Genomic DNA, 230686 nt, shown 5'->3' with positions numbered 1-230686 from the left:
CAGTACCGCAGGCTGTCGCACACCATGCGAACCACGGCGGGAGACGCCGAATCGAGTGTGTTGCCGCAACCGGTCAGGTCGACGTCGGATCCGCGACCGTCGAGCAGGTAGTACCCCGGCGCGTCGAGACCCCGCCAACTGATCGACGGCCCGTCGACCGCGGATTCGCACGTGTGGTTGTAGACCACGTCGAGGATCACTTCGATCCCTGCGCTGTGCAACGCGTCGACCATCGTCCGGAACTCGTCCACTTCGTTGCCTCGTACGGCGGCGAAACGCGGATCGGGAGCGAAATACGCGCCCGTGGAGTAGCCCCAATGGTTTCGCATCCCTCGAGCGCGTACCCCGGGTTCGGTGAACGTGGTGTGGACCGGCAGCAATTCGACCGACGTGATGCCCGTTCGAGCCAGGTGTTCGAGTACGGCCGGTTGCGCGAGCCCGAGGTAGGTGCCACGGAGGTGTTCGGGTACGCCGTTGTGGCGCGCGGTGAACGACCCGACGTGCAATTCGTAGAGCACGGTTCTGTCCCAGGGAACGGCAGGCCTCACCGGCCGGTCGCCGTTGTCCGACGGTCCGCGGACGACGCCGAGCGGGAGGTGGCCGAGGGAATCGCGACTGCTGGGGGCTCCGAACGGGTCGTCCTCGTAGGCCAACAGGGCCGCGGGATCCCCGAAGTCACCGGACACCTGGCGGGCGGACGGGTCGAGCAGGATCTTGGCCCCGTTGAATCGTCGGCCCGAGTGGGGATCCCAGGTGCCGTGCGCGCGAAAGCCGTACCGCACGCCTGGCCCGACGTCAGGGACGAAGGCATGTCTGATGCCGAATGTCCGGTTGGTCAACTCCACGCGCCGCTCGCCGCCGTCCGGGTCGATCAGACATACCTCGACGCCATCCGCACCGGGAGCGTGGACTGCGAATTGCGTACCAGTGGGATGCGCAGTGGCACCCAGGGGGAACGGCTGCCCGGGCGGGTTCACGCGAGTGACCCCGTCGACGGGACGGCGGGAGGTGCGAGGTACATCGTCAATGGGCGACACGCGTGCACATCCTGCCGTGTCTGCGCGGGGAGTGTGCGGGAGGATAGGAGCCGTGTCTGAACCGGATCCCGACCTGCTCGTAGATTTCACTGATGTCGTAGTCCGCCGAGGTGGCGTGACGTTGGTGGGTCCTGTCACCTGGAAGGTGGAACTGGACGAACGGTGGGTCGTACTCGGGCCCAACGGTGCAGGTAAGACGTCGCTGCTCCGTATCGCTGCCGCCGAGATCCATCCCACGTCCGGTGTCGCTCACGTCCTCGGTGAGGTGATGGGCAGAACCGATGTCTCGGAACTGCGTCCTCGAATCGGCTTGTCGTCGTCCTCGTTGGCGCACCGAATCCCTGCCGACGAACTGGTCTCCGATCTGGTCGTGTCCGCCGGCTACTCCGTGCTGGGGCGTTGGCGGGAGAAGTACGACGCGATCGACACCGAACGGGCCGTCGAGATGCTCGAGAGCCTCGGGGCCGAACATCTGGCGACGCGGACCTACGGCACCCTGTCTGAGGGTGAGCGCAAGCGTGTACTGATCGCCCGTGCCCTGATGACCGACCCGGAACTGCTGTTGCTGGACGAGCCCGCTGCCGGCCTCGATCTCGGTGGCCGCGAGGAACTGGTAGCCCGGTTGGCCGATCTGGCTGCCGACCCCGACGCTCCCGCGACCGTGCTGATCACCCACCACGTGGAAGAAATCCCGCCCGGCTTCAGCCACGCACTGCTCCTCAAGGAGGGCGGCGTGGTTGCGCAAGGCCTGGTCGACGACGTCATCACGGCGGAGAACCTCACGGAGGCATTCAGCCAGTCGATCACCCTCGATCGCGTCGACGGTCGCTACTTCGCGCGGCGCACGCGCGCTGCCGGGGCGCACCGCCGCTAGAGCGGACCCCGTGCCCGGGCGCACCGGCTCAGCGGTACGTTGCGGAGATGAGCTCGAGCACCGCCGCCGATCCTGTTCCAGCACGTGATGCGTCGACCGTCATCCTGATCCGTGACGGCCGATCACAACCCGGCATCGAGGTGTTCCTTCTCGAACGCGTCGGCGGGATGGCGTTCGCGGGCGGCATGACGGTATTTCCCGGTGGCGGTGTGGATCCGTCGGATGCGGCCGCGGACATCGAGTGGGCAGGTCCGCCGCCGTCGTGGTGGGCCGACCGGTTCGGCACCGACGAGGGGAAGGCGCAGGCGCTGGTGTGCGCAGCGGCACGCGAGACGTTCGAGGAGTGCGGCGTGTTGTTGGCCGGTCCGACGGCGGATTCGGTGGTCGCCGACACCGCCCCGTTTTCTGCGGAACGCGGTCGACTGGAACGCCGGGAGCTGTCGTTCGCCCAGTTTCTCACCGACCACGATCTGGTTCTGCGAGCAGATCTGCTGCGGCCGTGGTCGCACTGGATCACCCCGATCGGTGAAGCCCGACGGTACGACACGAGGTTCTTCGTTGCCGTGCTCCCCGAGGGTCAGAACGCCGACGGTGAGACCAGCGAGGCCGCGTCGGTGAGCTGGCGTTCGGCCGAGGACGCGTTGACGGACTGGCGTTCGGGGACCACCGTCCTGCTGCCACCGACGTGGAGCCAGCTCGATGCGCTCGGCCGATTCGACACGGTGGCCGACGTTCTCGATCACGAGCAGACGATCGCGGCGGTCCTGCCCGTCCTGACCCGGGAGAACGGTACCGTCCGAGTGGAGTTCGACGGCGAGGACGCGTACTACGCGGGCACGGTCCATCCCTGGTCGGATCGCTGAACTCGGGCGCGGTAGCCTTCGGCCATGGCTGAGTTCGTGACTCTCGACGTATCCGACGGTATCGGCACCATTCGCTTGGATCGCCCACCGATGAACGCGCTCAATCGTCAGGTGCAGGAGGAGATCCGGGCTGCGGCACGCGAGGCCACCGTGAACTCCGACGTCAGAGCGGTCATCGTCTACGGCGGCGAAAAGGTGTTCGCGGCCGGTGCCGACATCAAGGAAATGGCGGCAATGTCCGTCGTCGAGATGACCGATATCGCGGCGGAACTGCAGTCCGCCCTCGGCTCGCTCAGCACGATTCCCAAACCGGTCGTGGCCGCAGTGACCGGATACGCACTGGGCGGTGGACTCGAGGTCGCGCTCGGCGCGGACCGACGCATCGCCGGAGACAATGCCAAGCTCGGCGTTCCCGAGGTGCTGCTCGGAGTCATTCCCGGGGGCGGCGGCACGCAGCGCCTGGCCCGTCTGATCGGGCCCAGTCGCGCCAAGGACATGGTCTTCACCGGCCGTTTCGTCGGAGCCGAGGAGGCCCTGCGCATCGGTTTGGTGGACGAGGTGGTCGCGCCGGACGAGGTGTACAACGCGGCACGCGCATGGGCGGGGCAGTTCACGACCGGAGCGTCACGCGCTCTGGCTGCGGCCAAGGCGTCCATAAATCAGGGGTTGGACGTCGACCTGACCAACGGACTGCGCGTCGAGGCACAGCAGTTCGCGGCTCTGTTCGCCACCGAGGACCGCACCGTCGGGATGGAATCCTTCATCGCGAACGGACCGGGAAAGGCCGCTTTCACCGGGCGTTGAGCATCGAGGTCGGTGGACGAACTTGTTCCATGGCTACCGGATAGTAGGCTCGCCTCATGACTGCAAGCCCCCACGACGGTGCGAATCGACCGACTGCTTCTGTGACGCCTCTCGTCTCGGCCGAGGCGCGAGACCGCGAGGTCGATCCGGCACCGAATCCGCACGCCACGGCCGAGCAGGTCGAGGCAGCGCGGTCGGACACCAAACTGGCGCAGGTGCTCTACCACGACTGGGAAGCCGAGACCTACGACGACAAGTGGTCGATCTCCTACGACGAACGCTGCATCGATTACGCCCGAGGCAGGTTCGATCAGGCGGTGTCCGGTGACGCAACGGCTCGAGCGGCTCTGCCGTACGGTCGTGCGCTCGAATTGGGTTGTGGCACAGGTTTCTTCTTGCTCAACCTGATGCAGGCCGGGATTGCCGACAAGGGCTCGGTCACCGACCTCTCACCCGGCATGGTCAAGGTCGCGCTGCGCAACGCCGAGCACCTCGGACTCGATGTGGACGGCCGGGTGGCCGACGCAGAAACGATTCCGTACGACGACGACACCTTCGATCTGGTGGTCGGTCACGCCGTGCTCCATCACATCCCGGACGTCGAGCAGTCTCTTCGAGAAGTTCTGCGCGTTCTCAAGCCCGGTGGACGCTTCGTCTTCGCAGGCGAGCCGACCACTGTGGGTAATTTCTACGCTCGCTGGCTGGGCCGTATCACCTGGGAAGCGACCACTCGTGCCACCAAGCTGCCGTTCCTGGCGGATTGGCGCAAACCACAGGAAGAACTCGACGAGTCCTCGCGAGCTGCAGCACTCGAGGCCGTCGTGGACCTGCACACGTTCGATCCGACCGACCTCGAGAACATCGCGTTGTCGGCAGGTGCCGAGGCCGTTCAGGCGAACACCGAAGAATTCGCTGCCGCTCTGCTCGGGTGGCCGGTGCGCACGTTCGAGGCTGCCGTTCCGGCAGGCAAGCTCGGCTGGAACTGGGCCAAGTTCGCGTTCAACGGGTGGAAGACGCTGAGCTGGGTCGACGAGAGGGTCTTGCAGCACGTGGTACCGCGAGGCATGTTCTACAACGTGATGATCACCGGAACCAAGCCCGCGCCCCGCGCTTGATTCGTTCCACCACCGTCGGCCGTACGGCCGACGCTGCATCGATCGGTCCCAACCGTGGGCTATGACTTCACCGGCACCGACCTCGACTTCCTGCGAAGCGAGGCCGGTGCCGAGGCACTCGGTGCAGTCGACCGACTCGAGCTCGACGCGCGAACTTCTCTGCGCGATATCGCCTCGGTACGTGCCCGCTACCCCGAGCACGTTGCGGCCCTCGTCGAGACGGTGACGGTGCGGCGGAAAGCACGGGCGAAGCTGCTGGGGTCCGACGGCTGGCTCGTCACCGACGACGCGGTGCAGCAGGCGACGCCGACGACCGTCGCTCGCAGGCGCGCGGACCGCCTGGCCGGACGGCGGGTGCACGATGTCACCTGTTCCATCGGCAGCGAGCTGGCGGCGTTGGTCGACACGACCGAACTTGCGGTGGGAAGTGACCTGGACCCGATTCGGGTGCGCATGGCTGCCCACAACGTGCCCTCCGCGACGGTGCTGCGCGCCGACGCACTGACCCCGACGACACGGGGGACCGTGATCGTGGCCGATCCCGGACGACGCGTCGGTGGTCGTCGACGGCACGATCCCGCAGCGCTCGAACCTCCGTTGCCGGATCTCCTCGACGCGTATCGGGGGCGAGATCTGGTCGTCAAATGCGCTCCCGGGCTGGATTTCAATGCCCTCGATTGGCCCGGTGAGATCGAGGTGGTCTCCCTCGACGGGGGAGTACGCGAGGCGTGCCTATGGTCGGAAGGTCTCGGCGACAGCGGAATTCGGCGTCGTGCCGCGGTCCTGCGATCCGACGGAAGTGCACTCGAGATCACCGACGCCGAGTCGGACGAGATTCCCGTTCGGCCGCCCGGTGAATACATCGTGGATCCGGACGGTGCGGTCGTGCGGGCCGGACTGGTGCGGCACTACGGTGCCAAATTCGGCCTCTGGCAATTGGATCCGAGGATCGCGTACCTGACGGGCGACGCCGTACCCGTCGGAGTGCGTGGTTTCCGAATCCTCGAACAGTCGAAATTCTCGGAGAAAGTGCTTCGGCAGCAACTGAATCGACTGGGGTGTGGCGCGGTGGAGATCCTGGTGCGCGGAGTCGATGTGGATCCCGCGTTGCTCAGGCCCAAACTCAAGCTGCGGGGCCGGGTCTCGCTGTCGGTCGTCATCACTCGCATCGAGCGCTCGGCCGTGGCGTTCGTCTGCGAGCCGGGCGTGGTCCGTCAGCCGGTGTAGGTGAAGATCTCGCCCAGGTAGCTCGCCGTGACGACCTGCCCGTCGGGACCGACGGACGTGCCCACGGTGGTGCCGACGACATCGGGTAGGGGCTGCGAATCGATGCTGTCGCCCGTCGCCGCGTCGAACGTGAGCAGAGCCAGTCCGTCGCCGTCGCGAACGACGGTGTGTCCTCGCCCGTCCGCGGATTGTGCTGCTGCCCCGGCTTGTTCGACGTCGTCGCGAACCCACACGCGCTCGGCCGAGTCGCCGTTGTCTCGAAGTCCCATCAGGGTGCCGTCGCCGCCGGCCGGGACGATGGTGCCGTCCGAGGCGATCGATGGACTGCCTCCGATTCCGAGTCCCGTGCCCTCGGTCCACTTCTGTTTCCCGTCCGAAGTGTCGAATGCGGTCAGTCGCCCGTCGACGTCGGCGATGTAGACCGTCGATCCGTCCTCGGAGAGCACCGGGCTCGACGCGACGCCTGCAGGGAGGAGCTCCGAGGACCACCGTTCGACGAGGCCAGGTGCGCCGTCGCGGGAGTACTGCAGCGAGACCAGTTGCGGCGCAATCGAACCCGGTCGCCACAGGGTCAGGTAGATGGCGTCGCTGTCGCGGTCCACCGCGGGCGCGGCGGGCACAGCGCATTCGGATTCGCCCGAACTGCACTGGGCGAGTCCGGTGTCCATCGGCTCGAAGTCCGCATCGGGGTCGGTCAAGAAGTCCGGGGCCGGAACGAGATCGAGAATGGGTACTCGCAGTTGGCCGTTCTGGGAATCGAGGACACTGACCTGACCCATCTGGGTGATCGACAGCACGCTGCCGTCGCCCAAGAACTGGGCGGATTTCGGAACACCGTATACCGGTGTACGCCAACGTAATTGCCCGTGATCGTTGTACGAGTTCAGCCCGCCTTCGTCGCCGATGTAGACGTTGATCGCAGAATCGACGGTGGGGGTGGCGGTCACCACGGAAGGGCCGATCCGGTTGCACCAGCGCTTGCGGGCGGACTCGATCTCGAACGAGAACAGATTGCAACCCGATTCGGTTGCGGCAGTGACGAACATCTGACCGTTCGAGCCGATCGATACCGGTGATGTCACGGTGCCGCCGGTGGGTCGAGTCCAGTCCAGCGTCAGTGGAGCACCGACCGATACGTCCGTCGAGCCACTGTTGCGGAGGTTCGCGTGCGCCGCGGGCCAGGAGTCGGGCGAGAGCGGTTCGATGGCAGCAGGTTCCGTGCTGCACCCGGCAAGGGTCAACAGGACCGTCGCAGCCACTGCAGTCAGACCCTTGCCTGCTCCGGACGTCGAACCTGCACCGAACCCGACACGCATTCGAGCACTCCCCATGATGTCCGTTGTGCCCTTTCGATCGGCGGTCGCTCGGCCTGCTGCGCCGATGCCCGGGCATCGGTCGAGAGACAACACTAGCCCGCTGACGGGTGCCGGCAGAGAGCGGGCGAGCGAGAAACTAGGGTGAACGTCCATGACGAGTATGTGGAACGCGCCGCTGCGAACACGCTGGCGCGGGTCGAGACGACGCGACAGCGAGCAGGCGCGGTTTCTCACGCGGGCGTCCCTCGACTGGGTGCTCGCCAACAAGGCCTACACCCCCTGGTACCTGGTTCGGTACTACCGTCTGGCCAAGTTCAAGCTCGCGAACCCGCACGTGATCCTGCGGGGCATGGTCTTCCTCGGCAAGAACGTCGAGATTCACTCCACCCCTGAACTGTCTCGCCTCGAGATCGGTCGGTGGGTCCACATCGGCGACGGCAATGCCATCCGGTGCCACGAGGGTTCACTCCGCATCGGAGACAAAGTGGTGTTCGGCAAGGACAACGTCGTCAACACTTACCTCGACATCGAGATCGGCGCGTCGACGCTCGTGGCCGACTGGTGCTACATCTGCGATTTCGACCACCGGATGGACGACGTGAACATGCCCATCAAGGACCAGGGAATCGTCAAGGGCCCGGTACGAATCGGACCCGACACCTGGATCGCCGCCAAGGTGACGATCCTGCGGGAGACCAGAATCGGGCGAGGCTGCGTCCTCGGTGCCCATGCCGTCGTCAAGGGTGAGATTCCGGACTACAGCATCGCCGTCGGTGCCCCGGCCAAAGTCGTCCGCAATCGCAAGACGGCCTGGGAGGCCGGCGCAGCCGAGCGAGAGAAGTACATCGCGGCGCTCGAGGACATCGCGCGCAAGAAAGCTCTCGGTCAGGCCGAAGCGGCGCGGGAGAGCTGAGACCCATGTGAGTGGAACCTCGTAGTGGACTACGAGGTTCCACTCACATGGGGTCAGCTGCGATCGGGCAGGGCGCGTTCGACGATGTGCGGGCGACCCAGCGGATGGCGAACCTTGCGCTTGGCTTCGAGGTACACCCGAGCCGTCGACTCCGCGACGTGCTTCCAGTCGAAGTCGACGGTGAGACGTTCACGAGCGGCGACGGCTCTCTCCTGCGCCGCATCGGCGTTGTCCAACACCCGCCGCACCGCCGCCGTCAGCGCGGCCACATCACCCGGAGGGAAGGACAGCCCGGTGACGCGGTCGACGATCGCCTCGCCGAGTCCGCCGGCCGTCGATGCCACCAACGGAATGCCTGCTGCCGCGGCCTCGAGGGCGATGATGCCGAAGGGTTCGTACCGGCTGGGAAGGACGATGGCGTCGGCGCCGTGCAGCCATCCGAGCAGATCGGAGTGGTTCAGGTTGCCGAGGAACGACACCGACCTGGCGACGCGGTGGGTGCGTGCCAGACCTGCCAGCCACCCGAACTGAGTGCCTTCGCCGGCGATGTGCAGGGTGGTGCCGGGGTGACTTCGTCTGATGCGTGGCAGAGCGGCTATGGCGTCCTGGATGCCCTTCTCGTATTCCAGACGACCGACGAAGAGCAATTTCGCGGGCTCGGAGCGGGGCTGTCGGCGTCGGAAACTCCACGCGGATCCGTCGATGCCGTTGTGAATGACCGAGACCGCCGACTCGGCGACGTCGAACAGGGCTGTGACCTCATCCTTCATCGACGCCGAGCACGCGATGATCGCGTCGGAATCGTTCGCGAGCCACCATTCGATCGAGTGGACCTGGCGGTTGACGGTGCCCGAGATCCAGCCGCTGTGTCGTCCGGCCTCGGTGGCATGGATGGTCGAGACCAGCGGCACGTCGTAGAACTCGGCCAGAGCGATGGCCGGGTGCGCGACCAGCCAGTCGTGGGCGTGGACGACATCGGGCTGCCAGCCGTCGCCGAGGCCGGGTTTACCGAGGGCGACCCCTGCCCGCACCATGGCGTGCCCCATCGCCAGAGTCCACGCGAGCATGTCCTCTCCGAACACGAAGTGCGCCGGATCCTCGGCGACGGCGACCACCAGTACGCCGTCCTCGATGTGGTGGGACGTGGGATGGGTGGACGCGTCGGTGCCGGTGGGTCGGCGAGAGAGAACGACGACCTCGTGCCCGCAGCGCACCAGCTCGGTCGCGAGGTGATGAACGTGGCGACCCAGCCCGCCGACCACCACGGGTGGGTACTCCCACGACACCATCAGAACTCTCATCTACGCCCCCCTGGGCCTTCTCGGCGTGCATCGGGCAGTCTGCGTGCGTCCAGCGCCGCGAACAGTCCGTCTGCGTGATTCCATTGCCGTGCCAATTCTTCGGCTCGGGCCGGGTGCTGCTGCGCGGCAGCGATTTCACGTAGCGCATGTGCGTGGACGTGAGCTCGCTCTCGGGCGTATCCGGCCGCGGAGTCCTTGCTGACCATGAACGCCCAGTCGCTGGCCACGGCCATGAGTGTCTCACGCAGAATCTGATCGTCGACTCGATTGCGTAGTTCGGGGCCACCCGCCTTGCTTCGGACGGCACGGGAGGTGTCGACGGCATCGAGCGCGGTCCGGGACACCTCGGCGTTGAGTTTCACCAGGTCGGCGACGTCGTCGCCTGCCCACACGCGCCAGTCCTTGCCCGATCCCCAGGAAGAATCCTGCAGTTCGAGTGGGGCTCCGACGTATCCCCGTTCCCGGGCATCGTTCAACGTTCCGACGGTGACTCCCGCGGCGGGCAGGGCGCGCATCAACTTTTCGAGCCACTGCGGCCCCTCGTGCCACCAGTGTCCGAACAGTTCGGTGTCGAACGCGGCCACCACCACGGCATCGCGGCCGATCCGCTCGGATTCGGAGATCAATCTCCGACGCACCACGTCGACGAAGTCGGCGACGTGACGGTCCACTGCTGCCGCGGCACGCTCGGGTTCGTAGGGAGCCTTGTCGTTCGAGTCGACGGTGCGGCCGGTGACCCGGGCCGGTTTGAGTCCGGTCGCGTGGTCGTAGGTGTGGAAATCTCGGTAGGCACCGTGGCCCGGGTAGCCGGACTTCGGTGACCAGACGCGGTAGCTGACCGGGAGGTCGCGCCCGAACGCGATGACGTCCGAGTCCCACACGGGCCGGCCCAGGGAGGTGTCGCCCCGCATTGCGGGGCCGTCGACCATGAAGTGCGAGACACCTGCGGCCGCGTATTCGGTTTCCATACCGGGGGTGAATCCGCATTCCGGTGCCCAGATACCGCGGGGAGTGGTACCCCATCGGGCGGCGGCGTCGCGTAGGCCCTCGCTCAGGGAGAACCGCCGCAGTCTTTCGTCGAGCAACGGTTGGAACGGGTGCGCGAGCGGCCCACCCAGCAGTTCGACGATACCCGTGTCGATCAGCGGACGAAGTACTGCCGAGCCGCCGTGTCGCCATCGCGTCTCGAAGCGGTCCAGAGCTGCAGCGGATGCCCGGTGTTCGCGTATCGAGAGCGCGGGGTCGGTTGCCTCGTGCGCGCGTAGCTGCCAGTTTCCGAGCCAATGGTGCATGCCGGCCAGGCAATGTGGATCGTCGAGCTGGGCCGCGAGTACCGGGGTGACGCCGAGCGAGAGGACGTCGGTGTAACCGTCGTCGGCCAGCCGTTCCAGTGCCGCGGTCAGCGGGAGGTAGCAGTCGGCCCAGGACTGGTACAGCCATTCCTCGCCGACGGGCCACCTGCCGTGATTGGCCAACCAGGGCAGGTGAGAGTGCAGCACGAGGGAGAACATGCCCGGCACGGTGGCACCGGATGTCACCCGATCACCGCAGCCGAGCTCTTTCGGGCGACGGCGACCAGGTCGAGGCTGTCGTCGATTCGATCGGCCGCGATGTCGAAGTCGGCGATGGTGATCGCGGCGACGTCCTCGGCGAGTTCGGCAGGCCAGGGTTCACCGGCGAGTGCTCGTTCGATCTGCGCGTCGATGAAGGATCCGCCGTGTTTGGCGTCGAGGGCGGCCAGCGTGCTGCCGTGCCGGACTCCGGTGAGTTCGGTGACCTCGAGGCGGGCGGCGACGAGCAACTCGGTCAGTTCTGCCGCGTCGAGTTCGCGGGTGTGGAAGGGGTTGAGGGGAGTGTCGCGTCCGGGCGAGAAGGTGATGCGGTTCGGTGTGCTGATCAACAGCGTGCCGCCGGGCTCGAGGACGCGGTGCACTTCGGCCAGGAACGCTCCTTGATCCCAGAGGTGTTCGATGACCTGGAAGTTGACGACGACGCCGACCGAGGAATCCGCGAACGGAAGGCGGTCGAGATTGCCGCGCACCATCGTCACCGCGGGGTAGCGCGCGTGGACGTGAGCCGCGGCCGAGACGTCGTAGTCGAGGCCGACGACGCAGGCCGCAACCTCGGCAATCATGTTGGCTCCGTAGCCTTCTCCCGATCCGGCTTCGAGCACTGTGCGGTCGCGGCACCGCTCTGCGAGGGCGCGGTAGACCACCTCGTGACGGCGGAACCAGTAGTTCTCCTCGGCGATGCCGGGCACAGTTCGCTCGCCGGTGAGGGGGAGTGGTTCCGGTGCCGGTGTCCGAGCCGATGAATCGTTCACCGACGGAAGGTTAGTGCCTCCGGCGATGAGGTAAGCCAACGTGGTCTCCATAACAGTCGGGGTGCGGATGTATGGTCGATCGGGCAGGGAGGTAAGTTACCCACCAGTAACTACGGTGGGGTAACCTCGTAGCGGAACGTAGAACTGCACCAACCGTTCGACTTGCAGCAACCGTTAGAACACTCACGATCAGCAGAACATGACCAGGAGGTCGACGCAGACCCATGACGAACATCGTTGTTTTGATCAAGCAGGTTCCAGACACATGGTCCGAGCGCAAGCTCAGCGACGGTGACTACACCCTCGATCGCGAGGCTGCAGACGCCGTTCTCGACGAGATCAACGAGCGGGCCGTCGAAGAAGCCCTGCTCATCAAGGAAGCTCAGGGCGGTGAGGTCAAGGTTCTGTCCGCAGGCCCCGATCGCGCCACCGACGCGATCCGCAAGGCTCTGTCGATGGGCGCGGACAGCGCGGTACACCTCAACGACCCGAGCCTGCACGGCTCCGACGCCATCCAGACCGGGTACGCCCTGGCTGCGGCACTGGGCAACGTCGCGTTCGAGAACGACGAGCCTGCCGATCTCATCATCGCGGGTAACGAGGCCACCGACGGCCGTACCGGCGCAGTTCCGGCGATCATCGCCGAATACCTGCAGATCCCGGCCCTGACGCAGCTGCGCAAGCTGTCCGTCGCAGACGGCAAGGTCACCGGCGAGCGCGAGACCGACGAGGGCATCTTCGGACTCGAAGCCACGCTGCCCGCCATCGTGAGCGTCACCGAGAAGATCAACGAGCCGCGGTTCCCGTCGTTCAAGGGAATCATGGCCGCCAAGAAGAAGACGGTGCAGACCATCACTCTGGCCGACATCGGTGTCGAGGACGGCATCGTCGGCGTCGACAACGCCGGAACGACGGTCACCTCGTCCACCCCCAAGCCTCCCAAGACTGCCGGCGAGCGGCTCACCGACGAGGGCGACGGCGGCGACAAGATCGCCACCTACCTCGTAGGCCAGAAGATCATCTGATCCCGCCCCACCGAGCAATCGAAGACCAACGAGGAGCAAAGTCATGGCAGAAGTACTCGTGCTCGTGGAGCACGTCGAAGGAACACTGAAGAAGGTCAGCTCCGAGCTGATCACCGCGGCCCGCGCACTGGGTGAGCCGTCCGCGGTCGTCACCGGCCCGGTCGGTACCGCCGACAAGGTCGCCGATGCGTTGACCGAGGCCGGTGCCGAGAAGATCTACGTCGCCGAGTCCGACGACGTCGACGGTTTTCTCGTCACGCCGAAGGTCGACGTTCTGTCGTCCCTCGCCGAGTCGGTCTCGCCTGCGGCGATCATCACCGCAGCGACGATCGAGGGCAAGGAAGTTGCCGGCCGCCTCGCCGCCCGTCTGGGCTCGGGCTACCACAACGACGTCGTCGCGATCAACGGCGACGGCAGTGCCGTCTACTCCATCTTCGGTGGTGCGTTCACCGTCGAGGCCAAGGCCAACGGCGACGTCCCCGTCCTCTCGCTGCGCCCCGGCGCAGTCGAGGCAGAGCCGAAGGCCGGAGCGGGAACCCGCGAGACCGTCGAGGTCCCGGCGCAGGAAGAGGGCACCGTCAAGGTCACCTCGCGTGACCCGATCGTCGGCGGCGACCGTCCGGAACTGACCGAAGCAACGGTCGTCGTCTCCGGTGGCCGTGGCGTCGGCAGCGCCGACAAGTTCACCGTCGTCGAGGATCTGGCAGATTCGCTGGGTGCCGCAGTGGGTGCCTCGCGTGCCGCCGTGGACTCCGGTTACTACCCGGGCCAGTTCCAGGTGGGCCAGACGGGCAAGACCGTCTCCCCGCAGCTGTACGTTGCACTCGGCATTTCCGGAGCCATCCAGCACCGTGCCGGCATGCAGACCTCGAAGACCATCGTCGCGGTGAACAAGGACGAGGAAGCTCCCATCTTCGAGATCGCCGACTACGGCATCGTCGGTGACCTGTTCAACGTCGCGCCTCAGCTGACCGAGGCCGTCAAGAAGCACAAGGGATAGCCTCTCGGCGAAAATCTCTGCTCGACGGGCCCTCATCGCGATTGCGGTGGGGGCCCGTCGCGTTTCGACGGGCGCAATCGTGTTCATGCAAACTCTTCCGACACTTCTCCTCGGCGATGCCCGGTAGTCTTCCCCACTCGTTAGACACACCTCATGACCACTTCCGTCATGAGCTCGACTGCATCGATCGTCCCGGCCACCGACCGCTATTCGCTCGTGTTGTCCACCGACCCCGAACACCGACTCGCGGCGCAGCGCCTGCGCTACGACGTGTTCGCCTCCGAGCCCGGCTTTGCCATACCCACCGACACGGACGGTCTGGACGCCGACCGGTTCGACGATTTCTGCGACCACCTTCTCGTTCGCGACCAGTGGACCGACACGTTCGTCGGTTGCTATCGCATGTTGCCGCCGCAGGCCGCGGTGTCGGCAGGCGGCTATTACACCGCAACCGAATTCGACATCTCCGCGCTCGATCCGGTCGGGATGGACATCGTCGAAATGGGTAGGGCTGCTGTGCATCCCGACCACCGATCGGGGTCGGTCCTCGGCCTGATGTGGGCGGGAATCCTGCACTACCTCGACGTGACGGGATACGAGTGGGTGATGGGTTGCGTGTCGGTTCCGATGCAATCGGCTCCCGGGGAAGCGGTCGGGGCCAACGTGCGTGGTGTTCGCGACCGGCTGTTTGATCGACACGCGACAGCGGTCGACAGGCGGGTCGTGCCCTACAACCCCGTGGTCGTCGACGGCGTCGATCTCCTCGACATTCCGGCGGCGAAGCGAACGTCCATGCCGCCGTTGATGAACGGTTACCTCCGGCTCGGTGCCTCCATCTGCGGTGAGCCCGCCCACGACCCGGAATTCGGAGTGGCGGATTTCGTCGCGCTCCTCGGCCTGCACGAGGCCAACACCAGGTATCTGGACCGTCTTCGTTCTGCAGCAACGACATTCGAGTCGGGTGCCCGATGACGCAACCCCTGGTTCGCGCACACGCCTGGATGCCGTCCTCTCCGTGCAGTGACGGGTGTCTGCCGAAGAATCCGCCCACGGTGCGTCGAATCGTCCTCGTTCTGCGCATCGTTGCGGCGATCGCGGCCTTCGCGCTGCTGCCGCTGTTGGTCGTCCTGGGGGTGCCCTTTCCCCGGGTTCGGCATGCATTGACGCGGCTGGGCGCTCGGATGCTGCTATCGGCCATCGGCATCGATCTCACCGTGCTCGATACACGCTCGGAGCGAGAGCGGTCGCGTACGGCAGGTGGTGCCCTGCACGTCTCCGGACACATTTCGTGGACCGACGTCGTCGTCCTCACGGCAGTGCGCCCGTCGACGTTCGTTGCGCGAGCCGATCTGGTGGACTGGCCGCTGCTCGGGCGACTGGCCCGGGCCATGAAGGTGCTTCCCATCGATCGCGCACGACTGCGTGAGCTCCCGGCCGTTGTCGACCAGGTTGCCGACCGAATCCGCGCAGGCGCTTCGGTCGTGGTGTTCCCCGAGGCCACCACCTGGTGTGGGTTGGCCTACGGATCGCTTCGCCCGGCTCTGTTGCAGGCTGCCATCGATTCCGAGACGTGGGTGCAGCCCATCCGGCTGCGCTATCTCGATCGACACGGCGAACCGACCACCGCGACGTGCTTCGTCGGAGACGAGACGATCGGAGCGTCGATCGGCCGCATCTTCCGGCTCGCCGGACTGCGCGCCGAGGTCGAGTTCACCGCCCCGGAAGCGCCCGGCGGCGATCGACACGACCTCGCGCGGCGCTGCGAGGTGGCGATTCGACGCGACGACGGAGTGGAGCCTGCGGAACGACCCCGGAAGGACGTCTACGACCCGGCGGTGCACGAGGTGATGGCCGAAGCCGAGCGAAGCCCCAGCGCGCCGACGGTTGCAGCCGCCTGATTCGCAGCTGACCCGGGCGACCGTGGACCCACCTCGCGCAGGTAGGTCCGCGGTCGCTCGACCGGGTATCGTCGAGCGCGTTATGCCTTCTGTGCGCAGTACGCCTGCCCCCACCCCGCCGCAGCCATCGGTGTACCTCGATCACGCCGCGACCACCCCCATGTTGCCGTGTGCGATCGAGGCGATGAACTCCGTGTTCGGCACCGTCGGGAACGCATCGTCGCTGCACACCTCGGGCCGGTCCGCCCGTCGCCGGGTCGAGGAATCTCGCGAGTCGATCGCCGCGGACCTCGGTGCGCGCCCGTCCGAGGTGATCTTCACCTCCGGTGGTACCGAAAGCGACAATCTCGCCGTCAAGGGCATCTTTTCGGCCCGTCGAGACTCGAACGCCGCACTGACCAGGATCATCGCCAGCTCGGTGGAGCATCACGCCGTGCTCGACGCGGTGGAGTGGCTCGTCGCGCACGAAGGGGCGAGTGTCACCTGGCTCCCGGTCGACGACGAGGGCCGGGTCACCCCCGATGTGCTGCGCGCCGAGCTGGCTCTGCACGCAGACGAGACCGCGCTGGTGACGGTCATGTGGGCCAACAACGAGATCGGCACCGTCATGCCGATCGTCGAACTCGCAGCGGTGGCCGCGGAGTACGGCGTTCCGATGCACAGCGACGCCGTGCAGGCCGTACCGCACCTACCAGTGGGATTCGCCGACAGCGGTCTGTCCGCCCTGAGTATCGCCGCGCACAAGTTCGGGGGCCCGCAGGGCGTCGGAGCCCTGTTGCTGGGCCGTCAGGTCCCGTGCGTGCCGCTGTTCCACGGTGGTGGACACGAACGTGACGTCCGGTCCGGCACGCCCGACACGGCCGGCGTCGTCGCGATGGCGGCCGCACTGCGATCGACGGTGCAGAATCTGTCGCTGCACGGGGAACGAACTCGCGCGTTGCGTGATCGACTCATCACCGGGGTTCGCGAGGTGGTGCCCGACGCCATCCTCAACGGCCCGGAGGGCGACGGGCGGCTCGCCGGAAACGTGCACTTCACCTTCCCCGGGTGCGAGGGGGATTCGCTGTTGATGCTTCTCGACGCCGCGGGCATAGAATGTTCGACGGGATCCGCCTGCACGGCGGGTGTGGCGAGCGCGAGCCATGTTCTGATCGCGCTCGGGTGCGATCCGGGCGTGGCCCGCGGATCCCTGCGGTTCTCGTTGGGAACCGGCTCGTCCGATTCGGACATCACCACTGTGCTTGCGGCCCTGCCGCAGGTCGTCGAACGTGCTCGTGCCGCCGGACTTGCCGGCGTCGGAGCTCGAGGAGGAAATCGCTGATGCGTGTTCTTGCTGCCATGAGCGGGGGAGTCGACTCCGCAGTCGCCGCGGCTCGAGCCGTCGACGAGGGGCACGACGTCGTGGGCGTTCACCTGGCGCTGTCCACCGCTCCCGGGGCGCTGCGGACCGGCTCTCGCGGGTGCTGCTCGAAGGAAGACGCCGGGGATGCACGCCGAGCTGCCGACGTCCTCGGAATACCGTTCTACGTCTGGGACTTCGCGGATCGGTTCAAAGAAGACGTCATCGACGACTTCGTCGCCTCGTACGCCGCGGGGGAGACACCGAACCCGTGCCTGCGGTGCAACGAGAAGATCAAGTTCTCCGCGCTCGCGGACCGCGCGTTGGCACTGGGCTTCGACGCCGTCGCGACCGGGCACTACGCGCAACTGCACGACGGAGTTCTGCGGCGTGCGGTGGACGCCGACAAGGATCAGTCCTACGTGCTGGCCGTCCTGAACCGCGGGCAGCTCGCGCGTGCGATGTTCCCCATCGGCGACACCCCCAAGTCCGAGATCCGCGAGGAAGCAGCCGAGCGGGGTCTCGCCGTCGCCGACAAGCCGGACAGTCACGACATCTGCTTCATTCCCTCGGGCGACACCCGGGCCTTCCTCGGCGCACACATCGGTGTTCGTCCCGGCAAGGTCGTCGACTCCGAGACCGGAGCCGAGTTGGCGGACCACGACGGTGTGCACGGCTTCACCATCGGCCAGCGTAAGGGTCTCGGGGTGGAAGGACCGGCCGTGGACGGCCGTCCGCGCTACGTCACCTCGATCGAACCGGACACCGGCACCGTCATGGTCGGTTCGGCGCAGAAGCTGGACGTCTGGTCCATCACCGGAGACCGCGCAGTGTGGACCGAGGGCACCGCGCCCACCGGGCCCATCGAATGCGTCGTACAGGTTCGGGCGCACGGCGGGCTGACCGACGCGGTGGCCGAGGCCGTCGGCGACGGGATGGAGATCCAGCTCCGGGCACCCTTGACCGGTGTCGCCAAAGGGCAGGCAGCGGTGTTGTACCGCAAGGACATTCACGGTGACATCGTGATCGGCAGCTCGACCATCTCGGGCACCCGATCCGAGCGCGAGTGACCCCGAGCACGTTCGGAGGGCTGGCGACCGGCATAGGTTCGTGGCCCGGCACGGACGTTCGTGAGGCCGTCGCCATCGTCCTCGGCGAGCTGGGTGAACTGCCGCATGTGGTCGAACTGCCCGGGCGCGGGCTCGGTGCCGACATGATCGGCCGCACCGGAGCCATCATGGTCGACGTCGAACTCGACGTCCGGACGTCGGGCTACCGCGTCGTACCGCGTCCGATGCTGGCCGGTCGCCGTGCGACCGATTTTCTCACCGAGGATCTCGACGTGCTCGAGGAACTGTGGGAGGTCGCGGGACTACGCGGTACCGGCCGGACCATCAAGGTGCAGGCTGCAGGACCGTTCACCATGGCCGCGCAGGTCGAACTGCGGCACGGACACCGTGCGCTGACCGACCGCGGCGCTCTACGGCACTTCGCGGAATCCCTCGGCGAAGGGCTGCGTCTGCACTGCGCAGAAGTGGCACGCAGACTCTCGGCGAACGTGGTGGTCCAACTCGACGAACCCAGTCTCGCCGCCGTTCTCGCGGGCAGTCTGACCGGGATCACCGGTATCGACTCGGTGCGCGCGATCCCGGAACCGGAGGTTCTGGACCTGCTCGACTCACTGATCGACACCATCGCGTTACCGGTCGCTGTGCACTGCTGTGACGGGGGAGCTCCCGTCGATCTGCTGCGCCGAACCCGAGCCGTCGCGGTGGCCGTGGATGCACACGAGCTGCGCCGAACCGACCTCGATGCGCTGGGAGAGCTGCTCCAGGCCGGCAAGACCCTCGTCCTGGGATCGGTTCCGTCGGCAACCCCGGACCGACCACCCTTGTGGCGCGAGTGCGCCGAGCCCGGTGTGAAGTTGGTCGACAGCCTCGGCTTCGATCGTTCGATACTCGCTTCGCAGGTGTCGGTGACGCCGTCCTGCGGCTTGGCCGGAAGCACGCCCGAGTGGGCTCGTCGAGCAACGGCTCTCACCCACGAGGTTGTCGCGGCCTATCGGGACGCACCCGAAGCGTTGTGACCACGGACCGGGACATTGTGACGAAACACAGTGTGCCGAGTCGGAATGCCTGGAGCGTCCTGCGGCTCCGTCCCGGGTCGTTCGGGACGTACAACAGGTGTGACATCATTCACACGGCCGTCGGGGGTCTGCTTTGAATCGGTGGGAGTTCGTACATGGCATCAGGTGGTCGCGGCTTCGATGAAGTCGCCTCCCTCCGACGTTCCGGCCGGCATCGACGCGGAGTTCTGGCCAAACTCGCCGCCGCCACGTCGGATTGGTACCGGGCTCCGCACGACTTCGAATGGATCATCAACCACCGGTCCACTCGTCCACTGACGGGAATCATCCGGGTCGTCTTCGGCACCGCCGTCCTGATGTATGCCCTCACGTCGATTCTCATGTTGTTCAGCGATCTCGGCCCCACCGGTTCGCCGGCAATCGGGTGGGTCTTCTTCGTCCTGTTCACGCAGGTACTCGTTGCCGCACGGTGCGTGTTCGGCCCGATCCCCGGGAAGAAGTTCTTCGTCGGGTTCCTGGCGTTCGGCGACATTCTGACCACCTCGGTGCTGGTGTTGTACGCGCCGGTCGCGTCCCTGATCGGAACGGTGCTGTTCGCCGTCACCGGAGCGTTCTGTACGTATTTCCTCAGCCCTCGATTGCTCGTCGCCCACCTGGTGTGGACGGCGACGTTCATCATCGGCTTCGGTATTCGCACGTTCCTCGCTGTGATGGACGGCGAGGTGGTTGCCGTCGACGGACCGGCGGTCGCGACGGCGACGGTGGTGCTGTTGCTGGCAACGGTGGCGGTACCGGTGTTCGCGCAGGTGGCGTGGACGACGTTGTCCAACGACGCCAAGCGATCGGTACTCGATCCTCTGACCGGGGTGTACAACCGCCGCGGTATCGACAGTGAACTGCTCGACCTGTGGCAGCTCGCGAACAAACGCGGACTGTCGATGGCGTTCCTGGTGGTCGACATCGACAAGTTCAAGGCCGTCAACGACCGCTACGGCCACAGCCGGGGCGACGAGGTCATCGTCCGGGTCGCGGATCGGTTGCGCAGACTCGCCCGCCACCACGGCGGAGTGCTCGCGCGAACCGGTGGCGAAGAATTTCTGCTGGCCGTCGTCGGACATGCGCAGAGTACCGTCGACCTCGGCGTCGATGTGGTGCGCGTGCTGTGCGACCATCGGGACGATATTCCGGTCACGGCGAGCGTCGGTATGGCACTGCTGCGTGAGGACTCCGCGCTGTGGGACGTGGGCACCTCCGTCGTGGGACGAGCAGCTCGCACGGCGGACGCGGCGATGTATCGGTCCAAGCAGTCCGGCGGGAACAGTGTGGTCGTCGACGAGATCTGACACGGGGATCTGCGATGATCGAGACATGTATCGACTCTCGGACGCCCAGCGGCGCGGTCTGCCCGCCGGTGTCCTGCTCTCGGTGATGGCCTCCGTCCTCGGCGGTATCTACTCCGATGACTTTTTGACCGGATTCGCGCTGACTGCCGGAATCTGCGCGGTGGCGTTGATCGCCGCCACCCTGCTGCTGGGCCTGATGGGCAGATAGCCTTCCGGACGCAGGATCGTTTCGATGTCGGTGCCGTCGGATAATCTTCGTCACGTGCCTGAGCCGACCGAACTGCCTGCAGGAACCGACGATGCCGCCGAGGCTGCCGGAGTCGAACTCGATCCTGCCACCCCTGCCGACCGCGAGCGGTGGCAGACACTGGCCGAGGAAGTACGTGGACATCAATTCCGCTACTACGTACGTGATTCGCCCATCGTCTCGGACGGTGAATTCGATGCTCTGCTGCGCGAACTGAACGATCTCGAGCAAGCCCACCCGGACCTGCGTACGGCCGACTCACCGACCCAACTCGTGGGCGGTGGTTTCGCGACGGAGTTCACCGCCGTCGACCATCTGGAACGAATGCTTAGCTTGGACAACGTGTTCGATCACGACGAGCTCCGTGCGTGGGCCAAGCGGGTCGAGACCGAGGCCGGTCCGGATCTGCACTACCTGTGCGAAGTCAAGATCGACGGTGTGGCGTTGAACCTGGTGTACGAGAACGGAACTCTCGTGCGCGGTGCGACCCGAGGTGACGGGCGGACCGGCGAGGACGTCACGCTCAATGCTCGGACGATCGACGACATCCCCGATACCTTGACCGGCAGCGCCGAATATCCGATCCCGGAGCTGCTCGAGGTGCGCGGCGAGGTGTTCTTCCGGCTCGAGGACTTCCAAGCACTCAACGCGGCGCTCGTCGAAGAGGGCAAACCCCCGTTCGCCAATCCGCGGAACTCGGCGGCGGGCTCGCTTCGTCAGAAGAACCCGGCCGTGACCTCGAAACGGCGTCTCGGCATGATCTGTCACGGCTTCGGACGGATGGTCGGGTTCACCCCCGATTCGCAATGGCACGCCTACGAGGCTCTGCAGGCGTGGGGTCTGCCGATCTCCACCCACACGACGCGCGTGCAAGGCATCGACGCCGTCGTAGAGAAGGTCGAATACTGGGACAAGCACCGCCACGATGTCGAGCACGAGATCGACGGCCTGGTGGTCAAGATCGACGAGATGTCGTTGCACCGTCGGCTCGGAACGACGTCGCGAGCACCGCGGTGGGCCATCGCGTACAAGTACCCACCCGAGGAAGTCACCACCACCCTGCTGGACATTCGCGTCAGCGTCGGCCGAACCGGTCGAGTGACTCCGTTCGCGTACATGACGCCGGTGCTCGTCGCGGGGTCCACGGTGTCTCTCGCGACCCTGCACAACGCGTCGGAGGTCAAGCGCAAGGGTGTTCTGATCGGTGACACCGTCACGATTCGCAAAGCGGGAGAGGTCATTCCGGAGGTGCTCGGCCCGGTCGTCGACGCCAGGACCGGCGACGAGACCGAATTCGTCATGCCCACCGAATGCCCGGAATGCTCGACGCCGTTGGCACCGGCGAAGGACGGCGACGCGGACCTGCGCTGCCCCAATTCGCAGTTCTGCCCGGCGCAACGCCGTGAGCGTGTGTTCTTCGTGGCCGAACGGCAGCGTTTCGACATCGAGGGTCTCGGATACGAAGCGGCGACGGATCTTCTGGCCACCGGTGCGATCGAGGACGAGGGCGATTTGTTCTCGCTCACCGAAGAAGACCTGATGAAGACGGCGATCTTCCGCACGAAATCGGGCGCATTGTCGGCCACCGGTCGCAAACTGCTCGACAATTTGTCCTCCGCCAAGAATCAGCCTCTGTGGCGAGTGCTGGTGAGCCTGTCCATTCGCCACGTCGGCCCCTCCGCGGCACGAGCCCTCGCCGGAGAATTCGGCAGCCTCGAGCGCATCGAAGCAGCGTCCGTCGAGGAGTTGTCGGCGGTGGACGGGGTGGGCGGCACCATCGCGGCTGCTGTGTCCGAATGGTTCGAGGTCGACTGGCACCGGGCCATCGTGGAGAAGTGGCGGAATGCCGGTGTGCGGATGGAGGACGAGCGAGACGCCTCCATCGAGCGCAATCTGGAAGGCCTGTCGATCGTCGTCACCGGTTCGCTCGAGTCCTACTCGCGCGACGAGGCCAAAGAAGCGATCTTGCTGCGGGGCGGAAAGGCCGCCGGTTCGGTGTCGAAGAAGACGGCATTCGTCGTCGTCGGTGAATCGCCCGGTTCGAAGCACGACAAGGCCGTCGAGCTCGGCGTACCGGTCCTGGACGAGGCAGGGTTCACACGTCTGTTGACCGAAGGCCCGGACGCAGTGTCGGAGCCGACGACGGACACCGACGCGTAGCAGAAGGGGAGACCGGGCAAGTTCCGGTGATCAGGTAAGGACGGTTGCGACGATCCCGGCGAGATAACCGAGCCGCGCTACCTCCGACGGCCTGAACTCGGGCCCTCCCGGCCGACCGAGCATCAGCACGGTGCCGGTGGTGCCGAGGGGAGCGGCAGCGATCTTGGTGTCCATGTCCCGCCACACCTGAGGTACCCAGTCTGCGTCGGAGTCGAGTGCGGCGGGAGAGTTCAACGGGAACCAGGGCAGTTCGGCGGCGTGTGTTTCGGGTGCGCCCGGGCTACCGACCAGGCGGAACGGACCGTGCGCATTGGTGGCCACCACGGTGCTCCAGCCCACGCGCAGAACGCGGGGAGCGCCGTCGACCAGAACTTGCAGACGGTCGTCGGATGCCGCTGCGACCCGGTCGATCAGTTCCAGTTCGCGATGGGTGTCGAGAACGCCGGTGTACGGGCGGATCGAGTCGACGCGGACATCGGTGAGGTTCTCGGCTGCAGTGATCAGTGTGTCGGGAAGCGAACCGGGCGCGACGTCGACCACCAGGTCGTCGACCGCGTAGCCGTCGCCGCGTTCGATGACGTCGAGCGAGAGGATGTCCGCTCCGACCGAGCCGAGGGCCACGGCCAGCGATCCGAGGCTGCCCGGCCGGTCGGGCAGCTGCACGCGGAGCAGGTAGGACATGGCACGCTCCCTTTCGACGTCTGGCGTAGTTCAGGGAACACTGTGCACCCCCGGCGCGAGCAATCTTTGCATCTTCGACCTGGCCGGCTCGACACGCAACGCGGGACGTGACAATTCTGACACTCGTGCGGGCGAGATCGGCGGCCGATCGAGACCGCTGACCGGGAGTGAGGTCGGCGAAACGGTGCGCACTAGGCTGGACCGCGTTCGCGGACCTGTGCGGTTCGCTCTGCGCAAATACGGGGCCGGTTCCTGCAGGCCCCACTCCTACTGTGTGAAAGGGGTCTACGCGGTGCCCGATATCTCCCGCGACGAGGTCGCTCACCTCGCCCGGCTGTCGCGCTTGGCTCTCAGCGACGCCGAACTCGACGAGTTCGCCGGCCAGTTGGATTCGATCCTCCATCACGTCAAGACCGTGGCCGAGGTGGCGACGGACGACGTTGCGCCGACAGCCAACCCCAGCGACATCGTCAATGTGACGCGTCCCGATGTGATCGTTCCCGGTCTGACGCCGGAGCAGTCGCTGTCCGGTGCACCGAATGCCGAGGAGGGCCGTTTCGCGGTGCCGCAGATTCTGGGAGAGAGCGAATGACCGACCTGACCAAGCTCGACGCGTCCGAGCTCGCCGACCGTATCCACTCGCGTGACGTCAGTGCGGTGGAGGTGACCCGGGCACATCTGGATCGGATTGCCGAGGTCGACGGCGACCTTCACGCTTTTCTGCATGTGGCGAGCGCGCAGGCGCTGGCCGCGGCGAACGACGTCGACGCCGGGCTGGCCGCGGGCTCGGCACCGGCCTCACCGCTCGCCGGGGTGCCGTTGGCGCTCAAGGACGTGTTCACCACCACCGACATGCCGACCACCGCCGGCTCGAAGATTCTCGACGGGTGGGTGTCGCCGTACGACGCGACGCTGACCTCGAAGCTGCGAGCCGCGGGCATTCCGGTTCTCGGTAAGACAAACATGGACGAGTTCGCGATGGGCTCCTCGACCGAGAACTCCGCGTACGGACCGACCAAGAACCCCTGGGACACCACCCGGATCCCGGGCGGCTCGGGAGGCGGAAGCGCGGCTGCGCTCGCCTCGTTCCAGGCACCGTTGGCCATCGGCACCGACACCGGTGGATCCATCCGGCAGCCCGCGGCACTGACCGGCACCGTGGGAACCAAGCCGACGTACGGCAGCGTCTCGCGGTACGGACTCATCGCCTGCGCCTCCTCGCTGGATCAGGGGGGACCCTGTGGTCGTACGGTGCTCGACACCGCGTTGCTGCACGAGGTCATCGCGGGTTACGACCCGCGGGATTCCACGTCGGTCGACACCCCGGTTCGTCCCGTCGTCGAGGCGGCCCGAGAGGGCGCTCGCGGCGACCTGACCGGAGTGAAGGTGGGTGTGGTCAAGGAGTTGCACTCGGACAACTATCAGTCCGGTGTCATCTCGTCCTTCGACGCCGCAGTGGCCGCATTGACCTCGCTCGGCGCCGAGGTTGTCGAGGTGTCGTGCCCCAACTTCGTCCACGCATTGGCTGCGTACTACCTGATTCTCCCGTCCGAGGTGTCGTCCAACCTGGCTCGGTTCGACGGAATGCGGTACGGCCTGCGTGCGGGCGACGACGGCCACCACAGCGCCGAGTCGGTCATGGCCACCACCCGCGCTCAGGGGTTCGGGCCGGAGGTCAAGCGCCGCATCATGATCGGCACCTACGCGCTGTCGGCCGGTTACTACGACGCGTATTACGGGTCGGCCCTGAAGGTCCGCACCTTGATCGCGCAGGATTTCGACGCGGCATACGAGAAGGTGGATGTGCTCGTATCGCCGACGACCCCGACGACGGCATTCCCGTTGGGCGACAAGGTCGACGACCCGATGGCGATGTACCTCAACGATCTGTGCACCCTGCCCACCAACCTCGCCGGCCACTGCGCGATGTCGGTGCCGTCCGGACTGGCGTCCGAGGACGGTCTGCCGGTGGGTCTGCAGATCATGGCTCCCGCGTTCGCAGACGAGCGGCTCTACCGCGTCGGCGCTGCGTACGAGGCTGCCCGCGGCGATCTGCGGTAGTTCGAGGTGCTGCATCGGTGGGCCGCCCGGTTGGCGCATCTGCCCTTGCTCGGTGGAGCGGTCCCGGTCATCGGATTGGCGGCGGCCACGGTGCTGGCGATCGTGGCCGCCGGTGCGATCATGGTTCGCATCCGCCGTGGCCGTCCGCTCGGCTCGCCCGTCGGTGGGCTGAGCGCACTGGGCCTGGCAGCGGCGCTTCTGGTGGCGACCGCCGTACTGACCAACCTGACGGTGACGCGGTACCCCACGGCCGCGTCGGCACTCGGGCGTGCGCCGGTCGTGCACGTCGAAGGACACGGCCGGTTGTTCGACGTGGAGGTGCCCGGCACGGTGTCGCAGTTCCGTGCTCGTCCGGCGACGGTCTATCTCCCGGCCGCGTACGACGACGGAGCCGACGACCTTCCGGTTCTGGTGTTGCTCACGGGACAGCCCGGCCACGTGGTCGACTGGATCGAAGGTGGTCGACTACCGCAGACGATGGACGCGTTCGCGGCACGTCACGGCGGCGTCGCCCCGGTTGTCGTCGTCGCCGACGGGCTTGGGGACACCGAAGCCAACCCGATGTGCATGGATTCGGACCTCGGTAATGCTGCGACGTATCTGACAGTCGATGTCCCACAGTGGGTTCGGTCGAACCTCCACGTGTCCTCGGACCCGCGATCCTGGGCGGTCGGCGGGTACTCCTACGGCGGAACCTGCGCCCTTCAGCTCGCGACGACGGACCCGTCGGCGTACCCCACATTTCTCGACATCTCCGGTGAGGACGAACAACGTCGTGGCACCAGAGCGGAGTCTGTCGTTGCTGCGTACGGGGCGGACACACCGGCCGACGAGGATCGGTTCGATCGTTCTACGCCGCTGAACGTGCTCTCCCGCAACAGCTTTCCCGACTCTGCCGGTGCCTTCGTCGTCGGAGCCGACGACGATGAGTTCAGGCCGCAGACCGAGCGGGCCTACCGAGCAGCCGCCGCCGCGGGCATGGATGTGCACTACAGCGAGCTGCCGGGAGGACATTCGATGCAGGTCTGGGCTCCGGCGCTCGATCAGGAGATGGACTGGCTCGGCAATCGGCTCGGTCTGCTCGGCTGACGGTCCAGCACTCCCTTTTCCGGCGGCCCCGCTCTTCAGCGGCAGCGAGCCATGGCCTCACCTTGGTCGGTCCCGTATCGATGGCCGTGGCCCGACGTGACATCCAATGCGGCGAGCAGGTCGACGGACGTCTGCAGGAAGCCGACGACAGGCAACCACGGCGGCCGTGGGGCGTCAGTCGTGAACGTTGTCGTATCCGGCGGCGACCACAACAGATCGAGAGACCATCGCGCGACGGGGTCCGAGGAGTTGGCCAGGACGGCGGCACCGTCGGTGTCGACCGATCCCGCGGGCGGGCCGGCCCAGACAGCTCCGCAGAGTGACGAAATGTTCTGTTGCACGGCAAGGTACGCATCACTTCCTGCAACCGAACCCAGGCTCTGGCCGTACACGACGACTTTCGGTGTGGTCGGCTCCGCCGCCGCTCGTGTGGCGACCGCTCGAACCACGGCGTTCGCGGACCGGCGGGCGTCGTCCTCGGCGAACAGGAAGGTCGCCCAACTCGGCTTGTCGGAGTACTGCACCGCCACCGTCGCGACGTCACCGCCGAACGTTCTTTCGGCCCCGGTGATCGCATTCTCGTCCACCCAGCCGGACCCGGTGGGAATCGCGACCACGACGACGCTGCGTTCGAAGGCTCCAGCCCGTTCCATCTCGGAGACGGCCAGTGCCACGCGCTCGTCCGGTGTCGCGGCCGACTCGAGTCCCACGTACGTCCGTACGGTGTCGAGATCCTGCCCTCCCGACGCGAACGCGCGGCCCTCGCGTCCCAGCGTGCGCCACGGTGCCGAGGATCCGGGACCGCCGGATCTCGTCTCCGATGTCGGGGCGGCCACTGCGTCGTCCATCGCCGAGTTCGAGGCCGAGTACGAGGCCGACAGAGTGGACCGCACGAACGGAACGGCCAGGGCGTACGACAGTGCAGCGACCGTGACGAGCAGTGCCACGCAACGGTTCCGGCCCAGAGCGGAGAAGATTCGCCGGAGCGCGCTACCGGCTCCGCACAGTACGAGCGCAACGCACAGGGCACCCCCGGCAACATCGACGGCGTAGCTCCAGCTCACCGGCTCGACGTCCATCGCGGCTCGTAATCGATTCTGCCAGTGCATGTTCGAGGCCAACGCGACGCTCGAGATCAGTGCAGCAGCGACGACGGACCACGCTCGTGGTCGTAGCGACGCGGGCCGTCGTGGCCCGAACACCCGTCGGCCCGCCCATACGACCGTCAGAGCGAGTGCCACCATGATTCCGGTGAACAGGGCCGCAGTGACGGCGGAGCGGGGCAGAAGCGACGGAGCCGAGGAGATCGCCACAGCCGCTGCAACGGACACCGACGTGCCGAGTCTCGGCAGGCGAATATGGTTGGGCAACAGGACATCCGATGCGACCGGGGTCTCGACCCCACGGTCCGGGATGGCCGTGGTGGACATCAGCGTCGGTCCGTGCGGGTCGGGGTCATCGACACACGTCGGTACCGCGCGACAACGGACGCGATCAGCAGCGTCAGCGCCAGCACGGCTCCGAACAGTGTCAGGGGCATGGCGGGTTCGGCGACCGGTGCACCGAACGATTGTCGCCAGGAATTGAGGTCGACTGCCGTTGCCGCCACGACCGCGGCTGCGTCGCAGATCTGCCGGGACCCGTCGTCGGTGCGATGGTCACAGGCGTCGTGCATGCGACTGTCGAGTTGGGCGTCGATCGCCCTGCGCCACTGTGGGTCGACGGTCGTCCCCGTCGCGCTCGCGTACCGGAGGAGGTCGTATCCCAGGTCGTGGGCTCGGCACGCAGCCTCGAACTCGGGTGGCAGTGGGATCGGGGACGAGCAATCCCCGCCGGGATTGCTCGCCATCCCGTCCTGCACCGCGGGCCGGTAGCCCATGACGTCTGCGAAGTCGCTCGGGATGGTCGACGCAGCGTCCTCGGCGGGTTCGGTGACCAGTGCACGAACGGTCAGTGCCACGGGGGAGCGACGGTCCTCGGTGGGTGACGACGTTGCTGCTCCCGTCGTGGCGGTCACGACGACGATGGCAGCTGCCACGCACATCAGGGTGCGAGATATGTTCCGGCTCATGAGGATCGACGCTAAGTTCGGCCGGCCGAGGCAAGCATCGCTCCGAGGTTCGGCTGTGGTGAGTGCCCCCGGGACCGGTTCGACGCGGTCCTGATACCTCCGAGCCATGCCGAACCGATACCCCGGTACGAGGACGCCGGTGGCCGATGCTGCCTAGGCTCGAGACGTGCGAAAGAAAAGGTCGACGAGTCTCGAACTCGGGGTACGTGCTCGGCGCAGGGTGCCCGAGCAGATCGGCGGCGTCCGTTCGGTCGACGTGCTGATCATCGCGGTGACGGCAATTCTGTACTCGATCGCGTGGCCGACACTGACGGTCACGCATCAGGTTTCGGTTCCGTTGCTACCGTTCGTCGCAGCGTTGGCAGCGTTTCCGTTCGCTCTGGTCAGACTGAATCCCGCGATGGGGTGGGCAGTATCGGCGCTGTCCGCGTTGGTGATTCCGGCGGCATTCGACCGCGTTCCGGGTTACGACTACCCGTGGCAAGTGGTGCACGTCCTCGTCCTGTTGACGTTGTTGTTCGCGGTGGCGCTGCGTTCTCCGGTGCCGGTCCTGTTGGTGGCGTGGTTGGCCAGCATGCTGGTGTTCTTCGCGTACATGCCGGGCTCCGACGGAATCGGGTGGTCGGTGGGTCTGACTGCGGTGGTCGTGTTCGGACTGCTGATCCGGTGGCTCGTTCTCTCGCGCAGGCAGCTTGCGCAGCAGGAGGAGGTCAGCGAACTCGAACGCACTCGCCGCACGATTCTCGAGGAGAGGGCGAAGATCGCCCGCGATCTGCACGACGTCGTGGCACACCACATGTCGATGGTCGTCGTTCAGGCCCAGAGCGCGCCGTACCGACTGGACGACGTGTCACCGGCCGCGGCCCGGGAATTCGAGTTGATCGGCGCGAGTGCACGCGAGGCGCTCAACGAGATCCGGGGGATGCTCGGGGTTCTGCGTAGTGATGGAGCGCAGATGCAGGACGCGCCCGCGCCGAGTGCACTGGATCTCGAACGCACATTGCAGGCGAGTCTCAGAGCGGGCATGAATGTGCGGTGGACCATCACCGGTGCCGTCGAATCGGTCTCGGAGACAACAGGACTGGCCCTGTTCCGTATTCTGCAGGAATCGCTGTCCAATGCCGCGCGCCATGCGCCCGAAGCCGAGGTGGAGGTCAATATCGCGATCGGCCCTGCCGTCGTGGACATGACGGTGGTCAACGCACCGGCTCCGAACCCGATCTCCCGCACTCCCGGAAGCGATTGCGGCGGGCACGGAATCGCGGGAATGCGCGAGCGAGCGCAGGCCGCACACGGCCGGCTGCATGCCGCCCCTCTGCCCGGCGGTGGGTTCGAGGTTGCGGTTCGTGTGCCGACCGGAATGTCGACTTCGCCGGCAACGGCTGACGCCGGTGACGCGGTTTAGGCTGTCACGCGTGGTTACAACGGTGTTCATCGCCGACGATCAAGCGATGGTGCGGCAGGGGTTCGGTGCACTGCTCGGCGCTCAGGACGACATCTCGGTCGTCGGCGACGCCGACAACGGTCGCACCGCGGTCAGCGAGGTAGCGCGGCTGTTGCCGGACGTAGTGCTGATGGACGTGCGCATGCCCGAGATGAACGGGCTCGACGCGGCCCGCGCGATCCTGTCCGCGTCGCACGCGTCTCCGGTCCGTGTCCTGATGCTGACGACCTTCGACATCGACGATTACGTCTACGAGGCCCTGGCTCTCGGGGCCAGCGGATTCCTCCTCAAGGACGCGCCGGCCGAGGAACTGATCAGAGGCGTACGGGTCGTCGCGGCCGGCGATGCGCTGCTGGCACCGTCGGTGACCCGACGGCTCATCTCCGACGTCACGACTCGTCGCGGTGCGAGGAGGAACACTCCTTCGCGCCTGGCCGATCTGACGCCGCGCGAGCGCGAGGTTCTCGAACTGATCGCGACCGGTATGTCCAATGCGGAAATTGCAGGTGCGCTGTTCTTGGCCGAACAGACGGTCAAGACCCATGTGGGCAAGGTGCTGAGCAAGCTCGGGCTACGCGACCGCGCGCAGGCGGTCGTGCTGGCCTACGAAACCGGTGTCGTCACGCCCAAGTGAGGCCGACCGGTACCGGCGCGCGCGGGGACCCACGCCCGATTAGGCTGATGTTCGTCACTTCGGTCCGCTCCGCGGGCCTGCGAGCAGAGAGGCCAAAATCGATGCGCATCGGAGTTCTGACCGGAGGCGGCGATTGCCCAGGGCTCAATGCGGTGATCCGCGCTGTCGTTCGCACCGCCGACGCGCGATACGGCTCCACGGTCGTCGGATTCCAGGACGGATGGCGCGGGCTTCTCGAAGACCGTCGGGTCCAGCTGCGCAACGACGACCGCAACGACCGTCTGCTCACCAAGGGCGGCACCATGCTCGGGACGGCTCGAACCAACCCCGACGTGCTGCGGGCCGGTCTCGACCGAGTCAAGCAGACCCTCGAGGACAACGGCATCGACGTGTTGATTCCGATCGGCGGTGAAGGAACTCTGACGGCAGCTGCGTGGCTGTCGGAGGAGGGTGTACCGGTGGTCGGTGTCCCCAAGACGATCGACAACGACATCGATTGCACCGACGTCACATTCGGCTTCGACACGGCGCTCACCATCGCCACCGATGCGATCGACCGACTGCACAGCACCGCCGAATCGCACCAGCGAGTGATGCTGGTGGAGGTGATGGGGCGACACGCAGGCTGGATCGCGTTGCACGCGGGATTGGCCTCGGGCTCGCACATGACTCTCATCCCGGAGCAGCCCTTCGACGTCGAAGAGGTATGCACGTTGGTGCGCAAGCGTTTTCAGCGGGGCGACTCCCACTTCATCTGCGTCGTGGCCGAAGGGGCCAAGCCCGTCGAAGGGTCGATGCAATTGCTCGACGGCGGTATCGACGAATTCGGGCACGTCCGATTCACCGGAGTCGCACATCAGCTCGGCGTCGAGATCGAACGTCGCATCAACAAAGAGGTACGCACCACGGTGCTCGGTCACGTGCAGCGCGGCGGCACTCCCACTCCGTACGACCGTGTGCTCGCAACGCGATTCGGTGTCAACGCCACCGATGCCGCGCATTCCGGAGACTTCGGAAAGATGGTGTCGCTGCGCGGTGCCGAGATCGGCCTGGTGTCGTTGGCCGAGGCCACCAAGCAACTCAAGCGGGTCCCTCAGACCCGGTACGACGACGCAGCAGCGTTCTTCGGCTGACCCCGAAGCGATCGGTGCCCGAGGACACGTGGTTACTCGGGTGGCGAATGCAATGCATAAACTACGGAGCATGACTGCTGCAACCGTCGATCTGATCGATTACGACGATGTGCTCGCCACGTTCGACCCCGTGCTCGGCATGGAGGTCCACGTCGAGTTGGGTACGGCCACCAAGATGTTCTGTGGTTGCCCCACCGCGTTCGGTGCGGAGCCCAATACGCAGGTGTGCCCGGTGTGCCTGAGCCTTCCCGGCGCACTGCCGGTGGTCAACGCTGCTGCGGTGGAGTCGGCGATCCGTATCGGGCTGGCGCTCAATTGCTCGATCACTCCGTGGGGACGGTTCGCGCGGAAGAACTACTTCTACCCGGATCAGCCGAAGAACTACCAGATCTCGCAGTACGACGAGCCGATCGCCACGGAGGGTTACCTCGACGTCGTGCTCGACGACGGCAGCACGTTCCGCGTCGAGATCGAGCGTGCCCACATGGAGGAAGACACCGGCAAGTCGACGCACGTCGGTGGCGCAACCGGACGAATCGAGGGCGCATCGCATTCGTTGCTCGACTACAACCGCGCCGGTGTGCCCCTGGTGGAGATCGTGACCAAGACCATCACCGGTACCGGGGCGCGGGCACCGGAGGTGGCGCGGGCGTACGTGACCGCATTGCGTGACCTGTTGAAGTCGCTGAACGTCTCCGATGTGCGGATGGATCAGGGTTCGTTGCGCTGCGATGCCAACGTCTCGTTGATGCGGAAGTCGGCAACCGAGTTCGGTACTCGCACCGAGACGAAGAACGTCAACTCGCTCAAGAGTGTCGAGGTCGCCGTGCGCTACGAGATGCGCCGTCAGGCTGCGGTGCTCGAATCCGGCGGCGAGGTGACGCAGGAAACCCGACATTTCCAGGAGTCCGACGGCACCACCACGGCGGGCCGGAAGAAGGAGACCGCGGAGGACTACCGCTACTTCCCGGAGCCCGACCTCGCTCCCGTGGCCCCGGATGCAGCGTGGATCGAGGAGCTGCGAGCCACTCTGCCCGAGCTGCCGTGGTTGCGCCGCGGGCGAATTCAGAAGGACTGGGGCGTCTCCGACGAGGAGATGCGCGACTTGGTCAACTCGGGTGCTCTCGAACTCGTGGCGGCGACCGTCGACGCCGGCGCGTCGGCGCAGGCTGCGCGGTCGTGGTGGGTGTCGTACCTGGCGCAGCAGGCCAACATCGCCGGCGTCGAATTGGGGGATCTGGCGATCACTCCGGCTCAGGTGGCCGAGGTGGCAGCCTTGGTGGCCGACGGCAAGGTCAACAACAACGGTGCTCGTCAGATCGTGGACGGCGTCTTGGCCGGTGAGGGCGAGCCCGCAGAGGTGATGTCGGCGCGGAATCTGGTGTTGGAGAAGGACGACACCAAGCTCCAAGCCGCCGTCGACGAAGCACTTGCCGCGAACCCCGGTGTGGTGGACAAGATTCGCAGTGGCAAGGTCCAGGCCGCCGGTGCCATCGTCGGCGCGGTGATGAAGGCGACGCGGGGACAAGCCGATGCCGCCCGAGTCAAGGAACTCGTGCTGGCGGCGTGCGGTCAGTCCTGATCGACGCATGAGCAGGGCGGCCGGGCAGCGATTGCTGCCCGGCCGCCCTTGGCGTTCGAAGGAGCTGTCGGATCAGTCGAAGCCGCCACCACCGCCGGCAGGGAACGGCACCTTGACGACGCGGTCGTCGGTGGGGCCGACGGCAGTGCCGTTCTTGTTCACCGTCCCCACCAGAATCTGACCGTCGCTCGTGCTGGTCGCCCCGTTCAACTGCCCGTACTTGTCCTGGATCAACAGGGTCGGCTCGGCGGACACCGCTCCGGTGTTCGGGTCCGTGGCCAGTGCTGCAACAGCTTTCGCTGTGGTCAGGGCAACCGCAACGCCGCTCTGACCGGCGGCGCACCCGGCCACACCCGGACGGTCGGGCCAGGTCCACACCGGGGAGAACACTGCTCCCAGCTTGTCGATGCGCTGCAGGCGATCCTCGGTGGCGGTGCGGTCGGTGACGTAGATGTTCCCGCTGCCGTCGGTGCACACGTCGCCCGCTGTACCGATGCCACTGAGCGCGATACCCGGACGCGGGGGAGTGGGAGTGGGCGACAGTGATGTCACGCGTAACAGCTTGCCGGACAACGAGTTCGGGTTGGCGGCGGCGACGGGATCGCCGTTGTCGCCGGTCAACACCAGAAGTTCGTTCGGCGTGTAGAACTCGAGGGAGCCTCGAACTCCCGCGGCCCCGCGGGGGATCCCGGTCAAGATGTCCTTGGGTACGTCCCCCTGCGCGAGCCGAACGACCCGCGTATCCGACGCCGTCGTGATCAGCGCGTAGAGCAGTTTGTCCTCGGCGTACGTGGGCGAGAGTGCGATGTCCAGCAGACCTCCGTCGCCCGTGCCGTCGACGGGGATCGTGGCCACCTGCTGTGGCGTCCGGCCTGCGGTGACCTCCATGATGCGGCCGGTCCTGCGTTCTGCCACGAGGCTGCTCTGTCCGTCGGGAAGAGCTACGAGTCCGCCCGTGGTGTCGAGGCAGGTGGCGATCACTGCCGGGTCGGGATCCACGCACGGTCCCGAGACGGGCTGCGGGGCATTCGGACCCGCCGGGGGCGAGGTCTCGCTGGGAGTGGTGGGTTTGAGCTCGGCAGCTCCGACATCCGGCGCGGGAGTGAACGGGGACGAGTTGGAATCGTCGAATCGGGCGCACCCGGCGAGCAGAACAGCCGTCGTCGACAGGGCGACCACAGCCGCGCGGGCAGTTCGTGACGATGCTCCGAGCGGCTTCATGGTTCGAACGTTACGGAACGTCGAGTCCGACGCGCCACGCGGCCGTGAGCGTCAACGTCGGTGGCGCGGGGTTGTCGGCCTTAGTGTGGGGAGGTGACCGATACACCGCGTGACCCCAACCAGCAGGATCCCTCGTACGAACCGGCCGAGAGCCCGTACGACAACCCCACCGAGAAGATTTCGCCCACGCGTTCGGGTTCCGACGCGTCCGGTGCATCGACCACAGCGTTCGGTGCGCAGCGTTCGGATCGTCTGCCCCGAACCGACGACGAGTTGGACTTCCCGAATTCCTCCGCATCCGACAAGCGGAGCACCGATGCGGCACCGACAGAGAAGATCCCGACGTACCGTCCGTCGGCCTTCGCCGACTCGCCGACCCAGACGCCTACGACGGCTACGACGGCCGGTGCCACCTCGAACGCGTACTCGGATCGTCCGACGGAGTATCTCGGTGAGTCCTCCGATTCGGCAGTCGCCGCCCCGGCAGCCCCGGTGCGCACCGAGACCGTGGAAGTTCCGGCCCGACGCGGCACCACCGATCTGGGCCTGTTCGTCCTACGCGTCGCCATCGGAGCAGTGTTCCTCGGGCACGGCTTACAGAAGCTCGTCGGATTGTGGAACGGTCCCGGGCTGGACGGATTTCAGAATCTCCTGGAGGAGTCCGGGTTCCGATACCCGGAGATCCTCGCCATCGCGGCCGCGGCCGGCGAAACCCTCGGCGGCGCACTGCTGATCCTGGGACTGGCGACGCCGCTGGCCGGTGCAGCTGTGTTGGCGACCATCATCAACGCCTGGTGCTTCAAGCAGGTGGCAGAGCCGGGGCTGCAGTTCTCCGGTGCCACCGGCGTGGAGTACGAAACCGTTCTCGGCTTCGCGGCCGCGGCCATCATTCTCACCGGACCCGGAAAGATCGCGTTCGACGGCCGCCGCGGCTGGGCGACCCGCCCCCGCATCGGATCGTTCCTCGCACTCGCAGTGGGAATCGCTGCGGGCGTGTGCATCTGGATCTTCCTCAACGGAGCGAACCCGGTCGTCCGCTGATCCGGTCGACAACCAACCATGTGAGTGGTTCCTCGTAGCCTGCTACGAGGAACCACTCACATGTCTTTTAGTCTGCTCAGGGCACGTAGCGCACAGCACCCTTGTCCGCGGATGTCGCCAGTGCGGCGTAGGCGCGCAGCGCCGTCGTGACCGTGCGCTGTCGATCGACCGGCTGCCACGGCCGCTCGGACGCGAGCATCTTCGCGCGTCGAGTCTCCAGAGTTTCCTCGTCGACGAGGATCTCGAGCGTGCGCGTGGCGACGTCGATGCGGACCTGGTCGCCGTTCTCGACGAGGCCGATGACGCCGCCGGCCGCAGCCTCGGGGGAAATGTGTCCGATGGACAGGCCCGACGTACCGCCGGAGAACCGTCCGTCGGTGATCAGGGCACAGACCTTGCCCAGACCGGCACCCTTGAGGAACGCGGTCGGGTGCAGCATCTCCTGCATTCCCGGTCCACCCTTGGGTCCCTCGTACCGCACGACGAGCACGTCACCGGGTTGGATCTTCTTCTGCAGGATGGCCGAGACGGCTTCTTCCTGAGACTCGACGACCAGCGCAGGTCCCTGGAACGAGAAGAGGTCCTCGTCGATGCCCGCGGTCTTCAGAATCGCGCCGTCGACGGCGATGTTGCCGCGCAGCACCACCAGACCGCCCTCGACCGTGTAGGCGTGTTCGAGATCGCGGATGCAACCACCCGCGGCGTCGGTGTCGAGGGAGGACCAGCGATTGCTCGTGGAGAACGGTTCGACGGTTCGGACGCCGCCAGGAGCGGCATGGAACAGCTCGATCGCCTCGTCGGATGCGGCACCGGAGCGGATGTCCCACGTGTCGAGCCACTCGTCGAAGCTCTTCGTGTGGACGGTCGAGACGTCGGTCTCGAGCAGATTCGCACGCCGCAGTTCACCCAGCAGGGCGGGAATTCCACCCGCCCGGTGCACGTCTTCCATGTGGTAATCCGAATTGGGGGACACCTTGGCCAGGCACGGCACCTTACGGCTGATGGCGTCGATGGTGTCGAGATCGAAATCGACCTCGCCCTCCTGCGCCGCCGCGAGTGTGTGCAGCACGGTGTTGGTCGAGCCGCCCATCGCCACGTCCAGTGCCATCGCGTTGCGGAATGCCGCCGGGGTGGCGATGTTGCGGGGCAGCACCGACTCGTCCTCGTCCCGGTAGTACTTGATCGCCGCCTCGACGATGGTCGTGCCGGCCCGGGTGAACAGGGCGCGGCGGGCCTCGTGGGTGGCCAGCGTGGAGCCGTTGCCGGGTAACGCCAGGCCGAGCGCTTCGGTGAGGCAGTTCATCGAGTTCGCCGTGAACATGCCCGAGCACGACCCGCATGTAGGGCACGCGCTGCGCTCGACCTCGTCGAGGCCGGCCTCGGACACGGCGTCGTTCGCGCTGGCGGAGATTGCGGTGATCAGGTCGGTGGGTGCCTGCGCGACCCCTCCGACGACCACCGCTTTGCCGGCTTCCATCGGCCCACCGGAGACGAACACCGCCGGGATGTTCAATCGCATGGCCGCGTTGAGCATGCCGGGGGTGATCTTGTCGCAATTCGAGATGCACACGAGTGCGTCCGCAGTGTGGGCGTTGGCCATGTACTCGACCGAGTCGGCGATGATCTCGCGGCTGGGCAGCGAGTACAGCATGCCCCCGTGCCCCATCGCGATGCCGTCGTCGACGGCGATGGTGTGGAACTCTCGAGGGACTCCGCCTGCCGCGCGGACGGCGTCGGCGACGATCTCGCCGACGTTCTTCAGGTGAACGTGGCCGGGTACGAACTGGGTGTACGAGTTCGCGATGGCGACGATCGGTTTACCGAAATCCGAATCGGTCATTCCGGTGGCGCGCCACAGCGAGCGCGCGCCCGCAGCATTGCGTCCGACAGTGGTGACCCGTGAGCGTAGCGGCGGCATAGTGCAGTTCCTCGTTCGTTGCAGCGGTGATCGCAACGAGGAGGTTACTCGGCCCCTCGTCAGCGATCCTTCGGTGCCTGTTCGTCGTCGTGCTCGGCATTCTCGGCCTCTGCGCGTGCCTGATCCTCCGCCGCAGCTGCCGCGGCATAGGGGTCGGTGATGCGACCGCCGCTGGCGGCCGCGAGTTGGGGGAGCCGATCGAACCGCACGAGCGGAAGTGACTTCTCCGTCTTGTCGGCGAGCACCACGCGAGCCCAGCGGCGATCGGGGAAGTGCAGTCCGACCACGGACTCCCACTCGATGACGTCGGAGCCGATGAAACGGCGGGCCGTGATCGCCTCGGGAGTGATGACGGTGCGCACACGCAGCACCCAGATGCACGCGACGATCGGCAGAATCAGCAGCCAACCCAGTGCGGCGGGCCAGCTCGCCGCCGGCAGAGAGGTACTGAACAGGAGCAACCCGACGCCGATCAGGGCCAGACGCGGGAGGCGGATGACCTGCCTGCTCGACGGCGGTGGCCCGTCGGCACTGTTCGGTTGCTCGGAACCGGTGTGGGATGATGACCGAGGTGGTTCGGACTGCTGCGAAGACGACACCCATTCATCTTCGCATTGCATCTACGCGATCTCACATAATGGGATTGCGTCGTGACGAGTTTGACTCTTCCCTGTGCGCGCGCCTACCGTTCAGTGCGTGAAGCGGAATTGGATACTCGTAATCGGCCGGCGCGTCAACGCCTGAGCCGGTTGTTCAAACTCGCATCGACGCGCCACCCTCGTACAGCTCACGCTGACGGGGGTTTTTTCTTGCCCAGAGATCGCCCAGCAATTTCACATTCCTGAGGAAGCAATCAGTGAGCGCACCAACCGCACGCCCAGGGCCCACGACACGTAAGTCGGGGACAGCCACGAGCCCGTCGACCAGCAACCCGTCCGCAGACGCGGCGACCAACGGATCGCGACGCCACGTCGCACCCGAGAAGGTCAGCGGCGCACAGTCGGTCGTACGAGCTCTCGAAGAACTCGACGTCGACACCGTATTCGGCATTCCCGGTGGCGCGGTTCTCCCGGTCTACGATCCGCTCTTCGACTCCGTCAAGGTTCGCCACGTGCTCGTTCGCCACGAGCAGGGTGCGGGTCATGCCGCCACCGGCTACGCCCAGGCGACCGGCAAGGTCGGCGTCTGCATGGCGACGTCCGGCCCGGGTGCGACCAACCTCGTCACCCCGTTGGCCGACGCGCAGATGGACTCGGTTCCGATCGTCGCGATCACCGGTCAGGTCGCCCGCAGCCTCATCGGTACCGATGGGTTCCAGGAAGCCGACATCTCGGGTATCACGATGCCCATCACCAAGCACAACTTCCTGATCACCGACGGTGCGGACATCCCGCGCATCATGGCCGAGGCGTTCTACATCGCCGCGTCGGGTCGTCCCGGTGCCGTCCTCGTCGACATCCCGAAGGATGTGCTGCAGGCGCAGACCACGTTCTCGTGGCCGCCGGAAATGCGTCTGCCCGGCTACCGCCCGGTCACCAAGCCGCACGGCAAGCAGGTTCGCGAAGCGGCACGCTACATCGCCGATGCCAAGCAGCCGGTGCTGTACGTCGGTGGCGGTGTCATCAAGGCCAACGCCTCGGCAGAACTGCTCGAGCTCGCCGAACTGACCGGTATCCCGGTCGTCACGACGCTGATGGCGCGCGGGGCATTTCCCGATACCCACCAGCTGAACCTGGGCATGCCCGGTATGCACGGCACCGTCGCGGCGGTCGCCGCTCTGCAGCGCAGCGACCTGCTGATCACGCTCGGTGCCCGGTTCGACGACCGCGTCACCGGTCAGCTCTCGTCCTTCGCTCCCGATGCCAAGGTCATCCACGCCGACATCGACCCGGCCGAGATCGGCAAGAACCGATACGCGGACGTACCGATCGTGGGCGACTGCGGCGAGGTCATCACCGAGCTGATCGAGGCCCTGCGGGCAGATCGCGCCACCGGAACGACCCTCGACCTCGAGCAGTGGTGGGTCTACCTCGACGGCATCCGCAAGACGTACCCGTTGAGCTACGACCGTCCGTCCGACGGTTCCATGTCTCCCGAGTTCGTCATCTCCTCGGTCGGCAAGTTCGCCGGTCCCGACGCGATCTACTGCGCAGGCGTCGGCCAGCACCAGATGTGGGCCGCTCAGTTCATCAACTACGAGAAGCCGCGCACGTGGCTCAACTCCGGTGGTCTCGGCACGATGGGGTACGCGGTTCCGGCCGCCATGGGAGCCAAGATGGGCCTGCCCGACGCCGAGGTGTGGGCCATCGACGGCGACGGCTGCTTCCAGATGACCAACCAGGAGCTTGCTACCTGCGCGGTCGAGGGAATCCCGATCAAGGTCGCGCTCATCAACAACGGCAACCTCGGCATGGTTCGGCAGTGGCAGACCCTGTTCTACGAGGAGCGCTACTCCAACACCAATCTCGGAACTCACGGTGCCGTGCGCATCCCCGATTTCGTCAAGCTGGCCGAGGCGTTGGGCTGCGTCGGTTTGCGCTGCGAGCGGGAAGAGGACGTGGATGCGGTGATCGCTCAGGCACGCGCCATCAACGATCGTCCGGTCGTCATCGACTTCATCGTCGGTGCCGATGCCCAGGTGTGGCCGATGGTGGCCGCCGGAACGGGTAACGACGAGATCATGGCCGCCCGCGGCATCCGTCCGCTGTTCGACGAGGACGAGACCGTGGGCAGTGAGCCAGGACTCGACGACGCGATGGAACGCGAGCAGGCACCGCACCCGATGAACAACGACGCGAAAGGCACGGACCTGTGAGCACCAGCCATACCCTCAGCGTTCTCGTCGAGGACAAGCCAGGTGTGTTGGCGCGCGTGGCCGCGTTGTTCTCGCGCCGCGGCTTCAACATCTCCTCACTCGCCGTCGGCGGCACCGAGATTCCCGATATCTCGCGCATGACGATCGTGGTGACGGTCGACGAGTTCCCGCTCGAGCAGGTGACCAAGCAGCTCAACAAGCTCATCAACGTCATCAAGATCGTCGAGCAGGACGACGATTCCTCGGTGGCGCGCGAGTTGGTCCTGATCAAGGTCCGTGCCGATGCCAGCGTTCGGAGCGAGGTCATCGAAACGGTGAATCTGTTCCGCGCCAAGGTCATCGACGTCTCTCCCGAGGCGGTGACGGTCGAGGCGACGGGCACCCGCTCCAAGCTCGACGCGTTGCTGAAGATGTTGGACCCCTATGGAATTCGAGAAATAGTTCAGTCGGGAGTCGTTGCCGTCGGACGTGGACCGAAATCGATCACTGCGTCGCGTTAGCGGCCCGGTGACGAACATGCGTAAAACCCAAGAGGAAAGGTAACAACCAGTGGCAGTCGAGATGTTCTACGACGACGATGCTGATCTGTCGATCATCCAGGGCCGCAAGGTCGCTGTGATCGGCTACGGAAGCCAGGGCCACGCGCACTCGCTCAGCCTGCGCGACTCCGGCGTCGATGTTCGCATCGGCCTGGCGGCAGGCTCGAAGTCCCGCGCCAAGGCGGAGGAGCAGGGCCTGAAGGTCGGAACTCCCGCAGAGGTGTCCGAGTGGGCCGACGTGATCATGGTGCTCGCACCCGATACCGCTCAGGCCAAGATCTTCTCCGAGGAGATCGAGCCCAACCTGAAGGACGGCGACGCGCTGTTCTTCGGCCACGGCCTCAACATTCACTTCGACCTGATCAAGGCTCCGGAGTTCGTGACCGTCGGCATGGTTGCCCCCAAGGGCCCCGGCCACCTCGTGCGTCGTCAGTTCGTCGACGGCAAGGGTGTTCCCGCGCTCATCGCCATCGACCAGGACCCGAAGGGTGAGGGCCAGGCCCTCGCGCTGTCGTGGGCCAAGGGCATCGGCGGCACCCGCGCAGGCGTCATCAAGACCACGTTCAAGGAAGAGACCGAGACCGACCTGTTCGGTGAGCAGGCCGTGCTGTGCGGCGGCACCGAAGAACTCGTCAAGACGGGCTTCGAGGTCATGGTCGAGGCCGGCTACGCACCCGAGATGGCGTACTTCGAGGTGCTGCACGAGCTCAAGCTCATCGTCGACCTCATGTACGAGGGCGGCATCGCCCGCATGAACTACTCGGTGTCCGACACCGCGGAGTTCGGTGGGTACCTCTCCGGACCGCGCGTCATCGACGCAGGCACCAAGGAGCGCATGAAGGCCATCCTGGCCGACATCCAGTCGGGCGAATTCACCCGTCGCCTCGTCGCCAACGTCGAGAACGGCAACACCGAGCTCGAAGGCCTGCGCAAGGCCAACGCCGAGCACCCCATCGAGGTCACCGGCAAGAAGCTGCGCGACCTCATGAGCTGGGTCGACCGCCCGATCACCGAGACGGCCTGATTCTCATCGAATCGCGTTGTCACGCAATCTGATCGAAGGGCACCCCTGGATTGCCGGGGGTGCCCTTCGGTGCGTGAGTCCGGTGGCGTCACCGTGTGACGTCTCGGGCCTCTAAACTGTTCGTGCTGCACAGCCCGCCGAATTTTTCCGACCACGTCTCGAACCGATATAGGGAGTTTTTCACGTGAGCCAGCCAGGCCGTCCTGTCGTTCTGATCGCCGACAAACTTGCGCCGTCCACCGTCGAGGCACTGGGCGACGGCGTCGAGGTTCGCTGGGTCGACGGTCCGGATCGCCCCGCGTTGCTCGCTGCAGTTCCCGAGGCCGACGCCATTCTCGTGCGGTCCGCGACCACGGTCGACGCCGAGGTGCTCGCTGCCGGGACCAACCTCAAGATCGTCGCCCGCGCCGGTGTCGGCCTGGACAACGTCGACGTACCCGCAGCCACCGAGCGCGGCGTCCTCGTCGTCAACGCACCGACCTCCAACATCCACACGGCCGCCGAGCATGCGGTGACGTTGCTTCTCGCGGCCGCGCGCCAGATCCCCGCTGCCGACGCCACCCTGCGTCAGCACGAGTGGAAGCGCAGCAAGTTCAACGGTGTCGAGATCTTCGGCAAGACCGTCGGCGTCGTCGGACTCGGCCGAATCGGCCAGCTGTTCGCGCAGCGTCTGGCCGCGTTCGAGACCCACATCATCGCGTACGACCCCTACGTCTCGGCAGCGCGCGCGGCGCAGCTCGGTATCGAACTGGTGAGCCTGGACGAGCTGCTCGAGCGGGCCGACATGTTCTCGGTGCACCTGCCGAAGACGCCGGAGACCAAGGGCATCATCGGCAAGGACGCCCTCGCCAAGACCAAGCCCGGGGTCATCGTCGTCAACGCCGCACGCGGTGGACTGGTCGACGAGCAGGCACTGGCCGACGCCATCACCTCCGGTCACGTGTTCGCCGCGGGCATCGACGTCTACGCCTCCGAGCCGTGCACCGACAGCCCGTTGTTCGAGCTGCCGCAGGTCGTCGTCACTCCCCACCTCGGGGCATCGACCACCGAAGCGCAGGACCGAGCGGGCACCGATGTGGCCAAGTCCGTATTGCTGGCTCTCGCAGGCGAATTCGTGCCCGACGCGGTCAACGTCAAGGGTGGGGCCGTCGGCGAAGAGGTATCGCCGTGGCTCGAAATCGTGCGTAAGCAGGGTGTGCTGCTCGGAGCCCTGTCCGACGAGCTTCCCACCTCGTTGTCGGTGGACGTTCGCGGCGAACTCGCCAGCGAGGACGTGCAGATCCTGAAACTGTCCGCGCTGCGCGGACTGTTCTCGGCCGTCATCGAGGATTCGGTCACGTTCGTCAACGCTCCGTCGCTCGCCGAGGAGCGCGGTGTCACAGCAGAAGTGACCACCGCTCCCGAGAGCGAGAACCACCGCAGTGTCGTCGACATTCGCGCCGTCTACGGTGACGGATCGGTCCTCAACGTTGCCGGCACTCTGACGGGCACCTCGCAGGTCGAGAAGATCGTCAACATCAACGGCCGCAACTTCGACCTCCGCGCCGAGGGCAAGAACCTCATCGTCAACTACGCGGACCAGCCCGGCAGCCTGGGTCGAATCGGCACTCTGCTCGGCGACGCCGGAATCGACATCCAGGCCGCAGCACTGAGCCAGGACTCCGAGGGCGACGGCGCAACGATTCTGCTGCGCGTCGACAAGGACGTTCCGGCCGAGCTCAGTGCGAGCATCGCTACCGCCGTGGGTGCCTCCACCATCGAGCTGGTCGACCTGTCCTGATCGCTCACAGCCGATCGGACCGACACGAACTACGAGGAGTGAAATGAAGCTGGCCGTCATCGCCGGGGACGGAATCGGGCCGGAGGTCGTCGCCGAAGCGCTTGCCGTTCTCGACGTGGTCGCACCCGGAGCCGAGAAGACCGAGTACGACCTCGGGGCGCGGCGTTACAACGCCACCGGGGAGTTGCTGCCGGATTCGGTGTTGGCAGAACTGCGTGAGCACGACGCAATTCTGTTGGGCGCCATCGGCGATCCGTCGGTGCCCAGCGGTGTGCTCGAGCGTGGGCTGTTGCTGCGGGCGCGATTCGAGCTCGATCACCACATCAATCTGCGGCCGGCCAAGTTGTACCCGGGCGTGGTCGGTCCGCTGGCCGGGGACAAGCAGATCGATGTCGTCGTCGTTCGGGAGGGTACCGAGGGGCCGTACACCGGCAACGGTGGTGCACTGCGCGTCGGCACGCCGCACGAGGTGGCCACCGAGGTCAGCGTCAACACTCGTTACGGCGTGGAGCGGGTGGTGCGCAACGGTTTCGAGCGGGCGCTGACCCGCAGGAAGCACCTGACGCTGTTGCACAAGACCAACGTGCTCACGTTCGCCGGTAGCCTGTGGGCCCGCACGGTCGAGGCAGTCTCGGCGGACTTCCCGGACGTCGAGGTCGCGTATCAGCACATCGATGCCGCGATGATCCACCTCGTCACCGATCCCGGCCGGTTCGACGTGATCGTGACCGACAATCTGTTCGGCGACATCGTGACCGACCTCTCGGCTGCCGTCACCGGCGGGATCGGTTTGGCCGCAAGTGGAAACATCGACGCCACCGGTACCAACCCCAGCATGTTCGAGCCGGTGCACGGTAGCGCGCCCGACATCGCGGGACAGCAGAAGGCCGATCCGACGGCTGCCATCCTGTCGGTGTCGCTGCTGCTGGCACACCTCGGCGACGCATCGAACGCTGCACGGGTAGAAGCCGCTGTCGCAGCGGATCTCGCCGAGCGGGGCACCACGACCGCGTCGACGAAAGAGATCGGCGCACGGATCGCCGGTCGCCTGTAACTCTCACGCCACGACATGCCACGGTGGGCCGACAGGCCACCGTGGCATGTCGTGTATCACGGGCAGGTCACCCCTTCGGCACGTCAGCGGGCGCGGTCTGCACCGGCGTCGGACGTCTCGTCCGTGGGCTCGGGTGCCGGATCGTCGGGCACGATCGGTACGGAGAGCGCGGGAAAGACCGCCGACACCAGGAACGCCACGGGGAAGCTGATGGCCGCGATCGCCCCGAATACAGGCGGTACAGCCGAGGCGAACACGTACTGGCTCGTGTTCTGTACCCCGAGGGCGCGTCCGCTCCAATACGGTCCCGAGATCTCAGCGACAGCAGTGAACGCGAGGCCGTTCGGGGCAACGGTGGCGACGGACGCGACGACGAGCAGGACGATGGCGGCGGGGGAGTCGAACCAGTCGGCGATGCCGAGCCCGAGCATGCTGGCAGCGGCCGTCACGGCCACCCACCGCAAAGGCCGCATGCGGCTACCGACACGATCGGACAGCGCGCCCACGCTCATCCGACCCAGTGCGCCGAGAATCTGGGTCAGCGTGACGAGGACACCCGCGGCCGCGGCCGTCCACCCTCGGTCGGTCATCAGCCACACGAGCGCATACGTCCACACCACGTACTGCGGCACCACCAACAGGATGGACGTGGCGTGAATGCGCCACAGTTGGCTGCTGTTGCGGTACGGATTGTCGAGCAGACCCTGCGCCGCCGCATCGGTGCGATTCGGACGGGGAGGGTCGACCACGGCCAGGCACAGCAGAGCGCTCGCAGCGCAGACGGCAGCGGGCACGAGCAGGGCCGCGCCGACGCCGTGGTCACGCGCGACAGGCGGGATGGTCAGTGCCGCGACGGCCACGCCGAGGGGAACCGACATCTGTCTGATGCCCATGGCCAGCCCACGACGGTGCGGCGGAAACCACCCCACCACGACGCGTCCGCTCGCGCTGTTCGCGCTGGCCGCAGACATACCGCCGATCAACAGCAGGGCGGCGAGCGCCGGAATGGACGTGCTGACCACCGCAGCCAGGCTCGCGGCAGCGGTGAGCCCGAGCCCGATCACCAGAACGAGACGTTCGCCGATGCGGTCGACGAGCACGCCCCATGCGATGAGGGTCAGCATGATGCCCACGGTGGGCATCGCAACCACGAATCCTGCGGTCGCAAGTCCGAGTCCCCGGTCGTCGTGCAGGGCGGGAATGAGAAATGCAGCACCGTTGATGAAGACGGCACCGGCAGTCTGCGCGAGCATCCCGAGCACGAGCATGAACCACCGTCGCGTCTCGCCGATACTGGACAGCTGCTTCGTGGCGCTCATTCCGGCCTCTCGTCTCACTATGTGAACACACAATCTTGCTATCTGGATACAGATCGAAACATTACACCGGCGAAAGATCGACGGACCGGACGGCATCGGCGTGCGGAGAATGGCGGTCGATAGACTTTCGACATGCGTCTCGGTCGAATTGCAAGTCCTGATGGTGTGGCATTCGTGAGTATCGAAGGTGAGGGGGATGCCCGGACGGCGAAGGAAATTGCCGAACATCCTTTCGGCACACCGACGTTCACGGGTCGATCGTGGCCACTGGCCGACGTGCGACTGCTCGCACCGATCCTCGCCAGCAAGGTGATCGCCATCGGTAAGAACTACGCCGCGCACGCCGCCGAGATGGGTGGTGAAGCGCCGGAGACTCCCGTCATTTTCATCAAGCCGAACACCTCCATCGTCGGTCCGGGTGCGGCCATCGTGCTGCCGCCGTCGTCGAACGAGGTGCACTACGAAGGCGAACTCGCCATCGTGATCGGTCGTCCGTGCAAGGACGTGCCCGCCTCCAAGGCGTACGACGTGGTGCTCGGATACACCGTCGCCAACGACGTCTCGGCACGCGACCATCAGAAGCACGACGGGCAGTGGACCCGGGCGAAGGGGCACGACACGTTCTGCCCCCTCGGGCCGTGGATCGAGACGTCCCTCGATCCTTCGGACCTCGAGATCAAGACCGAGGTCGACGGCGTCGTCAAGCAGCAGAGTCGTACTTCGCTTCTACTGCACGATATTCCGAAGATCATCGAGTGGGTGTCCGCAGTGATGACCCTGCTGCCCGGAGACGTCATTCTGACCGGAACGCCCGAGGGTGTCGGCCCCATCACCGACGGAGACAGTGTGTCGATCACCGTCGAGGGAATCGGTACCTTGACCAACCCAGTCGCAGCGAAGAAGTAGGACAACGATGACCACAGCAGCAGATGTCCGCGTTCGGTTCTGCCCGTCGCCCACCGGCACACCGCACGTCGGTCTGGTCCGCACCGCCCTGTTCAACTGGGCGTTCGCGCGACATCACGGCGGCACCTTCGTCTTTCGGATCGAGGACACCGACGCCGCTCGCGATTCCGAGGAGTCCTACGCAGCGTTGCTCGACGCGCTGCGATGGCTCGGTCTGGATTGGGACGAGGGCCCCGAGGTGGGCGGTCCCTACGAGCCCTACCGCCAGTCGCAGCGACGCGACCAGCATGTGGCTGTCGTACAGCAACTGCTCGATGCCGGCGAAGCCTACGAGTCGTTCTCGACGCCCGAGGAAGTCGAAGCGAGGCACAAGGCCGCCGGGCGTGACCCCAAGCTCGGCTACGACAACTTCGACCGCGACCTGACGCCGGAGCAGCGGCAGGGATTCCTCGACGAGGGACGTGGGGCCGTCGTGCGGCTGCGCATGCCCGATCACGATCTGACGTGGAACGACCTCGTACGCGGCGAGACCACGTTCAAGGCGGGGACCGTACCGGACTTCGCCTTGACTCGCGGCAACGGAGTTCCGCTGTACACGTTGGTCAATCCGGTCGACGACGCACTGATGAAGATCACGCACGTGCTGCGCGGCGAGGACCTGTTGTCGTCGACGCCTCGACAGCTCGCACTGTACGAGGCCCTGATCCGAATCGGTGTGGCCGACCGCACCCCGGAGTTCGGACATCTGCCGTTCGTGATGGGCCAGGGCAACAAGAAGCTGTCCAAGCGTGACCCCGAATCGAACCTGTTCATCCACCGCGACCGAGGCTTCGTCCCGGAGGGGCTGCTGAACTACCTAGCGCTTCTCGGGTGGGGCATCTCCGACGATCACGACGTGTTCTCGCTCGACGAGATGGTGGCGGCGTTCGAGATCTCGTCGGTCAATTCCAACCCTGCGCGCTTCGACCAGAAGAAGGCCGACGCGATCAACGCCGAGCACATCAGGATGTTGGCTGCAGACGACTTCGCGGCACGGTTACGCGAATTCCTCGTTGCTCGAGGGCATCTCACCGAGCCGGTCGACGAGAAGATGTTCGCTGTCGCAGCGGATCTGGTGCAGACGCGCATCGTCGTGCTGTCGGATGCGTGGGGCCTGCTGAAGTTCCTCTTCGTCGACGACGCGGAGTTCGAGATCGATCCTGCAGCGGCGGCCAAGAATCTCGGCGCAGACGCGGCACCGGTACTCGACGCCGCCATCGAAGCACTGACCGCAGTGACGGATTGGTCGACGGCCGAGCTGGAAGTCGCCCTCAAGGACGCGCTCATCGAGAAGATGGAACTCAAGCCCCGCAAGGCCTTCGCGCCGGTTCGGGTGGGAGTCACCGGCTCCCACATCAGCCCGCCGCTGTACGAGTCCATGGAACTTCTCGGCCGCGAGAGGACCCTCGCTCGTCTGACCGCCGCACGTACCCTTATCGCGTGACGGCGGTGCGACGTCGGCCGTCGAGGTCGGTCGGAGACTTTCGCACATGAGCGTCGCCGACCGACTGGATCGACTGCAGCGCAGGCGTCCGGTTCTCGGATTTCCGATTGCGGTGGTCTACAAGTTCGTCGACGATCAGGGTGGTTACCTGGCCGCGCTGATCACGTACTACGCATTCGTCTCGCTCTTTCCTGCGCTGCTGCTCTTCTCCGTGATTCTGGGCATCGTGTTGATGGGCAACCCGGAGCTGCAACAACAGATCCTGAACTCTGCACTCGGTCAGATCCCGGCGATCGGGGAAGAACTGGGGCGTCCCGAACGGATAGGTGGCGGCACTGTCGGTCTGACGGTGGGTATCCTCGGGTCGCTCTACGGCGGACTCGGCGTGTCCGTTGCGTTGCAGAACGCGATGAACACCGCATGGGCCGTACCGAAGAATCTTCGGCCCGATCCCATTCGAGCCCGAGTGCGGGGATTGGGTTTGCTGAGCACCGTGGGTCTGGCGGTACTGGCGATCACCGCACTCAATGTGCTCAGTGCTGCAGGATATTTCGGCCCGGAATCCGGTCTCGTCGTGTTCGTGATCGGAACGCTGCTGTACGTCGGGGTGTTCGTCGTTGCGTTTCGGCTCGCCACAGTGCGAGCGGTGTCGATCGGACAGGTACTCCCGGGAGCCATAGCAGCCGGTCTGACGTGGCAGCTGCTGCAGACCTTCGGCGGTGTGTACGTGAAGTACGTCGCTGCAAGTGCGACGGTGACGAACGGTGTCTTTGCGGTCGTGCTCGGGCTGTTGGCCTTTCTGTACGTGACCTCGGTATCGATCGTGATCTGCATCGAGATCAACGTGGTTCGTGTCGACAGGCTGTTCCCGCGGGCCCTTCTGGCCCCGTTCACCGACGACGTCGACCTGACCGAAGGTGACAAACTCACCTACACCGGACAGGCAGAAGCGCAGCGCAGTACTGCGTTCGAGGAAATAGACGTGACGTTCGAGGACCCACCGAGCGCTCAGTCGGACTCCGGCCCGAACTCCGGCTCGGCAGCCGGGGCACCGTAGAAGCGGTCGATCCTGGTCTCCATCGGGAAGAGCACTGCCGTGTCGCCGAACATCAGACGCGTAGCCGACTCTGCCGCCGCCGCAACGGCCTCGGACACCCACGGTGCGTCTCCGAGTGGACAATGCACGACTACTTCGTCGTGCTGAAAGAACACCAACTCACTTCTGCTCGACCGCAATCGCCCGCGCAGATCTGCCAACAGGCACAGCGCCCACTCGGCTGCGGTCGCCTGCACCACGAAGTTGCGCGTGAATCGGCCACGCGCGTGGGCGTCACCGGTGGACCACCATTGCGGCGTAGGGGGAGGGCACGCTCGGCCCAGCCACGACCGGACCACCTCGCCCCGCTCACCGGCCCGCGCCGCCTCTTCCACGACCGCCACCGCGTCGGGGAATCTGGCGCGTAGGCGGGTCAGCAACGCACGAGCCTCACCCGACGTCGCGCCGTACAGCACTCCGAGAACAGCGACCTTGGCGTGCGCACGATCACCGTCGAACGACTCGGCGGCGACGGGGGCGTAGAGATCCGCTGTTCCCGCAGCGGCGACCATGCGAGGGTCACCCGACATCGCGGCGAGAATGCGGGGCTCGAGCTGGCCGGCGTCGGCGGCGACGAAGGTGTACCCCGAGTCGGCGATCACGCTGGCGCGCAGCGGTTTCGGGATCTGCAGACCCCCACCGCCCCGGCTCGCCCAGCGGCCGGAGACGACGGCCCCCGGCACGTAGACCGGCCGGAAACGATCTCCGCGAACCCACGCGTCCAGCCACGTCCACCCGTTGGTGCTGTGCAGTTTCGACAGATCTCGGTGGCTAAGCAACAGCGGCACCGCAGGATGGTCGATGTCTCGGATCACGTGTGCTCGAGTGGATGTGAGCTCGATACCGGCGCGCGCGAACGCGGCGACCACCTCTGCGGGTGAACCGGGGTTCACGCGGCGCCCGAACACCGACGAGATCTCGTTCTCGAGCTTCACCAACGCAGGAGGAGTCGATCCGTCGACCGGCCTCGCACCGAGGGTCGCGTCGAGGTGCCGCCGATGCGCAGCGGCCGAGAACGGCAATCCGTCGAAGGTCATCTCCGCCGCGGCCAGACCTCCGGCCGACTCGGCGGCCGCCAACAGCTGCAGCCCCCGATCGTCACCGATCTCCTCGATCTGACGGCGGTAGTGGGCGAGCACTGCCACCGGATCGGCATGCGGGTCGGCGTCGAACAATCCGGGTCGCAGGTCTGCGGGTGTGGACGGTGTCGTGGTGCGCCCCGTTCGCATCGCCAGAATGGCACCGACGAGGGCGAGATCGTGGCAGCGCCGGACCCGCACCCCTGCGTCGAGCAGTCGCGGGTAGATGCGGCTCGTGTCCTCCCACACCCAACGGGGAGCGTGCTCTCGCTCGACAGCGGCCACGGAGCCCACCAGATCGTCGGTGACCTCCTCGGCAGGGGAACTGCCGCCGGACGGGGAACCGTCCTCGTCGAGGCGGATCAGTACGGCCCGGTTGCCCTGGGGAACGAGCAGCACCTTCATCGGCGTCTGCGAAGTTCGAGAACGCTCACGAAACAGAAGTCTGCTGCATGCTCTGCGGCCGACGATGCGCGGGTTCTGCGTTCACGCGATGGTGTCCGAGCGGGCCTCGCGGGCGGTCGAGGGCCGTTATCAAGGCTCTGAGCAGCCGATTTGGAGAATGGGTAGTGACCTTTGATAGTCTCTATCCCGGCTCGAAACGCAGTGCACATCGATCGGATGCGTACTTCGATTCAAGTCCATTGGGGTATGGTGTAATTGGCAACACAGCGGTTTCTGGTACCGCCATTCTAGGTTCGAGTCCTGGTACCCCAGCGAGCAGGTGAGCGGCGATTTTGCCGCCGATGCCGAGGCAGTTAAGCTACCTCAGCGTCACGTGTTCGATACAGCGTCAACAATGCAGGTGAAGTTCCTGGCCCCGTCGTCTAGCGGCCTAGGACGCCGCCCTCTCAAGGCGGTAGCGCGGGTTCGAATCCCGTCGGGGCTACGAAGACAGCACCCCCTCGATCTCCGGATCGAGGGGGTGCTGTCGTTTCGGTGTGACCGTCGTTGCTGTCGTGCGGTGGTGTCGCTTCGCGTCAGACGCTCTTGCGGCGGAACATCTTCTGGTGATCGGCCGGACCGTGGGCATTGTTCACCTTGGGGCCACCGTCCTTGTGGTCGACGGAATTGTGCGACTTGCTGTTCTTCTGTTCGAGAACCTCGCGGAACTTCTTCTTCAACTCTTCGCTGCCGGATTCTGACATGGGGCACTCCTTGCAGTCGGCGACCGGCCGGGTGGGCCGTTCGAGACGAACGTACTCCACTTCTGCGGCCTATTCAGCCGGTTTTTGGTGAGTGCCGCGCGATCGGCCTCGGGTCGGCGGTCAGAGGCGCTTGTGCAGCGCGTCGGCGGCGGCGAGCAGGTCTGCCGCCCAGCGTGCGCCCGGCTTGCGTCCGATGCGGTCGATCGGGCCGGACACCGAGATCGCCGCCACGACAGTGTCGTTGCTGTCGCGAACGGGAGCCGAGACGCTCGCGACCCCCGGCTCACGTTCACCCGCGCTCTGCGCCCACCCTCGCCTGCGGATCTCCAGCAGCACCCGTTCGCCGAATTCGGCGTCCGGCAGCACTGTGCGTTGAGTCTGCGAATCTGCCCATGCCAGAAGAACTTTGGCACCGGAGCCGGCTGTCATGGGTAGCCGGGCCCCGACGAGCACGGTATCTCGGAGACCGGTCGGGGGCTCCATGGATGCGACACAGACGCGAACGGTCCCCTCGCGGCGGTAGATCTGCACGCTCTCTCCGGTGATTTCGCGAAGCCGAGGCAGTACCGATGCTGCGGCGTCGAGCAGAGCATCCGACGCGCTCGCCGCCAATTCCCCCAGCCCCGGACCGGTGCGCCACAATCCGTCGGAATCGCGCACGAGGAGGCGGTGGGTTTCGAGTCCGACCGCGAGCCGATGCGCAGTGGCGCGGGGGAGCGCTGTGCGGGCACACAGGTCGTTGAGAGTGCAGGGTGTCTCGGCCACTGCATGCAACACGGCCATGGCCTTGTCGAGGACACCGATACCGCTCGATTTGTCGACGGCGCCGCTCAGGCTATGCTGTCTCATAGAACGATATTAGCCTCCCGAATGCTGAGATTGCACAACCGTGAGAAGTCCAGCGTGCCGCGGGGGACGATGTCGAGACGATCACGCGAGGTGGACCAGCCCGTCCGCCGGCGCGACGACAGGGAAGACGAGGTCTGCGACAGCGATGTCCGAAACGACGAAATCCGATGCGTCCGTAGCACAAGCGCCGAAGACGCTGGCGGAGAAGGTGTGGGACCAACATGTGGTCGTCCCCGGTGGGGGAGAAGGCGGTGCACGTGAGCCGGATCTGATCTACATCGATCTGCACCTCGTACACGAGGTCACCAGCCCCCAGGCATTCGACGGTCTGCGTTTGGCCGGCCGCGAGCTTCGTCGCCCGGACCTGACGATCGCAACGGAGGACCACAACGTCCCGACGGCCGACATCTTCGCGCCGATCGCCGATCTCGTCTCACGCACCCAGGTCGATACTCTTCGCCGCAACTGCGAGGAATTCGGAGTTCGGTTGTACCCGATGGGAGATCTCGATCAGGGCATCGTCCACATCATCGGCCCGCAGCTCGGTCTGACCCAGCCGGGTATGACCATCGTGTGCGGAGACAGCCACACCTCGACGCACGGTGCATTCGGTTCGATCGCAATGGGAATCGGCACCAGCGAGGTCGAGCATGTGATGGCCACCCAGACTCTGTCTCTGCGACCGTTCAAGACCATGGCCATCACCGTCGACGGAGAACTGGCTCCCGGTGTGACGAGCAAGGATCTGATTCTCGCGGTGATCGCCAAGATCGGCACCGGCGGCGGTCAGGGATACGTGCTCGAATATCGCGGTGAGGCCATCCGCAAGTTATCGATGGAAGCCCGAATGACCATCTGCAACATGTCGATCGAGGCCGGGGCGCGCGCGGGCATGATCGCACCCGACGAGATCACGTACGAATACCTGAAGGGACGGCCGCATGCGCCCCAGGGGGCGGAGTGGGATGCGGCGGTGGCCGCCTGGAACGAACTGGCAACCGACCCGGATGCGGTGTTCGACAACGAGGTACACATCGATGCGAGCACTCTGACGCCGTTCGTCACCTGGGGAACGAACCCGGGTCAAGGTGCTCCGTTGGGAGATGCCGTGCCCGATCCCGAGGCAATGCTCGACGAGGGCGAGCGCGTATCGGCCCAGAAGGCCTTGCAGTACATGGGTCTCGAAGCCGGTACACCGATCCGCGAGATCTCCGTCGACACCGTGTTCGTCGGCTCCTGCACCAACGGCCGCATCGAGGATCTGCGTGCGGTGGCGTCCGTCCTCGAGGGCCGCCGCGTCGCAGACGGCGTGCGAATGCTGGTGGTACCCGGGTCGATGCGGGTGCGCGCGCAGGCCGAAGAGGAAGGGCTCGGTGAGATCTTCACCGCAGCAGGGGCCGAGTGGCGGCAGGCCGGCTGCTCGATGTGTCTGGGAATGAACCCCGATCAGCTCACCTCGGGAGAGCGTTCGGCGTCCACGTCCAACCGCAATTTCGAGGGGCGTCAGGGCAAGGGTGGTCGCACTCACCTCGTGTCGCCTCTGGTTGCGGCGGCCACTGCAGTTCGCGGAACCCTGTCCTCTCCGGCGGATCTCGCGTAGCAGCGAGCCCTCCGACCGGATCGATCGAACTCACAGGAGAAATTTCGATGGAAGCTTTCACTCGACACAAAGGCATCGGCGTTCCGCTCCGGCGGTCCAATGTCGACACCGACCAGATCATTCCGGCGGTCTATCTCAAGCGCGTGACTCGCACCGGATTCGAGGACGGATTGTTCGCCGGTTGGCGATCCGATCCGAACTTCATCTTGAACCTCGCGCCCTACGACCGCGGATCGGTTCTCGTGGCCGGGCCGGACTTCGGCACGGGATCGTCACGCGAGCACGCTGTCTGGGCGCTGTCGGACTTCGGTTTCAGGGTCGTCATCGCATCCAGATTCGCCGATATCTTCCGCGGAAACATGGGCAAGGCCGGCTTGGTGGCGGCCGAGGTGGAGCAATCGGACGTCGAATTGCTGTGGAAAGCCTTAGAAGAACAGCCCGGTCTGGAGCTCGTCGTGGACCTCGTCGACAAGACGGTCACGGCTGGAACCTTGGTGGTGCGCTTCGCGATTGACGACTACACGCGGTGGCGTCTGCTGGAGGGTCTGGACGACATCGGACTGACATTACGCCAGGTAGAGGCCATTACGGAGTACGAAAAGTCAAGGCCTTCATACAAACCCCTCACCCTTCCGGCAAGGATCGAGGAGCCTTCGAAAAGCTGACGGACGGGGGGTCCGACACGCTTTGCGGCCGTGAAGCATTCCGCGACACCGAAATGAAAATTGGCGTGGCGCATAGACTCTTGACGACTTGGGGTTTACCGTTGTAGTAGTCGGTCCGACGATGGGCCACAATATAGCGGAGGAAATCCATGAACAAGGCAGAGCTGATTGACGCCCTGACCGAGAAGTTGGGGTCTGACAGGCGGAGCGCCACAGAGGCTGTCGAGAACATCGTCGACACCATCGTGCGCGCGGTCCACCGCGGCGAAAGTGTCACGATCACGGGCTTCGGCGTGTTCGAGCAGCGTCGTCGCGCGGCGCGCGTCGCCCGTAACCCCCGCACCGGTGAGACCGTTCGCGTCAAGCCGACCAACGTACCGGCATTTCGTCCGGGCGCGCAGTTCAAGGCCGTCATCGCCGGTGGACAGAAGCTGCCCGCAACCGGACCTGCCGTCAAGCGCGGTTCGGCAGCAGCTCCGGCCAAGAAGACTGCGGCAGCGAAGAAGACGGCCGCCAAGAAGGCAGCGGTGAAGACGACCGCCCGCAAGGCCACCACCGCGGCAGCCAAGAAGGCGGCTCCGGCGAAGACTGCCGCCAAGAAGGCAGCTCCCGCAAAGACCGCCGCCAAGAAGGCAGCTCCCGCAAAGACAACCGCACGCAAGACCACGACGGCTGCTGCCAAGAAGGCTCCGGCCAAGACGACCGCACGCAAGGCCGCAACCACTACGGCCCCTGCCAAGAAGGCTCCGGCCAAGACAGCGGCCAAGAAGACCGTCGCCAAGAAGGCCCCCGCCAAGAAGGCTCCGGCCAAGAAGGCACCCGCGAAGCGCGCTGCAAAGAAGTAGCGCTCGACCGGCACCGGTCATCCAGGACCGGGCCGTTCTCGCACTCCACAGAAGGCCCCGACCGAAATTTCGGTCGGGGCCTTCTGCCGTGTTCGTGATCCGAGGATCCTCGGATGCGACTCAGTCGTCGGCGACCAGGTTCGGTAGCGGGCTGGCGATGTGGTCGGCCGCGACGAGCCGACCGTCGTGGCGCGAGAGCACCCACACGCTCCCTTTTCGATTTCTGTTGGCAGGCAACGTGATGCCGTCCTTGTCGGCCCACCATCGCATGAGATCGGGGATCACCTTGCCTTGGCTGCAGATCACCGGTGTGCTCATGGACTCGGCGATGTCGCGAGCCCGGTGGCGGCCCTTGCGGGGGTCCTCGGCGTACCCCTCCTCGGACAGCAGATGCTCCGGTTCGACCTGCACGCCCAGTGATTCGGCAAACGGCGCGACCGTCTGTTCGCACCGGACGCGGTCGGCCGCATACACCGAGTCACCGCCGAACGCGCCCAGCAGTGAGACGAGTGCCTCGGCCTGACGTCTACCGGTCTTGTCGAGGGGGCGATCGGCGTCGTTGCCCTTGTATCGCGACCGCGAGCCGGCACTGCCGTGCCGGACCAGCAGCACGGTGGACGTAGCGGCCGGCTTGGCGACGAATCGTCGAAGAATCTTGTGGTCCATGGGATACGAGAGTTCGCCGCCGATCTTGTCGGGTGCGATCCAGCGGAGTTCGTCCACTTCGTCGTTCGGGACGAATTCTCCGCCGGTTGCCTCGGCAGCCCAGTAGAGCACCTTCTTCATGCGACGGTGGCCGGGAATCGGGTAGGTGACGTAGGACAGCGACCGTCCGAGAGTCGAGTCGAAGCCCGTCTCCTCCTTGACTTCTCGGACAGCCGCGTCGACCGCTGTCTCCCCGGGATCGAGCTTTCCCTTGGGAAAAGACCAGTCGTCGTACTTCGGCCTGTGTACCAGAGCTACTTGCACCACCGAGTCGTTCTCCGGTGATCGTCGCCACAGAATCGATCCGGCCGCGAAGATGTTGGCGCGGGGGGAGCCATCGGAAGTGCCCATCAGGACGCCTGATTCCTCCGGCTGCGCATCAATTCCACCTGGTGTTCTCGGACACTTTCGCCTTGCGCAGGCGACGCGACCCAGCCACCGTCCGGCCCCAGTTCCCAGCAGCGGGTGGTGGGGTCGAGGGCCGAGTCGAAGATGTCACCGAGTTGCTTGGTCAGCTTCGGATCCTTGACCTGGGCCATCACTTCCACTCGCCGGTCGAGGTTTCGGTGCATCATGTCGGCGCTGCCGATCCAGAATTCGTCGGCACCCTGGAAATGCAGAACCCGTGAGTGTTCGAGGAACCTGCCGAGAATGGACCGAACTTCGATGTTCTCCGACAGGCCCGGTACGCCCGGCTTGAGCGCGCAGATCCCGCGTACGACCACCTTGACGGGGACCCCGGCGACCGATGCGCGGTACAGAGCGTCGATCACCTGCTCGTCGACAAGAGCGTTGGCCTTGAGGCGAATTCCGGCTGCGCGACCCGCCTTGAGGTGCTCGACTTCCGCTTCGATGCGCTCGACGATGCCGCGTCGCACGCCGTAAGGGGCCACGAGGAGATTGCGGTACTTGGACTTTCGCGAGTATCCGGTGAGCGAGTTGAACAGGTCGGTGAGGTCCGCACCGATTTCGGGCGACGACGTGAGCAACCCGACGTCCTCGTAGATACGCGCCGTCTTCGGGTTGTAGTTGCCCGTGCCGATATGGCAGTACCGGCGGATGACCGATCCTTCTCGGCGGACGACGAGGCAGGTCTTGCAGTGAGTCTTCAACCCGACGAGGCCGTAGACCACGTGCACCCCGGCCTTTTCGAGCTTGCGTGCCCACTCGATGTTCGCCTGCTCGTCGAATCGTGCCTTGATCTCGACGAGGGCGACCACCTGCTTGCCGGCCCCGGCCGCGTCGACGAGTGCGTTGACGATCGGCGAGTCACCCGAGGTGCGGTACAGAGTTTGCTTGATCGCGAGGACCTGCGGATCGGCCGCAGCTTGTTCGATGAAGCGCTGCACGCTGGTGGAGAACGAGTCGTACGGGTGATGCACCAGAACGTCGCCGTCGCGCAGCGTCGAGAACACGCTCTTCGGGGTTTCGCGCTCACCGAACGCCGGATGTGTTGCCGGGACGAAGGGAGCGTCCTTGAGATTGGGGCGGTCGACGCTGTAGACCTGCCACAGGCACGACAGATCGAGCAGACCGGGAACCTGAATGACGTCGCCCGGATCGACGTCGAGTTCGCGTAGCAACAGTTCGAGCATGTGCTCGGTCATGTCGTCGGCGATCTCGAGGCGGACGGGAGAACCGAAACGCCGGCGCGCCAGCTCTCGTTCGAGTGCCTGCAGGAGATCCTCGTCGCGGTCCTCTTCGACCTCGAAATCGGCGTTGCGAGTAATGCGGAACGCGTGGCTCTCGACCACCTCCATGCCGGGGAACAACACGTCGAGGTGCGCCGAGATCAATTCCTCCATCGACAGGAAGGCGTCGATGCGATGGCTCCCCTCACCGCGCTTGACGCGCACGAATCGGTCGACGTTGTCGGGTACCTTCACGCGGGCGAAGTGCTCGCCGGTTGTGGAGTAATCCTTCACCGTCACAGCGAGATTCAGGCTCAGGCCGCTGATGTACGGGAAGGGGTGCGCCGGGTCGACGGCCAGCGGGGTGAGGACCGGGAAGACCTGTTCGGTGAAATAGTCGGACAGACGCGCACGCTCGTCGCTGTCGAGATCGGACCACCGGATGATTGCGATGCCCTCGGCCGTGAGCTCGGGCAGGATCGAATCGAGCAGTACTCGGGCGTGTTTGAGAGCGAGCTCCTGAGTGCGCTGCCCGATGACCGCGAGCTGCTCGCGCGGGGTCATGCCATCGGCCGATCGAACCGACAGTCCGGTCTCGTCGCGGCGTTTGAGCCCTGCGACACGAACCATGTAGAACTCGTCCAGATTGGACGCGTAGATGGCCAGGAACTTGGCACGCTCGAGTAGCGGCAGGGACGAGTCCTCTGCGAGCGCGAGAACACGGGAGTTGAAATCCAGCCAGCTCAATTCCCGGTTCAGGTACCGATTTTCGGGAAGCACCATGGCAGCATCCACCGATTCCGGAGTGGCGGCAGGAAGGGCGGAGGGAATGCTCGGCATCGTTGCGGTCACCGGGGCACTCCACACCGGCTCCGCACCGTTGCTGTCCGCACCGTTGCTCTCCGCGGTCTCGATCGCCGGATCTTCGGTCGCTGGCTGCGCGTCGTCTGTGCTCACAGCACGATCATCCCCCATACCCGCCGTCGGTGAAACTCCGATGACCGAACTTGTTCGCACGTCACCCCAATCACGCGGTGGTTGCGGATTCCTCGTCGCTCCAACCGAGTGAGCGGAGTACGGCTGTCGTCTCCGGTCCGACCCCGAGTCGATGAGCCCGACGTACGTCGTCGACGGTGTCGACGTCGAGTCGAAGTCCCGGCCACGTGCCGTCCAGTGGTCGCGCTCCCGACAAGGTGTGGCGGCGTGCGGAATCCGATCCGAACAGCGGCGCGAGCTCGTCGGCAGAATTCTTCAGGATCAGCGCTGCGGTTCCGGTGCCGTGATGGTCGACCACGACCGACCTGCCGCCGGAGACTGCCGTCGCATACGCTTGCGCGAGTTCGGCGGGACGCAGCGCAGGCAGATCCGCTTGCAGCGCAACGATGTCGACCCGATCGGCCGGGGCCGCGCCGGGGTTCCCGTGGCGATCGCGTGGTGCGTGATCGACTCGCAGTGCGGCCGCAGCAGCGGAGAATGCGGCATTGAGACGGGCTTCGGGATCTCGAGCGCCGGAAGCCGACGGTTCGTCCAGCACCCGGGCACCGATTTGTCGCGCGGTGTCGGCGACGACCGGATCGGGTGTGACGACGGTGACCGAATCGACCACCGACACCGAACCGGCCGCGGTGACCGTGTCGACGAACATGGCGAGCACCAATCGCGTCCGGTCGGCCCCGGAGAACTCGGACGCCAGACGGGACTTCGCCGCTGTCAGGTCCTTGACCGCGATGACGACTCCGACCGCGCGGCGCAGCGCATCGGACGGCCGACCCTCGCGGTCGTCGTCGCTGCTTCGAATTGCGCCCATGGTGTTCGATCCTGCCAGCGTCACCGATGTCTGCCGACTCCGACCGCCCGGGCAGGTCTGCGCGTTAGGGTGATGCGCGCGTAGGCAGGGCATCGGCGAGCAGGTGAGAGGTTGGCGGCATGAGCAGAGCAGCGGTACTGGGGTCCGGGTCGTGGGGTACCGCATTCGCCAAAGTGTTGGCCGATGCCGGAACCGATGTCACCATGTGGGCGCGCCGAGAGGAACTCGCTGCCTCGATCAGCGAACGGCACGAGAACGCGGACTACCTCCCCGGAATCGAACTGCCGTCGTCGATCCGCGCCACGAGCGATCCGGCGACCGCCCTCGACGGCGCGGACATCGTGGTGCTCGCGGTGCCGTCGCAGAGTCTGCGCGCGAACCTGGGGGAGTGGACGGATGCGATCGCACCGCACGCGACACTGCTGTCTCTGGCCAAGGGCATAGAGACCGGAACGCTCATGCGCATGAGTCAGGTGATTTCACAGGTGACCGGGGCCGATCCCAGCCGGGTGGCCTGCCTGTCCGGGCCGAATCTGGCGCGCCCGATCGCCGAGGGGCAGCCGGCCGCGACGGTCATCGCGTGTTCCGACTCGCAACGAGCCCTTGAGATTCAAAAAGCTTGCGCCACAGGATATTTCAGGCCGTACACCAACTCCGACGTCATCGGTGCCGAGATCGGTGGCGCGTGCAAGAACGTCATCGCCCTCGCCTGTGGAATGGCCAGCGGAGTCGGCTACGGCGAGAACACCCTCGCGTCGATCATGACCCGAGGCCTGGCCGAGATCATCCGGCTCGGTGTCGCGCTCGGGGCCACACCGTCGACGCTGTCCGGGCTCGCCGGCGTGGGAGATCTGGTCGCCACCTGCTCGTCGCCGCTCTCGCGCAACCGTACGTTCGGTGAGCGGCTCGGTTCGGGAGGCTCCCTCGAGAGCGCGCAGGAAGCAGCGCACGGGCAGGTGGCCGAGGGCGTGAAGTCCTGTACGTCGGTGCGTGCGCTCGCCGAGAGCTACGACGTCGAGATGCCGTTGACCGATGCCGTGCACCGTGTGTGCCACGGGGGAATGTCGGTTCCGGACGCGGTGGGCCACCTGCTGGGGCGTCGAATCAAGCCCGAGTGAGGTCACGTTCTCGACGTGTGCACGAACAGGGCGAATCCGCGTTCGCGGGGAGACGGCGGTACGGTTTGTCACCGTGAGTACTCCCCGAATCAAAGTTGCCGTCGTCTTCGGTGGCCGCAGCAGTGAGCACGCGGTGTCCTGTGTCTCGGCGGGTAGCGTGCTCGCGAATCTGGACCCCGATACCTACGAGGTGGTCCCGGTGGGGATCACCCCCGACGGTGCCTGGGTGCTCGGCTCCAGTGATCCGGATGCGCTGACGATTCGTGATCGAGTACTGCCGACGGTGGACAAGTCCGGTGCCGCACTCGCGCTGAGCACCGATCCGGGACGTGCAGGCGCGCTGATCGCTCTCGGTGAGGGCGACGCCGGACAGGTCCTGGCTGCGGTCGACGTCGTGTTTCCGGTGCTGCATGGGCCGTACGGCGAGGACGGCACCCTGCAGGGAATGCTCGAACTCGCCGGTGTCCCGTATGTGGGTCCCGGAGTGTTGGCCAGTGCCGCAGGCATGGACAAGGAGTTCACCAAGAAGCTTCTGGGAGCCGACGGACTACCGATCGGCAGGCAGGTCGTGCTGCGACGCGGCACCGATGACCTGACCGAAGCCGAACGCGACCACATCGGTCTTCCTGCCTTCGTCAAGCCCGCGCGAGGCGGATCGTCGATCGGAATTTCGCGCATCACCTCGTGGGATCACCTGCAGTCGGCGATCGGCGTTGCCCGCGAGCACGACCCCAAGGTGATCGTCGAAGGAATGATCCACGGCCGCGAGGTCGAATGCGGCGTACTCGAATTCCCCGACGGCAGCGTGCGCGCCAGCGCGATCGCCGAGATCCGGCTCCCCGACGCGGACAGCGACGATCACGCCTTCTACGACTTCGACACCAAGTACCTCGACGATGTCAGCGAATTCGACATTCCTGCCGCACTCGACGACGACATCAGCGATCGTATTCGCGAACTCGCAGTCTCGGCCTTCCGCGCACTGGACTGCCAAGGACTGGCGCGGGTCGACTTCTTCGTGACCGAGGAAGGCCCGGTGATCAACGAGATCAACACGATGCCCGGATTCACGTCGATCTCGATGTACCCCAAGATGTGGGCCGAGAGCGGAATCGACTACTCGACCCTGATCAGCACCCTGATCGACACCGCTCTCGCACGCGGTACCGGCCTGCGCTGACCCGGCTCTACTGCAACGGTGCTGGGTCGAGGGGCTGCTGGGGTAGTGCTGCCGACACTGCCGACGAGGCATCCTGCAGAGGTGTCGGGCCGGAGTCGCCGGGAATGGTGAGAGCGATATACGTGCCGCGATCGACGACGAACCATGTGCTGGCGTCCATGCCGTCGTTCTCGCCGGACACCTCGAACCACTGGACGCCGTCGATCACCTGAAGTGGTGCGGCCACGTCGAATCCGACAGGGCGGGGCAGCCCGCAGCGAAGCACGACCGGCTCGGCGTTCTCCTCGGCCGATACCCAGGCTCGGACTCCGACAGGTGCCGGGTCGGCCAGGTCGGCGCGGCTGTAGTCGCCCAACTCGTCGGGCAGCGCATCGAGGAGGGTCGAGCACTGTGCGCTCGCGGCGTCGGGTGCGTCGACCGGTCCCAGCGCTACCGGATCGTGGGCGGGGGAGCTGTTCACCGCTATCGCGGCCACGAGAACTCCCACCACCAACGCGACCGGCAGGGCGATCGCGGTGGCTATGACCGCAGGGTGGCGCTTCTCGTCGGCCGCTGCTGCATTCTCGGACCGGGTGCCGGCGTCGTTGCCGTTGTCTTTGTCGTGGTCGTGGTCGTGGTCGTGGTCGGCAGAGTTCATGCGCTACCGAACCGTCGAGGTCGACTGCGGGGCGACGGGACAGGTGAGGGTGCGCGTGATGGCGTCGACCTTCTGAATTCGGGAGACGATGTCCGCGATCTCGGTGTCGGATGCGCCGTCGGCCCTGACGATGACGTCGTAGGGTCCGACCACAGCTTCTGCGGATACGACGCCGTCGACCGACTCGATCTGCCGCGCAACGGTCGTGGCACGGCCGACTTCGGTCTGAACGAGAACGAAGGCTTGCACCATCGGTGGTCCCTTTCCTTGCTGGGACGATCGACTGTAAGTTGAGTCGACTGTACGTTGAGTCGGTTGCGTACTCACAGCACGAAACCGGCTGCGCCGGACCGGGCCCGGGCACCGCTAAAGGTACCGCAGGCGCGGTGCCGGTTTCGCGGGAGACCGACGTCCGAATTGCGCTCTGAGGGAGGAACATCATCGACGACACCGGCCCTTCGGGGACCACCGCCGCCGAACCGACGGTGGCCCAGATCGGCGAGTTCGACGTCATCGCCCGGGCCGTCGCCGATCGAGTGCAACCGACGTCGACCATCGTCGGCCCCGGCGACGACGCTGCCGTCGTCAGTGCATCCGACGGCAGGGTGGCCGCCACGACAGATATGTTGGTGCACGGCAGGCACTTTCGGCTCGATTGGTCGACTCCAGTGGAGATCGGCCGGAAGGCGATCGCGCAGAACGGGGCAGACATCGCCGCGATGGGTGGGCAGTGCTCGGCATTCCTGGTTGCTCTCGGCTGCCCGGCGGACACACCGGTGAGCGTGACGGACGGTCTGAACGAGGGCATGTGGCGCGAGGCGTCGGCTGCGGGTTCGGCGATCGTCGGCGGTGATGTGGTGCAGTCGGATCAGCTGGTGATCTCGATCACTGCGCTCGGTGACCTACAGGGCAGGGCTCCCGTACTGCGATCGGGTGCGCAGGTCGGTGATGTGATCGCGTTCGCGGGGCGGCTCGGGTGGTCCGCGGCCGGACTCGCTCTGTTGCTCGCGGGCGGCGATCGCTCCGGGCACGACGCGGTTCTCGATGCACACCGCGTGCCCGCCCCGCCGTACCGTGCCGGTATCGAGGCCGCCGAAGCAGGCGCGACATCACTCACCGATGTGTCCGACGGGTTGTCGGCCGACCTGGGGCATATCGCCGACGCATCCGGCGTATCGATGGTTCTGGAACCCGAGCGTCTTCCGATTGCCGACGAAGTCCGTTCGGCTGCAGAGCTGTTGGGGGCAGATCCCCTCGAGTGGGTACTCACCGGCGGTGAGGATCATGCTCTCGTCGGCACGTTCCCCGGTCTCGATACCGTTCCGACGGGGTGGATCGTGATCGGCCGCGTCGAGCCGGCGTCGAATGCAACCGACGGTGGCGTCACCGTCGCCGGGCACCGCCGGGTGGGCAGATCCGGTTGGTCGAGCTTCGACCGAGAGTGAGCTCCGACCGCGTCGATGGAGTCGGCTAAGTTGCAAGGATGGCTATCTACGCGCTCGGCGACCGCGAACCCGATATTCACCCGGACGCCTATGTCCATCCCGATGCAGTCGTCATCGGAGCGGTGACCTTGGCGGCGGGATCGTCGGTGTGGCCGACGGCCGTGCTCCGAGCCGATTACGGCACGATCTCCGTCGGTGCGGGCACCAACATCCAGGACGGGACCGTCATCCACTGCACCCCCATCGACGCGACCGTGATCGGTGCCGGATGCGTTCTCGGTCACAATGCGCATGTCGAGGGTGCGACCATCGGCGACAACTGCCTCATTGCATCGGGTTCCGTGGTGCTCAACGGCTCGAAGATCGGGGCCGGCTCCATCGTGGGTGCGGGTGCGGTGGTGCCGTTCAAGTTCGTCGTTCCCGAACGCAGCATGGCGCTCGGTGTTCCCGCGAAAATCCGTGAGGGCTTCGAGGTTCCGGAGGGGCACGTGGACATCAACGTGCAGATGTACTCCGCGAACGCCGCGTACTACCGCGACGCGCTGCGCCGGATCGACCGATGACGGCCCGCCCGCTCGCCGAGAGCGTGGATCCGGGTTGGGCCCGTGCCTTGGCTCCGGTCGAGACGAATGTTGCTGCGATGGGCGACTTTCTGCGAGCCGAGCTCGCCGCCGGAAAGCACTACCTCCCTGCCGGCGAGAACGTTCTGCGTGCTTTTCGGTACCCGTTCGACCGGGTTCGGGTGCTGATCGTGGGCCAGGACCCGTACCCGACCCCGGGTCATGCAGTGGGGCTGAGCTTTTCGGTCGCCCCCGACGTGCGTCCCGTTCCGCGCAGTCTGGCCAACATCTTCAAGGAATACTCGGACGATCTCGGTCTGCCGACGCCCAGCAACGGTGATCTCACGCCGTGGGCGGAGCAGGGTGTGATGCTGCTCAACCGAGTGCTCACGGTCGAACCGTCCGCAGCGGCGTCGCACCGCAAGAAGGGCTGGGAAGCGGTGACGGAGCAGGCAATTCGTGCTCTTGTTGACAGAGCCGAGGATCCCCGGGCTCCTGGCCTGGTGGCGATTCTCTGGGGCCGTGACGCGGCGACGCTCAAACCCATGCTGGGATCGGTGCCGTACATCGAGTCGGCCCATCCGTCACCGCTGTCCGCATCACGGGGATTCTTCGGATCCAAGCCCTTCAGTCGCGCCAACGAATTGTTGGTCGAGGGCGGAGACGAACCGATCGACTGGACGTTGCCGTGACCGGCTCAGGAAAAATCGGGGCGACGCTTCTCGACGAATGCGTCGACGCCTTCCACTCCTGCAGGTGAGACTGCGGCCGCCGAGATCGAGGCGGCCTCGGCATCCAATTGCTCTGCCAGAGTAGCGGTGTCGGACGCCGCGAGCAGCTTCTTGATTCCCTGATACGCCGAGGTGGGTCCGACGGCGAGGGTTCGGGCCAGTCGTTCGGCCTCGCTGTCGACGAAGTCGTCGCCCACGAGGCGGCTGAGGATTCCGAGGCGCACCGCATCCTCACCGTTGAGAATCGAATCGTTCAGCAGGATGTCCATCGCGTGGCCGGATCCGACGATGCGGGGCAAGGTCCAGGACATGCCACCGTCCGGCGTGAACCCGATGGCGGGGTAGGCCGGTCGAAGCTTGGTCGACGGTCCGCCGATCGCGATGTCGGTGAGACACACCAGGCTCATGCCTGCACCTGCCGCCCAGCCGTGTACACCAGCGACGATGGGAACCGTCACTGCTGCCAGTTCGCGAACGAAGGCGTGGAACGCATCGGCAACCGAGCCGACGAAGGCACCGCGATCGTCGGCACCGGCGAAGTCCCGTACGTTGCCGCCGGCGCAGAAGTTCGGCCCGCGGCCGATGAGCAGGACGCTTCCTACAGATGTGGCACCGGTGTTCACCTCGTGCAGTGCCTGCGTTCCCGAGGTGATGCCGTCCAGGTCGAGGGAGGAACCGCCCGCCTCGGTGGCGACGACGATGTGCAGCACTCCGTCTTCGATGCTGACCTTGCTCGAGCTTTCGCTGTCCGAATGAGTCACGTTCGGCACTCTATCGGACGTCCAACTGTTTGCCCGAATGCGCAGGAACATCGACAGACAACTGTGCCCCGCATCCGAGTGGATGCGGGGCACAGTTCTCGCACGCGGTCGAGGCCGTGGAGGAAATCGAAGAGCGGGGCCGAAATCAGCCCCGAACCACCTTGCCTGCCTTCAAGCAGGAGGTGCACACGTTCATGCGCTTGGAGTTGCCAGGCGCAACCTGAGCGTGAACGGTCTGAATGTTCGGGTTCCAACGACGGTTGGTCCGTCGGTGCGAGTGCGAGACCGACTTACCGAAGCCGGGCCCCTTGGCGCATACGTCGCAGACGGCAGCCATAGTCGCGAACTCCTTGTTAGATGTTGAGCGTTACATGTGGTCGAAGACATCGAAACGAACTACGAGCAGATGCAAGGATTGCAATGCGTGAAGATCGCCTCGAGGCAACCCTGCAAGAATAGCGGCGTCCCACCCAATCACCAAACCGCCACCGCAGACGAGGTGTACCGGCTCACGCGCGCCGCGCTGACGATTCTGCCCGACTAAGCTTCGGGCACTGTCCGCGGCCGACATCGTCGGGCCCGGGCGCAGGTACGGACGGAACGCAGGGGAGGCGCTCGAGGTGGTCGACGTACTCGAATCCATCGATGCCTCGGACCTGCGCCGGTGGGCCTATCGCTGTGTGGATTCCCTCACTGCTCGGTGCGACGAGATCGACGCACTGAACGTCTTCCCGATTCCGGACTCCGATACCGGCACCAACCTGATGTTCACGTTCCGGGCTGCGGTCGAGTCCATGCGCAGTGCCGGGCCGGCCGCAGGCGCGGGTGCGATCGGACGGGCTCTGGCGGTGGGAGCCGTATCGGGCGCGCGAGGAAATTCCGGGGTCATCGTCTCGCAACTCCTGCGCGCCGTGGGTGAGGCCGCAGCCGACGGTCCGCTGGACACCGTGTCGATCCAGGCCATGTTGCGGCGTGCACGAGTTCTGGTGGCGGGCGCGGTCAGTGTCCCCGCCGAGGGCACCATGCTCACGGTGCTCGAAGCCGCTGCCCACGAGGCCGCTGCCCACGACGCGAACGTCGATCTGGCCACGCTGGTGGTCGATATCGCGGAGGCCACCGCTCGCGCTCTCGATCGCACGACGGACCAACTCGCACCGTTGCGAGAGGCGGGCGTCGTGGATGCGGGGGCGCTGGGGTTGTCGGTGATCTTCGACGCGTTGGTCGAGGTCGTGACCGGCCGCACCCCGCCGAGGCGACGCTATCGCCGTCCTCAGGACCACGAACGGGTGATCGAGGACGGTGTTTCGAACGCACCCGGAGCCTCCGACGGGGCGGCGGCTCGTTCGCAGTCCCGGCCGCTCGGCTACGAGGTTCTCTACGTCGTCCCCGGCATCGACGACACCCGCGCGGCAGCGCTGCGTGCAGCGCTGTCGGACCTCGGCGATTCGGTCGTGGTTGCCGGAGACGGCTCCGGGGCGTACTCCGCTCATGTGCACACCACCGACCCGGGCGGTGCCGTCGAGTGCGGGATCGCGGCGGGAAGTATTCGAGGAGTGCGCATCTCGTGTTTCGGACTGGCCGAGTACGCCGTCGACGCGAACGTCGGTGAGCACGAGCCCGAGGCTATGTCGGTGGGTCGCGATATTTTGGCCCTGGTCGCCGGTGACGGTGCCGCGGCTCTCTACGTACAGGAAGGTGCGACGGTGGTGCGATGCGACGAGCCCATCGATTCGTCGGTGTTGCATCGCGCCATCGTGGGCATGAAGCACCGCGAGGTTCTGGTGCTGCCGAACGGGGCGCTGTCCGCTCAGGAGCTCGTTGCCGTCGGTGCTGCGGCCAGGGCCGACGGTAAGGACGTGTCGATGTTGCCGTGCTCGGCGATGGTGCAGGGGTTGGCTGCGCTCGCAGTGCACGACGCGGCCAGGGCAGCCGTCGACGACGCGTTCGCGATGTCCGATGCTGCAGCGGGGACGAGGTGGGGTTCGTTGCGCATCGCCGAGCAACGCTCGCTGACCTGGGTCGGCATGTGCGAGCCGGGTGACTGTCTCGGTCTGGCCGGGCAGGAAGTGGTGATCGTTGCCGAGCATCCGCTCGATGCCGGATGCAGACTGCTGGACCAGCTGTTGGCCACCGGCGGTGAGATGGTGACGGTGTTGCTCGGGGCGCTGGCTCCTGCGGATCTCGGAGGTCGGCTCGCCGACTATGTGGCGGGTGCGCATCCCGGCGTCGACGTGGTGGTCTACCCGGGCGGGCAGCCCGGGGATCTCGTGCAATTCGGAGTGGAATAGGGAATCTCGCAACTATGGCAACGCTGGTGGATCGGCTCGACGATGTCCTCGGAGCGGCGGCTGCGGCACCGCTGGCCGAGGTGTTCGGCATCCATACCGTCGAAGACCTGCTGCGGCACTACCCGCATCGCTACATGACGCACGGTTCCGAGCTCGGCGAGAAGGAACCCCCCGAGGGGGAACACATCACCATCGTCGCCACCGTGGAATCGGCCACCCTGCGTTCGATGAAGAACCGCAACGGTCAATTCCTTGCCGTCACCCTTGCGGCCGACGGGCAGCGGATCGAAGCCACGTTCTTCAGCCCGCACAAGCTCAAACACGTGGTCGTGCCCGGGCGGCGGGGCATGTTCTCGGGCAAGGTCAAGTATTTCGGTCGGCGGTGGAACCTCACCCACCCCAGTTACGTGATCCTCGGGGGCGACGACAACGACGGGGCCATCGTCCCCGCGGGTCGCATCGTCGGCGGTGGCACGCTGGCCGGCCTGGCGCGTGGCTCGGTCGATTCGTCCGGAGCCGTCGACATGTCGGTGTTCGACCGCGCCTTCGTACCTATCTATCCCGCGGCGAAAGATGTCGAGAGCTGGACATTCATGCGCTGCGTTCGGCAGGTTCTCGACCAGCTGGACGACGTGGTCGATCCGCTGCCGGAATCGGTGCGCCGCGAGCGTGGCCTCATCGACATCGACGCCGCGCTGCGTTCGGTCCACTTTCCCGATACTGCGGCGGACAAGGACGCCGCCCGGGAACGATTGAAGTTCGACGAGGCATTGGCTGTTCAATTGGTACTCGCGGACCGACGACGCGACGCGTCCGACCGGGTAGCTGCGCGGTGCCCACCGATCACCGACGGCATCGCGGCGGAGTTCGACCGCCGGCTGCCGTTCGAGTTGACGGTCGGTCAGCACCAGGTTGCTGCGGAGATCGCCAACGACCTGTCGGGCCCGCATCCGATGTCGCGTCTGTTGCAGGGCGAGGTCGGCTCGGGTAAGACCATCGTCGCGTTGCGTGCCATGCTGCAGGTGATCGACGCCGGACACCAGTGCGCACTGTTGGCACCGACGGAAGTGCTTGCCTCCCAACATGCGCGATCGATCCGATCGATGCTCGGCACGCTGGCAGCCGGTGGCGAGCTGGGATCGCACGAGCTGGCCACCAAGGTGGCTCTGCTGACGGGGTCGATGTCCACTGCGGCAAAGCGATCGGCCCTGCTCGATGCCGTGACAGGTGATGCCGGGATCGTCATCGGCACCCACGCTCTCATCGAGGATCGGGTCGAGTTTCTCGACCTCGCGATGGTCGTCGTGGACGAGCAGCACAGATTCGGTGTGGAGCAGCGAGATGCCTTGCGCGCGAAGGCTCGTGGAAACACCAGCCCGCATCTCCTCGTGATGACGGCGACACCTATTCCGCGCACGATCGCGATGTCGACGCTGGGGGACCTGGAGACGTCGGTACTGACGGAGCTTCCGCGCGGCAGGTCGCCGATCGTCAGCAACGTCGTCCCGGCCAGATCCAAACCGGGATGGGTGGATCGAGCCTGGCAACGGATTCACGAGGAGGTCGCGGCCGGCCGACAGGCCTACGTGGTCTGTTCTCGTATCGGTGACGGCGATGATGCGGACACGGGCAAGAAGAGCGGAGCGGCGAAGAAGGCTGCGCCGAAAGTGGAGGACGGGCCGGAGACGACGGCTGCCGTGGATCTCTACGAGACGCTCTCCGCCGGGCCGATGGCCGATCTGCGTGTGGGGCTGCTGCACGGTCGACTGTCCGGTGACGACAAGGACATCACCATGTCGGAATTCAACGCGGGTGAGATCGACGTGCTCGTCTGCACGACGGTGGTCGAGGTGGGCGTGGATGTACCCAATGCCACGGTCATGGTGATCATGGATGCCGACCGCTTCGGCGTCAGCCAGCTCCACCAGCTGCGTGGGCGAATCGGACGCGGCGGGCATCAGGGGCTGTGCATCATGATCAGCTGGCTCAGCCCGGGCGGTGGGTCGTTCGCTCGGCTCGAGGCTGTGGCCGCCACCAACGACGGGTTCGAGCTCGCCAAACTGGACCTGGCGACCCGCCGAGAAGGTGACGTGTTGGGAGCCGCGCAGTCGGGCACGGTGACCGGACTTCGGTTGCTCTCGTTCATCGACGACGAGGACATCATTTCCGACGCCCAGGATTGTGCCCGGTCGTTGTTCGCGCGGGACCCGTCTCTGGCCGACAATCCCGGCATCGCGTCGATGATGCGTTCGGCGTGGCGATCCGACAGAATCGACTACCTCGACAAGTCCTGACCCCGTCGCAGTCCGCACTGCACCGTTTCAGTAGCCGAAATTGAACAAAAGTTCCCGCATCGTGGGATCAGTACGCCTCCGGGGCTGTGTCTGCCGGGTAAGTTGAGCCAATGTTCTCCAAAGTTTTGGTTGCCAACCGCGGCGAAATCGCTATCCGCGCCTTCCGTGCGTCCTACGAACTCGGTGCCTCGACGGTGGCGGTGTTCCCGTTCGAGGATCGAAACTCGGTGCACCGAACGAAGGCCGACGAGGCTTATCAGATCGGGGAGAAGGGCCATCCCGTTCGGGCGTATCTCTCGGTCGACGAGATCGTCGCCGCCGCCAAGCGCAGCGGTGCCGATGCTGTGTACCCCGGCTACGGATTCCTTTCCGAGAACCCGGATCTCGCCGCCGCGTGTGTGGAGGCGGGCATCACGTTCGTCGGGCCCTCCGCCGATGTCCTCGAGCTGACCGGCAACAAGGCGCGTGCGATCGCCGCTGCGAAGGCCGCGGGACTACCGGTGTTGGCGTCGTCGGAACCGTCGTCCGATATCGACGAATTGGTCGCGGCATCGGAATCGATGACCTTCCCTCTGTTCGTCAAGGCCGTGGCGGGTGGCGGTGGCCGCGGAATGCGCCGCGTGGCCGAGCCTGAGCAACTACGCGAGTCCATCGAAGCTGCTGCGCGCGAAGCGGAGTCGGCGTTCGGCGATGCGACCGTGTTCCTCGAGCAGGCAGTGATCGACCCCCGTCATATCGAGGTACAGATTCTTGCCGACGGCCAAGGCAACGTCGTCCATCTCTTCGAGCGCGATTGCAGTGTGCAGCGTCGACACCAGAAGGTGATCGAACTGGCCCCGGCACCCAACCTTCCTCAGGAACTACGCGAGAAGATCTGCGCCGACGCCGTGGCGTTCGCCAAGCAGATCGGCTATTCCTGCGCCGGTACCGTCGAGTTCCTTCTCGATACCCGCGGCAATCACGTCTTCATCGAGATGAATCCGCGAATTCAGGTGGAGCACACAGTCACCGAAGAAGTGACCGATGTGGACCTGGTGCAGTCGCAGTTGCGTATCGCCTCCGGTGAGACGTTGGCGGACCTGGGATTGCAGCAGGAGAACATCGTGTTGCGCGGTGCAGCGTTGCAATGCCGCATCACCACGGAGGATCCCGCCAACGGATTCCGGCCCGACGTCGGCCGCATCACTGCCTACCGCACCCCGGGCGGTGCCGGCGTGCGCCTCGACGGCGGCACGACGTTGGGTGCCGAGGTCGGTGCCTACTTCGACTCGATGCTCGTCAAGCTCACCTGTCGTGGCCGCGACTTCGACACTGCCGTGGCGCGCGCTCGACGTGCGGTGGCGGAGTTCAGAATTCGCGGTGTCGCGACGAACATCCCGTTCCTGCAGGCGGTTCTGGTCGACCCCGATTTCACCGCAGGACGCGTCACCACCTCCTTCATCGAGGAACGTCCGGAACTGCTGACGTCGCGTTCCTCGGGTGACCGTGGCACCAAGATCCTCACCTACCTGGCCGACGTGACGGTCAACAAGCCGCACGGGGAACGTCCCTCGCCGGTGTACCCGCACGACAAGCTGCCCGACATAGACTTCTCGGCTCCCATTCCCGACGGCTCCCGGCAACGGCTGCTGGCGCTCGGGCCGGAGGGGTTCGCCCGCGATCTGCGCAATCAGAAGGCGCTCGGTGTCACCGACACCACGTTCCGTGATGCCCATCAGTCGTTGTTGGCAACGCGTGTGCGCACCAGTGGTCTGCTCGGCGTAGCGCCGTACGTGGCGCGAACGACGCCGCAGTTACTCTCGATCGAGGCCTGGGGAGGGGCGACGTACGACGTGGCGTTGCGCTTCCTGCACGAGGATCCGTGGGAGCGGTTGGCGAGCTTGCGAGAAGCCGTGCCCAACATCGCGATTCAGATGTTGCTGCGCGGCAGGAACACCGTCGGATACACCCCGTACCCGGAGAAGGTCACCCGTAGCTTCGTCGCCGAGGCCACCGACACCGGAATCGACATCTTCCGTATCTTCGATGCGCTCAACAACGTCGATCAGATGCGTCCGGCGATCGATGCAGTGCGCGAAACCGGTACGGCCATCGCAGAAGTGGCACTGAGTTACACCGGCGACCTGTCCAATCCGAACGAGAACCTGTACACGCTCGACTACTACCTGAAGTTGGCCGAGCAGATCGTCGATGCCGGCGCGCACGTGCTGGCCATCAAGGACATGGCGGGTCTGTTGCGTGCCCCCGCGGCCAAGACGCTGGTGACGGCGTTGCGGTCCAACTTCGACCTGCCGGTGCACGTGCACACCCACGACACTCCCGGCGGACAGCTCGCTACCTACCTTGCGGCCTGGGAAGCCGGAGCCGACGCGGTCGACGGTGCCTGTGCTGCGATGGCAGGAACCACCAGTCAGCCCGCGCTGTCGGCGATCGTCGCCGCGGCTGCGCACACCGAGCGCGACACCGGGCTGGATCTGCAGGCCGTCTGCGATCTCGAGCCGTACTGGGAGGCCGTGCGAAAGGTGTACGCGCCCTTCGAGTCCGGGCTACCTGCACCGACCGGTCGCGTGTACACCCACGAGATTCCGGGCGGCCAGCTGTCGAACCTACGCCAACAGGCCATTTCGCTCGGTCTCGGTGATCGCTTCGAGACGGTCGAAGCCAATTACGCTGCGGCCGACCGCATGTTGGGTCGATTGACCAAGGTGACGCCGAGCTCGAAGGTCGTCGGCGATCTGGCTCTTGCGCTCGTGGGTGCGAATGCGTCCGCCGAGGAATTCGCCGAGGACCCCAGCCGGTACGACATTCCCGATTCCGTTGTCGGGTTCCTACGCGGCGATCTCGGAACACCCGCCGGCGGCTGGCCCGAGCCGCTGCGCACCAAGGCGCTCGAAGGCCGTGGTGCGGGCAAGCCGGTGACGCCGCTGACCGACGAGGACGAGAAGAACCTCGACGGGACGTCGGCACAACGCCGTACCACTCTGAATCGGTTGCTCTTCCCCGGCCCCACAGCGGAACTCGAAGCTCATCGAGAGAAGTACGGCGACACGACCCGACTGTCGGCCAACCAGTTCTTCTACGGTCTGCGTCAGGGCGAGGAGCATCGAGTCACGCTCGAGAAGGGCGTCGAACTGCTCATCGGTCTCGAAGCGATCTCCGACCCGGACGAACGCGGTATGCGCACCGTCATGTGCATCCTGAACGGGCAGCTACGTCCGGTGTCGGTTCGCGACCGGTCCATCGCGAGCGAAGCACCCACGGTCGAGAAGGCAGACCGCTCCAACTCCGGACACATTCCGGCTCCGTTCGCCGGGGTGGTCACCCTGGCAGTCGAGGAGGGCCAGAAGATTTCGGCCGGCGACACCATTGCCACGATCGAAGCGATGAAGATGGAGGCAGCGATCACCGCACCGCGGGGCGGCTCGGTCACTCGTCTGGCGATCTCGGGCGTTCAGCAGGTGGAGGGCGGCGATCTGCTCGTCGTCATCGGTGGGGGGTCGACGGGCGAAGAGGCCGGGAGCGAATGACCCGGATCGTCGCGGGCGTTGCCGGGGGTCGTCGATTGGCGGTCCCCGGCCAAGGCACCCGGCCCACGTCGGAGCGGGTTAGAGAGGCACTGTTCAGTGCGCTCGAAAGTCGGATGGAGCTCGACGGGGCCGCGGTGTTGGATCTGTTCGCAGGGTCGGGTGCGCTCGGACTCGAAGCACTCTCACGTGGGGCCGCGTCGGCGGTGCTGGTCGAATCCGACGCACGGGCGGCCGCGGTAGTGCGCAAGAACATCGAATCGGTCGGCCTGACCGGAGCATCGGTCAAATGCGCGCCGGTGGCCTCGGTCCTGGCCGGCACCGCCGACGCGGCGTACGACCTGGTGTTGGCAGATCCGCCGTACGCCGTCACGGATACCGCCGTGGCAGGCCTCCTCGAGCGGCTCGTGAGCGGGGGATGGCTCTCGGTCGACGCGGTGGTCGTGCTCGAACGATCGTCGCGTTCGCCGGAGACCGTATGGCCGACCGGGCTCGTGCCGGAGAAGTCCAAGAAGTACGGCGAGAGCCGAATCGAGATCGCAATCCGGGCAGGAGTGGAGCCTGCGGAATGACCGAAGTGGTCAGGAGTGGAGCCTGCGGAATGACCGGGTTGGGTCAGGAGTGGAGCCTGCGGAATGAGCTGGCTGAGCTGATAGGTTCGCGGGCATGACTGGCGCACTGTGTCCTGGATCCTTCGACCCGGTGACCATCGGTCACCTGGATATCTTCGAGCGCGCGGCGGCCGCCTTCGACGAGGTGGTGGTGACGGTGATGGTGAACAAGAGCAAGAAGGGCATGTTCAGCGTCGAGGAGCGGATCGAGATGCTCGAGGTCGCGACCGAGCATCTGCCTAACGTTCGGGTCGGTTCGTGGTATGGCCTGCTGGTCGATTACGCACGGCAAGAGGGCTTTTCGGCGATCGTGAAGGGTCTTCGGAGTGCTGTCGACTTCGATTACGAGTTGCAGATGGCGCAGATGAACCGGACGCTGACCGGAGTGGACACGGTGTTCCTCCCTGCGAATCCGGCGCACAGTTTTCTGTCGAGCTCGTTGGTCAAGGAGGTGGCCACGTTCGGGGGAGACGTCACCGGTATGTTGCCACCGTTCGTGCAGGACCGGTTGATGTCGCGTATCGCCGAGCGTGCCGCCCAGTAGTTCGATGGCGCAGTAGTTCGATGGCCCAGTAGTTCGAAAGGGCGACACACCGGGTGGGTATAGCGCAGACCGGCGTATCGGCGGGCAGACTGAACAGCGAAGAACTGTGGGTGTCGTCTGCGGAGCAGATGCGTTCGCGGTGGCAGATTCGACGATTGGGGTAACCGGTGTACCGCGTATTCGAGGCGCTCGACGAGCTCGTCGCCATTGTCGAGGAGGCGCGCGGCGTTCCGATGACTGCCGGGTGCGTCGTCCCTCGCGGCGATGTCCTGGAACTGCTCGACGACGTCCGTGACGCCATACCCGGCGAGCTCGACGATGCGCAGGACGTGTTGGATCATCGCGACAAGCTGGTGGGTGACGCGCGGGCGACGGCGGAGAAGACCGTCACCAGTGCGAACGCCGAAGCTCAGGACACGGTGGAGAACGCACGCGACTCGGCGGACCGCATTCTCGCCGACGCCAAAGCCCAGGCCGATCGCATGGTGTCCGAAGCGTCGGCGCATGCCGATCAGCTCGTGGCCGATGCCGAAGCCGAGGCCGAGCGAACGGTTCTCGAAGGCCAGCGTGAGTACGAGGCGCTGACCGTTCGCGCTCGCACCGAGGCCGATCGGATGATCGAGTCCGGTACGGCGTCGTACGAGCGGTCGGTCGCAGACGGCACCGCCGAACAGAACCGGCTCGTCTCGGAGACGGAGGTCGTTCAGGCGGCCCACGCCGAGTCGGCTCGGGTGATCGACAGCGCACACGCCGAATCCGATCGGATGCGCAGCGAGTGCGACGTCTACGTCGACACCAAGCTTGCAGAGTTCGAGGAGTTCCTCAGCGGCACCATTCGGTCGGTGGGTCGCGGTCGGCAGCAGCTGCGCACCGGCTCGGGCGTCCCGGACTACGGCAACGAACCGTACGGTGACACCTCCTACGGAAGTGCAGACCAGGGACGTCGTAGTCGGCACTGACCCGTCACGATTTGCTCACGTATGCGCAGATGCGTATCGTTGTGTGGTTGCTTACCGACAGTAGGCACACCGACAGTAAGGAAGATCAGCCGTGCCCCCGCCCAAGAGAACGACGCGTCCCGAACTGGACGCAGGATTCGTTCTGGACATTCTCAACCTCGGTCGTCGACCCGGGTCGACGAAAACCATCGAGCGGACGGTTCCGGCTCCTTCCCGAATCGGCCTCGATGCCATCGCCATCGAAGCCGGTGTACCGGTTTCGCTCGATCTGCAGTTGCAGGCGGTATCCGAGGGCGTTCTCGTCACCGGTTCCGTGCGAGCTGCCACGGCCGGTGAGTGCACGCGCTGCCTCGACCCGGTCACTGGCAATGTCGACGTCTACCTCACCGAGCTGTTCGCTTACCCGAACAGCATCACCGAGGAGACGACGGATGCGGACGAAATTCACCGCATCGTCGACGACCTGATAGACCTCGAACCCGTCATCGTCGACGCGGTCGGTCTGGAGCTTCCACTCCACCCCGTCTGCAGTGACGAGTGCGAGGGATTGTGCCCAGAATGCGGCGTTCGCCTGGCGATTGCTGAATCCGGCCACAGTCACGATACAATTGATCCTCGCTGGGCTGGACTTGCAGCCAAATTTGGCGTGGATCCAGAACCGAGCACAGAACTTGTGAACAACGAAGCCGAGGAGAAGTAAGTGGCTGTCCCGAAGCGCAAAATGTCGCGTTCCAACACGAGGTCGCGTCGTGCACAGTGGAAAACCACTGCGCCCACCCTCGTGACGTGCCCCAACCGTGGTTGCGGCGAGAAGACGCTGCCCCACATCGCGTGCCCTTCGTGCGGTACCTACAAGGGCCGCCAGGTCGTCGCAGCGGTCTGATTCCCGCTCAGGTGACAAACGAAGTAGTGGACCGACACAACGGCGGGCCACAGAACAATAGCTCCACTGCCGTCAGCGGCGGGGACGACCGAGAGTCGCTCCTCGCCGCTATCGGTGTTTCTCTGTCCGAACCCTTGTTGACGCTTGCTCTGACGCACCGGTCGTTCGCCTACGAGCACGGTGGTCTGCCGACCAACGAACGGCTCGAGTTCTTGGGCGATTCCGTGCTCGGCTTGGCGGTCACCGAGCACCTGTACGCGGTGCACCCCACCAAGTCCGAAGGTCAGCTGGCCAAGATCAGAGCCAGTGTGGTCAACATGCATGCGCTCGCCGAGGTGGCTCGTGATCTCGGTGACGGCGGCCTCGGTCGTCATCTGTTGTTGGGGAAGGGCGAAGAGCAGACCGGCGGGCGCGACAAGCCCAGCATCTTGGCCGACGGTATGGAGTCCTTGCTGGGTGCCATCCACTTGCAACACGGAATCGATGTTGCCCGCACCGTGGTTCTGACACTGTTCGCCGGCTTGCTCGATCGGGCTCCCAAGCTCGGTGCGGGTCTGGATTGGAAGACCAGCCTGCAGGAGTTGACTGCGGAACGTGCACTGGGTGTCCCCGCGTACGAGATCTCGTCCACCGGACCCGACCACGACAAGGAATTCACGGCCACTGTGCTCGTCGGCGGATTCCCGCGCGGCGTCGGGGTGGGCCGGTCGAAGAAGGAAGCCGAGCAGAAGGCTGCCAGCACGGCGTGGAACTCGTTGTCGGACAACGAGACTCCTGTCGTTGCCGACTCCGCATCCGACTCTTCCTGATGCCCGAACTGCCTGAGGTCGAGGTGGTCCGGCTCGGCCTGGAATCCCACGTGGTCGGCAAGACGGTGCGCTCGGTGGAGGTGCTACATCCTCGCGCCGTGCGGCGACACGACCTCGGCGGCCTCGATCTGATCGGCCAATTGCGGGGCCAGCGCATCGCTTCGGCCCAGCGGCGTGGCAAGTATCTGTGGCTGGTGATGGCACCCGGCGATTTCGCGACCGTCGTCCACCTGGGTATGAGCGGGCAGATGCTCGTGCAGCCTCCCACTGCCCCGGACGAGAAGCACCTGAGAATTCGAGCTCGCCTGGACGACGGTAGCGACCTCCGCTTCGTCGACCAACGGACCTTCGGCGGTTGGGCACTCGCTCCGATCGTGACGGTGAACGGGACCCAGGTACCCGAACCGGTCGCGCACATCGCCCGCGATCCTATCGACCCACTGTTCGATGCCGAATCGGTGGTGAACGTGTTGCGCGGCAAGCACACCGAGATCAAGCGGGCACTGCTCGACCAGACCGTGCTGTCCGGTGTCGGCAACATATACGCAGACGAAGCGTTGTGGCGCGCGAAGATTCACGGCAATCGAATCGCAGAAACACTGACGCGTCCCGCGCTGCGGCGTCTGCTGACCGGGGTCCACGCGGTGCTGGGGGAGGCCCTCGCTCAAGGCGGAACGTCCTTCGATGCGCTGTACGTCAACGTCAACGGGCAGTCCGGCTACTTCGACAGGTCGCTCGATGCCTACGGGCAGGAAGGACTGCCCTGTTCGAGGTGCGGCGCACCGATCCGGCGCGAAAAATTCATGAACCGCTCCTCGTTCAGCTGCCCCACCTGCCAGCCGCGGCCGCGACACCTCCGGACCTGACCGCACAAGGTCATTCCGCAGGCTCCACTCCTGAACCGCCCGCCTAGTATTTCGGTCATGGCAGAACAGAGCACGCCGACCAATCTCTGGGTCGAGCGCACAGGCACACGTCGATACACCGGTCGCAGTTCGCGGGGAGCCGAGGTGCTCATCGGGTCCGAATCGGTCGAGGGTGTTTTCACTCCGGGGGAGCTGCTCAAGATCGCCCTCGCGGCGTGCACGGGCATGAGCTCCGACGTCCCGCTCTCTCGTCGACTCGGTGACGACTACTCCGCCACCGTCGAGGTGTCGGGGGCCGCCGACCGCGAGAACGAGCTCTATCCCGAGTTGAACGAGATTCTTCGAGTCGACCTCAGCGCGATGGACCCCGAGGCGCAGCAACGCCTGCTGACCGTCGTCGAGCGTGCCATCGACAAGGTGTGCACGGTCGGACGGACCTTGAAGGCCGGAACGACGATCAACCTGGACATCGACGTGGACGCCTGATGAAGTCTCGGGCGATCCTCACCGCTGTGTTGCTCTGCGGCGCGTCGATCGCCGCGGCCCCGGCCGCACAGGCGTCGAGTACGTGCACTCCGTGGTCGGTGAGCACAGTGGCGTCGGGATTCGGGATGCTCGAGAATCTCCAGTTCGACGGCCGCGGTTCGATGATCGTTTCCGAGACGTCGCCGATCGGACCGGGTGCTCTACGTAGCGTCGCGCCGAACGGAGACCGGGGCACTCTGGTGTCGGGCGTCGAGTCACCCGGCGGGTTGGTGCGGGACGGAGACACCCTGTACTTCACCACCGGAAACAGTGCGGCCGCAGGATTTTTCGATTCCTCGACCGGAACGATCGACGCGCTCGATCTCGATACCGGCGGTCGCTCGACGTACGCGTCGGGCCTGGCGATGCCCAACGGACTGGCGAGATCGGAGACGGGTGATCTCTTCACCACCCGTAATCTGGGTGTCGTTGCAGGCCTGAGCCGGATCGCGACCGATCGCAGCGTGTCGACGGTACGCACGGATCTGGGGTCTGCCAACGGGATTGCGATTGCGCGCGGAAAGATCTACGTGGGCAACACGTTCGATGTCGAGCCCGTCGTGTACGTCCTCGACGAGCAGGATCCGTCCGGTTCGGTCTCGCGTGTTCGCGTCGACGGATTCGGACCACTCACCATGTCGGACGACCTGACCGTGGGTGTCGACGGAATGATCTATCTCGCACAGAATCTCGCGGGACGAGTTATTCGCATCGACCCGGCGTCGGGGTCGTCGTGTGTCGTGGCGACAGGTGTGCCGCTGACATCCGCGGTCGCGTTCGGCGGGGTGGGATTCGACCCGACGTCGTTGTACGCAACGAGTTTCGACGGATCCGTCCGAGAGTTGAGCCCGGCATGAACGACGAGCGTCTGACGGCGTGGGTGCACGGCCTGGTGCAGGGCGTCGGGTTTCGGTGGTGGACTCGATCGCGTGCTCTCGAACTCGGTCTCGTCGGTCATGCGACCAACCACGCCGACGGACGGGTGCTGGTGATCGCTGAGGGACCGCGCGATCGTCTCGACGCGCTTCTCGAACTGCTACGCGGTGGTGGCACCCCCGGCACGGTGACGCTCGTCGTCGAGAGTTGGGGGTCGGCCCGCGGTGATCTGAGCGGTTTCGTCGAGCGCTGACCTGCACTACCGGAGGCTGGGCGCGCGGGTGGGCACCTGGCCGGTAAAGTACGGACGCTATGTATCTGAAGAGTCTGACGCTCAAGGGCTTCAAGTCCTTCGCTTCGGCGACGACTCTTCGATTCGAGCCCGGTATCACCTGCGTGGTCGGACCGAACGGCTCCGGTAAATCGAATGTCGTGGACGCTCTGACCTGGGTGATGGGCGAGCAGGGTGCCAAAGCCCTGCGCGGCGGCAAGATGGAAGACGTCATCTTCGCGGGAACCTCGGGTCGAGCGCCGCTGGGTCGAGCCGAGGTGACGCTGACGATCGACAACTCCGACGGAGCGCTGCCGATCGACTACTCCGAGGTATCGATCACCCGCCGCATGTTTCGCGATGGTGCGGGCGAGTACGAAATCAACGGAAGCTCCTGCCGTTTGATGGACGTCCAGGAGCTGCTGAGCGACTCCGGTATCGGGCGCGAGATGCACGTGATCGTCGGGCAGGGCCGGCTGGCGGCGATTCTCGAATCCCGCCCGGAGGACCGGCGAGCATTCATCGAGGAAGCTGCCGGCGTTCTCAAGCACCGCAAACGCAAGGAAAAGGCGGTCCGCAAACTCGACGCGATGCAGGCCAATCTCGCGCGACTGACCGATCTGACGACCGAACTGCGTCGGCAACTCAAGCCGTTGGGTCGACAGGCCGAGGTCGCACGTCGAGCGCAGACGGTGCAGGCAGACCTGCGCGACGCTCGCCTCCGGCTGGCGGCAGACGATTTGGTGGCCAGGCGAGAAGAATTCGCCAACCAGACGCAGGACGAGGAAGCGGCTCGCGAGCAGTATGCGATGGTGCAGGACGCCCTCGAGGCGGGGACCGTAGCCCTCGCCGAACACGAGCAAGCCGTCGCTCGCCTGACGCCCAGCGCCGAAGCAGCCGGGCAGACGTGGTTTCGACTTTCCGCGCTGGCCGAACGAGTCAACGCGACTGTTCGCATCGCGCACGAGCGGGCCCGGCACCTCGACTCCGTGCAGAGCGCCGGTCGAGGGCAGGACCCAGACGAGCTGGAGGCACAAGCCGAGCGGGTTGCCGAAGAAGAGATGGAACTCGTCGAAGCCGTGGAGATGGCGCGGGAAACCCTCGAGGCGGCCCGCGAACAGTTGGCTGAACGAGAGTCGGCGGCTGCGGCTGCGGAACGGGCGCACCTGGCGGCCGTGCGTGCGGTGGCCGATCGCAGGGAGGGCTTTGCACGCTTGTCCGGGCGGGTCGATACCTTCCGGACCAAGGTCGAATCTATCGACGCCGAGGTGGCACGCCTGTCGGTGGCCATCGACGAGGCCCGTGAACGGGGCGAGGCGGCCCAGCGCGAGTTCGAGAGCGTGCAGGACCAGATCGGTACCCTCGACGCCAGCGAACTGAGCTTGGACACCCACTACGAGCGCGCAGTGGCTGCGCTACGTCATGCCGATGCGCGTGTCTCGGAACTGCAGGCCGAGGAACGCACCGCGGGTAAGCGGGTGGCGTCCTTCGAAGCGCGGATCGAGGCGCTGACGATGGGCCTCGAACGAAAAGACGGTGCCGGCTGGTTGGTGGAGAACGAACAGGACGGACTGTCGGGATTGCTGGCCGGGCACCTGACGGTCGAGCCGGGATACGAGATCGCGGTCGCAGTCGCGATGGGACCGGCGGCCGACGCTGCCCACGCAGAGTCCTTCGCCGCTGCCCGCGATGCAGTCCTGGCGCTCCGCGCCGCGGACGGTGGTCGCGCAGCCATAGTGCACAGCAGTTCCGTTGCAGTGCAACCACTCTCGCGACCGGAACTTCCTGATGGCGCGCGGTGGGTGCTCGATCTCATCGACTATCCGGACCGCCTGGCCGGTGCCATGACGGCATTGCTCGACGGCGTGGTCGCCGTCGACTCGCTCGACACCGCGCACCGACTCGTCTCCGACAACGGCCGACTGCGCGCGGTGACCAAGGACGGCGACGTCGTCGAGCCCGGGTGGGTGACCGGAGGATCGGACCGACGGCCCAGCACGCTCGAAGTGCAATCCGCCATCGACACCTCGACCGTCGAGCTGGCTGCGGCCGTGCGCCGGGCCGAGGAACTCGATGCAGCGCTTTCCGGCGCGCTCGCGGAACAGCGCGACCGACGTGAATCGGCGGAGCAGGCTCTGGCTGCCCTCAATGAATCCGATGCCGCAATGGCAGCTGTGTACGAGCAGCTGGGCAGGCTCGGTCAATTGGCGCGGTCTGCTCATGCCGAGTCGGCACGGTTGACGACGCAGCGTGATTCGGCAGAGACGAGTCGTGAGGAAGCGGTCGCTCGGCTGGCCGAGCTGGAAGACAGCCTGCGATCTGCCGAGGACGAACAATCCGGGTTCGTGGGAGACGGTGAGAGCGGCGACGCGGCCACCACGATGGAGCGTGAAATGGCGGCGGCCGCGCTCACCGAGGTTCGCGCCGTGGAAGTCGAAGCTCGGCTGAACGTGCGCACCGCGGAGGAGCGTGCGCAGTCGGTCCGGGGACGGGCAGATTCGCTACGCCGGGCGGCGCGAGCCGAGCGGGAGGCCAGAGCCAGGGCCGAGAGGGAGAGCGCGGCTCGGCGTCATGCTGCCGCGGTCGCTGCCGCAGTGGCGGAGTCGGGTGAAGAGCTCGCGACTCGTCTCGGGGCGGTCGTCGCTGCTGCCGCACGGCGGCGCGACGAGCTCTCGGCCGAACGGACAACGCGCACAGCCGAACTCGACACGGTCAAGGAGCAGGTTCGGGCACTGCAGGGACAGTTGGCCTCGATCACCGACGCGGTGCACCGCGACGAGGTGGCGCGTGCCCAGGCCGCCCTGCGCATCGAGCAACTCGAGACGACCATTCTCGAACAGCACGGGATCGGTCTCGACGACTTGGTAGCGGAATACGGCCCCGACGTCCCGCTGCCTCCGACCGAACTCGAAATGGCCGAGTACGAGGCGGCCAAGGAACGCGGTGAGCAGGTGGTGGCACCCGCCCCGATGCCGTTCGACCGCGCCACTCAGCAGGCGCGTGTCAAACGCGCCGAACGGGATCTGGCCACGCTCGGCAAGGTGAACCCGCTGGCTCTGGAAGAGTTCGCGGCACTGGAAGAGCGATACAACTTTCTGTCCACCCAGCTCGAGGACGTCAAGTCCGCGCGCAAGGACCTGCTCGGGGTCGTCGCCGACGTGGACGACCGCATCCTGCAGGTGTTCACCGAGGCCTGGCTGGACGTCGAGCGTGAATTCACCGGTGTCTTCGCCAAACTGTTCCCCGGTGGCGAGGGACGGCTGATTCTGACCGACCCGTCGGACATGCTCACCACCGGAATCGAAGTGGAAGCACGGCCGCCCGGCAAGAAGGTCAAGCGGCTGTCGCTGCTGTCCGGCGGCGAGAAGTCACTGACGGCCGTTGCGATGCTCGTGGCGATCTTCCGTGCTCGACCGTCGCCGTTCTACGTGATGGACGAGGTCGAAGCAGCGCTGGACGACACCAACCTGCGGCGACTCATCGGTTTGTTCGAGCAACTCCGCGAGAAGTCGCAACTGATCGTCATCACGCACCAGAAGCCGACGATGGAAGTGGCCGACGCCCTCTACGGCGTCAGTATGCGCGGCGACGGCATCACCACCGTCATCTCGCAGCGGCTCAATCGCGAGCGTGTCGCCGTCGATACAGTCGAACCCGCCGAACCGGACGTGTCGGTGCCCAGCGACACCGATACCGCGACGTGAGGTTGCGCTACTTCTCGGGGTAGAGCTGCTCGGCGTAGGAGGGCCCGTAGTACTCGCGGAGTTCTTCCACCGTTTCGGGTGCCTGCGGAATCAACGCTTTCGTCAAGGACGCGACATCGGGAATGGAGTCCGCATCCCACGTGTCCGGCTGCCACAACTTGGACCGCATGAATGCCTTGGCGCAGTGGTGGAACACCTGCTCGATGTCGACGACGAGGCACATGATGGGTCGGTGGCCCTTGACCTGTAGTTCGTCGAAGAACGGTGCGTCGGTCACCAGCGACGCGCGACCGTTGATGCGCAGGGTGTCGCCGCGCCCCGGCACGAAGAAGTTCAGGCCGACGAACGGATTCTCGACAATGTTGCGGTAGCCGTCCATTCGACGATTACCGGGCCGTTCGGCCAGTGCGATCGTGGCCTCGTCGATGACGTGGACCAGGCTGCCAGGCGGATCACCCTTGGGGGAGACGTCGCACCGCCCGCTCGCGTCCGAGGTTCCCATCAGGCAGAAAGGCGAGGCCGCGAGCCATTGCGCGTCGAGTGGATGCAGGGTCCGGCGATCCTTGTTGGCCGCCCGAAAGCTGGGTTCGCCGAACATGGCGGTCAGTTGGTCGGCGTCGCGCACCGTGGTCCACGTCATGGCGACGATGCTATCGACACGACCCGGACGGCGGACAGTCCATTTCGGCGATGCACCACCGATGCGTTCGGTCGTGACCACCTGAGAGGATGGTCACGTGAGTAATCAAGCGTGGATCATCGTCGCGGCGATCGCTGCCGTCCTGCTCGTCGTCCTCGTCGTCGGGTTCGTTCTGTCCCGTCGCCGGAGAGTGTCCCTCAAGTCGGACGAGGCCGCCCGAATCGAGGACGCGGCCACCAAGGACAGATCCGGTGGCTACACCGCGGGCAGCGGTTTCTCGTTCAGTCAGGGCACTGCGACCGCCGAGCCCGTCCCGCCTGCCCCGAAGCCCGTCCCGCCTGCCCCGAAGCCTGTCGAGACCTTCCCGGTCGAGCCGACGCCGGTGCCACCCACCCACACTCGGGACGAGCCGGAGGTCCTCGACCCCGAGGTTCCGGTCGTCGAGCCTCAGGTGCCGGTTGTCGAGCCCGCCGAGCCGGCCGAGCCCACCGCGCCTGCGGTGCCGGAACCCGCCCCGGACGCCGAGGCACCTGCTCCTCGACTGGACACCATCGATCCGACCGAAGGTCGGTTGGACCGTCTTCGTGGACGTCTGGCTCGTTCCCAGTCCGCGGTGGGCAAGTCCCTGCTCGGATTGCTCGGCGGCGGAGACCTGGACGAGGACTCGTGGGAAGAGGTCGAGGACACGTTGCTGATCGCCGACATCGGCTCGGCCACGACGACGGAGATCATGCGTACGCTGCGCGAGCAGATGGCAGCTCGCAGTATTCGTACCGAAGCCGATGCGCGAGCGCTGCTGCGGGAAATTCTGGTGGCGCAACTGCATCCGGAGTTCGATCGTTCGATTCGCGCGCTTCCGCACGACGGCGCGCCTGCGGTGTTGTTGGTCGTCGGAGTCAACGGCACCGGCAAGACCACGACCACCGGCAAGCTCGCCCGTGTCCTGGTCGCGGACGGCCGGCGAGTGCTCCTCGGTGCGGCCGACACGTTCCGCGCTGCTGCCGCGGATCAGCTGCAGACCTGGGCCGAGCGAGTCGGTGCCGAAGTGGTGCGCGGCAAGGAAGCCGCCGACCCGGCCGCCGTTGCCTTCGACGCGGTGAGCAAGGGAATCGAGAACGGAGTCGACGTGGTGCTGGTCGACACCGCAGGTCGCCTGCACACGAAGTCCGGTCTGATGGACGAGCTGAGCAAGGTCAAACGCGTCATCGAGAAGCGGGCCCACGTCGACGACGTGCTGCTCGTTCTGGATGCGACGGTCGGCCAGAACGGACTGACTCAGGCGCGCGTCTTCGCCGAGATCGTGGACATCACCGGTGTCGTGCTGACCAAGCTCGACGGAACCGCGAAGGGCGGCATCGTTTTTCAGGTACAGCGGGAACTCGGGGTACCCGTCAAGCTCGTCGGTCTCGGCGAAGGTGCCGACGATCTGGCTCCGTTCGAGCCGGGGGCGTTCGTCGACGCACTGCTCGGTTGATCGACCTCGCCGGGCTCCCGCGAACCGGGTAAAAAGCACAAACGCCAGCACGAAACCTTTTAGCAACAGAATTCGGTCATGCGTTCACATGCCCGAAACACCCGAGTGTCACGGATGAAACTTCGTGAAACCACTCTTCTTGCGTAACGGCGCGCCAACCGGTGTGCAGGAGAATGGAGGGTGTACGTGAGTCCCGAGGATATGTTGGCCAACTCCGGCAACGCCGCGTGGATGCTGATGGCAGCATCGCTGGTACTGCTGATGACGCCGGGCTTGGCGTTCTTCTACGGCGGTATGTCGCAGTCGAAGTCCGTGTTGAACATGATGATGATGTCGTTCGGAGCTATGGCCGTCGTCTCGATCATCTACTTCCTGTGGGGATGGTCGATGTCCTACGGCACCCAGGACATCGGCGGTGTCTTCGCCAACCCGTTCGAGTTCTTCGGACTCAAGGATTCGATCACCGACGCGGACGGCAACTACATCGCCGGCGCATGGGGTTACGCCAACGTCATCGACGTAGCGTTCCAGGTCACGTTCGCCATCATCACGGTCGCCCTGATCAGCGGCTCGATCGCCGGTCGAGTCAAGTACGGCACCTGGCTCGCCTTCGCAGGAATCTGGGTCACCCTCGCGTACTTCCCGCTGGCACACATGGTCTGGGGCGGTGGACTGCTGTCGGGCTCCGAGAAGGGCTTGGCCGCAAAGATTTTCGGAACGATGGTCAACGACGACGGTGACACCGTCGCCAACGTCGCACCGATCGACTTCGCCGGTGGAACGGTCGTGCACATCAACGCCGGTATCGCAGGCCTGATCCTGGCGATCATCATCGGCAAGCGAGCCGGATTCGGCAAGGTCGCCTACCGTCCGCACAACCTCCCGTTCGTCATGCTCGGCGCAGCGCTGCTGTGGTTCGGCTGGTTCGGATTCAACGCCGGTTCGGCATTCGCCGCCGACGGCATCGCAGGCGTGGCCTGGGTCAACACCACCGCGGCCACCGCAGCGGCCATCGCAGGCTGGCTCATCACCGAGCGCATCCGCGACGGACACGCAACCAGCCTCGGTGCCGCATCGGGCATTGTCGCAGGTCTGGTCGCCATCACCCCGGCCGCCGGTGCGCTCACCCCGGTCGGAGCCATGATCCTCGGCGTCATCGCCGGCGTGCTGTCGGCTCTCGCCGTCGGACTGAAGTTCAAGTTCGGTTACGACGACTCGCTCGACGTCGTCGGCGTCCACCTGGTCGCAGGCCTGTGGGGCACCATCGGAATCGGCTTCCTCGGATCCGAGACCGGCCTGTTCTACGGTGGTGACTACAAGCAGCTCGTCGTGCAGATCGTCATCGCGTTGTTCGCATTGGTCTTCACCGCAATCGTGACCGCGGTCATCGCCTTCGCTCTGAAGCCGCTGGGCTGGCGCGTGACGGACGAGGAAGAGGCGAACGGCATCGACGAGGCCGAGCACGCCGAGACTGCATATGATTTCGCCTGACAAGGTAGAGATAGAGATGAACGCTGCACCGTACGACAACGGGCACTCGAGGTCTTGTGAAGGGAAGCAAAAATGAAGCTGATCACGGCAATCGTCAAACCGTTCACCCTGGAGGACGTCAAGACGGGGCTGGAACAGGCCGGCGTGCTCGGAATGACCGTCAGTGAGGTTCAGGGCTACGGCCGCCAGAAGGGCCACACCGAGGTCTACCGAGGTGCGGAGTACTCGGTCGATTTCGTTCCTAAGGTGCGTGTCGAGGTAGTCGTCGACGACGCCGCAGTGGAGAAGGTCGTCGAGGTCATCGTCGAAGCAGCCCGCACCGGCAAGATCGGTGACGGCAAAGTGTGGGTTTCCCCGGTGGATTCGGTCATCCGAGTCCGTACCGGAGAACGTGGCGCCGATGCGCTCTGACCCCACAGGGTCTCGGTCCGGGGGCCCCGGTTCTGGCGCACGCGCGCCAGAACCGGGGCCTTCGGTCTCTACGGGCTCCGCATCGAAGGGCACGAGCGATGCAGCTGCGGATCTCGCTCGGGCCAGAAAGCAACTGCTCGACGGCGGCACCCGCAACCGCCGCCTCGATGCGCCCTCGCTCAGGCAGGCGCTCGTCGATCTTCACGAGTTCTGGCTGACCACCAAGGGCGCAGAACTGGGGGTGAAGCCGGATTCCGGTTTCGCGATAGTCGCAGTAGGAGGTCTGGCGCGTCGCGAACTGCTGCCGTACTCCGACCTGGACTTGATTCTGTTGCACGACGATCTCGACCCCCGCATCGTGGCCGACGTCGCCGACAAGCTCTGGTATCCGTTGTGGGACGCCCACATCAAGCTCGATCACAGTGTACGTACCGTGCCGCAGGCCCTGCAGGTTGCCGCGGCGGACATGACCGCGGCACTCGGCATGCTCGAAGCACGACACATCGCCGGTGACGTGGAATTGAGCAACCTGTTGATCGGTGGCATACGTCGGCAGTGGCGCACCGGAATTCGCGGTCGCTTCGACGAGCTGATCGGCCAGACTCAGGGGCGCTGGGCACGAAGCGGCGAGATCGCACACCGTGCCGAACCCGACCTCAAGAGCGGCCGCGGCGGGCTGCGCGACGTGCAACTGCTCGACGCCCTCTCGATTGCTCAGTTGACCGATGGCATGCCCGGGTTGGGACCCGAATCACCGGGCGGCGGTTTGGCATTCGCGCACGGGCGACTTCTCGACGTGCGAACCGAACTGCACCGGGTGGCCGGTCGTGCCCGAGATCAGCTGCGTGCGCAGGACGCCGACGAGATCGGTGCTGCGCTTCGCATCGGCGATCGGTTCGATCTCGCTCGTGTGCTCAGCGATTCGGCACGCACCATCAGCTACTCGGTCGATGTGGGTTTGCGTACCGCCGGCAATTCGCTTCCACGACGCGGTCTTTCGCGTCTACGTCGCGTACCCGTTCGCCGTCCGCTGGACGAGGGAGTCGTCGAGCACGCGGGTGAGGTGGTGCTGGCACGCGACGCACGACCGAACAAGGATCCGGGTCTGATCATGCGGGTTGCGGCAGCGTCGGCTCAGACCGGCATGCCGATGTCTGCCTCCACGCTCAACCGTCTGTCCGACAGCGCCCCCGAACTCCGTGAGCCGTGGCCCAAGGAAGCACTCAACGATCTGTTGGTGCTGCTGGGATCCGGCCGCAAGGCCATCGCGGCCATCGAGGCGCTAGATCGAACCGGATTGTGGGGCAGGCTGATTCCGGAATGGGGTGCGGTTCGAGATCTGCCGCCTCGAGATGCGGTGCACACCTGGACGGTGGATCGACACCTGGTCGAAACTGCCGCGTACGCAAGTGCATTGACCACACGCGTCGCTCGTCCCGATCTGCTGGTGCTCGGCGCGCTCGTCCACGACATCGGAAAGGGACGCGGCGGCGACCACAGCGTCGTCGGTGCCGATCTCGCCGTTCAGATCGGTAACCGGCTCGGCTTGTGGCCCTCCGACGTGGCCCTGCTGACGGCAATGGTCCGCTATCACCTCTTGCTGCCGGAGACTGCCACCCGGCGCGATCTGGACGACCCGGCAACCGTGCAGACCGTCGTGGATGCGCTCGGTGCGGACACCGTTCTGCTGGAGCTTCTGCATGCACTCGCCGAGGCGGACTCTCTCGCGACCGGACCCGGGGTGTGGGGGGACTGGAAGGCGTCGCTGATCCGTGAACTCGTTCGTCGTTGTCGGCTGGTGATGGCGGGAGAGACTCTGCCGTCGCCGGATCCGCTCGACCCGGCGCACATCGAGTTGGCCTCGCGCGGGGGAGTGCACGTCGACATCACGCCCACCGACGGTCTGCACACCTTCGTCGTGACCGTGGTTGCACCCGACACTCCAGGACTGCTGTCCGACGCGGCCGGAGTGCTGGCACTGCATTCCTTGCGGGTGCTGTCGGCCTCGCTCGGCAGTCACGACGGTTCGGCGATCAACTCGTTCGATGTCGCACCGTTGTTCGGTGCTCCGCCGCAGGCGGGGTTGATCCGGCAGGAGATCATCCGTGCGCAGGCGGGCGAGCTCGACCTGGTCGCCGTACTCGACGCGAAGGAACGAGACGCCCGCGTCGAGACCTCGGACGAGGACGGCGAGGATTCGGCTGTGCCGGTCCTGTACGCCCAGGCTCCGCCTCGGGTGCTGTGGTTCGACGACAACGAACCGGGTCAGGTCGTGCTCGAACTGCGAGCCGAGGACCGCCTCGGCCTGCTGTGTCGATTGGCGAGCGCAATCGAGCAGCAGGGATTCGATATTCGCTGGGCGCGGGTATCGACGCTGGGTAGTTCTGTGGTCGATTCCTTCTGCATCGACTTGGCCGGCGCGGACAGTCGGGCTGTGCGCGAGGATCTCGAACGCGCGCTCCTCGCCGTCGTGCCATCGCCGGAACCGCCCAAACCCCCGGAAAAGCCCGAGGGCACTTGACCGTTGGTCGGAAGTTCGTCGGAAACCGACATGCCGTGGTGACATTTCACGAACTTCCGGCCGATGGGTTTACCCCCGAGACCGATTTGTTATGTTCGTCACCTGACGCAGCAGGCCCTTCGGGCCGAACTGCCGGCTCCGCTGCTCGAACGTCTCGTCGTTCCTGCAGGCTCCAATTCTGACATTTCGAGAGGCGCGCACTGTGGGATCACACCGACGGTCGAACATCTACGTACCGGCCGAGACGGCATCGGGTACGCCCGGTGGCAAGCATCGCGCCGCGGAGGAAGTTCAGGACACCGGCAGGCGTGCGGCCACCATCGTCGCTGCAACCGGTGCCATCGTCGTCGGCGCGACCACCATGGGCGCGGGCACCGCAGGCGCGGCACCCGTCCCGGAACCGCCCGCGGCCGGATTCCCCTTCGCCGTCCCGGAGGGTTTGCTGCCTGCCGGATTCGAGCTGCCCCAGTTCGTACCACCGCAGTTCGTGCCACCACAGTTCGAGTTGCCGCAATTCGCGCCGCCTTTCGGTGCGCCGCCGCAGGCCGCACCGGACCTTGCTCCGGCCCCACAGACCGATCTTTCGGCAGTCCCGTCGGACGCCGCGACACAGGCACCGACTCCGGGGCCGCTCGCCGCTCTCGGCCCCGAGGTGGACGCCGCGGCCCAGCAGTGGCTCGACGACGTCGGACTCGGTGGAACGGGTGCCGGGCCGGCGTCGCCGCTCGAGAGTTTGCGTTCGTTGAAGAAGGCGACGGTCCAGCCCGTCGCCGGAGTGTTGACGTCGAACTTCGGTTCGCGGTGGGGCACTCAGCACAGCGGACTGGACATCGCCGCCCCGATCGGCACGCCCATCTACGCTGCAGCCGACGGCACGGTGTCCGATGCGGGACCGGCGTCCGGGTTCGGACTCTGGGTCAAGGTTCTGCACGACGACGGCACCGAGACCATCTACGGACACGTCAACGACTTCTCGGTGCAGCCCGGTCAGCGGGTCACAGCCGGAGAACAGATCGCAACTGTGGGCAATCGCGGTCAGTCGACCGGCCCGCACCTGCATTTCGAGGTGCACGATCCCGCCGGCGTCAAAGTCGACCCCGCACAGTGGCTCTCCACCCGCGGCGTCGCTGTGACGTGGAGTGATTCGGCAAGCAAGGCCTGACCGGTCGCACCGCACCGAACGGACTCACTGCCCGACGCCCTGAGCGAGGATAAGGTGGGCTGGCGTTAGTCTGGTGACAACGCCGGACTCGGTCTGGTGACAGTGCCGGACTCGGCTCGTTTTCGGTGATCGGCTAGCTCAGGAGTGCAATCGGTGTTCGAATCCCTTTCCGACAGGTTGACCGGGACTCTCAAGGACCTGCGTGGCAAAGGTCGACTGTCCGGTGCGGATATCGACGCCACAGCCCGCGAGATCCGACTGGCCCTGCTCGAGGCCGACGTGGCGTTGCCCGTCGTGCGGGAGTTCATCAACCGCATCAAGGTCCGCGCCAAGGGTGCCGAAGTATCGGGCGCACTCAACCCGGCTCAGCAGGTCGTCAAGATCGTCAACGAGGAACTGGTCGGCATCCTCGGCGGCGAAACACGCAGACTGGTGTTCGCCAAGAACCCGCCCACCGTCATCATGCTGGCCGGCCTGCAGGGTTCCGGTAAGACGACCTTGGCGGGCAAGCTCGCCAAGTGGCTCAAGGGTCAGGGTCACACCCCGCTTCTCGTCGCCTGTGACCTGCAACGTCCCGGTGCCGTCAGCCAGCTCCAGATCGTCGGCGAACGGGCAGGCGCGGCAGTCTTCGCCCCGCATCCGGGCACGTCCATCGGCGGTGGCGAGAACGCGCTCGGCGTGTCGGCCGCGGACCCGGTCGAGGTGGCCCGCGCCGGAGTGGCCGAGGCTCGCAGCAAGCAGTACGACGTGGTCATCGTCGACACCGCAGGCCGTCTCGGTATCGACACCGAGCTGATGAGCCAGGCCGCCGGGATTCGCGACGCGGTCGAGCCGGACGAAACCTTGTTCGTTCTCGACGCCATGGTCGGCCAGGACGCCGTCAGCACCGCCGAGGCGTTCCGCGACGGAGTCGGCTTCACCGGCGTCGTGCTGACCAAGCTCGACGGCGATGCCCGCGGCGGCGCAGCACTGAGCGTGCGCGAGGTGACCGGGCAGCCCATCATGTTCGCGTCGACCGGCGAGAAGCTCGAAGATTTCGACGTCTTCCACCCCGACCGCATGGCCAGTCGCATCCTCGGCATGGGCGACGTGCTCAGCCTCATCGAGCAGGCCGAGCAGCACTTCGACGCCGAGCAGGCCGAGGCCACCGCCAACAAGATCGGCTCCGGCCAGCTCACGCTCGACGACTTCCTCGAGCAGATGATGGCCGTTCGCAAGATGGGGCCCATCGGAAATCTGTTGGGGATGTTGCCCGGCGCGGGCCAGATGAAAGAACTGGCCAATGTCGACGAGAAGCAACTCGACCGGGTGCAGGCGATTATTCGCGGCATGACGCCGCAGGAGCGCACCGATCCGAAGATCATCAATGCCTCTCGACGGCTGCGGATCGCGAACGGCTCGGGCGTGAAGGTCTCCGACGTCAACCAATTGGTCGATCGGTTCTTCGAGGCACGCAAGATGATGTCGGCGATGGCCGGTCGGATGGGCATGCCGGGTGCGCGAAAGCAGGTGCGCAACAACAAGAAGGGCAAGAAAGGCAAGAAGGGTGCTCGCGGGCCCACACAGCCGAAGATCCGCGGCGGGTTCCCCGGAATGCCTGGTGGAATGCCTGCCGGAATGCCCGACCTGTCGTCGATGCCCAAGGGCCTCGATCAATTGCCGCCGGGACTCGAGGGAATCGATCTCTCGCAGCTGAAGCTGCCGAAGAAGTAAGCGGGCCTGCGGTGTCGGCATTGCGGGTGCGGGGACGCGGGCTGCCGAACGAGTCCCCGATCGACCTGTGGATCGACGGCGGCGTCCTGTCTACGGAGCCCATCGCCGATGCCGACTTCATCCACGACGGCGGGTGGATACTGCCCGGGCTCGTCGACGCGCACTGTCATGTCGGCATCGAGTACGGCGGAGGACACACCGACCTGGCCGGGTCGATCGCGCAGGCCGAGACCGAACGAGGCGTCGGGGCTCTGCTGCTGCGTGACGCGGGATCTCCGGTCGACACGCGGGCGTTGGACGACCACGACGATCTGCCACGCATCATCAGGGCGGGGCGGCACATCGCCTCCCCGAAGCGATACATCCCTGGCCTGGCGATCGACATCGAGGACGAATCACAACTTCCCGAGGCGGTCGCGCAACAAGCGCGATTCGGCGACGGGTGGGTCAAGCTCGTCGGTGACTGGATCGACCGCTCGGTGGGAGACCTCCGGCCTCTCTGGAACGACGCGATCCTCGTCGACGCCATTGCCGCGGCCCATGCGGAAGGGGCACGCGTCACCGCGCACGTCTTCGGGGAAGACGCGCTCCCCGGACTGATCGCGGCAGGCATCGACTGCATCGAACACGGCACCGGCCTGACCGACGAGACCATCGAGATGATGGTCCAGCACGGGACAGCGTTGGTGCCGACGTTGATCAACATCGAGACCTTTCCCGGCATCGCGGACTCGGCCACCCGCTACCCGGTCTACGCCCGGCACATGCGCACGTTGCATGCGCGAGTCGGCGATACCGTCGGCCGTGCCCACGACGCAGGTATCCCGATCTTCGCCGGAACCGACGCCGGCGGATCCATCGCGCACGGCCGCATCGCCGACGAGGTGGACGCTCTGGGACGCGTCGGATTGTCACCGACCGACGCGCTCGGTGCTGCTTGCTGGGACGCCCGGTCGTGGCTGGGGCGAGGCGGGCTCGAGCACGGTGCGCCCGCCGATCTCGTCGTGTACTCCGACGACCCGCGCGGGGGAGCGGACGTGTTGTCCAACCCCGAGCTGGTGATTCTGCGCGGCCGCGTGACCGATCGTCGCGGACGCGCCGCGAGTGGATCGGGATACGGCGATGGTTGATCCGCGGCAAGGCCCGGACCGATTCGATGCCGACCAGTTCGGCCGCACACCAGGAGGCGCGGGGGAATTCGACGTGAACCGGCCCAGCTGGGCGGGAATGGCACCGATGAATCACGTGCAACAGCAGGGCTCGGGACTGTCCGAGACATACTGGCGTGCCGAAGCAGCGGCCGCGGAGCGCAGACCCGGCCAACGGTGGGGACTGCCGGCGGCCGCCCTCGTGCTCGGCCTCAATCTTGCCGGGTTTGTGCTCCTCGGCCTGGTCGTGTCCTCGGAGTCCTCGCCGCTGTTCGTCGTGGGGATCATGATCCCGAGCCTGCTCGCCGCAGGACTGGCGGTGGCGGTCACGATGTCGAGGGGCAACGGCCCCGTCGTCGACTTCGGGCTCCCGAGATCCGTTCACGAACTCGTCGGTCATATCCGATCGGGTCTGGCCTGGGGTGGAGTCGCCCTGATCGGTGGAGTGCTGCTCGCACTCGTGCTGCTCTCGCGTATCGATTTTCAGGATCAGGCACCGCTGGGCGGTATGTCAGACATCGCCGTGGGGTGGAAAGTCGTTTTCGCCGTGTGGATTTGGATCGGCGCACCGATCTGCGAAGAAACGATGTTCCGCGGCATGTTGTGGGGAGCTCTCGAAAAACGCACTCGGCCCATGCCGATGGCGTGGCTGGGCAACCGCTGGGTGGTACTGGTGATCACGGCGGTGATGTTCGCGATCTGGCACCGAGAATGGTGGCGCTTCGTCGTCCTGCTGTGGGGAGGACTCGCCATCGGCATCGCGAGAATGAGAAGTGGCTCGATCGTCGCGTCGACCACGGCTCACTCTGTCAACAACACCTTTCCGGCTTTGGTGATTCTGCTGGCCTGACCGGGCGATTGAGGGTATCGGGTGGTCGTCTGGCAGAATGGACCGCTGTTCGCCCGTCTCCGGTTACGTACCGCGCGGCGGTCACGACAACTCCAACGCAAAACCGGGTTCGCATGCCGTGCGAACCGCTGAATTGCGCAGTGACCACTCCTCGAAAGGCTTCACCAGAACATGGCCGTCAAGATCAAGCTCATGCGTATCGGCAAGATCCGCACCCCGCATTACCGCGTCGTCATTTCCGACGCCCGTACCCGCCGTAACGGCCGTGCAATCGAGACCATCGGGACGTACGAGCCCAAGCAGGACCCCAGCGTCATCGAGATCAACTCCGAGCGTGCGCAGTACTGGCTGGGCGTCGGCGCGCAGCCGACCGAGCCCGTCGAGGCATTGCTGAAGATCACCGGCGACTGGCAGAAGTTCAAGGGCCTGCCCGGCACCGAGGGCACCCTCCGCGTCGCCGAGCCCAAGCCGTCGAAGCTCGACCTCTTCAACGCTGCGCTGGCGCAGGCGGATTCCGAGCCCCAGGGCGAGGCCACCACCGCCAAGAAGAAGAAGGCACCGAAGTCGGACGATTCCGCTGCCGCGGAGACCACCGACGCTGCAGCAACCGAGACGGCAGACGCGCCGGCCGCCGAGGCTGCTGAGAAGTGAGTGCCGTTGTCGCCGATGCCGTCGAACATCTCGTTCGCGGCATCGTCGCCAATCCCGATGACGTTCGCGTCGAGATGATCACCGGCCGTCGTGGTCGCACCGTGGAAGTTCACGTGCACCCCGACGACCTGGGCAAGGTCATCGGACGCGGTGGTCGCACCGCTACGGCGCTGCGCACTCTCGTCTCCGGAATCGGTGGTCGCGGCATCCGTGTCGACGTCGTCGACACGGACCAATAGGTCACGTAACCCATCATGGAGCTGGTCATCGGTCGTGTCGCCAAGTCGCACGGCATCAAAGGTGAAGTGGTTGTCGAGGTTCGCACCGACGACCCCGACGACAGATTCGCCGTCGGAACTGTTCTGCGTGGCCGCAAGCCACGATCGAATGCACAGCCCGTGACACACACGGTGGACGCCGTCCGGGAACACTCCGGGCGGCTTCTGCTGCGTCTGAACGGTATCGACGACAAGACCGCTGCGGACGAACTGCGCGGAATTCTCTTCGTCGTCGAATCGACCGATCTCCCGCCGTCCGACGATCCGGACGAGTTCTACGATCACGAACTCGAAGGCCTCACCGTGGTACTGACCGACGGTTCCGTCGTCGGTACCGTCCGCGAGGTCCTGCACTCGGCAGCAGGCGAACTGCTGTCCATCACGCCCCCTGCCGATGAGCAATCCGGTCGTTCCGAGATTCTCGTGCCCTTCGTTTCGGCCATCGTGACGTCTGTGTCGTTGGCAGACAAGACAATCGAGATCGATCCGCCCGAGGGCTTGCTGGATCCGGAGTAGTTCGTGCGCCTCGACGTCGTCACCATCTTCCCGGAATACCTCACCCCACTGCGTACTGCTCTGCTCGGTAAGGCGATCGATCGCGGGCTGGTATCGGTGGGGGTTCACGACCTGCGCTCCTGGACCCACGATGTGCACAAGGCCGTCGACGATTCCCCGTACGGCGGCGGGCCGGGAATGGTCATGAAGCCGACCGTCTGGGGTGACGCACTCGACCACGTGCTGACCGACGAGTCGCTCCTCGTCGTCCCCACTCCCGCAGGGGTGCCGTTCACACAACGTACGGCCGAAAGATGGTCCACCGAACAGCATCTCGTGTTCGCGTGCGGTCGCTACGAAGGCATCGATCAACGCGTGTTCGACGACGCCGCACGCCGCGTTCGGGTCGAGGAAGTCAGCATCGGAGACTACGTTCTCATCGGCGGCGAGGCGGCAGTACTGGTCATGGCCGAGGCCGTCGTCAGATTGATGCCGGGCGTACTCGGCAATCAGCAGTCGCACCAAGAGGATTCGTTCTCCGATGGGCTACTGGAGGGTCCGAGTTACACCCGGCCTGCCCGATGGCGAGAACTCGACGTCCCCGAGATTCTGTTGTCCGGCGACCACGCGAAGATCGCCGCCTGGCGTCGAGAACAATCCCTGCGCAGAACAGCGGACCGACGCCCGGATCTACTGACGGACTGACGTTGTCAGCTGATTCTGCCGTCGGGGAACAACATCGACACGAAGCCGGTGAGAGTGTCCCGTGCGTGCAGTGCGCTGGCGTCGTCGCTCACGTCGACGACGGCTGTGTCCGGGTAACTTTCCATGTCGTCGGCGTAGAAGATGTCTTCACGGGACGACAGGGCCAGTACGTAGCGATTGTCCGCGCCGATGGTTCCCGTCGACAGATGGACCCACCGATCGGACACGCAGCACATCCAGCCCTGCTTGACTGCATGCACGGTCTCGCCCGGTAAGCCGTCGACGATCCCGAAGTGTTGCTTGTAGCCGTCGGCAGCTACAGGGGCCGAGCGTCGCAGCATTCCGATGATGATGTCGGTCGACGCGGTGGTCAGGCCGCCGCTGCCGTTCAGCAGCCCGGCGTAGTAGCCGACCAGGTCACTGGGAGTCGTTTCCGTGTTGTACCACTGGTCGTCGCCGGGAGCGTCGGTGTTCCTCAGGGCATATCGCGCCGCGACTGCGCGGACGATCTCGGACGAACCGTATCGATACCAGAGCGTGTATGCGGCATTGTCGTCGGAGAACTCGAGCATGCTGGTCATCGTGGCCAGCTCGTCGGCGGAGACGGGGCGGTTCTGCGACTGCGCCTCGAACATCACCTCGTCGGCAATGAAGAGCTTGGAGACCGACGCCGTTTCGATCGGCTCGTCGGCATCGCTGCTGTAGTAGGAACCGGTCTCTCGATCCAGCAACGCGAAGTTCACATCGGCACCTCGGGCTCGCGCCGATTCCACCGCCATCGGAATACGCGCTTCCAAGGCCACGCCGTCGACCTTCTGGATATCCGGGAACGGTGATGCCGATGTCTCGGCCGAATCCCTGCCGTCGGGATCGCCGGCCTGATCATCGGGCGGTACGGAGCACGCGCTCAGGACCAACAGTGCGGCGCAGGTGGCGGTCAGTAACCGAGCCCCCCTGACCATCTACAGAACTCTCCCGCACATAGAACCGCTGACCGACCTGTCCCACACTAGCGGTAGGGTCCATCGCCGTGACCACTGCTCTGAAATCTGTGAACAAGCGCATAGCCGAAGAACTCGATGTTCGCGAAGAACAGGTTCGTGCCGCTGTAGAACTCCTCGACGGCGGGTCCACGGTCCCGTTCATCGCGCGCTATCGCAAGGAGGTCACCGGCACACTCGACGACGCGCAATTGCGCCAACTCGACGAGCGACTTCGATACCTCCGAGAACTCGACGAGCGGCGAGATGCCGTCATCGAATCGATTCGTTCGCAGGGCAAACTCGACGACGCGCTCGAACAGTCGCTGATGCTGGCCGAGACCAAGGCCCGCGTCGAAGACATCTACCTGCCGTTCAAGCCCAAGCGTCGGACGAAGGCACAGATTGCGCGCGAGGCCGGCCACGAACCCGTCGCAGACGCCCTGTTCACCGATCCGTCCACCGACCCGGCGCAGTTCGATCAGGAGCAGCTCGACGGGGCACGAGCAATTCTCGTCGAGCGTTTCGCCGAGGATGCCGACCTGGTGGGTGAGCTGCGTGAACTGATGTGGACCTCCGGCAAGCTGGTCGCCACCGTGCGCAAGGGGAAAGAGGAGGAAGGCGCGAAATTCTCGGACTACTTCGAGTTCTCCGAACCGTTCACGAGCCTGCCCTCGCATCGCATCCTCGCGACGCTACGCGGTGAGAAGGAAGAGATTCTGTCCCTCGGGTTCGAACCCGAGCGGGACGAGCCGACTCCCGGTGTGCCCAGTGTCTACGAGGGGCGTATCGCAACCAAGTTCGGAATCGCAGATCGCGGCCGCCCGGCCGACAAGTGGCTGCTCGATACCGTTCGCTGGGCATGGCGCACCAAGATGCTGGTCACCGTCTCACTCGATACGCGCATGAGACTGCGCCAGTCGGCCGAGAAGGACGCCGTGGACGTGTTCGCGAGCAACCTCAAAGACCTGTTGTTGGCCGCACCCGCCGGAAACCGCACCACGATGGGACTCGACCCGGGCTTTCGTACCGGAACGAAGGTGGCGATCGTCGACGCCACCGGCAAGGTCGTCGACTACGACACGATCTATCCCCACAAGCCGCAGGGCAAGTGGGACCAGGCCGTGGCCACACTCGCCGGGCTCGCGGCCAAGCACAAGGTGGAGCTCATCGCCATCGGAAACGGTACGGCGTCACGCGAAACCGATTCTCTGGCAGCAGAATTGATAGCAAAATTCCCGGCGGCGAATTTGACCAAGGTGGTGGTGTCCGAGGCGGGTGCCTCGGTCTACTCGGCGTCGGCGTACGCCTCGAGTGAGCTGCCCGAACTCGACGTCTCCATCCGCGGCGCGGTCTCGATCGCTCGCAGGCTGCAGGATCCGTTGGCCGAGCTGGTCAAGATCGACCCCAAGTCCATCGGTGTCGGCCAGTACCAGCACGACATCTCCGAAACTCTGCTCGCCCGTTCTCTCGGGGCCGTGGTCGAGGATGCGGTGAACGCGGTGGGTGTCGATGTCAACACAGCATCGGTGCCCTTGCTGTCGAGGGTCTCCGGTATCGCCGGTTCGCTCGCCGAGAGCATCGTGGCGCACCGCGACCAGAACGGTCCGTTCGCCAGCCGCAGCACCCTCAAGGACGTACCGCGCTTGGGTCCCAAGGCTTTCGAGCAGTGCGCCGGGTTCCTGCGCATCTCCGGGGGAGAGGATCCACTCGACCGCTCCAGCGTGCACCCGGAGGCCTATCCCGTCGTGCGCCGCATCGTCGGCAAGGCGGGTGTGGGCGTGCGCGAGGTGGTGGGCAACACCGCACTCCTGCGCCGCCTCGATCCCGCCGAATTCGTCGACGAACGATTCGGGTTGCCCACCGTCACCGACATCATCTCCGAGCTGGAGAAGCCTGGACGCGATCCGCGTCCGGAGTTCAAGACCGCTACTTTCGCAGCCGGTATCGAGAAGGTCGCCGACCTGAAGCCGGGGATGACGCTCGAAGGTGTCGTGACCAACGTGGCGGCGTTCGGTGCTTTCGTCGACGTCGGCGTGCATCAGGACGGACTCGTTCACGTCTCTGCGATGTCGCACAACTTCGTCAAGGACCCGCGTGAGGTCGTCAAATCCGGCGATGTGGTGCGGGTCAAGGTGATGGAGGTCGACATCCCACGTCAGCGCATCGGCCTGAGTCTGCGGTTGGACGACGAGCCCGGTGCGAGCGGCGGCAAGGACACACCTCGTGGGCAGCAGGGTGACCGCTCCCGCGGTACGTCCTCGAGCAAGGGCAACGGCCGTCAGAGCAATGGCGGCCAGGGCAACCGGCCGCAACGCGATCGACGTGGAGGTGGACCCGCGGCGACGCCTGCGGCAGGTTCCATGGCCGACGCGTTGCGCAAAGCGGGCTTCGGGAAGTAGCGCTCGGACTTTCCCGGTCGATGCCGACCCCGGCGGCGACGAACGAGAATAGGCTGATTCGGCGATAGCCGTTGTTTCGGGCGTGCGGCGGGAAGGACGTGGAGCGCGTGAGGTGGTTGGAGCACGGTGTCGTCGAGCACGGCCGCCTTCCGTTGCTCTGCTTCCTGCTCGGCCTACTCGTGGGATTTCTGCTGATTCGCCTGAGCGTCAGAATGATTCGCGCGGATGTGAAGTGGTGGCCGGGCAACATCACCCCTGGCGGCCAGCACATTCACCATGTCGTGTTCGGAATCGTGCTGATGCTGTTGGCGGGGATCGGGCTCATCGCGGTGTACGTGGACGGGTCGCAGACCATCGGTGCCGTGCTGGCGGCGATCTTCGGCAGCGGCGCTGCCCTCGTGCTCGACGAATTTGCCCTCATCTTCTATCTCCGCGACGTCTACTGGTCCGAGCAGGGCCGAACATCCGTCGATGCGGTATTCGCAGCCGTCGCCTTCACCGGGTTCCTGCTACTGGGACTTCACCCGTTGGAGCTGCTCAGCCCCGCCGATTTCCGGGCCGATCCCGATCCCTGGGTTCGCGGAACACTCGGTGTGCTGGCACTGCTCAACCTGAGTCTGTGCGTCGTCGTGCTGCTCAAGGGCAAGATCTGGACCGGGCTGATCGGGCTGTTCGTTCTGCCCATCCTCATTCTGGCCGCGGTCCGACTCAGCAGGCCGAGTGCACCCTGGGCGAGGTGGCGCTACACGAGCAGACCGAAGAAGATGGAGCGTGCGCTGCGGCGAGAGAAGAAGTGGCGCAGGCCGCTCATACGGGCCAAGATCTACCTGCAGGATGCGATCGCGGGCAAGCCCAGCATTGTTCATGCGGTCGAGGCCACCGAGGACGAGCTCGCGCGTACCGTCGTGCCCGCACCCCAGGCCGGAACCGTGGCCCAGTCCTCGGTCGGGGCGATTTCCTCGAACGCCTGACGGTCTGGCACAATAGGCGGGTTGCCTCTCGCGAGGCACACACCTCACTCGGAGTACGAACCAGTTGTGCCGCCTCGGTGGCGAGCCGCTCGGTTCCTCTGCTCAAGCGCAGAACGCAAGGATGGCACAACCGATGAACACCCTGGACTTTCTCGACAATCAGTCGCTGCGTAGCGACATCCCCGATTTCCGCCCCGGCGACACGCTGAACGTGCACGTCAAGGTTATCGAAGGCTCGAAAGAGCGTATTCAGATCTTCAAGGGCGTCGTGATTCGACGTCAGGGCGGTGGCGTCCGCGAGACGTTCACCGTTCGTAAGGTGTCGTTCGGCGTCGGCGTGGAGCGCACTTTCCCGGTGCACAGCCCCAACATCGCGCAGTTCGAGGTCCTCACTCGCGGCGACGTTCGTCGCGCGAAGCTGTACTACCTCCGCGATCTGCGTGGCAAGGCCGCCAAGATCAAAGAAAAGCGCTGACCCGGTCGTATCGACCGCTTCGAGCAGCAACCATGCCGCGTCACCGAACATCGGTGACGCGGCATGGTGCGTTGGAGCCACCGCCCTGACATTTCGGACGTACCGGTACGAGCGATGCTCGGTGAAAACGCCGCAGGCGCGGACCGACCGGCCCGCGGGCGACGGTTCCGGCTAACCTGTCCAGGTGACGCAGTCCCCACAGGATCCGACCCCACAGGGTTCGACGAACGAGCCCGACGACGAGTCTCCCCGGAACAAGCGTGCGGATCGCAAGCAGCGGTCCTTCTGGCGTGAACTTCCCATCCTCATTCTGGTAGCTCTCGTGCTGAGTTTTCTGCTTCAGACGTTCGTCGCCCGGGTCTATCTCATCCCATCCGAATCCATGGAGCCGACACTGCACGGCTGCGCCGGCTGCACCGGGGACCGCATCGTCGTGGAGAAGATCGGCTATCGATTCGGCGATCCGAAGCCCGGCGATATCGTCGTGTTCCGCGGCCCCGATTCCTGGAACGACGAATTCGTCTCGCAGCGCTCCGACAATTCGGTCATCCGCGGGGCCCAGGAAGTGGGCTCTTTGATCGGAGTCGTCGCTCCGGACGAGAACGATCTGGTCAAACGCGTCATTGCCACCGGCGGTCAGACGGTCGAGTGCTGTGATGCTCAGGGGCGGGTGCTCGTGGACGGAAAGCCGTTGGACGAGCCGTACATACAGATGGATTTCCCGTTCGTTCCGGACACGATGACGTGCGAGACCGAATTGAAATCGGGCCGGTGCTTCGACCCTGTCACGGTGCCCGAGGGCAACATCTGGGTCATGGGCGACAACCGCAGCAATTCGCGAGACTCGCGATATCACGTCACCGACGAGTTCACCGGCACCGTTCCGCTGGACAATGTGATAGGCAAGGCCGTGGCCATCGCGTTGCCGCCATCGCGAACCGGCCTCCTGGACTCGCCGGACATTCAGGGTCGATGACGGCCCGTCCTCGTCCCGCGCCTCGTGCGCGCGCATCTCTGAGCCGCTCGTCGTGGCCGCCTCGTCCCATCATCAGGAGGGCGGCGGGGCTGCGGACCATGGAATCGGCACTCGAACGCAACGGGCTCGGTCCGGTTGCGGGTGTCGACGAAGCAGGCAGGGGAGCCTGCGCGGGGCCGTTGACGGTCGCGGCGTGCATTCTGGGATCCCGGGCGCACACGGCCCTTGCGGACCTCGACGATTCCAAGAAGCTGACCGAGCGTCGCCGGGAGGAGCTCTTTCCCCGGATCAAGAAATTGGCACTCGCGTGGAGTGTGGTGTTCGTCGACGCGGCCGAGGTCGACCGCATCGGGGTGCACGTGGCGAACATCGAGGGAATGCGCCGCGCGGTGGCGGGCCTGGGCCTCACTCCCGGGTATGTCCTCACCGACGGCTTTCGGGTTCCCGGACTTCCGGTGCCGTCTCTACCCGTCATCGGAGGGGATGCCACAGCTGCCTGCATCGCTGCGGCCAGTGTGCTGGCCAAGGTGTCCAGAGACCGGTTGATGGTGCAGATGGACACCGACATTCCCGGCTACGGATTCGCCGTGCACAAGGGGTACAGCACACGTGCTCATTCGACCGCGATGACCACGCTCGGCCCGAGCCGGGAGCATCGAATGTCCTATGCCAACGTGGCTGCCGCGGCAGCCGGTCGCTCGCGTAGCGAGGTCGACGCGCTGGGGCGAATGGACTGCACCGACGACGGTGCGCCATGATTGAATTTCACGCCCGACTGGAGGATGAAAGAGACCGATGAGTGCCGAAGATCTCGAAAAGTACGAAACCGAGATGGAGCTCTCGCTGTACCGCGAGTATCGGGACATCGTCGGACAGTTCAACTATGTCGTCGAAACCGAGCGTCGTTTCTATCTCGCGAACTCCGTCGAACTCATTCCGCACAATGCCGACGGTGAGATCTACTTCGAATTGCGGATGTCCGACTCGTGGGTATGGGACATGTACCGACCGGCTCGTTTCGTCAAGCACGTGCGGGTGATCACGTTCAAGGACGTCAACATCGAAGAGCTGGACAAACCGGATCTGCGTCTCCCCGAATAGTCCTACCCGGGTCGGATCGGCAGGTGTGCCCGGTGCCTGACGGGCGCACCTGGACGGTTCCGCTCGGCAGATTTCCCGTGTGGAGTGTTCCGAAGCGCACCGATCAGCGAAAAGCTGGACAACCGACCGAATAATTCCGCGTGTTCTGTTTCGAGCAGAGGCCCGTTGCCGGGTTGCGTCGAGCGCGGGAGAATCGTCGAAATGTGAACGCCGAATTTTGTTGTCTCACATAGTATTTCGATTTAATGATGCAAATAGCTTCCGGTATTCACACGTTTTCGTACCGAATGTTTTCGACCCTACGCCGATGTGAACATCGTTGGGTCTTTGCCTCGGTCCGATAATCGGTGGTAGAACTTGAATTACCACATTCTCCCAGACGCGTAAGAGGTACGAGATGGCACGCAAGACGCTTGTCCAGATGATCGACGATGTCGACGGTTCGGTAATCAAAGAAGGCCAGGGGGAGTCGATCGAATTCGGTATCGGTGGAAACCAGTACCGCATCGACTTGAATCTCAAGCATGCGAACGAACTGCACGAGCAGCTGGCTTTCTGGATCGAGCACGCCGAGAAGATTTCCGGTCGCCGCCCCCGCAAGACCGGTGCCGCGCCTGCACCGGCTCGAGGAAAGGTCGATCTGCAGGACATCAGAGCGTGGGCTCGCGAGAACGGCCACGAGGTCAGCGCCCGAGGTCGAATCAGCCAGGAAGTTCAGGCCGCCTACGAGGCTGCGCACTGACCGCCTCCCAGCCTTGATATGCCCGCTGTCTTCGGTCAGCGGTAGTTCGGTCATCGAATTCGATTACCGATTCCGTGCTTCAGCTCCGTCCGTGCAGTAATCCGGACGGAGCTTTTGCATGTTCGAACCATTTGTCGGGCGATCGACAGGGCATGAACGCTGGTAAGCACACAGGTACGACAAAACAGGTGTTTCGGCCCTGCGATTCGACGGTTCTCTCCACAGGATTGCGCGTGTCCACAGGGCAATGCGGCACCTGCACTTTCTCGGAATCACCTCCTTTCGGTCGTGTCACCGTCATGGCGACCGGATCCGGCCGTGCTGTGCGGCCGCAGAGTGGAGGAATTCGACATGCCGACCAATCAAGAACTCGGGGCCCGCGGTGAGGACCTTGCTGCACGCCATCTCGAGCACATCGGCCTGGAGGTGATCGAGCGGAATTGGCGGCATCGTTCGGGGGAGCTCGACATCATTGCGCGCGAGGGCGAGACGATGGTGTTCGTCGAAGTCAAAACGCGTTCGGGAATCGGTTACGGAACGCCGGCGGAAGCGGTGACGTACACCAAGCAGACTCGGATCAGAGGATTGGCGTTGCAGTGGCTTTCGCTTCGCGGAGGGCCGTGGGTCCACATCCGATTCGACGTGATCGCCATCGTGATCGGTCGCGGTGACGACCCCGTTCTCACTCACGTCAGGGCGGCGTTCTGATGCCCCTGGGGCGAGCCCATTCGGTGGCGGTCAACGGCGTCGACGGAGTGTTGGTGGAGATCGAAGCCGATATCGGTCAGGGTCTTCCGGGGACCCATCTGGTGGGACTGCCCGATACCGCGCTGAACGAATCGCGTGATCGGGTCAAGGCCGCGGTGAAGAATTCGGGTGGTACCTGGCCGGACAGTCGAGTGATTCTCGCGTTGTCTCCGGCGACGTTGCCCAAGGGTGGCTCGGTGTACGACCTGGCGTTGGCATTGTCGGTCCTCGACGCCGCCAAGGCCATTCCGCGGGGAAGCCTGTCGGAGACGGTGTTTCTGGGGGAGTTGGCTCTGGACGGCAGGTTGCGTGCGGTCCGCGGGGTTCTGCCCGGAGTGCTCGCGGTGAAGGCGGCGGGGTGGCAGCGGGTGGTGGTGCCGAGTCGGTGTCTGCCCGAAGCGGGTCTGGTTGACGGTATCGAGGTGTTGGGTGCCGATTGCCTGGCGGATGTCGTTGCGTGGCTTCGTGGTGAGCAGGCGCTGGAATCGCCCACCCCGACCGACTGGCATCAGGAGAGCTATCCGGATCTCAGTGACGTTGCCGGTCAGGCGGATGCCCGATGGGCGTTGGAGGTCGCTGCGGCCGGTGCGCATCACATTATGTTGACCGGGCCACCGGGGATCGGGAAAACGATGCTGGCGCAACGTCTTCCGGGGATTCTCCCGCCGCTCACCGAGTCCGAGGCGCTGGAGGTGACCGCGATCCATTCGGTGGCGGGGCTGCTGACGAGTGCGCGGCCGCTGATCACGTCACCGCCGTTCATCGCGCCACACCATTCGACGTCGGTGAGTGCGTTGGTCGGAGGAGGCACCGGTATGGCCAAACCGGGCGCAGTCAGTCGCGCGCATCGCGGAGTTCTGTTTCTCGACGAATGCGCCGAGATGAGCATCCGGGTACTCGAAGCGTTGCGAACCCCACTCGAGGACGGTGAAATTCGGATTGCGCGTCGAGACGGGGTGGCCCGGTACCCGGCGAGGTTCCAACTCGTCCTGGCGGCCAATCCGTGTCCGTGCGCGCCGGCGCGGCAGGCCGACTGCGTGTGCGCGCCCACTGCTCGCCGCAAGTACTTGGGAAAACTGTCCGGACCGCTCCTCGACCGGGTCGATCTCCGAATTCAGATGATGGGAGTCGCGACCGGGGCGCTGGTCGACGACGTCGGAGAAGGAACGGCCGATATCCGCGCACGGGTGACGGGAGCACGAGATGCCGCTGCCCATCGTTGGTCGGAGTTCGGGTGGAGGACCAATGCGGAAGTCCCCGGACCAGCACTGCGCCAACGGTTTCGGCTCGCTCGGTCGACGCTGGCACCGATCGAGCGGGCATTGCGCAACGGATCGCTGACCGCGCGCGGTGCCGATCGTGCGATACGGGTGGCGTGGACTCTGAACGATCTCGCCGGCGGCACCGTGCCCGGTGCAGACGAGGTCGGTGCCGCACTGGATTTTCGAGACAGGGGAGTGGCATGACCTATGACGCACGTCGGCTGGCGTGGGCGTATCTGTCTCGGGTGGCACAGGGTCCGCACCGCATGGTGACGGACCACGCCGCTGCCCACGGCCCCGAGGCCACCGCCGCAGCCGTACGCGCCGGACACTTGGGTGAGCGACTGGCAGCACGGGCTCATGTCGACACTGCAGCAGCAGATCTGGACCACATGGCCGCTCTCGGTGGACGGCTGATCACCCCTGACGACGACGAGTGGCCTGCGTGGCGTTTTCTCGGCTTCGATGGGTCCGGCCTCACCGCGGGTGTCGACACATCGCCGCCGATCGCACTGTGGGCGTTGGGAAACCGGTCTGTCGGAGCAGACACCGAACGATCGGTGTCGATAGTCGGAACCCGAGCGTCGAGTCCGTACGGCGACCACGTCACTGCCGAGATCTCCGCCGATCTGGCGCTGGACGGCTGGACCGTCGTATCGGGGGCTGCATTCGGTATCGATGCGGCAGCGCACCGTGCGGCGCTCGGAGTCGAGGGGACGACGATGGCGGTGCTCGCCTGCGGCGTCGACCGGGCATACCCGGCGGGACACTCCCGACTGTTGCGTCAGATCGCCTCGAGCGGGGTGGTTCTCAGTGAATACGCGCCGGGCACCACTCCGGCCAAGCACCGGTTCCTGGCGCGCAACCGGTTGGTGGCGGCACTCGGATCGGCGGTGGTGGTCGTGGAGGCGGGATGGCGGAGCGGGGCGCGCAACACCGCGGCGTGGGCGGCGAAACTGGGCCGCCCCGTTCTTGCCGTGCCGGGGCCCGTCACCTCTCCGACGTCGAAGGGATGCCATCGCATGATTCGTGAGGGTGAGGCCGTTCTGGTGTCGAGCTCGCACGATGTGGTGGCCGAGGCCGGGGCGCTCGGCTCGCCGGAGGAACCCCGTCCCGATCTGTTCCGGGAAATAGATGCGCTGTCCGAGACCGCACTGTTGATCTACGACGCGCTGCCGGCCACGGGAGCGTTGTCCACCCGTGAACTGTCGGAGAGTTCCGGGGTTCCGTTGTCGAAGGTCCGTGCCGCGCTACCGGTGATGGAGATGGACGGCTTCGTGAGCAACGACGAGACCGGGTGGGCCCGGGTGGTGCGCGGCTGAGGTGACGGCCCTACCGAGGCCCGGTGAAGGTAGGGTGTTAGGTAATGCTTAGTCGGTGCAGTGAGCATCGGCGTCGTTCGCTCGAAGAGGGGTCTGTAGTGCCGCGTAAGAAAACCACGTTGACCGTAGTGCGCACGGAAGCGCTGACCCCGCACATGCACCGGGTATATCTGGGTGGTCCAGGCTTCGAGGAGTTCGACGCCATCGATAAGACCGATGCGTACGTCAAGCTGTTCTTCGGAACCGAGGACGATCCGATCATGCGGACCTACACCGTTCGATCCGTCGACACCGACGCGCGGGAAATCGCCATCGACTTCGTGGTGCACGGCGACGAGGGCGTCGCCGGACCGTGGGCCACACGCGCGAAGCCGGGCGACGAGATGTCGTTCTTCGGGCCGTCGGGGGCATACGCGCCTCGCCCCGATGCCGATTGGCACCTGTTCGCAGGCGACGAATCGGCTATCCCGGCCATCTCGGCTGCGGTCGAGGCCCTCCCCGAAGACGCCATTGCCAAGGTGTTCATCGAGGTCGGCGACCGTCACGACGAGATCTACATGGAGACCCTCGCAGTCGTCGACGTCACCTGGGTCCACCGGGGCGCGTCGTCGAACGAGATCGGCGACGACCGGGCCGGAGACAACGCACCGCTGATCGAGGCCGTCAAGAGCACCGAATGGTTACCCGGGCAGGCGCAGGTGTTCGTCCACGGTGAGGCGCAGGCCGTCATGCACAACCTCCGTCCGTACATCCGCAAGGAACGTGGGGTCGGGGCCGAGTGGGCGTCGATCTCGGGTTACTGGCGTCGGGGGCGGACCGAGGAAACTTTCCGAGCCTGGAAGCGTGAGCTGGCACAGGCGGAGGCGGGAGTCGACGCCTGATCGCGCACCGACGTCCACCCGACGGCGTGTCCGGTTGTCGCGCGAGACGTCAGCGCCCAAGCTGAGCCGATGACCGATTCGCTGCCGCCGCACCTGGAGGTGCACGTCGAGGAGTTCGCCGAACACCTGCGCCTCGGACGGGAACGGTCGGAGCACACCATCCGGGCCTACGTTGCCGACGCACGTTCGTTGCTGGCGCACCTGGCCGCGTCCTCACCGGGCGCGACGATCGCCGATCTGGATCTGCGTGTCGTGCGCTCGTGGTTGGCGGGGTACTCGGCGGCCGGCGCGGCCCGGACATCGATGGCCAGGCGCACCTCGTCGGTGCGAACGTTCGGGGCGTGGCTCGAACGGGTCGGGGCTGTGAAGGTCGGCCCCGCGCAGCGTCTCGCGTCCCCGTCGGGTCACCGCACCCTGCCCGGAGTGCTGCGTCACGATCAAGCGACGCGAGCGCTGGACGCTGCCGAGTCGGGTGCCGCCGAACTCGATCCCATAGCGCTGCGCGATCGACTCGTCGTCGAACTGTTGTATGCGACCGGGGTCCGCGTGGGGGAGCTGTGCGGTCTCGATGTCGACGACGTGGACACCGATCGACGAGTCGTTCGGGTGGTGGGCAAGGGCAACAAGGAACGGTCGGCACCGTACGGTCTGCCGGCCGCGCAGGCACTCGACGCCTGGCTCACCGACGGCAGGCCTGCCCTGGCCGTCGATCGATCCGGACCGGCCCTGTTGCTCGGGCGTCGGGGTGGACGACTCGACCAGCGACAGGCCAGGTCGGCGGTGCATGCTGTGCTGGAGACAGTCCCCGGCGGCCCCAGCCTGGGACCGCACGGCCTCCGCCATACGGCAGCCACGCATCTGCTGGAAGGAGGTGCCGATCTCCGGGTGGTGCAAGAACTGCTCGGACATGCATCTCTTGCCACGACGCAGATCTACACTCACGTATCCGTCGAACGGTTGCGGGCGGTGCACGATCAGGCGCATCCCAGAGCATGAGCGTCGAGCTGGGCGGCGCATCGTTTGGTAGCGTCTGCCCAGGATCGACTACACCGAATACGGGGGACCGTGGACCGCGACCGACCGCAAGGTAAATCGGAGCCGTGGTCGACGCATGGCCACAGTGCGCCGGTGAACGGGGCACGACCCGGCAGTACAGGCGACGGCAGTGCAGTCGACGGCAGTGCAGTCGCCGGCCGGGGTGACGATGCCGCCGGATCCGTACCGTCGGAACCGAAGTCCACTCCACGCCCCACGCCCCGGCAGCCCCCGCCGTGGCAGACGCCCGATTCTGCGCAGCGACCACCCGTGCCCCCGCGGTACAACCCGCCCGTGCCGCTTCGACCGGGCCCGCCGGCCGCCTATCCCGACGCGCAGATGCCGCCCGTTCCGCCCGTCGGGGACGATCGGTCGCAGGCCCAGCCGGCCCAGCAGGCACCCTGGTCCCCGCAGCCGTGGGCAGGTGCCCCGAATCCGTATCGTCCGAGCAGTCAGGACCTGGGTGCCGAATCGCTGCTGAAACGACCCAAGCGCACCTCGTCGTCGGGGTGGCGTCGCGGTGTGCACCGGTTGACCGGTGGCGTCATCAACCCCGGCGAGTCGACGGCCGAGGAGCGCTACCGCAACCAGGTCGATCGCATACGGCAGCCGGTGCTGGGGGACTACCGCATCGCGTTCCTGTCGCTCAAGGGCGGGGTCGGCAAGACGACGACCACTCTGGGTCTGGGGTCGACGTTCGCGTCGCTGCGCGGAGATTGCGTCATTGCCGTCGACGCGAACCCGGATTTCGGGACACTCGGAGAGCGGGTACCGCGTCAGACCGCGTCGACTGTTCGCGACTTGTTGGCCGCAGCCCCGAACATTCGCCGGTATTCCGACATTCGCGCTCATACCTCGCAGGCACCGAGCCGACTGGAAGTGTTGGCCGGTGAGCGGGATCCCTCGGCGTCGGAGATGTTCGGCGAAGAGGACTATCGCGCAGTCATCGACATGCTGCAGGTCTATTACAACCTGATCCTCACCGACTGCGGAACCGGCATCATGCACTCGGCGATGAACGGGGTGCTGCAGCTGGCCAATGCGCTGGTTCTGGTCAGTTCGCCGGCCGTCGACGGGGCACGCAGCGCAGCCGCGACTCTGGACTGGCTGGAACTGCACGGATACGGCCACCTGGTCGAGCGCACGGTCGTGGTGATCAGTTCGGTCCGACCGGGTTCGTCCGCGGTCGACATGAACTTGTTGCAGCAGCACTTCCTGGAACGCTGCCGCGCGGTGCTGGTGGTTCCGTTCGACGAGCACCTCGCCGAGGGGGCCGTGGTCGATCTCGAGAAGCTGCGTCCCCAGACCAGGAGCGCTTTCGTCGAGCTTGCCGCCATGGTTGCGGACGACTTTCCTGCCGCGTCCGGTCGTCACTCCGGCCCTGCGCGCTGACCGTCACCGACCCGGCTCCTGCACGGGTTTCAATCTGATCGGACGGGCACGCACCAGGGCCGTCGGATCGAGGTATTCGCGGCCCCGCTTGATGCCCCAGTGCAGGCATGTCGCCGTGCAGCCGTCGTGTCCCGACGTCAGCGAACCCAGGATGTCGCCGCGTCGTACTCGTGCTCCGGCCCGGACCGCCGCCGTCACGGGTTCGTACGTCGATCGAAGTCCGCCCGGATGGTCCACCGACACCACCGGCTTACCGGCCACGAGGCCTGCGAACACGACCGTGCCGTCGGCGACGGCCAGAACCGAGGTGCCGTCCGCCGCGGCGAGGTCGACCCCGCGATGGCCGGGGAGCCAATCGTGTTCCGGGCGGTCGAACGGTGTCACGACGCGAGGGTGCGGCCGTATCGGCCACGCGAACGAGTCCGATTCGGCTGCCGCGGCCGGCGTGGTCAGCACGATCGCGGCAAGAACGCAGGCGATGCACCCGGTACGAAGAGTGTTCACTCGTCGACGATGGCCTGTGAATGTGCTGGAAAACGAGGCCCAGCACGAATTGTGGACAACCGAAAGATTCGTCCACAGGCACCGGAATCTCTTGACAGTCGGGCCTGGTTATGACGGGGGCCGCCGCAGGTCTACACTCCTTGTTGCGGCCTGTGCGTGCACGGGTCGACTTCGCGCGTCCGCGTCATCGTATCGACTGCCTCGGCAGAGTTCACGATACGAGAACCGGTTGTCGGCGGTCCTGATCCCCCTGTGGTTCAGGTCCGACAACTTCGGCGGTCGCCAGGGCAGAGGTCACCGACACTCTGCGTCAACCGAACCATGAAAGAGAGTTATTCAGCCATGGCTGTAGTAACAATGAAGCAGCTGCTCGACAGCGGCACACACTTCGGACACCAGACCCGTCGCTGGAACCCGAAGATGAAGCGATTCATCTTCACCGACCGCAACGGCATCTACATCATCGACTTGCAGCAGACTCTGACCTTCATCGACAAGGCCTACGAGTTCGTCAAGGAGACGGTCGCCCACGGCGGCACCGTTCTGTTCGTCGGCACCAAGAAGCAGGCACAGGAGTCCATCGCCGCTGAGGCAAATCGCGTGGGCATGCCCTACGTGAACCAGCGCTGGCTCGGTGGCATGCTCACCAACTTCCAGACCGTGCACAAGCGCCTGGTCCGCCTCAAGGAGCTCGAGGCAATGGAGCAGACCGGTGGCTTCGAGGGACGCACCAAGAAGGAAATCCTCATGCTCACGCGTGAGATGACCAAGCTCGATCGCACCCTCGGCGGCATCCGCGACATGGCCAAGGTTCCGTCGGCCATCTGGATCGTCGACACCAACAAGGAGCACATCGCCGTCGGCGAAGCGCGCAAGCTGAAGATCCCGGTCATCGCGATCCTGGACACCAACTGCGATCCCGACGTGGTCGACTACCCGATCCCGGGTAACGACGACGCGATCCGTTCCGCTGCGCTGCTGACCAAGGTCGTCGCATCCGCAGTGGCCGAAGGTGTGCAGGCCCGTGCAGGCCAGAACACCGCAACCGACGCCAAGCCCGAGGTCGGCGCAGGCGAGCCGCTCGCAGAGTGGGAGCTCGAGCAGCTCGCACAGGCGTCCCCGGCCGCTGACGCTCCGGCAGCAGAGGCTCCCGCAGCCGATGCGCCGGCCGCCGACGCCCCGGCAGCAGAAGAAGCACCGGCAGCAGAAGAAGCGCCGGCCGCTCAGGCTTGATCGAATTCGGTCCCGGTTCACCCTCAGGGGTGGGCCGGGGCCGCTTCGGTATGTCAGGGTTGTGATCGGTCCGGCTCCACAGCGAGCCCGTCGATCACGATTCGAGAACAGCACTTTCGTCAACGCCCGTATTCAGACTTTTGAGGAGGCTCGCCCACGATGGCGAACTACACTGCCGCCGACGTCAAGCGGCTCCGCGAGCTCACCGGCTCCGGAATGATGGACTGCAAGAACGCACTCGCCGAGAACGACGGCGACTACGACAAGGCCGTCGAGTACCTGCGTATCAAGGGTGCCAAGGACGTCGGCAAGCGCGCCGAGCGCAACACCGCCGAAGGCCTCGTCGTCGCCGAGGGTGGAGTGCTCGTGGAGATCAACTCCGAGACCGACTTCGTGGCCAAGAACGACGAGTTCCAGACGTTCGCCGCGTCCGTCGCGGCGACGGCTGCAGCAGGCGAGCCTGCTGATGTCGACGCTCTCAAGGCACTCGACCTGAACGGCAAGACCGTCGAGACGGCTCTGAACGAGTTGTCGGCCAAGATCGGCGAGAAGCTCGAAATTCGCCGCGTCGTGTCCTACGACGGCAACACCGCGACCTACCTGCACAAGCGCAGCGCGGACCTGCCGCCTGCCGTCGGCGTGCTGGTCGAGTACACCGGTGACGGCGACGCCGCCGGCGATGCTGCGCGCGCTGCGGCGATGCAGATCGCAGCGCTCAAGGCCAAGTACGTCACCCGTGACGAGGTTCCCGAGGATCTGGTCGCCGCCGAGCGTCGGATCGCAGAAGAAACCGCGCGCGAAGAGGGCAAGCCGGAGCAGGCTCTGCCGAAGATCGTCGAAGGTCGCGTCAACGGATTCTTCAAGGACGTCGTTCTCACCGAGCAGAAGTCGGTTCAGGACGGCAACAAGACCGTCAAGGCCATCCTCGACGAGGCCGGCGTGACCATCACCCGTTTCTCCCGATTCGAGGTCGGCGCCAGCTAGTCTGCGCTCGATCCGATCGAGGCGATGCCGTTCATTCGATTTCATCGAGTGGACGGCATCGTTCGTGCGCGAGGCAGGTCGGAGCCGTGTCCACCGATCGGGTGCCGATAGGGCAGGATGATCGGTGAGTAAACCGTAGTGTTCGACGAGTACCGAGGAGAGCTATGACCGATCCGGCCCCTGACCGTCCCGGGTTCCGACGCGTGATGCTCAAACTGGGTGGGGAGATGTTCGGTGGTGGCCAGGTGGGGCTCGATCCGGATGTCGTGAACAACGTTGCCGAGCAGATCGCCGAGGTGGTGGCCACCGGAGTTCAGGTCGCCGTGGTGATCGGTGGCGGAAACTTCTTCCGCGGTGCCGAATTGCAGCAGCGGGGGATGGACCGATCTCGCTCGGACTACATGGGCATGCTCGGCACGGTCATGAATTGTCTTGCGCTGCAGGATTTTCTGGAAAAGCAGGGTGTTGCCACCAGAGTCCAGACCGCGATCACGATGGGCCAGGTGGCCGAGCCGTACCTCCCGCTGCGCGCGCGACGGCACCTCGAGAAGGGGCGTGTCGTCATCTTCGGCGCAGGTATGGGCATGCCCTACTTCTCGACGGATACGACGGCGGCGCAGCGGGCGCTCGAGATCGGTGCCGAGGTGCTGTTGATGGCCAAGGCCGTCGACGGTGTCTACTCGGCCGATCCACGGCTCGATCCCGACGCGACGATGTTCGACACGATCACCCACCGCGAAGCCCTCGAGCGAGGCCTCAAAGTTGCCGACGCGACTGCCTTCAGCCTCTGCATGGACAATCAGATGCCGATGTTGGTGTTCAATTTGCTGATTCAGGGAAACATTGCTCGCGCCGTGTCGGGCGAGAACATCGGCACGCTGGTCACGTCGTGAATGCCGCCGACACGACCGCGAACGAACCGAGAACGAAGACGATGGAGGACAGATCGTGATTGACGAAGCTCTCTTCGACGCCGAAGAGAAGATGGAAAAGGCCGTATCGGTTGCCCGTGACGATCTGTCCTCGATCCGCACCGGGCGGGCCAACCCGGGAATGTTCTCGCGCATCGTCATCGAGTACTACGGTGCCCCGACGCCCATCACCCAGCTGGCCAGCATCAGCGTGCCGGAGGCGCGATTGGTGGTGATCAAGCCGTACGAGTCGAATCAGCTCGGGCCGATCGAAACCGCTATCCGCAATTCCGATCTCGGCGTCAACCCCACCAACGACGGCAACCTGATTCGTATCGGCGTGCCGCAGCTGACCGAGGAACGACGCCGCGAGTTCGTCAAGCAGGCCAAGGGCAAGGGCGAGGACGCCAAGGTGTCCATTCGCAACGTGCGCCGCAAGACGATGGAAGAGCTCAAGCGTATCCAGAAGGACGGCGAGGCCGGCGAGGACGACGTCGTACGCGCCGAGAACGAGCTCGACAAGACCACCGCGAAGTACACCGCCTCGGTCGACGAACTGGTCAAGCGCAAAGAGGGTGAATTGATGGAGGTCTGACCTCCTTCGATAGTTGCGCAACACGGTGGAACGACGATGAATATCGAGGAGTTGACGACAGTGGTGGGACCGGATCGGCAGGAGGGCAGCGGCACGCCCGCTGGCTCGTCCGGGGTCGCCGCCACGAAGTCCGCCGGCAAGGCGGGTCGAAATCTGCCTGCCGCGATCGGCGTCGGCGGCAGTTTGGGTATCGGGTTGATCCTCGTGCTCGTGTTCGTGCCGCTGGTATGGATCGGTGTCGTGGCCGTGGCGTTGGCCGTCGCGACGTACGAGGTGTCCAAGCGGCTCCGCGAGGGCGGTGTTCTCGTTCCGCGCATCCCGCTGATCCTCGGTGGTCAGGCCATGATCTGGCTGGGCTGGCCGTTCGGTGCCGTCGGAGTGCTCAGTGCGGCTGTGGGCACCGTCGTGGTCTGCATGGTGTGGCTGTTGCTGAGACAAGGCTTCGGTACTGCTCCCAAGAACTATCTCGAAGAACTCTCCGTCACCGTTCTGGTGGCGTGTTGGCTACCACTGTTGGCCTCGTTCGCCGTTCTGATGGTCCTGCAGGACAACGGTGCCGGTCGCATCCTGGTCTTCGTCATCGGCGTCGTGTGCTCGGATGTCGGTGGTTACATCGCCGGTGTGCTGTTCGGCAAACACCCGATGGCACCGGCCATCAGCCCGAAGAAGTCCTGGGAAGGGCTGGTCGGATCGCTCATCTTCTGCGTCATCGGTTGCCTGCTGACGGTGACCCTGATTCTCGAGGCCAACTCGATGATCGGTGTCCTGCTGGGAGTCGTGCTGGTCGTGACGGGAACTCTGGGAGACCTCATCGAATCGCAGGTCAAGCGCGACCTTCGAATCAAGGACATGGGCTCGTTGCTGCCCGGCCACGGCGGCATCATGGACAGACTCGATTCGTTGCTGCCCTCCGCGTTCGTTGCGTGGCTCGTCTTCACCGTGTTGCTCTGACCGACTCCGCCGGACGATGAGCGGTGATCGCGGCGGGGTGATTCCCAGTCCCAACATCTGGCACTGGCCGCATCTGTACGAGGCGGAGAACAGGGCTCAGGACGTCGACGGCGCTGTGTTCGCGACCATTCGATCGACCGTCGATTGGACGGCCGAGAACGTCGTGGACGTGGGCTGCGGCAGCGGTTTCCATCTTCCGATGTTCGCTGCGGACGCCCGGTACGTCATCGGTGTGGAACCGCACGCCCCATTGGTGGCCGCAGCCCGCACGCGCGTCGAGTCACTTGCGAACGTCGACGTGCGTGCGGGTAGAGCGGACGCGCTGCCCGTCGACACAGGTTCGGTCGATCTCGTCCACGCGCGAACCGCGTATTTCTTCGGCCCCGGCTGCGGCCCGGGTATCAGCGAAGCGATGCGAGTTCTGCGGCCCGGAGGGGCGTTGGTGGTCGTGGACCTCGACGCCACGGCGTCTCCGTACGGGGACTGGATGCGTGCGGATCTCCCGCACTACGATCCGGCGGCCGTCGAGGCGTTCTTCGATGCCCAGGGATTCGAGATGCGACGCGTCGACACGAGGTGGGCGTTTCCCGACCGCCGGGTTTTGCGGGATGTGCTGGGAATCGAGTTCTCACCGCGGGTAGCGCGTGCTGCGGCACGGCAGGTCGACGACCTCACCCTGAATGTGCGCTATCGCATCCACGTTCGATACAAGCCGACCGGCGTCGAGTCGATCTGAGCCTGGCTCGGCAGCGAGCGATCAGGACGCGGCAGAGATTCCGAAGATTCGAGCCAGTTCGTTGATCTTGAGAGCCTTTGCCAGACGCGGCAGATCGCTGCCGTCCTTGACGTGAGCACCGTCGGCACCGAGAGCGTCGATGACATCGTGAGCCCAGGACACGTCGGTCGGAGAGGGGGCCAGTTCGCGGTTGACGATGGCCACCTGATCGGTGTGCATACAGAGTTTGCCTGCCATGCCCATCGAGAGCGTCAGGGCTGCATCGCGCCCGAGGATGCTGTCGTTCGCGGTCAGTGTCGGACCGTCGATGGGTCCGGGCAGTCGTGCGACGCGCGAGGAGACGACCAGTCGCGAGCGCGGGTAGGCCATGGCGAGCGGGTCGTCGCTCATGCCCGTGTCGCGTCGGAAGTCGCCGCTGCCGAACGCGAGACGGAAAGTCGAATCGGCGCGCGCGATTTCGGTGGCGGCCTCGAGTCCTGCTGCTGATTCGACCAGCGCGAGGATCGGGGTGCCGTCGGCGAGGCGGGCGGCTGTCGCCTCGACCTGACCGCCGCTCTCGGTCTTCGCGAGCATGACCCCCACCAGGCCGGGCAGCCCGGACAACGCGGCGAGATCGTCGGCCCAGTACGGGGTCGTCGCGTCGTTGACGCGCACCCAGGCCGAGTTGCCCTCACTCAGCCAGCGCACGACGGTCTCGCGAGCAGCAGGCTTCTTCGCTGGAGCGACTGCGTCCTCGATGTCGAGGATGACGGCGTCGACACCGGACGCGACAGCAGCGTCGAAGGTATCGGGCTTGGTGGCCGGAACCAACAGCCACGATCGTGCGCGGTCGGGTGCAACGCCGGATGCCACCGGTGTCTCCATGAAAGTAGTCACGTCATGCTCCTCGAGTGAAGTCGGGCACCGCCAACCTTATCGATTCAGAGCATCGGTGCCAGCTTCTGTACATAGTGTTCACGAACCGTGACGCTGGTTCTTCTTCGCTGCGCGCCGGACCTGCAGGATTCGGGCACCGCCGGCCATGGCCATCACCAGCGCGCCCGCGATCGCGGCCAGCAGCATGCTGATTCCGAGGGGTAGGTCGAGCTGCCAGGCGAAGATCTGGACGGTGACCGAGTCGAGATTCTGCACGATGAACACCAGGAGAACGACAAGGACGACGGCCCCGACCACCAGACCGGTCCAGAGGGCGGCGGTGCGGGTGTGCGCCACATCGGTGGGGGTGTGCTGCTGTTCCGGAACGAACTCGGGGTCGGGCGCGGAATGGCCGTCCGAATCCGGGGTGGTGATCGGGGTGAGGTCGCCGGCGGCACTCGTCGGCCGGTCGAATCCGGCCGTGGCCGAGGCCGATGTGTCGAACGGTGCCTCGTTGTTGTCGTCTGCTCTGGTGGCCATGTCGATGATCCTTTCGCACGCGTGGTCCGAATGCACGCGCAATCGGTCCCGGCGTCGATACCCGTCAGGGCACCGTCGAAAACCGTCGCGAATAGGACTGTGAGCAGAACGGGTGGACAATGGTGGGTATGGAGTTGAGCCAGCAGGAACGACGCGGGGGTCGAGCATGAGTGATTCCGCAGCCGCAACGGACAGCACGACCGAGCAGAAGAGACCGAATCTTCCGCTGGTCTTCACAGCTCCGCGTCGGGGTATGCCGTCGCGTCACCTCGCTGACCTGGACAAAGAGGGCCTGCGTGAGGCGGTGAAGGCACTCGGTCTACCGGCATTCCGGGCCGACCAACTTGCGCGCCACTACTACGCGCGGCTCGAAGCCGACACCACCAAGATGACCGATCTTCCGGCCGAGGCTCGGGAGAAGGTCGGTGCCGATCTCTTTCCCACCTTGCTGACGCCGATCAAGCACTTGGCGTGTGATGACGGTGACACTCGAAAGACGCTGTGGAAGGCCAACGACGGGACTCTGCTCGAGAGTGTTCTGATGCGGTATCCGGATCGCGCGACGCTGTGCATCTCGAGTCAGGCCGGTTGCGGAATGGCATGTCCGTTCTGCGCAACCGGTCAGGCCGGCCTGACGCGGAACCTGTCGACGGCCGAGATCGTCGATCAGGTCCGTTCGGCGGCCGCGGACATGCGCGACGGCGTCGTCCCCGGCGGTGAGGGTCGTCTGTCCAACGTCGTGTTCATGGGCATGGGCGAGCCGCTGGCCAACTACAAGCGCGTCGTCGCGGCGGTGCGCAAGATCGTCTCACCAGCCCCCGACGGGCTGGGACTGTCACAGCGTTCGGTCACCGTGTCGACGGTCGGCCTTGCTCCGGCCATTCGAAAGCTGGCCGACGAGGGTCTGTCGGTGACCTTGGCCGTGTCTCTGCACACGCCGGACGATGAGCTGCGAGACACGTTGGTCCCGGTCAACAATCGTTGGTCGGTGGCGGAGGTTCTCTCCGCTGCCCGGTACTACGCCGATCAGACCGGTCGACGCGTCTCGATCGAGTACGCGATGATCCGGGACGTCAACGATCAGCCGTGGCGAGCGGACATGCTGGGCAAGAAGCTGCACAAGGCGCTCGGATCCCGGGTACACGTCAACCTGATTCCCCTCAACCCGACTCCGGGTAGCGAGTGGGATGCCAGCCCGAAGCCGGTGGAGCGGGAATTCGTTCGCCGGGTCATAGCGCAGGGCGTCTCGTGCACCGTCCGCGATACCCGAGGGCAGGAGATCGCGGCGGCGTGCGGTCAGCTCGCCGCCGAGAACTGAACCGCTAGCGGGGCTTGCGGCGGACGATGACGTCGCGCACGACGAGTCCGACCAGCGCCACGGCAAATCCGACCAACCACAGGTCCTCGACCTTGCCGGTGTGATTTCCGATGATCATGAACAGCAGGAACGCGGCAACGACGATGGCTGCGACGCGCATCGCCTTGTTCGACTCGCCGCTCCATCCCCACGCGGCGGACGGCACCTCGGGCACCTCGTTGCGGGTATCGACGACCGGGTCGTACGAAGCGGATTCCAGTTCGGTATTTGCCACCGGTCGATCCTCTCGGGTGATGCGTTCACGTGGGTCCCGGCACGAACGGTGCGAGACGCGTTGTCGGAACAATATTGGCATACGACCGCCCGTCGTAGTGATCAGGGTTGCATCGCTCACCCAGCGCGTGTGTGGGCTCGAATGAGAGACTGCGGCGGTGACCTCCGAGCGCCTTCCCCATCGTCCGAGTCGGTCCCCGCTGAGCTATCCCCGCGACATGGTCGGTTACGGCCGCACGCCGCCGCTCGCGCAGTGGCCGGGTGAGGCGAACATCGCCGTCCAGTTCGTCCTCAATTACGAGGAGGGTGCCGAGAACAACGTGCTCGACGGCGACACGAAGTCCGAGACGTTTCTGTCGGAAATGATCGGCGCACAGGCGTTTCCGAATCGACACATGAGCATGGAATCGCTGTACGAGTACGGATCCAGAGCCGGAGTGTGGCGCGTGCTGCGCGCATTCGAGAAGCGTGGGTTACCGCTGACGGTGTTCGCGGTCGCCAAGGCCATGGAGCGGAACCCGGAAGTGGTTGCGGCACTGCTGGAGTTGGACCACGAGATCGCATGTCACGGCTTGCGGTGGTTGTCGTATCAGCAGATCGACGCGAACGTCGAGCGCGAGCACATGGCGGAGGCCGTGACCATCCTGCGCGAGCTGACGGGGTCTGAGCCACTGGGGTGGTACACCGGGCGCGATTCCCCCAACACCCGATCGCTCGTGGTGGAGCACGGCGGATTCGTGTACGACTCCGACTCCTATGCAGACGATCTGCCGTACTGGGAGAAGGTGAACCGGGACGGCGGTCTCGTCGATCACCTGGTGGTGCCGTACACCCTGGACACCAACGACATGCGTTTCGCATCGCCGGGAGGCTTCTCGACGGGCGACGAGTTCTACGCGCATCTACGTGACGCCTTCGACGTTCTCTATGCCGAGGGCGCGAGTGGGAGTCCCAAGATGCTCTCGGTCGGACTTCACTGCCGGCTGGTGGGCAGGCCGGCCCGCATGGCTGCACTGGAACGTTTCCTCGATCACGTGCAGTCGCACGACAAGGTCTGGGTCGCGAAGAGAATCGACATCGCCGAACACTGGCGAGCTGTGCACCCGCCCGAGGCCTGAGTCAGTCGGCCTGTCGGCACGCGGATGCCAGCGCGCTCAGATAGCGGTCGGTGAATGCTGCCTGGACACGCCTGCCCACCGGGCCGCCGAGCTTGGTGTACCAGCGACCGGGACGCGAGAACGCCGATATGTGGGCGGTGACGGCACCGTCGGCGGGGGAGTAGTCGACGTAGAAGAGTTCTTCGCCGGACTCGGGATGCCCGTCGAGTGTTCCGTAGGCGAAACCCTGACGGTTCGCCTCGTCGATGACATAGACCACACGACACGGAATGCGCACCGGTCCGAGTGTGAGAACGACCACCGAGTCGGGCACAGCGGTCTCGGCCTCGGAACGGACCTTCAGTCCTGCCCCTCGGTGCATGTCCCATCGCATCAACGCATCGGCCGCCGCCACGAAGTCGTCCAGCCCCGATCCCACGACCCTCGACATCGTGACGTGGTGGTATCCGGTGGGCAGTGGGCCGGCGGTGGCCCCCGCATCGTCGTAATTGAACGGTGCCGAGCGGTACTTCGAGAAGTCCATGCACCCCAGCGTGCCAGCCTGCGTCGGCACATAGGGGTTTCTCAGCCTCGGTAGGCAACAATGGACCGGTGCCAGACCATCGTGAGCGAACGACCAACTCGGATCGCCCCGAGCCGATACGTGTGCTGTTGCTGGGAAGTACCGGGTCGATCGGAACCCAAGCGCTCGACGTCATCGCCGCCAACCCGGACCGCTTCGTCGTGGTCGGGCTGGCTGCGGGCGGTGGAAACATCGAACTGCTCCGTCGCCAGATCGCGGAGACCGGTGTCCGACGGGTAGCCGTCGCCCAGCCCGAGGCCGCCGCCGAGCTCGATTTCTCCGGAGTGCTGAGTGGTCCGCGAGCAGTGACCGAGCTGGTCGAGTCGACCCCGGCGGACGTCGTGCTCAATGCCCTCGTGGGTTCTCTCGGCCTCGAACCGACCCTGGCCGCGCTGAACAGCGGTGCGCGCCTGGCGTTGGCCAACAAGGAATCCCTGGTCGCCGGAGGCGAGCTGGTTCTCGCCGCCGCAGCCCCCGGTCAGATCGTGCCGGTCGACTCCGAGCACTCCGCGCTCGCCCAGTGCCTGCGCAGCGGTACGCGCGGCGAAGTGGATCGACTGGTTCTCACCGCATCGGGAGGTCCCTTTCGAGGGTGGAGCGAGAGCGAACTGAAGTCGGTCACGCCGGAGCAGGCCGCCGCGCATCCCACCTGGTCGATGGGGCCGATGAACACGTTGAACTCGGCGACACTGGTCAACAAAGGTCTGGAACTGATCGAGGCGCACCTGCTGTTCGGTGTGCCCTACGAGAAAATCGACGTCACCGTGCACCGGCAGTCCATCGTGCACTCGATGGTGACGTTCGTCGACGGTTCGACCATCGCTCAGGCCAGTCCACCGGACATGAAGTTGCCGATCGGGCTGGCCCTCGGCTGGCCCGATCGAGTGCCTGACGTCGCTCGTGCACTCGACTTCACGACCGCATTCTCCTGGGACTTCGAGCCACTCGACGACCGAGTGTTTCCGGCGGTGCAGCTGGCGCGTGAGGCCGGGATCATGGGTGGGTGCATGACTGCGGTGTACAACGCGTCCAACGAAATCGCAGCAGAAGCGTTCCTGGACGACAGGATCGAATTTCCGCAGATCGTCGAGACGGTGCGCGCGGTACTGGGCGACGGCGGGCAGGACTGGTCGACGGCTCCCAGGGACGTCGACGACGTACTCGCGGCGGACTCCTGGGCCCGGGCCCACGCCCGTGAACTACTGAAATCGAAAGGCCTCTGACACATGGTGTTCGCTCTGGGTGTCGTGCTGTTCGCCGTGGGAATCGGTGTCTCGATCGCGCTGCACGAGGCTGGACACATGTGGACCGCGAAAGCGCTCGGCATGAAGGTTCGCCGCTACTACATCGGGTTCGGCCCGAAGATCTTCTCCTTCCGTCGCGGGGAGACCGAGTACGGACTCAAAGCCATTCCGGCAGGCGGGTTCTGCGACATCGCCGGCATGACCGCCATCGACGAGCTCGCGCCCGACGAGGTCGAGCGCGCAATGTACCGCCAGAAGACGTGGAAGCGCATCGTCGTCATGGTCGGCGGCATCGCGATGAACTTCGTGCTGGGAATCGTCCTGGTCTACGTGCTGGTGCTCGGCTGGGGCACGCCGGATCGGGTGACGCCGCCGACCGTCCAGGTCAGCGAGGTCGTGTGCATCGCACCCTCGCAGACCGAGGACGGCGAACTCGCGCCGTGCTCGGGAGCGAGCCCGGCTCAGCAAGCGGGACTACGTAAGGGCGACGTGGTCACCGCAGTGAACGGCGAGCCGGTGCAGTACTGGTCCGAGGTCGTCGAGACCGTGCAGGCGTCGTCGGGGCCGGTGGATCTGACCGTCGAGCGAGACGGTTCGTCCCTGGACCTGACTATCCCGGTGACCGAGGTTCAGCGCTACGTCACCGATCCGGACACCGGAGCCAAGGAGTCCACGACAGTCGGCGCGGTCGGCGTCAGTGGTTCCACGATCGCCCCGCCGAACATTCGATACAACCCGATCGAGGCGGTACCCGAGACGTTCGTCTTCACCGGCGACATCTTCGTCCAGACCGGCAAAGCGCTCGTGCAGCTTCCCACCAAGGTGCAGGCGCTGTGGGAGTCGATCTTCGGCGGCGAGCGTGGACTGGACACTCCGATGAGCGTGGTGGGTGCCAGCGTCATCGGTGGCCAGGCCGTGGAGAACGACAACTGGCAGACGTTCGTCGGTCTGCTGGCGTCGTTGAACTTCTTCCTCGGCGTGTTCAACATCGTGCCGCTGTTGCCGCTCGATGGTGGCCACATCGCCGTGACCATCTACGAGCGCATTCGCAACATTTTCCGCAATCGTCGCGGCCTGCCCGACGGTGCGCCGGTGGACTACATGAAACTGATGCCTGTCACCTACGTGGTCATCGTCGTTTTCATCGGGTTCTCCTTGTTGACGCTCACGGCGGACATCGTCAACCCGATTCAATTGTTCTAAGTAGACTCGACAGTCGTAGCTAGGAAAGAAGGCCACTGTGTCCGTGTCAGTCGGATTGGGAATGCCCGCACCACCGGTACCCGTACTCGCGCCACGTCGAAAGACCAGGCAGCTCCAGGTCGGTTCGGTGGGAGTGGGTAGTGACAGCCCTATTTCGGTGCAGTCGATGACCACCACCAAAACTCACGACATCAACGCGACGCTGCAGCAGATTGCAGAGTTGACGGCGTCGGGTTGCGACATCGTTCGTGTTGCGTGCCCCACACAGGACGACGCCGACGCGCTGTCGATCATCGCGAAGAAGAGCCAGATTCCGGTGATCGCCGACATCCACTTCCAACCGAAGTACATCTTCGCGGCCATCGACGCCGGGTGTGCAGCGGTGCGCGTCAACCCGGGCAACATCAAGGAGTTCGACGGCCGCGTCAAGGAGGTCGCCAAGGCGGCCGGTGACGCGAACATTCCGATCCGCATCGGTGTGAACGCAGGTTCTCTCGACCCGCGGCTGATGAAGAAGTACGGCAAGGCGACACCCGAGGCGCTCGTCGAATCCGCGCTGTGGGAAGCAGGCCTGTTCGAGGAGCACGGTTTCGGCAACATCAAGATCTCGGTCAAGCACAACGACCCCGTCATCATGGTCGCTGCGTACGAGCAGTTGGCGGCACAGTGCGACTACCCACTGCACCTCGGTGTCACCGAAGCGGGACCGGCTTTCCAGGGGACCATCAAGTCCGCTGTGGCATTCGGGGCCCTGCTGTCCAAGGGCATCGGCGACACCATCCGAGTTTCCCTGTCGGCACCGCCGGCGGAGGAGATCAAGGTGGGAAACCAGATCCTGCAATCGTTCAATCTGCGCCCGCGCAAACTCGAGATCGTGTCCTGCCCCTCGTGTGGGCGGGCACAGGTCGATGTCTACACCCTCGCCGACGAGGTGACTGCGGGACTCGAAGGAATGGAGATCCCGCTACGCGTCGCGGTCATGGGCTGCGTCGTGAACGGGCCGGGCGAGGCCCGCGACGCTGACCTCGGTGTCGCGTCGGGCAACGGAAAGGGCCAGATCTTCGTCAAGGGAAAGGTCATCAAGACGGTCCCCGAAGCGCAGATCGTGGAGACGTTGATCGAGGAAGCGATGCGCATCGCCGAGGAGTTCGAGAAGGACGAGATCGCCAGCGGTGGCGCGCCGGTGGTCACCGTCAGCTGAGCGGGTACACCTGTTCGGCGTCCGGTTTGCCGCTCTGCCACCGGGGGAACACATTGTCTGGAATGATTCGCTTCAGAATCGGTGCGTACGCGGTAGGTGGGTCAGGAGGTCGGTAGGTGCTCAAGCTCCTCGGCGCGAAGCCTCTCGGTAATCGGGACGTCGCGCACGTGCTCCGGGTGCTCGACGCCGACCCCGTTGCAACCTGCATGGTTGCCGCGCGCGTGCAGGAATCGGGCCTCGATCCGAGGTCGTTCCACGGGGAGATGTGGAGCAGAGGCGGTCCGGACGAGTCGCTGTGCTTCTACGGTGCGAATCTGGTTCCGTTGCTCGGTTCCAGCGACGATCTTCGTTCTTTCGCGGACCGCGCGTGCCGTGGGCCGCGTCTGTGCTCGTCGTTGGTCGGCAGAGCGGAGTTGACGCTTCCGTTGTGGGAAATGCTCGAGACGGATTGGGGTCCGGCGCGAGAGGTACGCGGTGAGCAACCGTTGTTGGCCACGTCGGTACCGTCGTCCATCTCTCCTGATCCTGTCGTTCGGCTTGTCCGACCCGACGAGTTGGACGTCTATCTGACCGCGGCCGTTGCCATGTTCATCGAAGAGGTCGGCGTCGACCCGCGACTGAACGACGGCGGTAGGGGATACCGGCGTCGGATCGCCAGTCTCATTGCAGCGCAACGTGCCTGGGCCAAATTCGAGGACGGCCGCGTGGTGTTCAAAGCCGAGATCGGCTCGCAGTCCGGGACGGTCGGGCAAATCCAGGGAGTGTGGGTGCACCCGGACCGACGCGGGCACGGCCTGGGTGCAGCCGGAACGGCGACCGTGGTGAACTCGGTCGTCCGCCAGGGGCGAACTGCGAGCCTGTACGTCAACAGCTTCAACTACGTCGCGCGCCGGGCCTACGCGAAGATCGGTCTGACGCAGGTGGCGACGTTCACCACGGTGCTGCTGGACTGAGAACGGTCGCTCGATCGGCTTGTCCCGAAACGCGATTCGTTGCCGTGGTCGACGCACCGGCCGTATTACGATGGGGCGCAATGAGATCACGTGACGCGACCTGGATGCGCGGACGGCTGGGCGTGGTGACCGTGATCGGTGCCGTCGTCGGTGCCTGCCTCACCGGGTGTACACCCAAGCCCGACGGTCCGGAGCCCGCAGCTCAGGCATTCCTCGCGGCCTTCGAGGCCAACGACATCCCCGCGGCCGCCGCCGATACCGACAAGCCGGACGCCGCGGCCACTGCGCTGAGCGAGGCGTGGACCAATCTGCAAGCGGAGGCCCTCGACGCCGAGACGACGTCGGTTCGAGTCGACGGCGACACCGCCACGGTCGGCTACACCTACCGTTGGCAGCTGCCCAAGGATCGGGTGTGGACGTACGACGGCCAACTGAACATGGGTCGGAGTGCGGGAGAGTGGGTGGTGCGGTGGACCGCCTCGGATATCCACCCGAAGCTCGGTGACACGCAGACCATGGCCTTGCGCTCGACGGCTGCACCACGCGCTCGCGTCAACGAGCGCTCCGGCACCGACGTCCTCGTGCCCGGGGTCGTACATCGAATCAAGTTCGACGCGTCGGCCGCGAACAACGTCGTGGCCTCGGCGACGGCGTTGTCGACACTGCTGACACCGTTCGACGCGTCGATCACGGCCCAGTCGATCGTGGAGTCGGCGACTTCCGTCGACGGCGACTACCCGGTAGCGCTGTTGCGAGACAGCGATTTCGAACCCATCTCGGCGGCGCTCACCGAGATCCCAGGAGTCACAGCGTCCGACGAATCGGATCTCGTGTCCACCGACCCCACCTTCGCGCCGGACCTGGTGGGCCAGGTCAAGAAGGCCGTCATCGACGACGTCGACGGCAAGGCCGGCTGGAGCGTGGTGACCAGCAACCGCAACGGCGTCGACATCGACGTCCTCACCGACACCCCGCCCGAGCCGGCACCGTCCTTCTCGATCAGCCTCGATCGAAATATCCAGGTCGCGGCCCAACGAGCGGTGAACGCCAGGGCCGAGCAGGCCATGACGGTGGTCATTCAGCCGTCCACCGGGGCCATCCTCGCTGTGGCGCAGAATCCGGCCGCCGATCGGGACGGACCGGTCGCGTCGGCCGGTCTCTACCCACCGGGTTCGACGTTCAAGATCATCACCGCCGGGGCGGCGATCTCCAGCGGACTCGCGACCCCGGGGAGCACCGTTCCGTGCCCCGGTCGTATCGAGATCGGCGAACGAAGCGTCCCCAACTACAACGAGTTCGCTCTCGGTGACGTGACCATGAGCACCGCGTTCACCCGATCGTGCAACACCTCCTTCGCGAAGCTGGCGAGCGAGATGTCGCCCGACGCGTTGACCGTGGCCGCGTCCCAGTTCGGCGTCGGTCCGGACTACGACGTCGTGGGCTTGCCGACCGACTCGGGTTCGGTCCCGCCCGCGGACGAACTCGTCCAGCGCACCGAGGACGGATTCGGCCAGGGCAAGGTGGTCGTCTCGACCTTCGGGATGGCACTGGCCGCCGCGACGGTTGCCCACGGCTCCACACCGGTTCCCAATCTTCTGGTCGGACGGGAAACCGCTATCACCGGCGATCATCCACCGATAGAACCTGCCATGGTCGACGGGTTACGCGGCATGATGCGATCGGTGGTCACCAGCGGCACCGCAGAGCGGATCGCCGACCAGGGCGAGGTGTACGGCAAGACCGGGGAAGCAGAGGTCGAGGGCGGATCGCACTCGTGGTTCGTCGGTTACCGAGGCGACATCGCCTTCGCGACCTTGGTGGTACGCGGCGGCAGCTCGGACAATGCGGTCGCCGTCACCCGGGAGATGTTCGAGCAGCTTCCGCCCGGGTACTGAGCGCTGCGCCGGTGGGCCGGGTTCAGCCCGACAGCAGCCCGAGTCGACGACACGCGAGAACCGCTTCGTATCGAGTGTGCGAGTCGGTTTTTCGCATCACGCTGCGGAGATAGGACTTGACCGTCTCGGCACCGATCGACAGCCGTGCCGCGACTTCGACGTTGGTGCAACCGAGCGCGACCTGCGAGATGACGTCGATCTCGCGTGGCGTCAATGCCTGCGAGTCGCCGGAGTCGCTGTCCTGGTTCGCCGTCCGACCGAGCGTTGCTGCCAGTCGCGCGGTGACCGCGTCCAGTCTGTGTTTGACCGCCGCGTCTCCGATCGACCGAGCGAGCTCGGCGAGCTCGTCGTGCACACCGCGCAACTCGGCCGTTCGCGAGAGGTGCCCGTCCGACGTGGCCCGCGCACTCTCCATGAGGCGCACCCTGCGGTCGACCTCGTCACGGATGGCGATCTCCTGACCGAGGCGCCGGGCTGCGGCGGTCATGATGTCGCCGACTCGATCACCGAGGGGGCCGCGTTCTCGCACCGCTGCGTACATCACCATGCGGGCTGCTCCGGCGACGACAACCGGCACCGCCAGGATCGACTTGAGGCCCTCGCCGAGGACCGGCCGGTCGAAGTGGTGGGTGATCGACATCGACGCGCCGTAATCACTGACGGCCGCGGGCCGACGTTGGTCCATGACCCGGCCACCGAGACCGGACCTGGGCGGGATGGCGAGCCCGTCCAGCCCACGCGTGCGGGTGCCGTGAAATTCGCTCAGGTGCAGCGTTTCCGAGGACACTTCCCCGCCGAACACGACGGGCACGGCGGACGTCGCGGCGACCTGGCGTAGTTCGGCGCGAAGGGCGTCGCCGTCCCGGGGGCGCAACAGACTGGAATGGACCACGACGCTTCCTTCCTCGGTTCGGGTACGTCGACGGCGAACGTGACCCAGATCATATCCCGTCGCGCGGTTGCGGATTCGGTGGCCTCGACCAGCAGCGCTGGTTCTTCTGGACACGGATGCGACGACTACTCTGGACGGCATGTCTGTCACCGCCGAGAGCAAGCCCCGTCAGCCACTCGTGCCAGGCGTCGTCTCGCCCGTCCTCTCCGTGCCGAAGTCGATCGAGCGACCCGAATACGCGTGGAAGTCGACCGTGAACGAAGGCAGCGAGCCGTGGGTGCAGACCCCCGAGGTCATCGAGAAGATGCGCGTGGCGTCGAAGATCGCGGCTCGCGCTCTGCAGGAAGCGGGCCGGGCCGTGGCACCGGGAGTGACCACCGACGAGCTCGACCGTATTGCACACGAGTACATGGTCGACCACGGTGCTTACCCGTCCACGTTGGGCTACAAGGGTTTTCCGAAATCGTGCTGCACCTCGCTGAACGAGGTCATCTGCCACGGCATCCCCGATTCGACGGTGATCGAGGACGGGGACATCGTCAACATCGACGTCACCGCGTACATCGACGGTGTGCACGGCGACACCAACGCGACGTTCCTGGCGGGTGACGTGTCCGAGGAGGCGCGCCTGCTCGTCGAGCGGACACACGAAGCGACGATGCGGGCCATCAAGGCGGTCAAGCCGGGGCGCGCCCTGAACGTGGTCGGGCGAGTGATCGAGTCCTATGCGCACCGTTTCGGCTACGGCGTGGTGGAGGACTTCACCGGCCACGGCATCGGCACGACATTCCACAACGGCCTCGTCGTGCTGCACTACGACCAGCCGTCGGTGGAGACCATCATCGAGCCGGGCATGACGTTCACCATCGAACCGATGATCAACCTGGGCACGATCAACGCCGAGATGTGGGACGACGGCTGGACCGTGGTCACGCACGACAAGAAGTGGACCGCACAGTTCGAGCACACGCTCGTGGTGACCGAGACGGGTTGCGAGATCCTGACACTGCCGTGAGCGGAGCCTGCGGAGTGAATAGAAATCTGATGCTGCCGTGAAAGGCGCTCTGTTGGTTGCCGGCACTACCTCCGATGCAGGCAAGAGTGTGTTGGTCGCCGGCCTGTGCCGGATGCTGGCGCGGCGGGGTGTTCGGGTGGCCCCGTTCAAGGCTCAGAACATGTCGAACAACTCGGTCGTCACGTTGGACGGCGGCGAGATCGGCCGGGCTCAGGCGATGCAGGCGGCCGCTTGTGGCCTCGAGCCCAGCGTGCGGTTCAATCCGGTGTTGCTCAAGCCCGGCAGTGATCGGACGTCGCAGTTGGTGGTGCGCGGGCGTGCGGTGGCCCAGGTGAGTGCGAGCAACTACATCGAACATCGGCAGGCGCTCCGGCATGTGGTCGCCGACGAGTTGTCCTCGCTACGTGCCGAATTCGACGTGGTGATCTGCGAGGGTGCCGGTTCACCGGCCGAGATCAATCTACGCGCCACCGATCTGGCCAACATGGGATTGGCGAGGGCGGCGTCGCTGCCGGTGATCGTGGTGGGCGACATCGACCGCGGGGGAGTGCTGGCACACCTGTTCGGGACGGTGGCGGTGTTGTCACCCGAGGATCAGGCTCTCGTTGCAGGGTTCGTGATCAACAAGTTTCGGGGTGATCCGGCTCTGTTGGCACCGGGGCTCGACCAGTTGCGGACGTTGACCGGGCGGCCGACGTACGGAGTCGTTCCGTTCGCCGACGGGTTGTGGATGGACGCGGAGGATTCGCTCGGCACCGTTCCCGATGCGCCCGTGGGCAGGCCCCGTCCTCCGCTCGGCTCGCAGTGGCTGCGGGTGGCGGCGGTGCGATTGCCGAGGATCTCCAACACGACCGATGTCGAGGCGCTGGCGTGCGAGCCCGGAGTGTCGGTGCACTGGGTCACCGAGCCTTCTCGGCTCGAGGATGCGGATCTGGTGGTCGTCCCCGGCAGCAAGTCCACGGTGTCGGATCTGGAATGGTTGCGGCGCACCGGTCTTGCTCGTGCCCTTTCCGAGCGCGCCGCTGCGGGGAGGCCGGTTCTCGGCATCTGCGGCGGTTACCAGATGTTGGGCCGAACCATCTCTGATTCCGTGGAGTCGGGCGTCGGAACGGTCGAGGGACTGGGATTGCTCGATCTCGACATCGAATTCGCGGCCGAGAAGGTACTCGTGCAGGTGAGTGGTCGTTCCGTCGCATTCGGCTCGGATCCCGTGCGGGGGTACGAAATTCACCATGGACGAGTGGTCCGGAACGAAGACGATGCCCTGCTGACGACCGCGGGGGGCGTCGGCGAGGGCAGTGTGCGTGGCGGTGTCGTGGGAACTCACTGGCACGGACTCCTCGAATCCGATGATTTCCGTCGATCCTTTCTCGCCTGGGTGGCAGAGAAGGCGGGTCGCGCAGGATTCGAGGTTGCGTCCGACACGTCGGTTGCGGCCCTTCGAGAACAGCAGTTGGATCTGCTGGCGGATCTGGTGGACAGCAACATCGATATCGACGCCGTTCTCGATCTGATAGAGAACGGCGTCGACGGCTCGACGAAAAAGATCGTTACGCAGATGCTTTGAGCAAGCCCATCCAACTGACGGTCGAGAAGATCCCGGTGATCACGAGCGGAACGACCACCAGCAGAAGCACGCGTGGGGTGTCGGTGAAGAAAGTCCCGACGTCGGGCCACCAGTTCTGCCACGTGATCACGATCGCGCCGCCTCCGAAGACGACGAGGCCGGCGAGTCCGAGCGTGAACAGCCCGTTCGTGCGGAAGCGCCGGTAGACGACTCCGACGAACGCCCCGATGGACCCGATCAGCAGTAGCCCGATCACCAGAGTCAGCCACTGCAGGAGCGGGTTGTCGGTGGCGTAGCGGGCCAGACCGAACATGCGGATCTTCAGCCCGAAGCCGCCGGTCGCGGCTTCGACGACCGACAACAGGTAGACGATCGTGCCGAGGGCGACCGATTGTGCTACCCCCACCAGTGCTGTCGCAGTGAGGAATTCGCGACGTGTGATGCTCAGGCTCAGGGCGTACGGGAAGCACTGGGTGATAGCCGTGACGTAGAAGGCAATAGCGAACCCATACACCGAGAACACGCCGCCGCTGAAGCTGAAATCCGAATCGCTTTCCGGAACGACCGAGAAGATGCCGTAGGTGATCACGAACACTGCGACGAGAATTCCCAGGGGCCACGCGAATGTGGTTGCCCAGGAGGTGTTGTGGACCCGAGCTACGTTCAATATTCGCTTCATGACAAGGCCTCCTCGGCGGTGGTCGACTCGTGGATAGATCCGGAATGGGCAGTGGTTCGATCGATGATCAACTGCTGCAACGGAATCGGTTCGATGCTGAGACCGGACGCCACGCCGAGGGATTGCTGGTGATCGTTCAGTCGCCCGTCGATCGTCGCTCGGGCTGTTGAGCCGAGAGCAGTTCTGTGCAAGATTCGATGCTCTGCAGCGAACCGGTCGACAGCCTCGGTCGGACCGGTGATCTCGAATGCTCTCTCGCGCAGATCGTCCGACTCGGCGTCGAGCAGTATTCTTCCCTTGTCGATGAGAATCACGTGCTCGATCAGATTGCTGACCTCGTCTACGAGGTGTGTCGACAGAACGACCGTTCGGGGGTTCTCCGCGTAGTCGGCCAGCAGCCGGTCGTAGAACATGTGTCGTGAGACTGCGTCCAGCCCCAGGTAGGGCTCGTCGAAGAAGGTGAGTGGCGCTCGGGACGCGAGACCGATGACGATTCCGAGTGCCGACGTCATTCCGCGAGAGAGCTTCTTGATCTTGCGACCCAACGGGAGGTCGAAATCGCGCAGCAATTCGGCGGCGAAGTCGTTGTCCCAGTGCGGAAGAATGTGGGAGGCCTGCGCAAAGGCGTTCTTGACCTTCAAATCGTCGGGATACTTCTGGCTTTCCTTGACGAAGCACACGTGACTCAGAGCGCGTGGGTTCTCCCACGGGCGTTCGCCGAATACCGAGATCTCACCATCACTTTCGCGCATCTGGGCGGTCATCATCTGCATGACGGTGGTCTTGCCTGCTCCGTTGCGGCCGAGGAAGCCGTAGATCTTGTTGCGTTCGATCTCGAAGCTCACGTCGTCGACGGCGGTGAACGAGCCGAACTTCTTGGTCAGGTGTGTGGCCGACGCAACGACGCGGCGGAGTTCGTCGGGCGTACCGATATCGTGGATGCTCATCGCGCTGCCTCCCAGTTGTCGAGCATGGTCTTGAGTTCGTCCACGGTCATTCCGAGCTTGCGTGCCTCGGTGACCAGCGGGTCGATGTACTGACGGGCGAACAGATCGCGTCGACGGAACCGGAGTGCGTCCCGTGCGCCTGTGGTGACGAACATTCCGATCCCTCGTTTCTTGTAGACGACGCCGTCGGCGACGAGCTTCGCGAGCCCTTTGCCCGCTGTGGCCGGATTGATGCGGTGGAACGCGGCGAGCTCGTTGGTGGAGGGAACCTGTTCTTCCTCGGCCAGGGAGCCGTCGATGATCGAGTTCTCGACGAGCTCGGCGATCTGCAGGAAGATCGGCCTGCCCTCGTCCATCAGAGCCACCGCCGCGGCGGCGAGGTTCGGTACCTCAGTGGTTCATTACTCATGTAACTAACCATAGAACCGGTGCGTGGTTCTGGCAAGAGGCAGTACCGTCGTCCCCATGGAGTTCACGCATGTGAGTGCTGCGGGCGGGTCTGTTTCGGTACGAGTAGCGGGACCGGACAGTCGGCACGTCGTGCTCCTGTTGCCGGACATCGGCGATTCGGTCGATGTCTACGACTCGGTGAGCGAGCGCTTGCACAACTCGGATCTGAAAACCGTTGCGGTGGAAGACATCGACGGAGTGGGGGACGACGCTGTTCTCGCCTTGCTGGACGAGCTGAAGCTGTCGTGGGTCCACCTCGTCGGGAGCGGTGCCGGTGCGGAATCGGCCTGGAGACTGGCGGCGAAGACTTTCGGTCGGTTTGCCAGCCTCATCGCCGTGGATCGTTGCCACCCGGCGATCGCCGACCATCGTGGCATCGTGCGGGACGCCGAGTGCCCCGCAATCGAGTTGCCGACGACGCTCGTCATCGGCAACTCCGAGATGCGTCCGTCCGCCGACAACAGCGGCCGCCTCGTCTACTCGGACTTTCGGGTCGTCGCGCTCGACGGCGTCGAACATGTCGCGGCCGACGCCCCGGCGGCGCTGGCCACGGAGATCGTGCTCCGCACCAGCCCCTGGTGATCGAAACCTACAGGTCGAGGCCCAGGAGGGCGTTCTCGACCACCTCGGGCAGTCCTGGGTGGATCCAGTACTGACCGCGGGCCATGTCCTGGGCGGACAGTCCGAAGCTCATCGCCTGGATGAGCGGCTGGATGAGAGTCGGGGCCTGAGCTCCGATGATGTGAGCCCCGAGTATCTTGCCGGTGCCCTTCTCGGCGATGATCTTGCACAGCCCTTCGCTGTCCTCCATCGCCCAGCCGAAGGCGACGTCGCCGTAGTTCTGGACCTTCACCGTGATGTCGAGCCCTGCGTCTCGGGCCTGTTCCTCGGTCATACCCACCTCCGCGATCTGCGGATCGGTGAACACGGCAGCGGGAACGAAGCGGTGATCGTAGGTACGCAACGCGGACGTGTCGCCGTGCCAGGCGTCCTGCAGCAGGTTGTACTGGACCACGCGCGCTTCCTGATTGGCCACATGCTTGAGCTGGTACGGCGAGGAGACGTCGCCCAGTGCGAACACGCCCTCGGCTGTGGTGCGGCCGAACTCGTCGACCACGATGCGGCCCTCGTCGTCCAGCTCGATCCCGGCAGCACCGAGATTCAATCGGTCGCCGTTGGGCTGGCGGCCGACGGCCACGAGAAACGCGTCTCCGAGGACCTTGGTGCCGTCCGAGAGTTCGACGCCGTGCAGTCCGCCCTCGGAAATCCCGCGCGTGTCACCGGAGTCGAGGTGAACGTCCCACTTGGCCCGGGCGAGCTCGGTGAATCGCTTCGCGATATCGGCATCCAAAGCGCGCAGCAGCGAATCCTTGCGGGCGACGATCGACACCTTCGACCCGAGTGCGGAGAAGACGTGCGCGAATTCGGCTGCGATGTAACCGGATCCGAGGATCACGAGGTGTTCGGGCAGTGCCGGTAAACGCATGACGTCGTTGTTGGTGTGGTAGTCGACACCGGAATCTTCGATCGATTGCGGCACGATGGGACGCGAGCCGGCCGCGATGACGATCCGGTCGGCCGTGATGGTCGTGCCGGTTCCGGTGTCGATGGTGCGCGGCCCGACAAAGCTCGCGTGACCTTGGAACAGCGTCACGTTGGGGCTGCCCTCGGCCCGGTATCGCTTACCGCCCTCGGAGATGGGGTCGATGCGTCCGAAGACCCGCTCGACGATGTCCGGCCAGCGGACCGCGTCGACGTGTGCATCGATGCCGTACTTGGCGGAATCTCGCACGGTGCGGGCGACCTCGGCCGCGTAGACGTACATCTTGGTGGGGATACAGCCGACGTTGAGGCAGGTTCCGCCGAACGTCGAATTCTCCTCGATCAGGGCGACCTTCTTGTCGTCGAACCTCTGATCGACGATCGAGTTTCCCGAGCCGGAGCCGATGATGACGACGTCGAAGTGCTCAGTCATGAAATGTGTCCGATCTCGGTGTGGTCCTTGCCCGACGCGTGGTCGGTCTTCTCTCCTCGGTGCAACCACTCGAGCCATTCGTCCATTTCCGCGAAGGCCTGGGCGCGAGGGCCCTCGGTGGACAGGAAGACGTCGTGGCGTGCGCCCTCGATGGGGACGATGGAGGTTCGATCACCCAGGCAGCCGGCCCAACGGGCGATCTGCCGGACGTCGAGAACGGCATCGGCTTCGTCGACGGCCGAGCTGTAGCGGCGAGAGAAATGCGTCACTTTCGAGCGAAGGATCAGCGAGGGAATTCCGATATCGAGGCCGCGGTGCAGCTCGGCATGCCCGTGCCGGACCGCACGGATCCAGCCGAAGGTGATGGGGAAGCCGGCGAGGGGTTTCCAGTCCAGGTCGTAATCCCACTCGCCCTGCTCCGATGCCGCGAGGGAAAGGCCGTAGGTGTCCAAGCCGCCCCCGGGAACCGGGGTCTTGGCCCGGAATCTGCCGATGACGTCGATCGCCGCGGTACCGACGCTACGTATCGCAGGCGGGCCCTGCAGGTCGAACCAGGGGCTGTTGAGAACGACGCCCGCCAGGCCCAACCCGGACGAGCCGCCTTCCTGACGGTTGAGACGGTTGAGCCACAGCGGCAACACGAGGCCACCGGTGGAGTGTGCCATCAGCAGCACCGGCGCGTCCGCGCGCTCGGCGCGCACCAGGCTCAGCGCCTCGTTCAGCTCGGCGTCGTACATCGCCAGATCGGTCACGAAGTGTGCAGTCTGGCCCTCACGGCGCGATCGTCCACATTTGCGCAGGTCGAGCGCGTAGAACGCGTATCCCTTGGCGGCGAAATGCTCGGCGATGTGTCGCTGGAAGAAGTAGTCGGTGAATCCGTGGACATAGATCACCGCGCGGTCGAAGTTGGCGACACCCGGCGGTTGATACCGCACCAGAGTGGCCTCGACCTGGCCCTCGCCGTCCGGATCGTCTCCGAGTGGGATGGTCGTCTGTTCGTAGCCGTCGCCGAGGACATCGGGAACCCAGGTAGTCACAGATCACAACTGTAGTGGGCGCCGCCGACAGCGTCCGAGGAGCACAATCGAGAGCAGGTTGACGTGGTGTCCGATGGGGTAGGCCCAGCTAGTAACCTGACCGCATCGGGTGAGTAACCCTCTACAGAAGAGTTCTCGGACCGATACCGCCACCGGCCGAGACCTTTACAGACAAGGAAGTCGATTCTCCAGTGTCCACAGATGAGCAGGGTAAGCGGATCAAGACCGACGTCGTTCTGGTCGGTGCCGGAATCATGAGCGCCACCCTCGGTGCGCTGCTCCGTCAGCTCGAGCCGAACTGGTCGATCGACGTCTACGAACGTCTCGACGCCGCAGCGGCCGAGAGCAGCGACGCGTGGAACAACGCGGGCACCGGGCACTCGGCGCTCTGCGAGCTCAACTACACGCCGCAGAACAAGGACGGCAGCGTCGATATCGCCAAGGCGCTCAACGTCAACGAGCAGTTCCAGGTTTCGCGGCAGTTCTGGGCCCACGGCATCGAGACCGGCGTCCTCTCCGACGCCAAGAACTTCATCAACCCGATCCCGCACGTGAGCTTCGTGCACGGCGAGGACAACGTGAAGTACTTGCGGGCGCGCTACGAGGCGCTCGTCGGCAACCCCCTGTTCGCCGGCATGGAGTACATCGATTCCAAGGACGAGTTCACCGCGCGACTGCCGCTGATGGCTCGTGGCCGTGACTTCTCCGATCCGGTTGCGCTCAACTGGAGTCAGGAAGGCACCGACGTCGACTTCGGTGCACTCACCAAGCAGCTGCTGAACTACCTGTCCGCGGCGGGTGGCACCGTGCACTTCGGGCACGATGTGCGCAACATCACCAAGCAGTCCGACGGCACGTGGGACGTCAAGGTGGCGAACCAGCGCACCGGTGCCAAGAAGACCGTCAACGCCAAGTTCGTGTTCGTCGGGGCGGGCGGTGGCGCGCTGCACCTGCTGCAGAAGTCGGGCATCGCCGAGATCAAGGGCTTCGGCGGGTTCCCCGTCAGCGGCGAATGGCTGCGGTGCACCAACCCCGAACTGATCGAGCAGCACTCGGCCAAGGTGTACGGAAAGGCCTCGGTGGGAGCACCGCCGATGTCGGTGCCGCACCTCGACACGCGCGTCATCAACGGCCAGCAGGGATTGTTGTTCGGACCGTACGCGGGATGGTCACCGAAGTTCCTCAAGCAGGGCAAGATCACCGATCTGCCCGGCTCGGTCAAGCCGGGCAACCTGATGTCGATGCTCGGCGTCGGCGTGACCGAGCTCGGGCTCGTGAAGTACCTGGTGAGCGAGTTGGCTCAGTCGCAGGCCGATCGGGTCGAGACTCTGCGGGAGTTCGCGCCGACCGTCGTCGCCAAGGACTGGGAGCTGGTCACGGCCGGTCAGCGTGTGCAGGTGATCCGCAAGAAGGGGCGCGGCGGCGTTCTCGAGTTCGGTACCGCTGTGGTCAACGCTGCCGACGGAAGCATCGCGGGCCTGCTCGGTGCCTCTCCCGGCGCATCGACAGCCGTACCGGCCATGCTGGACGTGCTGCAGCGGTGCTTCGGAGACAAGTACGACGCGTGGCAGCCCAAGCTCAAGGAAATGGTCCCGTCCCTGGGGGTCAAACTGGCTCAGAACAGCTCGCTGTTCGACGAGGTCTGGGCCTGGACCTCGAAGACACTGGAGCTGGAAAGTTCGCGTGAGCTCGCACAGCCCACGGGTGTGTGATAGCAAAAGGTATGAATACGCAAGCAGCAGCTCTCAAACGATCGTGGGCACTAGACCTGTCCAACAGCACGTTGTACGACCTGTTGAAGCTGCGTGTCGAGGTGTTCGTGGTCGAGCAGGCCTGCGCCTATCCGGAGTTGGACGGACGTGACCTGCTGACCGAGACGCGGCACTTCTGGCTCGAACGAGACGGTGAAGTGGTGTGCACTCTGCGTCTGCTCGAGGAGCACGACGACGGCGAGAAGGCGTTCCGTATCGGCCGCCTGTGCACCCAGCGTTCGGCCAGGGGACAGGGACACACCACGCGAATTCTGCGGGCCGCCCTGGCCGAGGTCGGTTCGGCACCGTGCCGGATCAACGCGCAGAGCTACCTCGTCGACATGTACGCCAAGCACGGCTTCCTGCCCGACGGCGAGGAAGTGCTCGAGGACGGTATTCCGCATACTCCGATGCGTCGCGGTGGCGGCACCGCCTGGAGCGAGGCGTAACAGCCCGTTCGGATCCGAGGCTACGAATGCCACACACGTCCAGGCGTGTGTGGCATTCGTTCGTTCGGCGGTAGTGTTCCGTTCGAAGTCGAGTGCGGAGAAGTCCTGTGAGAATCAGGCGCGGTCCCGCCACTGTGATCAGGAGTGTTCTCCTGTCAGCCAGATCGCCGCCCGGCTTCGTGTAGTCCACCGAACGCTCGGCGCGGAACTCCGAGCACGAAGGGAATTGGTTGTGCAGCGAGAGAGCAGTGTCCCCGAACCGGGGTATCCGTTCAGTGCGATCGTCGGTCAGGATCAGCTGCGGTTGTCGTTGATCCTGTGCGCGGTGCACCCCGGTATCGGCGGTGTGCTGGTGCGCGGCGAGAAGGGGACCGCGAAATCGACGGTGGTTCGGGCGCTCGCAACTCTGCTGCCTGCCGTCGAGGACGAGGACGGTGCCCGCCCGGCCAAGCTGGTCGAGCTTCCGGTGGGAGCGACCGAGGACCGCGTGGTGGGGTCCATCGACCTCGAGAAGGTACTGCGCGACGGGGAACGAGCATTCCAACCCGGCCTGCTCGCAGCGGCACACCGCGGCGTGCTCTACGTCGACGAAGTGAACCTGTTGCACGACCATCTTGTGGACGTCCTGCTCGACGCGGCGGCGATGGGTCGCGTACATGTCGAACGAGACGGCGTATCGCATTCTCACCCAGCACAATTCGTCCTCGTGGGCACGATGAATCCCGAGGAGGGAGAGCTCCGGCCACAGTTGCTCGACCGATTCGGTCTGGCGGTCGAGGTCACCGCGTCGCGTGATGTGGACGTGCGCATGAACGTCGTGCGCAGGCGTATGAACTACGAGCGTGATCCCCACGCGTTCGCGGCAGCGTACGTCGACGAGGACGCCGCCGTTGCAGCGCAGATCGTGGCTGCACGCACGATCCTCGATGATGTGGTGTTGAGCGACAAGGAACTTCGGCGCATCGCCGCGCTGTGCGCATCGTTCGACGTCGACGGTATGCGCGCAGACCTGGTGGTCGCGCGTACTGCCTCGGCCCACGCCGCGTGGCGAGGCGCGAGCGAGGTGACCGAGGAGGACGTGCGCGTCGCGGCGGAACTGGCGCTACCGCACAGGCGTCGACGCGACCCTTTCGACGAGCCGGGTATAGACGACAAGCAGCTCGACGACGCCATGCGCGACGCCGCCGAACAGGCCGAGCAGCAACCCGATCCCGAGCCGGAGCCGGATCCCGACGGTGATGGAGGAGCACCGAAGCCCGACGCGGCGAACAATTCCGATGCGCCGTCGAGCACGGAATCCGACGCCCCGCAGGAACCGGCCGACAGCCAGGACAAGGCACCGACCGGTGCGGGCAGCGATCGGCAGGCGGGAACACCGGGCGCGCAGTTCAAGGCGCGGCTCATCGAGCTTCCTGGGGTCGGTGAAGGTGCTCCGGGTAGGCGCTCGCGGTCGAGGTCCTCGTACGGACGGTCGGTTCGTCCCACCGTCGAACCGGGCCGGGGCCTGCATCTGATCGGTACGTTGTTCGCGGCAGCCGAGCAGCAGGTGGAGCGCGGGCGCACGTCCGGGCGGCTGCGGCTCGCGCCCGAGGACCTGCGCGGAGCCGTCAAGGAGGGACGCGAGGGCAACCTCATCGTCTTCGTCGTCGACGCGTCGGGATCCATGGCTGCGCGAGACCGACTGTCGGCGGTGACGGGTGCGGTGCTCTCACTGCTCCGTGACGCCTATCAACGGCGCGACAAGGTCGCGGTCATCACCGTGCGCGGCACCGAGGCCGAGACAGTACTGCCGCCGACGTCCTCGGTCGATGTCGCTGTGACGCGGCTGCGAAAGATGAAGACCGGGGGCAAGTCTCCGTTGGCGCAGGGATTCCTGACCGCACGAGAGTTGGTGCTGCGCGAGAAGGTTCGAGACCCGCTGCGGCGCGCGTTGGTGGTCGCTCTGACGGATGGGCGTGCCACGGGCGGCACCGATCCCGTCGGTCGGGCGCGAATCGCCGCCGGCCGCATCGCGGCGGACAAGATCGCGTCGGTCGTCGTCGACTGCGAGTCGGGCATGGTGCGCCTGGGATTGGCCGCGGACTTCGCCGGCTGTCTCGGAGGCGGATACGTGGCGCTCGCGGACCTGTCGGCCGAGCAGGTCACTGCCGTCGTTCGCGCAGCGGCGTAGGGGGACACGCGATGCCACAGGGAGTACCTGCTCCGGGAACCGTTCCGGAGGACGGCCTCACGACGCGTCAGCGCCGCAATCTGCCGGTGCTCGCCGTCCACACCGGTCCCGGCAAAGGGAAATCGACCGCTGCGTTCGGAATGGCGTTGCGGGCCTGGAACCAGGGTTTCGACGTCGGCGTGTTCCAGTTCGTCAAGAGTGCGAAGTGGAAGGTGGGCGAGGAAGCGGCATTTCGTGCTCTGGGCGACGCGCACGAGAGCACCGGAATCGGCGGCGCTGTCGAATGGCACAAGATGGGCGAGGGGTGGTCGTGGACTCGCAAGAAGGGTAGCGAGGTCGACCACGCCGATGCCGCGGCCGAAGGCTGGCGTGAGATCGCACGGCGCATCGAGCAGCAATCCCATCGCTTCTACGTGTTGGACGAATTCACCTATCCACTCAAGTGGGGCTGGGTCGACGTCGCGGAGGTGGTCGAGGTGCTGACACATCGGCCGGGCAACCAACATGTCGTCATCACCGGCCGCGACGCTCCGCCGGAGTTGATCGCGGCCGCCGACCTCGTCACCGAGATGACCAAGGTGAAGCACCCGATGGATGCGGGTCGCAAAGGGCAGCGGGGCATCGAATGGTGAACCGGTCGTGTCCGGCCGTGGTGATCGCGGCACCCGCGTCGGGCAGCGGAAAGACGACGGTCGCCACCGGACTGATGGGTGCCCTGCGCGGTGCCGGCCGTCGGGTCGCTCCGTTCAAGGTCGGCCCGGACTACATCGATCCCGGTTACCACTCGCTCGCCGCGGGCCTGCCCGGTCGAAATCTCGACGCCGTCATGGTCGGTGCCGACCGCATCGGCCCACTGTTTCTGCACGGCAGCAGCGGCTGCGACATCGCAGTGGTCGAAGGCGTCATGGGCCTGTTCGACGGCAAGATCGACATGACCGGTCCGGGGGAGGCGTCCGCCGAGGGCTCGACCGCGCGAGTGGCGGCCATGCTCGGCGCGCCGGTGGTGCTCGTGGTGGACGCACGCGGGCACAGTCAATCCCTCGCCGCCGTGCTGCACGGATTTTCCACCTACGACTCGAGTGTGCGGATCGGCGGTGTGATCCTCAACCGCGTCGGCAGTGATCGGCACGAACAGGTGCTCCGTCAGGCCTGCGAACGAGTGGGTGTTCCGGTTCTGGGCTCCCTGCCGAGGATGAGTGAATTGGTCGTTCCGTCACGGCATCTGGGGCTGATCACCGCGGTGGAGCACGGCGGTGCCGCTACCGATGCGGTCGACGCGATGAGTGCATTGGTTGCACAGTTCGTGGACATCGAGGCGGTCGAGGCGCTGGCGCGTTCGTCGGTGCCCGTCCCGGCCTGGAACCCTGCGCTCGAGGTCGGACCGTCCGGTGGCGCACCGGTGATCGCTGTCGCCGGCGGCCCGGCGTTCACCTTCGGCTACACCGAGCACGTCGAACTGCTCCGGGCCGCCGGCGCAGATGTTGCGGTCTTCGATCCGCTGCGCGACGGATTACCCTCGGGCACAGCAGGAGTGGTACTTCCCGGCGGGTTCCCGGAAGAACATGCCGCCGCCCTCGCGGCGAACGAAGTGCTGCTCGCCGATATCAGGACAGCGGCGGCCCGCGGATTGCCGATACATGCCGAATGCGCCGGGTTGCTCTATCTCGCACGGAGATTGGACGGCCACGCCATGGCCGGAGTAGTCGACGTCGACGCGGAATTCGGGAACACGCTCACCCTCGGGTACCGCGATGCCGTCGCCCTCGAATCGTCGACGCTGTTCGACGCGGGTAGTCGCGTCACCGGCCACGAATTCCACCGAACGAAACTGGTGGACGTCCGAGAGAGCGCACCGGCGGCGTGGGGTTGGCACAAGCACGGGGTCGACGGCAGAACCGCCGCACGCGAGGGTTTCGTGCAGGGTGGTGTCCACGCGTCGTATCTGCACACACACGCGGCGGGGAACCCCGAGTCCATCACGCGATTCGTTTCTGCCGCACACGATTACGCGTGCGTGTGAAGCATGGCGTCGTCATCGGAATCGGTGCCCGAGCCGGGGTCGGACCCGACGAGGTACTGCAGGCGATCACCGAGGTGATGCACGAGAACTGGTCGGTGGTGAGCATCGCATCGATCGACCGAAGAGCAGAACTGGTGGCAGCGATCGCGTCGAGAATGGGTGTTCGAGGAGCGACGTTCTCGGCGTCGGACCTGTCTGCAGTCGTCACCGAATCCGGGTCGGACCGGGTGCGAGACGCAGTCGGTACTGCCAGCGTCGCGGAAGCGTCGGCTCTGTTGGCCGGCTCGGCGCGGCGGCTGCTGGTTCCGAAGGCAGTCGGGGCCACCGTGGTCGTCGCGGTGGCCGCGACGGACGAAGAACCGGCGGATCTGCCGCACTGACTGGCGAAAGCGAGCCGACGAGGGCACTGTGGGTCGAATGAGTTCCGACAGTCTGGTTCTACTCGGCCCGATCGTTCGTTATGTCGGCACCGAGACCGCGACCCTGTGGTTCGAGATGGCGCACCCGTGCACCGTCACCGTCGTCACCGATGTCGGCGTCCGAGCATCGGAACGAACGTGGGGAGTGCACGGTCACCACTTCGCGCTCGTTCCACTCGAGGGCCTGCCCGCCAACGCGCCGGTGAGCTACGAGGTGTTCGTCGACGAGCACACGGTGTGGCCGGAGGACGGCAAGCGAGCCAGCATCCACACCGTGGACGCAGCGGGGCCGGTCACGCTTGCGTTCGGGTCTTGTCGGCGCGGCGACGATTACAGCGCGAAGTCTCTGAAGACGATCGGTGCCGATGCACTCGCCGGGCTCGGATCTGCCCTCATCGAGCAGGATCCGGGCCAGTGGCCCCAGGCCCTGTTGCTTCTGGGTGACCAGCTGTACGCCGACGACCCGTCGCCCGAGATAGTCGAACGACTGCAGGCGCGACGGGAGTCGGGAGAGGGACCGACCAGTGCCATCGGCACCGACGCGGAGAACGAGATCTGCGACTTCGAGGAGTACTCGTGGCTCTATCGGGAATCGTGGGGACTCGAGCCGGTGCGGACGCTGTTGGCGAGCATCCCGTCGTGCATGATTCTCGACGATCACGATCTGCGCGACGACTGGAATTCGTCGGCCTCCTGGCGTCGTGACATCGAGACCCGGCCGTGGTGGAACGACCGCGTGATCGGGGCGTACTCGTCGTACTGGGTGTATCAACATCTGGGCAATCTCTCGCCGAAAGAACTGGCGGGGGACGAGATGTACGCCGCCGTTCGCTCCGCCGAGACCGACGCGGATCGCGAGAAACTGTTGGCCGACTTCGCGTTACGTGTCGATCGAGCCCCCGAGACCGGCCGGTGGAGCTTCTATCGAGATTTCGGCGACACCCGTCTGATCATGATCGACTCACGCTGCTCACGAAATCTCGACCCCGAGAACCGCGAAATGGTCGACGAGAAGGAATGGGCGTGGGTCCGCGAGCGCGCACTCGAGACGACGCCCCGGCATCTGCTGTTCGGATCGTCACTGCCGTACCTGATGCTGCCGGCACTGCATCATCTCGAACAGTGGAACGAGGCTGTGGCACAGGGGAGTTGGGGGCCGAGGTCGGCCAAGGTGGCCGAAAAGATGCGAATCGGACTCGACCTCGAGCACTGGGCCGCATTCACCAACTCGTTCAACGACATGGCAGCCCTGACGCGTGAGCTCTCGCGCGGTGACGACAAACCCGCGTCGATCATGTGGCTCTCGGGAGACGTGCACTGCTCGTACGTCGCGAACGCCGACTTCGGTGTCGGCGGGCGCGACGTGCCTGCGACGTATCAGCTGACGATGTCTCCGTTCCGCAATCCGCTGAATCTGCCGATCCGCGCGGTCAACAAACTTGCCGTCAAACGCCCGGCGGCGAGGATCCTGTCGAAGCTCGCGCGGGCCGCCCATGTGGGCCCGTCGGGTGTCGAGTGGCAAGCCGAGGCTGGCCCGTGGTTCGACAACGGGGTCATGCTGCTGACCCTGCACGGCGACTCGGCGCGACTGCAGGTCCACCATGCCCACGTCGACGACGCCGGGAAGCAGGTCCTGACACGAACGTCCAGCCTGGCGCTCGCCTAGAGCAGGCATCCCCGCCATGCTCGGGTGAAAACGATTGGCCATCGAGGGGCTAATGGGGTTGGCTGGTTCGTTGTGGCCCATCTCGAACTCAACGACATCGTGTACTTCCTGCCCGACGGACGGCAGCTGCTCAACGGCGTCGGCTTCCGGGTGGGCGACGGTGCCAAGACCGCATTGATCGGGCCCAACGGAACCGGTAAGACGACGTTGACGCGCATCGTGGCGGGCGACGAGGCTCCCGACGAGGGCGCGGTGTCGAGTTCCGGTTCGCTCGGGGTGATGCGGCAGTTCGTCGGGCAATTGCGAGACGACTCGACCGTGCGTGACCTGTTGCTGTCGGTTGCGTCCCCAGCCGTCCGGTCCGCAGCTGCTGCCCTCGACGCCGCCGAGAACACGATGATCGAGGTCGACGACGAGAAGACCCAGATGAAGTACGCGCAGGCCCTGTCCGATTGGGGCGACGTGGGCGGCTACGACCTGGAACCGTTCTGGGACAAGGTGACCACGGCTGCGCTCGGTATGCCGTTCGATCGCGCGAAGTGGCGCGCCGCCTCGACGCTCAGTGGCGGTGAGCAGAAGCGGCTCGTGCTCGAGTCACTGTTCGCCGGCACCGACGATCTGCTGCTGCTCGACGAGCCGGACAACTACCTCGACGTGCCCGGCAAACGTTGGCTCGAAGCAACGATTCGCGACTCCGACAAGTCCGTCCTGTTCATCAGCCACGACCGGGAGCTCATCGCCAACGCTGCCAACCGGATCGTGACCCTCGAGCCGGGGGTGAGCGGGGCCACCGCGTGGGTGCACGGCGGTGGTTTCGCGACGTATCACGCAGCGCGGGAAGACCGGAACGCGCGACTCGACGAACTGCGCAGGCGGTGGGACGAGGAATTGGTCAAACTGCGCGCGCTGGTGTTGCGTCTGCGCGAGAAGGCGAAGTTCAACGACGGCGTCGCCGCCCGCTACCACGCATCGCAGACGCGACTGGCCAAGTTCGAGGAGGCCGGACCGCCCGAGGCCGTGCCGCTCAAGCAGCACGTCACCGTCCGGTTGCGCGGTGGTCGAACGGCCAAGCGCGCGCTCGTGTGCACGGCCCTGGAACTGACCGGCCTGATGAAACCGTTCGACACCGAGATCTGGTACGGCGATCGCGTGGCGGTATTGGGTTCCAACGGCTCGGGCAAATCGCACTTCCTGCGTCTGCTCGCCAACGGCGGCACCGATCCCGAGAAGGAGCACGAGCCGGTCCAGGAACTCGCACTCGCGCCCGTTCCGCACACCGGGACAGCGGTACTCGGGGCCCGGGTACGGCCCGGTCTGTTCGCGCAGACGCACACGCGTCCGGATCTTGCCGGCAACACGCTGCTCGAGATCCTTCACATGGGCAACGAGCACCGGGACGGCATGGGCCGTGAGGCCGCCGGCCGAGCGTTGGACCGATACGGTCTGGCCCGCGCGGCCGAACAGTCCTACGACAACCTGTCGGGCGGGCAGCAGGCACGTGTGCAGATTCTTCTGCTCGAGCTCTCCGGCGCCACGCTGCTGCTGCTCGACGAGCCGACCGACAACCTCGACCTGATGTCGGCCGATGCGCTCGAAGACGCCATCGCGGCATTCGAGGGCACCGTGATCGCGGTGACACACGACCGGTGGTTCGCCCGCAGTTTCGATCGATTCCTGGTGTTCGGTGCCACCGGGCAGGTTTACGAAGCAGCCGAGCCCGTATGGGACGAGAAGCGAGTCCAGCGCGCGCGGTAGCGTTTCCTCTCGTGAACGCGACTGACTCTCCCTATCTGGTCGGCCTGAATCTCGAAGGGCGGCGCGTCGTCGTGGTCGGTGGCGGCACCGTCGCACAGCGTCGACTACCGCTGTTGATCTCGTCCGGAGCAGTGGTCCACGTGGTCACCCGCGAGGCCACTCCGGCCGTGGAGGCAATGGCGACAGCAGGGCAGGTGACGCTCGAACTGCGCGATTACCGCCACGGCGATCTGGCCGACGCCTGGTACGCCATCGCCTGCACCGACGAGGCCGAGACCAATATCGCCATTGTTGCGGAAGCGACCGCGTCCAAGATCTTCTGTGTCCGTGCCGACATCGCCAAGGACGGCACAGCCGTCACTCCGGCGTCGGCCGAATGGGACGGCCTCACGCTGGGAGTGCTGGCAGGCGGCGAACATCGCCGATCGGCCGCCGTGCGCAATGCCGTCGTCGAAGCGCTGCAGTCCGGCGTCGTGGCCGACTCGGCGCACGCGCCGCTGACCGGTGTCGCGCTCGTGGGCGGCGGGCCGGGCGACCCGGATCTGATCACCGTCCGGGGCCGCAGACTGCTGGCATACGCGGACGTCGTGGTGGCCGATCGGCTGGCTCCACCGGAGTTGCTCGCCGAACTCGGACCACACGTCGAGGTCATCGACGCTTCGAAGATTCCGTACGGCCGGGCAATGGCGCAGGAAGCCATCAACCAGGCGCTGATCGACGGTGCCAAGGCCGGCAAGTTCGTGGTTCGGCTCAAGGGCGGTGACCCGTACGTCTTCGGTCGCGGTTACGAGGAGCTCGAAGCGCTGGCCGCCGAGGGCATTCCGGTCACGGTGGTACCGGGCATCACCAGCGCGATCTCGGTTCCGTCCTCGGCCGGAATCCCGGTGACGCATCGCGCCGTCACCCACGAATTCGTCGTCGTGAGCGGTCACGTGGCCCCCGATCATCCCGATTCTCTGGTCGACTGGGACGCATTGGCCAAGCTCAAGGGCACAATCGTGTTGCTGATGGCCGTCGAGCGCATCGGGCTGTTCGCCGATGTACTCGTGGCGGGCGGCCGCCCGTCGGACACCCCGGTCATCGTCGTTCAGGAGGGCACTATGCGCACCCAACGTGAAGTTCGGGCCACGTTGAGCTCCGTCGCCGACGCGGTCCGCGAGGCCGAGATCAGGCCGCCGGCGATCGTCGTCATCGGCACTGTGGCCGGGTTCTCTGTACACGCCGGTAACGTGAACGCTCGTGCCTGAGTCATCGATGTCCAACACCTCCGCCGCCGAGATCAAGTACCCGGTGACGACTCGAGCGTTCGGGATGGCGATCATCGTCCTGAGCGGGCTGCAACTGATGGTGGTTCTCGACGGCACCGTCGCCAACCTGGCCTTGGCTCCGCTGCAGGCCGATCTGGGTCTGTCCGACGCCGGGCGCAACTGGGTGTTGACCTCCTACGCGTTGGCCTTCGGTGGGTTGATGTTGCTCGGCGGCAGGCTCGGCGACGCCTTCGGGCGAAAGAAGATGTTCCTCGCCGGCGTCGTCCTGTTCACGATCGCCTCGTTGCTGTGCGGACTGGCAGTCAACGAAGCCACGCTCGTTGCGGCGAGGGCACTGCAGGGGGTCGGTGCGGCGGTGGCGTCGCCCACGGCATTCGCGCTGGTGGCCACGACATTCGCTCCGGGCCCGGTGCGTAATCAGGCCATCGCCATCTACGCCGCCATGACCGGTGTCGGGTCCATTGCCGGGCTCATCATCGGCGGCGCTCTGACCGAGGTGTCGTGGCGCTGGATCTTCCTGATCAACGTACCGATCGGCATCGTCATCGTCGTGCTCGCCGTCGTGTCGCTGCAGGAGACCGTCGGGGCGAAGCTCGCCCTGGACGTGCCGGGTGCGATCCTGGCGACCCTGGGCTGCACGGGTGTGGTCCTCGCGCTGAGCGAGGGTACCGAGCTGGGCTGGTCGAGCCCGATCGTCATCGTGTCGTTGATCGCCGGACTGCTGTTCCTCGGATTGTTCCTGTTGGTCGAGCGACGGGCCGAGAACCCGCTGCTGCCGTTCTCGTTGTTCGTCAGTCGCGATCGAGTGGCGACCTTCGTCGCGATCTTCTTCGCCGGCGGGGTCATGTTCTGTCTCGCGGCGTATGTGGCGTTGTTCGTGCAGGACATTCTGGGCTACAGCCCGCTGCATGCCGGCCTGGCGTTCGTGCCGTTCGCCTTCGGTCTCGGTGCCGCGGCGTTCCTCGCGTCGCAGCTGGTGACTCGGATCGCTCCGCGCTGGCTGATTCTCTGTGGTGCGGTCATCATGGTCGGCTGGCTGCTGGTGTCCGTGACGACGATGGACGCGGATTCAGCGTACTTCCCAGGGTTGTTCTTCCCTGTGATCGGGATCGGCTTCGGCGTCGGTCTGACGGTCGTTCCGCTGCCGCTGTGCGCCATCGCGGGCGTGAGCCCCACCGAAATCGGTCCGCTGACGGCAATCTCGCTGGTCGCCCAGACCCTCGGCGGTCCTCTGGCGCTGGCCGTCATCGGGGCACTGGTCACGTCGCGAACACTGTCCCTCGGCGGCATATCCGGGCCGGCGACTCTGATGAACGACAGTCAGCTCGACGCACTGAGCTCCGGGTACATGTTCGCGCTGTTCTGCTGCGCGGTCTGCGCCGTGATCGCCGGCATCGCCGCACTGTTCATCCGGTTCACCCCGCAGCAGGTGGCCCAGGCGCAGGCCGCGCAGGAAGACGCCCAGAAGGGCTGACGAGCGGGGCCGATCAGACTCCCAGTACGGCCTTGGCGATGAGGAAGTAGACGATCAGGCCGGTCGCATCGCAGAAGGTCGAGATGAAGGGCGTCGAGAACACCGCGGGGTCGACGCCGATCTTCTTGGCGATCAGCGGCATCGCACCGCCGACCGTCGCGGCGAGCGTGCATATCGACAGCAGCGTCGTGCCGATGACCAGGCCCAGGTGCCAGTCGTAGACGAGTCCGGCAATGACGAACCCCAACGTTCCGAGCATCGCTCCCATCGTCGCGCCGACGCGGACCTCGCGAAACAGCACAGCGGCGATGTCGCGCGGGCGGACGTCACCCAGGGCGAGCGCGCGGGTCACCGTGGTCGCGGCCTGCGAACCGGTGTTCCCGCCCGTGCCGGTGAGCAGCGGAATGAACAGCGCGAGGGTCACCACCGCGGCCAGTGCATGCTCGAAGATCTCGAGCACCTGCACGGTGAGGATGGCCGACAACGCCAACACGAGCAGCCAGACCACGCGCGAACGAACGATGGACAGGACCGGCGTCGACAGGTACGGCCGACGCAGCGGTTCTGCACCGCCCGCCCTGGCGGCGTCCTCGTCCTCGGCCTCCTCGAGAATGCGAGAGGACTGCTCGAGGGTGAGGATGCCGATCAGGCGCTGTTCGGAATCGACCACCACCACCGCCGGACTGCGATGCTCGAAACACAGACGTGCCGCGACCTCCGCCGACGAGTCCGCCCGCACCACCGGATGCGACGAATGGAGCTCTCCGACCGGCGTGGTCGATTCCGCCGTCGCCAGATCGGCGAGCGTCACCACACCGAGCAACGTGCGATGGTCGTCGGTGATGGGCAGCAGGTACACCGATTCTGCGTCGGGACCGGTCCGTCGCACCGCGTCGAGAGCCTCGGCTGCCGTGGTGTCGCTGCGTAGGCGCACGTACTCCGGGCTCATTCGACGGCCTACCGAACCGCGGTCGTAGCCCAGCATCGGTGCGGTGAGCGCCCGTTGGGCGGGCGACAGGCCGAGCATCATGCGATGCGCGATGTTGGAGGGCAGCTCGTCGAGCAGTTCCACTCGGTCGTCGGGATCGAGGTTCTCGAACAGGGCGATGACGTCGTCGCTACGCAAACTCTCGAACAGCTCGCTGCGAATGGTCGCGTCGAAGCGCTCGAACACGACGACGGCCTCGTCCTTGGGCAACAGCCGAAAGAGAACCGCCCGCTGCGCCGAGTCGACCCGTTCGAGCATTCTGACCGCGTTCGTCGTGGACAGACCCGCCATCAGGGTCGACAACGCGGCCACGTCGCGCTCGGCCAGTAGTTCCGATGTCCTGGTCACGATGTCGTCGAGAGTCTCGGGCACCGGTCCATTTTGCCTTGCCGGCGGTCATCGACCGACAGCGGTCGCTACTCCGGAACGACGTCCCAGTGCTCGACGATGGCGCCGTCGAACCGGAAGATGTCTCCCGCGACGAAGGGGTCGGATTCTGCTGCGCCCGGCGCTTTCGCGAACGTCCACACCAGATCGCCGTCGGCCAGCGAGACGACCGATTCCGAGGCAGGGAACTGCGCGCCGCCGGCGAAGAACTGTTGCAGTGCCGCGGTGCCGTTGCCCGCAATCGGATTGTGTTGCAGGTAGGACGGGGCGAAGTCGGTCCCGAGCACGGACGCGTCGTGTTCGCGGAAGAGCGCGTCGTAGGTAGCCGTCACCGACATGCGTCGGCGCTCTTCCTCGTCCTCGGTCGGCTCGGTGGGCGCGGTCGGGTAGCGGTAGAGGTCACTGAACATGGTGTTGCCGCTCATCGACGTGGCCGGCACGGATTGCGTCATGGCCCAGTGCTCGGTGACCTTGCCGCCGTCGAAGGCGAAGAGGTCGATGTTCGCCTCACCGGTGGTCTCGGATGCCGGATCAGCGGTGGCCTGCCAGTGCACTGCCACCCATCTGCCATCGGCCGCGACACGCTTGACGACGGCTCGTGCACCGGGAATCCGTGTCCGGGTGGCCTCGAATCGGGCGACGATCGCGTCGGGCCCCACCGCTGGTCCAGGTCGATCGACGGCGTTCTCCGCCACGACCGACGCGGCGGCGGCGGGTTCTTCGGCCGTGAACGCAGATTCGAAGAGCGTCAGCGCTGCTTCTTCGTTGCGTGATTCGGTGACGCTGTCGGAGCGGTCGTCGGGTGACTGCGCGGCGACGGAGACGTCGTTCGGCTCCGGGGTGGAGGGCGACGTACCGCACGCCGTGATGGCGGACAGTGCGACCAGAACGGGCACGGTGAGTCGAGCAGCTGCGCGTGTTCGGTTCATGTCTGCTCAACTGACTTGAAGCTACAACAGTTCCCGAATCGGACGACGAACCTCGTGGACTGTTTCAGCGGGACAGATCGGCTCGGTCGGCCGCGGCTCGTCCCGAGTCCCATCCTTCGGCATCGAGGCGCGGGCCGCGCATCGGCTTGGCGGTGGGAAAGAGGCGGTCGAACTCCGCTTCCACGGCAACGGTCTGTGCCGCGAGAATCGGCAGCAGGTCGCCCGATTCCTGTCTCGCCTCGTCGAGGGCATGCGCGTCGGCATCGGTGAGACGATCTCCGATGCGGATGGCGTATGCGTAGAGGAACGCCTTGCCGAATGCGGCCGAGCCGGCCTTCTTTCGCTTCTTGGCTTCCGGGGAGTGGCCGAGAGCTCGGGTTGCCTGCACCAGCAACGAGGTGAAGACGAGCTCGGCCTGTTCCACGTCCACCGGCGCGCCCACCAGCGTCGCAACGGCGTACTCCGCGTCCCAGATCGTCTTGACCCGGTTGGCAGTACCGGCGACGTGCAAGAGCTGGGCTTTGGCGGGTGCGTGCGGACCGTCGATGTGCACCCGTCGACCGCGAACGTCGAGATGACCCTCGGCCAACAGCAGCGTGTCGATCGAGTATCGCGTCATCAACTCCTGCGCCTTGGCGGTCAGCGTCTCGGCTTCCTCCGCGAAATCGGTGGCATCGGCCTTGGCCAGCAGACCGCGAATCTTGGCCAGCATCTTGCTGTTCGGTGAATCCGAGCCGGTGGTCGTCGGCACCGACGAGCGTCTGCGGGGCCACTGCGAAGGCTTGGCACCCAGTTGCGGCCAACGGGGGAGGGTTTGCCACTGGCCGAGCAGAGTGAGCACATCGAGCCACTGATCGCTGGCGGCGATGTAGTCGGACTTGCCGGACGCCACGAGGTACGCCGTGAGGAAGTCGGGAGTGGCGTCGACTCGGGCTGCCACCGTCGGGAACTGTTCGCAGATCGCCGACATCTGATCGACCCAATCGTGCGGGGCGCGGGAGTCCGCTTCGATGAGATCGGCATGGTGCAGCAGGGCTGCGGCGGCGAGATTCGTCACCGCCACCGTGTGCTGACGCCGGACCACATGCATCAGATCCAGTGGTTGCCAACCGTTCTCGTACAGCGTGCCGATCATGTTGGTCAGTGCCAGCGTGCCGAGTTCGTTCGCTTGCATCGAGACCAATCGGTCGGCGATGTCGTCGGCGATGCGTTGACTCTTGTTCTTGCCGACCGACGCGTCGGCTCCCTGTCTGAGCAGTTCCGGAACGGCGCTCATTCGGTGAGCACGATCAGTTCGGTGTCCGACGCCACTTCGACTCGAAGACCCGCCTTCGACGCCACGCGCGCAACAGCTTTCACATCTTTGGGCTCGGCCGTGGTCAGGGTCAGCGCGCGGGCGAGCAATCCCTTGTGATGCTTGTTGAAGTGGCTCACCACCGACCGACTGCCGTCGGGCTTCTCGGTGAGCACCGTTGCCGTGATCGCCCCGGGGATGGGCCCGAGCTGTTGATAGGTGCCGGACCGGAGGTCGACGACGATTCCCTCGGCCTCGGTGAGAAGGGCCTCGGACAGTCGAGGCTTCCAGTGCGCTCGCAACGTCCCGAAGTTCGGAATGGACGACCCGCCGGAGAGCCGGTAGGCCGGAATCGGGTCGGACGCGCGGACGGCCCCGAACAGTGCCGACCCGATCCACAACCTCGCATCGGCACGGGCACGTCCGGCACGGGTGAAGGTCGACGCCCCGAGAGCGTCGTACAGCACTCCTGTGTACCGGCGCAGGGCGGGAGTGGTGGGCGAGGCGAACAGGCGAGCGTTCCGTTCGATCTCGTCCACCTGGGTCGGACCGAGACCGAGAGCGGTGATGGACGCGTCGACGTCGTCGGAGAGCCGGACCAGGGCGTCGGCAAGCGTTCTGCGGAGCGGAAGCAGGGACGGCAACGACAACCGGTCCAGATCGAGAGGTGCTCCGGAACCGCCGTCGGACTTCGTCTCGGAGGGAGGCAGCAGAATCAGCACGGGGGTCAAGGCTACTCACTTCGCGGCCGCCTACCCGCAGGCGCTGCACCACCGACTAGTCTGACAACCCGTGATCACCCGTCTTTCGCAGCTGTTCCTTCGTACCCTTCGCGACGACCCGGCCGACGCCGAGGTCGACAGCCACAAGCTGTTGGTTCGCGCCGGCTACGTTCGTCGTATCGCGCCGGGCGTCTATTCGTGGCTGCCGCTGGGTCTCCGGGTGCTGCGACAGGTCGAACGCGTCGTGCGCGAGGAAATGAACGCCATCGGGGCGCAGGAAATTTCGCTGCCCGCCCTGCTGCCGCGTGAGCCGTACGAGACGACGAACCGGTGGACCGAATACGGGGACGCATTGTTCCGGTTGCAGGATCGCAAGGGCAACGACATGCTGCTCGGTCCGACCCACGAAGAGTTGTTCGCGTTGACGGTCAAGGCCGAATACAACTCCTACAAGGACCTGCCGGTCACGCTGTACCAAATTCAGACCAAGTATCGCGACGAAGAGCGTCCTCGCGCCGGCATTCTGCGCGGACGCGAGTTCGTCATGAAGGATTCCTACTCCTTCGATATGGACGAGGACGGACTGAAGCGGTCCTACGCCGCACACCGCGACGCTTACCAGCGCATCTTCGCCAGGCTCGGGGTCAGCTACGTCATCGTCGCCGCGACGTCCGGCGCGATGGGCGGAAGTGCGTCCGAGGAATTCCTGGCCGAGAGCGACATCGGCGAGGACACCTACGTTCGGTGCATCGAATCGGGATACGCGGCCAACGTCGAGGCCGTCACGACCCCGGCACCGGACCCCATCGCCATCGAGGGGCAGCCTGCCGCGATCGACTACGAGACGGGCAACACTCCCACCATCGCGACGTTGGTCGAGTGGGCGAACGGCGCAGATCTGGGTCGTACCGTCACCGGTGCCGACACGCTCAAGAACATCCTGCTCAAGGTGCGGTCCGCCGGTGGCGAGTGGGAGCTGCTGGCCATCGGCCTGCCCGGCGACCGTGAGGTGGACGAGAAGCGCCTCGAAGCATCGCTCGAGCCTGCCGAATTCGCATTGCTGACCGACGCGGACTTTGCTGCTCACCCGTTCCTGATCAAGGGATACATCGGGCCACGTGCGCTGCAGGCCAACGGAGTTCGCTACCTCGTCGACCCCCGGGTGGTGAACGGAACATCGTGGATCACCGGTGCCGATGTGCAGGGCAAGCACGTGGTGAACCTCGTGGCCGGCCGTGACTTCGTTCCCGACGGCACCATCGAGGCCGCCGAGGTGCGTGACGGGGACATGTCACCCGACGGACAGGGGCCGCTGGTCAGCGCTCGCGGAATCGAGATCGGGCACATCTTCCAGTTGGGCTACAAGTACACCGATGCATTCTCGGTCGACGTACTCGGCGAGACCGGCAAGCCCGTGCGACTCGTACAGGGTTCCTACGGCGTCGGTGTCTCCCGTCTGGTGGCCGTCATCGCCGAGCAGATGCACGACGACAAGGGCCTTCGGTGGCCGTCGGAGGTAGCACCCGCCGACGTACATCTGGTGATCGCGAACAAGGACGAGGCCGCGCGCGCCGGCGCAGAATCCATTGCAACGCAACTCGATTCGCAGGGCATCGAGGTTCTCTTCGACGACCGCAAGGCCTCGCCCGGCGTGAAGTTCAAGGACTCCGAACTGATCGGTGTTCCGCTCGTCGTCGTCCTCGGCCGCGGTTGGGCCGATGGCAAGGTCGAAATCCGGGACCGCTTCTCGGGTGAGAGCCGTGAACTCGACATCGATTCCGCGGTCGACGAGATCGTCGCCGCGGTGCGCGCCACCACGTAACAGCCCGTCCCGATCTCTCCGCACTCGATCTCCCCACGCGCCGGTCTACTCGCTGGTAGCTTCGGGTCACACGACTAGGAGAGGTCACACCGTGGCTCAGTTTGCGCTGTTCGATCCGACAACTTTCGATCCCGCCGAGCTCGACGAGGAGTCTCGTCGTCAGCTCCGCGCACTGATCGATTGGTTCGAGGATCGCGGTAAGGCCAGGCTGCTCGCCGACGATCTCGAGGGAGTCTGGCCCGCCGACTTCCTCGAGTTCGTCGCAGCCCAGAAACTGTTCGCCACGTTCTCGACGCCGGCCGAGTATGCGAACGGGTTGCCCAACGCTCGTTGGGACGCTGCCCGCAACGCCGCTCTGAGCGAAATTCTCGGGTTCTACGGCTTGGCCTATTGGTACACCTGGCAGGTCACGGTGCTCGGCCTCGGCCCGATCTGGATGAGCGACAACGACGACGCCAAGCGCAGGGCCGCGCTAGAGCTCGACCGCGGCGGCGTCATGGCATTCGGATTGTCCGAGCGCGCACACGGTGCCGACGTCTACTCCACCGACATGCTGTTGACCCCCTCCGCCGACGACGACGTCGAGTTCACCGCGTCGGGGGAGAAGTACTACATCGGTAACGGCAACGTGGCGGGCATGGTGTCGGTGTTCGGTAGACGCACCGACATCGACGGGCCGGAGTCGTACGTCTTCTTCGTCGCCGACAGCTCGCATCCCGCGTATCGGTTGCGCGAGAGCGTCGTTCACGGCCAGATGTACGTCAGCACCTTCTCGCTCGAGAACTATCCCGTTCGTCGCGAGGACATTCTGCATACCGGACCCGACGCGTTCTCGGCTGCACTGAACACCGTCAACGTCGGCAAGTTCAACCTCTGCACCGGCTCGATCGGCATCTGCGAGCACGCGTTCTACGAGGCGATCACACACGCCAACAATCGGATTCTGTACGGCAACCGTGTCACCGAATTCCCCCATGTGCGCAGTGCATTCGTCGATGCCTACTCGCGGCTGACCGCCATGAAGCTGTTCAGTGCGCGTGCGCTGGACTACTTCCGCGCTGCGGGTCCCGGCGACCGCCGCTACCTGTTGTTCAACCCCATGACCAAGGCCAAGGTGACGTCCGAGGGCGAGACGGTGGTCCGCTTGCTGCACGACGTCATCGCCGCCAAGGGGTACGAGAAGAACACCTACTTCCGTGAAGCCGCGCAACTGATCGGAACACTGCCGAAACTCGAGGGAACGGTGCATGTCAACGTCGCCCTGATGCTCAAGTTCATGCCGGCATACATGTTCTCGCCCACCGATCAGGCGGAGGTCACCAGGTTCACCGACGCCGTCGACGACGGATTCTTCTTCGCCCAAGGCCCCGCTCGCGGCGCGAGTTCGGTTCGGTTCCACGATTGGAACCCGGTGTATCGCAAGCATTCCGGTGTTCCCAACGTGGGTCGTTTCTACGAGCAGGCCCAGGCGTTCGCGTCGTTCCTCGCCGAGTGCGCCCCCGACGAGTCGCAGCAACAGGACCTCGACTTCCTGCTCGTGGTGGGGCATCTGTTCTCACTCGTCGTCTACGGCCACCTGATCCTCGAACAGGCCGACGAGATCTCCACCGACATGCTGGACCAGATCTTCGACTTCCAGATCAGGGACTTCTCCGGCTACGCCGTCGCGCTGTACGGAAAGCCGTCGTCGACCGATGCGCAGCAGAAATGGGCGCTGGACGCCGTACGCAAGCCGGTGGTGGACGCAGCAAGATTCGAGACGGTCTGGAACGACGTCGTCACGTACGACGGTCGGTACGAGATGCGTCCCTAGGCGTCACAGCTGTCCGGAATCGGCTGGGACGAGCTTGGTTCCGAACGCGCACATCGTCATCTCGTGCAGTCCCTCGCTGTCCTCCGGATGCTCCGGTGCCTGCATCGACAACAAGACGTTGAGCAGCATTCCGTGTGCGATGAACTGCCGAGCCTGATCTTCCGAACACCCGGTACCGCTGCGGATCTGGTTGTAGATCGCGCCCATTCCTTCTCGTGCCTGGCGGCCGATCTCGGGTACCGACCCTGCACCGAACCCGTGCATCATGACCATCAAGAGGTCGCGATCGGCCACCAGATCGGCGTAGGCACCGCCCAGGTCGGCCCAGGTCTCGTCGTCCGCTGGGTCCAGAGGCCCCGAAGCGAGCACTGCGTCGAATGCCGTCATGATGCCGTCGATGGAGCGTTGGAAGACCAGCCGAAACAATTCGACTTTGGTTCCGAACATCCGAACCACATACGGCTGCGACACGCCCGCTTCCTTGGCCACCGCATCGGTGCTCGTCCCGGCAAAGCCCCCGCGTGCGAACGCTCGTGTCGCGGCGTCGAGGACGAGTTCTCGACGGTCGGCCGCGTCCATTCGGGTTGCTCGGGGCTTGGGCGTGGGAGTGTCGGACATGTTGACAGGTTATCAGTCGATAACTTACGGTCGCATCATAAGTAATCATTCGATGCTTACAAACTCGAGACGGGACGTTCGCCATGACCGCTACAGCCTCTCCGCCTGCAGTGCACCCCGCCGCTCGGTCTATTCCGGTGTGGCTGGGAATCGTCGCCGCATCCCTGCCCATGTTCATGGCGACCCTCGACAATCTGGTGATGACCAGCGCGCTGCCGGTGGTTCAGCAGGATCTGAATGCGTCGGTCGGACAGCTGCAGTGGTTCCTCAACGCCTACACACTGAGCTTCGCGACATTCATGCTCACTGCAGCAACCTTGGGCGATCGCTGGGGCAGGCGCGCGGTGTTCCTCGGCGGGATAGCGCTGTTCACCGCGGCCTCCGTGGCCAGCGCGCTCGCCACGAGTCCGGCAATGCTCATCGCCGCGCGGGCGATACAGGGCCTCGGTGCCGCGGCGATCATGCCGCTGTCACTGACTCTGCTCGCAGCTGTCGTCCCGATTGCCAAGCGCGCCATGGCAATCGGAATCTGGGGCGGTGTCTCGGGCCTCGGTGTCGCACTCGGGCCTGTCGTCGGTGGTGCGGTCGTCGACGGTATTTCCTGGCAGGCGATCTTCTGGATCAACGTCCCGGTGGCGCTCGTCGCGGTACCGCTGGCGTACATCGCCCTGACCGAGTCGACCGGACGCAGGCAACCTCTCGATCTACTGGGTGTGGTGCTCGCGGGCGGCGGGGTGTTCTTGCTCGTGTGGGCGGTGGTCCACGGCAACGACGACGGATGGGCATCGACCACCGTGCTCGCGAGCTTCGTCGGCTCTGCGGTGCTTCTCCTCGCGTTCGTCTCCCGAGCATGGCGAACCCCGTTCTCGGTACTGCCGTTGACGCTCTTCCGATCACGCAGTTTCACGCTGGCGAACATCATCGGAATCACGTTCTCGCTCGGCATGTTCGGGGCCGTGTTCCTGCTTGCTCAGTACCTGCAGATAGTGATGCACTACAGCCCGTTCGAGGCGGGCCTTCGCACATTGCCCTGGACCGCCGCGCCTATGGTGGTCGCACCCATTGCGGGTCTCGTGGCCGATCGAGTCGGCCTGCGCGGCTTGTTGGTGTCCGGACTGGCGTTGCAGTCGCTGTCACTGGTGTGGATGGCACTGATCCTCGGACCCGACACCGCCTACCTGTCGATGGTGCCCGCGCTGTTGATGGCCGGAGTCGGCATGGGGTTGACCTTCGCGCCCTCGGCGACCGCAGTGTTGCGAGACATGGACGACGACGATCACGCCACGGCGAGCAGTGCGAACTCCACTGTGCGGGAGGTGGGAATTGCGCTCGGAATCGCCGTCCTGACGGCGGTGTTCATCGGAAACGGAGGATCACTCACCCCCGCTGGATACACCGACGCGTTGGCACCCGCTCTACTCGTAGGCGCAGGGGCGGTGGCGATCGGATTGGTTGCGGCACTGTTCATGCCGGGTCGTTCCGCCGGTCCGGCGGACGACGTGGTCACGGCTGACCGGGAAAAGCCGTCGACGACGGTGTGACGCCGAGGATCTGCTGCCATGTGGCCAGTCTGATCGCGGCCTCGGTCAGTGCCTGGACGCCCATCTCGCGAGTGCCGCCGGATCGACTGCGCTCGACGGCCGAGCGCCACGCCACGCTCGTGTCGATCTCTGCCTGAACAGCGAGCTGCACAGCCGAGATCGCATCGGTCACCGGAAACGGAGACGCGTATGCCGGATCGGGCAGGGGCGCTGTGACGCTGGCCGCGCGGAGTGCGTCGATGGTCGAGTCTCGACGCGCTCGGTGTGCCGCGGTGCACGCGGCCACCATGTCTGCTCGGGTCGGGTTGGAGAACGCCGCGACGATCCCGTACGCGAAGACGGCTGCGTACTCGGCGACGAGTGCATCGACGAGCCCCTGTTGTTCGGGTCCGAGATCGCTCATGCGAGTACCACCTGAGCGAACACCGTGCACGAGGCACTGATCGACCCGAGAAGGCCGGCGCGATAACCGCTTTCGTCGCGGGCGGCGGTCGCCGCACTGCGTGCCGAGGCGGTCAGCGCATCGCGCACCGCGCCGAGATCGGGTGGCGGCGCGGACTGGGCCGCGCTCGTGGTCGTCGTGGCAGTCGCCGACGAGGTGTCGGTGGTCGCTCCGGTAGCCCGGGCGATCTCGGTCTCGAGTGCATCCGCATGTTCGGTCCGCTGGGCCGCGACCACGCCGAGAGCTCCTGCGTAATCGGGAGCGACCGTTGCCGCCGAAGACGCAGCCGCGGCGTCGGAGCGAGCGGAGCGCAACTGTGCCGTCAGAGAATCGAGTGCGGGACCGGAGATTTCCTCCGCGCCGCAAGCCGTGACGGTCGACGCCGTGGCCGCTGTGAGTACGGCGGCACCGGCGAGCCGGAACAACCCACGTCTGTTCAACGAGAGAGGGGCGGTCGGCGTGGGCACCCCGATATCGTGCCAGACCCTCGACCGTGTCGGACCCTCGAGGCGACACGCGCCGTGCCCGTGTGTCGCCTCGGCCGTGCGTGGTCGCGAGCACCACCTGCGGGGCGGTAGTCTGTTGGTTCACCAAACGCGGTCCGGCGCACCTGTGCCGCATTGCCGACAACTACACACGAGGAGTTCGCGACATGCCTGTTCCGTCCCAGGAAAGGGTTGTCGAACTGCTCGGCGACCTGGTTCGAGATCGGGGCTACGACCTCGAGGACGTGAACGTGGTCGCTGCCGGTAAGCACAGTGCCGTGCGCATCATGGTCGACCGTGAAGACGGCGTCGACCTCGACGCGCTGCCGGAGTTGAGCCGGGTGATCTCCGATGTATTCGACGGCGTGACCGATTTCGGCGAAGCGCCGTACACCCTCGAGGTCACCACTCCCGGAATCGATCGCCCGTTGACACAACCACGGCATTGGCGTCGCGCGCGTGGTCGCAAGGTGCGGATCGAACTCGCCGACGGCAAGGTCGAGGGCCGCGTCGGACTTCTCGACGGTGACTCGGTTGCCCTCGTGATCAAGGACAAGGGAGTTCTCTCGACACGATCGATCGCGCTGGCCGATGTTGTGAAAGCTGTTGTGCAGGTAGAATTTTCGCGGCCGACCGCAGAAGAGATGGATCTTGCGGGCGGCGTGGTGGGCGGTAGGCCGTCACCCGCGAACACCGACGAAATCGTGAATGTGGAAGCACCGGAAGAAGGGTCGGACAAGTGAATATCGATATTGCAGCTCTGCGCGCCATCGAGGCGGACAAGGGCGTTCCGATCGAGATGGTGATCTCGACGATCCAGACCGCGCTGTTGACCGCCTACCGGCACACCGAGGGGCACCAGTCCAACGCGCGAATCGACGTCGATCGCAAGACCGGTTCCGTCCGGGTGATGGCCAAGGAGTTCGACGCCGAGGGCAATCTGATCTCCGAGTGGGACGACACGCCGGAAGGCTTCGGCCGGATCGCTGCCACCACCGCTCGTCAGGTGATTCTGCAGCGTTTGCGCGATGCGGAGCACGAGCGCTCCTTCGGGGAGTACTCGACCCACGAGGGTGAAATCGTCAACGGCGTCATTCAGCGCGATACGCGCGCCAACGCCAAGGGCACCGTCATCGTCCGGATCGGCAGCGAGGCGAACGGGGCCGACGGCCTGCTTCCGCCCGCCGAGCAGGTTCCGGGGGAGACGTACGAGCACGGTGAGCGCATCAAGTGCTACGTCGTCGGAGTCGCGCGGGGCAACCGCGGCCCGCAGATCACGCTCTCGCGCACACACCCCAATCTGGTGCGCAAGTTGTTCGCGCTCGAGGTGCCCGAGATCGCCGACGGTTCGGTCGACATCGTGGCGGTAGCGCGTGAATCGGGGCACCGCTCGAAGATCGCGGTCGCGTCGACGGTCTCGGGCCTGAACGCCAAGGGTGCATGTATCGGGCCGATGGGGCAGCGCGTGCGGAATGTGATGAGCGAACTGGCCGGCGAGAAGATCGACATCATCGACTTCGACGAGGACCCGGCGACGTTCGTCGGGAATGCACTTTCGCCGTCGAAGGTTGTGTCTGTGACCGTGGTGGACGCAGCCGCTCGCGCGGCGCGCGTGGTGGTCCCGGAGTACCAGTTGTCGCTGGCGATCGGCAAGGAAGGGCAGAACGCTCGACTTGCCGCTCGATTGACCGGTTGGCGTATCGACATCCGCAGTGACGCGGCGGCACCCGAGACGACCAGCGCCTAGGGCCGGAATGCGGAGATCGAGGCAATACAGCGGTAGAGTGGTCGATGGTTCGGTAACGACCTCTCCGCTCGGAGACGTGAACGCGAGAATCCGGTTGTGACAAGCCGGCCGATTCGTACATGTGTCGGGTGCAGGGAGCGAGTGCCGGCCGCCGATCTGTTGAGGATCGTGGTTCGAGAAGCTGGTTCGTACGAATTCGCTCTCGTCCCCGACATCCGGCATTCGATGTCCGGTCGTGGTGCTTGGTTGCACTACAACCGAGAATGCCTGCACAATGCGGAACGTCGCCGAGTCTTCGGCCGCGCGTTTCGGATATCGGGAAATGTGGAATCGTCCGCAGTATCGGACGTGCTCGACGAGCACGAACGGCTGCACGGCGAGAACACGACAAGAGCAACACCCGTCGACAAGAACAGGCAACAGCACTGATGAGCACACCGTGAAGCACCAACGATGAACGTCCATCGGAGATAACCCGAGGTCGTGCGGGCACCAAGCCTCGCTCGGCCTCTCAGTGAGGAGAGCAGTGGCAGGCAAGGCCCGCGTGCACGAGTTGGCAAAAGAACTCGGTGTCACCAGTAAGGAACTACTCGCACGGCTCAAAGAGCAAGGCGAGTTCGTCAAGTCCGCATCATCCACAGTCGAAGCCCCCGTGGCTCGTCGACTTCGTGAATCCTTCCCGTCCGTAAACGCGGACGCGCCGGCGTCCGGTGCAGCAGCACCCAACGGTCGCGCAGCGGCAGATCGTGCGTCGGATTCCGCCGCGAAGCCCGGCGCAGCAAAGCCGAGTGGGCCTCGTCCCGGACCCAAGCCGGCATCCCGCCCGGCCGAGCCCGAGGCCCCCGCTGCACAGGCACCCGCAGCGCAGGCTCCGGCAGCGCAGTCGCCCGCAGAGGTAGCTCCCGCTGCCCCGTCGGCACCGGCCGCTGCGCCCACGCCGGCACCGGCTGCGCCCACCCCTCGTCCGGCAGCACCCGCTGCTCCGGTCGAGCAGGCACCTGCCGCGTCGGCCGAGGCAACCGCGTCGGCTCCGGCCGCCCCCAAGCCCGCTGGTCCTGGCCCCAAGCCCGGCCCGAAGGCTCCGCGCGTCGGAAACAATCCGTACTCGTCGGCTCCGGTCGAACGACCGGCCCCGCGACCCGCTCCCGGTGCCGGTGCTCCGCGCCCCGGCGGCGGACGACCGGCTCCCGGACAGGGCGGACCCCGCCCGGCCGCACCGGCAGGCGGCGCTCGTCCGGCTCCCGGACAGGGCGGCCCCCGTCCCGCACCGGGTCAGGCCGGACCTCGGCCCAGCCCGGGCTCCATGCCTCCTCGCCCCAACCCGGGTGCGATGCCGACTCGTTCGGCACGTCCCGGCCCCGCAGCAGGACGTCCCGGTCGCCCCGGCGGCGCACCGGGTGGACGTCCGGGCGGCGGCGGTGGCGGTGGCTACCGCGGCGGTGGCGCTCCCGGCGCTCCCGGTGGTGCACCGGCAGGTGGCGCTCCCGCAGGTGGCTTCCGTGGCCGTCCCGGCGGCGGTGGACGTCCCGGTCAGCGTGGCGCAGCCGCAGGTGCGTTCGGTCGGCCCGGCGGAGCAGTCCGCCGCGGTCGCAAGTCGAAGCGGGCGAAACGCGCCGAGTACGAGAGCATGCAGGCTCCCGCAGTCGGCGGCGTCAGGCTGCCCCGCGGCAACGGCGAGACCATTCGTCTCGCCCGCGGAGCATCGCTGTCGGACTTCGCAGACAAGATCGACGCCAACCCCGCTGCACTCGTGCAGGCACTGTTCAACCTCGGTGAGATGGTCACCGCGACGCAGTCGGTCAACGACGAGACGCTGGAGCTTCTCGGCGGCGAGATGAACTACGTCGTGCAGGTCGTCAGTCCCGAGGACGAGGATCGCGAACTGCTCGATTCGTTCGACCTCACCTACGGCGAAGATGCCGGCGGCGAGGAAGATCTCGAGCAGCGTCCCCCGGTGGTCACCGTCATGGGCCACGTCGATCACGGTAAGACTCGACTGCTCGACTCGATTCGTAACACCACGGTGCGCGAAGGCGAGGCCGGCGGCATCACGCAGCACATCGGTGCGTACCAGGTGTTGACCGAGCTCGAAGGCAACGAGCGTCTCGTGACCTTCATCGACACCCCCGGTCACGAGGCCTTCACGGCCATGCGTGCTCGTGGTGCCAAGGCCACCGACCTTGCGATCCTCGTGGTCGCGGCCGACGACGGTGTCATGCCGCAGACGGTCGAAGCCATCAACCACGCCCAGGCGGCCGACGTGCCGATCGTGGTCGCGGTCAACAAGATCGACAAGGAAGGCGCGAACCCGGACAAGATCCGGCAGCAGCTGACCGAATACGGTCTGGTCGCCGAGGAATACGGCGGCGAGACGATGTTCGTCGACATCTCCGCCAAGCAGGGCACCAACATCGATGCCCTCCTCGAAGCGGTGCTGCTGACGGCCGATGCGTCACTCGATCTGCGTGCCAACCCGGACATGGATGCCCAGGGTGTCGCCATCGAGGCACACCTCGACCGCGGTCGCGGTCCGGTGGCCACCGTGCTCATCGCCCGCGGAACGCTGCGCGTCGGTGACTCGATCGTCGCCGGCGATGCCTACGGCCGCGTGCGTCGCATGGTCGACGAGCACGGCGAGGACGTCACCGAAGCGATGCCGTCCCGGCCCGTTCAGGTCATCGGCTTCACGTCGGTGCCCGGTGCAGGCGACAACCTTCTGGTCGTCGACGAGGACCGGATCGCCCGTCAGATCGCCGATCGCCGTAATGCCCGTAAGCGCAATGCTCTGGCGGCCAAGAGTCGCAAGCGCATCAGCCTCGACGATCTCGATGCAGCTCTGAAGGAGACTTCGCAGCTCAACCTGATCCTCAAGGGTGACAACTCGGGAACCGTCGAGGCGCTCGAAGAGGCCTTGCTCGGTATTCAGATCGACGACGAAGTCGAGTTGCGCGTCATCGACCGCGGTGTCGGTGGCGTCACGGAAACCAACGTCAACCTGGCGTCGGCATCCAACGCGATCATCATCGGCTTCAACGTGCGGGCCGAGGGCAAGGCAACCGAACTCGCCAACCGCGAGGGCGTCGACATTCGGTACTACTCGGTGATCTACCAGGCCATCGACGAGATCGAGAAGGCCCTCAAGGGCATGCTCAAGCCGATCTACGAAGAGGTCGCTCTGGGCCAGGCCGAGATCCGCGCGCTGTTCCGTTCCTCGAAGGTCGGAAACATCGCCGGTTGCCTCGTCACCTCCGGTACGATCCGTCGCAACGCCAAGGCGCGCCTGCTCCGTGACAACGCGGTCGTGGCCGAGACCGTGACGATCTCCTCGCTTCGCCGCGAGAAGGACGACGCAGTCGAGGTTCGTGAGGGATACGAGTGTGGTTTGACGGTGACGTACTCCGACATCAAGGTGGGCGATGTCATCGAGGCGTACGAGCTCCGTGAAAAGCCGCGCGACTAGAACAGGTCCGGAGCTGAACAGCTCCGTTCCCGGTCACGTCGGCTCGGTGGTGAAGCCAGGGGAGTGACACTGCACTCCGGGGACGAGCCGGTGGTGGTACGACATATGTACCGCCACCGGCTTTGTCGTCGGAGCTGATCGAAGGGGCGACGTCAGCGTGTATCTGGGTGCTTTGGAGTTGGACGTGTTGTTGGGGGACGTGCGTTCGCTCGCCGAGAAACGGTCGATGGTGGAACCGGTTCTCGGCGATCTGCAGAGGTTGGGAGTGTCTGCCGCCGAAACCGGTGAGCGAGAACGTATTCGGCGTTCGATGTTGGGCGTGGCAGCGGCGGGCACGAATGTCGACCTGTTGCACGACAAGCTCGACGAGTGCGAGCGGCACGTCGCCGAGCGTCAGGATCTGGAACTGTTGGCAGTACGCCGAAGAATTTTCGGCCCCGAGGATTAGGTCGGGGAGTTCGCCGAACACGTTCGGCGAATGTTGGAGCGTAATCGCCGAGACGTCGCACTGCAGTGACGTCCGGCCATGAAAGAGGAGTGTGATTGTCGTGGTGGATCAGGCCAGGGCTCGTAAGTTGTCCAAGCGAATCGCCGCTATCGTTGCGACGGCGATCGACCACGAGATCAAAGATCCACGGTTGGCGTTCGTGACCATCACCGACACGAAGGTGACGGCCGACCTGCACGACGCCACGGTGTACTACACGGTGATGGGCGAGGATCTCGATACCCCGCCCGATCTGCAGGGAGCTGCGGCGGGTCTGGAGAAGGCCAAGGGCGTTCTCCGCTCGAAGGTCGGAGCCGGTACCGGTGTGCGGTTCACTCCGACGCTGACGTTCGTGACGGATACTGTCCCCGACACCGCCCGGCACATGGAAGAGCTGCTCGAACGCGCTCGCGCAGCCGACGAGGAGCTGGCTCGCGCCCGGGCGAACGCGAAGCCTGCCGGAGACCCGGACCCGTACAAGGCTCCCCGCGAGGAATCACCCGCGGATCGCGGCGATGCAGAAGCCGTCGAGCCAGCCGAAGCCGACTGAGATGTCCGATGGCTCTGGTTCGGAAGTCGAGCTGGACGAGGATCTGGCGCGTGCGATCGAGATGCTCGAGCGCGCTTCCTCGGTGACCGTGCTCTGCCATGTCCAGCCGGATGCCGACACGATCGGCAGCGGATTGGCAATCGGTTCGGTACTCGAACGTCGCGGCGCGCAGGTGCAGGTGGCGTTCGCCGCGCCCGCGTTTCTGCCTCAATCGATGGAAGAGCTACCGAACCGGCATCTGCTGGTGGAGCCGGAGAAGGTAGCCGAATCGGTCGATCTGGTGGTCACCGTGGACGCCGGAAGCCGAGGTCGACTCGGTTCGCTCGGCGAGCGACTCGACTCCGCATCGGAGTCCCTGGTCATCGACCATCACCGGAGCAACACACGGTTCGGAACACTGAACGTCGTCCACGCGTCCGCCGAGTCGACCACGGCCGTGATCGTCCGCCTGCTGGATCGGTGGGGTGTCGACATCGACGCGGACCTGGCGCATCTGCTGTTCGCGGGTCTGGTCACCGATACCGGGTCGTTCCGGTGGGTGCGGCCGGGCTCGCATCTGCTCGCCGAGAGGTTGCTCGCGACCGGCATCGACGGTGCACGTATCGCCCGTCGCCTCCTCGATACGCACCCCTTCGACTGGCTGCCGATGCTCGGGGCGGTACTGGGTTCGGCCGAGCTGCTGCCCGACGCGGCGGGCGGAAAGGGGCTCGTGTACGCCGTCATCCGGAGCGAGGATTCGGCCGGTCTGAGGTCGGAGGAGATCGAGAGTGTCATCGACATCGTGCGGACCACCTCCGAGGCGGAGGTGGCTGCGGTGTTGAAGCAGCAGGATTTCGGGTCGGTCTGGGTTGTGTCGCTCAGATCCAAGACGCAGGTGGATGTATCTGCAGTGGCGACCGGGCTCGGCGGCGGTGGACATCACAACGCCGCGGGCTACACCGCGACCGGTGAGCTCCCCGACGTGGTCGATGCGCTCCGTGAGGCCTTGTCGGCGTCGTGAGTTCCACCCCTGTCACGGCTCGCAGAATTCTCGGGCTGTCGCTTCCATCGCTCGGAGTTCTGGCCGCCGAACCCCTCTACCTCCTGTTCGACGCGGCGGTCGTCGGCCGGCTCGGCGCGTTGGCTCTGGCCGGCCTGGCGATCGGGGGGCTCGTCCTCGCTCAGGTCAGCACGCAGCTGACCTTCCTGTCCTACGGAACCACTGCGCGTGCGGCGCGCATGCACGGTGCCGGTCGTGAGCGCGACGCCGTCGGGGAAGGGGTGCAGGCGACGTGGCTGGCGGTGGCGATCGGTCTCGCGATCGTCCTCGTGGTCCAGTTGTTCGCCGCCCCCGTCGTGTCGCTACTGGCCGGTGGCGGTGACATTGCCGCGGAGGCACTGCTGTGGCTGCGCGTGGCGCTGGTGGGGGTGCCGTTCATTCTGATATCGCTGGCCGGGAACGGCTGGATGCGCGGCGTGCAGAACACGACGACACCGTTGCGGTTCGTCGTGCTCGGTTTCGGCGTGTCGGCGGTGTTGTGTCCACTCCTCGTCCACGGCCTGCTCGGATTTCCCCGGCTCGAATTGGTGGGCTCGGCCGTTGCGAACGTCATCGGCCAAGGTGTCGCAGGCGCTCTGTTCGTCGGTGCCCTCGGGCGGTCGGGTGCGCCGTTGCGCCCACACTGGTCGGTCATGCGGGCGCAGCTGGTGCTCGGCCGCGATCTGATCGTGCGCAGTCTCGCGTTCCAGGCGTGTTTCCTGTCTGCCGCAGCGGTCGCGTCGAGGTTCGGTGCCGCGTCGGTGGCAGCAAATCAGGTGGTGCTGCATCTGTGGAACCTGGTGTCGTTGATGCTCGACTCGTTGGCCATCGCCGCGCAGACACTCGTGGGAGCGGCTCTGGGCGCGGGCAGGACCGAGGATGCGCGTGCGCTCGCACGCCGGTTGACGGCATGGTCGACGGTCTTCGCGGTGGTCCTGGCGGCGGTGTTCGCCGCCGGGCAGCCGGTCGTCCCGGGATTGTTCACCACCGACGCCTCGGTGATCGATCAGATGCAGGCGATCTGGTGGATCTTCGTGGCGATCATCCCAGTGGCCGGTGTGGTGTTCGCGTTGGACGGGGTGCTGTTGGGCAGCGGCGATGCCGCGTTCTTGCGTAACGCCACGATGGCGTGTGCGATCGTCGGGTTCCTGCCGTTCATCTGGTCTGCCCTGGTGTTCGACTGGGGTGTCGTGGGCATCTGGCTGGGTCTGGGTGTGTTCGTCTGCCTGCGCATGGTCGCGGTCGCCGGTCGAGTGCTGTCGGGTAAATGGCTCGTGACCGGTAGCGATCGGCAACTGCGAGACTGATCGCGTTCGCATGCATCACCGCCGTGACACCAGGGCCGGATGCAGCACCACCTCGCGGCTCTTGACGACGAAGAACACCCGTCGGCCGGGTTCGAGGCCCAGCTCCGATACCGCGGCGGCGGTGATGTCAGCCGCGATACCCGGTGTGCCGTCGGGGTGCGGACGAGCTCGGACGCGGATGCCCGAGCCCTGCACTTCCATCTCCTCGATGACTACTTCGAAGACGTTGCGCGGGCTGGCGTGCGGCGCGGTGAGGTGTACCGAAACCGCAGCGGGGGAGAAGACTGCGACCACCGGCGTCCCGGAACCGTGTTGCCCCGAGCCGTGCACGACGGTGTCCCACGGCGTGCGCAGCGCGGTGGTGTCGCCGACGGTGAGTGCGTGGCCCGAGATCAGATTGACCCCGGCCATGCGAGCACCGAACTCGCTTCGCGGGGCGGTGAGAACGTCGGCGACCGACCCGCGTTCGACGACGCGTCCACCGTCGACGACGGCGACGGTGTCTGCGAGTGCGACGACGTCGAGCAGATCGTGGGTGACGATCAGTGCCGTACGACCGTTCTCTCGGAGTACGGTGCGCAGCAGTCTTCGGATGGCCGGGGCCGTGTCGACGTCGAGCGCGGCGAGCGGTTCGTCGAGCAGGAGGAGTCGGGGATCGGCGGCGAGTGCGCGGGCGATGGCAACCCGCTGAGCTTGGCCCCCGGACAGCTGTGCCGGGCGGCGCTCGGCCAGGTGAGAGGCTCCGACTGCGTCGAGCCATCGATCGGCCACTGCCCCGGCCGTCCTCCGGTCGGCGCCGGAACTACGTGGTGCGAATGCGACGTTCGTCCGTGCGGTCATGTGAGGAAACAGCAGTGTCTCCTGTGCCAGAGTCGCGATGCCGCGGGCGTGCACCGGAACGGCCGTCCTTGCGGTCGTGTCGGTCAGAACGTCCTCGCCCAGGCGGACGATGCCGTCGTCGGGTGGCACCAGGCCCGCGACGAGCTGCAGCAGTGTGGATTTACCTGCGCCGTTCGGTCCCAGGATCGCCGTTGTTTCACCCTCAGCGACATCCAGCTCGAGATCGACGCCCCGGGCCGCGACGGTGGCGCGCAGGTGTAGCGAACTCATGGTGTTCCCGTCGTTCGAGTACCGCGAGCGGCCAGGACCACCACTGCCGCGACGACGACGAGGACGAGCGACAGGGCTATCGCTGCGTCGGGGTCGGACTCGCGTTGCAGATAGATTTCGAGGGGCAGGGTTCTGGTCACTCCCTCGAGAGAACCGGCGAACGTCAGGGTCGCGCCGAACTCTCCCAGTGCGCGCGCGAACGCGAGAACGATTCCGGACGTCAACCCGGGCAGGATCAAGGGGAGGGTGACGCGGCGCAGGACCGTCGTAGGGGGTGCTCCCAAGGTTGCGGCCACAACGTCGTATCGGTCCCCGGCAGTGCGCAGCGCGCCCTCGACGCTGACCACCAGAAAGGGCAACGACACGAACGCCTGGGCGAGCACCACGGCCGTCGAGGTGAACGCGATCCGGATTCCGAAGGCATCGAGATGTTCGCCCAGTAACCCTTGGCGACCGAACGTGTAGAGCAAGGCGATGCCGCCGACCACCGGGGGGAGCACCAGGGGGAGGACGACGAGGGAACGCAGCGTCGACAGACCGCGAAACGAACTGCGGGCGAGGACCGTCGCCATCGGTACGCCCAGGAGCACGCACAACACCGTGCTCGCCGAGGCCGTCTTCAGACTCAACAGCAGTGCGGCTACTGAGGACTCGGACGTGATGAGCCCGAAGAAGTTCGTCCAGTCGATTCGGGTGAACATCGCGGCCAACGGCGCGACGACGAGAAGCGCTCCGGCAGCGGCAGGGACGAATATCCATCCGGGTACACCGACGGTCGGACCTGTGCCCGCGGCGTGCCCGGTCACGGTGCCGCGAAACCGGCCTGCGTCAGCACTTCACGGCCGATCGGTCCGGCGACGAAGTCGGTGAAGGTGCGGGCCGTGTCCACGTTGTCGGATCCGCTCAATGCTGCGATCGGATAGGTGTTGACCGCCCTGCTCGATTCCGGGAAAGGCACGGCGGTGACGGCGTCTGCGGCCCCCGTGGCATCGGTGACGTACACCAGTCCGGCGTCGGCCTGACCGGAGGTGACCTTGCCCAGAACGTCGGTGACGGACGACTCCTCGCTGACTGCCGGGATGTCGGTCCCGGTGGTGTTCTCGACGGCTGCCGTGGCCGCGCCGCACGGCACTTGCGGCGCGCAGATCACCGTCAGCACATCGGGTTTCGCCAGATCGGCGAACGATCGGACGGCCTTCGGGTTACCCGGGGCAGTGACGATGGTGAGGGTGTTGGAGGCGAAATCGACCGGGTCGCCGGCGACGAGGCCGGCATCGACGATCGTGCTCATGTTCTTGGTATCGGCAGAGGCGAACACGTCGGCAGGTGCACCGTTGACCAGTTGTGCGGCCAGATCGGAGGAGCCCGCAAAGCTGAAATCGACGGTGGTGCCGGGATGTTCCTGCTCGAAGCGGGTGCCGAGGGCGGTGAACGTCGAGCGCAGTGATGCCGCCGCGAACACGGTCAGCGTGCTCGAACCCCCGTCCTGTGGAGCTTCCTCGGCAGCGGGGTCTGCCGCGCACCCTGCAAGCATCAGGGCGACCGCGACCAGAGCACCGTGAACCGCTCGAATGTTCTTCACTGACATCGTCCTTCGGTTCTAGGGAGTTTCGACAATGACGGTCGTGGCCTTGACGACCGCGACGGTGATGGAGCCCGGTTCGAGCCCTAATTCCTGGACCGATCGGGTGCTCATCAGGGACACGATGGTGAACGGCCCACACTGCATGCGGACCTCGCTCATGACCGCGTCGGAGACCACCTCGGTCACCAGCCCCACGAGTCGGTTCCGGGCAGAGCTACCGCCCGACGCCACCTCGGGCGGGGGAGCGGCGTGCTCGCGGGCGTACTGCGCGAGAGCGCGCGCGTCGACGACCTTGCGACCCGTCTCGTCGTCGTGGGAGGGCAGGGTTCCGCTGTCCATCCACCGGCGGACGGTGTCGTCGCTGACTCCTAGCAGTGCGGCGGCGTCGCGTACGCGTATCGGCGGTGCCGTCATCGCACAATGCCTTTTCCTGCAAGTATCCGCAAAAGCGTCATGGATGGCACCATATACCCGAATCTGCGGTCGTTGCTGCGTGGACCCTCCTTTCGGAGCCGTCCGACGAACCGCAGCGGTTCACCCCGCGTGCACCGCTGCGGAATCTCCGGGGAGTATTGGAGGTTGGTACGTTCTCGGGCGGTTGTGGCGATTCGACGTCGGCGGCAGAGTGCATCGGAAGGGATCATCAGTGGCAGCCAAGTTATGGGCAGTGAGCGACATTCATGTCGGACATCGAGGTAATCGACCTGTCACCGAGGACATTCATCCCGAGTCACCCGAGGATTGGCTGATCGTCGCCGGAGACGTCTCGGAGAAGACCGACGACATCAAATGGGCGCTCGAGCTGCTGCGCAGCCGCTTCGCAAAAGTGATCTGGGTTCCGGGCAATCACGAGTTGTGGACGACGGTGAAGGACCCCGTTCAGATCCACGGAGCGGCTCGGTACGAGTACCTGGTCAATCTGTGCCGCGAGATCGACGTCGTCACTCCCGAGGATCCCTACCTGCTCTGGGAAGGCGAAGGTGGACCCGCGACGATAGTGCCGATGTTCCTGCTCTACGACTACACGTTCCTCCCACAGGGTGCGCGGGACAAGGAGCACGGGCTGGCGATCGCGCGCGAGAAGAACGTCGTCGCCACCGACGAGTTCCTGCTGTCCTCTCAGCCGTATGCGACGCGCGATGCCTGGTGCCATGCCCGCATCGACGCCACCCGCGAGCGCCTCGACGCGCTGGACACCACGGTTCCCACCGTGCTCATCAACCACTTTCCGATGGTGCGTCAGCCGACCGAGGTGTTGTTCTACCCGGAGTTCGCCCTGTGGTGCGGTTCGACGCTGACGGCGGACTGGCACACCAGGTACAACGCGATCTGCTCGGTGTACGGTCACCTGCACATCCCGCGGACCACCTACTACGACGGCGTCCGCTTCGAGGAGGTCTCGGTGGGTTACCCGCGCGAATGGCAGCGCCGTGGACTGCCGAGCAACGTTCTGCGCCAGATTCTTCCGGTTCCCGAGTATCCGCCGGGCACGTTGAACAAATGGGGCGGGCACTTCACCGTGACGCCCGAGATGGAGGCAGAGGTCGAGAAGATGAGGGCAGGCCAGTGATCGAATCGATTCTCCCCAATGGTGTTGTCTCGGCCGAATTGTTCACCGATCCACCGGGTTTGATGCCGCACCCACTCGAAGCGCCGTTGGTCGCCAAGGCGGTGGACAAGCGCAAGCGTGAGTTCACCTCGGCTCGACACTGCGCGCGTGTGGCGATGGAGAAGCTCGGTGTGAAGCCCGCGCCGATCATGCGCGGCACCTCCGGCGCACCGCAGTGGCCGAAGGGAGTGGTGGGGTCGCTGACGCATTGCGACGGCTACCGCGGTGCCGTTCTGGGCTACGCCATGCAGGTTCGCTCGGTGGGAATCGATGCCGAGCCACACGGACCTCTTCCCGACGGTGTGCTCGACGCGGTCAGCCTCGAAGCCGAGCGCGAGTGGCTCTCGACCGCAGGCCGAGAAGACGTCCACTGGGATCGAGTGTTGTTCTGCGCCAAGGAGGCGACGTACAAGGCCTGGGAGCCGCTGACCGGTCGCTGGCTGGGGTTCGAGGACGCGCACATCACCTTCGAGCGCACCGGCACCGGCGACGACATCTCGGGAACGTTTCGATCCGAACTGCTGGTCCCGGGCGACACCGTATCCGGACCTCCGCTGACGGCTTTCGACGGTCGATGGATGGTGTCCGACGGTTTGGTGATGACGGCGATCTCGGTGATGTGACGACCGGCTAGTCGCGCCTGGCACAATGCACTCTCGTGAGTGCTCGCGGAAAGATCTCGTCCGGTCTCGTCGGTGCCGGTGTGTTGGTGGTCGACAAGGGGCCGGGCGTCACCAGCCACGATGTCGTCGCGTCGTGCCGAAAGTTGTTGCAGACCAGAAAGGTCGGTCATGCGGGGACGTTGGACCCCATGGCGACCGGGGTGCTGGTTCTGGGCGTCGAGCGGGCGACCAAGATGCTCGGATTGCTGACGCTGACGACCAAGTCGTACACCGCCACCGTGCGACTGGGGCGCAGTACGACGACCGATGACGCCGAGGGTGAGGTGCTCGCCGACGTCCCGGCCACGAATGTCTCGGATTCGGACATCGCGGCCGGGGTTGCCGCACTCACCGGTGACATCGAGCAGGTTCCGGCCAGTGTCAGTGCCATCAAGGTCGACGGTCAGCGGGCACACAAGCTCTCGCGCGCCGGTGAGGAGTTCACCCTCGCCGCTCGCAAGGTCACTGTCACTCGCTTCGACGTGACTGCTCGCCGCGATGTCGTCGATTCCGATGGCCGGTTCGTCGACCTCGATGTCGAGGTGGACTGCACGTCGGGGACGTACGTGCGCGCGCTCGCACGGGATCTCGGCGCAGCACTGGGCGTCGGCGGCCACCTGACGGTTCTGCGCAGAACCAGGGTCGGGCCGTTCACGCTCGACCACGCCGTGACGCTCGAGGAATTGGCCGAGAATCCCGCTGTGGGCCTCGATATAGACGAGGCCGCGCGCACCGCATTTCCGCACCGACAGATCGATGCCGCCGAAGCGGAGTCGCTCAGCCAGGGACGCTGGCTCGATCCCGTCGGAATCGAGGGGGTCTACGCGGCTGTCGATCCCACCGGGCACACCATCGCGTTGCTGCAGGAAAAGGGCAAGCGGGCGAGCTCGGTGATGGTGGTGCGGCCGGCAACACTGCGCGGGTACTGATTTCCCGTTCGAGTCGGCCCTGCGACCGAGGGGACTGCACCGCTCAGGTGGCCGGAACCATCCAGATCGCTTCGGCGGCGCGGTGACCGAGATCGATGGACTCCGTGCTGCCGCGTCGGGCGAGTTCGATCGCCACCGTGCCGGCGTAGTCGCGTCGTTCGACCACGGTGATCGGTAGATCGAGCTCGATGCCGACCGAATCGAAGTACCGGAGCATTGCGGGGTCCGAATCGGAGATACGAGCCACTCGTCCCGACTGACCGTCGAGGTACTCGCTCAGTCTGGTTGCGGACGGCGTGTCGATGGATCCGTTGGCCGACGGAATCGGGTCCCCGTGTGGATCTCGTTCGGGGTGGCCGAGTTTGGCGTCTATCCGATCCATCATCAGATCGGATACCGCATGTTCGAGGATTTCTGCCTCGTCGTGGACCTCGTCCCAGCCGTACCCGAGTTCGCGAACGAGGTAGGTCTCGATGAGGCGATGTCGACGGACCATGCCGATGGCCGCCAGTCGGCCCTTCTCGGTGAGTGAGATGGCACCGTACCGGGCGTGGTCCACCATGCCCTGATCGGCGAGTTTGCGAATCGCCTCGGACACAGTGGATGCGGACACGCCGATTCGTTCGGAGAGCATCTTGGTGCTGACGGAGTCTTCACTCCATTCGCTGGCCGTCCAGATGACCTTGAGGTAGTCCTGCGCAACTGCGGACAGCTGTACGCCCTCGTCGGCCGGAGCTGGATCGTCTTTTCGTTGCGCCACGTCGCCGAGCTTAGGCAATCCAATGGAAAAAGACATCTCACCCGGCCGGAGCCACCGTCACCTGTCCTCGGCGGCGCAGAGCGCGCGTGACGATGCCCTGCGCCGGGCTGAACAGGTACGCCAGCACGAACACCAGGCCTTGGGCCAGCACCACGCTGCCACCCGAGGAGACGTCGAGATAGAAACTGGCGTAGATACCGACCAGGGCGCAGCCCACCGAGATGGCGGGGGCAATCATCAGCATGCGGCCGAAGCTGTGGGTGAGTAGGTATGCGGTTGCGCCGGGTGTGATCAGCATGGCGACGACCAGGATGACGCCGACGGCCTGTAGCGCCACGACGGTCGTCAGCGCGAGCAGCGTCAACATCGCGGCCGAGATCACGCTCGGATTGATGCCGACCGCGCGAGCCTGCGTGCGGTCGAACGCGAACAGAGTGAAATCGCGACGCTTGATCACCATCACGGCCAACGCCAGCCCGCCGAGCACGAACACCTGGATCATGTCCGACTGCGACACCCCGAGCAGGTTTCCGAACAAGATGTGGTTGAGGTCGATCTGGCTCGGAAACTTGGAGATCAGGACGACGCCGAGGGCGAACAACGTGGTGAACACGACGCCGATCGCGGCGTCCTCCTTGACGATGGTGGTGTTGCGAACCACCCCGATGGCACCGACCGCGATGAGTGCGAACAGCAGCGCGCCGATGGCGAACGGCGCACCCAGCAGATAGGACAGGGCGACGCCGGGGAGTACCGCGTGCGATACGGCGTCCCCCATCAGTGACCAGCCGATGAGTACGAGCCAGCAGCTCAACACTGCGCAGACGATCGAGGCGGTGACGGTCACCAACAGCGCACGCTGCATGAAGGTGTATTCGAGAGGATTGACGACGAAGTCGATCAGGTACACGGTTCAGCTCACTTCCGAGGTTGGAGAGCTCGCGCCCAGTTCGTCGATCTTCGACGGGTCCATGCCGAAGGCCAGTGCCAGGTTCTCCGGGCGCAACACCTCGGCTGGACTGCCGTGCATCAGGACCCGCTGCTGCAGCAGGATTGCCTCGTCGCACAGTTCCGGAAGGGCGTGCAGATCGTGGGTGGACACCAGGACGGACGCACCCTGAGCGGCCAGTTCTCGAAGGAGTCGCGTGATCGTCGCCTCGGTCTTCTTGTCCACTCCTGCAAACGGCTCGTCGAGGAGCAGCAAGGACGCTTCCTGAGCGATGGCGCGGGCCACGAATGCCCGTTTGCGTTGTCCGCCGGAGAGTTGCCCGATCTGTCGATCGGCGAGCTCGGTGAGATCGACTCGTCTCAGGGCCGCGTCCACCGCAGCTCTGTCTGCCGCACGAGGGGTTCGGAGAAAGTTCTGTTTGCCGTAACGACCCATCATTACCACGTCCCGGACGCTGATGGGGAATGTCCAGTCGACCGATTCGGCCTGGGGCACGTAGCTGACCGTCCCGGCTTTGCGGGCCCGGGCGGGGTCGCCGCCGAAGACCGTGATCGAACCGGCATCGGTCTTGACGACGCCCATGATGGCCTTGAACAGCGTCGACTTACCCGATCCGTTCATTCCGACCAGTCCGCAGACGCGTCCGGGTGCGAGGGTCAGGCTCGCGCCGACCAGCGCCACGACGTCTCGGTACCGAACGTCGACGGCGTCGACGGTCAGCGCGGCACCGTCCCGGTTCGCACCCGAGATGTGCCGGGTCATCGCGTGCCCACCAACGCGTCGGCGATCAGCCGCGCGTCGTAACGCAGCAGGTCGAGGTAGGTGGGCACGGGTCCGTCGGCGGCGCTGAGGGAGTCGACATACAGCTTTCCGCCGAAGCGGGCACCGGTGTCCTCGGCGACCTGGAGCTGAGCCTTGTCCGAGACGGTCGACTCGCAGAAGACGGCAGGCACGTCGTTGTCACGAACGAAATCGATGGTGCGGACCACTTGTTTGGGTGTCCCTTCCTGTTCGGCATTGACCGGCCACAGATACGCCTCCTGCAGGTCGAAGTCGCGGGCCAGATAGCCGAACGCGCCCTCACACGTCACCAGAGCACGTTGCTGCGCCGGAAGCTGGGCCAGATCGGATTCCAGTTCGTCGCCGACCGACCGCAGCTCGGTGATGTACGCGGCGGCGTTGGCACGGTATTCCTCGGCATGGACAGCGTCGAGCGCCACGAACGCGTCGGCGATGTTGGTGATGTAGGTCTCCGCCACGACCGGCGACATCCAGGCGTGTGGATTGGCCTTGCCCGCATACGCGTCGTCGCGGATGTAGACGGGTTCCACGTGTGCGCTGACGACCGCGTGCGGTGCGGGCACCCGCTCGACGAACTTCTCGAACCACGCCTCGAGTCCCAGACCGTTGTCCAGGATCAGATCGGCGCTTTCGGCAGTGCGTAGGTCGCCGGGTGTGGGCTCGTACCCGTGAATCTCGGCTCCGGCCTTGGTGATCGACTCCACACGGAGGTGATCGCCTGCAACGTTCGCGGCCATGTCGGCCAGCACCGTGAACGTCGTCAGCACCAACGGTCTGCCGTCGTCCATCGACGTCGGCTCGTCGTCGCCGACCGCGCGAGCGCATCCGCTCGACGTCGCTACCAGCAGTCCCGCCACGGCCCAGCTCGCAACGATTCGACCCACGCGAGATCCGCGGGATCGAAGAAATAAGTTAGGCACCCCGAAATATTTACCGTGGGGACACCCTTTTGTCCATACCTGCCGCACGCGACACGCCTGTCCGAGGATGACCGAGCGGCCGCCGGGCCGTAGGCTTCGCGGTGTGCAGAGATGGCGAGGTCTCGACGATGTACCTGCCGACTGGGGCCGATGTGTGCTCACGATCGGTGTGTTCGACGGCGTTCACCGCGGACATGCGCAGTTGATCGGTAGAGCAGTGGCCGCAGCTCGGGAACGCGGCGTACCCAGCGTGCTCATGACCTTCGATCCCCACCCGATGGAAGTGGTCCGTCCGGGTAGTCACCCCGCGCAGTTGACGACGCTGACCCGGCGTGCCGAACTGGCCGAGGAACTGGGTATCGACGTGTTCTGTGTCATGCCGTTCACGCCCGAACTGATGAAACTCACCCCTGAGCGATACGTGCACGAGATCCTCATCGAACGCCTGCACGTTGCAGAAGTGGTCGTCGGAGAGAACTTCACCTACGGGAAGAAGGCGCTCGGGACGGTCCCCATGCTGCGCAAGATCGGCGAACGGTCCGGCTTCGCGGTCGACGGAGTCAACCTGTTGGCCGAGCATGCCGTCACGTTCTCGTCCACCTACATCAGGTCGTGCGTGGACGCCGGGGACGTCGCAGCAGCAGCCGCAGCGCTCGGCCGCCCGCATCGCGTCGAGGGTGTCGTCGTGCACGGCGACGGACGCGGCCGTCAAATGGGCTATCCCACAGCCAATGTCGCTCCGCCGATGTACTCGGCCATACCGGCGGACGGGGTCTACGCGGCCTGGTTCACCGTGCTCGGTCCGGGTCCGATCATGGGGACGGTCACTCCGGGGGAGCGGCACCCGGCGGCGGTGTCGGTGGGCACGAATCCCACGTTCTCGGGACGCACCAGGACCGTCGAGGCGTTCGTGCTCGACGGCGAGGGAGACCTATACGGGCAGCACGTGGCAGTCGACTTCGTCGAGCGACTGCGCGGGATGGAGAAGTTCGATTCCATGGAAGCTCTCGTGGAGGAGATGGGCCGGGACGCCGACCGGGCCCGCTCGATCCTGGCCGCCAGCGCAGCCTGATAGGCTTACTCCTCGGTGTTCGCTGCGGTCCGCGGCGGCTGCACCGGCTTCGATACCGCCCGGATGATCACGCATCGTCCACGGCGGGGCCCGTTGCTTCCTTTCACGCGGACGTCATTGATCAGGAGTAGTACCAGTGGCATTGACCACCGAACAGAAGAAGGCCGTTCTCGGCGAGTACGGCTTGCACCCCACCGACACGGGCTCGCCCGAGGCGCAGGTTGCAATGCTCACCAAGCGCATCGTCGACTTGACCGAGCACCTCAAGATGCACAAGCACGATCACCACTCCCGCCGCGGCCTGTTGCTGCTGGTCGGACGTCGTCGTCGTCTGCTCAAGTACATCGCGAAGGTAGACGTCACTCGCTACCGTTCGCTCATCGAGCGTCTGGGTCTGCGTCGATAATTTCGATCGACGCGAGGATGTTGCCGATGCATGGTTCGACGCGCCGGTGTACACCCGACTCGCAGCAATAGTGCAGTAGCCAACGAGGCAGTGCTTAGACTGTTCCTCGTTGGCTTTCTGTGTTTGTACCGCAGCATCAGGATAGTCAGCACGACCAGCGGATACACGGTATCCGCACACCGCCGTGTATGCCTGTCACGCCGTGGTGTCGGTCTTCGGTAGTGGCTTTTCGGATACGAGATCCGGAGGGCTTCGATCGATGGCCGCCTCCGCGCAGCCGCGTCCCGAGACGAACTCTCGGAGATGGACGGCACAGGTATGCCGCCACAGCCAGGAGGGCTGGTGGTGTGTCCACGCGGGCACGGCAAAGACGAGAGGACGAGAACAGAACACATGTCGGACACCACAACATTGGACGCCGAAGAAGGCGTCTACGAAGCAACAGCGATCATCGACAACGGCTCTTTCGGTAAGCGGAGCATCCGCTTCGAGACGGGTCGCCTCGCACAGCAGGCCGCAGGCGCAGTCGCCGCGTACCTCGACGAGGACACCATGCTGCTGTCGGCAACGACGGCGGGCAAGCACCCCCGTGAGGGATTCGATTTCTTCCCGCTGACGGTCGACGTCGAAGAGCGCATGTACGCCGCGGGCCGTATCCCCGGATCGTTCTTCCGCCGCGAGGGCCGTCCGTCCACCGACGCCATCCTCACCTGCCGCCTGATCGACCGGCCGCTGCGTCCGACGTTCGTCGACGGACTGCGCAACGAGATCCAGGTCGTCATCACGGTCATGAGCCTCAACCCCGCCGATCTGTACGACGTCGTCGCGATCAACGCCGCGTCGGCATCGACCCAGATCGCCGGTCTGCCGTTCTCCGGTCCGATCGGCGGCGTTCGCGTCGCGCTGATCGACAAGCAGTGGGTTGCGTTCCCGACCAACGAGCAGCTCGAGAAGGCCGTGTTCAACATGGTCGTCGCCGGCCGCATCGTCTCCGGCTCCGGTGCCGACGCCGACGTTGCGATCATGATGGTCGAGGCCGAGGCCACCGAGAACGTCATCGAGCTCATCGAGGGCGGCGCTACCGCACCCAATGAGGCGGTTGTCGCCGAGGGCCTCGAGGCCTCGAAGCCCTTCATCGCAGCCCTGTGCACCGCGCAGCAGGAGCTCGCGTCCAAGGCCGCCAAGCCGACCGGCGACTACCCGGTCTTCCCGGCGTACCAGAGCGACGTCTTCGAAGCCGTCGAGAACGCGGCGAAGATCCCGCTCAACGAGGCACTGACCATTGCCGGCAAGGCCGAGCGCGAGAACAAGCTCGACGAGGTCAAGGCTCAGGTCCTCACCTCGGTCGGAGACAGCTTCGCCGGCCGCGAGAAGGAGATCGGTGCCGCGTTCCGCGCACTGACCAAGAAGTCGGTTCGCCAGCGCATCCTCACCGATCACTTCCGCATCGACGGCCGCGGCATCACCGACATCCGGTCGTTGTCCGCCGAGGTCGCGATCATCCCGCGTACCCACGGATCGGCTCTGTTCGAGCGCGGCGAGACCCAGATCCTGGGCGTCACCACCCTCGACATGGTCAAGATGGCGCAGCAGGTCGACTCGCTCGGGCCCGAGACGTCCAAGCGCTACATGCACCATTACAACTTCCCGCCGTACTCCACCGGTGAGACGGGCCGCGTCGGTTCGCCGAAGCGTCGCGAAATCGGCCACGGAGCGCTCGCCGAGCGTGCTCTGCTGCCGGTGCTGCCCAGCCAGGCCGAGTTCCCGTACGCCATCCGCCAGGTCTCCGAGGCATTGAGCTCCAACGGCTCGACCTCGATGGGCTCGGTCTGCGCATCGACTCTGTCGCTGCTCAATGCCGGTGTGCCGCTGCGTGCCCCGGTTGCCGGTATCGCGATGGGCCTCGTGTCCGACGAGGTCGACGGCGAGACTCGCTACGTCGCCCTCACGGACATCCTCGGTGCCGAGGACGCGTTCGGCGACATGGACTTCAAGGTCGCCGGAACCAAGGACTTCGTCACCGCCCTGCAGCTCGACACCAAGCTCGACGGAATCCCCTCGAAGGTGCTCGCGGGCGCGCTGTCGCAGGCGAAGGACGCTCGCACGACGATCCTCGAGGTCATGGCCGAGGCCATCGACACCCCGGACGAGATGAGCCCGTACGCACCTCGCGTCACCGCGATCAAGGTGCCGGTCGACAAGATCGGCGAGGTCATCGGGCCCAAGGGCAAGATGATCAACTCCATCACCGAGCAGACCGGTGCCAACATCTCGATCGAAGATGACGGCACTGTCTACGTCGGTGCAGCGGACGGCCCGTCCGCACAGGCCGCGATCGATATGATCAACGCCATCGCCAACCCGCAGCTGCCGAAGGTCGGCGAGCGATTCCTCGGAACCGTCGTCAAGACAACGGCTTTCGGTGCATTCGTTTCGCTGCTCCCGGGCCGCGACGGACTGGTGCACATCTCGAAGCTCGGTAACGGCAAGCGCATCAACAAGGTCGAGGACGTCGTGAGCGTCGGGTCGAAGTTGCGCGTCGAGATCGCCGATATCGACAACCGCGGCAAGATCAGCCTCGTTCCCGTCGAAGACGACAACGCAGCTGCTCCCGCCGACGCTCCCGAGGCACCCGCCGAGGTCAGCGCTGAGTAAGAAGCAAGCGAGTCGAACGGTACGTCCCCTCGGGACGTACCGTTCGGCCGTTCCAGAGACCAGCGGCACCGACACGGGCGTTCGACGCACGACTCTGCCCGGCGGCCTTCGGGTCGTCACCGAGTTCGTTCCTGGGGTCCGCTCGGCCTCGGTCGGTGTGTGGGTCGGCGTCGGCTCACGCGACGAGCAACCCAGCGTTGCCGGTGCGGCGCACTTCCTCGAACATCTGCTCTTCAAGTCGACGCCGACGCGTAGTGCGCTCGATATCGCCCAAGTGATGGACGGTGTCGGGGGAGAGCTGAACGCATTCACTTCCAAGGAGAGCACGTGCTTCTACGCGCACGTGCTCGACGAGGACGTCGCGCTCGCGATCGACCTCGTCAGCGATGTGGTGCTTCGTGGTCGGTGTAGATCGGCAGATGTGGACGTCGAGCGTCAGGTGGTCCTCGAAGAGATCTCCATGCGCGACGACGATCCCGAGGATCTCCTGGGAGATGCTTTCCTGGAAGCGATGTTCGGTGATCACCCGATCGGGCGTCCGATCATCGGATCTGTCGAATCCATCGAATCGATGACCCGTTCCCAACTGCATTCGTTCCATGTTCGCCGCTATACGCCGCAACGGATGGTCGTCGCCGTCGCAGGCAACGTCGATCACAAGCAGATCGTGTCGTTGGTACGTCGCGCCTTCGCGGGTCATCTGGAAAAGGGCCTGCGGCCGGCCGAAAGGCGTGGTGGCACAGCGCGATTGCGGCAGAATCCGACGCTGAGCCTGACCACCCGGGACAGCGAACAGGCGCATCTGTGCCTGGGCGTGCGGGCGTTCGGACGTCACGAAGGACACCGCTGGGCACTGTCGGTACTGAATTCTGCTGTCGGCGGTGGGCTCAGTTCTCGCCTGTTCCAGGAGATCAGGGAAGAGCGCGGACTGGCTTACTCGGTGTACTCCTCGGTGGATACGTTTGCCGACAGCGGGGCGTTCTCGGTGTACGCGGGATGCCAGCCGGAGAACCTGGGCGAGGTCACCACGGTGATTCGCGAGGTGCTCGCCAAGGTTGCGGCCGAGGGCATCACCGATGCCGAGTGCGCTCGCGCCAAGGGTTCGTTGCGCGGTGGATTGGTGCTGGGACTGGAGGATTCGGGTTCTCGGATGAACCGTATCGGTCGCAGCGAACTGAACTACGGCAATCACCGCGACATCACCGACACGTTGGCGCGGATCGACAGTGTCGGCAACGACGAGGTACGCGAGGTCGCTGCCGTGTTGCTCGACCGGCCTTTCGGTGCCGCAGTGGTCGGCCCCTACAAGAACGTCCGCCAGCTGCCGGCGTCGGTCAAGTCTCTGATTCGCTGACGTTCCTGATCGCGTCGCGCACTGCGCATCGGATCAGGTCCGGCACCGCCGAGGTGTCGGTGATCGGTTCGAACGCTCGGGTGGCGTGGAGCGCCGCAATTCCGTGCACGGAGGTCCACAGTCTCAGCGCTGTGAACTGTGGATTCTCCGGCACGACGGCATCGAGTGTCGAGGTGAGAGCCTCGAACAGGGGTCGCGACTGTCCGCGCAGATTCTCGCCGGAGCCCTCGAGCAGGTCGTGTCGAAAGATGAGCGCGAACATCGCGGGGCGCCGCGCCGCGAACTGCACGTACGCGTGCGCCATCGCATCCAGTGCATCTCGGGGCGAATCCGACTGCTGTGCAGCAGAATTCAGTGCGGTCGAGAGATCGACCAGACCGACTCGGGCCACGGCCGCGGCCAAAGCGCTCAGTGTCGGAAAATACCGTCTCGGTGCGCCGTGCGATACGCCGGCTTCACGCGTGACCGCTCTGATGGTGAGCCCGCCCTGTCCCTCGTTTTCGAGCAGGCGGACGCCTGCGTCCACCAGTCGAGTCCGAAGGTTGTCAGCCACGTAGACATTGTCTACTCTCAGCCGTGACGATGTCCAGCCGAGAGGATCGATCAATGTGGTATCTGCTTTTCAAATATGTGCTGATCGGCCCGATTCTCCGAGTTCTCGGCCGTCCGTCGGTGGTCGGCGCAGGCAATATCCCGAAGACGGGACCGGTGATCATCGCCGGCAACCACCTCACCGTCGTCGACTCGTTCTTTCTCGTCCTCCTGGTTCGTCGCCGAGTCACGTTCATCGCCAAGAGTGAGTACTTCACCGGCCGGGGAATCAAGGGCGCGGCGCTTCGTTGGTTCTACAGCGCGACAGGTCAGGTTCCCGTCGACCGACGCGGGGCAGATGCTTCGGCTCCGGCGCTCGACGCCGCGAAAAGTATTCTGCGACAACGGAAAGTGTGGGCGGTGTACCCGGAAGGGACGCGATCTCCCGACGGCCGGTTGTACAAGGGGAAGACCGGGTTGGCGAGAGTAGCGATCGAGACGGGAGCGCCCGTCGTGCCGGTGGTGATGCACGGGACGCTCGGAATCAACCCGGTGGGCTCGAGGATGTGGCGCCCGGGCAAGGTGCGCATGGTCGTCGGCGAACCATTGGACTTCACGAGATACGCTGGGGGACAGAACAGTAAAGCCATTCTGCGGGCGATCACCGATGAGGTGATGACAGCGCTGGCGAACCTGTCGGGGCAGGAGTACGTCGACGTGTACGCCGCGACAGTCAAGGACGCGGCATGACCTCGGACGTGCAGGCGCGTGGAAGAACAGTCCTCGTCACCGGCGTCGGTCGGAGGGAAGGAATCGGCTTCGCCATCACCCGCAGGTTGCTGCAGGACGAGCGCGCCCGCGTCTTCGCGCAATCATGCGATGCCTACGACGTCAGTGAACCGTGGGGAGTGGGAACGCCGGGAGCGGTGCAGGTTCTCGCCGAGTTATCCACTGCGCCAAACAGACTCGGGCATCTGGACATCGATCTCTCCGATGTCGAAGCGCCTGCCGTCCTGTTCGATGCTGTCGAATCCAGGTTCGGTGCCGTCGACTCGTTGGTGATCAACCATGCGCGATCACAGCTGGGCGAACTGGGTTCTCTGACGGCAGAGAACCTCGACCTGACGTGGGCGGTGAACGTGCGCGCGTCGTTGCTTCTGGTGCAGGAATTCGCGCAACGGTACGTCGATCATCCTGACGGCGGACGCGTCGTGCTGTTCACGTCCGGGCAGGGAGAGGGGCCGATGCCAACCGAGATTCCCTATGCGGTGACCAAGGGTGCCATCGCCGCGATAACACCGACCGTGGCCGATTCCCTGATCGAACGTGGCATCACCGTCAACACGATCAATCCTGGTCCGACCGATACCGGTTGGGCAAGTGCGGATCTGAACGAGTTCGTCTCGCGCCACATGCCGCGCGGGCGGTGGAACTCACCGGACGAGGCCGCAGCGGTCGTGGCGATGTTGCTCTCGCCCGATTCGGGCTCGATCACCGGTCAGGTCATCGGCGCCGAAGGTGGATTCCGACGCTTCACGCCGTGATCACGGCGCGGTGCCTCGGTCAGAGCTTCTTCTTGTTCCGCAACAACTTCCAGGGCACCAAGGCTGATTCGAGCTGGACCGACAGGCTCATCTTGGATTCGCCTTCGCTGCGCTCCTCGAACGTGATCGGTACCTCGGCGAGAGTGAGCCCGTGTTTGACGGTGCGGTAGTTCATCTCGACCTGAAATGCGTACCCGTTGCTCTCCACCGACGCAACGTCGATCGTGCGGAGCGTGCGGGCATGCCATGCCTTGAAGCCGGCGGTGGCGTCCTTGACTCCGAGACGAAGAATCGTGTTCACGTAGAAGTTGGCCCACGCCGACAGCGCCTTGCGGTGCCACGGCCAGTCCGCGGCGACCGAACCGCCGGGGACGTAGCGCGAACCGAGCACGACCGCGGCGTCGGTGCTCCGCAGCTTGTCGATCATCGCCGGAATCACCTCGGTGGGGTGCGACAGATCGGCGTCCATCTGGATTACGATGTCGGCTCCCTCGTCGAGGGCCCGTGTCATGCCGGCCACGTATGCGCGGCCCAGACCGTTCTTCTCGGTGCGGTGCAGAACGGAGACCTCGAGGGGACCGTCGATGGCGAGTTTGTCGGCGATGTCACCGGTTCCGTCGGGGGAATTGTCGTCGACCACGAGAACACCGAGCCCCTCGACCTTCAGCCCGGCCAGCAGCTCGACCAGCTTGGGGAGGTTCTCGCGTTCGTTGTACGTCGGTACAACGACGGTGGTCTTCGGGGCGACTCGTTCCGTACTCACCACCGTATGATCCGTGATTCCGTGTTCCGATCAAAATTTCGGACACGATCGGCCGCGTCGGTGCGGGTTTCATAGGCCCGATGGGGCTATCGGCCTCGGTGCTCGACGAAGGTCTCGCCGCGCAGTATCGGCACGCAGGAACTCGAGCCGACCTCGGCGGCGATGTCGACGTCCTCGGGGTGGCCCATCGCTATGAGCTCCCGCCCCGAGCCGCATCGCCGCAGGCCGGTAGCTATATCCGACGCGGTCGCGTGCCACGCGGTCGCAGCGACCACCGCCTCGGGGGATGGATCGAACAGGCCGGACTCCACGAGCGGTGCCAGCACGGCTCCGGCACCCCACAAGTCCTCCACTGCGGGCCGCAACGACGAATCCGGCCATCTCTCACCGGCGGCTATGACGGCAATCACGCTGTGGGGATGGTCGTCGACGACCCACTGCGCGATCGCGGCGGCGTTGCGGAGCGATGCGCCCACGCACGTGTCGACCCGGGCGGCGAGTGCGTGGGCGATCGTGGAACCGTTCGGCGACGGCAACACGAGTCGTCTCGGTGGCGGTGCGGCGGCGCGCACGGTGGCAGGACACAAGCTGACGTCGCCCGGCGTGGCAACCGAACGGCCGACTGCGAGAACGGCGTCGTGTTGCTCGGCCAGGTGGGTGGCACGGTCGTCGCGCCATCGGCTGGGTACGACCTCGATTCCGGCGTCCATCGCCACGGTCAGAGTGGTCGTGAACGACAGGACGTCCACGACGACGGCGATATCGGCACCGGCGACCACAGCGTCGATCGCGGACAGGCCCCACTCGAAGCGCAATGCGCAGTCGTTCTGAGTGTGGGCGGAGTCGACCGGCATTGCGGAACCGTAACCAACCATGCGTCCGGTGCTACGTTCGGCCCGGACAGCGGAACCAAGGGGAGGCGCGGATGCAGCTGGAGATCGACACGAAAGTGATCGTGTTCGCGTCGGGTGTGTTGCTGATGTGGGCGTTGGCGCTCGGAGTGCTCAAGTACCACCAGATGTCCACGTCGAGCGACGGAATTGCGCACCGATACGTCGACATCGCGCATCGGGCAGCGTTGATGTACTCCTTCGCTGCGCTCGTTCTTGCGGCTCTCGCGCACTACAGCGCCTGGCCGACGGTGGTCGACCTGACCGCAGCGGTGGTGGTGCTGGTGTTCTTCGTCGCCGCGATCGCCGGCTACACCGTGCACGGGATCCGGCGAGACACCGAGAATCAGTTCGTCCATCCCGTTCCGGGGACGCACCTGTTCATGCTCGCTCTGATCGTCGGCGAGATCGGCGGGACCGCGGTACTGCTGGCCGGATTTTTCGCCGAACAATTCTTGGGACGGTCCTAGTGTCGCTCGGTCCCGAGGACGGTTGTGACGCAAGGATTTCCGATTTGTCCGGATAACCGACAATCGCGAAAACAAACACCACCTTTCCTCCGGCGCGGAAACAGTGGATGGCTTAGCGTCGGGAAATGGGAATGTTTCGCACGAAGTCCGTCGACGAGATCGAGAGCGACGTCGACGACGAGGGGTCCGGCAGTCTGCGCAAGCAGCTCGGGTTACGCGATTTGGTCGGTTTCGGGGTCGGCATCGTCATCGGAACCGGAATATTCACGCTCACCGGTGTACAGGCCAAAGAAAATGCCGGCCCGGCGGTCGTGATCTCCTTCGTCATCGCCGGTGTCGTGAGTTTGCTTGCCGCACTGTGTTATGCGGAACTTGCATCGGCCGTGCCGACGGCGGGCAGTGCGTACACGTACGCGTACGCCACCCTGGGGGAGCTGTTCGCGTGGATCATCGGATGGGATTTGATCCTCGAATTCGCTTTGGGTGCTGCCGTTGTCGCTCGAAGCTGGTCCGGCTACCTCGCGGATCTCTTTTCTCTGCCACCCAGCTTGTTCACGGAGGAAGCGCCGGTGAACGTCGGTGCTGTTGCCATCGTCGCGGTGCTGGGCGTCATTGCCGCTGTGGGAGTCAAGGAGTCGGCGCGAGTGACCAACGTGCTGGTTCTGATCAAGGTCGCCATTTCGGTGTTCATCGTGATCGCCGGCCTGTTCTTCGTCCAGAAGTCGAACCTGGTTCCGTTCGTGCCCGAGTCCGTGCCCGCCGAGGCCGGTGGCTCGATGCTCGATCAGCCCCTGATGCAGGCCGTGGCCGGAATCGCACCCTCGGCGTTCGGATTTGCCGGCGTCGTCACCGCTGCAGCGGTCGTGTTCTTCGCCTACACAGGATTCGAGGCCGTTGCCAATCTCAGTGAGGAGGCCGAGCGGCCCGCCCATGATCTGCCTCGTGCACTGATCGGCACGCTCGTGGCATGCACGTTGCTGTACATGATGGTCGCGTTCGTCGTCACCGGCATGGTGAAATACACCGAGCTCGACGACAGCGCACCCATTGCCAAGGCGTTCGATTCTGTGGGTGCAGGCTGGGCGGGTGTTCTGGTCTCGATAGCGGCCGTCGCGGGTCTGACGTCGGTCATTCTGGTCGAGTTGGTGACCATCAGCCGAATCGGCTTCGCGATGGGCCGGGACGGTTTGCTACCCAAGTCGGTTGCGAAGGTGTCTCCCCGTTTCGGGACTCCGACCCGGTTGACCGTCGGCGTCGTGGTGTTCGTGGCGCTGCTGGGGGCCCTGGTACCGCTGAAGGAACTGGCCGAGATGGTCAGCATCGGAGCCCTGTTCGCGTTTCTGCTGGTCTCGGCGGCAGTGCCGATCCTGCGTCGGACCAAGCCGGATCTCGAGCGGCCCTTTCGGGTTCCGCTGTCTCCCGTCGTGCCGATTCTGTCCGGGCTCTCGTGCGTCTACCTGATGGCCAACCTGGTGGTGGAGACGTGGATACGGTTTCTGGTCTGGTTGGCCCTCGGTCTGTTGATCTACTTCGCCTACGGGCGCCGCAATGCGAGGTTGGCGACGGAGGTGGTCGACCGATAGACCTACCGTCGGTCGAGGTAGAGCTCCGCCGTCTCCGTTGCCACGGCCGCGACCGCCGAGGCGAGGCCGGGCTCGAGATCCAGAGCCGTCGCGAGTGGCTCGCCGCGAAGATTCGACGATCGAAGCAACTCCCAGGCCCGCTCGACCAGTCGCACCGAGGTCGGGTGGTCCAATTCCGGTCGGTTGGACCGCAGCGCAGTGGCCGCCCAGTCCGCGTCGAACGTCCCGTTGGGAGGTCCGAACACGCGTTCACCGGACGAATAGCTCGTGGGCTCCATGCTCGACGACGCTAGCAGGATTTGCGGCAGGTGGGACCGTGACCGAACTGCGGCCGATCGACACTATTGAACCGATCGGTTTCATCTGTACGGTGAGTCGATGAGCGAGGGGTATCGCAGGCCTGTGGCGGCCGGGTCGGTCTTAGCGCCACTGCTCGCTGCTGTGCTGCTCGTCGGTTGCTCCGCCGGTGAGGCACCTCGCCCGACGCCCGATGCGTCGTCGTCACCGAACTTCGAGACCGCCACCGGCTCGCTCGTGGTCGGTGACCCGTTCACCGCGCCGACCGCCCCCACCGAAACGGTGCCGCCGGTCGTGCCGGGACTGTCGCTGGAGGGAATTCGTCACCCGTCGGGCTCACCCGTGGCGGTGACGGACGTGGTGTTGCGAGCCTCCTCCGTCGAGTATCGACTGCGCGGCAACGGGCCGGTGTCCTATACGGTGCGCTACGTCGACGAGGCCGTCCGATACGGAACCAGTGAGCCGGTCGCGCTTCCCGGGCGAGCCGTACTCCAGGTCGACATCGCCGGTACCTCGACCGAGCCGGATGTCACCGTCGTTCCGTATGCCGGGCCGGATCGGATTCGCAACGAGCCGGACTCCGCCGTGGTGGCGGTCGACTTCCTGGCCGATGCCGATGGAATCTCACAGTCCTTCGTCGCCGTGGCGTCAGACCGTCCGGACTTCGCGGTGCACAGCACCGAGGAACCGGCCGCCGTGATCGTCACCATCTCCTGAGCTGCCGCCACCCGACGTCGACGACGCGAAAGTACCTCTGCGACGTGCGTTCGGGCCCGGTCCACCGGGGGCCGCGCTACCATCGCGGTGTGTCCGACGCCACAGCGGGAGCAAGTTCGGCAGGTCAGGTGCATGTGCTCGTGTACAGCAGTAACGCGGCCACGCGCGCTCAGGTGATGTCTGCGGTGGGCACCCGGCCCGATCCGGCGCTCGGCGTCGTCGACTTCGTCGAGGTTGCCACCGCGGCCGTGGTCATCGAGCACCTGGACGCGGGTGGAATCGATGTGGCGATCCTCGACGGTGAGTCCTCGCCCGTCGGCGGACTGGGTTTGGCCAAGCAACTCAAGGACGAGATCGACGACTGCCCGCCGGTGCTGGTGCTCATCGGACGCCCCGACGACCGGTGGTTGGCCGACTGGTCGCGCGCCGAGGCCGCAGTTCCCCATCCAGTGGATCCGATTCGACTCGGGCGCGCGGTGGTCGATCTGCTGAGGCAGCACTCGGGTCGCGTCGGTGCCAGGGTCTCTCGATCGCGGTAAATCAGACCGTTTTCTCCGATGCGGGCACCGTCAGCACGAACCGGTGGATCGAGCCGGCGACAACAGCTCCGAGCACGGGGAACACCACGAACACCCACAGTTGTGACAGGGCAGGGCCGCCGGCGACGAGGGCGGGGCCGAGGGACCGAGCAGGGTTGACCGAGGTCGAGTCGATTCCGATGCCCAGCAGGTGAACCACGGTCAGGGTGAGGCCGATCGGGATGCCGGCCGCCACGACGGGGTGAACGGTGGGGGCCGTGGTGGCGAGTACAACGAGTACGAGCAGGCCGGTCGCGATCGTCTCGAACACCGCGACCGACGCCAAGCCGTACGCTCCGGGCGAGGAGCTGCCGAATCCGTTGGTGCCCAGACCGTCCGACGACATGTCGTACCCGGGACGGCCCGATGCGACCAACAGTACGACCAGCGCGCCGATCACTGCACCTGCGGCCTGGGCGGCGATGTAGAACGCAGCCTTGATCGGGGTGATGGCGCGAGCTATCAGGGCTCCGATCGTCACGGCCGGGTTGATGTGGCAGCCCGAGATCGGGCCGATCGCGTAGACGAGGGCAAGCAGTGTGAGTCCGAACGCCAGGGCGATGCCCGGGGTTCCGACGGTGTCGCCCGCGATGACGGCGGTGCCGACGCCGAATATCACGAGCAGGGCAGTTCCCAGTCCCTCGGCGGCGAGCGCCGAGACGGAAATCGACTTCATCGTCTCTCCTTAGTGGTGGCGGCAGCCCGGGTCGGGTGGCCGGAAATGTTCGGTGATTGGTCGTCCCTCGCGGTGTGGACCGCATGTGAGGCAAGAGTGATGTGGATCACATCAATGATTGGGTCCGAGGGTGGGTGGCCCATGCGCGTCAACGGTTTACGAAACTGGACTGCTCGAAATCCCGCGAGATCTGCACCGAACCCATACTGTGTGGTTCAGGTCACATTGGTACGGCCGTCGCATTTACTTTCGCGGCGGCGCGGTCGTCGATCGAGGGAGCGGATGCCCGAATGAACGCCTACGTTCCGATTCTCGTCCTGGGTGCCGTCGCAGTCGCGTTCGCGGTCTTCTCGGTGATGGTCGGCACGATGGTGGGACCCGCCCGATACAACCGAGCGAAGTTCGACGCGTACGAATGTGGAATCGAACCCACGATGCATGCGCCTACGGGACAACGATTTCCGGTGAAGTTCTATCTCACCGCGATGCTGTTCATCATCTTCGACATCGAGATCGTCTTCCTCTATCCCTGGGCCGTCCACCTCGACGTTCTCGGTGCGTTCGGGCTCGTCGCGATGGCGTTGTTCGTCGTGAACGTGTCGGTGGCCTACGTGTACGAGTGGCGGCGAGGCGGGCTCGGTTGGGACTGACCACACGATCTCGGATACGACGACGGAACGATGCACTGTTCTCATTCTGCGGAAGCGAAAGAGCGTGATCGATGGGACTCGAAGAGAAGCTACCCAGCGGATTCCTGCTGACCACCGTCGAGGGGTTGGCCGGGTACGCACGTAAGGGCTCGCTGTGGCCCGCCACCTTCGGGCTCGCATGTTGTGCCATCGAAATGATGGCCACCACGTCCGGCCGTTTCGATCTCGCGCGATTCGGAATGGAAGCGTTTCGCGCGTCCCCCCGGCAGGCGGATCTGATGATCGTGGCCGGCCGCGTCAGCCAGAAGATGGCTCCGGTGTTGAGGCAGGTCTACGACCAGATGGCAGAACCGAAATGGGTTCTCGCCATGGGTGTCTGTGCATCCTCGGGCGGAATGTTCAACAACTACGCGGTGGTCCAGGGAGTGGACCACATCGTGCCCGTCGACATCTATCTGCCCGGGTGCCCGCCTCGGCCCGAGATGCTGCTCAACGCAATCCTGGAGTTGCACAAAAAGATTCAGCAGATGCCGTTGGGTGTGAACCGGGAACAGGTGCGAGCGGCCGCCGAGGCGGCTGCACTCTCGTCCACCCCGACGATCGATCTGAAGGGTTTGCTCCGATGACGGCGCAGCCGCCGGGTGGGATGTCTCAGCCGCCAGGAAAAATGTCTCAGCGGCCACGCGGGATGTTCGGGGTTCGCGGTAGTGGCGACACGTCGGGCTACGGCCGATTGGTGCCGCCGGCGGCAGCGGAGGACACCGCGACGCGGCCCTACGGCGGCTACTTCGATGCCCTCGTCGATCGGTTGGCCACCGTCCTTCTTGCTGTGAACCCCGTCGCTACGTTCGACGCCGCCGTCGAACGGGTGGTGATTCATCGCGGCGAATTGACGCTGCATCTGGTGCGGGAGTACGTGCCTGCCGTCGCCCAGGCGCTACGGGACGACGAAGAATTGCGATTCGAATTGTGTACCGGCGCATCGGGTGTGCACTATCCGGACCTGATCGGCCGGGAGTTGCACGTTGTGTACCATCTGGTCTCCATCACGCACGGCCGTCGGCTCCGACTCGAAGTTGCCGTCCCCGACGACGATCCACACAGTCCGTCGCTGTGCGGGGTGTATCCCACCAACGACTGGCACGAGCGCGAGGTCTACGACTTCTTCGGCATCGTCTTCGACGGTCATCCTGCATTGACGCGGATCGAGATGCCCGACGACTGGGTCGGTCATCCACAACGCAAGGACTATCCGCTGGGCGGAATTCCCATCGAGTACAAGGGCGCTCGCGTCGCGCCTCCCAACGAGCGCAGGTCGTACAACTGATGAGTGCAACGGACGAAACCATCTACGCGGTCTCCGGACAGGACTGGGACGACGTCGTCGAGTTGGCCCGCGGATCGAGTACCGAGCGGATCGTGGTCAACATGGGCCCGCAGCACCCGTCAACACACGGCGTGCTGCGGTTGATTCTCGAAATCGAGGGCGAGACCGTCACCGAGGCTCGTTGCGGGATCGGGTATCTGCACACGGGAATCGAGAAGAATCTCGAGTACCGAAACTGGACCCAGGGCGTCACGTTCGTCACCCGCATGGACTACCTGTCGCCGTTCTTCAACGAAACCGCATACTGCCTCGGCGTGGAGAAGCTACTGGGTATAACCGACGACATTCCCGAGCGCGCCACGGTGATCCGGGTGATGCTGATGGAGCTGAATCGCATCTCGTCGCATCTCGTCGCATTGGCCACGGGCGGAATGGAATTGGGAGCGGTCACCGCGATGCTGTTCGGGTTCCGTGAGCGCGAGCTGATACTCGACGTCTTCGAGGCCATCACCGGCCTGCGCATGAACCACGCCTACATCCGGCCGGGCGGACTGTCGCAGGACCTACCCGAGGACGCGGTCGGCAGGGTACGTGAGCTCCTTCGCGTGCTGCCGGGACGCCTGCGCGACCTCGAACTCATGCTCAACGACAACCCGATCTGGAAAGCCAGAACCGAGCACGTAGGTTATCTCGATCTCACCGGATGTATGGCGCTGGGCGTCACCGGTCCGGTGCTGCGTTCGACCGGACTGCCCTACGACCTGCGACGGTCCGATCCGTACTGCGGGTACGAGAACTACGAGTTCGACGTGGTGACCGACACCGGATGCGACTGCTACGGGCGATATCTGATTCGCGTCGAAGAAATGAAGGAATCGCTCAAGATAGTCGAACAGGCCCTCGACCGCCTGCGTCCCGGCCCGGTCGTCATCGACGACAAGAAGATCGCGTGGCCGGCCGAGCTGGTCTCGGGACCCGATGGCCTGGGCAACTCACAGGAGCATGTGCGGACCATCATGGACACCTCGATGGAATCGCTGATTCACCACTTCAAACTGGTGACCGAGGGAATGCGGGTCCCGGCCGGCCAGGTGTTGTCCTCGGTGGAGTCGCCGCGAGGGGAGCTCGGGGTACACATCGTCAGCGACGGTGGAACCAGGCCGTACCGAGTGCATTTCAGAGATCCGTCCTTCACCAACCTGCAAGCGGTGGCGGCAATGTGCGAGGGCGGAATGATCTCCGACGTCATCGCCGCGGTCGCCAGTATCGACCCGGTGATGGGTGGGGTGGATCGATGACCGCGCAGCCCCAGTCGGAACCGGTTCTGATCCAACTCGGAGCCCGGCCGGACGAACCGGTGCAACTGGCCACGCCGGGTGCACGAACGTCGTATCCCGCCGAGGTGCTCGCCCGGCTGCACGCCGACGCCGATATCGTCGTCGCGCGCTATCCGCAGGCCAGATCGGCCCTGCTGCCGTTGCTCCATCTCGTGCAAGCCGAGGACGGCTGCCTCACGCCCGCTGGAATCGAATTCTGCTCGGAGGTACTCGAACTCACCGGGGCGGAGGTGACTGCAGTCGCGACCTTCTACTCGATGTATCGACGCGAACCCACCGGGACGTACCGCGTCGGCGTGTGCACCAACACGCTGTGTGCTGTCATGGGCGGCGACGCCATCATGGACGCGCTGCGTGATCACCTGGACGTCGAGCACGGAGGTACCACCGCCGACGGCACGATCACCCTCGAACACATCGAGTGCAATGCCGCATGCGATTACGCCCCGGTGATGATGGTCAATTGGGAGTTCTTCGACAACAGCACCCCGTCGTCTGCGCGGGATCTGGTCGATGCACTTCGATCCGGCACCCAGTTCACTCCGACTCGTGGAGCACCGCTGTGCTCGTTCCGCGAGACCGAGCGGATTCTCGCCGGATTTTCCGACGATCGGCCCGAGGCACTCGAAGCGACCGGTAGTGCAGGCCATGCCACCCTGGCCGGACTGCGATACGCGCGCGAACACGCGATGTCGGCACCCGAGGCCGGGGCACGACCGAACGACGATCACCCGGACGTCGGAGCCGCGGCCGCACCGGAGACGGTGCGAGACAAGCCCGCACCGGCACCCTCGGCGACCGTGCCACCACAACCGAACACCACCGAGACCGATCCACCGACGAAGGGAGCGTGACATGGCCCTGACGCCGGTGTTGAGCGAGTTCTGGGACGAGAAGAATTCCTGGACGCTCGACGTCTACCGCAGCCACGACGGATACCGCGGGCTCGAGAAGGCCCTCGCGATGGACCCCGACGACCTCATCGCCTTCGTCAAGGAATCCGGATTACGCGGTCGCGGCGGCGCAGGATTTCCGACCGGAACGAAGTGGAGCTTCATCCCGCAGAACGACGGTAAAGAGCATTATCTGGTGGTCAATGCCGACGAGTCCGAGCCGGGTACCTGCAAGGACATGCCACTGCTGATGGCGAGCCCGCACACGCTTGTCGAAGGAATAGTGATCGCCGCGTACGCAATTCGCGCATCCCATGCATTCGTGTACGTCCGCGGCGAGGTAGTGCCGGTGCTACGCAGGCTGCAGGCTGCGGTCGCCGAGGCCTACGCGGCGGGCTATCTGGGAAAGGGTGTTCTCGGAACGAAATTCGACTTGGAGTTGGTGATCCACGCCGGAGCCGGCGCCTACATCTGCGGTGAGGAGACAGCCCTCCTCGACTCGTTGGAAGGTCGGCGCGGACAACCTCGGCTGCGGCCACCGTTCCCCGCAGTGGCGGGCCTCTACGCGCGCCCGACGGTGGTGAACAACGTCGAATCGATTGCCAGTGTTCCAGTGATCCTGCGCAAAGGAATCGAGTGGTTCCGATCGATGGGTACCGAGAAGTCGCCCGGCTTCACGCTGTACTCCATCTCGGGCCACGTCTGCCGTCCAGGCCAGTACGAGGCACCGTTGGGGATCACGCTGCGGGAGTTGCTCGGCTACGCGGGCGGGATCAGACCGGGACACGAACTGAAGTTCTGGACGCCGGGAGGATCCTCGACGCCGATGTTCACCGGCGAGCATCTCGATGTCCCACTCGACTACGAGGGCGTCGGTGCCGCCGGATCGATGCTGGGCACAAAGGCCTTGCAAATATTCGACGAGACGACCTGCGTGGTGCGAGCGGTGCTGCGCTGGACCGAGTTCTACGCACACGAATCCTGCGGCAAATGCACACCGTGCCGGGAAGGCACGTACTGGCTGGTGCAAATCCTGCGCCGCCTCGACGGTGGAACCGGCACCGAGGCCGACCTGAGGACCCTGCTCGACATCGCCGACGGCATCGCCGGAAAGTCCTTCTGCGCGTTGGGAGACGGTGCCGCCAGCCCGATCGTGTCTTCGCTGAAGTACTTCCGTGACGAATACATCCGTCACGTCACCGAGCAGGGATGCCCCTTCGATCCACACCGATCGACCCTGATGGCAGAGGAGCTGACGTCATGACTGCAGCAGCACACGGTCGTTCCGCGGGCTCCACTCCTGCATCTCCTGAGGTGTCGGTCGCCCCAGTAGAGATGGTGACACTGACCATCGACGACCACGAGATCAGTGTTCCCAAGGGCACGTTGGTGATTCGCGCGGCCGAGTTGATGGGCGTACAGATTCCGCGATTCTGCGATCACCCGCTGCTCGATCCGGTGGGTGCCTGCCGCCAATGTCTGGTCGATGTCGAGGGGCAACGCAAGCCGTTGGCGTCCTGTACGACGACCGTGGCCGAGGGCATGGTGGTGCGCACTCAGGTGACGTCGGAGGTCGCGGGCAAAGCGCAACGTGGCGTCATGGAATTGCTGCTGATCAATCATCCTCTCGATTGCCCGGTGTGCGACAAGGGCGGTGAGTGTCCACTGCAGAATCAGGCGATGGCCGCGGGTCGCACCGAGTCCAGGTTCACCGAGACCAAACGTACGTATCCCAAACCGATTCCGTTGTCGGCCGAGGTTCTGCTCGATCGCGAACGCTGTGTCCTGTGCGCTCGATGTACTCGCTTCGCGGCGCAGGTTGCCGGTGATCCATCCATCGAGCTGCTCGAACGCGGTGCCGTGCAACAGGTCGGCATCTTCGGCACCGAGCCGTTCGACTCCTACTTCTCGGGGAACACCGTCCAGATCTGCCCCGTGGGTGCACTGACGAACACCGAGTATCGGTTCCGAGCGCGCCCGTACGATCTGACGTCCTCGCCGAGCGTGTGCGAACACTGCGCAGGAGGCTGTGCGCAACGCACGGATCATCGTCGTGGCAAGGTCCTCCGCCGGTTGGCTGGTGACGATCCCCAGGTCAACGAAGAGTGGAACTGCGACAAGGGCCGGTGGGCATTCAAGTACGCCAGCGAGCCGGACCGCATCGGCGCACCGATGGTCAGAGACGAATCGGGGGCTCTGGTCGAGACGTCCTGGTCGGCCGCATTGGCGGCGGCGGCAACGGGACTGGCTGCGTCGATCGGGAACGCTGCGGTACTCGTGGGCGGAAGATCGACTGTCGAAGACTCCTACGCATACGCCAAGTTCGCGCGAACAGTGCTGCACACCAACGACATCGACTTCCGCAACCGTGCTCACAGCGCCGAGGAAGCGGAGTTCCTGGCCGGTCGTATCGCGGCGACGGGGCTGGGCGTGACCTACTCGGATCTCGAAAACGCTCCTGTGGTGTTGATGGTGGGGTTCGAGCCGGAAGAAGAGTCACCGCTGGTCTTCCTCAGGTTGCGCAAGGCGCGCCGGACGCGCGGCGTGGTCGTGGCGTCGATCGCACCCTGGGCCAGCCGCGGTCTGCGCAAGCTCGACGGGGTACTCCTGCAGTCGATTCCCGGCGAGGAACCACAGTGGCTCGACGCACTGCACGTCGGTGACCGGGGTACCGAATCGATCGCCCAGCTCCTCCGGAGCCCGGGAGCGATCGTGCTCGTGGGCGAGCGGCTCGGTTCCGTTCGCGGTGCATTGTCCGCAGCGTCGAAGTTGGCCGACGACACCGGAGCGAACCTGGCATGGATTCCGCGACGGGCAGGAGAGCGCGGTGCCCTCGACGCAGGCGCGTTGCCGAACCTGCTGCCGGGCGGGCGGCCCGTCGCCGACGCCGCCGCCCGCGCCGAGGTGGCAGCCGCGTGGGGAGTAACAGAACTGCCTACGGACGCGGGCCGAGATACCGCGGCGATACTGGCGGATACCGGGCCTGACCGCGCCCTGATCACCGCAGGGATCGACCCGGACGATCTGCCCGATCCGCAGGGTGCGCTCGACGCGGTGGACCGATCGGCCTTCGTGGTCAGCCTGGAACTGCGCCACAGCGCCGTCACCGAGCGGGCCGACGTGGTGTTTCCGGTGGCACCGGTGGTCGACAAGCCCGGAACCTTCGTCGACTGGGAGGGCAGGCCTCGCACGTTCGACACCGCACTCGGTGCCGGCGCAGTATTACCCGACCAACGCGTTCTCGACGCCATTGCCGCGCAGATGGGAGTCGAACTGTCGCTACCCGACGCGGCGGCGGCGCGCGGCGAGTTGGCACGGCTGGGAGCCTGGAGCGGATCACGGATTCCTGTGGCCCGAGTGGCACCACGGCGAGATATGCCGACGCTCTCCATCGGCCAGGCAATTCTGGCCACCTGGCGAATGCTCATCGATTCGGGACGGATGCAGGACGGCGAGGACAATCTCGCGCAGACCGGCCGGGCACCCGTGATCAGGCTGTCCGAGACGACGGCGTCGAGCATCGAAGCGTCGCCCGGCGACCTGGTCAGGGTCGAGACGGGCCGGGGCTCGATCACGTTGCCACTGAAAGTCACCGATCTACCCGACAACGTGGTGTGGGTGCCGATGAACTCACCGGGGTCTTCGGTGTACGGCTCACTCGGCGCGGAGTCGGGTGCGGTGGTGAGGATTCGCAGGGATCAGCCCGCGGAACGACCCGTGGGTGCGGGAGTGGAGCCTGCGGAACGACCCGAGGGTGGTGCATCGTGATTGTCGCAGCGCCGACCGATCTGTCGATGTTCGGCACCGACCCGTGGTGGCTGGTGGTCGGCAAGGCCCTGGCGGTCTTCGTTTTTCTGGTGCTCACACCGCTCGTGGCCATCTATGCCGAGCGCAAGATCATGGCGTGGATGCAGATGCGCGTCGGGCCCAATCGGGTGGGTCCGTGGGGACTGTTGCAGTCTCTGATGGACGGGATCAAGCTCGCTCTGAAAGAGGGAATCACTCCGACCGGCGTCGACAAGCCGATTTACATTCTGGCTCCGATCATTTCGGTGGTCCCTGCCTTCATGGCCTTCGCGGTGATTCCGTTCGGGCCTGAGGTGTCGGTGTTCGGTACCACGACTCCGCTGCAGATGACCGACCTGCCGGTGGGGGTTCTGTACATCCTCGCGGTGACCTCGGTGGGTGTGTACGGGATCGTCCTGGCCGGTTGGGCGTCGAGTTCGACGTATCCGTTGCTGGGTGCACTGCGTTCGACGGCTCAGGTCATTTCCTACGAGGTTGCGATGGGGCTTTCGTTCGCTGCGGTGTTCCTGTACGCGGGCACCATGTCGACGTCCGGAATCGTTGGTGCGCAACAGAACACCTGGTACGTGTTCCTGTTGTTGCCGTCGTTCCTGGTGTACGTGACGGCGATGGTGGGTGAAACCAACCGCGCGCCGTTCGACTTGCCCGAGGCCGAGGGGGAGTTGGTGGGCGGGTTCCACACGGAATATTCCTCCTTGCGTTTCGCGATGTTCATGCTTGCCGAGTACATCAACATGGTCACGGTGTCGGCGCTCGCGACCACGTTGTTCCTGGGTGGCTGGCGGGCTCCGATTCCGTTGAGTCTGTGGAGCGGTGCCAATTCCGGGTGGTGGCCGGTGCTGTGGTTCGTCGCCAAGGTGTGGGTGTTCCTGTTCGTCTTCATCTGGTTGCGGTCGACGTTGCCGCGATTGCGTTACGACCAGTTCATGAACTTCGGCTGGAAGATCCTCATTCCCGTCGCTCTGATCTGGGTGATGGTGATCGCGACGGTGCGGGTACTGGGGGCCGGGCGATACGACGTACCTCTGGTCACGTTCGTGGTGTCGACGATCTTTGCAGTCGCCGTCCTGGGTTCGCTGCTGCTCCTACTGCGCCGCCGCGCGCGCACACGAAACCTGCCGCCTGCTGCACCCGTCGCACCGTTCGACGCTGCGGCGGGCGGGTTTCCCGTACCTCCCATTCCGAAGCAGGGCACGAACATCGCGAGCCGGCACGCCGGCGCACGGTCCACCGTGGCCGCGTCCCAGAAGGAGAACGCCGATGCCTGAATTCCTCGGTCCTATAGCAGGTTTCGGTGTCACCTTCGCCACCATGTTCAAAAAGCCCGAAACCGAGCTGTATCCGGAGGATAAGAAGCCGACCGAGGTGCGCTATCACGGCCGCCATCAGCTCAACAGGTACGCCGACGGGCTCGAGAAGTGCATCGGTTGCGAACTCTGTGCGTGGGCCTGCCCGGCCGACGCGATCTATGTCGAAGGTGCCGACAACACCGAGACCGAACGGTTTTCGCCGGGCGAGCGATACGGCGGGGTCTACCAGATCAACTATCTCCGGTGCATCGGCTGCGGACTGTGTGTGGAGGCCTGTCCCACACGGGCTCTGACGATGACCAACGAATACGAACTGGCCGGTGACAACAGAGCCGACCTGATCTACGAGAAGGATTCGCTGCTGGCACCGCTGGAGCCGGACATGGTGCCGCCGCCGCACGCGATGGCACCGGGGTGTTCGGCAGAGGACTACTACCGCGGTGCCGTCACCGGTGCCGAGAGCGAGGCCGACACCGATCGAGGGCCGCTTCGATGACTGCCACCGTTCAGCTCGCGCTCGAGGCAACCTCCACCGGCGAGGCCGTGCAGTTCTGGACCCTCGGTGTCGTTGCGGTCATCGGTGCACTGGGTGTGGTGATGAGCACGAAGGCCGTCTACTCGGCACTGTTCCTCGCGGCCACCATGGTCGTTCTCGCTACCTTCTACATGGCCCAAGGGGCCCTGTTTCTCGGTGTCGTGCAGATCGTCGTCTACACCGGCGCGGTCATGATGCTGTTTCTGTTCGTCCTGATGCTCGTCGGGGTCGACACCTCGGAGTCGTTGACCGAGACACTGCGCGGGCACCGTATCGCGGCCGTCGTCATCGGAATCGGCTTCGGGCTGTTGATCATCGGGGTGCTGCTGCGCGACTCGGCCCGCGCCGGGCGACTCGATTTCGCCGGACTCGACGCGGCCAACTCCACCGGAAACGTAGAAGGCCTGGCCGAACTGATCTTCGTCGAGTACGTCTGGGCGTTCGAGCTGACCGGCGCGCTGTTGATCACGGCCACCATCGGGGCGATGATTCTGGCGCACCGGGAGGCTCTGGGACCGGTGAAGGGTCAGCGGGAGATGTCGCAGGACCGGTTCCGTGACGGCTCCAGGGTGACGCCGCTGCCGAGCCCCGGTGTGTTCGCTCGTCACAACGGCGTCGATCGACGGGCTCTGCTCCCGGACGGAAGCGAGTCGGACTCGTCCGTCAACGCACTGTTCGCCGATCGAGGCATCGAGTACAAGGTGGACGGGGGTGACGTGCGATGAATCCAGAGAACTACCTCTACCTGTCGGTTCTGCTGTTCACGATCGGCGCGGCGGGAGTCATCGTCAGGCGCAACGCCATCATCGTGTTCATGTGCATCGAATTGATGCTCAACGCAGTCAATCTCGCGTTCGTCACGTTCTCTCGCATGCACGGCAATCTCGACGGCCAGTTGTTCGCGTTCTTCACCATGGTGGTCGCTGCAGCCGAGGTGGTGGTGGGCCTGGCGATCATCATGGCCATCTTCCGTTCTCGTCGCTCGATCTCGATGGACGAGAACAATCTGATGAAGAACTGACGGGGGAGCAGAAACGATGTCGATCCTGTGGCTTCTCCCGGCTCTGCCGGCGTTCGGTGCGGCCGTCCTTCTGCTCGGTGGCCGGCGCTGCAACTCGTGGGGCCACCTTCTCGCGACGGCCGCCGCGGTGTCGTCGTTCGTCGTTGCGGCGCTGGTGTTCTCGTCGATGCTCGGACGGGACGAGTCGGACAGAACACTCACTCACACGCTGTTCCGCTGGGTGCCCGTCGACGAATTGGAGGTCGATTTCGGCATGCGTGCCGATCAACTCTCGATCTGTTTCGTCCTGTTGATCACCGGGGTCGGATCACTCATTCACGTGTACTCGATCGGGTACATGAGCCATGACCCGGAGCGGCGACGCTTCTTCGCGTACCTCAATCTGTTTCTCGCAGCCATGCTGCTGCTGGTGCTGGCAGACAATTTCCTCGGCCTCTATCTGGGGTGGGAGGGTGTCGGTCTGGCGTCGTACTTGCTCATCGGATTCTGGCAACACAAGCCATCGGCAGCGACGGCTGCTCGAAAAGCGTTCGTGGTCAACCGCGTCGGCGATATCGGCTTGGCCATCGCCCTGATGATCATGTTCGTGAACTTCGGGTCTGTGCAGTACGACGTGGTGTTCGCGGGAATCGGGAACGCGGGTGATTCGGTGGCGACCGCCATGGCACTGATGTTGCTGCTGGCGGCCTGCGGAAAGTCGGCCCAGGTGCCGCTGCAGTCGTGGCTCGGCGACGCGATGGAGGGCCCGACGCCGGTCTCCGCACTCATCCACGCGGCGACGATGGTCACCGCCGGGGTGTATCTCATCGTCCGATCCGGACCGGTGTTCGAGGCCTCGCCGGTGGCGCGGGCGGCGACCGTCACGGTCGGCGCGGTGACGTTGCTGTTCGGTGCCGTCATCGGTTGTGCGAAAGACGACATCAAGAAGGCGCTCGCCGCCTCGACGATGAGTCAGATCGGGTACATGGTGCTCGCGGCCGGACTCGGCCCGTCCGGTTATGCCTTCGCCATCGTGCTGCTGCTGTCGCACGGATTCTTCAAGGCAGGCCTGTTCCTGGGGGCCGGCTCGGTGATGCACGCGATGAACGACGAGACCGACATGCGACGGTTCGGCGGGCTCCGTGCCGCGATGCCGATCACGTTCGTCACGTTCGGTCTCGGCTACCTCGCCATCATCGGAGTTCCGCCGTTCTCCGGTTTCTTCGCCAAGGATCCGATCATCGAGATCGCGTTCGCGGCCGGGGGAGCGGCAGGTGTGGTGCTGGGCTGCGTCACGTTGCTCGGTGCGGGCTTGACGGCCTTCTACATGACTCGGGTGATGCTGATGACGTTCTTCGGCCCGAAACGCTGGGCGGCGCAGGCACATCCGCACGAAGCGTCGGCGACGATGACAGCCCCCATGATTCTGTTGGCCGTCGGCTCGGTGGCATCGGGTGCCTTCCTTGCGGTGGGTGGACGCCTCGAGACGTGGCTGGAACCGGTGGTGGGATCGGCGCACGAAGAACACGCGATACCTGCCTGGGTCGTGACGGTCGCAGTTCTGGCGGTGGTACTCGTGGGTGCCGGCGTCGCGTACCGGAAGTACATCGCTCGTGACGTTCCCCCGACTCCACCCGAGGACGTATCGGTGCTGACCAGAGCCGCACGCGCTGACCTGTACGGCGACGCCTTCAACGAGGCAGCATTCATGCGGCCCGGTCAAAAGCTCACGAACACAATGGTATTCGCCGACAAGGCGGGTATCGACGCGGTCGTGGACGGGGTGGGGAGATCGATCGGCGGAGTATCGACTCGATCGAGGCGGCTGCAGACCGGATTCGTACGGTCCTATGCGTTGGCGATGTTCGCGGGGGCAGTTCTCGTCGTGCTGATGGTGGTGGTCCTGTGACGTTCCCCTGGCTGACCGTCCTGTGGGTTCTGCCGATTCTCGGCGCGATTGTCGTCGCCCTGGTGCCGGCCGATCGTCCGACAATCGCGCGTGGTGTCGCCGTGGGGTTCGCTACCGGCACACTCGTGGTGTCGGTGGTACTCGCCGTGGCATTCGACTCCGGTGGCGATCGCTACCAGTTCCTCGAAGATCATTCCTGGATAGCGGCATTCGGTGCGCGCTACACGCTCGGCCTCGACGGAATAGGCCTCGTGCTGGTGTTGCTCACCACCGTTCTGACCCCATTGCTCCTCGTCGCGGGCTGGCACGACGGCAGCCGCGTCGCGAACTACGGATCGCGTCGGGTCTCGCACACCTACATGGCGTTGATCCTGGTGGTCGAGTCCATGGTGATCGTCTCGTTCCTCGCCTTGGACGTATTGCTGTTCTACATCTTCTTCGAGGCGATGCTGATTCCGATGTACTTCCTCATCGGTGCGTTCGGCGGTGTTCAGCGAACGCGCGCTGCGGTGAAGTTCCTGCTCTACAACCTGTTCGGTGGACTGGTGATGCTGGCTGCCGTCATCGGGTTGTACGTCGTCACGGCCAGGCCCGACGGCCCGTTCGACGGCGGGACGTTCGATCTACGCGCGATCGCGGATGCGGCGTCATCGGGGGGACTCGGTGTGGATTCGACGGTTCTGAACGCGCTGTTCCTCGGCTTCATGTTCGCGTTCGCGATCAAGGCACCGCTGTGGCCGTTCCACACGTGGCTACCCGACGCTGCAGTGCAGTCCACCCCGGCGACTGCTGTGCTGATGATGTCGGTGGTGGACAAGGTCGGCACCTTCGCCATGCTGCGCTTCTGCCTCGAGCTCTTTCCCGGTTCGTCGCAGACGTTCGCCCCGTGGATCATCACGCTCGCGGTGATCGGCATCGTGTACGGCGCGATACTGGCGATCGGTCAGACCGACATGATGAGACTCATTGCCTACACCTCGATTTCGCACTTCGGGTTCATCATCCTCGGCATCTTCGCGATGACCGGTCAGAGTCAGGCCGGTGCCACGCTGTACATGGTCAACCATGGAATCTCCACCGCCGCATTGTTCTTGATCGCAGGCTTTCTCGTGTCCCGTCGTGGTTCACGCGCGATCGCCGACTACGGCGGCGTCCAGAAGGTCGCGCCGGTGCTCGCCGGAACGTTTCTGATCTCTGGTCTGGCCACGCTCTCGCTACCCGGTCTCGCCCCGTTCATCAGCGAATTCTTGGTGCTGATCGGCACATTCGGTCGCTACGGCGTCGCCGCAATCGTGGCCACCGGTGCGCTCGTGCTGTCGGCGATCTACATTCTCTGGCTCTATCAACGGGTGATGACGGGGCCGGTCCGAGAGGGCAACGAGAAGATCTCCGATCTCGTTCCCCGTGAGGCGTTGGTGGTGATCCCATTGCTCGCGCTGCTAGTCGTGTTCGGGGTGTACCCGAAACCGGCACTCGACATCATCACTCCAGCAGTGCAATCCACGATCGTCGACAGTGCAGGAGGTCAACGATGACCACTCCCGAAGTGCAGTACGGTCTGCTGTCGCCCATGTTGATCGTCTTCGGTGTCGCGGTTCTCGGGGTTCTCGTCGAGGCGTTCGTACCGCTACGTGCTCGTCGCGCAACCCACGTGGGTCTCGCTCTGGCAGGGCTGGTCGGCGCCCTCGCGGCAGTGCTCGGCCTGGCCGGCACCGAGGCAGCCGCGATGAACGGGGCCGTCGCGATCGACGGACCGACTCTGTTCCTGCAGGGAACCATTGTGCTCGTGGCAATTCCGGCCATCGCACTGTTGGCGGAGCGCACCGTCGCCGTCACCGGGGCTGGGGCCGAGCGCCGCATCGACTCGTTCACTCCGCAGGCCTCGACCACGCCGGGCAGCGTGGCAGAGAAGCAGGCCATCGATGCAGGCGTCGCCCAGACCGAGGTCTTTCCACTGGCGATGTTCGCGATCGGCGGCATGCTGCTGTTTCCGGCGTCCACGGATCTGCTGACGATGTTCGTGGCGCTGGAAGTGCTGTCGTTGCCGCTGTATCTGCTGTGCGGACTGGCGAGACGACGACGACTGCTCTCACAGGAAGCAGCCCTCAAATACTTTCTGCTGGGCGCGTTCTCGTCTGCGTTCTTCCTGTTCGGAGTCGCGTTCCTCTACGGCTACGCCGGGACGGTCCGATTGGACGGAATCGCCGACGCCATCACGGCAGACGGTCAGGGCAGATCACTGGCACTGATCGGAACCGCCTTGCTTGCGGTGGGTCTGCTGTTCAAAGTCGGTGCCGTGCCTTTCCATTCGTGGATTCCCGACGTCTACCAGGGTGCCCCCACTCCGGTGACGGCGCTGATGGCCACCGTGACCAAGGTGGCGGCCTTCGGTGCGATTCTGCGAATCTTCGGAATGGCGCTGCCCGGTCTCGAGTCGAGTTGGCGTCCGATGTTGTGGGTGATCGCCATCGCGACGATGGTGCTCGGTTCGGTTGTCGCGGTGACGCAGACCGACGTCAAACGGATGCTGGCCTACTCGTCCGTGGCGCACACCGGGTTCATCCTCACCGGAGTGACTGCGCTGGGTAGTTCGGGTGATGTACGTGATTCGGGGGTGTCGGCCACGATGTTCTACCTGCTTGCCTATGCCTTCAGCACGCTGGGTGGATTCGCGGTCATCGGTTTGGCCCGAGACGAACGCGGTGAGGTGAGCGACCTGGAGCGATGGGCGGGTATCGGTCGCCGCTCGCCGCTCGTCGCCGCTGTGTTCGGTTTGTTCCTGCTCTCGTTCGCCGGGATCCCGCTCACCAGTGGGTTCATCGGTAAGTTCGCGGTGTTCAGCGCAGCCTCGGGTGCGGGGGGAGCCGCACTGGTCGTGGTCGGAGTGGTGTGCAGTGCGATTGCAGCGTTCTTCTACGTGCGCGTAATCGTGCTGATGTTCTTCACCGAATCCAGCGAACGGACCGCCACGGTGGTGCGTCCTACCGCGCCGGTGGCCTGTGCGATCGGGGTGTCGGTGGTCGTCACCGTGGCACTGGGAGTCTTTCCTCAGCCCGTTCTCGATATCGCCGCGCGGGCCGGGAACTTCCTCTAGCTCGTACAGGCCTACTTAGCGGACTTCATTCGCTGCTTCCACGTGTGCGAGCCGGTGCCGACGGGGATTCCACCGATGGCTCCCGCGAGGCCGAATGTCGGCATGTTGACGTAGATCGCTTCACTGTCCTGGGCTGTCGCGGTATAGGTTTCGTGCCATACGCCGACATGGCCGGTCGCAGCGACCGATCGGTTGAAGGCACGCCAGGCGGGGGCATGTGGTGCGTCGGGATCGGAGGCGAATCGCGTCAGGTCTTCCGCGTTGCGCCAGTAACTGACGAGCATGGTGGTGCGGCCCAACCACGAGTGGTAGCCGAGCAGTCCGGAGGTGGGATCCTGCTCGAGGTGGCTGAGCATCCGCGGCATCGCGCGCGCGGCGGGAAGCCAGGAGCGAACGGCAAGGGGATTGTTGATGCGCATTCCGATGAGGAAGACCGTGACGGTGTCGCGGTCGGATTCGACCGTGGTGCGGCCGTCGATGATGGATTGCATGTCGTGTTCCCGTCTGTTCGTTTCGGGCCGAGCACATGGCGTGACACTGTTATAAAACACTGTTGTGATAGATTTCGCAAGTGGCGAGACCCAGAATTCACGATGCCGAACTGCGCACCCGGCTACTCGAAGCCGCAGCGGAAACCGTTGCGCGCCATGGCGTCGACTCGTTGTCGTTGCGTAAACTCGCGGCCGCGCAGGGCACCTCGACCACGGCCATCTACTCGCTGTTCGGCGGTCGAGCGGAGCTGCTGGTGGCTCTGTTCGGCGCGTCGTTCTCGAGTTTCGGTGACGCGCAACGCAGCGTTCCTGTCACCGGGGAATCCGAGGTCGACCTGCGCGAACTGGCATTTGCGTACCGCCGCTGGGCCATGGCCAACCCACACCTCTACGCAGTGATGTTCGGCGGAGTGCTCGGTTCGGTCGACGTATCCGATCAGGCACACCTCGCGGCCGCCGCGATGGATCCGCTTCGGGCGGCGGTGGCGAGCGCCGTCGAGGCAGGCACGATGAGCGGCGCGTCGGTGGACGTGATCAGCCACTCGTTCTGGGCGATCGTGCACGGTCTGGTGTCGCTCGAGTTGTCGATACCCGGGATGGCCGACGACGAGGATCGTCGGGTGATGTTCGACGCCGGGGCGGCGTCTGTGCTGCGCGGGTGGATGCGTCAGTAGGTGCGCGGTATCCCGATGATCTTGGTGGCGTCGACGGTCATGCCCAACCGTGCTGTCGGTGCGAGCGCGGGCAGGGCCGGAAGATCGTCGGGGGTGGATGTGGCGGCACCGATCACGTCGGCACCAGCGATCTCGAAGTCGGAGATCGCTCGCCGAAGATGGCTGGGAGTTGTTGCGAGCACCAGATTCACAGCACCGATCTCAGCGGCCAGTGAGGTGGCGCGCTGCGCATTCTGCACCGTCGAATTCGCAGTGGACTCGGCGTGAATGCGGTCGGCCGCAATCTCGTTGTCGATCAGCCACTTCTTCATCGCTTCGGCTTCGGTGACGCCGCGCTGCGGATTTCCACCGGTGACGATGATGGGTGATTCGGGGGAACGCTCGGCGACCGCGGCAGCGGATTTCAGTCGCTGCACCAATTCCGGTGCCATACTGCCGTCGTCGTTCAGGCCCAGGCCGAGCACCACGATTGCCGTCCTCACGCCATCGGTCGCAGGCGCGAAGTCGATCGCCTCCGTCGCCGCCTCGTCGATGACTTCGATAGCCCGATCCACCGCATCGGCAAGCGGGGGAGACAGGGCGCGCAGGCGGGCCGAGTGCAGCGCTCGCGCGTCGGCATCATCGGTTGCGTTGGCGTAGAACGTCTGCAGTGCTGCGACATTGGCATCGTTCGGTGCGGCGGTGGCAACCGCGTCCAGTGCGGCGAAACCGGCCTCGTAGCGACCCTTGACCAGAGCATTCTGCGCATCGTTGTACTGCTGCGCGTCGGCCGAACGTACTGCGTCGGCAATCGTTGGGGTCGAGATCGGCGCAGCGGGCTCGGCCGTCGCCGAACTGGATCCCATGGCGAGTCCGAACACGGCGATACAAGAGACCACGGCCACGCGAATCGACGGTTGTTGTCGGCCGGATCGCATTGTCGGCTGCCCTCCTGAACGATGACGGGTTTTCGTCACCCTAGCTCAGTTCGGTGCCAGTGTGGCTGGTGTGATCCGAGTTGCTCGAGTTACAGGAATGTACTTCGGTGTCGGCTGAACTCGATCGTCACATCGTGACCGGAGCGCGTCCGCGGTCGGCTGGTTCGATGGTCACCTCGGCGTCGGGAAGGAAAACTCGCTCGGTCGTGGTGGTTCCGTCGACGCCGTCGGTGACCGTCACCGCCACGTTCTCGGCAACCTGCCCAGCGCTTTCGATGAACCCGGTCGCGACACCCTCCTCGATGAGGAGATGATCACCCACCAACAGAAGAAGCTCATCCGCCGTCACCGTTCGCCTGCCGCCCACATCTTCGATTGTCATGAATCCCACCGTAGTGTGAATTGTCCGAATGGGTTGTTGCTGGGGCTTCGCACTCTGTTTCGGGCGGGTCGTTCGGCAGGAGCCACTTCGTGCTCGACAATCGCAGTATGAGCTTCACCGCGCCCACGCCCGATCCCGTCGACGGTCCGCTCGTCGGTGACGACAGACCCATTCTCGAAGGAATGCTGCGTTGGCATCGAGCCACGTTGTCGAACATCTGTGCCGGTGCCGATGCCGAACAGCTTGCGCAACGCCCCTTCTCGCACTCGACGCTCTCCCTCCTCGGCCTCGTCCGGCACCTCGCGAAGGTCGAACGCATCTGGTTTCGAGAGCGACTGGCGTCGATGTCGTTCGATCCGATGTACGACGCTGCGTTGGGTAAGGATTCCGACTTCCTGGGCGCGACGGAATCGAGTGCAGAGTCGGACTTCGCGCGATTCGCTGCCGAGTGCGAGGCCTCGGACGTGGTCGCTGCCCAATACTCGTTCGAGGATCCGGTCGACTGTCGCGGCGGGCCGATGTCATTGAGGATGGTCTACGTGCACATGATCAGTGAATATGCGCGGCACAACGGGCACGCGGACATCATCCGCGAACAGATCGATGGAGTCACCGGCCGCTGAGGCATACCGTAGACACACCAACAGGCCCCCACACGGAAGAAGGTGTCGAGTGACCGACTCCGATGCAGGATTCGACCCGAGCTCACTGCGGCCGTCGTTGTTCATCGACGGGCAATGGCAAGGAGCCGGTGACGGCGGGACCCGCGACATCGTCGATCCGTCCAACGGCAGCGTGGTGGCCGTCGTCGACGAGGCGACACCCGACGATGCCCTGGTTGCGGTTGCCGCGGCGCGGGCAGCGTTCGACGACGGCCCCTGGCGCTCGGTGACGGTGGGTGAGCGCAGTGATCTGCTCAATCGCATCGCGGACTTGCTCCAACGGGACAAGGCGAAGTTGGCGCATATCGAGACCCTCGATACCGGAAAGACGTTCGGCGAGAGTGAGATCGATATCGACGACGTCACCTCGGTGTTCCGCTTCTATGCCGATCTCGCTGTGGTGCAGGCAGATCGACTGATCGACGTCGACCGTCCGGAAATTCTGAGCCGAGTGGTGCACGAGCCCATCGGTGTCTGCGTGATGATCGCACCCTGGAACTACCCGCTGTTGCAGATCTCGTGGAAAATCGCCCCCGCCTTGGCTGCTGGGTGCACCATGGTGCTCAAACCCAGCGAGGTGACGCCACTGAGCACCATCGCGTTCACCAAGCTCGTGGAAGAAGCGGGAGTGCCTGCCGGTGTGGTCAACCTGCTGCAGGGCAGCGGCGCAACGCTCGGAGATGCGCTCACCAGGAACCGCGACGTCGACTTCATCTCCTTCACCGGCGGACTCGCCACCGGCAGGCACATTCTTGCCGCGGCCGCGGAGAACGTCACGAAGGTGGCGGTGGAACTCGGGGGGAAGAATCCACACATCGTCTTCGCCGACGCGGTGGCCGACGAGCAGTCGTTCGCCGATTCGGTCGACAACGTGCTGACCGGAGTGTTCCTACATTCCGGTCAGGTGTGTTCGGCCGGTACCCGACTGATCATCGAGGAATCAGTGGCCGACCGGTTCGTGGCCGCCGTGGCAGAGCGTGCGAAGACCATCGTGATGGGGCCGGGTATGGACCCGGCCAGCGAGACCGGACCGCTGGTGTCGCAGGCGCAGCGCGAGAAGATCGAAGGCTTCGTGGCGACGGGTATCGAGGAGGGGGCCACCTTGGTCATAGGAGGTACCAAGCCGGACGATCCGTCCTTGAGCAAAGGTAGCTATTTCCTGCCCACCATCTTCGATCACTGCGATCGGTCGATGAATATCGTGCAAGACGAGACGTTCGGGCCCATACTCACTGTGGAGCGATTCGACACCGAGGCCGAGGCGCTTCTGCTGGGTAACGATACGAATTACGGTCTCGCCGCGGGTGTTCGGACGTCCGACGCCGCGCGAGGCGAAAGAATGGTGCGTGGGCTTCGTCATGGAACGGTGTGGCTCAACGACTTCGGTGTCTACACGGCGGCCGCGGAATGGGGCGGCTTCAAGCAGTCCGGGAACGGCCGCGAACTCGGACCGTCCGGTATGTCCGAATATCAAGAAGCGAAGCATATTTGGCACAACACCTCACCTACAGCGGCGGGGTGGTTCGGTACCCGATAGAGCACGATGGGAAAGGCCACAGGCATGGCAATACTGAACGACAATTCGAGCGGAATGGACGATTTCGGTTACAAGGAATCGCTCGACCGCAGTCTCGGCAAATTCGCCAGCTTCGCCGCAGGCGTCAGCTACATCTCGATCCTCACCGGCACCTTTCAGCTGTTCTACTTCGGCTTCGGCACCGCCGGACCGGCATACCTGTGGTCGTGGCCTGCGGTCTTCGTCGGTCAGCTCTGCGTGGCACTGTGCTTCATGGAGTTGGCCGCGAAGTATCCGGTGGCGGGATCGGTGTACAACTGGGCGAAGCTGTTGGGCCGCAGGATCGTCGGTTGGTCGGCGGGCTGGTTGATGCTCACGGCATCGATCGTGACACTGGCCGCCGTTGCCCTCGCTCTGCAGCTGAATCTGCCACGTATCTGGAGCGGATTTCAGATCATCGGTGACGGCTCGGGTGCCACCGACTTCGCGGCCAATGCAGTGCTGCTCGGTGCGATTCTGATCGCCATCACCACCACGATCAACGCGCTGGGCGTTCGACTGATGGCGATGATCAACAGTGCGGGTGTGTTCATCGAACTCATCGCGGCCGTGCTCATCGCGATCTTGCTCGCGGCCAACATCACTCGGGGACCCGAGGTGTTCTTCTCCACCAACGGCTACGGTGCCGGTGAGAGCGGCGGCTACCTCGGTGCCTTCCTGGTCGCGTCGCTGGCGTCGGGATACGTCATGTACGGATTCGACACCGCGAGCTCGCTCGGGGAGGAAACCGTCGAACCTCGGCGCACCGCTCCCAAGGCGATCTTTCGCGCCATCCTCGCGTCGTTCGTCATCGGTGGAGCCATCCTGGTGTTCGCCGTCATGGCCGCGCCGGACCTGAACGATCCTTCCCTCGGCAGCCCCGACGGCAGCCTGCAATCCATCGTCGAATCGGTGATGTGGGGCCCGCTCGGCACCGTCTTCCTCATCTGCATCGTCATTGCGGTCTTCGTCTGCTCACTGGCAGTACACACCGCGGCGATCCGGCTCACGTTCGCCATGGCGCGAGACAACGCGTTGCCCTTCGGCGAAAGCCTGGCCAAGGTGAATCCGAAGACGCAGACCCCGGTGGTGCCCGCGGTGACCATCGGAGTGCTGGCCATCGTGATCCTCGTCGTCAACATCGGTCAGCCGCAGATCTTCACGGTCCTCACCTCGATCGCGATCATCATGATCTATCTCGCGTATCTGATGGTCACCGGACCACTGTTGGTCAAGCGCATCAAAGGCGAGTGGCCGCCGGAGGATCTCAAACCCGGCGGATACTTCACGATGGGTAAGTTCGGCCTGCCGGTCAACATTGCGGCGGTGGTGTGGGGTGCCGGGATGGCGCTCAACCTCGCCTGGCCGCGCGAGGCCGTGTACGGAACCCCCTGGTACAACACGTTCGGTGCGTTCGTCTACATCGGTGGCATCCTGGGCGTGGGCCTGCTGTGGTACGCAATCAAGGGGCGCAAGCACATCGGCACTCTGAAATCACATGCCTCCACGGGCAACTAGAAGGAGCGTGCAGTGACAGACACCCAGTTCGATTACGTCGTCGCGGGAGGTGGCACGGCGGGGTGCGTCCTGGCCGCGCGGCTGAGCGAGGATCCTTCCGTCAGCGTCTGCCTGGTCGAGGCAGGTCCCACCGACGTCGGCGACAAAGCGATCCTGGAACTCGTCGAGTGGATGCATCTGCTCGACTCCGGCTATGACTGGGACTACCCCGTCGAACCGCAGGAACGTGGCAACAGCTTCATGCGGCATGCGCGTGCGAAAGTGCTCGGCGGCTGTTCGTCGCACAACTCCTGCATCGCTTTTCATCCGCCGGCCGAAACTCTCGACGATTGGGCTGCGGCCGGCGCGACGGGCTGGGGCGCGTCGAACATCCTTCCTTTCGTTGCGCGCGTGGAGAACAACGACACCGGCCGCGGTCACGACGGACCCGTGCGGATACGCGACGTGCCGCCGCACGATCCCTGCGGTGCGGCAGTGCTCGAATCGGCCGCCGGAATAGGCCTTCCGACAGTCGCATTCAATCGCGGAACGCCTGTACTCAACGGTGCGGGTTGGTTTCAGATCAATGCGGGTGAGGACGGGTCGCGTATGTCGACGTCCCATGCCTACCTGCACCCGATCATCGGCTCGCGGCCCAACCTCGAGGTGCGCACCGACTGCTGGATCAGCGAGATTCTGATCGACGAGTCGCTGACCGCGACGGGTGTGCGGTACCAACGCCCCGACCTGACCGGCTACGACACCGTGTCCGCGCGTCGCGAGGTGATCGTCACCGCCGGAGCGATCGACACACCGAAGCTGTTGATGCTCTCCGGAATCGGACCGGCGGCACAGCTGCAAGAGATGGGAATCACCGTTCGGGTCGATTCACCGGGAGTGGGAGAGAACCTCGACGACCACGTCGAGGGGCTGGTGTTCTGGGAGGCGAGCAAGCCGATGGTCACCACCTCCTCGCAGTGGTGGGAAATCGGGGTGTTCGCGCAGACCGACTCGTCGCTGAATTACCCGGACATCATGATGCATTACGGCAGCGTGCCGTTCGACATGAACACCCTCCGGTGGGGTTATCCGACCACCGACAACGGGTTCTGTTTGACGCCCAACGTCACTCAGGGTCGTTCTAGGGGAACTGTTCGATTGCGCAGCAGGGACTTTCGTGATCGCGCCAAGGTGGATCCGCGCTATTTCACCGATGCCGACGGCCATGACGACGCGGTGATGCTTGCCGGGCTGAAGCTGGCGCGCGCTATCGCCGCAGACGGTCCACTCGCGGGTTGGATCGAACGCGAACTCGCACCCGGGCCCGATGCCGTCACCGACGATGATCTGCTCGACTATGTGCACAAGACCCACAACACGGTCTATCACCCGGCAGGTACGGCGCGGATGGGATCGGTGGACGACACCATGGCCGTGCTCGATCCCGAGTTGCGCGTCAAGGGCATCTCGAATCTACGCGTGGTCGACGCGTCGGCGATGCCGAAGCTGCCGTATGTCAATCCCAACATCACGGTCATGACCATGGCGGAAAAGTGCGCCGACCTGATCCGTGGCGGATAGATCGGAGCTTGCCGACTTCCTCGGCGCGCACCCACCGTTCCAAGGCGCGTCACCTGCGGTACTGACCGACATCGCCGGAGCAGCCGTCGAACTCGACTATGCCAGTGGCGCATGGGTTGTGGGCCCGACGTCGAAGCCCGATGTGGCCGACACCGTGTGGGTGGTGCGTACCGGTCGAGTGGTGATCGTGCACCACGACGACACCTCGCCCGCCGCCGTACCGATCGACACCATCGGTCCGGGCGGCGTCTTCGGTTTCTCGGCGTTGCTTGTCGGCGGGAAGGTCGAATTCTGTGCGCGCGCAACCGAGCCGAGTACCGTTCTTCGGTTGCCCGGAGAGCTGATTCGACCGCTGTTCGCAACGCCGACCGGGCTGGCGTTTCTGGCCGACGCCGTCACCTCGGCCAGCACGCATCGCGGTGGGGCGGCCGAGGGTAGTGCCGGCCGCGCCGTCGGCGAACTGCTCTCGGCCCCACCGGTGTTCGTCTCCGTCGGCACCTCCGTCCGAGACGCAGTTCGGCACATGACCGAGCAGGGCAGCTCGTACGTCCTGGTTCCGCTGCGAGGTTCGCGCTACGGAATATTCACCGACCGTGACCTCAGGGTGCGGGTGGTCGCCGCGGGAATCGGCGTCGACACCCCGGTCGAGCACGTCATGACGTCGCCCACAGAGACGGTCACCGCGGACCGGTTGGCCGGCACCGTCCTGATGGACATGCTCGAGCTGGGACTGCGGCACATGCCCGTCGTGTCCAGCCGAGGCGAGGTTCTCGGCGTCGTCGAGGACTCCGATCTGCATGCCGCGTCCACGCGTCGCAGCTTCGTGGTTCGTCGCGCGGTGACCTCGGCAACGACATCGGCCGAACTCGCCGACGCAGGAAGGCTCGTTCCGGGATTGGTGGCGGACCTGTTCCGGGGTGGGACCGACGCCCTGGCCGTCAGCGCGATTCTGTCCGTCGTGGTCGACAGCCTCGTTCGCCGAGCCGTGGAGATCGAATGGGCGGCGCGGCCCGAAGTACCGCGACACAACTTCGCCTGGATCACCCTGGGCAGCGTCGCCCGTCGGGAGGCGATGCCCTCCTCGGACGTCGACAGCGCTTTGACTTGGTCGGATACCACCGCCGACCCCTACGTGCGTGGACGATCGAACTCGGTGCCGAGAACTCGCGACGAAGTGCTGATGGGCCTGGCCGCTCGGGTACACGCGAGCCTCGACGGTGCCGGGTTGCCGTCCGACACCAACGGTGCGGTTGCGAGTTCGCCGAGATTCGCACGCTCGGCCGGACAGTGGGAAAGTGCCGCGGCCCACTGGCTCAGCAACCCCTTCGGCGATCGTGGCAAAGCAGGAACCACTGGTCGTTCCGCAGGCTCCACTCCGGCTGGGGACTCCGGCCTCATCATGTCCTCGCTGATGATCGACGGCAGGGTGGTGTGGGGCCCGAGGGAGTTGAACACCGTTCCCGAGGCCTATCGCCGACTGCTGGTCGACAACCCCGATGCACTGCGGCTGCAACTTCGCGACGCCCTCGCCGGACGGGCCAGGCTGCGTTCGCTGCGCGACGTGCTGGCGCGGCGCGGCGGCACGTTCGACCTCAAGGCCCATGCACTGACTCCGATCGTCAATCTCGCTCGGTGGGGTGGACTGTCGGTCGGAATGGCCTCGGCCTCGACACCGGCGCGTCTGGCGGCCGCGTCGGGCAACGGGATGCTCTCCGAACGGGACGTCACCACGTTGACCGAGGTGTTCGCGCTGCTTCAACGGCTGCGGCTGTCACACCAGATCGATCAGATGACGGCAGGCCATCGGCCCGGCGATGTGCTGATCATGGCCGATCTCTCACCGCTCGAGCGCAGTCTGCTCACCGACGGCATCCGAGAGATCGCCGCGGTGCAACGCCGAGTCGGGTACCTCGCCGCCAATGTCGGCGTGCATCGCTGACCGGGAAGCACCAGACTGTGTGCCGTGACCACCAATCCCGTGAGCGTTCCCACCCCGTCCACCGTCGAACACAACCGTTTGGCGGAGTCACCAGGGGTCAGTGGGCCATGGCGTCAGTGGGGACCGTACCTGGCGGGACGGCAGTGGGGCACGGTGCGCGAGGACTACTCCGAGGACGGAAACGCGTGGGCGTCGTTTCCGTTCGATCAGGCGCACAAGCGTGCCTACCGCTGGGGTGAGGACGGAATCGGTGGAATCTGCGATCGATTCGGTTTCCTGAATTTCGCGTTCGCCCTGTGGAATCGCAAGGATCCGATTCTGAAGGAACGGCTCTTCGGGTTGGCCAACGAGGAGGGGAATCACGGCGAGGACGTCAAGGAGTATTTCTGGGCGATCGACGGCACTCCGACGCACAGTTGGATGCAGTGGCTCTACCGCTACCCGCAAGCGGAGTATCCGTACGCGCACCTGCGCGAGGAGAGTGCCCGACGCGGCCGAGACGACCGCGAATACGAATTGGCCGATACCGGGATCCTGGACGAGAACCGGTTCTTCGACGTTCAGGTCACGTATGCGAAAGCGTCGCCCGACGACATCTGCATCACGATCTCCATCACCAATCACGGACCCGAGGCGGCATCGGTCGATCTGCTGCCGCAACTGTGGCTGCGCAACACCTGGTCGTGGGGGCGCGACGATCGCGGCGGATCGCTCACCCAGCTGACCCGACCGGAACTGCTGGCCGGCGGCCTCGAGGCCGTTGCCGCCGATCACGGCTTTCTCGGTCGGTACTACCTCAGCGCCGAGGGGACGCCGTCAGTGTTGCTCTGCGACAACGAAACCAATGCAGAGTCCTTGTGGGGGCAGGACAACCTGTCGAAGTACCCCAAGGACGGCATCGGCCGACATGTCGTCGACGGCGAACAGGGTGCGGTGAACCCCGAGCAGACCGGAACGAAGGCTGCATTCTGGTATAGATTCGACGACATCGCCTCGGGCGCAACCGAATCGGTGCGACTGCGCTTGTCGCCCCATAGGCCGGACGAGCAGACGTTCGGTGCGGGATTCGACGCGGTCACCGGTGACCGTCGTGCGGAGGCGGACGAGTTCTACGGCGCAGTGATCGGTGCGGACCTCACCGATGCCGATCGACACGTGGCGCGCCGGGCATATGCGGGGTTGTTGTGGACCAAGCAGCTCTACCGCTACGACGTCGAGCAGTGGATCGAGGGCGACAAGGTGGGAGCCCCGGCGCCGCACTCGCGTCAGGACCCCAAGGGCCGTAACGCCCATTGGCGTCACCTCGCACTGGCCGATGTGATTTCGATGCCCGACGAGTGGGAATATCCATGGTTCGCCGCCTGGGACTTGGCCTTTCACGCTATTCCTCTCGCACATGTGGACCCGGACTTCGCGAAGGAGCAGTTGGTCCTGATGTGCAGGGAATGGGCCATGCATCCCAACGGCCAACTGCCGGCCTACGAGTGGGAGTTCGGCGACGTCAACCCTCCTGTCCACGCCTGGGCGGCCTGGCACGTCTATCGGATCGACGGGTACCGGGATCGCGAGTTCCTGGTCCGGGTGTTCACGAAGTTGCTGCTCAACTTCGCGTGGTGGGTCAATCGCAAGGATTCGGAGGGGTCGAACATCTTCGAGGGCGGGTTCCTCGGTATGGACAACATCGGATTGTTCAATCGCTCCGCTCCGCTGCCGCCCGGTTTCCGTCTGGAACAGTCCGACGCCACGAGTTGGATGGCGTTCTACTGCCAGCAGATGTTCAAGATCGCACTCGAGCTCGCGCGCCACGACAGCGCCTGGGACGACGTCGCGACCAAGTTCTTCTCGCATTTCCTCTCGATCGCGAAGGCGGTCAACTCGTTCGGTTCGCAGCACATTTCGCTGTGGCACGAGGAAGACGGATTCTTCTACGACGTCCTCGTGCAACCCGAGGGCGACGCGGTACCGATGCGAGTGCGATCCATGGTCGGTCTGCTTCCCATTCTCGGGGCCACGGAAATTCCGCCCTGGGTCGAGGCGGAGTGCCCGGACCTCGCGGCGCGGCTGCGGTGGGTTCAGCACCGTCGGCCGGAAATGGTCTCACCGCTGCTGGCGCGTCGGGAAGGCAACGAGGTGCGCCTTCTGCTCACCCTTGTGCAGCCCGAACGTCTCAAGCGGATCCTCTCTCGCATGTTCGACTCGGAAGAGTTCTTGTCGGAGTTCGGTATTCGTTCCTTGTCGGCTTCGTACCGCGAGCCGGTCACGTTCGATGTCGACGGTCGTAGCCTGTCCATCGAGTACGAGCCGGGGGAGTCGCGCACCGGAATGTTCGGGGGTAACTCCAATTGGCGAGGGCCGGTGTGGTTCCCGGTGAATGTGCTGTTGGCGGACAAGCTGCGCGCCTATGGGCGCTACTACGGCGACTCGTTCACCATCGAAATTCCCACCGGCTCGGGAAACCATCGCACTCTCACCGATGCCGCAGACTTGATCGACAACGGCTTGGCAGGACTGTTCCGTCCCGTCGACGGCAAGAGGCCTGCCGACGGTCGGCGGATCGAGTCGAGTTCCGATCCTTTGTGGAGTGAGCACCCGACCTTCAACGAGTACTTCGACGGAGACACCGGCGAGGGACTCGGAGCAACACACCAAACCGGCTGGACGGCGTTGGTTGCGCACCTGCTCAGGCCCCGTCTGCCGCTGTGAGGGCCTGCGGCCCATGTGAGTGGAACTTCGTAGTGGGCTACGAAGTTCCACGCACATGCGGCGCAGCCGCATAGTCTGGCGGGATGAAGATTCGCGGCGCTGTACTCGAAGAAATCGGCCGATCTCGTCCCTTCGCGGACTCGCATCCCATCACCGTCTCCGAACTCGAACTGGGCTCACCGGGTGACGGGGAACTGCTCGTCCGGATCGAAGCCGCCGGACTGTGCCATTCGGATCTGTCGGTGGTCGACGGTAATCGCGTTCGTCCGGTACCGATGCTGCTCGGCCACGAGGCCGCGGGCCGCGTCGAGGAAGTCGGCGCGGGCGTCGACGACATAGCAGTCGGAACCCGTGTGGTCATGACGTTCCTGCCGCGCTGCGGTGACTGCGCGGGGTGCGCCACCGACGGCCAGATGCCCTGCGTCGTGGGAAGCGCGTCGAACAATGCGGGCACGTTGCTCGGCGGAGACATCAAATTGCACCGAGACGGTGCCGAGATCAAGCATCACCTCGGAGTCTCCGGCTTCGCCACACACGCAGTGGTCAGTAGGAAGTCGGTGGTACCGGTCGACGACGACATCCCAGCCGACATCGCAGCGGTCCTCGGTTGTGCAGTGCTCACCGGCGGCGGCGCTGTCCTCAACGCCGGAACTCCGAAGCCGGGGCAGTCGGTGATGGTGGTCGGCCTCGGCGGAGTGGGCATGGCGGCCGTACTGACCGCGGTATCGATCGGTGCGGGTGAGGTCATCGGTGTCGACGGCGTCCCCGACAAGCTCGTCGCCGCAACCGATCTGGGTGCGACACAGGTCTATTCACCTGCGGATCTCGCAGAGAAGGGGATCAAGGCGGACATCGTCATCGAGGCAGCGGGAAACGCCCGTGCATTCGAAACTGCTGTCGCGGCAACGGCTCCCGGTGGAAAGACGATCACCGTCGGCCTACCTGCTCCCGACGCCCGTTCGTCGATCTCACCTCTCGGTCTGGTAGCCGAGGCGCGCACGATCATCGGTAGTTACCTCGGCTCGGCCGTCCCGGCGCGCGACATTCCGACGTACGCGCAGATGTGGCGCGAAGGTCGACTGCCCGTCGAGAAGCTGATCTCCTCGCGCATCACGTTGGACGAGATCAACCGCGGCATGGACGAATTGGCCGACGGCAACGCCATCCGTCAGGTCATCGTTTTCGACTGACCGTCAGCGGTGGGCCGCGGTGGCCACCCACCGCCCGCGACGGCGAGAGATGTCGATCGGATGGTCGAAGCACGTGCTGATGTTGTCCGTCGTCAGCACCGTGTCGACAGGCCCCTGAGCGTGCACGCGCCCGTCGCGGATCAGCAATGCGTGGGTGGTCGAGGTGGGGATTTCCTCGAGATGGTGGGTGACCAGGATGCTGGCGAGCCCGGGATGTTCGGCACGCAGCGAGTCCAGCGCCGTCAGGAGTTGTTCGCGGGCAGCGAGATCGAGGCCGGTGGCGGGTTCGTCGAGTAGCAGCAGCGCCGGATCGGGCAGCAGTGCGCGAGCGATCAGTGCCCGGCCCCGCTCGCCCTGGGAGAGGGTGTGCCACGACGCGTCCACGCGGTGGGCAACTCCCAGCGACTCGACGAGCCGGTTGGCGCGAGCGACCTCGTCCTCGGTGGCCGACCACCTCGGGATCAGATCGGGCGTGTTGGTCAGTCCCGTCAGGACGACCTGGAGCAGAGTCAGCGGGGCCTCGATCTTCAGACGAGGGTCGACGTGTCCGATGTGCGTGCGTAATTCGCGCATGTCCACTCGGCCCAGGCGGTGGCCCAGTACGTGCACCGCGCCCCGCGTGGGATGGACGACGGCTCCCAGCAAGCTGAGCAGGGTGCTCTTGCCGGCACCGTTGGCACCGAGCAACACCCAGTGCTCGCCTTCGTCGACCCGCACGGTCGCATCGCTGAGGAGATAGCGGCCGCCACGGACGAGATCGACGCGGTCGGCGAACAGAACGCTGGACTTCACCGACCGACCGTAGCTGCCGGCGTCGGGGGCCTGGAAGTAGGCTCGGTCTTCGGCAGGACGACAAGACGACGACGAAACGAGTGTGGGAACGACGTGAGTGCAACGGCACCTGTTCGAGTAGGGGTACTGGGGTCACGCGGCAAGGTCGGTCAGGCGATCTGCGCCGCAGTCGACGCTGCCGGCGATCTGGAGCTCGTGGCAACCGTCGACCAGGGCGATCCGCTGGCGAACTTCGTCGACAGCGGTGCTCAGGTGGTCGTGGATTTCACCCATCCCGATGTGGTCATGGACAACCTGCAGTTCTTGGTCGAGCACGGCATCCATGCCGTCGTCGGCACGACGGGTTTCGACGAGCAGCGGCTCGAGCAGGTTCGTGAGTGGTTGGCCGGATCGCCACAGACGGGTGTGTTGATTGCACCGAACTTCGCCATCGGAGCGGTGCTGTCGATGCGCTTCGCTCAGCAGGCAGCCCGATTCTTCGATTCCGTCGAGGTGATCGAGCTGCATCACCCGAACAAGGCCGATGCACCCTCGGGGACCGCGTACCGTACCGCCGCGCTGATCGCCGAAGCGCGGGCGGCAGCGGGCACCCCGAAGAGTCCCGATGCGACGACGACGGAGCTCGACGGTGCTCGCGGAGCCGACGTGGACGGAGTGCGCGTGCACTCCATCAGACTGGCGGGCCTCGTTGCGCACCAAGAGGTTCTGCTGGGGACACAGGGCGAGACGCTGAGCATCCGACACGACTCGCTGGACCGGACGTCCTTTGCGCCCGGTGTACTGCTCGGAGTCCGAGAGATCGCTGCCCGGCCGGGGCTGACCGTCGGCCTCGATCCGCTTCTGGATCTGTGAGCTGATCGACAGTGAACAAAGCGACCAAAGTCGTCGCCATCATTGCAGTGATGGTGTTGATCCTCGGCTTCTACTTCTTCCTGCTCGGACAGCGCGGAGTGACGTTGATCCAGAACGGCGGGGTGGCCAGTACTGCCCTGGGGATCGGGGTCATCCTGCTGCCGATCGTCGGGTTGTGGATCGTGTGGGCGACGCTCAAAGCAGGATTCGACCATCAGCGGCTGGCGTCGCGCATCCGAGAGGAAGGCCTCGAACTCGACGTCGACGATCTGCCGAGGAGGCCGTCGGGGCGCATCGAACGAGACGCAGCCGACGAACTCTTCCAGCAGGTCAAGGCCGAATGGGAAAAAGATCCCGACAACTGGCGAAATTCGTATCGGCTGGCGCGGGCCTACGATTACGCGGGTGATCGCGGGCGAGCTCGCGAGACCATGAAACGTGCTGTGGCACTGGAACGTGCCGAGAGCTGACGGACATGGCGCGCACTCTGCTGATCGTTCACCACACACCGAGCCCGCCGATGCGGGAACTGCTCGAATCGGTCCTCGCCGGAGCCCATGACCCGGAGATCAGCGGTGTGGACGTGCGCAGTGTGCCTGCGCTCGGCGCGACAGTCCCGGATGTGCTTGCCGCCGATGGCTTTCTCTTCGGTACCCCGGCGAACTTCGGTTACATGAGCGGTGCCCTGAAACATTTCTTCGACACCGTCTACTACCCGAGTCTCGATGCGGTATCCGGAAAGCCCTACGGTGCGTGGGTGTACGGAAACAGTGATACCGCTGGTGCCGGGCGGGCAATCGAAAGTATTGCAGCGGGTTGGGGATTGGACAAGGTTGCCGAGACCGCTCACCTGGTGGACAGCGGCAAGGAGTCGCGGGAGCGCTGCTACGAACTCGGCGGGACGATCGCGGCCGGTCTGTCCGACTGACCGCTGCCCGAGTCGGCGTGAACGTCTCGGCACGCTGCGGTCGCGCGAGTACCGACTCAGTCCGACTCGACAGGGGAGTGAGATCGCAGCACGTCGTCGGCCGGGATCGACAACGGAATTTCCAGAAGCCGTTCCGGCCAACTCGGGTACGCGGGTCTGATCCACACACGGTTGTCGTCGAGCTGAGTCATCAACACCCGGCGCCACTGCCAATCGTCCTGCGGTGTCAGCAGATCGGTCTCGGGCTGCAACGGCAGTGGGGCTTTCGTCCAGTGCGGCAACGACAGGGACGCCAGTCCGCGTTCCTCCAGGGCGGCAATCGCGTCCTCCAGCGACACACCCAGCGAAACAGTGATACCCACCGGATTGACGGCATCGACCAGGTATCCCTCGTCGTGTTCGTCGTACGGGGCCGATTCATCCGCGCTGTGTGCGACGGTCCATCCGATCACCTCGCCGTCCGAGGCTCGTTTCACCGGCAATCTGCTACGCCACCGCTCGACATCCACTCACTCGAGGATACGCGGCTCGATGTAGTGAGTTCGGTGAAGAAACTATGTCCGATTGTGAGCAGGCAGGGTCGTGCTCGTGTTTGACTGCAGGGGATAGTCGACATTTGTACCGCTCTCCATACCAAGGGATTTCGATGACCCTCCCCATTCTCGACCGCTCCAGAATCGTTGCTACGCCCGAATGGAGTCGCTGGCTGATACCCCCGGCAGCCCTGTCGATACACCTGGCGATCGGATCTGCGTACGCCTGGAGCGTCTTCAAGAACGCCATCTCACAGCCCGACGCCCTGGGGCTCAGCGGAACGGTCACCGCCATACCGTTTCAGCTCGCCATCGTCATGCTCGGCCTGTCGGCCGCGATCTTCGGCACCAGAGTGGAGAAGAACGGCCCGCGGTGGGCGATGGCCGTCTCACTTGTCTTCTTCGTATCGGGACTGCTCATTTCCGCACTCGGCATGGCACTCGGCCAGTTCTGGCTGGTGATCTTCGGATACGGCTTCATCGGCGGTATCGGCCTCGGAATCGGATATATCTCGCCCGTGTCGACGCTGATGAAGTGGTTCCCGGACCGGCCGGGAATGGCGACCGGTATCGCGATCATGGGCTTCGGCGGCGGCGCCCTGATCGCGTCACCTCTCACCAGCCAACTGATGGTGAACTTCGGCGGCTTCACCGATGGTTCGATCGCCAAGACGTTCCTCACCCTCGGCGTCGGGTACGCGGTGTTCATGGCGCTGGGAGTCGTGCTGATCAGAGTCCCGGCCGAGGGGTGGACACCGAAAGGCTGGACGCCTCCCGCGGCGTCGGCGATGATCTCGACGCACAACGTCTCCGCGGCCAACGCCGTCAAGACTCCCCAGTTCTGGCTCTTGTGGGTGGTGTTGTGCTTCAACGTCACTGCCGGCATCGGCATCCTCGAACGCGGCTCCGGGATCTACCAAGACTTCTTTCCGGACGCCACCTCCCCGGAATCGTTGGCCGCGGCGGCCGCTGGCTTCGTGGCGTTCCTGTCTCTGACCAACATGATCGGTCGCTTCGTCTGGTCCTCGGTCTCGGACGTGGTGGGTCGCAAGAACATCTATCGTCTGTACCTCGGTGTCGGCGCGCTCCTGTACCTGTATATCGCCCTGTTCACCAACACGAACAAGATCCTCTTCATGGTGTCGGCGCTGTTGATCCTGTCGTTCTACGGCGCGGGATTCGCAACCGTTCCGGCCTATCTCAAGGACCTCTTCGGTACGTACCAGGTGGGCGCAATCCACGGACGACTGCTCACCGCATGGTCGGTGGCAGGTGTTCTGGGACCACTGATCGTCAACGCCATCGCCGACGCCGGCGAGGCGGGAACCACCGGCCGGTACCTCCCGGCCTTCTACGTGATGATCGGATTGTTGGTCGTCGGGTTCCTGGCCAACGAAGCCATCAAGCCGGTGGCGTCGAAATTCCATGAATCCGATTCGGCCGACGCCGCCGATTCGACGACCTCGACAGGAGCCAAGGCATGACCACCGCGCGAATGCAGGGAACGATGGTGATCGCATGGCTCTGGGTGTCCGTGCCGTTCGCCTACGGACTGTACGAGCTGATCCTCAAGGCCAAGAATCTCTTCAGCACCTGAACCACCGTGTCGGTGGATCGTGACAGGGTGGCCCGATGCGAGACATGAGCGCTGCCATGGCGCGCCGCACCGCCTTGGCCGCCCAAGGACTGGCGTCGGCCCGATCGCGCACGCGGCCGGCGAGCAAGAGCGCGGTGCACGGAGCCATCGACACCACCGGGTTGTTGCAGATCGATTCGGTGTCGGTGGTGGTGCGCGCGCACTACGCGCCGGTGTTCAGTCGCGTCGGTGCCTACGACAGAAAAATCCTCGACGACGCCGCCTGGACCGACACCACCCGACGCCCGAGGCGGTTGGTCGAATACTGGGCGCACGAGGCAGCGTTGCTCCCGGTGGAGGACTGGCCGCTGATGCGGTGGCGCATGGAGTTGTACCGACACGGTCGATGGGGTGGAGCCGCCCGCATCCTCGATCGTGAACCCACACTGGTGGACGATGTTCTCGCCGTGATCGCAGAGCACGGCGCGGCCAGTGCGGGTGAGATCGAGAAGCATCTCGACGTCGAGAAGCCCGGGCGCAAGGGTCCCTGGTGGGATCGAAGCGACGTCAAGGTCGTCTGCGAGCAACTCTTCGCTGCTGGAGTGGTCAGCGTGCCGGCACGGTCCGGGTTCGTTCGGCAGTACGAGCTCAGCGAACGGGTGCTCCCCGACGCTGTTCTCCGCAGGCAGGTCGACGAAGCGGATGCGGTGCGGGCATTGATCGAAAAGTCCTCTCGTGCACTGGGAATCGGAACCGAGCCGGATCTGCGAGACTACTATCGACTCTCCCAGAAGCAGTCCAAGGCCGCAATCGCCGACCTCGTGGAAGACGGCGTCCTGGAGCAGGTGTCCGTCCGAGGGTGGAACGCGCCGGCCTATGTGCACCGCGACGCCAGAACACCGAGGACTGCCACCGTCGCAACCCTGTTGTGCCCGTTCGATCCGATGATCTTCTATCGGCCGCGTGTGGAGAGAATCTTCGATTTCCACTATCGCATCGAGATATACACCCCGCAGCACAAGCGAATTCACGGGTACTACGTATTTCCTTTCCTGCTGGACGGCCATCTCGTGGCACGCGTCGATCTCAAGGCCGTACGGGCGAACTCGGAACTACACGTCATAGCGGCGTACGTCGAAGGCGACCGCGATCCACGCGACATCGCGCCCCGGTTGCGCGACGTCCTGCACGAGATGGCGGAGTGGCTCGAACTCGAACGTGTGGTGGTGGGTACCCGAGGTGATCTCGTCGCTGCGCTGCGATGACATGATCCGGCGTGCGCTCGGTACGGATCGGTGCCAGTATTTTCGAGCATGACCACTTTTCCGACAGGCATCGACACCGAACTCCCACCCCAGGTCGTCGTCCTGTTCGGGGCGACCGGGGATCTGGCCAAACGGAAATTGCTCTCCGGGATGATGCACTTGGCGCTGTCCGAGCTGGCACCGAACATCCGCGTGGTGGGTACCTCGCTCGAGGAGATGTCCACCGACGAATTTCGCGCCCTCGCTCGCGAATCGATCAATGCGTACTCCAGCCGCAAAGTCGGCGACGAACAGTGGCGGCAGTTCGCGTCGCGGCTGACGTACGTCTCGCAGAAAGCCGGGCCGGCGGCGCTGGGTGCCGCGGTAGCCGAGGCCGAGATCGAACTCGGAGGCAACGCCAGGCGGTTGCACTACCTGTCGGTTCCGCCGAGAGCTGCACTGGCCGTTGTGGATACGCTCGCCTCCGCAGACCTGGTCAAGCGATCGCGCATCATCATGGAGAAGCCGTTCGGAACCGATCTGCAGAGCGCAATCGACCTGAACGCTCGCCTGCACGAGACCTTCGACGAAGAACAGATCTATCGAATCGATCACTTCCTCGGCAAGGAACCGGCGCAGAACATCCTGGCGTTCCGTTTCGCCAACGGGCTGTTCGAGCCGATCTGGAACCGCAACTTCATCGATCACGTTCAGATCGACATCCCGGAGGAGCTCGCCCTCGACGGTCGGGCCGGGTTCTACGAGTCCACCGGTGCGTACAAGGACATGGTCGTCACTCACCTGTTCCAGGTGCTCGCGTTCATGGCGATGGAACCGCCGACGGCACTCGAACCGCGTGCGATCGGTGAAGAGAAGAACAAGGTGTTTCGATCGATGGTCCCGCTGAACCCGAAAAATGTTGTGCGCGGACAATATACGGGCTACCGCTCGGAGGGAGGTGTCGCCCCCGATTCCGACACCGACACGTTCGTTGCGCTGAAATGCGAAATAGACAACTGGCGCTGGGCCGGTGTGCCGTTCTACCTCCGTAGCGGGAAACGTCTCGCCGAAGGCCAACGCATCATTTCGATAGCGTTCCGAGAGCCACCGAAGAGCATGTTCCCTGCCGGTTCGGGCGTCGGAGCGCAAGGTCCCGACCACCTCACCTTCGACCTGGCGGACGCATCGAAGGTGTCGCTGTCGTTCTACGGCAAGCGGCCCGGGCCCGGGATGCGGCTGGACAAACTGAGCATGCAGTTCGCCACTCACGAAACCGAACGCGCCGGCGACGTGCTCGAGGCCTACGAGCGGTTGATTCTCGACGCCATGTACGGCGACCACACGCTGTTCACGACGGCGGAGGGTATCGAACGACTGTGGCAGGTATCGGAGCCGTTGCTGGCCGATCCACCGCCGGTGCGCCTGTACTCACCGGGGTCGTGGGGCCCCAACGCAATTCATCAACTCATCGCGCCGCATGCCTGGCGGCTGCCGTTCGAGCGACAGTGGAGAGAGAAGAAGTAGAGGCGCGAAAAGAAACAGGGGAGTGAGCCCTCAGTTGTTCCAGCCGCGATCCTTTCGCATCTGATCTCGTAGCGCGCCTTGAACTGCTTGGGAGAGCCACGAGTTCAGGGACACCCCGCTGTTGTTCGCTGCGTCCTCGGCTCGTTCCTTGATCTGCTCGACGAGTCGGAGCGTGACGCGTCGTACCTCGCCCGAGACGTC

At 65.3% G+C, this 230686-nt stretch carries 219 protein-coding genes, 2 tRNA genes and 1 riboswitch (2 of these 222 only partly in view); of the genes, 160 read left to right on the top strand and 61 right to left on the bottom strand.

The features are described from left to right. Positions 1–1028 carry the beginning of a glycogen debranching protein GlgX gene (gene glgX, locus CH262_RS11500; protein WP_094717741.1) on the bottom strand. 1129 nt of this gene lie to the left of the window's left edge, so the window shows 1028 of its 2157 coding nt (coding positions 1–1028); it begins with the start codon at positions 1026–1028; its stop codon lies off the left edge, out of view. A 61-nt stretch (positions 1029–1089) separates the two neighbouring features. Between glgX and CH262_RS11495 the strand changes: the two genes are divergently transcribed. From CH262_RS11495 to CH262_RS11475, 5 genes are read left to right on the top strand one after another with little or no spacing between them, the layout of a single operon-like run. Next, positions 1090–1911 carry an ABC transporter ATP-binding protein gene (locus CH262_RS11495; RefSeq protein ID WP_027496614.1) on the top strand — a complete coding sequence of 274 codons (822 nt, stop codon included), beginning with the start codon at positions 1090–1092 and terminating at the stop codon, positions 1909–1911. A 47-nt stretch (positions 1912–1958) separates the two neighbouring features. Continuing rightward, positions 1959–2774 carry an NUDIX hydrolase gene (locus tag CH262_RS11490; RefSeq protein ID WP_027496615.1) on the top strand — a complete coding sequence of 272 codons (816 nt, stop codon included), beginning with the start codon at positions 1959–1961 and terminating at the stop codon, positions 2772–2774. 24 nt (positions 2775–2798) lie between these two features. After that, the gene (locus tag CH262_RS11485) at positions 2799–3578 is read left to right on the top strand and encodes an enoyl-CoA hydratase/isomerase family protein (protein WP_094717627.1); all 780 of its coding nucleotides are present in this window, start codon (positions 2799–2801) and stop codon (positions 3576–3578) included. 56 nt (positions 3579–3634) lie between these two features. Further along, the gene (locus CH262_RS11480) at positions 3635–4693 is read left to right on the top strand and encodes a class I SAM-dependent methyltransferase (RefSeq protein WP_094717626.1); all 1059 of its coding nucleotides are present in this window, start codon (positions 3635–3637) and stop codon (positions 4691–4693) included. A 54-nt stretch (positions 4694–4747) separates the two neighbouring features. Continuing rightward, positions 4748–5920 (top strand): THUMP-like domain-containing protein, encoded by a 1173-nt coding sequence (locus tag CH262_RS11475; RefSeq protein WP_094717625.1) that lies wholly within the window; start codon positions 4748–4750, stop codon positions 5918–5920. Here the strand turns inward: CH262_RS11475 and CH262_RS11470 are convergent. Then, a complete protein-coding gene (locus CH262_RS11470; protein ID WP_256988762.1) occupies positions 5908–7389 on the bottom strand; it encodes an outer membrane protein assembly factor BamB family protein in 1482 nt (493 codons plus the stop codon). The two genes, CH262_RS11475 and CH262_RS11470, sit on opposite strands and share 13 nt — an antisense overlap. On the opposite strand from CH262_RS11470, the gene CH262_RS11465 reads away from it, so the two are divergent. Further along, on the top strand, positions 7388–8149 hold the full coding sequence (locus CH262_RS11465) for an acyltransferase (protein WP_094717624.1): 762 nt from the start codon (positions 7388–7390) through the stop codon (positions 8147–8149). The two genes, CH262_RS11470 and CH262_RS11465, sit on opposite strands and share 2 nt — an antisense overlap. A gap of 53 nt (positions 8150–8202) precedes the next feature. On the opposite strand, the gene CH262_RS11460 is transcribed toward CH262_RS11465, so the two are convergent. The 3 genes from CH262_RS11460 to CH262_RS11450 are packed head-to-tail and all read right to left on the bottom strand — an operon-like array spanning position 8203 to position 11824. Next, positions 8203–9450, bottom strand: coding sequence for a glycosyltransferase family 4 protein (locus CH262_RS11460; protein WP_094717623.1), 1248 nt, complete (start codon positions 9448–9450; stop codon positions 8203–8205). Then, positions 9447–10961: a 1,4-alpha-glucan branching protein domain-containing protein gene (locus tag CH262_RS11455; RefSeq protein ID WP_094717740.1), complete on the bottom strand. Its 1515-nt coding sequence runs from the start codon at positions 10959–10961 to the stop codon at positions 9447–9449. Before CH262_RS11455 ends, CH262_RS11460 begins: the two co-directional genes overlap by 4 nt. Positions 10962–10984: 23 nt before the next feature. Beyond that, entirely contained in the window at positions 10985–11824 is an 840-nt protein-coding gene (locus tag CH262_RS11450; RefSeq protein ID WP_094717622.1) for a class I SAM-dependent methyltransferase, read from the bottom strand. Positions 11825–11997: 173 nt separating this feature from the next. Between CH262_RS11450 and CH262_RS11445 the strand changes: the two genes are divergently transcribed. The 10 genes from CH262_RS11445 to ligA all read left to right on the top strand — a co-directional run bounded on the left by CH262_RS11445 (position 11998) and on the right by ligA (position 22871). Further along, positions 11998–12798, top strand: a complete 801-nt coding sequence (locus tag CH262_RS11445) for an electron transfer flavoprotein subunit beta/FixA family protein (protein ID WP_027496624.1) — start codon at positions 11998–12000, stop codon at positions 12796–12798. Positions 12799–12841: 43 nt separating this feature from the next. After that, positions 12842–13798 (top strand): electron transfer flavoprotein subunit alpha/FixB family protein, encoded by a 957-nt coding sequence (locus CH262_RS11440; RefSeq protein ID WP_027496625.1) that lies wholly within the window; start codon positions 12842–12844, stop codon positions 13796–13798. 153 nt (positions 13799–13951) lie between these two features. Beyond that, positions 13952–14770, top strand: a complete 819-nt coding sequence (locus CH262_RS11435) for a GNAT family N-acetyltransferase (protein ID WP_094717621.1) — start codon at positions 13952–13954, stop codon at positions 14768–14770. Further along, complete coding sequence (locus CH262_RS11430) at positions 14767–15696, top strand: lysophospholipid acyltransferase family protein (protein ID WP_051365119.1); 930 nt, start codon at positions 14767–14769, stop codon at positions 15694–15696. Before CH262_RS11435 ends, CH262_RS11430 begins: the two co-directional genes overlap by 4 nt. Positions 15697–15778: 82 nt before the next feature. Next, a complete protein-coding gene (locus CH262_RS11425; protein ID WP_094717620.1) occupies positions 15779–17017 on the top strand; it encodes a cysteine desulfurase family protein in 1239 nt (412 codons plus the stop codon). Further along, positions 17017–18105, top strand: coding sequence for a tRNA 2-thiouridine(34) synthase MnmA (gene mnmA, locus CH262_RS11420; RefSeq protein ID WP_094717619.1), 1089 nt, complete (start codon positions 17017–17019; stop codon positions 18103–18105). Before CH262_RS11425 ends, mnmA begins: the two co-directional genes overlap by 1 nt. Next, a complete protein-coding gene (locus CH262_RS11415; protein WP_094717618.1) occupies positions 18102–19121 on the top strand; it encodes a methionine synthase in 1020 nt (339 codons plus the stop codon). Before mnmA ends, CH262_RS11415 begins: the two co-directional genes overlap by 4 nt. 155 nt (positions 19122–19276) lie before the next feature. Next, a complete protein-coding gene (locus CH262_RS11410; protein WP_051365120.1) occupies positions 19277–20464 on the top strand; it encodes a GGDEF domain-containing protein in 1188 nt (395 codons plus the stop codon). Between the two features lie 25 nt (positions 20465–20489). Further along, the gene (locus CH262_RS11405; RefSeq protein ID WP_027496631.1) at positions 20490–20672 is read left to right on the top strand and encodes a hypothetical protein; all 183 of its coding nucleotides are present in this window, start codon (positions 20490–20492) and stop codon (positions 20670–20672) included. 54 nt (positions 20673–20726) lie between these two features. Continuing rightward, entirely contained in the window at positions 20727–22871 is a 2145-nt protein-coding gene (gene ligA / locus CH262_RS11400; RefSeq protein WP_373453780.1) for an NAD-dependent DNA ligase LigA, read from the top strand. A 30-nt stretch (positions 22872–22901) separates the two neighbouring features. Here ligA and CH262_RS11395 read toward each other — a convergent pair whose 3' ends face one another. Continuing rightward, complete coding sequence (locus CH262_RS11395; protein ID WP_094717616.1) at positions 22902–23552, bottom strand: amino acid-binding protein; 651 nt, start codon at positions 23550–23552, stop codon at positions 22902–22904. Positions 23553–23844: 292 nt separating this feature from the next. Here CH262_RS11395 and gatC point away from each other — a divergent pair, with 292 nt between their 5' ends. From gatC to CH262_RS11380, 3 genes are read left to right on the top strand one after another with little or no spacing between them, the layout of a single operon-like run. Next, positions 23845–24144, top strand: a complete 300-nt coding sequence (gene gatC / locus CH262_RS11390) for an Asp-tRNA(Asn)/Glu-tRNA(Gln) amidotransferase subunit GatC (RefSeq protein WP_027496634.1) — start codon at positions 23845–23847, stop codon at positions 24142–24144. Then, complete coding sequence (gene gatA / locus CH262_RS11385) at positions 24141–25613, top strand: Asp-tRNA(Asn)/Glu-tRNA(Gln) amidotransferase subunit GatA (protein WP_032366363.1); 1473 nt, start codon at positions 24141–24143, stop codon at positions 25611–25613. Before gatC ends, gatA begins: the two co-directional genes overlap by 4 nt. 6 nt (positions 25614–25619) lie before the next feature. Then, entirely contained in the window at positions 25620–26702 is a 1083-nt protein-coding gene (locus CH262_RS11380; RefSeq protein ID WP_256988761.1) for an alpha/beta hydrolase, read from the top strand. Between the two features lie 35 nt (positions 26703–26737). Here CH262_RS11380 and CH262_RS11375 read toward each other — a convergent pair whose 3' ends face one another. Both CH262_RS11375 and CH262_RS11370 read right to left on the bottom strand, forming a co-directional pair. Next, positions 26738–28132: an alpha/beta-hydrolase family protein gene (locus CH262_RS11375; RefSeq protein WP_094717615.1), complete on the bottom strand. Its 1395-nt coding sequence runs from the start codon at positions 28130–28132 to the stop codon at positions 26738–26740. After that, a complete protein-coding gene (locus tag CH262_RS11370) occupies positions 28132–28773 on the bottom strand; it encodes a hypothetical protein (RefSeq protein ID WP_256988760.1) in 642 nt (213 codons plus the stop codon). The genes CH262_RS11375 and CH262_RS11370 overlap by 1 nt, the downstream gene beginning before the upstream one ends. Positions 28774–28993: 220 nt before the next feature. On the opposite strand from CH262_RS11370, the gene CH262_RS11365 reads away from it, so the two are divergent. From CH262_RS11365 to gatB, 4 genes are all read left to right on the top strand, one after another. Continuing rightward, on the top strand, positions 28994–30178 hold the full coding sequence (locus tag CH262_RS11365) for a sensor histidine kinase (RefSeq protein ID WP_094717613.1): 1185 nt from the start codon (positions 28994–28996) through the stop codon (positions 30176–30178). Positions 30179–30188: 10 nt separating this feature from the next. After that, positions 30189–30851: a response regulator gene (locus CH262_RS11360; protein ID WP_032366365.1), complete on the top strand. Its 663-nt coding sequence runs from the start codon at positions 30189–30191 to the stop codon at positions 30849–30851. A gap of 101 nt (positions 30852–30952) precedes the next feature. Further along, positions 30953–31984: an ATP-dependent 6-phosphofructokinase gene (locus CH262_RS11355; RefSeq protein WP_032366581.1), complete on the top strand. Its 1032-nt coding sequence runs from the start codon at positions 30953–30955 to the stop codon at positions 31982–31984. Positions 31985–32054: 70 nt separating this feature from the next. Next, positions 32055–33566 (top strand): Asp-tRNA(Asn)/Glu-tRNA(Gln) amidotransferase subunit GatB, encoded by a 1512-nt coding sequence (gene gatB / locus CH262_RS11350; protein ID WP_027496639.1) that lies wholly within the window; start codon positions 32055–32057, stop codon positions 33564–33566. 72 nt (positions 33567–33638) lie between these two features. Here gatB and CH262_RS11345 read toward each other — a convergent pair whose 3' ends face one another. Beyond that, a complete protein-coding gene (locus CH262_RS11345; protein WP_094717612.1) occupies positions 33639–34787 on the bottom strand; it encodes a PQQ-dependent sugar dehydrogenase in 1149 nt (382 codons plus the stop codon). Positions 34788–34880: 93 nt separating this feature from the next. Here CH262_RS11345 and CH262_RS11340 point away from each other — a divergent pair, with 93 nt between their 5' ends. Then, positions 34881–35828, top strand: coding sequence for a DoxX family protein (locus tag CH262_RS11340; RefSeq protein ID WP_032383431.1), 948 nt, complete (start codon positions 34881–34883; stop codon positions 35826–35828). Positions 35829–35904: 76 nt separating this feature from the next. Here CH262_RS11340 and ilvD read toward each other — a convergent pair whose 3' ends face one another. Further along, positions 35905–37746 (bottom strand): dihydroxy-acid dehydratase, encoded by a 1842-nt coding sequence (ilvD, locus tag CH262_RS11335; protein WP_032383430.1) that lies wholly within the window; start codon positions 37744–37746, stop codon positions 35905–35907. 59 nt (positions 37747–37805) lie between these two features. Beyond that, entirely contained in the window at positions 37806–38345 is a 540-nt protein-coding gene (locus tag CH262_RS11330; RefSeq protein ID WP_228139199.1) for a PH domain-containing protein, read from the bottom strand. 257 nt (positions 38346–38602) lie between these two features. Between CH262_RS11330 and CH262_RS11325 the strand changes: the two genes are divergently transcribed. The 5 genes from CH262_RS11325 (at position 38603) to CH262_RS11305 (ending at position 44958) form a co-directional block, all read left to right on the top strand. Further along, the gene (locus CH262_RS11325) at positions 38603–40561 is read left to right on the top strand and encodes an acetolactate synthase large subunit (RefSeq protein WP_032366369.1); all 1959 of its coding nucleotides are present in this window, start codon (positions 38603–38605) and stop codon (positions 40559–40561) included. Then, positions 40558–41061, top strand: a complete 504-nt coding sequence (ilvN, locus tag CH262_RS11320) for an acetolactate synthase small subunit (protein WP_008717436.1) — start codon at positions 40558–40560, stop codon at positions 41059–41061. Before CH262_RS11325 ends, ilvN begins: the two co-directional genes overlap by 4 nt. Before the next feature lie 61 nt (positions 41062–41122). Continuing rightward, the gene (gene ilvC, locus CH262_RS11315; protein ID WP_170944858.1) at positions 41123–42124 is read left to right on the top strand and encodes a ketol-acid reductoisomerase; all 1002 of its coding nucleotides are present in this window, start codon (positions 41123–41125) and stop codon (positions 42122–42124) included. 184 nt (positions 42125–42308) lie between these two features. Continuing rightward, entirely contained in the window at positions 42309–43904 is a 1596-nt protein-coding gene (serA, locus tag CH262_RS11310; protein ID WP_032400548.1) for a phosphoglycerate dehydrogenase, read from the top strand. A gap of 43 nt (positions 43905–43947) precedes the next feature. After that, on the top strand, positions 43948–44958 hold the full coding sequence (locus CH262_RS11305) for a 3-isopropylmalate dehydrogenase (protein WP_094717611.1): 1011 nt from the start codon (positions 43948–43950) through the stop codon (positions 44956–44958). Between the two features lie 83 nt (positions 44959–45041). On the opposite strand, the gene CH262_RS11300 is transcribed toward CH262_RS11305, so the two are convergent. Next, on the bottom strand, positions 45042–46277 hold the full coding sequence (locus tag CH262_RS11300) for an MFS transporter (RefSeq protein ID WP_032383590.1): 1236 nt from the start codon (positions 46275–46277) through the stop codon (positions 45042–45044). 132 nt (positions 46278–46409) lie between these two features. Between CH262_RS11300 and CH262_RS11295 the strand changes: the two genes are divergently transcribed. The 3 genes from CH262_RS11295 to CH262_RS11285 are packed head-to-tail and all read left to right on the top strand — an operon-like array spanning position 46410 to position 49723. Then, entirely contained in the window at positions 46410–47183 is a 774-nt protein-coding gene (locus CH262_RS11295; protein ID WP_027496648.1) for a fumarylacetoacetate hydrolase family protein, read from the top strand. Between the two features lie 7 nt (positions 47184–47190). Next, positions 47191–48666, top strand: a complete 1476-nt coding sequence (gene gltX / locus CH262_RS11290; protein WP_032372644.1) for a glutamate--tRNA ligase — start codon at positions 47191–47193, stop codon at positions 48664–48666. A gap of 46 nt (positions 48667–48712) precedes the next feature. Next, the gene (locus CH262_RS11285; protein WP_032366375.1) at positions 48713–49723 is read left to right on the top strand and encodes a YihY/virulence factor BrkB family protein; all 1011 of its coding nucleotides are present in this window, start codon (positions 48713–48715) and stop codon (positions 49721–49723) included. On the opposite strand, the gene CH262_RS11280 is transcribed toward CH262_RS11285, so the two are convergent. Then, positions 49675–51246: a bifunctional 3'-5' exonuclease/DNA polymerase gene (locus tag CH262_RS11280; RefSeq protein WP_032372643.1), complete on the bottom strand. Its 1572-nt coding sequence runs from the start codon at positions 51244–51246 to the stop codon at positions 49675–49677. The two genes, CH262_RS11285 and CH262_RS11280, sit on opposite strands and share 49 nt — an antisense overlap. A 240-nt stretch (positions 51247–51486) precedes the next feature. Between CH262_RS11280 and CH262_RS11275 the strand changes: the two genes are divergently transcribed. Continuing rightward, a tRNA-Gln gene (locus tag CH262_RS11275) sits at positions 51487–51558 on the top strand. A gap of 99 nt (positions 51559–51657) precedes the next feature. Further along, positions 51658–51730 (top strand) — tRNA-Glu (locus CH262_RS11270). A gap of 91 nt (positions 51731–51821) precedes the next feature. On the opposite strand, the gene CH262_RS27550 is transcribed toward CH262_RS11270, so the two are convergent. Further along, a complete protein-coding gene (locus CH262_RS27550) occupies positions 51822–51989 on the bottom strand; it encodes a DUF5302 domain-containing protein (RefSeq protein WP_158514274.1) in 168 nt (55 codons plus the stop codon). Positions 51990–52109: 120 nt separating this feature from the next. Further along, on the bottom strand, positions 52110–52838 hold the full coding sequence (locus CH262_RS11260; protein WP_032366378.1) for an IclR family transcriptional regulator: 729 nt from the start codon (positions 52836–52838) through the stop codon (positions 52110–52112). Between the two features lie 145 nt (positions 52839–52983). On the opposite strand from CH262_RS11260, the gene leuC reads away from it, so the two are divergent. The 3 genes from leuC (at position 52984) to CH262_RS11245 (ending at position 55948) form a co-directional block, all read left to right on the top strand. Continuing rightward, positions 52984–54438, top strand: a complete 1455-nt coding sequence (gene leuC / locus CH262_RS11255) for a 3-isopropylmalate dehydratase large subunit (RefSeq protein ID WP_032366379.1) — start codon at positions 52984–52986, stop codon at positions 54436–54438. 47 nt (positions 54439–54485) lie between these two features. Further along, on the top strand, positions 54486–55103 hold the full coding sequence (gene leuD / locus CH262_RS11250) for a 3-isopropylmalate dehydratase small subunit (protein ID WP_032366380.1): 618 nt from the start codon (positions 54486–54488) through the stop codon (positions 55101–55103). Between the two features lie 149 nt (positions 55104–55252). Beyond that, complete coding sequence (locus tag CH262_RS11245) at positions 55253–55948, top strand: HU family DNA-binding protein (protein WP_027496655.1); 696 nt, start codon at positions 55253–55255, stop codon at positions 55946–55948. Between the two features lie 120 nt (positions 55949–56068). On the opposite strand, the gene CH262_RS11240 is transcribed toward CH262_RS11245, so the two are convergent. The 3 genes from CH262_RS11240 to cofC form a co-directional block, all read right to left on the bottom strand. After that, the gene (locus CH262_RS11240; RefSeq protein WP_094717610.1) at positions 56069–57004 is read right to left on the bottom strand and encodes an NUDIX hydrolase; all 936 of its coding nucleotides are present in this window, start codon (positions 57002–57004) and stop codon (positions 56069–56071) included. After that, complete coding sequence (locus CH262_RS11235; protein WP_228139401.1) at positions 57004–59124, bottom strand: RNA degradosome polyphosphate kinase; 2121 nt, start codon at positions 59122–59124, stop codon at positions 57004–57006. Before CH262_RS11235 ends, CH262_RS11240 begins: the two co-directional genes overlap by 1 nt. A gap of 187 nt (positions 59125–59311) precedes the next feature. After that, on the bottom strand, positions 59312–60109 hold the full coding sequence (cofC, locus tag CH262_RS11230) for a 2-phospho-L-lactate guanylyltransferase (RefSeq protein ID WP_174557266.1): 798 nt from the start codon (positions 60107–60109) through the stop codon (positions 59312–59314). Between the two features lie 101 nt (positions 60110–60210). Between cofC and CH262_RS11225 the strand changes: the two genes are divergently transcribed. Together CH262_RS11225 and CH262_RS11220 are read left to right on the top strand one after the other, a co-directional pair. Continuing rightward, a complete protein-coding gene (locus CH262_RS11225; RefSeq protein WP_027496659.1) occupies positions 60211–61209 on the top strand; it encodes an NAD(P)H-dependent glycerol-3-phosphate dehydrogenase in 999 nt (332 codons plus the stop codon). A 73-nt stretch (positions 61210–61282) separates the two neighbouring features. After that, the gene (locus CH262_RS11220) at positions 61283–62389 is read left to right on the top strand and encodes a D-alanine--D-alanine ligase family protein (protein ID WP_032391547.1); all 1107 of its coding nucleotides are present in this window, start codon (positions 61283–61285) and stop codon (positions 62387–62389) included. A 7-nt stretch (positions 62390–62396) separates the two neighbouring features. Here CH262_RS11220 and CH262_RS11215 read toward each other — a convergent pair whose 3' ends face one another. Continuing rightward, the gene (locus tag CH262_RS11215; RefSeq protein ID WP_094717609.1) at positions 62397–63026 is read right to left on the bottom strand and encodes a DUF3515 domain-containing protein; all 630 of its coding nucleotides are present in this window, start codon (positions 63024–63026) and stop codon (positions 62397–62399) included. A gap of 3 nt (positions 63027–63029) precedes the next feature. Next, positions 63030–63278 (bottom strand): Lrp/AsnC ligand binding domain-containing protein, encoded by a 249-nt coding sequence (locus tag CH262_RS11210; RefSeq protein ID WP_032366384.1) that lies wholly within the window; start codon positions 63276–63278, stop codon positions 63030–63032. Between the two features lie 233 nt (positions 63279–63511). On the opposite strand from CH262_RS11210, the gene CH262_RS11205 reads away from it, so the two are divergent. From CH262_RS11205 to CH262_RS11195, 3 genes are read left to right on the top strand one after another with little or no spacing between them, the layout of a single operon-like run. After that, a complete protein-coding gene (locus CH262_RS11205) occupies positions 63512–64471 on the top strand; it encodes a thiamine-phosphate kinase (protein ID WP_373453779.1) in 960 nt (319 codons plus the stop codon). A 38-nt stretch (positions 64472–64509) separates the two neighbouring features. Next, positions 64510–65034 carry a gamma carbonic anhydrase family protein gene (locus CH262_RS11200; RefSeq protein ID WP_094717607.1) on the top strand — a complete coding sequence of 175 codons (525 nt, stop codon included), beginning with the start codon at positions 64510–64512 and terminating at the stop codon, positions 65032–65034. Continuing rightward, a complete protein-coding gene (locus CH262_RS11195; protein WP_045841868.1) occupies positions 65031–65723 on the top strand; it encodes a uracil-DNA glycosylase in 693 nt (230 codons plus the stop codon). The genes CH262_RS11200 and CH262_RS11195 overlap by 4 nt, the downstream gene beginning before the upstream one ends. Before the next feature lie 5 nt (positions 65724–65728). Here the strand turns inward: CH262_RS11195 and CH262_RS11190 are convergent, their stop codons facing one another. Next, positions 65729–66523, bottom strand: a complete 795-nt coding sequence (locus tag CH262_RS11190) for an enoyl-CoA hydratase/isomerase family protein (RefSeq protein WP_032366585.1) — start codon at positions 66521–66523, stop codon at positions 65729–65731. 145 nt (positions 66524–66668) lie between these two features. Continuing rightward, positions 66669–66860 (bottom strand): 50S ribosomal protein L28, encoded by a 192-nt coding sequence (gene rpmB, locus CH262_RS11185; RefSeq protein WP_008717389.1) that lies wholly within the window; start codon positions 66858–66860, stop codon positions 66669–66671. A 283-nt stretch (positions 66861–67143) separates the two neighbouring features. Between rpmB and CH262_RS11180 the strand changes: the two genes are divergently transcribed. The 14 genes from CH262_RS11180 (at position 67144) to smc (ending at position 84677) form a co-directional block, all read left to right on the top strand. Then, the gene (locus CH262_RS11180; protein ID WP_094717606.1) at positions 67144–68811 is read left to right on the top strand and encodes a DAK2 domain-containing protein; all 1668 of its coding nucleotides are present in this window, start codon (positions 67144–67146) and stop codon (positions 68809–68811) included. A gap of 14 nt (positions 68812–68825) precedes the next feature. Further along, positions 68826–71105 carry an ATP-dependent DNA helicase RecG gene (gene recG / locus CH262_RS11175; protein WP_027496667.1) on the top strand — a complete coding sequence of 760 codons (2280 nt, stop codon included), beginning with the start codon at positions 68826–68828 and terminating at the stop codon, positions 71103–71105. Positions 71106–71215: 110 nt separating this feature from the next. Continuing rightward, a complete protein-coding gene (locus CH262_RS11170) occupies positions 71216–74632 on the top strand; it encodes a pyruvate carboxylase (RefSeq protein ID WP_094717605.1) in 3417 nt (1138 codons plus the stop codon). Beyond that, positions 74629–75201 (top strand): 16S rRNA (guanine(966)-N(2))-methyltransferase RsmD, encoded by a 573-nt coding sequence (rsmD, locus tag CH262_RS11165; protein WP_094717604.1) that lies wholly within the window; start codon positions 74629–74631, stop codon positions 75199–75201. The genes CH262_RS11170 and rsmD overlap by 4 nt, the downstream gene beginning before the upstream one ends. A gap of 94 nt (positions 75202–75295) precedes the next feature. After that, complete coding sequence (coaD, locus tag CH262_RS11160; RefSeq protein ID WP_027496670.1) at positions 75296–75784, top strand: pantetheine-phosphate adenylyltransferase; 489 nt, start codon at positions 75296–75298, stop codon at positions 75782–75784. A 167-nt stretch (positions 75785–75951) separates the two neighbouring features. Continuing rightward, positions 75952–76743 (top strand): DivIVA domain-containing protein, encoded by a 792-nt coding sequence (locus CH262_RS11155; RefSeq protein ID WP_045841865.1) that lies wholly within the window; start codon positions 75952–75954, stop codon positions 76741–76743. Between the two features lie 91 nt (positions 76744–76834). Next, positions 76835–77443, top strand: a complete 609-nt coding sequence (locus CH262_RS11150; RefSeq protein ID WP_027496671.1) for a YceD family protein — start codon at positions 76835–76837, stop codon at positions 77441–77443. Further along, positions 77444–77626: a 50S ribosomal protein L32 gene (gene rpmF, locus CH262_RS11145; protein WP_032397784.1), complete on the top strand. Its 183-nt coding sequence runs from the start codon at positions 77444–77446 to the stop codon at positions 77624–77626. A gap of 26 nt (positions 77627–77652) precedes the next feature. Beyond that, positions 77653–78435: a ribonuclease III gene (gene rnc / locus CH262_RS11140; RefSeq protein ID WP_027496672.1), complete on the top strand. Its 783-nt coding sequence runs from the start codon at positions 77653–77655 to the stop codon at positions 78433–78435. Then, positions 78435–79301, top strand: coding sequence for a bifunctional DNA-formamidopyrimidine glycosylase/DNA-(apurinic or apyrimidinic site) lyase (gene mutM / locus CH262_RS11135; RefSeq protein ID WP_094717603.1), 867 nt, complete (start codon positions 78435–78437; stop codon positions 79299–79301). The genes rnc and mutM overlap by 1 nt, the downstream gene beginning before the upstream one ends. Positions 79302–79358: 57 nt before the next feature. Next, positions 79359–79787 carry an OsmC family protein gene (locus tag CH262_RS11130; protein ID WP_027496674.1) on the top strand — a complete coding sequence of 143 codons (429 nt, stop codon included), beginning with the start codon at positions 79359–79361 and terminating at the stop codon, positions 79785–79787. Continuing rightward, complete coding sequence (locus CH262_RS11125) at positions 79787–80683, top strand: SMP-30/gluconolactonase/LRE family protein (protein WP_094717602.1); 897 nt, start codon at positions 79787–79789, stop codon at positions 80681–80683. Before CH262_RS11130 ends, CH262_RS11125 begins: the two co-directional genes overlap by 1 nt. Next, positions 80680–80955 (top strand): acylphosphatase, encoded by a 276-nt coding sequence (locus CH262_RS11120; protein ID WP_027496676.1) that lies wholly within the window; start codon positions 80680–80682, stop codon positions 80953–80955. Before CH262_RS11125 ends, CH262_RS11120 begins: the two co-directional genes overlap by 4 nt. A gap of 59 nt (positions 80956–81014) precedes the next feature. Then, positions 81015–84677 (top strand): chromosome segregation protein SMC, encoded by a 3663-nt coding sequence (smc, locus tag CH262_RS11115; RefSeq protein WP_094717601.1) that lies wholly within the window; start codon positions 81015–81017, stop codon positions 84675–84677. Positions 84678–84684: 7 nt separating this feature from the next. On the opposite strand, the gene CH262_RS11110 is transcribed toward smc, so the two are convergent. Then, positions 84685–85317 carry an MSMEG_1061 family FMN-dependent PPOX-type flavoprotein gene (locus CH262_RS11110; protein WP_094717738.1) on the bottom strand — a complete coding sequence of 211 codons (633 nt, stop codon included), beginning with the start codon at positions 85315–85317 and terminating at the stop codon, positions 84685–84687. A gap of 97 nt (positions 85318–85414) precedes the next feature. On the opposite strand from CH262_RS11110, the gene ftsY reads away from it, so the two are divergent. The 12 genes from ftsY to trmD all read left to right on the top strand — a co-directional run bounded on the left by ftsY (position 85415) and on the right by trmD (position 98216). Further along, positions 85415–86791, top strand: a complete 1377-nt coding sequence (gene ftsY, locus CH262_RS11105; protein ID WP_027496679.1) for a signal recognition particle-docking protein FtsY — start codon at positions 85415–85417, stop codon at positions 86789–86791. Between the two features lie 186 nt (positions 86792–86977). Continuing rightward, positions 86978–88282 (top strand): ammonium transporter, encoded by a 1305-nt coding sequence (locus CH262_RS11100; protein WP_370878683.1) that lies wholly within the window; start codon positions 86978–86980, stop codon positions 88280–88282. Between the two features lie 72 nt (positions 88283–88354). Further along, the gene (locus CH262_RS11095; protein ID WP_019664269.1) at positions 88355–88693 is read left to right on the top strand and encodes a P-II family nitrogen regulator; all 339 of its coding nucleotides are present in this window, start codon (positions 88355–88357) and stop codon (positions 88691–88693) included. Next, entirely contained in the window at positions 88683–91214 is a 2532-nt protein-coding gene (locus tag CH262_RS11090) for a [protein-PII] uridylyltransferase (protein WP_027496681.1), read from the top strand. Before CH262_RS11095 ends, CH262_RS11090 begins: the two co-directional genes overlap by 11 nt. 319 nt (positions 91215–91533) lie before the next feature. Further along, a complete protein-coding gene (locus CH262_RS11085; RefSeq protein WP_441344381.1) occupies positions 91534–92376 on the top strand; it encodes a M23 family metallopeptidase in 843 nt (280 codons plus the stop codon). A gap of 153 nt (positions 92377–92529) precedes the next feature. Then, the gene (gene ffh / locus CH262_RS11080) at positions 92530–94089 is read left to right on the top strand and encodes a signal recognition particle protein (RefSeq protein ID WP_032366589.1); all 1560 of its coding nucleotides are present in this window, start codon (positions 92530–92532) and stop codon (positions 94087–94089) included. Between the two features lie 11 nt (positions 94090–94100). Then, positions 94101–95219, top strand: coding sequence for an amidohydrolase family protein (locus CH262_RS11075; RefSeq protein WP_094717599.1), 1119 nt, complete (start codon positions 94101–94103; stop codon positions 95217–95219). Beyond that, a complete protein-coding gene (locus CH262_RS11070) occupies positions 95212–96087 on the top strand; it encodes a CPBP family intramembrane glutamic endopeptidase (RefSeq protein ID WP_094717598.1) in 876 nt (291 codons plus the stop codon). The genes CH262_RS11075 and CH262_RS11070 overlap by 8 nt, the downstream gene beginning before the upstream one ends. 171 nt (positions 96088–96258) lie before the next feature. Further along, entirely contained in the window at positions 96259–96738 is a 480-nt protein-coding gene (gene rpsP / locus CH262_RS11065; RefSeq protein ID WP_032366399.1) for a 30S ribosomal protein S16, read from the top strand. After that, the gene (locus tag CH262_RS11060) at positions 96735–96977 is read left to right on the top strand and encodes an RNA-binding protein (protein ID WP_027496687.1); all 243 of its coding nucleotides are present in this window, start codon (positions 96735–96737) and stop codon (positions 96975–96977) included. Before rpsP ends, CH262_RS11060 begins: the two co-directional genes overlap by 4 nt. 15 nt (positions 96978–96992) lie before the next feature. Beyond that, a complete protein-coding gene (gene rimM / locus CH262_RS11055; protein ID WP_032391541.1) occupies positions 96993–97532 on the top strand; it encodes a ribosome maturation factor RimM in 540 nt (179 codons plus the stop codon). Between the two features lie 3 nt (positions 97533–97535). Next, positions 97536–98216: a tRNA (guanosine(37)-N1)-methyltransferase TrmD gene (gene trmD / locus CH262_RS11050; protein WP_032391540.1), complete on the top strand. Its 681-nt coding sequence runs from the start codon at positions 97536–97538 to the stop codon at positions 98214–98216. Positions 98217–98221: 5 nt separating this feature from the next. Here trmD and CH262_RS11045 read toward each other — a convergent pair whose 3' ends face one another. After that, entirely contained in the window at positions 98222–99178 is a 957-nt protein-coding gene (locus CH262_RS11045; protein ID WP_048318283.1) for a serine hydrolase, read from the bottom strand. 68 nt (positions 99179–99246) lie between these two features. On the opposite strand from CH262_RS11045, the gene CH262_RS11040 reads away from it, so the two are divergent. The 13 genes from CH262_RS11040 to CH262_RS10980 all read left to right on the top strand — a co-directional run bounded on the left by CH262_RS11040 (position 99247) and on the right by CH262_RS10980 (position 112502). Further along, positions 99247–101598, top strand: coding sequence for a Tex family protein (locus CH262_RS11040; protein ID WP_179274967.1), 2352 nt, complete (start codon positions 99247–99249; stop codon positions 101596–101598). A gap of 107 nt (positions 101599–101705) precedes the next feature. Then, positions 101706–102569, top strand: coding sequence for a hypothetical protein (locus CH262_RS11035; protein ID WP_370878684.1), 864 nt, complete (start codon positions 101706–101708; stop codon positions 102567–102569). A 133-nt stretch (positions 102570–102702) separates the two neighbouring features. Further along, positions 102703–103044, top strand: a complete 342-nt coding sequence (gene rplS / locus CH262_RS11030) for a 50S ribosomal protein L19 (protein WP_027496692.1) — start codon at positions 102703–102705, stop codon at positions 103042–103044. A gap of 184 nt (positions 103045–103228) precedes the next feature. Then, positions 103229–104020 (top strand): signal peptidase I, encoded by a 792-nt coding sequence (lepB, locus tag CH262_RS11025; RefSeq protein ID WP_094663035.1) that lies wholly within the window; start codon positions 103229–103231, stop codon positions 104018–104020. After that, positions 104017–104778, top strand: coding sequence for a ribonuclease HII (locus tag CH262_RS11020; protein WP_080732047.1), 762 nt, complete (start codon positions 104017–104019; stop codon positions 104776–104778). The genes lepB and CH262_RS11020 overlap by 4 nt, the downstream gene beginning before the upstream one ends. A gap of 37 nt (positions 104779–104815) precedes the next feature. Continuing rightward, positions 104816–105121, top strand: a complete 306-nt coding sequence (locus CH262_RS11015) for a DUF2469 domain-containing protein (protein WP_008717288.1) — start codon at positions 104816–104818, stop codon at positions 105119–105121. 397 nt (positions 105122–105518) lie between these two features. Further along, the gene (locus CH262_RS11010) at positions 105519–105863 is read left to right on the top strand and encodes a histone-like nucleoid-structuring protein Lsr2 (protein ID WP_027496695.1); all 345 of its coding nucleotides are present in this window, start codon (positions 105519–105521) and stop codon (positions 105861–105863) included. Positions 105864–106214: 351 nt separating this feature from the next. Continuing rightward, positions 106215–106571 carry a YraN family protein gene (locus CH262_RS11005; protein ID WP_027496696.1) on the top strand — a complete coding sequence of 119 codons (357 nt, stop codon included), beginning with the start codon at positions 106215–106217 and terminating at the stop codon, positions 106569–106571. Continuing rightward, on the top strand, positions 106571–108076 hold the full coding sequence (locus CH262_RS11000) for a YifB family Mg chelatase-like AAA ATPase (protein WP_032387227.1): 1506 nt from the start codon (positions 106571–106573) through the stop codon (positions 108074–108076). Before CH262_RS11005 ends, CH262_RS11000 begins: the two co-directional genes overlap by 1 nt. Beyond that, positions 108073–109194: a DNA-processing protein DprA gene (dprA, locus tag CH262_RS10995; RefSeq protein WP_094717597.1), complete on the top strand. Its 1122-nt coding sequence runs from the start codon at positions 108073–108075 to the stop codon at positions 109192–109194. Before CH262_RS11000 ends, dprA begins: the two co-directional genes overlap by 4 nt. Positions 109195–109292: 98 nt before the next feature. Continuing rightward, entirely contained in the window at positions 109293–110075 is a 783-nt protein-coding gene (locus CH262_RS10990; RefSeq protein WP_094717596.1) for a siderophore-interacting protein, read from the top strand. Between the two features lie 69 nt (positions 110076–110144). After that, positions 110145–111071, top strand: a complete 927-nt coding sequence (locus CH262_RS10985; RefSeq protein ID WP_027496700.1) for a tyrosine recombinase XerC — start codon at positions 110145–110147, stop codon at positions 111069–111071. 378 nt (positions 111072–111449) lie between these two features. After that, positions 111450–112502, top strand: a complete 1053-nt coding sequence (locus tag CH262_RS10980) for a MinD/ParA family ATP-binding protein (RefSeq protein WP_032366592.1) — start codon at positions 111450–111452, stop codon at positions 112500–112502. 3 nt (positions 112503–112505) lie between these two features. Here the strand turns inward: CH262_RS10980 and CH262_RS10975 are convergent, their stop codons facing one another. Beyond that, positions 112506–113006 carry a M23 family metallopeptidase gene (locus CH262_RS10975; RefSeq protein WP_094717595.1) on the bottom strand — a complete coding sequence of 167 codons (501 nt, stop codon included), beginning with the start codon at positions 113004–113006 and terminating at the stop codon, positions 112506–112508. A 342-nt stretch (positions 113007–113348) separates the two neighbouring features. Between CH262_RS10975 and rpsB the strand changes: the two genes are divergently transcribed. The 6 genes from rpsB to CH262_RS10945 all read left to right on the top strand — a co-directional run bounded on the left by rpsB (position 113349) and on the right by CH262_RS10945 (position 118416). Continuing rightward, positions 113349–114239 (top strand): 30S ribosomal protein S2, encoded by an 891-nt coding sequence (rpsB, locus tag CH262_RS10970; RefSeq protein ID WP_094717594.1) that lies wholly within the window; start codon positions 113349–113351, stop codon positions 114237–114239. A gap of 159 nt (positions 114240–114398) precedes the next feature. Further along, positions 114399–115223, top strand: a complete 825-nt coding sequence (tsf, locus tag CH262_RS10965; RefSeq protein ID WP_027496703.1) for a translation elongation factor Ts — start codon at positions 114399–114401, stop codon at positions 115221–115223. A gap of 164 nt (positions 115224–115387) precedes the next feature. Further along, a complete protein-coding gene (gene pyrH / locus CH262_RS10960) occupies positions 115388–116116 on the top strand; it encodes a UMP kinase (protein WP_027496704.1) in 729 nt (242 codons plus the stop codon). 55 nt (positions 116117–116171) lie between these two features. Continuing rightward, positions 116172–116729 carry a ribosome recycling factor gene (gene frr / locus CH262_RS10955; protein WP_027496705.1) on the top strand — a complete coding sequence of 186 codons (558 nt, stop codon included), beginning with the start codon at positions 116172–116174 and terminating at the stop codon, positions 116727–116729. Between the two features lie 36 nt (positions 116730–116765). Continuing rightward, positions 116766–117680, top strand: coding sequence for a phosphatidate cytidylyltransferase (locus CH262_RS10950; protein ID WP_027496706.1), 915 nt, complete (start codon positions 116766–116768; stop codon positions 117678–117680). Positions 117681–117696: 16 nt separating this feature from the next. Next, entirely contained in the window at positions 117697–118416 is a 720-nt protein-coding gene (locus CH262_RS10945; RefSeq protein WP_179274965.1) for a class I SAM-dependent methyltransferase, read from the top strand. Positions 118417–118437: 21 nt separating this feature from the next. Here CH262_RS10945 and CH262_RS10940 read toward each other — a convergent pair whose 3' ends face one another. Together CH262_RS10940 and CH262_RS10935 are read right to left on the bottom strand one after the other, a co-directional pair. Next, complete coding sequence (locus CH262_RS10940; protein ID WP_032366409.1) at positions 118438–119280, bottom strand: HpcH/HpaI aldolase/citrate lyase family protein; 843 nt, start codon at positions 119278–119280, stop codon at positions 118438–118440. 90 nt (positions 119281–119370) lie between these two features. After that, complete coding sequence (locus CH262_RS10935) at positions 119371–119811, bottom strand: LapA family protein (protein WP_094717734.1); 441 nt, start codon at positions 119809–119811, stop codon at positions 119371–119373. Positions 119812–119977: 166 nt separating this feature from the next. On the opposite strand from CH262_RS10935, the gene rlmN reads away from it, so the two are divergent. Further along, positions 119978–121129 (top strand): 23S rRNA (adenine(2503)-C(2))-methyltransferase RlmN, encoded by a 1152-nt coding sequence (gene rlmN / locus CH262_RS10930; protein ID WP_045841851.1) that lies wholly within the window; start codon positions 119978–119980, stop codon positions 121127–121129. 4 nt (positions 121130–121133) lie between these two features. Here the strand turns inward: rlmN and CH262_RS10925 are convergent, their stop codons facing one another. Continuing rightward, entirely contained in the window at positions 121134–121403 is a 270-nt protein-coding gene (locus CH262_RS10925; RefSeq protein WP_027496710.1) for a DUF2631 domain-containing protein, read from the bottom strand. 217 nt (positions 121404–121620) lie between these two features. Between CH262_RS10925 and puuE the strand changes: the two genes are divergently transcribed. Further along, entirely contained in the window at positions 121621–122520 is a 900-nt protein-coding gene (gene puuE, locus CH262_RS10920; protein WP_179274984.1) for an allantoinase PuuE, read from the top strand. 1 nt (position 122521) lies between these two features. Here puuE and CH262_RS10915 read toward each other — a convergent pair whose 3' ends face one another. Beyond that, a complete protein-coding gene (locus CH262_RS10915) occupies positions 122522–123043 on the bottom strand; it encodes a DUF1990 family protein (RefSeq protein WP_032366411.1) in 522 nt (173 codons plus the stop codon). 122 nt (positions 123044–123165) lie between these two features. Here CH262_RS10915 and dxr point away from each other — a divergent pair, with 122 nt between their 5' ends. The 5 genes from dxr to CH262_RS10890 all read left to right on the top strand — a co-directional run bounded on the left by dxr (position 123166) and on the right by CH262_RS10890 (position 129578). Next, positions 123166–124305 (top strand): 1-deoxy-D-xylulose-5-phosphate reductoisomerase, encoded by a 1140-nt coding sequence (gene dxr / locus CH262_RS10910; protein WP_094717732.1) that lies wholly within the window; start codon positions 123166–123168, stop codon positions 124303–124305. Positions 124306–124308: 3 nt separating this feature from the next. After that, positions 124309–125529 (top strand): M50 family metallopeptidase, encoded by a 1221-nt coding sequence (locus tag CH262_RS10905; protein WP_094717593.1) that lies wholly within the window; start codon positions 124309–124311, stop codon positions 125527–125529. Positions 125530–125590: 61 nt separating this feature from the next. Next, a complete protein-coding gene (gene ispG / locus CH262_RS10900) occupies positions 125591–126730 on the top strand; it encodes a flavodoxin-dependent (E)-4-hydroxy-3-methylbut-2-enyl-diphosphate synthase (protein ID WP_080731229.1) in 1140 nt (379 codons plus the stop codon). Between the two features lie 116 nt (positions 126731–126846). Further along, positions 126847–127683, top strand: a complete 837-nt coding sequence (locus CH262_RS10895; protein ID WP_094717592.1) for a GNAT family N-acetyltransferase — start codon at positions 126847–126849, stop codon at positions 127681–127683. Between the two features lie 104 nt (positions 127684–127787). After that, positions 127788–129578: a penicillin-binding transpeptidase domain-containing protein gene (locus tag CH262_RS10890; protein ID WP_094653002.1), complete on the top strand. Its 1791-nt coding sequence runs from the start codon at positions 127788–127790 to the stop codon at positions 129576–129578. 22 nt (positions 129579–129600) lie between these two features. Here CH262_RS10890 and CH262_RS10885 read toward each other — a convergent pair whose 3' ends face one another. After that, complete coding sequence (locus tag CH262_RS10885; RefSeq protein WP_032370795.1) at positions 129601–130470, bottom strand: helix-turn-helix transcriptional regulator; 870 nt, start codon at positions 130468–130470, stop codon at positions 129601–129603. A 139-nt stretch (positions 130471–130609) separates the two neighbouring features. Between CH262_RS10885 and map the strand changes: the two genes are divergently transcribed. Then, positions 130610–131485 (top strand): type I methionyl aminopeptidase, encoded by an 876-nt coding sequence (map, locus tag CH262_RS10880; RefSeq protein ID WP_045841850.1) that lies wholly within the window; start codon positions 130610–130612, stop codon positions 131483–131485. A gap of 37 nt (positions 131486–131522) precedes the next feature. Further along, positions 131523–133052 carry a cobyric acid synthase gene (locus CH262_RS10875; RefSeq protein WP_094717591.1) on the top strand — a complete coding sequence of 510 codons (1530 nt, stop codon included), beginning with the start codon at positions 131523–131525 and terminating at the stop codon, positions 133050–133052. Here the strand turns inward: CH262_RS10875 and CH262_RS10870 are convergent. From CH262_RS10870 to CH262_RS10860, 3 genes are read right to left on the bottom strand one after another with little or no spacing between them, the layout of a single operon-like run. Continuing rightward, on the bottom strand, positions 133036–133731 hold the full coding sequence (locus CH262_RS10870; protein WP_027496720.1) for a hypothetical protein: 696 nt from the start codon (positions 133729–133731) through the stop codon (positions 133036–133038). The genes CH262_RS10875 and CH262_RS10870 overlap by 17 nt on opposite strands. Beyond that, positions 133728–134678 carry an ABC transporter ATP-binding protein gene (locus tag CH262_RS10865; protein WP_094717590.1) on the bottom strand — a complete coding sequence of 317 codons (951 nt, stop codon included), beginning with the start codon at positions 134676–134678 and terminating at the stop codon, positions 133728–133730. The genes CH262_RS10870 and CH262_RS10865 overlap by 4 nt, the downstream gene beginning before the upstream one ends. Next, on the bottom strand, positions 134675–135037 hold the full coding sequence (locus CH262_RS10860; protein WP_027496722.1) for a GntR family transcriptional regulator: 363 nt from the start codon (positions 135035–135037) through the stop codon (positions 134675–134677). The genes CH262_RS10865 and CH262_RS10860 overlap by 4 nt, the downstream gene beginning before the upstream one ends. Positions 135038–135143: 106 nt before the next feature. Between CH262_RS10860 and CH262_RS10855 the strand changes: the two genes are divergently transcribed. Next, positions 135144–135710 carry an alpha/beta fold hydrolase gene (locus CH262_RS10855; protein ID WP_094717589.1) on the top strand — a complete coding sequence of 189 codons (567 nt, stop codon included), beginning with the start codon at positions 135144–135146 and terminating at the stop codon, positions 135708–135710. Positions 135711–135717: 7 nt separating this feature from the next. Here the strand turns inward: CH262_RS10855 and mtr are convergent, their stop codons facing one another. Beyond that, entirely contained in the window at positions 135718–137103 is a 1386-nt protein-coding gene (gene mtr, locus CH262_RS10850; protein ID WP_032383401.1) for a mycothione reductase, read from the bottom strand. After that, on the bottom strand, positions 137100–138140 hold the full coding sequence (locus CH262_RS10845) for an alpha/beta hydrolase (RefSeq protein WP_094717588.1): 1041 nt from the start codon (positions 138138–138140) through the stop codon (positions 137100–137102). Before CH262_RS10845 ends, mtr begins: the two co-directional genes overlap by 4 nt. Before the next feature lie 191 nt (positions 138141–138331). Here CH262_RS10845 and mqo point away from each other — a divergent pair, with 191 nt between their 5' ends. The 10 genes from mqo (at position 138332) to CH262_RS10795 (ending at position 151112) form a co-directional block, all read left to right on the top strand. Beyond that, positions 138332–139852 carry a malate dehydrogenase (quinone) gene (gene mqo, locus CH262_RS10840; protein ID WP_032366421.1) on the top strand — a complete coding sequence of 507 codons (1521 nt, stop codon included), beginning with the start codon at positions 138332–138334 and terminating at the stop codon, positions 139850–139852. Between the two features lie 11 nt (positions 139853–139863). Next, on the top strand, positions 139864–140340 hold the full coding sequence (locus CH262_RS10835) for a GNAT family N-acetyltransferase (protein WP_027496727.1): 477 nt from the start codon (positions 139864–139866) through the stop codon (positions 140338–140340). An 85-nt stretch (positions 140341–140425) separates the two neighbouring features. Then, positions 140426–140518: riboswitch (adenosylcobalamin-variant (AdoCbl-variant) riboswitch) on the top strand. A 54-nt stretch (positions 140519–140572) separates the two neighbouring features. After that, positions 140573–142510 (top strand): magnesium chelatase subunit D family protein, encoded by a 1938-nt coding sequence (locus tag CH262_RS10830; RefSeq protein WP_373453778.1) that lies wholly within the window; start codon positions 140573–140575, stop codon positions 142508–142510. A gap of 11 nt (positions 142511–142521) precedes the next feature. Beyond that, positions 142522–143142 carry a cob(I)yrinic acid a,c-diamide adenosyltransferase gene (gene cobO / locus CH262_RS10825; protein ID WP_027496729.1) on the top strand — a complete coding sequence of 207 codons (621 nt, stop codon included), beginning with the start codon at positions 142522–142524 and terminating at the stop codon, positions 143140–143142. Next, a complete protein-coding gene (locus CH262_RS10820; protein ID WP_179274243.1) occupies positions 143136–144530 on the top strand; it encodes a cobyrinate a,c-diamide synthase in 1395 nt (464 codons plus the stop codon). Before cobO ends, CH262_RS10820 begins: the two co-directional genes overlap by 7 nt. After that, positions 144521–144910 (top strand): cobalamin biosynthesis protein, encoded by a 390-nt coding sequence (locus CH262_RS10815; RefSeq protein WP_179274964.1) that lies wholly within the window; start codon positions 144521–144523, stop codon positions 144908–144910. Before CH262_RS10820 ends, CH262_RS10815 begins: the two co-directional genes overlap by 10 nt. A 37-nt stretch (positions 144911–144947) precedes the next feature. Further along, on the top strand, positions 144948–146615 hold the full coding sequence (locus tag CH262_RS10810) for a DUF7800 domain-containing protein (protein WP_179274963.1): 1668 nt from the start codon (positions 144948–144950) through the stop codon (positions 146613–146615). Positions 146616–146687: 72 nt separating this feature from the next. Continuing rightward, the gene (locus CH262_RS10805; RefSeq protein ID WP_032366426.1) at positions 146688–148370 is read left to right on the top strand and encodes an ATP-binding cassette domain-containing protein; all 1683 of its coding nucleotides are present in this window, start codon (positions 146688–146690) and stop codon (positions 148368–148370) included. Between the two features lie 11 nt (positions 148371–148381). Beyond that, positions 148382–149617 carry a uroporphyrinogen-III C-methyltransferase gene (gene cobA, locus CH262_RS10800; protein WP_373453777.1) on the top strand — a complete coding sequence of 412 codons (1236 nt, stop codon included), beginning with the start codon at positions 148382–148384 and terminating at the stop codon, positions 149615–149617. A gap of 7 nt (positions 149618–149624) precedes the next feature. Beyond that, positions 149625–151112, top strand: coding sequence for an MFS transporter (locus CH262_RS10795; RefSeq protein WP_032372610.1), 1488 nt, complete (start codon positions 149625–149627; stop codon positions 151110–151112). 13 nt (positions 151113–151125) lie between these two features. Here CH262_RS10795 and mgtE read toward each other — a convergent pair whose 3' ends face one another. The 4 genes from mgtE to yaaA all read right to left on the bottom strand — a co-directional run bounded on the left by mgtE (position 151126) and on the right by yaaA (position 155432). Next, complete coding sequence (mgtE, locus tag CH262_RS10790; protein ID WP_052055003.1) at positions 151126–152472, bottom strand: magnesium transporter; 1347 nt, start codon at positions 152470–152472, stop codon at positions 151126–151128. Positions 152473–152516: 44 nt separating this feature from the next. After that, the gene (locus CH262_RS10785) at positions 152517–153416 is read right to left on the bottom strand and encodes a nuclear transport factor 2 family protein (protein ID WP_053068719.1); all 900 of its coding nucleotides are present in this window, start codon (positions 153414–153416) and stop codon (positions 152517–152519) included. Positions 153417–153480: 64 nt separating this feature from the next. Continuing rightward, positions 153481–154692, bottom strand: coding sequence for a DUF2786 domain-containing protein (locus CH262_RS10780; protein WP_094717584.1), 1212 nt, complete (start codon positions 154690–154692; stop codon positions 153481–153483). After that, a complete protein-coding gene (gene yaaA / locus CH262_RS10775) occupies positions 154689–155432 on the bottom strand; it encodes a peroxide stress protein YaaA (RefSeq protein WP_094717583.1) in 744 nt (247 codons plus the stop codon). The genes CH262_RS10780 and yaaA overlap by 4 nt, the downstream gene beginning before the upstream one ends. Before the next feature lie 70 nt (positions 155433–155502). Here yaaA and CH262_RS10770 point away from each other — a divergent pair, with 70 nt between their 5' ends. Then, positions 155503–157254: a proline--tRNA ligase gene (locus tag CH262_RS10770; protein WP_094717582.1), complete on the top strand. Its 1752-nt coding sequence runs from the start codon at positions 155503–155505 to the stop codon at positions 157252–157254. A 91-nt stretch (positions 157255–157345) separates the two neighbouring features. Further along, positions 157346–159067 (top strand): acyl-CoA dehydrogenase family protein, encoded by a 1722-nt coding sequence (locus tag CH262_RS10765; protein ID WP_094717581.1) that lies wholly within the window; start codon positions 157346–157348, stop codon positions 159065–159067. Positions 159068–159070: 3 nt separating this feature from the next. Here the strand turns inward: CH262_RS10765 and CH262_RS10760 are convergent, their stop codons facing one another. Next, positions 159071–159685: a TetR/AcrR family transcriptional regulator gene (locus CH262_RS10760; RefSeq protein ID WP_032370810.1), complete on the bottom strand. Its 615-nt coding sequence runs from the start codon at positions 159683–159685 to the stop codon at positions 159071–159073. A gap of 83 nt (positions 159686–159768) precedes the next feature. Between CH262_RS10760 and CH262_RS10755 the strand changes: the two genes are divergently transcribed. Next, positions 159769–161226, top strand: a complete 1458-nt coding sequence (locus CH262_RS10755; RefSeq protein ID WP_051365127.1) for an MFS transporter — start codon at positions 159769–159771, stop codon at positions 161224–161226. Here CH262_RS10755 and CH262_RS10750 read toward each other — a convergent pair. Both CH262_RS10750 and CH262_RS10745 read right to left on the bottom strand, forming a co-directional pair. Then, the gene (locus CH262_RS10750) at positions 161189–161629 is read right to left on the bottom strand and encodes a ferritin-like domain-containing protein (RefSeq protein WP_027496742.1); all 441 of its coding nucleotides are present in this window, start codon (positions 161627–161629) and stop codon (positions 161189–161191) included. The two genes, CH262_RS10755 and CH262_RS10750, sit on opposite strands and share 38 nt — an antisense overlap. Next, positions 161626–162135: a hypothetical protein gene (locus CH262_RS10745; RefSeq protein ID WP_027496743.1), complete on the bottom strand. Its 510-nt coding sequence runs from the start codon at positions 162133–162135 to the stop codon at positions 161626–161628. Before CH262_RS10745 ends, CH262_RS10750 begins: the two co-directional genes overlap by 4 nt. Before the next feature lie 185 nt (positions 162136–162320). Between CH262_RS10745 and rimP the strand changes: the two genes are divergently transcribed. The 8 genes from rimP to CH262_RS10705 all read left to right on the top strand — a co-directional run bounded on the left by rimP (position 162321) and on the right by CH262_RS10705 (position 170722). Continuing rightward, entirely contained in the window at positions 162321–162896 is a 576-nt protein-coding gene (gene rimP, locus CH262_RS10740; protein ID WP_032370966.1) for a ribosome maturation factor RimP, read from the top strand. Further along, positions 162893–163900, top strand: coding sequence for a transcription termination factor NusA (nusA, locus tag CH262_RS10735; protein WP_027496745.1), 1008 nt, complete (start codon positions 162893–162895; stop codon positions 163898–163900). Before rimP ends, nusA begins: the two co-directional genes overlap by 4 nt. Before the next feature lie 96 nt (positions 163901–163996). Beyond that, entirely contained in the window at positions 163997–164329 is a 333-nt protein-coding gene (locus CH262_RS10730) for a YlxR family protein (protein WP_052053323.1), read from the top strand. A gap of 97 nt (positions 164330–164426) precedes the next feature. Next, entirely contained in the window at positions 164427–167360 is a 2934-nt protein-coding gene (gene infB, locus CH262_RS10725) for a translation initiation factor IF-2 (RefSeq protein WP_094717580.1), read from the top strand. A gap of 157 nt (positions 167361–167517) precedes the next feature. Next, positions 167518–167808: a DUF503 domain-containing protein gene (locus CH262_RS10720; protein ID WP_027496748.1), complete on the top strand. Its 291-nt coding sequence runs from the start codon at positions 167518–167520 to the stop codon at positions 167806–167808. 100 nt (positions 167809–167908) lie between these two features. Continuing rightward, positions 167909–168397, top strand: a complete 489-nt coding sequence (gene rbfA / locus CH262_RS10715; protein WP_027496749.1) for a 30S ribosome-binding factor RbfA — start codon at positions 167909–167911, stop codon at positions 168395–168397. A 1-nt stretch (position 168398) separates the two neighbouring features. After that, positions 168399–169397 carry a DHH family phosphoesterase gene (locus CH262_RS10710; RefSeq protein WP_094717579.1) on the top strand — a complete coding sequence of 333 codons (999 nt, stop codon included), beginning with the start codon at positions 168399–168401 and terminating at the stop codon, positions 169395–169397. Beyond that, on the top strand, positions 169394–170722 hold the full coding sequence (locus CH262_RS10705; RefSeq protein WP_094717578.1) for an MATE family efflux transporter: 1329 nt from the start codon (positions 169394–169396) through the stop codon (positions 170720–170722). Before CH262_RS10710 ends, CH262_RS10705 begins: the two co-directional genes overlap by 4 nt. Positions 170723–170737: 15 nt before the next feature. On the opposite strand, the gene CH262_RS10700 is transcribed toward CH262_RS10705, so the two are convergent. From CH262_RS10700 to CH262_RS10685, 4 genes are read right to left on the bottom strand one after another with little or no spacing between them, the layout of a single operon-like run. After that, positions 170738–171832 carry a sulfate/molybdate ABC transporter ATP-binding protein gene (locus tag CH262_RS10700; RefSeq protein WP_032366437.1) on the bottom strand — a complete coding sequence of 365 codons (1095 nt, stop codon included), beginning with the start codon at positions 171830–171832 and terminating at the stop codon, positions 170738–170740. Beyond that, positions 171829–172638, bottom strand: coding sequence for an ABC transporter permease (locus CH262_RS10695; RefSeq protein ID WP_094717577.1), 810 nt, complete (start codon positions 172636–172638; stop codon positions 171829–171831). Before CH262_RS10695 ends, CH262_RS10700 begins: the two co-directional genes overlap by 4 nt. Next, positions 172635–173420, bottom strand: coding sequence for a molybdate ABC transporter substrate-binding protein (gene modA / locus CH262_RS10690; RefSeq protein ID WP_094717576.1), 786 nt, complete (start codon positions 173418–173420; stop codon positions 172635–172637). Before modA ends, CH262_RS10695 begins: the two co-directional genes overlap by 4 nt. A 12-nt stretch (positions 173421–173432) precedes the next feature. Further along, positions 173433–173831 carry a TOBE domain-containing protein gene (locus CH262_RS10685; RefSeq protein ID WP_032370818.1) on the bottom strand — a complete coding sequence of 133 codons (399 nt, stop codon included), beginning with the start codon at positions 173829–173831 and terminating at the stop codon, positions 173433–173435. Between the two features lie 232 nt (positions 173832–174063). Between CH262_RS10685 and CH262_RS10680 the strand changes: the two genes are divergently transcribed. Genes CH262_RS10680 through truB form a run of 3 tightly spaced genes read left to right on the top strand, consistent with a single transcriptional unit; the run spans position 174064 to position 176617 of the window. Further along, the gene (locus tag CH262_RS10680; RefSeq protein ID WP_094695417.1) at positions 174064–174987 is read left to right on the top strand and encodes a metallophosphoesterase family protein; all 924 of its coding nucleotides are present in this window, start codon (positions 174064–174066) and stop codon (positions 174985–174987) included. Next, the gene (npt, locus tag CH262_RS10675; protein ID WP_094717575.1) at positions 174984–175649 is read left to right on the top strand and encodes a 4'-phosphopantetheinyl transferase Npt; all 666 of its coding nucleotides are present in this window, start codon (positions 174984–174986) and stop codon (positions 175647–175649) included. Before CH262_RS10680 ends, npt begins: the two co-directional genes overlap by 4 nt. A gap of 35 nt (positions 175650–175684) precedes the next feature. Then, positions 175685–176617: a tRNA pseudouridine(55) synthase TruB gene (gene truB / locus CH262_RS10670; protein ID WP_027496758.1), complete on the top strand. Its 933-nt coding sequence runs from the start codon at positions 175685–175687 to the stop codon at positions 176615–176617. A 43-nt stretch (positions 176618–176660) separates the two neighbouring features. Here truB and CH262_RS10665 read toward each other — a convergent pair whose 3' ends face one another. Genes CH262_RS10665 through CH262_RS10650 form a run of 4 tightly spaced genes read right to left on the bottom strand, consistent with a single transcriptional unit; the run spans position 176661 to position 180047 of the window. Beyond that, complete coding sequence (locus CH262_RS10665) at positions 176661–177413, bottom strand: metal-dependent transcriptional regulator (RefSeq protein ID WP_370878688.1); 753 nt, start codon at positions 177411–177413, stop codon at positions 176661–176663. A 1-nt stretch (position 177414) separates the two neighbouring features. Continuing rightward, positions 177415–178242, bottom strand: a complete 828-nt coding sequence (locus tag CH262_RS10660) for a metal ABC transporter permease (protein ID WP_205912357.1) — start codon at positions 178240–178242, stop codon at positions 177415–177417. Positions 178243–178290: 48 nt separating this feature from the next. Beyond that, positions 178291–179088 carry a metal ABC transporter ATP-binding protein gene (locus CH262_RS10655; protein ID WP_052053322.1) on the bottom strand — a complete coding sequence of 266 codons (798 nt, stop codon included), beginning with the start codon at positions 179086–179088 and terminating at the stop codon, positions 178291–178293. Next, the gene (locus CH262_RS10650; RefSeq protein WP_032370822.1) at positions 179085–180047 is read right to left on the bottom strand and encodes a metal ABC transporter substrate-binding protein; all 963 of its coding nucleotides are present in this window, start codon (positions 180045–180047) and stop codon (positions 179085–179087) included. Before CH262_RS10650 ends, CH262_RS10655 begins: the two co-directional genes overlap by 4 nt. Positions 180048–180150: 103 nt before the next feature. Between CH262_RS10650 and CH262_RS10645 the strand changes: the two genes are divergently transcribed. The 4 genes from CH262_RS10645 to CH262_RS10630 all read left to right on the top strand — a co-directional run bounded on the left by CH262_RS10645 (position 180151) and on the right by CH262_RS10630 (position 185534). Continuing rightward, positions 180151–181119 (top strand): bifunctional riboflavin kinase/FAD synthetase, encoded by a 969-nt coding sequence (locus CH262_RS10645; protein WP_027496763.1) that lies wholly within the window; start codon positions 180151–180153, stop codon positions 181117–181119. Between the two features lie 136 nt (positions 181120–181255). Next, on the top strand, positions 181256–181525 hold the full coding sequence (gene rpsO / locus CH262_RS10640) for a 30S ribosomal protein S15 (protein WP_027496764.1): 270 nt from the start codon (positions 181256–181258) through the stop codon (positions 181523–181525). A 393-nt stretch (positions 181526–181918) separates the two neighbouring features. Continuing rightward, the gene (locus CH262_RS10635; protein ID WP_027496765.1) at positions 181919–184180 is read left to right on the top strand and encodes a polyribonucleotide nucleotidyltransferase; all 2262 of its coding nucleotides are present in this window, start codon (positions 181919–181921) and stop codon (positions 184178–184180) included. A 94-nt stretch (positions 184181–184274) separates the two neighbouring features. Next, positions 184275–185534 carry a M16 family metallopeptidase gene (locus tag CH262_RS10630; protein ID WP_094717574.1) on the top strand — a complete coding sequence of 420 codons (1260 nt, stop codon included), beginning with the start codon at positions 184275–184277 and terminating at the stop codon, positions 185532–185534. On the opposite strand, the gene CH262_RS10625 is transcribed toward CH262_RS10630, so the two are convergent. Beyond that, the gene (locus tag CH262_RS10625) at positions 185515–186087 is read right to left on the bottom strand and encodes a TetR/AcrR family transcriptional regulator (RefSeq protein ID WP_256988758.1); all 573 of its coding nucleotides are present in this window, start codon (positions 186085–186087) and stop codon (positions 185515–185517) included. The genes CH262_RS10630 and CH262_RS10625 overlap by 20 nt on opposite strands. Positions 186088–186140: 53 nt before the next feature. Here CH262_RS10625 and CH262_RS10620 point away from each other — a divergent pair, with 53 nt between their 5' ends. After that, on the top strand, positions 186141–186815 hold the full coding sequence (locus tag CH262_RS10620) for a lysophospholipid acyltransferase family protein (protein WP_094717573.1): 675 nt from the start codon (positions 186141–186143) through the stop codon (positions 186813–186815). Further along, a complete protein-coding gene (locus CH262_RS10615; RefSeq protein ID WP_094717572.1) occupies positions 186812–187609 on the top strand; it encodes an SDR family oxidoreductase in 798 nt (265 codons plus the stop codon). Before CH262_RS10620 ends, CH262_RS10615 begins: the two co-directional genes overlap by 4 nt. A gap of 19 nt (positions 187610–187628) precedes the next feature. Here CH262_RS10615 and CH262_RS10610 read toward each other — a convergent pair whose 3' ends face one another. Further along, entirely contained in the window at positions 187629–188372 is a 744-nt protein-coding gene (locus tag CH262_RS10610) for a polyprenol monophosphomannose synthase (RefSeq protein WP_032372836.1), read from the bottom strand. Between the two features lie 86 nt (positions 188373–188458). Next, positions 188459–189226: a 2-phosphosulfolactate phosphatase gene (locus tag CH262_RS10605; protein ID WP_094717729.1), complete on the bottom strand. Its 768-nt coding sequence runs from the start codon at positions 189224–189226 to the stop codon at positions 188459–188461. 71 nt (positions 189227–189297) lie between these two features. Between CH262_RS10605 and CH262_RS10600 the strand changes: the two genes are divergently transcribed. Both CH262_RS10600 and CH262_RS10595 read left to right on the top strand, forming a co-directional pair. Continuing rightward, positions 189298–189732, top strand: coding sequence for a hypothetical protein (locus CH262_RS10600; RefSeq protein ID WP_094717571.1), 435 nt, complete (start codon positions 189298–189300; stop codon positions 189730–189732). Positions 189733–189857: 125 nt separating this feature from the next. Then, on the top strand, positions 189858–191315 hold the full coding sequence (locus CH262_RS10595) for an APC family permease (RefSeq protein ID WP_094717570.1): 1458 nt from the start codon (positions 189858–189860) through the stop codon (positions 191313–191315). Between the two features lie 2 nt (positions 191316–191317). Here CH262_RS10595 and CH262_RS10590 read toward each other — a convergent pair whose 3' ends face one another. Beyond that, positions 191318–191593, bottom strand: coding sequence for a hypothetical protein (locus CH262_RS10590; protein ID WP_027496773.1), 276 nt, complete (start codon positions 191591–191593; stop codon positions 191318–191320). 100 nt (positions 191594–191693) lie between these two features. On the opposite strand from CH262_RS10590, the gene CH262_RS10585 reads away from it, so the two are divergent. Together CH262_RS10585 and CH262_RS10580 are read left to right on the top strand one after the other, a co-directional pair. Continuing rightward, the gene (locus tag CH262_RS10585; RefSeq protein WP_141214967.1) at positions 191694–192329 is read left to right on the top strand and encodes an AMIN-like domain-containing (lipo)protein; all 636 of its coding nucleotides are present in this window, start codon (positions 191694–191696) and stop codon (positions 192327–192329) included. Positions 192330–192418: 89 nt separating this feature from the next. Next, the gene (locus tag CH262_RS10580) at positions 192419–192868 is read left to right on the top strand and encodes a hypothetical protein (protein ID WP_094717728.1); all 450 of its coding nucleotides are present in this window, start codon (positions 192419–192421) and stop codon (positions 192866–192868) included. A 1-nt stretch (position 192869) separates the two neighbouring features. Here the strand turns inward: CH262_RS10580 and CH262_RS10575 are convergent, their stop codons facing one another. After that, on the bottom strand, positions 192870–193583 hold the full coding sequence (locus tag CH262_RS10575) for an aquaporin (RefSeq protein ID WP_032370827.1): 714 nt from the start codon (positions 193581–193583) through the stop codon (positions 192870–192872). Between the two features lie 290 nt (positions 193584–193873). Between CH262_RS10575 and CH262_RS10570 the strand changes: the two genes are divergently transcribed. The 14 genes from CH262_RS10570 to nuoN all read left to right on the top strand — a co-directional run bounded on the left by CH262_RS10570 (position 193874) and on the right by nuoN (position 209445). Beyond that, the gene (locus CH262_RS10570; protein ID WP_027496775.1) at positions 193874–194233 is read left to right on the top strand and encodes an NADH-quinone oxidoreductase subunit A; all 360 of its coding nucleotides are present in this window, start codon (positions 193874–193876) and stop codon (positions 194231–194233) included. A 71-nt stretch (positions 194234–194304) separates the two neighbouring features. After that, positions 194305–194859 (top strand): NuoB/complex I 20 kDa subunit family protein, encoded by a 555-nt coding sequence (locus tag CH262_RS10565; protein ID WP_027496776.1) that lies wholly within the window; start codon positions 194305–194307, stop codon positions 194857–194859. Beyond that, on the top strand, positions 194856–195560 hold the full coding sequence (locus tag CH262_RS10560) for an NADH-quinone oxidoreductase subunit C (RefSeq protein WP_174557255.1): 705 nt from the start codon (positions 194856–194858) through the stop codon (positions 195558–195560). Before CH262_RS10565 ends, CH262_RS10560 begins: the two co-directional genes overlap by 4 nt. After that, a complete protein-coding gene (nuoD, locus tag CH262_RS10555; RefSeq protein ID WP_094662988.1) occupies positions 195560–196858 on the top strand; it encodes an NADH dehydrogenase (quinone) subunit D in 1299 nt (432 codons plus the stop codon). Before CH262_RS10560 ends, nuoD begins: the two co-directional genes overlap by 1 nt. Beyond that, positions 196855–197751 carry an NADH-quinone oxidoreductase subunit NuoE gene (gene nuoE, locus CH262_RS10550; RefSeq protein WP_094717569.1) on the top strand — a complete coding sequence of 299 codons (897 nt, stop codon included), beginning with the start codon at positions 196855–196857 and terminating at the stop codon, positions 197749–197751. The genes nuoD and nuoE overlap by 4 nt, the downstream gene beginning before the upstream one ends. A gap of 1 nt (position 197752) precedes the next feature. Beyond that, a complete protein-coding gene (gene nuoF, locus CH262_RS10545; RefSeq protein WP_094717568.1) occupies positions 197753–199054 on the top strand; it encodes an NADH-quinone oxidoreductase subunit NuoF in 1302 nt (433 codons plus the stop codon). Then, positions 199051–201558, top strand: coding sequence for an NADH-quinone oxidoreductase subunit G (locus CH262_RS10540; RefSeq protein WP_094717567.1), 2508 nt, complete (start codon positions 199051–199053; stop codon positions 201556–201558). The genes nuoF and CH262_RS10540 overlap by 4 nt, the downstream gene beginning before the upstream one ends. A 26-nt stretch (positions 201559–201584) precedes the next feature. Then, entirely contained in the window at positions 201585–202865 is a 1281-nt protein-coding gene (nuoH, locus tag CH262_RS10535; RefSeq protein WP_032391636.1) for an NADH-quinone oxidoreductase subunit NuoH, read from the top strand. After that, positions 202858–203403 carry an NADH-quinone oxidoreductase subunit NuoI gene (gene nuoI, locus CH262_RS10530; protein WP_094717566.1) on the top strand — a complete coding sequence of 182 codons (546 nt, stop codon included), beginning with the start codon at positions 202858–202860 and terminating at the stop codon, positions 203401–203403. Before nuoH ends, nuoI begins: the two co-directional genes overlap by 8 nt. Continuing rightward, positions 203400–204167 (top strand): NADH-quinone oxidoreductase subunit J, encoded by a 768-nt coding sequence (locus CH262_RS10525; protein ID WP_032400594.1) that lies wholly within the window; start codon positions 203400–203402, stop codon positions 204165–204167. The genes nuoI and CH262_RS10525 overlap by 4 nt, the downstream gene beginning before the upstream one ends. Further along, on the top strand, positions 204164–204463 hold the full coding sequence (nuoK, locus tag CH262_RS10520; RefSeq protein ID WP_032383367.1) for an NADH-quinone oxidoreductase subunit NuoK: 300 nt from the start codon (positions 204164–204166) through the stop codon (positions 204461–204463). Before CH262_RS10525 ends, nuoK begins: the two co-directional genes overlap by 4 nt. A 16-nt stretch (positions 204464–204479) precedes the next feature. Further along, on the top strand, positions 204480–206351 hold the full coding sequence (nuoL, locus tag CH262_RS10515) for an NADH-quinone oxidoreductase subunit L (protein ID WP_094717565.1): 1872 nt from the start codon (positions 204480–204482) through the stop codon (positions 206349–206351). Beyond that, complete coding sequence (locus CH262_RS10510; RefSeq protein ID WP_094717564.1) at positions 206348–207886, top strand: NADH-quinone oxidoreductase subunit M; 1539 nt, start codon at positions 206348–206350, stop codon at positions 207884–207886. The genes nuoL and CH262_RS10510 overlap by 4 nt, the downstream gene beginning before the upstream one ends. After that, positions 207883–209445: an NADH-quinone oxidoreductase subunit NuoN gene (gene nuoN / locus CH262_RS10505; protein ID WP_052057264.1), complete on the top strand. Its 1563-nt coding sequence runs from the start codon at positions 207883–207885 to the stop codon at positions 209443–209445. The genes CH262_RS10510 and nuoN overlap by 4 nt, the downstream gene beginning before the upstream one ends. Positions 209446–209456: 11 nt before the next feature. Here the strand turns inward: nuoN and CH262_RS10500 are convergent, their stop codons facing one another. After that, on the bottom strand, positions 209457–209936 hold the full coding sequence (locus CH262_RS10500) for a DUF4188 domain-containing protein (RefSeq protein ID WP_032370831.1): 480 nt from the start codon (positions 209934–209936) through the stop codon (positions 209457–209459). Between the two features lie 80 nt (positions 209937–210016). On the opposite strand from CH262_RS10500, the gene CH262_RS10495 reads away from it, so the two are divergent. Then, the gene (locus CH262_RS10495) at positions 210017–210610 is read left to right on the top strand and encodes a TetR/AcrR family transcriptional regulator (RefSeq protein ID WP_027496788.1); all 594 of its coding nucleotides are present in this window, start codon (positions 210017–210019) and stop codon (positions 210608–210610) included. On the opposite strand, the gene CH262_RS10490 is transcribed toward CH262_RS10495, so the two are convergent. Both CH262_RS10490 and CH262_RS10485 read right to left on the bottom strand, forming a co-directional pair. Continuing rightward, a complete protein-coding gene (locus CH262_RS10490; RefSeq protein ID WP_094717563.1) occupies positions 210604–211527 on the bottom strand; it encodes a YdcF family protein in 924 nt (307 codons plus the stop codon). The genes CH262_RS10495 and CH262_RS10490 overlap by 7 nt on opposite strands. A gap of 127 nt (positions 211528–211654) precedes the next feature. After that, on the bottom strand, positions 211655–211909 hold the full coding sequence (locus CH262_RS10485) for a hypothetical protein (protein WP_032370974.1): 255 nt from the start codon (positions 211907–211909) through the stop codon (positions 211655–211657). Positions 211910–212016: 107 nt separating this feature from the next. Here CH262_RS10485 and CH262_RS10480 point away from each other — a divergent pair, with 107 nt between their 5' ends. The 7 genes from CH262_RS10480 (at position 212017) to CH262_RS10450 (ending at position 223036) form a co-directional block, all read left to right on the top strand. Then, on the top strand, positions 212017–212532 hold the full coding sequence (locus CH262_RS10480; RefSeq protein ID WP_032387486.1) for a DinB family protein: 516 nt from the start codon (positions 212017–212019) through the stop codon (positions 212530–212532). A 49-nt stretch (positions 212533–212581) separates the two neighbouring features. Then, the gene (locus CH262_RS10475) at positions 212582–214108 is read left to right on the top strand and encodes an aldehyde dehydrogenase family protein (protein WP_179274962.1); all 1527 of its coding nucleotides are present in this window, start codon (positions 212582–212584) and stop codon (positions 214106–214108) included. 24 nt (positions 214109–214132) lie between these two features. Further along, positions 214133–215644 (top strand): APC family permease, encoded by a 1512-nt coding sequence (locus CH262_RS10470; protein ID WP_032407077.1) that lies wholly within the window; start codon positions 214133–214135, stop codon positions 215642–215644. A 12-nt stretch (positions 215645–215656) separates the two neighbouring features. Beyond that, a complete protein-coding gene (locus tag CH262_RS10465; RefSeq protein ID WP_094652964.1) occupies positions 215657–217204 on the top strand; it encodes a GMC family oxidoreductase in 1548 nt (515 codons plus the stop codon). Further along, entirely contained in the window at positions 217194–219143 is a 1950-nt protein-coding gene (locus tag CH262_RS10460; RefSeq protein ID WP_094652963.1) for a putative nucleotidyltransferase substrate binding domain-containing protein, read from the top strand. Before CH262_RS10465 ends, CH262_RS10460 begins: the two co-directional genes overlap by 11 nt. Positions 219144–219167: 24 nt before the next feature. Continuing rightward, a complete protein-coding gene (locus CH262_RS10455; RefSeq protein WP_256988757.1) occupies positions 219168–221846 on the top strand; it encodes an MGH1-like glycoside hydrolase domain-containing protein in 2679 nt (892 codons plus the stop codon). A gap of 83 nt (positions 221847–221929) precedes the next feature. Beyond that, positions 221930–223036: an alcohol dehydrogenase catalytic domain-containing protein gene (locus CH262_RS10450; RefSeq protein ID WP_094717562.1), complete on the top strand. Its 1107-nt coding sequence runs from the start codon at positions 221930–221932 to the stop codon at positions 223034–223036. 3 nt (positions 223037–223039) lie between these two features. Here the strand turns inward: CH262_RS10450 and CH262_RS10445 are convergent, their stop codons facing one another. After that, positions 223040–223828, bottom strand: coding sequence for an ABC transporter ATP-binding protein (locus CH262_RS10445; RefSeq protein WP_032372577.1), 789 nt, complete (start codon positions 223826–223828; stop codon positions 223040–223042). A gap of 93 nt (positions 223829–223921) precedes the next feature. On the opposite strand from CH262_RS10445, the gene dapB reads away from it, so the two are divergent. The 3 genes from dapB to CH262_RS10430 are packed head-to-tail and all read left to right on the top strand — an operon-like array spanning position 223922 to position 225608. Continuing rightward, positions 223922–224680, top strand: coding sequence for a 4-hydroxy-tetrahydrodipicolinate reductase (gene dapB / locus CH262_RS10440; RefSeq protein ID WP_027496797.1), 759 nt, complete (start codon positions 223922–223924; stop codon positions 224678–224680). A 50-nt stretch (positions 224681–224730) separates the two neighbouring features. After that, entirely contained in the window at positions 224731–225150 is a 420-nt protein-coding gene (locus CH262_RS10435) for a hypothetical protein (protein WP_052053358.1), read from the top strand. Positions 225151–225155: 5 nt separating this feature from the next. After that, a complete protein-coding gene (locus CH262_RS10430; RefSeq protein WP_032383358.1) occupies positions 225156–225608 on the top strand; it encodes a flavodoxin family protein in 453 nt (150 codons plus the stop codon). Between the two features lie 56 nt (positions 225609–225664). Here CH262_RS10430 and CH262_RS10425 read toward each other — a convergent pair whose 3' ends face one another. Further along, positions 225665–226084 (bottom strand): hypothetical protein, encoded by a 420-nt coding sequence (locus CH262_RS10425; protein ID WP_179274961.1) that lies wholly within the window; start codon positions 226082–226084, stop codon positions 225665–225667. Positions 226085–226254: 170 nt separating this feature from the next. On the opposite strand from CH262_RS10425, the gene CH262_RS10420 reads away from it, so the two are divergent. The 4 genes from CH262_RS10420 to zwf are packed head-to-tail and all read left to right on the top strand — an operon-like array spanning position 226255 to position 230485. After that, complete coding sequence (locus CH262_RS10420; protein ID WP_027496813.1) at positions 226255–227625, top strand: OFA family MFS transporter; 1371 nt, start codon at positions 226255–226257, stop codon at positions 227623–227625. After that, a complete protein-coding gene (locus tag CH262_RS28495; protein WP_420030340.1) occupies positions 227622–227738 on the top strand; it encodes an MFS transporter small subunit in 117 nt (38 codons plus the stop codon). Before CH262_RS10420 ends, CH262_RS28495 begins: the two co-directional genes overlap by 4 nt. A gap of 35 nt (positions 227739–227773) precedes the next feature. Further along, on the top strand, positions 227774–228982 hold the full coding sequence (locus CH262_RS10415) for a winged helix-turn-helix domain-containing protein (protein ID WP_032372575.1): 1209 nt from the start codon (positions 227774–227776) through the stop codon (positions 228980–228982). 48 nt (positions 228983–229030) lie between these two features. Beyond that, positions 229031–230485: a glucose-6-phosphate dehydrogenase gene (gene zwf / locus CH262_RS10410; protein WP_094717560.1), complete on the top strand. Its 1455-nt coding sequence runs from the start codon at positions 229031–229033 to the stop codon at positions 230483–230485. A gap of 30 nt (positions 230486–230515) precedes the next feature. Here the strand turns inward: zwf and CH262_RS10405 are convergent, their stop codons facing one another. Then, a protein-coding gene (locus tag CH262_RS10405) for a hypothetical protein (RefSeq protein ID WP_094717559.1) crosses the window boundary here: on the bottom strand, positions 230516–230686 show its end. It continues 306 nt past the right edge of the window; only the last 171 of its 477 coding nucleotides appear in the window; its start codon lies off the right edge, out of view — the gene reads right to left on this strand; its stop codon occupies positions 230516–230518.

Source organism: Rhodococcus sp. 05-2255-1e, assembly GCF_002259025.1.
Taxonomy (GTDB): domain Bacteria; phylum Actinomycetota; class Actinomycetes; order Mycobacteriales; family Mycobacteriaceae; genus Rhodococcoides; species Rhodococcoides fascians.
This window is presented reverse-complemented; position numbering and strand designations above follow the sequence as displayed.

Excerpts from the sequence above, each read along its gene's own strand:
- CH262_RS11215 (WP_094717609.1), bottom strand. The coding sequence starts at position 63,026 with ATGAACTCTGCCGACCACGACCACGACCACGACCACGACAAAGACAAC.
- CH262_RS11015 (WP_008717288.1), top strand. The coding sequence starts at position 104,816 with ATGAGTGCCGAAGATCTCGAAAAGTACGAAACCGAGATGGAGCTCTCG.
- CH262_RS10435 (WP_052053358.1), top strand. The coding sequence starts at position 224,731 with ATGGTGTTGATCCTCGGCTTCTACTTCTTCCTGCTCGGACAGCGCGGA.
- nuoD (WP_094662988.1), top strand. The coding sequence starts at position 195,560 with ATGAGTGCAACGGACGAAACCATCTACGCGGTCTCCGGACAGGACTGG.
- CH262_RS10760 (WP_032370810.1), bottom strand. The coding sequence starts at position 159,685 with ATGTCCGACACTCCCACGCCCAAGCCCCGAGCAACCCGAATGGACGCG.
- CH262_RS11245 (WP_027496655.1), top strand. The coding sequence starts at position 55,253 with ATGAACAAGGCAGAGCTGATTGACGCCCTGACCGAGAAGTTGGGGTCT.
- CH262_RS11370 (WP_256988760.1), bottom strand. The coding sequence starts at position 28,773 with ATGAGCCGGAACATATCTCGCACCCTGATGTGCGTGGCAGCTGCCATC.
- CH262_RS10540 (WP_094717567.1), top strand. The coding sequence starts at position 199,051 with ATGACTGCAGCAGCACACGGTCGTTCCGCGGGCTCCACTCCTGCATCT.
- CH262_RS11435 (WP_094717621.1), top strand. The coding sequence starts at position 13,952 with ATGACCACTTCCGTCATGAGCTCGACTGCATCGATCGTCCCGGCCACC.
- CH262_RS10935 (WP_094717734.1), bottom strand. The coding sequence starts at position 119,811 with ATGGCCACCAGAGCAGACGACAACAACGAGGCACCGTTCGACACATCG.
- CH262_RS10835 (WP_027496727.1), top strand. The coding sequence starts at position 139,864 with ATGAATACGCAAGCAGCAGCTCTCAAACGATCGTGGGCACTAGACCTG.
- CH262_RS10635 (WP_027496765.1), top strand. The coding sequence starts at position 181,919 with ATGTCGGACACCACAACATTGGACGCCGAAGAAGGCGTCTACGAAGCA.
- ispG (WP_080731229.1), top strand. The coding sequence starts at position 125,591 with ATGCCCGCACCACCGGTACCCGTACTCGCGCCACGTCGAAAGACCAGG.
- CH262_RS10570 (WP_027496775.1), top strand. The coding sequence starts at position 193,874 with ATGAACGCCTACGTTCCGATTCTCGTCCTGGGTGCCGTCGCAGTCGCG.
- CH262_RS11440 (WP_027496625.1), top strand. The coding sequence starts at position 12,842 with ATGGCAGAAGTACTCGTGCTCGTGGAGCACGTCGAAGGAACACTGAAG.
- CH262_RS10795 (WP_032372610.1), top strand. The coding sequence starts at position 149,625 with ATGTCCAACACCTCCGCCGCCGAGATCAAGTACCCGGTGACGACTCGA.
- CH262_RS11130 (WP_027496674.1), top strand. The coding sequence starts at position 79,359 with ATGGCAGAACAGAGCACGCCGACCAATCTCTGGGTCGAGCGCACAGGC.
- CH262_RS10525 (WP_032400594.1), top strand. The coding sequence starts at position 203,400 with ATGACTGCCACCGTTCAGCTCGCGCTCGAGGCAACCTCCACCGGCGAG.
- CH262_RS11010 (WP_027496695.1), top strand. The coding sequence starts at position 105,519 with ATGGCACGCAAGACGCTTGTCCAGATGATCGACGATGTCGACGGTTCG.
- rimP (WP_032370966.1), top strand. The coding sequence starts at position 162,321 with ATGCCTGTTCCGTCCCAGGAAAGGGTTGTCGAACTGCTCGGCGACCTG.
- leuD (WP_032366380.1), top strand. The coding sequence starts at position 54,486 with ATGGAAGCTTTCACTCGACACAAAGGCATCGGCGTTCCGCTCCGGCGG.
- CH262_RS11125 (WP_094717602.1), top strand. The coding sequence starts at position 79,787 with ATGAAGTCTCGGGCGATCCTCACCGCTGTGTTGCTCTGCGGCGCGTCG.
- rpmB (WP_008717389.1), bottom strand. The coding sequence starts at position 66,860 with ATGGCTGCCGTCTGCGACGTATGCGCCAAGGGGCCCGGCTTCGGTAAG.
- CH262_RS10755 (WP_051365127.1), top strand. The coding sequence starts at position 159,769 with ATGACCGCTACAGCCTCTCCGCCTGCAGTGCACCCCGCCGCTCGGTCT.
- CH262_RS10945 (WP_179274965.1), top strand. The coding sequence starts at position 117,697 with ATGAGCGGTGATCGCGGCGGGGTGATTCCCAGTCCCAACATCTGGCAC.
- nuoN (WP_052057264.1), top strand. The coding sequence starts at position 207,883 with ATGACCACTCCCGAAGTGCAGTACGGTCTGCTGTCGCCCATGTTGATC.
- dprA (WP_094717597.1), top strand. The coding sequence starts at position 108,073 with ATGACCTATGACGCACGTCGGCTGGCGTGGGCGTATCTGTCTCGGGTG.
- CH262_RS10575 (WP_032370827.1), bottom strand. The coding sequence starts at position 193,583 with ATGAAGTCGATTTCCGTCTCGGCGCTCGCCGCCGAGGGACTGGGAACT.
- CH262_RS10450 (WP_094717562.1), top strand. The coding sequence starts at position 221,930 with ATGAAGATTCGCGGCGCTGTACTCGAAGAAATCGGCCGATCTCGTCCC.
- gatB (WP_027496639.1), top strand. The coding sequence starts at position 32,055 with ATGACTGCTGCAACCGTCGATCTGATCGATTACGACGATGTGCTCGCC.
- CH262_RS11090 (WP_027496681.1), top strand. The coding sequence starts at position 88,683 with ATGCGCTCTGACCCCACAGGGTCTCGGTCCGGGGGCCCCGGTTCTGGC.
- rsmD (WP_094717604.1), top strand. The coding sequence starts at position 74,629 with ATGACCCGGATCGTCGCGGGCGTTGCCGGGGGTCGTCGATTGGCGGTC.
- CH262_RS11280 (WP_032372643.1), bottom strand. The coding sequence starts at position 51,246 with ATGAAGGTGCTGCTCGTTCCCCAGGGCAACCGGGCCGTACTGATCCGC.
- CH262_RS11070 (WP_094717598.1), top strand. The coding sequence starts at position 95,212 with ATGGTTGATCCGCGGCAAGGCCCGGACCGATTCGATGCCGACCAGTTC.
- nuoL (WP_094717565.1), top strand. The coding sequence starts at position 204,480 with ATGTCGATCCTGTGGCTTCTCCCGGCTCTGCCGGCGTTCGGTGCGGCC.
- CH262_RS10655 (WP_052053322.1), bottom strand. The coding sequence starts at position 179,088 with ATGACCCGGCACATCTCGGGTGCGAACCGGGACGGTGCCGCGCTGACC.
- CH262_RS10565 (WP_027496776.1), top strand. The coding sequence starts at position 194,305 with ATGGGACTCGAAGAGAAGCTACCCAGCGGATTCCTGCTGACCACCGTC.
- CH262_RS11455 (WP_094717740.1), bottom strand. The coding sequence starts at position 10,961 with ATGTTCTCCCTCGTGCTGCACTCTCACCTGCCCTGGTTGGCCAATCAC.
- CH262_RS11170 (WP_094717605.1), top strand. The coding sequence starts at position 71,216 with ATGTTCTCCAAAGTTTTGGTTGCCAACCGCGGCGAAATCGCTATCCGC.
- CH262_RS11305 (WP_094717611.1), top strand. The coding sequence starts at position 43,948 with ATGAAGCTGGCCGTCATCGCCGGGGACGGAATCGGGCCGGAGGTCGTC.
- CH262_RS10780 (WP_094717584.1), bottom strand. The coding sequence starts at position 154,692 with ATGAGCGCCGTTCCGGAACTGCTCAGACAGGGAGCCGACGCGTCGGTC.
- modA (WP_094717576.1), bottom strand. The coding sequence starts at position 173,420 with ATGTCAGTGAAGAACATTCGAGCGGTTCACGGTGCTCTGGTCGCGGTC.
- mnmA (WP_094717619.1), top strand. The coding sequence starts at position 17,017 with ATGCGTGTTCTTGCTGCCATGAGCGGGGGAGTCGACTCCGCAGTCGCC.
- CH262_RS10870 (WP_027496720.1), bottom strand. The coding sequence starts at position 133,731 with ATGAAGCGAATATTGAACGTAGCTCGGGTCCACAACACCTCCTGGGCA.
- CH262_RS10940 (WP_032366409.1), bottom strand. The coding sequence starts at position 119,280 with ATGGAGACACCGGTGGCATCCGGCGTTGCACCCGACCGCGCACGATCG.
- CH262_RS11410 (WP_051365120.1), top strand. The coding sequence starts at position 19,277 with ATGGCATCAGGTGGTCGCGGCTTCGATGAAGTCGCCTCCCTCCGACGT.
- CH262_RS11430 (WP_051365119.1), top strand. The coding sequence starts at position 14,767 with ATGACGCAACCCCTGGTTCGCGCACACGCCTGGATGCCGTCCTCTCCG.
- CH262_RS11345 (WP_094717612.1), bottom strand. The coding sequence starts at position 34,787 with ATGAAGCCGCTCGGAGCATCGTCACGAACTGCCCGCGCGGCTGTGGTC.
- CH262_RS10470 (WP_032407077.1), top strand. The coding sequence starts at position 214,133 with ATGGCAATACTGAACGACAATTCGAGCGGAATGGACGATTTCGGTTAC.
- CH262_RS10595 (WP_094717570.1), top strand. The coding sequence starts at position 189,858 with ATGGGAATGTTTCGCACGAAGTCCGTCGACGAGATCGAGAGCGACGTC.
- CH262_RS11375 (WP_094717615.1), bottom strand. The coding sequence starts at position 28,132 with ATGTCCACCACGGCCATCCCGGACCGTGGGGTCGAGACCCCGGTCGCA.
- CH262_RS11295 (WP_027496648.1), top strand. The coding sequence starts at position 46,410 with ATGCGTCTCGGTCGAATTGCAAGTCCTGATGGTGTGGCATTCGTGAGT.
- CH262_RS10620 (WP_094717573.1), top strand. The coding sequence starts at position 186,141 with ATGTGGTATCTGCTTTTCAAATATGTGCTGATCGGCCCGATTCTCCGA.
- CH262_RS11485 (WP_094717627.1), top strand. The coding sequence starts at position 2,799 with ATGGCTGAGTTCGTGACTCTCGACGTATCCGACGGTATCGGCACCATT.
- CH262_RS11045 (WP_048318283.1), bottom strand. The coding sequence starts at position 99,178 with ATGGTCAGGGGGGCTCGGTTACTGACCGCCACCTGCGCCGCACTGTTG.
- CH262_RS10420 (WP_027496813.1), top strand. The coding sequence starts at position 226,255 with ATGACCCTCCCCATTCTCGACCGCTCCAGAATCGTTGCTACGCCCGAA.
- mutM (WP_094717603.1), top strand. The coding sequence starts at position 78,435 with ATGCCCGAACTGCCTGAGGTCGAGGTGGTCCGGCTCGGCCTGGAATCC.
- rpsB (WP_094717594.1), top strand. The coding sequence starts at position 113,349 with ATGGCTGTAGTAACAATGAAGCAGCTGCTCGACAGCGGCACACACTTC.
- CH262_RS10685 (WP_032370818.1), bottom strand. The coding sequence starts at position 173,831 with ATGACGGCACCGCCGATACGCGTACGCGACGCCGCCGCACTGCTAGGA.
- CH262_RS10430 (WP_032383358.1), top strand. The coding sequence starts at position 225,156 with ATGGCGCGCACTCTGCTGATCGTTCACCACACACCGAGCCCGCCGATG.
- nuoE (WP_094717569.1), top strand. The coding sequence starts at position 196,855 with ATGACCGCGCAGCCCCAGTCGGAACCGGTTCTGATCCAACTCGGAGCC.
- CH262_RS11210 (WP_032366384.1), bottom strand. The coding sequence starts at position 63,278 with ATGGTGCAAGCCTTCGTTCTCGTTCAGACCGAAGTCGGCCGTGCCACG.
- CH262_RS11460 (WP_094717623.1), bottom strand. The coding sequence starts at position 9,450 with ATGAGAGTTCTGATGGTGTCGTGGGAGTACCCACCCGTGGTGGTCGGC.
- nuoI (WP_094717566.1), top strand. The coding sequence starts at position 202,858 with ATGCCTGAATTCCTCGGTCCTATAGCAGGTTTCGGTGTCACCTTCGCC.
- CH262_RS10560 (WP_174557255.1), top strand. The coding sequence starts at position 194,856 with ATGACGGCGCAGCCGCCGGGTGGGATGTCTCAGCCGCCAGGAAAAATG.
- CH262_RS10980 (WP_032366592.1), top strand. The coding sequence starts at position 111,450 with ATGCCGCCCGTTCCGCCCGTCGGGGACGATCGGTCGCAGGCCCAGCCG.
- mtr (WP_032383401.1), bottom strand. The coding sequence starts at position 137,103 with ATGACTGAGCACTTCGACGTCGTCATCATCGGCTCCGGCTCGGGAAAC.
- CH262_RS10865 (WP_094717590.1), bottom strand. The coding sequence starts at position 134,678 with ATGAGCATCCACGATATCGGTACGCCCGACGAACTCCGCCGCGTCGTT.
- ilvC (WP_170944858.1), top strand. The coding sequence starts at position 41,123 with ATGTTCTACGACGACGATGCTGATCTGTCGATCATCCAGGGCCGCAAG.
- pyrH (WP_027496704.1), top strand. The coding sequence starts at position 115,388 with ATGACCGATCCGGCCCCTGACCGTCCCGGGTTCCGACGCGTGATGCTC.
- CH262_RS10915 (WP_032366411.1), bottom strand. The coding sequence starts at position 123,043 with ATGGACTTCTCGAAGTACCGCTCGGCACCGTTCAATTACGACGATGCG.
- CH262_RS10890 (WP_094653002.1), top strand. The coding sequence starts at position 127,788 with ATGCGCGGACGGCTGGGCGTGGTGACCGTGATCGGTGCCGTCGTCGGT.
- smc (WP_094717601.1), top strand. The coding sequence starts at position 81,015 with ATGTATCTGAAGAGTCTGACGCTCAAGGGCTTCAAGTCCTTCGCTTCG.
- CH262_RS11000 (WP_032387227.1), top strand. The coding sequence starts at position 106,571 with ATGCCCCTGGGGCGAGCCCATTCGGTGGCGGTCAACGGCGTCGACGGA.
- nuoH (WP_032391636.1), top strand. The coding sequence starts at position 201,585 with ATGTTCGGCACCGACCCGTGGTGGCTGGTGGTCGGCAAGGCCCTGGCG.
- cobO (WP_027496729.1), top strand. The coding sequence starts at position 142,522 with ATGCCACAGGGAGTACCTGCTCCGGGAACCGTTCCGGAGGACGGCCTC.
- CH262_RS11235 (WP_228139401.1), bottom strand. The coding sequence starts at position 59,124 with ATGCCGAGCATTCCCTCCGCCCTTCCTGCCGCCACTCCGGAATCGGTG.
- coaD (WP_027496670.1), top strand. The coding sequence starts at position 75,296 with ATGACTGGCGCACTGTGTCCTGGATCCTTCGACCCGGTGACCATCGGT.
- CH262_RS10600 (WP_094717571.1), top strand. The coding sequence starts at position 189,298 with ATGCAGCTGGAGATCGACACGAAAGTGATCGTGTTCGCGTCGGGTGTG.
- CH262_RS11355 (WP_032366581.1), top strand. The coding sequence starts at position 30,953 with ATGCGCATCGGAGTTCTGACCGGAGGCGGCGATTGCCCAGGGCTCAAT.
- rlmN (WP_045841851.1), top strand. The coding sequence starts at position 119,978 with ATGAGTGATTCCGCAGCCGCAACGGACAGCACGACCGAGCAGAAGAGA.
- CH262_RS11395 (WP_094717616.1), bottom strand. The coding sequence starts at position 23,552 with ATGTCCTACCTGCTCCGCGTGCAGCTGCCCGACCGGCCGGGCAGCCTC.
- CH262_RS10665 (WP_370878688.1), bottom strand. The coding sequence starts at position 177,413 with ATGTCTTTTTCCATTGGATTGCCTAAGCTCGGCGACGTGGCGCAACGA.
- CH262_RS27550 (WP_158514274.1), bottom strand. The coding sequence starts at position 51,989 with ATGTCAGAATCCGGCAGCGAAGAGTTGAAGAAGAAGTTCCGCGAGGTT.
- CH262_RS10485 (WP_032370974.1), bottom strand. The coding sequence starts at position 211,909 with ATGACAATCGAAGATGTGGGCGGCAGGCGAACGGTGACGGCGGATGAG.
- CH262_RS10500 (WP_032370831.1), bottom strand. The coding sequence starts at position 209,936 with ATGCAATCCATCATCGACGGCCGCACCACGGTCGAATCCGACCGCGAC.
- CH262_RS11195 (WP_045841868.1), top strand. The coding sequence starts at position 65,031 with ATGACGGCCCGCCCGCTCGCCGAGAGCGTGGATCCGGGTTGGGCCCGT.
- CH262_RS10590 (WP_027496773.1), bottom strand. The coding sequence starts at position 191,593 with ATGGAGCCCACGAGCTATTCGTCCGGTGAACGCGTGTTCGGACCTCCC.
- nuoK (WP_032383367.1), top strand. The coding sequence starts at position 204,164 with ATGAATCCAGAGAACTACCTCTACCTGTCGGTTCTGCTGTTCACGATC.
- CH262_RS10415 (WP_032372575.1), top strand. The coding sequence starts at position 227,774 with ATGCGAGACATGAGCGCTGCCATGGCGCGCCGCACCGCCTTGGCCGCC.
- puuE (WP_179274984.1), top strand. The coding sequence starts at position 121,621 with ATGGTCGGTTACGGCCGCACGCCGCCGCTCGCGCAGTGGCCGGGTGAG.
- CH262_RS10615 (WP_094717572.1), top strand. The coding sequence starts at position 186,812 with ATGACCTCGGACGTGCAGGCGCGTGGAAGAACAGTCCTCGTCACCGGC.
- CH262_RS10585 (WP_141214967.1), top strand. The coding sequence starts at position 191,694 with ATGAGCGAGGGGTATCGCAGGCCTGTGGCGGCCGGGTCGGTCTTAGCG.
- CH262_RS11490 (WP_027496615.1), top strand. The coding sequence starts at position 1,959 with ATGAGCTCGAGCACCGCCGCCGATCCTGTTCCAGCACGTGATGCGTCG.
- CH262_RS11240 (WP_094717610.1), bottom strand. The coding sequence starts at position 57,004 with ATGGGCACTTCCGATGGCTCCCCCCGCGCCAACATCTTCGCGGCCGGA.
- CH262_RS10905 (WP_094717593.1), top strand. The coding sequence starts at position 124,309 with ATGGTGTTCGCTCTGGGTGTCGTGCTGTTCGCCGTGGGAATCGGTGTC.
- CH262_RS10480 (WP_032387486.1), top strand. The coding sequence starts at position 212,017 with ATGAGCTTCACCGCGCCCACGCCCGATCCCGTCGACGGTCCGCTCGTC.
- CH262_RS10985 (WP_027496700.1), top strand. The coding sequence starts at position 110,145 with ATGACCGATTCGCTGCCGCCGCACCTGGAGGTGCACGTCGAGGAGTTC.
- CH262_RS11465 (WP_094717624.1), top strand. The coding sequence starts at position 7,388 with ATGACGAGTATGTGGAACGCGCCGCTGCGAACACGCTGGCGCGGGTCG.
- rpsP (WP_032366399.1), top strand. The coding sequence starts at position 96,259 with ATGGCCGTCAAGATCAAGCTCATGCGTATCGGCAAGATCCGCACCCCG.
- CH262_RS10700 (WP_032366437.1), bottom strand. The coding sequence starts at position 171,832 with ATGAGTTCGCTACACCTGCGCGCCACCGTCGCGGCCCGGGGCGTCGAT.
- CH262_RS10605 (WP_094717729.1), bottom strand. The coding sequence starts at position 189,226 with ATGCCGGTCGACTCCGCCCACACTCAGAACGACTGCGCATTGCGCTTC.
- CH262_RS10490 (WP_094717563.1), bottom strand. The coding sequence starts at position 211,527 with ATGCGATCCGGCCGACAACAACCGTCGATTCGCGTGGCCGTGGTCTCT.
- CH262_RS11405 (WP_027496631.1), top strand. The coding sequence starts at position 20,490 with ATGTATCGACTCTCGGACGCCCAGCGGCGCGGTCTGCCCGCCGGTGTC.
- map (WP_045841850.1), top strand. The coding sequence starts at position 130,610 with ATGTCTGTCACCGCCGAGAGCAAGCCCCGTCAGCCACTCGTGCCAGGC.
- CH262_RS10855 (WP_094717589.1), top strand. The coding sequence starts at position 135,144 with ATGGAGTTCACGCATGTGAGTGCTGCGGGCGGGTCTGTTTCGGTACGA.
- CH262_RS11225 (WP_027496659.1), top strand. The coding sequence starts at position 60,211 with ATGAGCAGAGCAGCGGTACTGGGGTCCGGGTCGTGGGGTACCGCATTC.
- CH262_RS10950 (WP_027496706.1), top strand. The coding sequence starts at position 116,766 with ATGAATATCGAGGAGTTGACGACAGTGGTGGGACCGGATCGGCAGGAG.
- rplS (WP_027496692.1), top strand. The coding sequence starts at position 102,703 with ATGAACACCCTGGACTTTCTCGACAATCAGTCGCTGCGTAGCGACATC.
- CH262_RS10710 (WP_094717579.1), top strand. The coding sequence starts at position 168,399 with ATGTCCGATGGCTCTGGTTCGGAAGTCGAGCTGGACGAGGATCTGGCG.
- CH262_RS11425 (WP_094717620.1), top strand. The coding sequence starts at position 15,779 with ATGCCTTCTGTGCGCAGTACGCCTGCCCCCACCCCGCCGCAGCCATCG.
- CH262_RS10810 (WP_179274963.1), top strand. The coding sequence starts at position 144,948 with ATGAGTTCCGACAGTCTGGTTCTACTCGGCCCGATCGTTCGTTATGTC.
- CH262_RS11470 (WP_256988762.1), bottom strand. The coding sequence starts at position 7,389 with ATGGACGTTCACCCTAGTTTCTCGCTCGCCCGCTCTCTGCCGGCACCC.
- leuC (WP_032366379.1), top strand. The coding sequence starts at position 52,984 with ATGTCCGAAACGACGAAATCCGATGCGTCCGTAGCACAAGCGCCGAAG.
- gatA (WP_032366363.1), top strand. The coding sequence starts at position 24,141 with ATGACCGACCTGACCAAGCTCGACGCGTCCGAGCTCGCCGACCGTATC.
- gltX (WP_032372644.1), top strand. The coding sequence starts at position 47,191 with ATGACCACAGCAGCAGATGTCCGCGTTCGGTTCTGCCCGTCGCCCACC.
- CH262_RS11300 (WP_032383590.1), bottom strand. The coding sequence starts at position 46,277 with ATGAGCGCCACGAAGCAGCTGTCCAGTATCGGCGAGACGCGACGGTGG.
- ilvD (WP_032383430.1), bottom strand. The coding sequence starts at position 37,746 with ATGCCGCCGCTACGCTCACGGGTCACCACTGTCGGACGCAATGCTGCG.
- CH262_RS11445 (WP_027496624.1), top strand. The coding sequence starts at position 11,998 with ATGACGAACATCGTTGTTTTGATCAAGCAGGTTCCAGACACATGGTCC.
- CH262_RS11095 (WP_019664269.1), top strand. The coding sequence starts at position 88,355 with ATGAAGCTGATCACGGCAATCGTCAAACCGTTCACCCTGGAGGACGTC.
- CH262_RS11480 (WP_094717626.1), top strand. The coding sequence starts at position 3,635 with ATGACTGCAAGCCCCCACGACGGTGCGAATCGACCGACTGCTTCTGTG.
- CH262_RS10820 (WP_179274243.1), top strand. The coding sequence starts at position 143,136 with ATGGTGAACCGGTCGTGTCCGGCCGTGGTGATCGCGGCACCCGCGTCG.
- CH262_RS11120 (WP_027496676.1), top strand. The coding sequence starts at position 80,680 with ATGAACGACGAGCGTCTGACGGCGTGGGTGCACGGCCTGGTGCAGGGC.
- CH262_RS10785 (WP_053068719.1), bottom strand. The coding sequence starts at position 153,416 with ATGAACCGAACACGCGCAGCTGCTCGACTCACCGTGCCCGTTCTGGTC.
- CH262_RS11260 (WP_032366378.1), bottom strand. The coding sequence starts at position 52,838 with ATGAGACAGCATAGCCTGAGCGGCGCCGTCGACAAATCGAGCGGTATC.
- tsf (WP_027496703.1), top strand. The coding sequence starts at position 114,399 with ATGGCGAACTACACTGCCGCCGACGTCAAGCGGCTCCGCGAGCTCACC.
- recG (WP_027496667.1), top strand. The coding sequence starts at position 68,826 with ATGGCAACGCTGGTGGATCGGCTCGACGATGTCCTCGGAGCGGCGGCT.
- CH262_RS11285 (WP_032366375.1), top strand. The coding sequence starts at position 48,713 with ATGAGCGTCGCCGACCGACTGGATCGACTGCAGCGCAGGCGTCCGGTT.
- CH262_RS28495 (WP_420030340.1), top strand. The coding sequence starts at position 227,622 with ATGACCACCGCGCGAATGCAGGGAACGATGGTGATCGCATGGCTCTGG.
- zwf (WP_094717560.1), top strand. The coding sequence starts at position 229,031 with ATGACCACTTTTCCGACAGGCATCGACACCGAACTCCCACCCCAGGTC.
- CH262_RS11005 (WP_027496696.1), top strand. The coding sequence starts at position 106,215 with ATGCCGACCAATCAAGAACTCGGGGCCCGCGGTGAGGACCTTGCTGCA.
- nuoF (WP_094717568.1), top strand. The coding sequence starts at position 197,753 with ATGGCCCTGACGCCGGTGTTGAGCGAGTTCTGGGACGAGAAGAATTCC.
- CH262_RS11020 (WP_080732047.1), top strand. The coding sequence starts at position 104,017 with ATGACGGCCCGTCCTCGTCCCGCGCCTCGTGCGCGCGCATCTCTGAGC.
- CH262_RS11110 (WP_094717738.1), bottom strand. The coding sequence starts at position 85,317 with ATGACGTGGACCACGGTGCGCGACGCCGACCAACTGACCGCCATGTTC.
- CH262_RS11200 (WP_094717607.1), top strand. The coding sequence starts at position 64,510 with ATGGCTATCTACGCGCTCGGCGACCGCGAACCCGATATTCACCCGGAC.
- rimM (WP_032391541.1), top strand. The coding sequence starts at position 96,993 with ATGGAGCTGGTCATCGGTCGTGTCGCCAAGTCGCACGGCATCAAAGGT.
- CH262_RS10660 (WP_205912357.1), bottom strand. The coding sequence starts at position 178,242 with ATGCAGCGTGCGCTGTTGGTGACCGTCACCGCCTCGATCGTCTGCGCA.
- CH262_RS10750 (WP_027496742.1), bottom strand. The coding sequence starts at position 161,629 with ATGAGCGATCTCGGACCCGAACAACAGGGGCTCGTCGATGCACTCGTC.
- CH262_RS11450 (WP_094717622.1), bottom strand. The coding sequence starts at position 11,824 with ATGGAGACCACGTTGGCTTACCTCATCGCCGGAGGCACTAACCTTCCG.